200 protein-coding genes, 9 tRNA genes, 1 other RNA gene and 1 pseudogene (2 of these 211 only partly in view) are annotated in these 230,686 nt (G+C 49.9%); 146 read left to right on the top strand and 65 right to left on the bottom strand.

The genetic code is table 11. The annotated features are described in order from the left end of the window. Positions 1 to 798 carry the 3' portion of a glycerol kinase GlpK gene (gene glpK, locus EML15_RS09915; protein WP_144275065.1) on the top strand. 741 nt of this gene lie to the left of the window's left edge, so 798 of the gene's 1,539 nt are visible here — the last part of the coding sequence; its start codon lies off the left edge, out of view; it ends in the stop codon at positions 796 to 798. A 68-nt stretch (positions 799 to 866) separates the two neighbouring features. Continuing rightward, positions 867 to 1,703: an HAD family hydrolase gene (locus tag EML15_RS09910; RefSeq protein ID WP_144275067.1), complete on the top strand. Its 837-nt coding sequence runs from the start codon at positions 867 to 869 to the stop codon at positions 1,701 to 1,703. 9 nt (positions 1,704 to 1,712) lie between these two features. Here EML15_RS09910 and EML15_RS09905 read toward each other — a convergent pair whose 3' ends face one another. Beyond that, positions 1,713 to 3,932 (bottom strand): N-acetylmuramoyl-L-alanine amidase, encoded by a 2,220-nt coding sequence (locus tag EML15_RS09905; protein WP_349236857.1) that lies wholly within the window; start codon positions 3,930 to 3,932, stop codon positions 1,713 to 1,715. Between the two features lie 272 nt (positions 3,933 to 4,204). Between EML15_RS09905 and glf the strand changes: the two genes are divergently transcribed. Then, positions 4,205 to 5,368 (top strand): UDP-galactopyranose mutase, encoded by a 1,164-nt coding sequence (glf, locus tag EML15_RS09900; protein ID WP_144275069.1) that lies wholly within the window; start codon positions 4,205 to 4,207, stop codon positions 5,366 to 5,368. A 324-nt stretch (positions 5,369 to 5,692) separates the two neighbouring features. Then, the gene (locus tag EML15_RS09895; protein WP_144275071.1) at positions 5,693 to 7,513 is read left to right on the top strand and encodes an ATP-binding protein; all 1,821 of its coding nucleotides are present in this window, start codon (positions 5,693 to 5,695) and stop codon (positions 7,511 to 7,513) included. A gap of 47 nt (positions 7,514 to 7,560) precedes the next feature. Here the strand turns inward: EML15_RS09895 and EML15_RS09890 are convergent. Further along, positions 7,561 to 7,647, bottom strand: a tRNA-Ser gene (locus EML15_RS09890). Between the two features lie 133 nt (positions 7,648 to 7,780). On the opposite strand from EML15_RS09890, the gene ffs reads away from it, so the two are divergent. From ffs to EML15_RS09850, 8 genes are all read left to right on the top strand, one after another. Then, positions 7,781 to 7,877, top strand: an RNA gene (ffs, locus tag EML15_RS09885) — signal recognition particle sRNA small type. Between the two features lie 134 nt (positions 7,878 to 8,011). Next, complete coding sequence (locus EML15_RS09880) at positions 8,012 to 14,083, top strand: hypothetical protein (RefSeq protein ID WP_144275073.1); 6,072 nt, start codon at positions 8,012 to 8,014, stop codon at positions 14,081 to 14,083. A 304-nt stretch (positions 14,084 to 14,387) separates the two neighbouring features. Next, on the top strand, positions 14,388 to 15,647 hold the full coding sequence (locus EML15_RS09875) for an aminotransferase class I/II-fold pyridoxal phosphate-dependent enzyme (RefSeq protein ID WP_144275526.1): 1,260 nt from the start codon (positions 14,388 to 14,390) through the stop codon (positions 15,645 to 15,647). Positions 15,648 to 15,698: 51 nt separating this feature from the next. Continuing rightward, a complete protein-coding gene (locus EML15_RS09870; protein ID WP_144275075.1) occupies positions 15,699 to 16,250 on the top strand; it encodes a suppressor of fused domain protein in 552 nt (183 codons plus the stop codon). Between the two features lie 68 nt (positions 16,251 to 16,318). Beyond that, positions 16,319 to 18,679 carry a DNA polymerase III subunit gamma and tau gene (locus EML15_RS09865; protein WP_144275077.1) on the top strand — a complete coding sequence of 787 codons (2,361 nt, stop codon included), beginning with the start codon at positions 16,319 to 16,321 and terminating at the stop codon, positions 18,677 to 18,679. A gap of 48 nt (positions 18,680 to 18,727) precedes the next feature. Beyond that, on the top strand, positions 18,728 to 19,048 hold the full coding sequence (locus tag EML15_RS09860) for a YbaB/EbfC family nucleoid-associated protein (RefSeq protein ID WP_144275079.1): 321 nt from the start codon (positions 18,728 to 18,730) through the stop codon (positions 19,046 to 19,048). A 54-nt stretch (positions 19,049 to 19,102) separates the two neighbouring features. After that, positions 19,103 to 19,759, top strand: a complete 657-nt coding sequence (locus EML15_RS09855; RefSeq protein WP_144275081.1) for a recombination mediator RecR — start codon at positions 19,103 to 19,105, stop codon at positions 19,757 to 19,759. Between the two features lie 400 nt (positions 19,760 to 20,159). Beyond that, a complete protein-coding gene (locus EML15_RS09850) occupies positions 20,160 to 23,615 on the top strand; it encodes a bifunctional proline dehydrogenase/L-glutamate gamma-semialdehyde dehydrogenase (RefSeq protein WP_144275083.1) in 3,456 nt (1,151 codons plus the stop codon). Between the two features lie 32 nt (positions 23,616 to 23,647). On the opposite strand, the gene EML15_RS09845 is transcribed toward EML15_RS09850, so the two are convergent. Genes EML15_RS09845 through EML15_RS09805 form a run of 9 tightly spaced genes read right to left on the bottom strand, consistent with a single transcriptional unit; the run spans position 23,648 to position 32,396 of the window. After that, on the bottom strand, positions 23,648 to 24,382 hold the full coding sequence (locus EML15_RS09845) for a glutamine amidotransferase (protein ID WP_144275085.1): 735 nt from the start codon (positions 24,380 to 24,382) through the stop codon (positions 23,648 to 23,650). Next, on the bottom strand, positions 24,379 to 25,656 hold the full coding sequence (locus EML15_RS09840) for a MurT ligase domain-containing protein (RefSeq protein WP_144275087.1): 1,278 nt from the start codon (positions 25,654 to 25,656) through the stop codon (positions 24,379 to 24,381). Before EML15_RS09840 ends, EML15_RS09845 begins: the two co-directional genes overlap by 4 nt. A gap of 26 nt (positions 25,657 to 25,682) precedes the next feature. Next, on the bottom strand, positions 25,683 to 26,672 hold the full coding sequence (locus tag EML15_RS09835) for a BRCT domain-containing protein (protein WP_144275089.1): 990 nt from the start codon (positions 26,670 to 26,672) through the stop codon (positions 25,683 to 25,685). 11 nt (positions 26,673 to 26,683) lie between these two features. Further along, on the bottom strand, positions 26,684 to 26,971 hold the full coding sequence (locus EML15_RS09830; RefSeq protein WP_144275091.1) for a Na+/H+ antiporter subunit G: 288 nt from the start codon (positions 26,969 to 26,971) through the stop codon (positions 26,684 to 26,686). Continuing rightward, positions 26,972 to 27,247 (bottom strand): cation:proton antiporter, encoded by a 276-nt coding sequence (locus EML15_RS09825; RefSeq protein ID WP_144275093.1) that lies wholly within the window; start codon positions 27,245 to 27,247, stop codon positions 26,972 to 26,974. After that, positions 27,247 to 27,624 (bottom strand): monovalent cation/H+ antiporter subunit E, encoded by a 378-nt coding sequence (locus EML15_RS09820; RefSeq protein WP_144275528.1) that lies wholly within the window; start codon positions 27,622 to 27,624, stop codon positions 27,247 to 27,249. Before EML15_RS09820 ends, EML15_RS09825 begins: the two co-directional genes overlap by 1 nt. Before the next feature lie 10 nt (positions 27,625 to 27,634). Further along, positions 27,635 to 29,137: a monovalent cation/H+ antiporter subunit D family protein gene (locus tag EML15_RS09815; protein WP_144275095.1), complete on the bottom strand. Its 1,503-nt coding sequence runs from the start codon at positions 29,135 to 29,137 to the stop codon at positions 27,635 to 27,637. Continuing rightward, positions 29,137 to 29,538 carry a cation:proton antiporter subunit C gene (locus EML15_RS09810; RefSeq protein WP_144275097.1) on the bottom strand — a complete coding sequence of 134 codons (402 nt, stop codon included), beginning with the start codon at positions 29,536 to 29,538 and terminating at the stop codon, positions 29,137 to 29,139. The genes EML15_RS09815 and EML15_RS09810 overlap by 1 nt, the downstream gene beginning before the upstream one ends. After that, on the bottom strand, positions 29,535 to 32,396 hold the full coding sequence (locus EML15_RS09805) for a DUF4040 family protein (protein WP_144275099.1): 2,862 nt from the start codon (positions 32,394 to 32,396) through the stop codon (positions 29,535 to 29,537). The genes EML15_RS09810 and EML15_RS09805 overlap by 4 nt, the downstream gene beginning before the upstream one ends. A gap of 151 nt (positions 32,397 to 32,547) precedes the next feature. Between EML15_RS09805 and EML15_RS09800 the strand changes: the two genes are divergently transcribed. Further along, complete coding sequence (locus tag EML15_RS09800) at positions 32,548 to 33,948, top strand: hypothetical protein (RefSeq protein WP_144275101.1); 1,401 nt, start codon at positions 32,548 to 32,550, stop codon at positions 33,946 to 33,948. On the opposite strand, the gene EML15_RS09795 is transcribed toward EML15_RS09800, so the two are convergent. Further along, on the bottom strand, positions 33,916 to 34,221 hold the full coding sequence (locus tag EML15_RS09795; protein ID WP_246846920.1) for an ArsR family transcriptional regulator: 306 nt from the start codon (positions 34,219 to 34,221) through the stop codon (positions 33,916 to 33,918). The two genes, EML15_RS09800 and EML15_RS09795, sit on opposite strands and share 33 nt — an antisense overlap. 10 nt (positions 34,222 to 34,231) lie before the next feature. Continuing rightward, positions 34,232 to 35,422: an MFS transporter gene (locus EML15_RS09790; protein WP_144275105.1), complete on the bottom strand. Its 1,191-nt coding sequence runs from the start codon at positions 35,420 to 35,422 to the stop codon at positions 34,232 to 34,234. A 79-nt stretch (positions 35,423 to 35,501) separates the two neighbouring features. On the opposite strand from EML15_RS09790, the gene EML15_RS09785 reads away from it, so the two are divergent. Further along, positions 35,502 to 36,065 (top strand): nucleosidase, encoded by a 564-nt coding sequence (locus EML15_RS09785; protein WP_144275107.1) that lies wholly within the window; start codon positions 35,502 to 35,504, stop codon positions 36,063 to 36,065. On the opposite strand, the gene EML15_RS09780 is transcribed toward EML15_RS09785, so the two are convergent. From EML15_RS09780 to EML15_RS09770, 3 genes are all read right to left on the bottom strand, one after another. Beyond that, positions 36,062 to 37,024 (bottom strand): HNH endonuclease signature motif containing protein, encoded by a 963-nt coding sequence (locus EML15_RS09780; protein ID WP_144275109.1) that lies wholly within the window; start codon positions 37,022 to 37,024, stop codon positions 36,062 to 36,064. The two genes, EML15_RS09785 and EML15_RS09780, sit on opposite strands and share 4 nt — an antisense overlap. A gap of 101 nt (positions 37,025 to 37,125) precedes the next feature. Beyond that, a tRNA-Pro gene (locus tag EML15_RS09775) sits at positions 37,126 to 37,199 on the bottom strand. A gap of 8 nt (positions 37,200 to 37,207) precedes the next feature. Further along, a complete protein-coding gene (locus EML15_RS09770; protein WP_144275111.1) occupies positions 37,208 to 38,101 on the bottom strand; it encodes a metallophosphoesterase in 894 nt (297 codons plus the stop codon). A gap of 71 nt (positions 38,102 to 38,172) precedes the next feature. On the opposite strand from EML15_RS09770, the gene EML15_RS09765 reads away from it, so the two are divergent. Continuing rightward, positions 38,173 to 38,634, top strand: coding sequence for a GatB/YqeY domain-containing protein (locus EML15_RS09765; RefSeq protein WP_144275113.1), 462 nt, complete (start codon positions 38,173 to 38,175; stop codon positions 38,632 to 38,634). Here EML15_RS09765 and EML15_RS09760 read toward each other — a convergent pair. Beyond that, the gene (locus EML15_RS09760) at positions 38,628 to 39,869 is read right to left on the bottom strand and encodes an amidohydrolase family protein (RefSeq protein ID WP_144275115.1); all 1,242 of its coding nucleotides are present in this window, start codon (positions 39,867 to 39,869) and stop codon (positions 38,628 to 38,630) included. The two genes, EML15_RS09765 and EML15_RS09760, sit on opposite strands and share 7 nt — an antisense overlap. Before the next feature lie 185 nt (positions 39,870 to 40,054). Between EML15_RS09760 and EML15_RS09755 the strand changes: the two genes are divergently transcribed. From EML15_RS09755 to codB, 4 genes are read left to right on the top strand one after another with little or no spacing between them, the layout of a single operon-like run. Continuing rightward, on the top strand, positions 40,055 to 41,359 hold the full coding sequence (locus EML15_RS09755; protein WP_144275116.1) for an MFS transporter: 1,305 nt from the start codon (positions 40,055 to 40,057) through the stop codon (positions 41,357 to 41,359). Beyond that, the gene (locus EML15_RS09750; protein ID WP_144275118.1) at positions 41,360 to 42,115 is read left to right on the top strand and encodes a creatininase; all 756 of its coding nucleotides are present in this window, start codon (positions 41,360 to 41,362) and stop codon (positions 42,113 to 42,115) included. It begins immediately after the preceding gene. A 24-nt stretch (positions 42,116 to 42,139) separates the two neighbouring features. After that, positions 42,140 to 42,601, top strand: coding sequence for a nucleoside deaminase (locus EML15_RS09745; RefSeq protein ID WP_144275120.1), 462 nt, complete (start codon positions 42,140 to 42,142; stop codon positions 42,599 to 42,601). Next, a complete protein-coding gene (gene codB, locus EML15_RS09740; RefSeq protein WP_144275121.1) occupies positions 42,594 to 43,847 on the top strand; it encodes a cytosine permease in 1,254 nt (417 codons plus the stop codon). Before EML15_RS09745 ends, codB begins: the two co-directional genes overlap by 8 nt. Here the strand turns inward: codB and EML15_RS09735 are convergent. Further along, entirely contained in the window at positions 43,844 to 46,240 is a 2,397-nt protein-coding gene (locus EML15_RS09735) for a transglycosylase domain-containing protein (protein WP_144275530.1), read from the bottom strand. The two genes, codB and EML15_RS09735, sit on opposite strands and share 4 nt — an antisense overlap. Before the next feature lie 138 nt (positions 46,241 to 46,378). On the opposite strand from EML15_RS09735, the gene EML15_RS09730 reads away from it, so the two are divergent. The 4 genes from EML15_RS09730 (at position 46,379) to EML15_RS09715 (ending at position 48,274) form a co-directional block, all read left to right on the top strand. Then, complete coding sequence (locus EML15_RS09730) at positions 46,379 to 46,705, top strand: WhiB family transcriptional regulator (protein WP_144275123.1); 327 nt, start codon at positions 46,379 to 46,381, stop codon at positions 46,703 to 46,705. 33 nt (positions 46,706 to 46,738) lie between these two features. Next, the gene (locus EML15_RS09725; protein WP_144275125.1) at positions 46,739 to 46,894 is read left to right on the top strand and encodes a DUF4177 domain-containing protein; all 156 of its coding nucleotides are present in this window, start codon (positions 46,739 to 46,741) and stop codon (positions 46,892 to 46,894) included. Further along, a complete protein-coding gene (locus tag EML15_RS09720) occupies positions 46,894 to 47,370 on the top strand; it encodes a RidA family protein (protein WP_144275127.1) in 477 nt (158 codons plus the stop codon). Before EML15_RS09725 ends, EML15_RS09720 begins: the two co-directional genes overlap by 1 nt. A 91-nt stretch (positions 47,371 to 47,461) precedes the next feature. Next, positions 47,462 to 48,274, top strand: coding sequence for an MBL fold metallo-hydrolase (locus EML15_RS09715; RefSeq protein WP_144275128.1), 813 nt, complete (start codon positions 47,462 to 47,464; stop codon positions 48,272 to 48,274). A 56-nt stretch (positions 48,275 to 48,330) separates the two neighbouring features. Here the strand turns inward: EML15_RS09715 and glxR are convergent, their stop codons facing one another. Then, complete coding sequence (gene glxR, locus EML15_RS09710; RefSeq protein WP_144275130.1) at positions 48,331 to 49,014, bottom strand: CRP-like cAMP-activated global transcriptional regulator GlxR; 684 nt, start codon at positions 49,012 to 49,014, stop codon at positions 48,331 to 48,333. A 191-nt stretch (positions 49,015 to 49,205) separates the two neighbouring features. Then, a complete protein-coding gene (locus EML15_RS09705) occupies positions 49,206 to 50,273 on the bottom strand; it encodes an ABC transporter permease (protein WP_144275132.1) in 1,068 nt (355 codons plus the stop codon). Between the two features lie 108 nt (positions 50,274 to 50,381). On the opposite strand from EML15_RS09705, the gene EML15_RS09700 reads away from it, so the two are divergent. From EML15_RS09700 to EML15_RS09680, 5 genes are all read left to right on the top strand, one after another. Beyond that, positions 50,382 to 51,017 (top strand): TetR/AcrR family transcriptional regulator, encoded by a 636-nt coding sequence (locus EML15_RS09700; protein ID WP_144275134.1) that lies wholly within the window; start codon positions 50,382 to 50,384, stop codon positions 51,015 to 51,017. A gap of 10 nt (positions 51,018 to 51,027) precedes the next feature. Then, a complete protein-coding gene (gene nth, locus EML15_RS09695; RefSeq protein WP_144275135.1) occupies positions 51,028 to 51,840 on the top strand; it encodes an endonuclease III in 813 nt (270 codons plus the stop codon). 1 nt (position 51,841) lies between these two features. Further along, positions 51,842 to 52,414 carry a TlpA disulfide reductase family protein gene (locus EML15_RS09690; RefSeq protein ID WP_144275137.1) on the top strand — a complete coding sequence of 191 codons (573 nt, stop codon included), beginning with the start codon at positions 51,842 to 51,844 and terminating at the stop codon, positions 52,412 to 52,414. After that, positions 52,414 to 53,163 (top strand): CoA pyrophosphatase, encoded by a 750-nt coding sequence (locus tag EML15_RS09685; RefSeq protein WP_255456005.1) that lies wholly within the window; start codon positions 52,414 to 52,416, stop codon positions 53,161 to 53,163. The genes EML15_RS09690 and EML15_RS09685 overlap by 1 nt, the downstream gene beginning before the upstream one ends. Positions 53,164 to 53,288: 125 nt before the next feature. Further along, positions 53,289 to 54,482 (top strand): MarP family serine protease, encoded by a 1,194-nt coding sequence (locus tag EML15_RS09680; protein WP_144275534.1) that lies wholly within the window; start codon positions 53,289 to 53,291, stop codon positions 54,480 to 54,482. A 7-nt stretch (positions 54,483 to 54,489) separates the two neighbouring features. On the opposite strand, the gene EML15_RS09675 is transcribed toward EML15_RS09680, so the two are convergent. Beyond that, entirely contained in the window at positions 54,490 to 55,422 is a 933-nt protein-coding gene (locus tag EML15_RS09675; protein ID WP_144275139.1) for an alpha/beta hydrolase, read from the bottom strand. A gap of 15 nt (positions 55,423 to 55,437) precedes the next feature. Further along, positions 55,438 to 55,941 (bottom strand): phage holin family protein, encoded by a 504-nt coding sequence (locus EML15_RS09670; RefSeq protein WP_144275142.1) that lies wholly within the window; start codon positions 55,939 to 55,941, stop codon positions 55,438 to 55,440. 113 nt (positions 55,942 to 56,054) lie between these two features. On the opposite strand from EML15_RS09670, the gene EML15_RS09665 reads away from it, so the two are divergent. Next, positions 56,055 to 56,735: a hypothetical protein gene (locus tag EML15_RS09665; protein WP_144275144.1), complete on the top strand. Its 681-nt coding sequence runs from the start codon at positions 56,055 to 56,057 to the stop codon at positions 56,733 to 56,735. Positions 56,736 to 56,944: 209 nt separating this feature from the next. On the opposite strand, the gene EML15_RS09660 is transcribed toward EML15_RS09665, so the two are convergent. The 3 genes from EML15_RS09660 to EML15_RS09650 form a co-directional block, all read right to left on the bottom strand. Continuing rightward, positions 56,945 to 57,262 carry a transcriptional regulator gene (locus tag EML15_RS09660; protein WP_144275146.1) on the bottom strand — a complete coding sequence of 106 codons (318 nt, stop codon included), beginning with the start codon at positions 57,260 to 57,262 and terminating at the stop codon, positions 56,945 to 56,947. A gap of 10 nt (positions 57,263 to 57,272) precedes the next feature. After that, entirely contained in the window at positions 57,273 to 57,752 is a 480-nt protein-coding gene (locus EML15_RS09655) for a hypothetical protein (protein WP_144275148.1), read from the bottom strand. 130 nt (positions 57,753 to 57,882) lie between these two features. Next, complete coding sequence (locus tag EML15_RS09650; protein WP_144275150.1) at positions 57,883 to 58,476, bottom strand: DJ-1/PfpI family protein; 594 nt, start codon at positions 58,474 to 58,476, stop codon at positions 57,883 to 57,885. 332 nt (positions 58,477 to 58,808) lie between these two features. Between EML15_RS09650 and EML15_RS09645 the strand changes: the two genes are divergently transcribed. The 10 genes from EML15_RS09645 to EML15_RS09600 all read left to right on the top strand — a co-directional run bounded on the left by EML15_RS09645 (position 58,809) and on the right by EML15_RS09600 (position 66,721). Then, complete coding sequence (locus EML15_RS09645; protein ID WP_246858246.1) at positions 58,809 to 59,408, top strand: TetR/AcrR family transcriptional regulator; 600 nt, start codon at positions 58,809 to 58,811, stop codon at positions 59,406 to 59,408. After that, a complete protein-coding gene (locus EML15_RS09640) occupies positions 59,405 to 59,764 on the top strand; it encodes a DoxX family protein (protein WP_144275152.1) in 360 nt (119 codons plus the stop codon). Before EML15_RS09645 ends, EML15_RS09640 begins: the two co-directional genes overlap by 4 nt. 385 nt (positions 59,765 to 60,149) lie before the next feature. Further along, complete coding sequence (locus EML15_RS09635; RefSeq protein ID WP_144275154.1) at positions 60,150 to 61,616, top strand: hypothetical protein; 1,467 nt, start codon at positions 60,150 to 60,152, stop codon at positions 61,614 to 61,616. 176 nt (positions 61,617 to 61,792) lie between these two features. Then, positions 61,793 to 63,007 (top strand): septum site-determining protein Ssd, encoded by a 1,215-nt coding sequence (ssd, locus tag EML15_RS09630; protein WP_144275156.1) that lies wholly within the window; start codon positions 61,793 to 61,795, stop codon positions 63,005 to 63,007. Between the two features lie 5 nt (positions 63,008 to 63,012). Next, the gene (locus tag EML15_RS09625; protein ID WP_144275158.1) at positions 63,013 to 64,104 is read left to right on the top strand and encodes a TadA family conjugal transfer-associated ATPase; all 1,092 of its coding nucleotides are present in this window, start codon (positions 63,013 to 63,015) and stop codon (positions 64,102 to 64,104) included. Beyond that, the gene (locus tag EML15_RS09620) at positions 64,101 to 64,901 is read left to right on the top strand and encodes a type II secretion system F family protein (RefSeq protein WP_185967231.1); all 801 of its coding nucleotides are present in this window, start codon (positions 64,101 to 64,103) and stop codon (positions 64,899 to 64,901) included. The genes EML15_RS09625 and EML15_RS09620 overlap by 4 nt, the downstream gene beginning before the upstream one ends. Further along, positions 64,898 to 65,545 carry a type II secretion system F family protein gene (locus tag EML15_RS09615; protein WP_144275162.1) on the top strand — a complete coding sequence of 216 codons (648 nt, stop codon included), beginning with the start codon at positions 64,898 to 64,900 and terminating at the stop codon, positions 65,543 to 65,545. The genes EML15_RS09620 and EML15_RS09615 overlap by 4 nt, the downstream gene beginning before the upstream one ends. A gap of 140 nt (positions 65,546 to 65,685) precedes the next feature. Beyond that, entirely contained in the window at positions 65,686 to 65,877 is a 192-nt protein-coding gene (locus EML15_RS09610; RefSeq protein ID WP_144275164.1) for a DUF4244 domain-containing protein, read from the top strand. Positions 65,878 to 66,087: 210 nt separating this feature from the next. Further along, positions 66,088 to 66,378 (top strand): hypothetical protein, encoded by a 291-nt coding sequence (locus EML15_RS09605; protein ID WP_255456006.1) that lies wholly within the window; start codon positions 66,088 to 66,090, stop codon positions 66,376 to 66,378. Between the two features lie 7 nt (positions 66,379 to 66,385). Then, positions 66,386 to 66,721, top strand: coding sequence for an Rv3654c family TadE-like protein (locus EML15_RS09600; RefSeq protein ID WP_185967232.1), 336 nt, complete (start codon positions 66,386 to 66,388; stop codon positions 66,719 to 66,721). A 35-nt stretch (positions 66,722 to 66,756) separates the two neighbouring features. On the opposite strand, the gene EML15_RS09595 is transcribed toward EML15_RS09600, so the two are convergent. Further along, a complete protein-coding gene (locus EML15_RS09595; RefSeq protein ID WP_144275168.1) occupies positions 66,757 to 69,153 on the bottom strand; it encodes a DEAD/DEAH box helicase in 2,397 nt (798 codons plus the stop codon). A gap of 267 nt (positions 69,154 to 69,420) precedes the next feature. Between EML15_RS09595 and EML15_RS09590 the strand changes: the two genes are divergently transcribed. Further along, entirely contained in the window at positions 69,421 to 69,624 is a 204-nt protein-coding gene (locus EML15_RS09590) for a cold-shock protein (RefSeq protein ID WP_144275170.1), read from the top strand. A 396-nt stretch (positions 69,625 to 70,020) separates the two neighbouring features. Then, the gene (gene topA / locus EML15_RS09585; protein WP_144275172.1) at positions 70,021 to 72,927 is read left to right on the top strand and encodes a type I DNA topoisomerase; all 2,907 of its coding nucleotides are present in this window, start codon (positions 70,021 to 70,023) and stop codon (positions 72,925 to 72,927) included. A 33-nt stretch (positions 72,928 to 72,960) separates the two neighbouring features. Here the strand turns inward: topA and EML15_RS09580 are convergent, their stop codons facing one another. After that, positions 72,961 to 74,487, bottom strand: a complete 1,527-nt coding sequence (locus EML15_RS09580; protein ID WP_144275174.1) for an adenylate/guanylate cyclase domain-containing protein — start codon at positions 74,485 to 74,487, stop codon at positions 72,961 to 72,963. Between the two features lie 102 nt (positions 74,488 to 74,589). Between EML15_RS09580 and EML15_RS09575 the strand changes: the two genes are divergently transcribed. From EML15_RS09575 to EML15_RS09540, 8 genes are all read left to right on the top strand, one after another. Then, positions 74,590 to 75,813, top strand: a complete 1,224-nt coding sequence (locus tag EML15_RS09575) for a DNA polymerase III subunit delta' (protein WP_255456007.1) — start codon at positions 74,590 to 74,592, stop codon at positions 75,811 to 75,813. Between the two features lie 84 nt (positions 75,814 to 75,897). Then, a tRNA-Thr gene (locus tag EML15_RS09570) sits at positions 75,898 to 75,970 on the top strand. A 220-nt stretch (positions 75,971 to 76,190) separates the two neighbouring features. Continuing rightward, complete coding sequence (locus tag EML15_RS09565) at positions 76,191 to 76,697, top strand: EXLDI protein (RefSeq protein WP_144275176.1); 507 nt, start codon at positions 76,191 to 76,193, stop codon at positions 76,695 to 76,697. A 57-nt stretch (positions 76,698 to 76,754) separates the two neighbouring features. Beyond that, positions 76,755 to 78,350, top strand: coding sequence for an MDR family MFS transporter (locus tag EML15_RS09560; protein ID WP_246858245.1), 1,596 nt, complete (start codon positions 76,755 to 76,757; stop codon positions 78,348 to 78,350). 113 nt (positions 78,351 to 78,463) lie between these two features. Next, a complete protein-coding gene (locus tag EML15_RS09555) occupies positions 78,464 to 78,670 on the top strand; it encodes a hypothetical protein (RefSeq protein ID WP_144275178.1) in 207 nt (68 codons plus the stop codon). A 525-nt stretch (positions 78,671 to 79,195) separates the two neighbouring features. After that, complete coding sequence (locus tag EML15_RS09550) at positions 79,196 to 80,110, top strand: ABC transporter ATP-binding protein (RefSeq protein ID WP_144275180.1); 915 nt, start codon at positions 79,196 to 79,198, stop codon at positions 80,108 to 80,110. Positions 80,111 to 80,114: 4 nt separating this feature from the next. Next, the gene (locus tag EML15_RS09545) at positions 80,115 to 80,843 is read left to right on the top strand and encodes a hypothetical protein (RefSeq protein ID WP_144275182.1); all 729 of its coding nucleotides are present in this window, start codon (positions 80,115 to 80,117) and stop codon (positions 80,841 to 80,843) included. A 6-nt stretch (positions 80,844 to 80,849) separates the two neighbouring features. Beyond that, positions 80,850 to 81,593 (top strand): ABC transporter permease, encoded by a 744-nt coding sequence (locus EML15_RS09540; protein WP_144275184.1) that lies wholly within the window; start codon positions 80,850 to 80,852, stop codon positions 81,591 to 81,593. 151 nt (positions 81,594 to 81,744) lie between these two features. On the opposite strand, the gene EML15_RS09535 is transcribed toward EML15_RS09540, so the two are convergent. The 7 genes from EML15_RS09535 to EML15_RS09510 all read right to left on the bottom strand — a co-directional run bounded on the left by EML15_RS09535 (position 81,745) and on the right by EML15_RS09510 (position 87,450). Then, positions 81,745 to 82,074, bottom strand: a complete 330-nt coding sequence (locus EML15_RS09535) for a hypothetical protein (RefSeq protein WP_185967233.1) — start codon at positions 82,072 to 82,074, stop codon at positions 81,745 to 81,747. 261 nt (positions 82,075 to 82,335) lie between these two features. Beyond that, entirely contained in the window at positions 82,336 to 83,352 is a 1,017-nt protein-coding gene (locus EML15_RS09530; RefSeq protein WP_144275188.1) for an iron-siderophore ABC transporter substrate-binding protein, read from the bottom strand. Between the two features lie 157 nt (positions 83,353 to 83,509). Then, positions 83,510 to 84,190 (bottom strand): NAD(P)H-binding protein, encoded by a 681-nt coding sequence (locus EML15_RS09525; RefSeq protein WP_144275190.1) that lies wholly within the window; start codon positions 84,188 to 84,190, stop codon positions 83,510 to 83,512. A gap of 66 nt (positions 84,191 to 84,256) precedes the next feature. After that, positions 84,257 to 84,712, bottom strand: a complete 456-nt coding sequence (locus EML15_RS10165) for a hypothetical protein (RefSeq protein ID WP_246858244.1) — start codon at positions 84,710 to 84,712, stop codon at positions 84,257 to 84,259. A 190-nt stretch (positions 84,713 to 84,902) separates the two neighbouring features. Beyond that, a complete protein-coding gene (locus EML15_RS10160; protein WP_255456008.1) occupies positions 84,903 to 85,730 on the bottom strand; it encodes an MFS transporter in 828 nt (275 codons plus the stop codon). Positions 85,731 to 85,753: 23 nt separating this feature from the next. Continuing rightward, positions 85,754 to 86,527: an ATP-binding cassette domain-containing protein gene (locus EML15_RS09515; protein ID WP_144275192.1), complete on the bottom strand. Its 774-nt coding sequence runs from the start codon at positions 86,525 to 86,527 to the stop codon at positions 85,754 to 85,756. Beyond that, positions 86,521 to 87,450 (bottom strand): ABC transporter permease, encoded by a 930-nt coding sequence (locus EML15_RS09510; protein ID WP_144275194.1) that lies wholly within the window; start codon positions 87,448 to 87,450, stop codon positions 86,521 to 86,523. The genes EML15_RS09515 and EML15_RS09510 overlap by 7 nt, the downstream gene beginning before the upstream one ends. 113 nt (positions 87,451 to 87,563) lie before the next feature. Here EML15_RS09510 and EML15_RS09505 point away from each other — a divergent pair, with 113 nt between their 5' ends. The 4 genes from EML15_RS09505 to EML15_RS09490 all read left to right on the top strand — a co-directional run bounded on the left by EML15_RS09505 (position 87,564) and on the right by EML15_RS09490 (position 91,427). Continuing rightward, entirely contained in the window at positions 87,564 to 88,601 is a 1,038-nt protein-coding gene (locus EML15_RS09505; protein WP_144275196.1) for a sensor histidine kinase, read from the top strand. Beyond that, positions 88,598 to 89,236 (top strand): response regulator transcription factor, encoded by a 639-nt coding sequence (locus EML15_RS09500; protein WP_144275198.1) that lies wholly within the window; start codon positions 88,598 to 88,600, stop codon positions 89,234 to 89,236. The genes EML15_RS09505 and EML15_RS09500 overlap by 4 nt, the downstream gene beginning before the upstream one ends. A gap of 156 nt (positions 89,237 to 89,392) precedes the next feature. Then, entirely contained in the window at positions 89,393 to 90,991 is a 1,599-nt protein-coding gene (locus EML15_RS09495) for a DHA2 family efflux MFS transporter permease subunit (RefSeq protein ID WP_185967234.1), read from the top strand. 277 nt (positions 90,992 to 91,268) lie between these two features. After that, positions 91,269 to 91,427: a hypothetical protein gene (locus EML15_RS09490; RefSeq protein ID WP_185967235.1), complete on the top strand. Its 159-nt coding sequence runs from the start codon at positions 91,269 to 91,271 to the stop codon at positions 91,425 to 91,427. Between the two features lie 165 nt (positions 91,428 to 91,592). On the opposite strand, the gene EML15_RS09485 is transcribed toward EML15_RS09490, so the two are convergent. The 7 genes from EML15_RS09485 to EML15_RS09455 form a co-directional block, all read right to left on the bottom strand. After that, positions 91,593 to 92,429: a cytochrome c biogenesis CcdA family protein gene (locus EML15_RS09485; RefSeq protein ID WP_144275200.1), complete on the bottom strand. Its 837-nt coding sequence runs from the start codon at positions 92,427 to 92,429 to the stop codon at positions 91,593 to 91,595. 20 nt (positions 92,430 to 92,449) lie between these two features. Then, positions 92,450 to 93,361, bottom strand: coding sequence for a thioredoxin domain-containing protein (locus tag EML15_RS09480; protein WP_144275202.1), 912 nt, complete (start codon positions 93,359 to 93,361; stop codon positions 92,450 to 92,452). Positions 93,362 to 93,445: 84 nt separating this feature from the next. Continuing rightward, the gene (rfbA, locus tag EML15_RS09475) at positions 93,446 to 94,306 is read right to left on the bottom strand and encodes a glucose-1-phosphate thymidylyltransferase RfbA (RefSeq protein ID WP_144275204.1); all 861 of its coding nucleotides are present in this window, start codon (positions 94,304 to 94,306) and stop codon (positions 93,446 to 93,448) included. Further along, positions 94,307 to 95,752: a dTDP-4-dehydrorhamnose reductase gene (gene rfbD, locus EML15_RS09470; RefSeq protein ID WP_246858267.1), complete on the bottom strand. Its 1,446-nt coding sequence runs from the start codon at positions 95,750 to 95,752 to the stop codon at positions 94,307 to 94,309. 42 nt (positions 95,753 to 95,794) lie between these two features. Further along, complete coding sequence (gene rfbB / locus EML15_RS09465) at positions 95,795 to 96,805, bottom strand: dTDP-glucose 4,6-dehydratase (protein WP_144275206.1); 1,011 nt, start codon at positions 96,803 to 96,805, stop codon at positions 95,795 to 95,797. Between the two features lie 2 nt (positions 96,806 to 96,807). Next, positions 96,808 to 98,193: a M1 family metallopeptidase gene (locus tag EML15_RS09460; RefSeq protein WP_144275208.1), complete on the bottom strand. Its 1,386-nt coding sequence runs from the start codon at positions 98,191 to 98,193 to the stop codon at positions 96,808 to 96,810. 69 nt (positions 98,194 to 98,262) lie between these two features. Beyond that, the gene (locus EML15_RS09455) at positions 98,263 to 99,336 is read right to left on the bottom strand and encodes an alpha/beta hydrolase family protein (protein ID WP_144275210.1); all 1,074 of its coding nucleotides are present in this window, start codon (positions 99,334 to 99,336) and stop codon (positions 98,263 to 98,265) included. Between the two features lie 350 nt (positions 99,337 to 99,686). On the opposite strand from EML15_RS09455, the gene lpdA reads away from it, so the two are divergent. Beyond that, entirely contained in the window at positions 99,687 to 101,096 is a 1,410-nt protein-coding gene (gene lpdA, locus EML15_RS09450; protein WP_144275212.1) for a dihydrolipoyl dehydrogenase, read from the top strand. Between the two features lie 24 nt (positions 101,097 to 101,120). On the opposite strand, the gene EML15_RS09445 is transcribed toward lpdA, so the two are convergent. Continuing rightward, positions 101,121 to 101,294 (bottom strand): hypothetical protein, encoded by a 174-nt coding sequence (locus EML15_RS09445; RefSeq protein WP_185967236.1) that lies wholly within the window; start codon positions 101,292 to 101,294, stop codon positions 101,121 to 101,123. Between the two features lie 255 nt (positions 101,295 to 101,549). Between EML15_RS09445 and EML15_RS09440 the strand changes: the two genes are divergently transcribed. The 5 genes and pseudogenes from EML15_RS09440 (at position 101,550) to EML15_RS09420 (ending at position 106,580) form a co-directional block, all read left to right on the top strand. Beyond that, a complete protein-coding gene (locus EML15_RS09440) occupies positions 101,550 to 102,311 on the top strand; it encodes a succinate dehydrogenase cytochrome b subunit (RefSeq protein ID WP_144275214.1) in 762 nt (253 codons plus the stop codon). Between the two features lie 29 nt (positions 102,312 to 102,340). Beyond that, positions 102,341 to 104,356, top strand: a complete 2,016-nt coding sequence (locus tag EML15_RS09435) for a fumarate reductase/succinate dehydrogenase flavoprotein subunit (RefSeq protein ID WP_144275216.1) — start codon at positions 102,341 to 102,343, stop codon at positions 104,354 to 104,356. Beyond that, entirely contained in the window at positions 104,356 to 105,105 is a 750-nt protein-coding gene (locus EML15_RS09430; protein WP_144275218.1) for a succinate dehydrogenase/fumarate reductase iron-sulfur subunit, read from the top strand. The genes EML15_RS09435 and EML15_RS09430 overlap by 1 nt, the downstream gene beginning before the upstream one ends. Before the next feature lie 65 nt (positions 105,106 to 105,170). Then, complete coding sequence (locus tag EML15_RS09425; protein ID WP_144275220.1) at positions 105,171 to 105,521, top strand: hypothetical protein; 351 nt, start codon at positions 105,171 to 105,173, stop codon at positions 105,519 to 105,521. Positions 105,522 to 105,758: 237 nt separating this feature from the next. Next, positions 105,759 to 106,580, top strand: a pseudogene (locus EML15_RS09420) (hypothetical protein). Positions 106,581 to 107,004: 424 nt separating this feature from the next. Here the strand turns inward: EML15_RS09420 and EML15_RS09415 are convergent. After that, positions 107,005 to 107,280, bottom strand: coding sequence for a hypothetical protein (locus tag EML15_RS09415; RefSeq protein ID WP_144275222.1), 276 nt, complete (start codon positions 107,278 to 107,280; stop codon positions 107,005 to 107,007). 569 nt (positions 107,281 to 107,849) lie between these two features. Here EML15_RS09415 and EML15_RS09410 point away from each other — a divergent pair. The 4 genes from EML15_RS09410 to EML15_RS09395 are packed head-to-tail and all read left to right on the top strand — an operon-like array spanning position 107,850 to position 110,240. Then, positions 107,850 to 108,005, top strand: coding sequence for a hypothetical protein (locus EML15_RS09410; protein WP_185967237.1), 156 nt, complete (start codon positions 107,850 to 107,852; stop codon positions 108,003 to 108,005). 20 nt (positions 108,006 to 108,025) lie between these two features. After that, on the top strand, positions 108,026 to 109,294 hold the full coding sequence (locus EML15_RS09405; protein WP_144275549.1) for a DUF445 family protein: 1,269 nt from the start codon (positions 108,026 to 108,028) through the stop codon (positions 109,292 to 109,294). 47 nt (positions 109,295 to 109,341) lie between these two features. Further along, the gene (locus EML15_RS09400) at positions 109,342 to 109,617 is read left to right on the top strand and encodes a DUF2516 family protein (protein WP_246847011.1); all 276 of its coding nucleotides are present in this window, start codon (positions 109,342 to 109,344) and stop codon (positions 109,615 to 109,617) included. A 5-nt stretch (positions 109,618 to 109,622) separates the two neighbouring features. Continuing rightward, a complete protein-coding gene (locus EML15_RS09395; RefSeq protein ID WP_144275224.1) occupies positions 109,623 to 110,240 on the top strand; it encodes an aminotransferase in 618 nt (205 codons plus the stop codon). On the opposite strand, the gene EML15_RS09390 is transcribed toward EML15_RS09395, so the two are convergent. From EML15_RS09390 to EML15_RS09380, 3 genes are read right to left on the bottom strand one after another with little or no spacing between them, the layout of a single operon-like run. Beyond that, on the bottom strand, positions 110,237 to 111,139 hold the full coding sequence (locus tag EML15_RS09390) for an LmeA family phospholipid-binding protein (protein ID WP_144275226.1): 903 nt from the start codon (positions 111,137 to 111,139) through the stop codon (positions 110,237 to 110,239). The two genes, EML15_RS09395 and EML15_RS09390, sit on opposite strands and share 4 nt — an antisense overlap. Before the next feature lie 54 nt (positions 111,140 to 111,193). Then, positions 111,194 to 112,039: a class I SAM-dependent methyltransferase gene (locus tag EML15_RS09385; RefSeq protein ID WP_144275228.1), complete on the bottom strand. Its 846-nt coding sequence runs from the start codon at positions 112,037 to 112,039 to the stop codon at positions 111,194 to 111,196. A gap of 10 nt (positions 112,040 to 112,049) precedes the next feature. Further along, entirely contained in the window at positions 112,050 to 112,553 is a 504-nt protein-coding gene (locus EML15_RS09380) for a DUF2505 domain-containing protein (protein ID WP_144275230.1), read from the bottom strand. Positions 112,554 to 112,618: 65 nt separating this feature from the next. On the opposite strand from EML15_RS09380, the gene EML15_RS09375 reads away from it, so the two are divergent. Further along, on the top strand, positions 112,619 to 113,692 hold the full coding sequence (locus EML15_RS09375; RefSeq protein ID WP_304505029.1) for a UDP-N-acetylmuramate dehydrogenase: 1,074 nt from the start codon (positions 112,619 to 112,621) through the stop codon (positions 113,690 to 113,692). 227 nt (positions 113,693 to 113,919) lie between these two features. Then, on the top strand, positions 113,920 to 114,360 hold the full coding sequence (locus tag EML15_RS09370) for a hypothetical protein (RefSeq protein ID WP_144275234.1): 441 nt from the start codon (positions 113,920 to 113,922) through the stop codon (positions 114,358 to 114,360). A gap of 83 nt (positions 114,361 to 114,443) precedes the next feature. Here EML15_RS09370 and EML15_RS09365 read toward each other — a convergent pair whose 3' ends face one another. Continuing rightward, entirely contained in the window at positions 114,444 to 116,168 is a 1,725-nt protein-coding gene (locus EML15_RS09365; RefSeq protein WP_144275236.1) for a long-chain-fatty-acid--CoA ligase, read from the bottom strand. Between the two features lie 171 nt (positions 116,169 to 116,339). On the opposite strand from EML15_RS09365, the gene mshA reads away from it, so the two are divergent. From mshA to EML15_RS09345, 4 genes are read left to right on the top strand one after another with little or no spacing between them, the layout of a single operon-like run. After that, the gene (gene mshA / locus EML15_RS09360; RefSeq protein ID WP_185967238.1) at positions 116,340 to 117,632 is read left to right on the top strand and encodes a D-inositol-3-phosphate glycosyltransferase; all 1,293 of its coding nucleotides are present in this window, start codon (positions 116,340 to 116,342) and stop codon (positions 117,630 to 117,632) included. A gap of 57 nt (positions 117,633 to 117,689) precedes the next feature. Continuing rightward, complete coding sequence (locus tag EML15_RS09355; RefSeq protein WP_144275238.1) at positions 117,690 to 118,436, top strand: phosphoglyceromutase; 747 nt, start codon at positions 117,690 to 117,692, stop codon at positions 118,434 to 118,436. A gap of 20 nt (positions 118,437 to 118,456) precedes the next feature. Next, complete coding sequence (locus EML15_RS09350; protein ID WP_144275240.1) at positions 118,457 to 119,713, top strand: ATP-binding protein; 1,257 nt, start codon at positions 118,457 to 118,459, stop codon at positions 119,711 to 119,713. Between the two features lie 9 nt (positions 119,714 to 119,722). After that, positions 119,723 to 120,412, top strand: coding sequence for a response regulator transcription factor (locus EML15_RS09345; RefSeq protein ID WP_144275242.1), 690 nt, complete (start codon positions 119,723 to 119,725; stop codon positions 120,410 to 120,412). On the opposite strand, the gene EML15_RS09340 is transcribed toward EML15_RS09345, so the two are convergent. Continuing rightward, complete coding sequence (locus EML15_RS09340; RefSeq protein ID WP_144275244.1) at positions 120,409 to 121,344, bottom strand: hypothetical protein; 936 nt, start codon at positions 121,342 to 121,344, stop codon at positions 120,409 to 120,411. The genes EML15_RS09345 and EML15_RS09340 overlap by 4 nt on opposite strands. Positions 121,345 to 121,375: 31 nt before the next feature. Here EML15_RS09340 and EML15_RS09335 point away from each other — a divergent pair, with 31 nt between their 5' ends. From EML15_RS09335 to EML15_RS09310, 6 genes are all read left to right on the top strand, one after another. Next, positions 121,376 to 122,335 (top strand): Ppx/GppA phosphatase family protein, encoded by a 960-nt coding sequence (locus EML15_RS09335; RefSeq protein WP_144275246.1) that lies wholly within the window; start codon positions 121,376 to 121,378, stop codon positions 122,333 to 122,335. Continuing rightward, complete coding sequence (locus tag EML15_RS09330; protein WP_144275248.1) at positions 122,332 to 123,114, top strand: hypothetical protein; 783 nt, start codon at positions 122,332 to 122,334, stop codon at positions 123,112 to 123,114. The genes EML15_RS09335 and EML15_RS09330 overlap by 4 nt, the downstream gene beginning before the upstream one ends. A 435-nt stretch (positions 123,115 to 123,549) precedes the next feature. After that, positions 123,550 to 124,758 (top strand): MFS transporter, encoded by a 1,209-nt coding sequence (locus EML15_RS09325; protein ID WP_185967239.1) that lies wholly within the window; start codon positions 123,550 to 123,552, stop codon positions 124,756 to 124,758. 78 nt (positions 124,759 to 124,836) lie between these two features. Then, positions 124,837 to 125,646 carry a pyrroline-5-carboxylate reductase gene (gene proC, locus EML15_RS09320; protein ID WP_144275252.1) on the top strand — a complete coding sequence of 270 codons (810 nt, stop codon included), beginning with the start codon at positions 124,837 to 124,839 and terminating at the stop codon, positions 125,644 to 125,646. A 205-nt stretch (positions 125,647 to 125,851) separates the two neighbouring features. Then, positions 125,852 to 126,043: a helix-turn-helix domain-containing protein gene (locus EML15_RS09315; RefSeq protein ID WP_144275254.1), complete on the top strand. Its 192-nt coding sequence runs from the start codon at positions 125,852 to 125,854 to the stop codon at positions 126,041 to 126,043. Positions 126,044 to 126,283: 240 nt separating this feature from the next. After that, entirely contained in the window at positions 126,284 to 126,385 is a 102-nt protein-coding gene (locus EML15_RS09310; RefSeq protein ID WP_003402602.1) for an AURKAIP1/COX24 domain-containing protein, read from the top strand. A gap of 59 nt (positions 126,386 to 126,444) precedes the next feature. Here EML15_RS09310 and EML15_RS09305 read toward each other — a convergent pair whose 3' ends face one another. After that, positions 126,445 to 127,497 carry an HAD-IB family hydrolase gene (locus EML15_RS09305; protein WP_144275256.1) on the bottom strand — a complete coding sequence of 351 codons (1,053 nt, stop codon included), beginning with the start codon at positions 127,495 to 127,497 and terminating at the stop codon, positions 126,445 to 126,447. Positions 127,498 to 127,640: 143 nt separating this feature from the next. On the opposite strand from EML15_RS09305, the gene EML15_RS09300 reads away from it, so the two are divergent. From EML15_RS09300 to ccsB, 24 genes are all read left to right on the top strand, one after another. Next, positions 127,641 to 127,889 (top strand): glutaredoxin family protein, encoded by a 249-nt coding sequence (locus EML15_RS09300; RefSeq protein WP_144275258.1) that lies wholly within the window; start codon positions 127,641 to 127,643, stop codon positions 127,887 to 127,889. 91 nt (positions 127,890 to 127,980) lie between these two features. Then, positions 127,981 to 129,369: a glutamyl-tRNA reductase gene (locus tag EML15_RS09295; protein ID WP_144275260.1), complete on the top strand. Its 1,389-nt coding sequence runs from the start codon at positions 127,981 to 127,983 to the stop codon at positions 129,367 to 129,369. Positions 129,370 to 129,405: 36 nt separating this feature from the next. Further along, positions 129,406 to 130,302, top strand: a complete 897-nt coding sequence (hemC, locus tag EML15_RS09290) for a hydroxymethylbilane synthase (RefSeq protein ID WP_144275262.1) — start codon at positions 129,406 to 129,408, stop codon at positions 130,300 to 130,302. Next, positions 130,302 to 131,159 carry a uroporphyrinogen-III synthase gene (locus EML15_RS09285; protein ID WP_185967240.1) on the top strand — a complete coding sequence of 286 codons (858 nt, stop codon included), beginning with the start codon at positions 130,302 to 130,304 and terminating at the stop codon, positions 131,157 to 131,159. Before hemC ends, EML15_RS09285 begins: the two co-directional genes overlap by 1 nt. Before the next feature lie 20 nt (positions 131,160 to 131,179). Continuing rightward, entirely contained in the window at positions 131,180 to 132,250 is a 1,071-nt protein-coding gene (gene hemB / locus EML15_RS09280; protein WP_144275266.1) for a porphobilinogen synthase, read from the top strand. Positions 132,251 to 132,258: 8 nt separating this feature from the next. Further along, entirely contained in the window at positions 132,259 to 132,867 is a 609-nt protein-coding gene (locus EML15_RS09275) for a hypothetical protein (RefSeq protein ID WP_144275268.1), read from the top strand. Positions 132,868 to 132,875: 8 nt separating this feature from the next. Further along, complete coding sequence (locus EML15_RS09270; RefSeq protein WP_144275270.1) at positions 132,876 to 133,349, top strand: hypothetical protein; 474 nt, start codon at positions 132,876 to 132,878, stop codon at positions 133,347 to 133,349. A gap of 54 nt (positions 133,350 to 133,403) precedes the next feature. Next, positions 133,404 to 136,073 carry an HAD family hydrolase gene (locus tag EML15_RS09265; protein WP_349236859.1) on the top strand — a complete coding sequence of 890 codons (2,670 nt, stop codon included), beginning with the start codon at positions 133,404 to 133,406 and terminating at the stop codon, positions 136,071 to 136,073. 25 nt (positions 136,074 to 136,098) lie between these two features. After that, the gene (gene hemE / locus EML15_RS09260) at positions 136,099 to 137,166 is read left to right on the top strand and encodes a uroporphyrinogen decarboxylase (protein ID WP_144275290.1); all 1,068 of its coding nucleotides are present in this window, start codon (positions 136,099 to 136,101) and stop codon (positions 137,164 to 137,166) included. 62 nt (positions 137,167 to 137,228) lie between these two features. Continuing rightward, entirely contained in the window at positions 137,229 to 138,647 is a 1,419-nt protein-coding gene (locus EML15_RS09255; RefSeq protein WP_144275292.1) for a protoporphyrinogen oxidase, read from the top strand. A 362-nt stretch (positions 138,648 to 139,009) separates the two neighbouring features. Beyond that, the gene (locus EML15_RS09250; RefSeq protein ID WP_144275294.1) at positions 139,010 to 140,389 is read left to right on the top strand and encodes a hypothetical protein; all 1,380 of its coding nucleotides are present in this window, start codon (positions 139,010 to 139,012) and stop codon (positions 140,387 to 140,389) included. A gap of 159 nt (positions 140,390 to 140,548) precedes the next feature. Then, entirely contained in the window at positions 140,549 to 141,613 is a 1,065-nt protein-coding gene (locus tag EML15_RS09245) for a hypothetical protein (RefSeq protein WP_144275296.1), read from the top strand. Continuing rightward, a complete protein-coding gene (locus EML15_RS09240; protein ID WP_210472006.1) occupies positions 141,594 to 141,731 on the top strand; it encodes a hypothetical protein in 138 nt (45 codons plus the stop codon). The genes EML15_RS09245 and EML15_RS09240 overlap by 20 nt, the downstream gene beginning before the upstream one ends. Before the next feature lie 256 nt (positions 141,732 to 141,987). Then, entirely contained in the window at positions 141,988 to 143,622 is a 1,635-nt protein-coding gene (locus EML15_RS09235) for a hypothetical protein (RefSeq protein ID WP_144275299.1), read from the top strand. A 344-nt stretch (positions 143,623 to 143,966) separates the two neighbouring features. After that, positions 143,967 to 145,352 carry a hypothetical protein gene (locus EML15_RS09230; RefSeq protein WP_144275301.1) on the top strand — a complete coding sequence of 462 codons (1,386 nt, stop codon included), beginning with the start codon at positions 143,967 to 143,969 and terminating at the stop codon, positions 145,350 to 145,352. Between the two features lie 185 nt (positions 145,353 to 145,537). Next, entirely contained in the window at positions 145,538 to 146,236 is a 699-nt protein-coding gene (locus EML15_RS09225; protein ID WP_144275303.1) for an ABC transporter ATP-binding protein, read from the top strand. Positions 146,237 to 146,264: 28 nt separating this feature from the next. Then, positions 146,265 to 147,725 (top strand): hypothetical protein, encoded by a 1,461-nt coding sequence (locus tag EML15_RS09220; protein ID WP_144275305.1) that lies wholly within the window; start codon positions 146,265 to 146,267, stop codon positions 147,723 to 147,725. A gap of 10 nt (positions 147,726 to 147,735) precedes the next feature. After that, positions 147,736 to 148,041 carry a hypothetical protein gene (locus EML15_RS09215; protein WP_144275307.1) on the top strand — a complete coding sequence of 102 codons (306 nt, stop codon included), beginning with the start codon at positions 147,736 to 147,738 and terminating at the stop codon, positions 148,039 to 148,041. A 43-nt stretch (positions 148,042 to 148,084) separates the two neighbouring features. Further along, positions 148,085 to 149,386 (top strand): glutamate-1-semialdehyde 2,1-aminomutase, encoded by a 1,302-nt coding sequence (gene hemL / locus EML15_RS09210; protein ID WP_144275309.1) that lies wholly within the window; start codon positions 148,085 to 148,087, stop codon positions 149,384 to 149,386. Between the two features lie 105 nt (positions 149,387 to 149,491). Next, on the top strand, positions 149,492 to 150,103 hold the full coding sequence (locus tag EML15_RS09205; RefSeq protein WP_144275311.1) for a histidine phosphatase family protein: 612 nt from the start codon (positions 149,492 to 149,494) through the stop codon (positions 150,101 to 150,103). Then, the gene (locus EML15_RS09200; protein WP_144275313.1) at positions 150,104 to 150,718 is read left to right on the top strand and encodes a TlpA disulfide reductase family protein; all 615 of its coding nucleotides are present in this window, start codon (positions 150,104 to 150,106) and stop codon (positions 150,716 to 150,718) included. It begins immediately after the preceding gene. Beyond that, positions 150,715 to 151,521: a cytochrome c biogenesis CcdA family protein gene (locus EML15_RS09195; RefSeq protein WP_144275315.1), complete on the top strand. Its 807-nt coding sequence runs from the start codon at positions 150,715 to 150,717 to the stop codon at positions 151,519 to 151,521. The genes EML15_RS09200 and EML15_RS09195 overlap by 4 nt, the downstream gene beginning before the upstream one ends. 25 nt (positions 151,522 to 151,546) lie before the next feature. Then, positions 151,547 to 153,142 (top strand): cytochrome c biogenesis protein ResB, encoded by a 1,596-nt coding sequence (locus EML15_RS09190; RefSeq protein ID WP_144275554.1) that lies wholly within the window; start codon positions 151,547 to 151,549, stop codon positions 153,140 to 153,142. 94 nt (positions 153,143 to 153,236) lie between these two features. Beyond that, a complete protein-coding gene (ccsB, locus tag EML15_RS09185; RefSeq protein WP_144275317.1) occupies positions 153,237 to 154,247 on the top strand; it encodes a c-type cytochrome biogenesis protein CcsB in 1,011 nt (336 codons plus the stop codon). A 19-nt stretch (positions 154,248 to 154,266) separates the two neighbouring features. Here ccsB and EML15_RS09180 read toward each other — a convergent pair whose 3' ends face one another. Further along, complete coding sequence (locus EML15_RS09180; RefSeq protein ID WP_144275319.1) at positions 154,267 to 154,536, bottom strand: hypothetical protein; 270 nt, start codon at positions 154,534 to 154,536, stop codon at positions 154,267 to 154,269. Between the two features lie 100 nt (positions 154,537 to 154,636). Between EML15_RS09180 and EML15_RS09175 the strand changes: the two genes are divergently transcribed. Beyond that, on the top strand, positions 154,637 to 155,029 hold the full coding sequence (locus EML15_RS09175; RefSeq protein ID WP_144275321.1) for a DUF4229 domain-containing protein: 393 nt from the start codon (positions 154,637 to 154,639) through the stop codon (positions 155,027 to 155,029). 110 nt (positions 155,030 to 155,139) lie between these two features. Continuing rightward, positions 155,140 to 156,375 (top strand): MFS transporter, encoded by a 1,236-nt coding sequence (locus tag EML15_RS09170; protein ID WP_144275322.1) that lies wholly within the window; start codon positions 155,140 to 155,142, stop codon positions 156,373 to 156,375. Here EML15_RS09170 and EML15_RS09165 read toward each other — a convergent pair. After that, positions 156,372 to 157,247, bottom strand: coding sequence for a 1,4-dihydroxy-2-naphthoate polyprenyltransferase (locus EML15_RS09165; protein WP_144275324.1), 876 nt, complete (start codon positions 157,245 to 157,247; stop codon positions 156,372 to 156,374). The genes EML15_RS09170 and EML15_RS09165 overlap by 4 nt on opposite strands. An 8-nt stretch (positions 157,248 to 157,255) precedes the next feature. Beyond that, the gene (gene menE, locus EML15_RS09160; RefSeq protein ID WP_144275326.1) at positions 157,256 to 158,398 is read right to left on the bottom strand and encodes an o-succinylbenzoate--CoA ligase; all 1,143 of its coding nucleotides are present in this window, start codon (positions 158,396 to 158,398) and stop codon (positions 157,256 to 157,258) included. Positions 158,399 to 158,602: 204 nt separating this feature from the next. On the opposite strand from menE, the gene EML15_RS09155 reads away from it, so the two are divergent. Next, positions 158,603 to 160,390, top strand: coding sequence for a BCCT family transporter (locus tag EML15_RS09155; protein WP_144275328.1), 1,788 nt, complete (start codon positions 158,603 to 158,605; stop codon positions 160,388 to 160,390). On the opposite strand, the gene EML15_RS09150 is transcribed toward EML15_RS09155, so the two are convergent. Both EML15_RS09150 and EML15_RS09145 read right to left on the bottom strand, forming a co-directional pair. After that, on the bottom strand, positions 160,384 to 161,328 hold the full coding sequence (locus tag EML15_RS09150; RefSeq protein WP_144275330.1) for a 1,4-dihydroxy-2-naphthoyl-CoA synthase: 945 nt from the start codon (positions 161,326 to 161,328) through the stop codon (positions 160,384 to 160,386). The two genes, EML15_RS09155 and EML15_RS09150, sit on opposite strands and share 7 nt — an antisense overlap. A gap of 21 nt (positions 161,329 to 161,349) precedes the next feature. Beyond that, entirely contained in the window at positions 161,350 to 162,714 is a 1,365-nt protein-coding gene (locus tag EML15_RS09145; protein ID WP_144275332.1) for a citrate:proton symporter, read from the bottom strand. Between the two features lie 171 nt (positions 162,715 to 162,885). On the opposite strand from EML15_RS09145, the gene EML15_RS09140 reads away from it, so the two are divergent. From EML15_RS09140 to EML15_RS09115, 6 genes are all read left to right on the top strand, one after another. Then, complete coding sequence (locus EML15_RS09140) at positions 162,886 to 163,926, top strand: o-succinylbenzoate synthase (protein ID WP_144275334.1); 1,041 nt, start codon at positions 162,886 to 162,888, stop codon at positions 163,924 to 163,926. Between the two features lie 10 nt (positions 163,927 to 163,936). Continuing rightward, positions 163,937 to 165,598 carry a 2-succinyl-5-enolpyruvyl-6-hydroxy-3-cyclohexene-1-carboxylic-acid synthase gene (gene menD / locus EML15_RS09135; RefSeq protein WP_144275336.1) on the top strand — a complete coding sequence of 554 codons (1,662 nt, stop codon included), beginning with the start codon at positions 163,937 to 163,939 and terminating at the stop codon, positions 165,596 to 165,598. Positions 165,599 to 165,638: 40 nt separating this feature from the next. Then, positions 165,639 to 166,118, top strand: a complete 480-nt coding sequence (locus EML15_RS09130; RefSeq protein ID WP_144275556.1) for a DUF3592 domain-containing protein — start codon at positions 165,639 to 165,641, stop codon at positions 166,116 to 166,118. Between the two features lie 97 nt (positions 166,119 to 166,215). After that, the gene (locus EML15_RS09125) at positions 166,216 to 167,382 is read left to right on the top strand and encodes a glycosyltransferase family 1 protein (protein ID WP_144275558.1); all 1,167 of its coding nucleotides are present in this window, start codon (positions 166,216 to 166,218) and stop codon (positions 167,380 to 167,382) included. Positions 167,383 to 167,430: 48 nt separating this feature from the next. Further along, complete coding sequence (locus EML15_RS09120; protein WP_144275338.1) at positions 167,431 to 168,117, top strand: demethylmenaquinone methyltransferase; 687 nt, start codon at positions 167,431 to 167,433, stop codon at positions 168,115 to 168,117. Positions 168,118 to 168,288: 171 nt separating this feature from the next. Then, entirely contained in the window at positions 168,289 to 168,447 is a 159-nt protein-coding gene (locus tag EML15_RS09115) for a hypothetical protein (RefSeq protein ID WP_185967241.1), read from the top strand. A 125-nt stretch (positions 168,448 to 168,572) separates the two neighbouring features. On the opposite strand, the gene nagE is transcribed toward EML15_RS09115, so the two are convergent. Further along, a complete protein-coding gene (nagE, locus tag EML15_RS09110) occupies positions 168,573 to 170,642 on the bottom strand; it encodes an N-acetylglucosamine-specific PTS transporter subunit IIBC (protein WP_144275340.1) in 2,070 nt (689 codons plus the stop codon). A 112-nt stretch (positions 170,643 to 170,754) separates the two neighbouring features. Next, positions 170,755 to 171,984 carry a geranylgeranyl reductase family protein gene (locus tag EML15_RS09105; RefSeq protein WP_255456011.1) on the bottom strand — a complete coding sequence of 410 codons (1,230 nt, stop codon included), beginning with the start codon at positions 171,982 to 171,984 and terminating at the stop codon, positions 170,755 to 170,757. 230 nt (positions 171,985 to 172,214) lie between these two features. Between EML15_RS09105 and EML15_RS09100 the strand changes: the two genes are divergently transcribed. From EML15_RS09100 to rplL, 17 genes are all read left to right on the top strand, one after another. Continuing rightward, positions 172,215 to 173,216, top strand: a complete 1,002-nt coding sequence (locus tag EML15_RS09100; RefSeq protein ID WP_144275344.1) for a polyprenyl synthetase family protein — start codon at positions 172,215 to 172,217, stop codon at positions 173,214 to 173,216. A 105-nt stretch (positions 173,217 to 173,321) separates the two neighbouring features. After that, positions 173,322 to 173,406, top strand: a tRNA-Tyr gene (locus tag EML15_RS09095). Between the two features lie 102 nt (positions 173,407 to 173,508). Then, entirely contained in the window at positions 173,509 to 175,458 is a 1,950-nt protein-coding gene (locus tag EML15_RS09090) for a fructose-specific PTS transporter subunit EIIC (protein ID WP_144275346.1), read from the top strand. 141 nt (positions 175,459 to 175,599) lie between these two features. Beyond that, positions 175,600 to 175,672 (top strand) — tRNA-Thr (locus tag EML15_RS09085). Positions 175,673 to 175,704: 32 nt separating this feature from the next. Continuing rightward, positions 175,705 to 175,776: transfer RNA gene (locus EML15_RS09080), tRNA-Met, on the top strand. Between the two features lie 27 nt (positions 175,777 to 175,803). Then, positions 175,804 to 175,879 (top strand) — tRNA-Trp (locus tag EML15_RS09075). A gap of 143 nt (positions 175,880 to 176,022) precedes the next feature. Continuing rightward, entirely contained in the window at positions 176,023 to 176,343 is a 321-nt protein-coding gene (gene secE, locus EML15_RS09070) for a preprotein translocase subunit SecE (protein ID WP_144275348.1), read from the top strand. Between the two features lie 159 nt (positions 176,344 to 176,502). Further along, on the top strand, positions 176,503 to 177,348 hold the full coding sequence (gene nusG / locus EML15_RS09065; RefSeq protein WP_144275350.1) for a transcription termination/antitermination protein NusG: 846 nt from the start codon (positions 176,503 to 176,505) through the stop codon (positions 177,346 to 177,348). A 239-nt stretch (positions 177,349 to 177,587) separates the two neighbouring features. After that, the gene (gene rplK, locus EML15_RS09060; RefSeq protein ID WP_144275560.1) at positions 177,588 to 178,022 is read left to right on the top strand and encodes a 50S ribosomal protein L11; all 435 of its coding nucleotides are present in this window, start codon (positions 177,588 to 177,590) and stop codon (positions 178,020 to 178,022) included. A 137-nt stretch (positions 178,023 to 178,159) separates the two neighbouring features. Then, positions 178,160 to 178,867 carry a 50S ribosomal protein L1 gene (gene rplA, locus EML15_RS09055; protein ID WP_144275352.1) on the top strand — a complete coding sequence of 236 codons (708 nt, stop codon included), beginning with the start codon at positions 178,160 to 178,162 and terminating at the stop codon, positions 178,865 to 178,867. A gap of 235 nt (positions 178,868 to 179,102) precedes the next feature. After that, complete coding sequence (locus tag EML15_RS09050; protein ID WP_144275354.1) at positions 179,103 to 180,527, top strand: aminobutyraldehyde dehydrogenase; 1,425 nt, start codon at positions 179,103 to 179,105, stop codon at positions 180,525 to 180,527. A 44-nt stretch (positions 180,528 to 180,571) separates the two neighbouring features. After that, on the top strand, positions 180,572 to 181,930 hold the full coding sequence (locus EML15_RS09045) for an NAD(P)/FAD-dependent oxidoreductase (RefSeq protein ID WP_144275356.1): 1,359 nt from the start codon (positions 180,572 to 180,574) through the stop codon (positions 181,928 to 181,930). Positions 181,931 to 181,958: 28 nt separating this feature from the next. Further along, positions 181,959 to 182,777 (top strand): universal stress protein, encoded by an 819-nt coding sequence (locus EML15_RS09040; RefSeq protein WP_144275358.1) that lies wholly within the window; start codon positions 181,959 to 181,961, stop codon positions 182,775 to 182,777. A gap of 2 nt (positions 182,778 to 182,779) precedes the next feature. Next, positions 182,780 to 184,345 (top strand): APC family permease, encoded by a 1,566-nt coding sequence (locus tag EML15_RS09035; RefSeq protein ID WP_144275360.1) that lies wholly within the window; start codon positions 182,780 to 182,782, stop codon positions 184,343 to 184,345. A 9-nt stretch (positions 184,346 to 184,354) separates the two neighbouring features. Next, on the top strand, positions 184,355 to 185,578 hold the full coding sequence (locus tag EML15_RS09030; protein ID WP_144275362.1) for an amino acid permease: 1,224 nt from the start codon (positions 184,355 to 184,357) through the stop codon (positions 185,576 to 185,578). Between the two features lie 281 nt (positions 185,579 to 185,859). Beyond that, complete coding sequence (gene rplJ, locus EML15_RS09025) at positions 185,860 to 186,375, top strand: 50S ribosomal protein L10 (RefSeq protein ID WP_144275364.1); 516 nt, start codon at positions 185,860 to 185,862, stop codon at positions 186,373 to 186,375. 115 nt (positions 186,376 to 186,490) lie between these two features. Continuing rightward, a complete protein-coding gene (rplL, locus tag EML15_RS09020; RefSeq protein WP_144275366.1) occupies positions 186,491 to 186,877 on the top strand; it encodes a 50S ribosomal protein L7/L12 in 387 nt (128 codons plus the stop codon). 171 nt (positions 186,878 to 187,048) lie between these two features. On the opposite strand, the gene EML15_RS09015 is transcribed toward rplL, so the two are convergent. The 4 genes from EML15_RS09015 to gltX all read right to left on the bottom strand — a co-directional run bounded on the left by EML15_RS09015 (position 187,049) and on the right by gltX (position 189,941). Then, positions 187,049 to 187,124: transfer RNA gene (locus EML15_RS09015), tRNA-Glu, on the bottom strand. A 43-nt stretch (positions 187,125 to 187,167) separates the two neighbouring features. Then, a tRNA-Gln gene (locus tag EML15_RS09010) sits at positions 187,168 to 187,239 on the bottom strand. 143 nt (positions 187,240 to 187,382) lie between these two features. Continuing rightward, positions 187,383 to 188,396: a PHB depolymerase family esterase gene (locus EML15_RS09005; RefSeq protein WP_144275368.1), complete on the bottom strand. Its 1,014-nt coding sequence runs from the start codon at positions 188,394 to 188,396 to the stop codon at positions 187,383 to 187,385. A gap of 66 nt (positions 188,397 to 188,462) precedes the next feature. Beyond that, positions 188,463 to 189,941, bottom strand: coding sequence for a glutamate--tRNA ligase (gene gltX, locus EML15_RS09000; protein ID WP_144275370.1), 1,479 nt, complete (start codon positions 189,939 to 189,941; stop codon positions 188,463 to 188,465). 120 nt (positions 189,942 to 190,061) lie between these two features. Here gltX and EML15_RS08995 point away from each other — a divergent pair, with 120 nt between their 5' ends. From EML15_RS08995 to EML15_RS08985, 3 genes are read left to right on the top strand one after another with little or no spacing between them, the layout of a single operon-like run. Then, a complete protein-coding gene (locus EML15_RS08995; protein ID WP_144275372.1) occupies positions 190,062 to 191,180 on the top strand; it encodes an isochorismate synthase in 1,119 nt (372 codons plus the stop codon). A gap of 16 nt (positions 191,181 to 191,196) precedes the next feature. Further along, positions 191,197 to 191,967: a hypothetical protein gene (locus EML15_RS08990; protein ID WP_144275374.1), complete on the top strand. Its 771-nt coding sequence runs from the start codon at positions 191,197 to 191,199 to the stop codon at positions 191,965 to 191,967. After that, positions 191,960 to 192,991 (top strand): PrsW family intramembrane metalloprotease, encoded by a 1,032-nt coding sequence (locus EML15_RS08985; RefSeq protein WP_185967242.1) that lies wholly within the window; start codon positions 191,960 to 191,962, stop codon positions 192,989 to 192,991. The genes EML15_RS08990 and EML15_RS08985 overlap by 8 nt, the downstream gene beginning before the upstream one ends. 76 nt (positions 192,992 to 193,067) lie before the next feature. Here the strand turns inward: EML15_RS08985 and EML15_RS08980 are convergent, their stop codons facing one another. Next, positions 193,068 to 193,583 carry a hypothetical protein gene (locus tag EML15_RS08980; protein ID WP_144275378.1) on the bottom strand — a complete coding sequence of 172 codons (516 nt, stop codon included), beginning with the start codon at positions 193,581 to 193,583 and terminating at the stop codon, positions 193,068 to 193,070. Positions 193,584 to 193,819: 236 nt separating this feature from the next. On the opposite strand from EML15_RS08980, the gene EML15_RS08975 reads away from it, so the two are divergent. Next, positions 193,820 to 194,962: an ATP-binding protein gene (locus EML15_RS08975; RefSeq protein WP_144275380.1), complete on the top strand. Its 1,143-nt coding sequence runs from the start codon at positions 193,820 to 193,822 to the stop codon at positions 194,960 to 194,962. A gap of 9 nt (positions 194,963 to 194,971) precedes the next feature. Here the strand turns inward: EML15_RS08975 and EML15_RS08970 are convergent, their stop codons facing one another. After that, positions 194,972 to 196,081, bottom strand: a complete 1,110-nt coding sequence (locus EML15_RS08970) for a glycerophosphodiester phosphodiesterase family protein (protein WP_246858243.1) — start codon at positions 196,079 to 196,081, stop codon at positions 194,972 to 194,974. A 542-nt stretch (positions 196,082 to 196,623) separates the two neighbouring features. On the opposite strand from EML15_RS08970, the gene EML15_RS08965 reads away from it, so the two are divergent. The 6 genes from EML15_RS08965 (at position 196,624) to EML15_RS08940 (ending at position 209,569) form a co-directional block, all read left to right on the top strand. Next, complete coding sequence (locus EML15_RS08965; RefSeq protein ID WP_144275382.1) at positions 196,624 to 198,096, top strand: hypothetical protein; 1,473 nt, start codon at positions 196,624 to 196,626, stop codon at positions 198,094 to 198,096. Between the two features lie 88 nt (positions 198,097 to 198,184). After that, positions 198,185 to 199,213 carry an MFS transporter gene (locus tag EML15_RS08960; RefSeq protein WP_144275384.1) on the top strand — a complete coding sequence of 343 codons (1,029 nt, stop codon included), beginning with the start codon at positions 198,185 to 198,187 and terminating at the stop codon, positions 199,211 to 199,213. 316 nt (positions 199,214 to 199,529) lie between these two features. Further along, on the top strand, positions 199,530 to 200,966 hold the full coding sequence (locus EML15_RS08955) for a hypothetical protein (RefSeq protein ID WP_210472005.1): 1,437 nt from the start codon (positions 199,530 to 199,532) through the stop codon (positions 200,964 to 200,966). A 323-nt stretch (positions 200,967 to 201,289) separates the two neighbouring features. Then, positions 201,290 to 204,802, top strand: a complete 3,513-nt coding sequence (locus EML15_RS08950) for a DNA-directed RNA polymerase subunit beta (protein WP_168195107.1) — start codon at positions 201,290 to 201,292, stop codon at positions 204,800 to 204,802. Positions 204,803 to 204,922: 120 nt separating this feature from the next. After that, positions 204,923 to 208,930, top strand: coding sequence for a DNA-directed RNA polymerase subunit beta' (locus tag EML15_RS08945; RefSeq protein ID WP_144275388.1), 4,008 nt, complete (start codon positions 204,923 to 204,925; stop codon positions 208,928 to 208,930). A gap of 117 nt (positions 208,931 to 209,047) precedes the next feature. Continuing rightward, a complete protein-coding gene (locus EML15_RS08940) occupies positions 209,048 to 209,569 on the top strand; it encodes a hypothetical protein (protein ID WP_185967243.1) in 522 nt (173 codons plus the stop codon). A gap of 72 nt (positions 209,570 to 209,641) precedes the next feature. Here the strand turns inward: EML15_RS08940 and EML15_RS08935 are convergent, their stop codons facing one another. Next, positions 209,642 to 209,953, bottom strand: a complete 312-nt coding sequence (locus EML15_RS08935; RefSeq protein ID WP_144275390.1) for a hypothetical protein — start codon at positions 209,951 to 209,953, stop codon at positions 209,642 to 209,644. Positions 209,954 to 210,217: 264 nt separating this feature from the next. Further along, positions 210,218 to 211,048, bottom strand: coding sequence for a GDSL-type esterase/lipase family protein (locus EML15_RS08930; protein ID WP_144275392.1), 831 nt, complete (start codon positions 211,046 to 211,048; stop codon positions 210,218 to 210,220). 223 nt (positions 211,049 to 211,271) lie between these two features. Between EML15_RS08930 and EML15_RS08925 the strand changes: the two genes are divergently transcribed. The 10 genes from EML15_RS08925 (at position 211,272) to EML15_RS08880 (ending at position 228,651) form a co-directional block, all read left to right on the top strand. After that, a complete protein-coding gene (locus tag EML15_RS08925) occupies positions 211,272 to 211,610 on the top strand; it encodes a hypothetical protein (RefSeq protein ID WP_144275394.1) in 339 nt (112 codons plus the stop codon). Positions 211,611 to 211,627: 17 nt separating this feature from the next. Further along, positions 211,628 to 212,194 carry a hypothetical protein gene (locus EML15_RS08920; protein WP_144275396.1) on the top strand — a complete coding sequence of 189 codons (567 nt, stop codon included), beginning with the start codon at positions 211,628 to 211,630 and terminating at the stop codon, positions 212,192 to 212,194. Between the two features lie 52 nt (positions 212,195 to 212,246). Then, positions 212,247 to 215,168, top strand: a complete 2,922-nt coding sequence (locus EML15_RS08915) for a vWA domain-containing protein (RefSeq protein WP_144275397.1) — start codon at positions 212,247 to 212,249, stop codon at positions 215,166 to 215,168. Between the two features lie 165 nt (positions 215,169 to 215,333). Further along, positions 215,334 to 218,963, top strand: a complete 3,630-nt coding sequence (locus EML15_RS08910; RefSeq protein WP_144275399.1) for a tubulin-like doman-containing protein — start codon at positions 215,334 to 215,336, stop codon at positions 218,961 to 218,963. After that, positions 218,960 to 221,719 (top strand): hypothetical protein, encoded by a 2,760-nt coding sequence (locus EML15_RS08905; RefSeq protein ID WP_144275401.1) that lies wholly within the window; start codon positions 218,960 to 218,962, stop codon positions 221,717 to 221,719. Before EML15_RS08910 ends, EML15_RS08905 begins: the two co-directional genes overlap by 4 nt. 57 nt (positions 221,720 to 221,776) lie before the next feature. Then, the gene (locus EML15_RS08900) at positions 221,777 to 224,062 is read left to right on the top strand and encodes a hypothetical protein (RefSeq protein WP_144275403.1); all 2,286 of its coding nucleotides are present in this window, start codon (positions 221,777 to 221,779) and stop codon (positions 224,060 to 224,062) included. A 33-nt stretch (positions 224,063 to 224,095) separates the two neighbouring features. After that, positions 224,096 to 226,060 carry a hypothetical protein gene (locus EML15_RS08895; protein WP_144275404.1) on the top strand — a complete coding sequence of 655 codons (1,965 nt, stop codon included), beginning with the start codon at positions 224,096 to 224,098 and terminating at the stop codon, positions 226,058 to 226,060. Between the two features lie 9 nt (positions 226,061 to 226,069). Next, positions 226,070 to 227,059 (top strand): hypothetical protein, encoded by a 990-nt coding sequence (locus tag EML15_RS08890; protein ID WP_144275406.1) that lies wholly within the window; start codon positions 226,070 to 226,072, stop codon positions 227,057 to 227,059. 90 nt (positions 227,060 to 227,149) lie between these two features. Further along, a complete protein-coding gene (locus EML15_RS08885; RefSeq protein WP_246858241.1) occupies positions 227,150 to 228,109 on the top strand; it encodes a hypothetical protein in 960 nt (319 codons plus the stop codon). Next, a complete protein-coding gene (locus EML15_RS08880) occupies positions 228,106 to 228,651 on the top strand; it encodes a hypothetical protein (RefSeq protein WP_144275409.1) in 546 nt (181 codons plus the stop codon). Before EML15_RS08885 ends, EML15_RS08880 begins: the two co-directional genes overlap by 4 nt. 48 nt (positions 228,652 to 228,699) lie before the next feature. Here the strand turns inward: EML15_RS08880 and EML15_RS08875 are convergent, their stop codons facing one another. Then, positions 228,700 to 230,283, bottom strand: a complete 1,584-nt coding sequence (locus EML15_RS08875; protein WP_144275411.1) for a hypothetical protein — start codon at positions 230,281 to 230,283, stop codon at positions 228,700 to 228,702. A 140-nt stretch (positions 230,284 to 230,423) separates the two neighbouring features. On the opposite strand from EML15_RS08875, the gene ugpC reads away from it, so the two are divergent. After that, a protein-coding gene (ugpC, locus tag EML15_RS08870; protein ID WP_144275413.1) for a sn-glycerol-3-phosphate ABC transporter ATP-binding protein UgpC crosses the window boundary here: on the top strand, positions 230,424 to 230,686 show its beginning. It continues 886 nt past the right edge of the window; only the first 263 of its 1,149 coding nucleotides appear in the window; its start codon is at positions 230,424 to 230,426; the stop codon falls past the right edge of the window.

Below are 230,686 nucleotides of genomic sequence, written 5' to 3'. Positions count from 1 at the left end.
ATTTTGGGCGACCAGCAGTCGGCAATGTTCGGTCAAGGTTGTTTCCGCCCAGGCGACGCCAAGAATACCTATGGTACTGGCCTATTCTTGCTGCTTAACACTGGTACGACACCGAAGTGGTCTGATAATGGCTTGCTTACCACTGTGTGCTACCAGATCGAAGGGCAAAAACCAGTGTATGCTCTCGAAGGTTCTGTTTCTATGGGTGGTTCTCTGGTGCAGTGGCTGCGTGACAACTTGCAGCTCATTCCTAACTCAGCTGCGGTAGAGAACTTGGCAAGGTCAGTAGAAGACAATGGTGGTGTGTATATTGTTCCTGCGTTCTCTGGACTTTTTGCCCCATATTGGCGCCCAGACGCTCGCGGTGTAATCGTTGGTCTTACTCGCTTTGCTAATCGCAATCACATTGCACGCGCAGTGCTCGAAGCAACCGCATACCAAACCCGTGATGTCGCCGATGCGATGGTTGCAGACTCTGGTGTTGCTATCACTGACCTGCGCGTCGACGGTGGCATGACCTATAACGAGCTGCTGATGCAATTCCAGGCTGATGTCTTGGGCGTGAACGTGCACCGACCAAAGAACGTGGAGACTACTGCCACAGGTGCCGCTTTTGCTGCTGGTCTTGCCGCTGGTTTCTGGGAGAATCTCGAGGTGCTTGGTTCCCAAAAGGGCGAACCGACGATCTGGAAACCAAAGATGGAAAAAGAAAAGGTAGAAGAACTCTACCGTGAGTGGAAACGTGCGATAAAGCGCTCCTTAGACTGGGAAGACACTGTAGAAGACGATGTGATTTGATCCCGCTTATGCGTTAGGTTACTCATCATGAGAAGAGCTGCACTGAGGACTGAGGTAGGCTAAAGGCTATGGTCGATTTTGGTGCAGCTCCTCGGTTTATTGTCAGTGATATTGATGGCACTTTTTTGGGGGAAAATGCTCGAGTTGCACCACGCACTCGCGCAGTCGTCGAACGCGCCACCTCGCAGGGCACGCATTTTGCATTAGCGACGGGCAGACCGCATAGGTGGCTATTGGAGGTCGTCGAGCAGCTTAGCCAGAAACCATTATGCGTGCTTTCCAATGGTGCAGTTATTTATGACAGTGCTCATGACCACATAGTGCACGCGCATGAACTAACCCCTGAGGCAATGAGCCATGTATATAGCATCGCTACAGAGGTCTTTGCCCCATTGGGCGGGATCAATATAGCCTGTGAGCGGGCAGGACAATCGGCTTATGATCCCGTTGATAGCTTGTTCATTTCCGATCATCGCTACAGTGACCTCATTGGCAAAGAGGGGTTTGGGATAGCTGCTCCTGACGAGGTTATCGCGCGCCCAGCAGTAAAAATGCTCCTGCTGAATCCTGAGTTGAAAGCAGCAGATATGTACGCTGCCCTTGCCCCACATATTGATAGCACCCGCGTGCATATGACCTATTCGATGGACAAGGGATTACTGGAGTTCACTGCACCAGGGGTCACCAAGGCTACCGGGGTGCGCTATCTTGCCCAGCAGTATGGGGTCGCACAGCATGAAATCATTGCCTTTGGCGATATGCCTAATGACATCGAAATGCTTTCCTGGGTTGGGCATGGCGTGGCAATGGGTAATGCCCGCCCAGAGGTGAAAGAGGTTGCGCAAGAAATAGCACCACCCCATACGGACGACGGAGTGGCGCAGGTACTAGAGCGCTGGTTCTAGGGATGTGTCCTAGTAATTAATCACTTGGATCTGCCCTGTGGCTGGGTCGAAAGTGATGTATCCATGTTGAAAATCAGCACGAATAAGCCCGCCAGCTGGGTATTCTTGGCTAATTGGCAAGCCGAGTGCCCCAAGGCTAAGTCCTTGGTTGGCCCATGCGTCGGCAATGCGACCCCACAGTGCTTGTACGCCAGTGATTTGAGAATCAACCAGAATTCCATTGTCGAAAAGCACATAGCGCACGGGTTGGCCTTGTGAATCAGTATAAGTATTCACACCAGAACGTGGTTTGCCCAACGGTGAGCTGGTTGCAGAACCAGTGTGAGCGTAACCAAGGGTGAGTCGCAGGTCATTGAAGAATGAGGCGATATTATTGAGCAGTGCGCGCAAATCAGACAAGCGGATTCCGGAGGATTGTTGCTTAGGAGCCTCGGTGGTGTCCTCGATTTCGCTGAGTCCTGCCTGGGCAATTTTCTCATGCTCGGGCGCTGATTTTTGCTCTTGCGTCTGCTTTTCGACGCTCACCGCAGATGTTGGTTCAGCAGCGTTTGTGGTGCTCGCATGAGTTTCTGGCTCTGCGACAGCCTGGGTGGTCAGCGTTTTTGTTGCTGTTGCTGTTGTTGTCTCGGTGGCAGTCTCTGTTTCGATAGCTGTAGTAGTTGCCGTGGCAGTGGTGGTTATTGCAGTAGTAGCGGTATGAGTCACTGGGGCAATAGGGCTAGGGACTACAGTTGGTTCAGTTGTCGTTGCTGCTTCGGTTTTGGCACTTGTGGTTTGGATTGCCGCAGGAACGAGCGCAGCTGGTGTTGTTGCCGCCGCAGGGGTAACTGGTGCGGCAGTGCTAGTAGTTGCTGGTGCTGCTGTCGTGCTATTCTCCGCAGGTGCAGGTGCAGGTGCAGGTGCAGGTGCAGGTGCAGGTGCAGGTGCAGGTGCAGGTGCAGGTGCAGGTGCAGGTGCAGGTGCAGGTGCAGGTGGGTTAGCGCCTGCAATCAAAGAATCATATTTTTCTTTGGCAATTCTGCGGATATTATCCATTTGCGCATAACCATATTCACCAGGGCACGAGGTTAGACCAACGTCGCGGTGCGCGAAGATATTAGGCAAAGTAACTGGGGTGCCATAGGCATAGCTGGTGTACGAGGACCCCTCTGAATAGTGAGTGTCGGAACCAGTTGGATCAAAGCCAGCTACCTTTGCGCGCCAACCAGCAAGCTCTCCGACGGCTTTAATCATCTGCGGGGTGGTTTCTGCAATATCGTAGTTGCCAAGCATCGAAATTGCCCAGGTATTTTCGTTGAAACCGCCTGCGTGAGCGCCCTCAACAGCTTTATTCAGACCGCCGAAACGTCCTTCGTAGAGGTTGCCGTATTTGTCAGCAAGGGATTGGTAACCAATATCGCACCAGCCGAGGGTTTGAGCGTGGTACTTGTAGACACCGCGGACGATACCAGGTGCTTGTGCTTCGGTGTAGTCATTGGAACCAGCTGTGTGGTGGATGGTTACTGCGGAAACACCATCGTTGTAGGTAGGTTGTTGGCAGCGTAACGACTCATCGGCTCCCCAGCCCGCGCGGGAGATAACGCGTGGCATTCCGTCGGAGTCTGCGGTGAGGTTGATGCCATCAGTTGGAGTGGTGGATTCGCCACCGTCAATGAACACTACGTCGAAATCTGCTGCTTTGGCTGCGGCGGAGGCAGGTGCAGCAGGATCAGTGTTAGCTGGGCTGAGCAGGTCGACGCCCGCCAGAGAAACTTGCACGGTATGAGTGGGTTCCACATAAACAAGGTCGGTACCGTGCTTTGCACCTGGGGTGTCTACGGCGTTATCCGCAGGTTCTGCCTTAAACCAGGAGGTCCACGAACCGTCGTTGCGCTGACTACGCACAAAGGCGGCTATGTCTTTTTCGCCGGTCCAGGTCAGGGCGAATTGAGAGAACTCATCAGCACGGTTGAATTGCTTTACCGTGCGTGCTGCCTCGCCTGTGCCTTGGGTGGCGATTGCTGGATCGTCAATGACGACGTTTTCGCCGGCGGCAAGAGAGTCAGTGGCAAGGGTGGGGTCGATGGGGGCGACGGCATCGCCGTCGGTACGCAGGATGGAGGTACCGCCGGCTGCGACAAGACCTGCGGCAACCACAGTGGTCGTTATGACAGCCGCGCTGAGTGGCTTAACAATAAGCGCGCTCAAGCCTGTGCGCGGTGCGAGTTTTTTCTTTTTCCGTTGCGGCACGTAGAACACTCCCTTGGTTACTCATATCGTCGTGGTGCTGCTGGGACATTTTTCAATCTTTGGCAAGTCTAGTATATGAATGAGGTTAATGAAACAGATGAGGTGCTATAATCCTGTAGTTTTCTATGTTGCATATGTGAAAAATGGTGCATGAGCGCGGTGTTCGATGAAAACTGTGAATTCTAAAAATTTTTTATTCCATATGCAATTAAATCGATGATTAACTGGTTGCTTCCCTGAATTAGCACTGGGTTTAGGATAGTCTCGAGGCTATGAGTAATTTCGATTTAATCGTGGTCGGTTCTGGTCTTTTTGGGCTTACCGTCGCAGAGCGCGCAGCAAGCCAACTAGATAAAAAAGTTCTCATCGTAGAACGTCGCTCCCACCTTGGCGGCAATGCCTACTCCGAGGCGGAACCAGAAACCGGAATTGAAATCCATAAATACGGTGCACACCTATTCCACACCTCCAATGAACGAGTGTGGAAATATGTTAATCAGTTCACCGACTTCACCGGATACCAGCACCGCGTATTCGCCATGCACAAAGGTACCGCATACCAATTCCCGATGGGGCTTGGTTTGATTAACCAATTCTTTGGTCGTTATTACTCCCCAGATGAAGCCCGCGAACTCATTGCGCAGCAATCAAGCGAAATCAACTCCGAAGATGCTACCAATTTAGAAGAAAAAGCAATCTCGCTTATCGGTCGCCCACTCTACGAAGCATTCATCCGCGACTACACCGCCAAGCAATGGCAAACAGATCCAAAAGAGCTGCCAGCAGGTAATATCACCCGTCTGCCAGTGCGCTACAACTTCGACAACCGCTATTTCAACGACACATACGAAGGCCTGCCCGTCGACGGCTATGCGCAATGGCTGGAAAATATGGCAGCGCACGAAAACATTGAAGTGCGCCTAGACACTGACTGGTTTGAGGTGCGAGAAGAACTACGCGCCCAGAATCCCGATGCGCCTGTTGTATATACCGGACCGCTAGATCGCTACTTTGACTATTCGGAAGGAAAATTAGGCTGGCGCACGCTCGACTTTGAGACAGAGGTGCTGCCTACAGGCGATTTCCAAGGTACGCCAGTGATGAACTACAACGATGCCGAGTTCCCTTACACGCGTATTCATGAATTCCGCCACTTCCACCCAGAGCGCGAAGACAGCTACCCCAAAGATAAGACCGTCATTATGAAAGAGTATTCACGCTTTGCTGAGGGGGATGACGAGCCATATTACCCAATCAACACTCCTGACGACCGCGAAAAGCTACTCAAATACCGTGAGCTTGCCGACGCTGAAACCGCAGAAAATAAGGTCTACTTTGGTGGCAGGCTCGGCACTTATCAGTACCTCGATATGCACATGGCGATTGCATCTGCGCTATCCATGTTTGATAACAAGCTTATCGACGAACTGAGCTAGCCGCTTTAAGCTAAAGGTGAGAAAGACTGAATCATTCCTGGAGGTGCTGGGTGTGGTTCGTATGGTTCCTGGCTCCGGTTTGGTGCCTGAAAATGACCCACCTCACACTTAAAGTTTAAGACTGCAACTTTCCCACACTTAAAGTTCAAGTGTGGGGTTTATAGTTTAAGTCTGTGCACTAAAAGTTTAAGTGTGAGAGTGTTGGAAAACTCTAAAAATCTCTAAAGCGGGAGTTTTCCCTGTTGAATAGGGTTGGCAGGATTTTTCACACTTAAACTCTTGTCCACACTTGAAGTTTAAGTCTTGCACACTTAAAGTTTAAGTGTGACTCTGAATTGGACTGATGATGATGTGCTTCACCTTATTGATGAACTACGCCTTCGTGGTGGCGATAAGTACGAGGTGGAAGTAAAAACCGGCAGAAATGGAGTCCCACACCTCGGAGAGACTCTTTCTGCTTTTGGGAACACGCCTGATGGTGGCGTTATTGTCATAGGAATCGACGAAAAAGCAGGATTCTCTGTAACTGGAATTAGTGATGTCGCAAGCTATGAGCAAAGCATTGCTAGCCAAGCCCGTGACTCTATCACCCCTCCCGTGAACTGCTCATTTTCAACTGTTACTCTCCCTGCAGATCTTTCTGCTTCCACATCCTCAGCAACTGAATCAGCAAATAAAACAGTGCTTATCGTTCACGTTCAAGGGCTTCCATTATCAGATCGCCCAGCTTACTACGCTGGTTCCGCATACCTGCGCCAAGCAGATGGTGACTATGAGCTCAGTGTGCAAGAAATTGCCCAACTTGAGCTCCTCAAAACTCAAGCTTTCCAGCGAACTCACCCGGATCGTGATTTTGTGCAAGATAGTGCTATTGATGACCTGGATCCAGAGTTACTCGCTGCTTATTTGAGGGAAGTTCGCATACAGTCGCGTCGTCAAGCTGCGTTAACAGATGAGCAGATCCTATTTAATACTGGGGTAACCAGCAGGGATGGTCGTGTCTCCCTTGCTGGTCTTTATGCCCTTGGCATTGCTCCGCAGCGAATTAACCCAAGTTTGGGCATCACTTGTGCTGTTCAACTTGATTCCATAATCGACGGAGCACGAACCCAAGACCTTAAGCATTTCACAGGGCCAATCCCAGACTTACTAGAACAGTCACTAGAGTGGGTTATGCGTAATACACTGACTCGCATAAGCTATACCACCGCAGGTCACGGACAAAATCAGAGTGAACTACCAATGCGTGCGGTTCGTGAGATCATTGCTAACGCCTTGATCCACCGCAATTTGGATTCCGTGACAGACACAAAACGCATTGAGATTCGTATTAAAAATGATTCCCTGATTATCACAAGTCCAGGTGGGTTATGGGGTGTTTCAGAGAGCCAATTGGGACAACCGGGAGGAAAATCAGCAGTCAATCCAACTCTGTATGAGATTTGTAAACATCTCCGGATGCACGACGGTAATCGTGTGATCGAAGGAGAAGGCGGTGGCATTGCAGAAACTATAACGGCTATGCAGCAGGCAAGCTTACGATCCCCTCATTTCAAGGATCAAGGAATCATGTTCATGGCGCAGCTTTCTCGTCGTGCTCTCCTAACGCATGAGGATTTGTCCAGATACGAGAATAATCTTCAAGTTTCTCCTCTGTCGGAGACTGCGGTGAAGATAATTATGAGTTTACGTGATGGAGAGGAATGGTCTGCGCCACGAATTAAGGAAGAGTTTGGTGTGGATGCTAACCAAGCACGGTCAATCCTCAAAGAAATAGAAAGCATGGAAGATGTTATCGCCAAAACAGTTAATAGAGTGAAACTTTATCGTGCTAAAAATCTTGTGAAAGGAGCTAACACTACAAAAATATCTGCTGATTCTGCTAAAGCAGCCGTTGAAATAACCGGTGGGGAGAAAGTTGAAGGAGAAAGGAGTGAACCACTTACAAAGAACGGTCCTGCGATTCTCGATGCTTTGGATCAATTGGCTGCAATCAACAAACCGGCAACTTTACAGGAACTCATAGCAGTCACAGGTCTTAGCGAAGGTCAAACTCGTTTTGCCCTAAGTTGGCTCATTGAGCGCGGATACATTCAGATGCTTGGTAAGCAGGGGCGTCGAGACACAAAATATGTGCGGACTTAGAGGTATGTAGCAAAAATCTCCCTCTAGCGGTAAGGGCTAGAGGGAGTTGGCGGAGGATAGGGGATTTGAACCCCTGAGGGATTGCTCCCGCACGCGTTCCAGGCGTGTGACATAGGCCGCTAGTCGAATCCTCCAACACACAAAATGTGTACTCGAAAGACAGTACACATAGGGGTGCCTCAACTGCAAATCACAAGCTATACGCAGCTTATCGACGTCATGCCAAGGCACACTTTGGGCTTTATAAGAAAATGCGCTATTGTGTGTGGCAGGACTTCGCATGGCGTTTATCCCGTGAACTCCCCCAGGGCAGGAATGCAGCAAGGGTCAGCGGGCTCTGGCGGGTGTGCGGGGTCCCTTTTCTTATGGGGTGGTACGGGGTGTTTATGGGGGTAGTCGTGCGTTTTTGGTGTGTTTTTCGGCTGGACATTTTTATGGGGGGGGGGGGCTACTCTTTAGGTGTTTTATGTTTTCTTAAGGTTTTTCTAAGGAGTGTTCATGGGGAAGAAACACTGGTTGCTGCGCCGTATTGGTGTAGTGATGATGACTACTGGATTACTATCCAGTGGCATGTGGGGAGGTGCTAGTTCTGGTGTTGGTGTGCCTGTGGTGTGGGCTGCTGATGAAACAACAGCACCAGCGGCGGATACCGCTAGTGGAAAGCAGCTGCCTGATTCTGTTATTAAAAACATGACAGTAACAACTGATCCTGATAACAAGGATAAGGTTGTGTTGACTGTGGATTTTGCGTTCCCTGATGACGCAAAAACGGGGGATTACATTGATGTTGATCTGGCGACGGAAGTGGAAGGAAGTTCTCCTAAATCAGCTGGTTTCCAGCCTCTCCATGACGCCCTTATTCTCAAAGATCCCGTGAGTGGAAAAATAATTGCTACTGCTGTTTCTGCAAGCAGTGGTTATCGTGTGACGTTGCAGCCAGAGTCTGAGGGGTTGATTAATCGTACTGCGCAACTCACGCGTACAGCTTATATCCCTACAGGTGAATGCGAGCGCGACGCAAAATCATTGCGCTATACTGCTACGACTGTCGACTCGCAGGGTAACAATCATGAGTGGGATTTGTACACCACAGTTGAACGTGATGGTGGAAAATGTAATACCAACACGAACCCTATTCCTCGTGGCACGATTGTAGGTATGCCCATCCCAGTTATGGCATGTAGTACAAGGCATATGTTACCTGCTTATGTTCCTGTTACTGATAGCAGTGCTAAACAGGGTGCTGGCGTGTATGGTTCGGCGACAGGTGATGTATATGTGACTCCGCCGATTGGTGATGTTGGTGGTGAGAACGAAACCTTCCAAGACATCTATGTGCGTGTACGTGTAGATGAAGCACAAACACCCATGAAAATGGTGAGTTTGCATGATGACACGGAAGTCAACCTGAATAGCTCCTCAGCTTCTACAAGACGCCCTGGTTTCGCTAGTAAGAATGGTGGGTGGAAGCCTGGTGACCTAGACACGAAGTACCCTTCTGGTACTCCTGTTCCGCCACAAGCATATGTGTACCCACCTGACTTTGATCTCGAGGGTGTGAAAGCAAAAGCACAACCAGGAACCAACGGACTAAGTGAGTCCTTTGACTGGAACAGTAAAACAATCACCCAAGAAGACGCTGACGCTTTAGATAAATTGTTTGCGGAAGCGTTTAAGACGTGGCAAGAAGCTCATAAGCCTGAAATCATTGGATCCAATGACGATCCTGCAAATGGCACAGTATATGTGGACTATAAGATTCCTGGGTTGGGGCAACCTGTAATTATGAAAAACGCCTGGGGAGAAGACGTTGCATCATTGCAGGTTAGTGGTACCACTACTCGGGTTGATGAGAGCGGCAATGCTAGCGCTAATGTGGTAGCTGATGTACTTAGCAAATCCTCTTTGTATAGCATAGGTCTTTTTGGTTCTCGTGTGTTTGCTCCGTATTCTGGTGCTGCGGAGTACAACACTATCCTGACCTATTCCACTGACCCAGAAAGCTATAAGTCTAGTCAGGGGCATATCGAAAATAGTGCACACTATGGTTCCTGTGGTGACGGCGGAGCTATACCGCTTGTAGCTCTTGAAGGTGTTGCTCATGGTGATCCACTCCAAGCAAAACCTGTTCCTCGTGTGAGTGTGGACAAGATGATCAATGGTGAGGGTGCGAATGAGGCTCCTGGTATTGCTGTTGCTGAGGATGAAAAATTATCGTTTAGGTTTATGATCCGTAACTCGGGCAATACGGTGCTGAAGAACCTCAGACTTGCTGATGATAAGATCCCGGCAGACAAAATCACCTGTGGCAGCAGTAGTCTTGATACTGTTGTGTTGCAACCTGCTGAAGAGGTGACATGTCGTGCTTCTCTTGATGGTCTGAAACCTGGTGAGCAGCATACAAACCTTGCAACGGTAACAGCAACGCCTGTGGATAAGGATGGTAATCCTGTTGATGGTGGGGACGTAACGACACAGGATCCTGCGAATGCGCATGGTGCAGCTCCTGGTGTTGAACTTGTGAAGAAGATTAACGCTGTGGATGCTAATACCACAGAGGATGCTGTTGTGGTTGATGCGGACTCAGACATGAACATTATGTTTGAGGTGACTAATACTGGTGATATGCCGTTGAAGGATATTGTGGTCAGTGATGATGTGATTACTGATCCAAGTAAGATTACGTGTCCTGGTCGACCAGAAACCTTGGATCCTGGTGCGAAACTCACCTGTTATGCAACCCTGCCTGCACCTCAGGCTGGTGAGATGCATACGAATACGGGTACGGTGACTGCTACACCTGTTGATAAGGATGGTAATCCTGTGGGTGATACACCGTTAACGGATTCTGACCCAGCGAATGCTCGGGTACCTGAGGCAACACCAACGACATCGTCGTCTGCACCGTCAACTACTTCTAGTTCTGCGGCACCGTCGACTACTTCTTCTTCTTCTTCTTCTTCGGTTGAGCCTACATCTAGTTCTTCTGCTCCTACGTCGTCGTCTGTGGAGCCTGCACCGTCTTCGTCGTCTGTGGTTCCTGTTCCTGAGCCTAAAGTTGTGGTTCCTGGTATTGGGGTGGTGAAGAAGATTAATGGTGATGATGCTGATACGGCACCTGGTGTTGTGATTGCTTCTGATGCCGATACGATGACTGTGTCGTTCGAGGTCACCAACACCGGTGAGGCACCATTGAAAGACGTGACAGTAACAGATGATCAGATCACTGATGCTCAGGCTATTGTGTGTGCTGATAAACCAGCAGTGTTACAGCCGAAGGAGTCGTTTACGTGTACGGCGACAGTACCGGCACCTGGGGCTGGCCAAACGCATAAAGACACTGCGACGGTAAAAGGCGTGCCTGTGTATGAGGAGGGTACGACTGGTCCTGCGGGTGAGGTGACTGGGTCGAATCCAGCGCATGCACACAAACCGAAACCACGTGTTCCTGGTGTGAAAGTGGTGAAGAAGATTAATGGTGATGATGCGAATCGTGAGCCTGGTGTTGCTGTGAAACCTGGTGAGTCGTTGAACATTTCGTTTGAGGTGTCGAACACGGGTGAAACACCACTCAAAGACGTGACAGTGTCTGACGATCAGATTAAGAATGCTCAGGATATTGTGTGCGAGAATAAACCAGAGGTTCTTGCACCGGGTGAGTCGTTTACGTGTACTGCCACGTTGCCGGCACCAAGCTCTGGTGTCACACATAAGGATACTGCGACAGTAACTGGTACTCCGGTTGATGAGGAGGGTCATCCTGTGGGTGATACTCCTGTTAGGGATGATGATTCGGCGTTTGCGTGGTTGGATGAGCCAGCGAAAGTAGCCAAAATCCCATCGATTAAAGTGATGAAGAAAATTAACGACGATGATGCGAATGTGGCACCGGGTGTGAAAGTAGCCCCAGGTAGCGATATGAAGGTGTCGTTTGAGGTCACCAATGATGGTTCCGCAACACTAGAGAACATTAATCTCACGGATAATGTGATTCCAGCAGACCAAATCACCTGTGCGAACAAGCCAGAGTCACTGAAGCCTGGCCAGTCGTTTACGTGTTCTGCGACACTCAAGGCACCAGCTACGGGTGATCATGTGAATATCGCAACGGTTGAGGGCACTCCTGTGTATGGTGAGGGTGAGTCTGGTCCCACAAGCCCTGTGTTGGATGTTGATCCTGCGCGTGCGTGGGTGGATGAACCAGTAAAAGTAGCCAAGGTTCCTTCTGTGAAAGTCATCAAGAGTATTAATGGTGATGATGCGAATGCGTATCCTGGTGTGGGTGTAGCCCCAGGTTCGGATATGAGCATCTCGTTTGAGGTGACCAATGATGGTGATGTTGCGTTAGACAACATTAATCTCACGGATAATGTGATCCCAGCAGACCAAATCACCTGTGCGAACAAGCCTGACACACTCAACCCTGGTGAGTCGTTTACCTGCCAAGCTACGTTGAAGGCTCCTGTGTCTGGTAAGCATGTGAATATCGCCAGTGTAGAGGGTACCCCAGTGTATGGTGATGGTGAGTCTGGTCCCACGAGCCCTGTGTCGGATGTTGATCCTGCGCGTGCGTGGGTGGATGAACCACAGAAAGAAGTGAAGAAGCCTTCTATTACTGTGGTGAAGAAGATTAATGACGAGGATGCGAACACGAAGCCTGGTGTGAAGGTTCAACCAGGTGAGGATATGGATATCGTGTTTGAGGTGACCAATACTGGTACCGCAACACTAGGCAATGTCACTGTGTCGGATAATGTGATTCCAGCAGACCAGATCACCTGTGATAACAAGCCTGAGACTCTTGCTCCTGGCCAGTCGTTCACCTGCCAAGCTACGTTGAAGGCTCCTGTGTCTGGTGATCATGTGAATATCGCAACGGTTGAAGGCACCCCTGTGTACGGTGATGGTGAGACTGGTTCTGATTCTCCTGTGCGTGATTCTGATGAGGCGAATGCGTGGGTGGATGAACCACAGAAAGAAGTGAAGAAGCCTTCCATTCACGTCATGAAGAAGATTAATGGTGATGATGCTAATAGTAAGCCTGGTGTGAGGGTTCAACCGGGTAGTGATATGGATATCGTGTTTGAGGTGACCAATACTGGTACCGCAACACTAGAAAATGTCACTGTGTCGGATAATGTGATTCCAGCAGACCACATCACCTGTGAGAACAAGCCTGAAACCCTCAAGCCTGGCCAGTCGTTCACCTGCCATGCGACACTCAAGGCTCCATCGTCTGGTGATCACGTGAATATCGCAACGGTTGAAGGCACTCCAGTGTACGGTGAGGGTGAGACTGGTTCTGATCAGCCGGTTAAGGATGTTGATGAGGCGAATGCGTGGGTGGATGTTCCTGATGCAACTGTGATGAATCCTTCTATTACAGTGGTGAAGAAGATTAACGACGATGATGCGAACACGAAGCCTGGTGTGAAGGTGTCACCTGGTGAGGATATGAACATCGTGTTTGAGGTGACCAATGATGGTGATGTGGCGTTAGAAAACATTGACCTTACGGATAATGTGGTTGATGCGAAAGGTATTATGTGTGAGGATAAGCCTGACACGTTGAATCCTGGTGACAGTTTCACCTGTACCGCGACACTGGCAGCACCATTGTCTGGTGATCATGTGAATATCGCAACGGTAGAGGCAACCCCAGTCTACGCGGAGGGTGAGTCTGGTCCTGAGGGTCCAGTAAAGGATTCTGATGTTGCTCGTGCGTGGGTGGATGAGCCTGAGAAGGTGGTGAAGGTTCCTTCTATTACTGTGGTGAAGAAGATTAATGGTGATGATGCCAATAGTAAGCCTGGTGTGAAGGTTCAACCAGGTGAGGATATGAACATCGTGTTTGAGGTGACTAATACTGGTTCGGCAGTACTGGAAAGTATTGACCTTTCGGATAATGTGATTCCATCGGATCAGATCACGTGTGAGGATAAACCGGAGTCACTCGCCCCTGGTGAGTCTTTCACGTGTCATGCGATATTGAAGGCTCCTGTGTCTGGTGATCATGTGAATATCGCAACCGCCCAGGCAACTCCAATCTATGGTGATGGTGAGACTGGTTCTGAGGGTCCGGTGTTGGATGTTGATGTGGCTCGTGCTGTGGTGGTGGAGCCTGACCAACCAGAACAACCAGAATCAGATAAACCTGAGTCAGACAAGCCTGCTAAGCCTGTTGAGTCTGAGGCTGACAAGCCTGCTAAGCCTTCCAAGTCTGAGTCCAGTAAGCCTGCTGGGTCGTGTGGTGAGTCTGTGGGTGCTAAGCCTGCGTGTGGCACACCAAGCAAGCCTGAGTCCAGCAAACCTGCTGAGCCTGTCCAGTCTGGTGGTGTGATTGCTGGTGAGGTGGTGAAGCATTGCCAGAAACCAACCAACCCAACCAACCCTGGTGATAGTCCTGCCCAGTCTGGCACCAATCCTGCTGAGTCTGGTGAGCCTGTGAAGGCTGAGCCTGCTGCGGATAAGACTGCTAAGACGGTGAAGGCTGGTGTTAAGACTAATACTGGTGGCAAGACTCAGAAGTCTGGTGTGCGGGTGACTACGGGTGGTCATCTAGCTGCTTAAAGCCTGCTCTTAGACGGGATGGTGTGTCCTGCACGCGCATAGCACGTATAGTGTGGGCGCAGATGTGGGGTGGTGTAACAAGCACCACCCCACTTTTCGCATTCAACACAACGTCGAAAAGCTGCGAGCGGTATCGGATTAAGTGCGTAAAGTTAATCTAAAAAGTTCTGCTCGAGGGGCTGTTTTTTCTGTCAAACTTAGCTACTCTTGAAGGTATAAATTAATTATTTTCCTGGTCGTACGAGACAATCCCTGGAGCATCAAAATGACACAACGCCATGATACGGAAGAGGCTGCTCTCGCAATGCAGCAGGCTGATTTAGAGGAGTTGCGTAGCAGTATTGAGTATGAATATGAGCAGCTCAAAGCTCGTAACCTTAAGCTCGACCTCACCCGCGGTAAGCCTTCTGCTGAGCAGCTTAGTTTTTCTAATTCGTTGTTGGCTTTGCCTGGGGAAAACTTCCTCGCTGCCGACGGCACGGATTGCCGTAATTATGGTGGTCTTAAAGGTATTCAGGATATTCGTGCTATATGGGCTGAGGTGCTTGGGATAAGCGTCGATAAGCTCATTGCTGGTGATGGTTCTAGTCTGAACATCATGTTCGACCTCATCAGCTGGGCGTATGCTTTTGGTACTCAGGATTCTGAGCGCCCTTGGAAGGATGAGGAAAAGGTCAAGTGGTTGTGTCCTGTGCCAGGTTATGACCGCCATTTTGCTATCACCGAGCATTTTGGTTTTGAGATGATTCCAGTGGAGTTAACCGAGGACGGCGTTGATGTTGATGCTGTGCGCGAGTTGGTGAAAGACCCTCAGGTTAAGGGGATGTGGGCGGTTCCGGTGTTCAGCAACCCCACGGGTGTTACATATTCTGAGCAGGTGTGTCGCGAGCTAGCTGCGCTAGAAACAGCTGCCCCAGATTTCAGGATTGTGTGGGACAATGCCTATGCAGTGCATACGCTAAACGACGAGTTCCCTCAGGTGCATAATGTGATTGATTTTGCACAGCAAGCAGGTAATCCGCACCGATTCTGGTTCATGAGCTCTACCTCAAAGATTACCCACGCTGGTTCGGGTGTGTCGTTCTTTGCGTCTTCACTGGAAAATATCGCTTGGTATGAGAGTCATGCTGCTATTCGTGGAATTGGTCCCAATAAAATCAACCAGCTTGCTCATGCTCAGTTCTTTGGCAGTGCTGATGGTGTGCGCGAAGTTATGCGCAAGCACGCTGCTTCTTTAGCGCCAAAGTTTGAGTGCGTGCTTGAGATTCTTCACGATCGTTTAGCTGAGTATGATGTTGCCGAGTGGACCCAACCCAAAGGTGGTTATTTCATTTCCCTCAACGTGATTGAGGGGACTGCTGCCCGGGTGGTCGAGTTAGCGAAAGAAGCAGGTATTGCGCTTACTGGGGCAGGTTCTGCTTATCCATTGCATCATGATCCGCTTGATTGCAATATCCGCCTTGCGCCTTCTTTGCCGCCAATTGAGGAGTTGGAGATTGCTATGGATGGTGTGGCTACCTGTGTCTTGCTCGCTGCGGTAGAGGCTGGGCATTTTGACCTTTAAGCAGGTGAGCGTCGGCAAGCGTGATGCGTCGATAAGTGTGATGGGAACGAGATGGACATAGCAGAAGTCGCTCAGTGGTATCGCAACATCATTCCCGCTGAAATACAGCTCAATGCTCCTGTGGGTAATCCGCAGGGGTTCCATATAGCCACTGCGCAATTGGCGGAGGAGACACTGGCTGCGACGCTTAATTTCAACGCAGTAGACACTGGTCTAGTTGCCGGTGACAAAAGTGTACGCAGTGAGCTTTTTGCACTTGCCCGTGCCGAAATGCCCACTGTTGCCAGTGTTGTGCTTGCTGCTGCGGATACTTTTGCCCAGAATATCGGCACTCTGACTGCTCAACCAGGCACAATGCTTACCGACCTTGCCCAGCGGGCATCTTTGCCAGAAACAATTAGTGTGCGGCATGGACTGTGTATCTCCCCATTTGTGTGGCAAGGGCAAGTGCCTCAATACACAGAAAAGCATCAGCTCACAGCTCTGCTGCAAGTGGTTATGCTCACCCAAGAAGAATATGAATACGCCACTGCTTATGGTGTGGTGGAGTTGCAAAAAGAAATGGGGAAAGCACAGATTGATCTCAATAATTGGTCGCGCTAAACCCCCAAATTCCTCTCTCATTGGCAATGGGGGCACCCGCGTCGAGAGCATTAGGTAATCTATGAATCGTGGCTCTTTATCGTAAATACCGACCGGGATCTTTTGCAGAACTCATTGGTCAAGAACAGGTAACTGCCCCATTATCCACCGCTTTAGATAATGGGCGCATCAATCACGCCTATTTATTTTCCGGTCCGCGTGGCTGCGGTAAAACCTCATCGGCACGTATCCTGGCGCGTAGTCTTAACTGTGCGCAAGGTCCCACCTCTACCCCTTGCGGTGTGTGTGAGTCGTGTATTGCGCTTGCCCCCAATGGTCCTGGCACTCTTGACGTCACAGAGCTAGACGCGGCAAGCCACAATGGTGTCGATGATATGCGTGAATTGCGTGATCGGGCAGCCTATGCGCCAGCGGACTCGCGCTATCGCATTTTCATTATCGACGAAGCCCACATGATTACCAATGCCGGAGCAAATGCACTGCTCAAGGTGGTGGAAGAACCGCCTGCGCATCTTATTTTTATCTTTGCGACTACAGAGCCAGAAAAAGTGATTCCCACTATTCGCTCTCGTGTTCATCACTATCCTTTCCGGTTGCTCACCCCACAAGCAATGCGTGAGGTTATTTCTCATGCTGTAGCGGGGGAGGGGATACCGGTAGAAGAATCTGTGTATCCGCTCGTCATTCGCGCAGGTGGTGGTTCTCCTCGTGATACGTTATCCGTGCTAGACCAGCTCCTAGCCGGCACAGAGAAAGACGGTTTGAGCTATTCTCGTGCCCGTATGCTGCTTGGTGCTACCGATGAAACACTGATCGACGCTGCCGTGAATGCCCTCAGCGGCTTAGACGCAGCACAACTATATGGCACAGTGGATAAAGTCATTGAAGCCGGGTTGGATCCACGCAGATTCGCTGGTGACTTACTCGACCACTTGCGGGATCTCATGCTGCTCCAGGCAGTGCCTCAAGCAGTAGATATGGGATTAGTTGATGTGCCACCAGAACGTGTTGCGGTGTTAGTGGAGCAAATAGCGCATTTTGGTCATGCGGATTTGCCACGCTTAGCTACCACGCTTAACGACGGACTCTCAAGCCTTAAAGGCAGTACTTCGCCTCGATTACTGCTTGAGATTCTCTGTGTCAAAATGCTTCTTCCTGGTGGCGTATCCTCTGTGCAACACGATCATGGTGTTCCAGCGCGGCCTGTGGCGGCAGCTGCTCCTGCTCGTACTGAAGCTGGATCTGCTGATTCTGGTGCTGCGGCTAGCGTGGCGACTAACGCTGCGGATACGGCAGCTGCCCCTCTGAAATATGAGCGCAAATCTGTGCGTCTTGCTCGAGAAAAAGCCGAGCGAGAAGCGCAAGCAGCAGCTGCACAGCTTGCTAATCCTCCTGCACAGCAAGAATCAGCAGCACCTGCTGATGTGGTGGATGAGCGTGCTCATAGTCGCGGTGAGAAAGAACAGTCAGAGCCGAAGCAACCGGAGCAGCAAGCACAACAAGCGCAGCAAGAGCAGCCCAAAGGGCAGGAACAGCACAAACAACAGCACGAATTTAATTTTGCACAATTAAAAGAAAAGTGGGAGCAGATACGTGCTCAGGTGCACAAAGAAAATACTGCCACAGGTATTTTGCTGCTAGGAGCACGCCCGAATCACTTTGACAGTGCAGAAAACACCATTGTGTTCATGCATAGCACCGGTGCACTTGCCCATAGACTCAACAATGATCCGCATAATGGCATTATCAAAAATGTGCTCAACCAAGAGTTTGGCCATGAATTAAATGCGCACTATGTAGTGGGTAATGCGGCTATACCTCAAGAACCTACAGTGTGGAACCCAGAGAAAACAGAGGACACCGCAGAGTCTGAATCGGAACCTGATCCTGAGCCAGAGACGGCCGCGACAGCAAAGGTAGCAGAAACGGCAGACGCAGCAGACGCAGCAAAGGTAGCAGAAACGGCGGCGCAAGAACCACAAGAACCAGTAGCAGAAGAAACCGATGGTTGGGGAGAGCCCGCTCGCATAGGGCAGGCAATAACCGATGATGAGCCTCAAAAACCTGTAGCTCCCCCGGTTGCGCCAGCCCAGGTCTCCGCTCCTACTCCTGCGACCCCCGCACCAGAGCCACCGCGTAGGCGTCGTCGGTGGGAGAGGGCTGAGCAATTAGCCCAGGAACAGCAGAAAAATTCGTTTAGCGACGGTGCTCCTCTGCCTGAAGCACCAGAACCTGAATGGGCAGACCCTGAGCCACAGGCGCAAAAAGCGTCGGGGGCGGAACCTCAGCATATAGTGGACTCGTCTATTGCAGAGGAAGAAGAAATGATGATGTCGCAGGCGCGCGAGCCTGGGAACTTTGATCACCGCGACGCCATGACCGTGGCAGTGGAACTTCTTGAGCAAGAACTCGGTGCGCGTCGCCTCTAACAGGTACACTCGCCAGTAGTCTTAAAAGAGCAAAAGAAAGGTACAACTATGACTCAGCCAGATATGTCTCAACTGCTTGCCCAAGCACAGCAAATGCAAGCAAAATTGCAAGAAGCCCAGCAGGAAATCCTCAACTCCACAGTCACAGGTACCGCAGGGAATGGGCTTGTGAGCATTGATCTTGTGGGTGATGGAAAAGTCAGCAGCGTGACTATCGACCCGCAGGTTATTGACCCAGAAGATCCAGAAACACTACAAGACCTCGTCGTGGGTGCTTTTGCTGATGCGCACAGCAAACTCAGCAGCCTGGCAGAACAAAAAATGGGACCACTCTCCCAAGGGCTCGACGGCATGGGATCAATGTTCTAAGCCCCTTAACCCACACGCTGAGAAACCAGAAACCAAGAAAAGAGGAAAAGCCAAGTGTATGAAGGTCCCCTGCAAGATCTCATAGACGAATTTTCGCGTTTGCCAGGCATTGGACCTAAAAGTGCACAACGCATTGCTTTTCACCTTCTCAACCAAGAAGCAGCAGATATTGATCGCCTGCGTGATGCCCTCGCCGCAGTACGCGACGGTGTGAGCTTCTGTCGAATCTGCTGCAATGTTTCTCGCGAAGACGTATGCCGCATCTGTGCCGACTCAGGGCGCGACGGCACCATAATCTGCGTGGTAGAAGAACCAAAAGACATCCAAGTCATTGAAAGAACCGGTGAATACCACGGCAGATACCATGTGCTCGGTGGCTCCCTCGACCCGCTAGCCAATATCGGTCCACAGCAGCTCAATATCACACAACTCCTACAAAGAATCGGTGGCACCTTGCCAGACCGAGAACTGGCAGACTCGACCGAAGCCACCCCGCTATACGACGATCCCCCAACCGTCAGCGAGGTTATTCTTGCCACTGACCCCAACACCGAAGGCGAAGCAACCGCAAGCTACCTGGTGCGCCTTATCAAAGAGTTTCCTGGTCTAGTGGTTTCTCGTCTAGCATCTGGTATGCCCCTGGGAGGCGACCTGGAATTTGTGGATGAACTTACTCTTTCGCGTGCCCTTAGCGGTAGATTACGACTCTAGTTTGGGGGTATTTTTACACCATCACCTTTGAGTGGAAACGCCATTTAACTGCGTGTTTTTGTTGTGCGGGGGTAAAAATAAGGCAAGGGTGTGTTCTGTGTGTTGTTTGAGTTCTCTATTGCTGCTTATACTCACCTCAATTCGTGTGTACTTATCACCGAAGGTTGATAATTCGGGTACTGAAAGAGAGGCTGGCGCTAGTGAACACTCGTGACCGTGAACGTCATGTCTCTGATCGCCCACCTGTTGTCTAACATTTCTTAGCAAAATCTTGATACCCAGGCACTCCTTGCCGGTATCACCATCAGTTTTATTCACATTTCACTTCAACTATGCCAGCAGTTCATGCTGCCGTGGCACAGTGCCAGTGAATGTACATTAGTTCATGAAAGAAATAATGATGACTACTCCTGCAAATACCCCTATTGCTAATGCAGCAGATCTTGACAATGTTGTCGAAAAAGCAGTTGTCCGTGCTCAAGAATGGTTAGCGGTAACCAATAACGCTGCCTCTAAAAAAGAAGCACAGTCCACCGAACAGCTTGCGGCTTTGGTACGCGACGCCGACGGCATCCAATTCACCATGGGATTCGTCGACCGCGTAGCACGCCCTGAAGACAATAAAGTTGCTGCAAAAGAACTGAGTCGGCTCGCTAGTCCCTTCGCCGAAGGCTCAACTCTCCCTGACTTCATCGGCGCAATCGACAAAGGATTAGTAACCGCTGGTTCTCTCGTAGCACCACTGGCACCAAAACTGGTTATGCCACTGGCTCGCAAGCGTATGCGCCAAATGGTTGGGCACCTCGTGCTCGACGCAGAAGGCAAAGCCCTCAACGCAATGCTTGCCAAAGCAAAAGCTGATGGATTCCAGCTCAACCTCAACCTTCTCGGTGAGGCAGTGCTCGGCGAAAAAGAAGCAAAGTCACGCCTTGAGCGCACTCGTCAACTATTGGCAAACCCATTGGTTACCTACGCGTCGATCAAAGCATCAAGCGTGTGCGCCCAATTGAATCCTTGGGATATTGAAGGCAATACCGAACGCCTCAAAGACCGCTTGCGTCCACTGTACCGCGAAGCCAAAAAGCGCAGCCCACACGCCTTCATCAACATGGACATGGAGGAGTACAAGGATCTTCACCTGACCATCAAACTCTTTACCGAGTTGCTCTCGGAAGAAGAATTCCTTGACCTTGAAGCCGGTATCGTATTGCAGGCGTATCTGCCAGATACTTTCGACGCACTCGTGCAACTTGCTGAGTTTGCCAAGCAGCGTCGCGCGCAAGGCGGTGCAGGAATTAAAATTCGCCTGGTTAAGGGTGCAAACCTTTCAATGGAACGCGTTGATGCGGAAATCCACGATTGGGAGCAAGCACCATACCACACCAAAGAAGAAGTAGATGCGAACTATCTTCGACTCCTGGACTACATTCTGCAGCCAGAACACGCAGAAAATGTGCGCATTGGTGTTGCCTCGCACAACCTCTACACCGTGGCTATCGCCCATGAACTTGCCACAGCTCGTGGCGTCAATAAGCAGCTCGACATCGAGATGCTACAGGGGATGGCACCTGCGCAATCTCGTGCGGTGAAGGAAGTCGTCGGTGGGCTTATTCTCTACACCCCAGTGGTTCACGAAGAAGACTTCGACGTTGCTGTGTCCTACTTGGTGCGTCGTCTGGAAGAAAATGGCGAGAAACAAAACTTCCTCTATGCACTCTTCGCCCCAGAGGTAGAAGGTCCTGATCACCTCACTCCTCTCGAGGATCAAGAGCTACGCTTCCGCAATGCAGTACGCGACCGCTGGAGCACTTTTGCCGGACCTAACCGTACCCAGAACCGATTGACGGAGTCCGGTCGACAGTCTCATTCTCGTCCTGGCGGGTTCATCAACGAACCAGACACCGACCCATCATTGGGACAAAACCGCGAATGGGCATTGGATTGCTTAAGCAAAGATCCAGGTGAAGTGGTATCGCCAGTCATTACCGACCCTGCTGAAATCGACACCGCAGTAGCTACCGCAGTAGCTCAGGCGCAACAGTGGGCAGCGCTAAGTGTCAAAGAGCGCGCTCGTATCCTAGAGACAATCGGCGACGCACTTGCCGACGCACGCGGCGAGCTTATCAGCGTCATGACCCATGAATCAGGCAAGACCGTCGCGGAAGCTGACCCAGAGATTTCTGAGGCAATCGACTTCGCCGTGTACTACGCCGAGTCAGCTCGCGCGCTTGAACACAGCCGAAGCGTATTCACCCCATACAAGGTGGCAGTTATCACTCCACCGTGGAACTTCCCAGTGGCAATCCCACTCGGCGGTGTATTCGCCGCCCTTGCTGCTGGCTCCGCAGTCATCATCAAACCAGCGCCGCAGGTAGTGCGCTGTGCAGAGGTAGCCATCGCAGCCGTGCACCGCGCCTTGACAGCAGCGGGTGTGGACACCGATCTTGTACAGCTCATCAACGCTGATGAGGCAGAAGCAGGACGCAGGCTCGTATCCCATGAAGATGTCGATTCCGTGATCCTCACCGGCGCATCCGATACCGCAAAACTATTCCGCGGCTGGAAACCAAAGATGGTTATCAACGCAGAAACTTCCGGTAAGAACGCGATTGTGGTCACCCCGGCAGCCGACCCAGATTTGGCAGTGAACGACGTTTACCGCTCCGCATTCGGACACGCAGGTCAGAAATGTTCCGCTGCTTCCTTGGTTATCCTCGTCGGTAGCGTAGGAGAATCAGAGCGTTTCATGGGACAGCTGCTCGACGCAGTGAACACCCTCAAAGTCGGCTATGGTACCGACATCACCACCACCATGAATGGTGTCATCGAAGCTCCAGGTGAAAAACTACTGCGTGGTTTGACCACCCTTGAGCCAGGTGAGAAATGGCTCATCCAGCCCAAGAAACTCAACGAAGAAGGCACCCTATGGTCACCAGGCGTGCGTGACAACGTCGCACCAGGCTCTTGGTACCACACCAATGAGTGCTTCGGTCCAGTGCTGGGCATTATGCGCGCTAAGACTCTCGAAGAAGCCGTTAAGCTCCAAAATGCCACAGGATACGGACTCACCGGCGGCTTGCACTCCCTCGACGAAGAAGAAATCGCATATTGGCGTGAGCACGTTGAGGTGGGTAACGCTTATATCAACCGTGGTATCACTGGCGCAATCGTGCAACGCCAATCCTTCGGTGGCTGGAAGAACTCCGCCATTGGCCAAGGTGCGAAAGCAGGCGGACCAAACTACGTAGCCCAGCAGGGTACATGGCGCGACGGCGACTTGGACAATATCCCAGCTACTACCTTGGATCCAGAAATCGCACGCACCTTGCGTGAACTTACTCGCCAAGTCGAGCTTAGTGAAGAAGATCGCGCTTTCCTCGACGCAGCTGCGCGTCTCGACGCAATCGCATGGCGTGAAGAGTTCGGAGTAGAACATGACCGCACCGCGCTACGTAGCGAGTCCAATGTATTCCGCTACCGCCCATTGCTTGCGCCACTTAAAGTACGCGTTGGTGCAGGCGCTCGTGCAGTGGAGATTCTGCGCCTGAAATTGGCAGCGCAACTCAGCGGCACCGAAACTGTATTCTCAGCAGCTGCTGAGGTAGCTGAGCAGCTACCAGTGCCAGTAGAGGTCATTTCTGATGAAGAGTTCGCAGCTAGTGTTGCAGGCACCTCCTTCCAGCGCATTCGTGCCATTGGCGAGGTACCTGAGCAGCTCTACAGCAGTGCCGTGGAGTCTTCCTCTGTGATTCTCGATGCGCCAGTGCTTGCCGACGGCCGTCGTGAGTTGCTGTACTTCCTCCTAGAACAGGCAGTATCCACAACCCGCCACCGCTTCGGCGTTTTGCAAAAGTAACACAAAAGCTCCAGGGAAACCTGGAGCTTTTCTTATTGAGCCAAGCGCTCTTTACGCAATTGGTCTACCACCGGCAAATCCAAAGGTTCAAGGTGCGTACCCAAGGCGCGCGCCAATAACAAATCCGCAAGCTCAGGGTTTCGAGCCAAAACAGGACCATGCATATAGGTGCCCAAAACGCTACCTTGAATAGCGCCCTCGGCTACTTTCTGCTCACTAGGTGCGCCGGTTTCTTCCACCGCGTAGGCGTCGGCGTTGCCAATTCCTTTGCTCACCGTACCCAGCGCAGTGGCGTCGGCACCTAAAATAGTGGCACCCATGTGGTTCTCAAAACCAGTCAGCGGTTCGGATAATTCGCTCAGTGCGGGGGTGGAACGCACTTCGCCAATAGCACGCCGCTGCATAGACACTGTGGTGGCGTCGATAAGCCCCAAACCATCAATAATTTTGCCACCTGCCCTAAACGACTCGCCGAGGATCTGAAACCCAGCGCAAATAGCCAACACTGGCGCATTATTGCGCACCGCCCGCTGCAAGCCTTTCTCCTTGGCCAAGTGCTCAACTGCCAAAATCTGTGCAGTGTCCTCGCCGCCGCCAAGGCAGTAGAGATCCAGGTGCTCGGGCACTGCTTGACCAAGGTGAACAGTGACAATCTCGGCATCAATGCCACGCATTCTGGCGCGTTGGCGCAGCACCAGGGCATTACCGTCGTCGCCATAGGTGCCTAGTACATCGGGCAATACTAAACCAATGGACAAGGTACTCATGAGTTCTTCTCCTTTAGCTCATGGTCGATTGCTTTTTTGAGATCGCGGAAAGCCGTGTAATTTGCCAACACCTCCACGCGCCCAGGCGGGCAGGCGCGGATAGCTTTGAGTGGGTCCTTGACCAATTCATGGTGCACGGAGGCATAGGTCAGGCGTACTGCTAGGTCAGTGCCGCGTTCCCCAGCTGCTTTGACATCGAGCTGGGCGAGATCCTCGAATTGCACATCCCAGAGCCAAGAAAGATCCTCGCCATCGGCAACTTGCCCATTGACCGCAATCACCAGTCCTTCAGCACTGCGATCGACCATAGAGAGCGCTTCCTGCCACCCAGCAGGGTTTTTAGCGAGCAATAAATGTACTTGGTGCTCTCCAAGCGTGTACGTGGAATAGCGACCAGCCACATCGTCGACTTCTGCCACTGCCTGAACAGCCTGCGCTAGCCCAATGCCAAAGCATTCCACAGCTGCGGCAATGGCCTGGGTGGCATTTCCTCTATTCGCTTGCCCCGGCAATTTTAATTCCAAGGCAGTGGTTGCGCCACCAGGACTGTGCACGCCATCGTGATCGATTGCCCAATCAGGCTGTGGGCGCTCGAACCGTGCGCCTGACTCTAGTGGTTTTGCCGCATACCAATGCGGCTTTTCATGCACAATATGCCCACCAGTGCGTGGGCAGGAAACCGCGTCGCCAAACCAGCCAGCACCAGCAGAAACCCACACCACGTGCTGTGCCTCTAGTGCGACGGAAGTGACCAGAACATCGTCGCAATTAGCGACGACGGTCATCTGTGGATTTTCCGCAACACAATCCCGCAGCGCGCGCTCAATTTTGTTGATCTCACCAACGCGATCGAGCTGATCCCTAGAAAGATTCAGCAATACCAAACACTGTGGTTTGAGCCGCCTCGCGACGGCAGGCACGTGCAATTCATCTACTTCTAGCACAATATGGCTGGCATTTTTTCCTGCCAGCAGTGCAGAGATGATGCCTGCATCCATGTTGTCGCCCCCCTCATTGGTGGCGACACTGTGTGCGCTACGCACGGCACGGGCAAGCATTCGAGTGGTAGTAGATTTACCATTCGTGCCAGTCACAATGGCGACTGGGCGATCATTGCCCAGTGAGCGCATAATATCGGGATCAATTTTTTCGGCAACTAACCCGCCGATCATGCCGCCTGATCCGCGCCCTGTTGCTCGAGAAGCAACGGTGGCTAATTGTGCTGCACGTATCGCAAGTTCAGTACGTGCTCGTTGAAAAAGAGATGAACTCATGCTCGCTAAGTGTAGTCGCCGAAAAGCTAACTATCATGTACCAAAACCCCAGGGGCGACCTGTGTGACTGCGTCGAGGAACTCTGTGTCGCTGAGCAGCGGAATTCCTTTGCGCATAGCGTGCATGGCTTTGCCCGTCCAATCTGCTTTTTTATTGCAGACCACCACGCTGGATGCGCGCGTAATTTTTTCGGAGTAGGCAAGCCCTTCGCGTACGGCGGCGGCAATAAGCTCATCGGGATCAGCAGTAATCTCTGGGGTGATTACTACTTCCATTCCTTGCACTAATCCAGTGGTGGTGCTGTAGACCCCGGGGTTGGTAAAGGGGCGTGGTGCGTTCATGGCATCGACGCGTATCTCGCTGCGTTGCAAGCCAAATCGGTCGGGGCACAGTGAGTCTGGGGTCATGCTGACCACCTCACCACGCGCGTCCTCGACAAAGTAAATGCGCGCGCAGAGTCTGGTTTCTTCTCTTATGGTTTCCGCTGCTTTTTGTGCGGCGCGTGCCAGACTTGCGTGCGCCGGAGTGCTTTCCACCCCGAGTGCCTGTGCTACGGAACGAATCCGAGTGTCTGCTATATCCAGTCCTTGCCTGCGGGCAGTAGCGAGGGTGTCAATGATTTTTTCTGGCACGGGGATATGACCTACTCGCTGGCGTCGCCTGTTTCTGCCTCGCGCGCGGTTTGCTCTGGCGGCGCTACTCATTGCTCGACGCGCCTCCGAAACAATAAATCCCCATGTGGTTGGCGCATTATGCACGATGAGTGTTTTGCCGTCGATAAAGCGCCCGAGTGGTTTGAGGATGTGGGAAAATCTTTTTCCGTGCTGTACTTGTTCATGGCTGAGCCCATGCAGATGTGTCGGCCCTGGATCAGTGCCTGGGTTGAGCACTGCGTAGAATCGCCCTACTTCTTGTCCGTCCTCATCAAAGCTGAGCGCGTCAATAATTATTGCGCGCGACGTAGAGGGGTGGATACCCGATGCTTTTATCGTCAAAGCGACGAGATCATCAGTCATGTTTTCTTATCCTAATCCTGAGTAAGCCCATAAAGCGAGCGCCCCATGATAAAGGAACCAATCGCGAGCACAACCCAAAAAGCACAAATGGCAAGGATACCGCGAATGATCTCCCCAGCGCTGCCACCGTCGACGCACAGCTTAGCCACAATAAGCGCAGGTACAGCCACGCCAGTGGCAGGTCCTAAAAGGTTTACTCTGCTTAAGGCATCAGGTGCGCGCCATAGTGCAATGGCAGTGGTGAGCATCAATATCCCTGCGAGTATCGCACATAGTGCAGCAATAATTTCTAATATCATTTATCTGCGCCCCTTGGAGATAATACGAGCTACGGAGATCGTCGGTAGTGTGCCGCCGACGATTGCTGCCAGGAAAATCACCTCATAGGCAATCTGGGTGCGACCAAAAAATGACCACACAATATAGCAGCCGATCATGGCATAGAACAGCATATCGGCAATAACCGCAATGCTGAGCTGATCTTTAGTTTTGAGCATCAACAGTAAGCAGAGCAGTAGTGAAAGCGCAATCATGGCAAAAGATACATAGAGCGCATAGGTGAGAAAAGTAGACATTAGTGGTGTTCTCCTGGGGTTGGTGCAGGATAGAAAACGGGGGCTTGGTCGAGGTCGTGTTTGATGCCACGAATATGTGGCGCGAGTTTTTCTTCCATATGCGCAAGATCAGCAAGTACCTCTTGTGGATTGCTGCCGTGTACTGCATGAACTGCAAGGTGGGTGTCGTCGATAAAAGAGAGTGACAACGTGCCCGGGGTAATGGTGATAGACGCTGAGAAAGCGGTGAGATAACCGGGGGTAGTGACCCGCAGCGGATAATGCACGACGCAGGGATCAACTTTTTTAGAGCCAGTGAGCACATCCCAGGTAACCACCCAGGTGGCGAGAATGATCTGCCAGATAAGCCACAAGGCATAACCAAAGAAATGCGGAATTTTTTTCACCTCAGTGGGCTCCTTCCTGGGACAATACTGCTTGTGCGTAATCTTTGGTATTGAGCAAGTCCCGAGCTGCGCCCTGGGTACTGTCGACCACAAAACCGGCAGCACAGAACATGAGGAAAGATACCACAATGAGGGTTGCTCCAGGAGCTAATCGACGTGCTGGGACGTGTAGATTATGCGGGATTCGCTCACGGTTCATCTCTGCTCCCCAAAAGACTGTGCGCCATAGTCGCAGCATAGCTAAGAAAGCGCCGAAGCTGGCCACTGCAATCACCGCCAGCACAAACCATGCTTGCTCGTTATGCGCCCCGGCGACACCGAGGACAACGCCCACTTTGCCCCAGAGTCCAGAAAAAGGCGGGAAACCAATAACCGACAGGGAACCTGCCGCAAAGACTGCCGCTACCCACGGGTCGCGCTTGGCTATCCCGGAGAGTCGGCTGAGCAAGTCAGTGCCATAGGTTTCTTCCAGCGCCCCCGCCGTGAGGATGAGCGAGCCGACGGTAACCATATGGTGAATTGCGTAGAAGATGCCGGCGGCAAGCACCATTATTGCATTATCGGTGCCTGCGCTAAATGCAAAGGTAATGACGATAAAAGGCATACCGCCAACCATTTGATAAGCCAGGACACGGCGCATTGAGTTCTCGCCAAGCCCTGCGAAAGAACCAACGAGCATGGATGCTACGCACACGGCAATGATCAGCCATATCCAACGAGTGCTAAGGTCAAAGATGATGACATAGATACGCAGCAGCATATAGACCGCCACTTTTGTGTGCAGCCCAGAGAACAGACCCATCACTGAGGCTGACGTCGCTGGATAGGAACGCGGTAGCCAGGTATGCACAGGGAAAAGACCCGCTTTAATTACCAAAGCAATGACTACGATTCCCATTGCCACGACCATAGGTCCGTTGCCTGCTGCAGTACCGCGTAGCAATGCGATATTGACCGTGCCGCTGACCCCATAGACAATGCAGACGCCGATCAATAGCAGGGTAGAGGTGGCGAGATTGACCAGTACGAAAGTGCGTCCAGCAGATAGTCGTGCCCATGTGCCAGTCATAGCCATGAGCCCATAGCTCGGCAGCAGCATGACCTCAATAAAAACGAAGAAGTTAAATAAATCGGCGGTGAGCAAGCCACCCATAACACCACTGAGAAGCATGAGGGAGAGTGCGGAATAAAACCGCGAGAGAGTTTCACCAGCGACGATCGCAAACCAATTCGAGGCAAAAGTAACTATCGACGCCACCACAATCATGATGGCGCTCAAGCGATCAGCGACGAAAGTAATCGCCACTTCACCAATATAAAGGCCAACGGAGTGCCCCAGAATCCCATGCGCTGCCGTATAAGCAAAGAGCCAGACACCTGCGAGGGCAGTACCAAGGGGGGTGAGTAATGCTAAACCGTCACGAGCCCACCGCCAGGGCAGTATCGTCGCCAGGGCAACACAGGCTAGGGGGATAGCGAGAAAGAGTGGTAAGAGTGAACCCATTAGCGATCTGCCTCCTTGGTAGCTTGCTCTGCCACTAATTCGGCACTGCTAGTGGAGCGTCCCAAAGTTTGTAGCGGGGAATCTTCATCGGCCACTTCCTCGGCGAGAGTGTCGTCGGAACGCCCTAACCCGGCCAAGGTAAGCATATACGTGGTGGTTGCCATAGCGATCACAATGGCGGTGAGGACAAAAGCCTGCGGCACTGGGTCGGCGGCCTCGGTAAGCGGGGTGAGGCTTGGGAAGGGTTCGCCGCGCCAGGCAGGAACTCCCACGCTCAAAATCAACAGGTTGGTGGCGTGGCTGATGAGCGTCATGCCCAAAATAATGCGCAACATACCACGCTGTAATACCAGGTACACGCCGCCTGCCATCAAAATAGCGATACTCAATGCCAAAATCATAGCTCGCCCTCCTGTCCAATCCTTTCAATCTTGGGTGGAGATCCCAGCGGAGAATCCTGCCTGGTGAAATTGAGATCCTGATACTCCATTCCGGGGCGCAAATAGCCACCAAGGGCATTGATAGCCATAGAAAGCATACCGATCACCGCCAAGTACACGCCGACGTCGAAGATCATTGCGGTAGTCCAGTGCTGCCCGAGCCAATGACCGTGGAACGCATAGAGGAAAGAACCACCGAGCAAACCAATAAAACCTGCCCCTAGCGCAATGAGAATACCTGCCCCAGTGAGGTACACCGGCAGCTTGATCGGGAAAATGTGCTGGTCTTTGTCCTTGGCAAGATAAGAAAACATGAGCGCGCCACCAGCAATGAGCGCTGCAATGAACCCACCGCCAGGGCTTGAATGACCACGCCAAAACACCAGTGCACTCAGAATGAGAAGCAGCGGAGTAAGAATGCGCAGGAGCATACGCAAAGGAATGGCATTGCGCTGCGCATTTTTGAGCGGCTTGGGGTGGGTGCCCTTGGCAAAAGGATAGCGTGGCATGGAGGTAACAACTGCGGCAATCACAATGGCAGCCATGCCAAGTACCGAAAGTTCACCCATGGTGTCGAGTGCTCTGAACTCCACCAGAATCGTATTGACCACGTTATCGCCATTAGTGATTTTTGGTGCTTGCTCCAGATACCACATACCAAGTTCGCTGCGCTCTCGCCTACCAACAAGCACGTACACAGCGAGGAAAGTAGCGACGCCGACGCCTAGTGCAATAACTGCGGCAGTTACTTTGCTGCGCGTGTGTTGCGGGTGGAAGGTATCTGGCTGCTGCCTAATCACCAGCATCATGATTACGATGACCAAAGCCTCAACCATAAATTGCGTGAGCGCTACGTCGGGCGCGCCCAATACAAGAATTTGCAAAGTGACCGCAACACCTACACCACTGGTAAAGACCACCGCGCTGATTCGCTTTTTGGCCCGTACCAAACCAAAAACAGTGCCCAAGATCAGCACTAACACCAGAATGTCAATGGGGTAGTCAGTGCCCAGGCGTGCCGGCAGAGGAAAGCCATCGACGCCACCGCGAATCAATCCAGGAATAGTAACGCTTGCTGCGAAGACAATGATCAACGCAAACATATAACCAAGATGTCTGGTGGGGCTGAGCGTATCGGCAAGCCAGGCGCACCCTTTGCCGCAATAACTCAGTAGGCTGATGAGCCTATTGAGCAGCTCATTGCCACTGAGTGGTGCCAATTTCTTTTCGTCGAGCGCTGCCCAAATACGTTTACGCACCACGATGCCTACAACACCAAGGATGGTTACCACGGTGCTGATCATCAGCGGCATACTAATGCCATGCCATAGTCCAAGATGAGCGTGGGGGTTTTCGCTCACCACTGCAACTGCCTGAGAGATTGGCTCATTTAAGCTACTGACGGCAAAAGCCAACGGCAGGGATAACACGCCAGGTAGTGCAGCTGGCATCCACAAGCTCAGTGGTGCTTCTTTGACCTCGCTCATGTCTCGATCGCCGTCGATAAAGCCATCGCAGACAATGCGCGCGCAGTAGGTAAATGTGCATAGCGCGCCAAGACCGGCAGCGACTAGGAGCGCTATGACCCCTGCGTTTCCTAGGGGTGCTTCGCTAAAGGCCTCGAGCATTCCTTCTTTGGAGATGAACCCCATCGTAGGTGGTAGTGCAGCCATCGACGCTGTGGCAATGAGCACTGAGCTGAAGGTAAAGGGCAGGCGTCGCCAAGAGCTGCCAAGGCGAGTGGTTTTTCGAGTTCCGGTTTGGTGGTCGACCACGCCAATGAGCATGAACAGCGAGGACTTGAATAAGGCGTGCGCCAGGGTATGCACTAATGCTGCCCCCAAGGCAAAGGGGGTGCCTACGCCAATGGTGGCAACAATCCACCCCAAGTGCGACACTGTGGAATAGGCCGTGAGCTTTTTGAGGTCGGTCTTTTGGATGGCAAAAAGCGCAGCCATAATTGCTGTTGCCATACCGACGACGATAAGCAAATAATTCCACGCCGGTGTGCTATGGAATACGGCGGAAAATCGCATGAGCAAGTACACGCCGGCTTTTACCACTGCCGCTGCATGGAGGAATGCAGATACTGGTGTGGCTGCTGCCATTGCCTCAGGCAGCCAGAAGTGGAAGGGCAGCTGTGCGGATTTACTAAATGCAGAAAGGGCAATCAAGATGGCAATGATCGCGCTCAAGCGGGGGTTTTCGCCCCAGAAGTCGGCGTGGATAATGCCACTGATGCTGGTGGTATGCGCTTGGGTGGCTGCGATAGCTAAGGCGATGAGTAAGGTAAGGCCGCCGACAAAGGTCAGCACCAGGGTGCGTTGCGAGCCTAGTTCGCCGCCTTTGCCGCCGGAACGGGCAATGAGCATAAAGGATGCCAGTGAGACTAATTCCCATGCGATGAATAGGATGAAGGCGTCGTCGGCAAGCACGAGGAGGAGGATGGCTGCCATGAATGCGCTCATGATGGTGTAGAAGCTGGTGTTTCCTGAGCGTTTGGGGAGGTAACTGGCAGAGTAGATAAAGACCACTGCGCCGATACATAGGGCGAGTAAAGCAAAAAAGACGCTGAGTGCGTCTGCTTTGAGGGTGAAGTTAATGCCCACTCCGGAGCCGAGTAGGTCGGGGATCCATTGTGTGGTGTAGCTTAGTGGTTGTTCATGCAGGATGTGCCCTAGTTTGCTAAAGAGTAGTGCTGCTGCGCCAAGGAAGATGGCGGCGAGGGGGAGTCCGGCTTTGCGGTCGAACATTCGCACTGCTGCGGGCGAGATGAGCACGGCGAATACTGCTAGTGCTAGTACGTAAATTAAAGTCACAGATTCCTCGCATACCCTAGTTTGGACTTGTCTCTGCTTATTCTAACATTGCATGAAAATAATGTGGTTTATGTGAAAAAAGTGAAAATAATAAATGGAGTGTCGGTGCGTCTAAAAATAATTCTGACATATCCACTACACTTCAACAGACATGACCACAAAAACCAGATACCTAGCAGCACTTATCCTCTGCTTACCCTTTATCGCTGGTGCAATCTATGCCTTCGTCGGCACAGACGACTTCGCACAAATCTGGAGCCGCGAAGAACAACCACAGGCAGCGCCCGCGCCAAGCTACTCTGCCGCCGACGCCCAAGCACTAGCGCTCGCCCGCAAAGCAACACTAGAAGCAGGCAGCCAATCTGGTTTCTTAAAAAACGGCACTGGCCAGTTAGCACAAGGCACCACCAAACTTGCCGACGGTGCCCAAGAATTATCCCAAGGCGCACTCAAAGCCAGCGACAGTGCCTCCCAGCTTGCCGACGGCATGACGCAGCTCCAAGCCGGCACTGGTCAACTAGGCGCGGGAGCGACCAAAATTGCCGACGGCATTGAATCCGCATCACGCCAGCTCGTAGGGTTAGAGGCAATCCGTGGGCAGCTGCTCGGTGCAATCGACCGAATGCTCGAGGACATCAAAACCGACACCGATCCCAGAATCGTGCGGTTCCGCGACCAACTAACCACCTTGCGCGCCCAAGTGGAAAACTTCGTTATCGACCAAAACACCACCGCACAGCTAGAAGAGCTCAAGTCTGGAACCAGAGAACTCGCCAATCAACTCAACGTGCCAGGCTATGGCTTCCACGACGGCATCTACTCGGCAACCACTGGTTCGCAGCAGCTGGCTGCAGGCCTGCAAGAATTGACCTCGGGGGTTGATCAAGCATTGGCTGGCGTCGACGAGCTTAATGATGGGGCGCATAAAGTCGATGACCTTGCCAAGAAAACCAAAGATTCGATAGCCCAAGCTCAACGTGCATTGCCTGCCGCACCGCAGCAGACTCCACAGGCACAGCAATCAGTGCGCACCCTAGCGCCTCTCTACGCTTTCTTAATCTCTGCCGCGGTACTCCTTGGGGCGGCATTGCGACGCTGGTCGGGAAGTAAGCGCACTATGGCGCTAGCAGTTGTCACGCTCGCAAGCATCGCCGGTGGGTTGGTGTACCTGCTTGGTGTTGGCGTTGGCGTGGGGATTGCCGCTGCGTCGGCAGTGGTTGCTGGTCTTTTTGTGGTGGGTGCGGCTTTGGCGGTGCGGATCTGTGGCGAAAAGCTCACCCTTGGGCTGGTAGCGGTACAAGTGGGGGTTGTTGGCTGGGTGTGGACTCATGCAGCTAGTGTTGAACTTACGGCCGCTTGGCGAGTGTTGGTACATCTTATGCCGTTGCACTATCCCACGGCAGCGTTGAGTGCGCTTGCAAACAATGGCGCTCCGCATATTTTGTGGGTGAGCATAGGCGTTATCGTTTTGTTTGTGGCTGCCGCGTATGGGGCAGAGCGGTTGCTGGCACGCACACCACTAAGTAGCGTGCCTGATGATGCTATCGAGTAGTCCGGGGAAGGCAGCGTCTATGTCCTCGCGACGCAGCCTGGTCATTTTGCCGTTGCCGACGTCACGCTGCCAGATCAGACCGGCATTGCGCAGAATGCGAAAATGATGCGTTCGGGTCGACGGAGCCCACGGGGTGCGGAAGAAACTACAGAATTGCTCTGTGCCCTCAGGTTGCTGCGCTAATTCCACGATAACGCGGCGTCGATTTTCATCTGATAAAGCATGCAATATCTTTGAGAGGTCAAAGTCCTCGCGCCGTGGGTGTTCATCCATGCTGTCCATACTACTCTCGACGTCGAATCAGCACGATGGTGCAGCTGAGCGCCCCGACGAGCACGACAATTCCTGTGATGAGCATGGTAAAAGCATGGTGGTACATATCGGGGTGTCCTGGTTGCCCAGCGGCAGTGGCACTATCGGGGATAAGCAAGGACAATAATGCCCCATAGAGGGCGACGAATATCGCTTCGCTGCCAATGCGAAAGAAGTTGAGCAACCCAGCGGCTGTGCCTGCACGTTGTGGCGGGACGACGCTGAGCGCATGGGCGTCGATAAGCCCGAGGGGGAGTCCAAAACCACAGCCGAGCAGCATCATGGGAATGATAATGATGGCGACACTGCGATCTTCCGACAACAAGAGCAGACCGCAATTGCCCAGGATGAGGGCGGCAAGACTGGCGTAGATGACCGTGTTTGTGCCCAAGCGGGTGCGCGCAATCACCAGCGGTGCGACGACAATGGGGGCAGTCATGGCGAGCATGAGCACGCCGGCACGGCCAGGGCTTAGCGCTGTGATAGCGCTGAGCGCCGAGGGTAGGTAAGTCAAAAGCGTGACAAAACCGATGGCTGCGGCCACCGGCACCAGGCACATGGCAAGAAACTCCCGATTTTTGAGTAGCGAGAGGTCGAGAAGCGGGGCTTTTTCGCTGCCGCTGGTCTTTGGCAGCAGCTCAGTGCACAGGCAGATGAGCGCGATCGCGCCGAGAATGCAGCCATGCACTGCAAAAACTCCGCGCCACCCCAAACTGTCGACGAGGAAACCAGAGAATGTGGGGCCAAAGGCAAGCCCCAGGCCATTGACGGTGCCGAATAGGGCGAAGGCTTTGTCTCTTGCGCTGCCCGAAAATGCGGTGGACAAGAGTGAGCTGGATCCGGTGAGCACTGCTGCCGCGCCGATGCCAGCGAAGATTCGGGCTATGTCGATCAACAGTAGGGAAGGGCTGATTGCGCTGACTAGGCTGCCAGCGGAAAAGAGTGCGGTACCAATCGTGAAGGTGCGCCGGTAGCCGATTCTGTCGCTTAAGGTCCCCCAGAATAGGACACTGAGGGCAAAGGCGAGGTTGAATCCGTTGATAATCCATTGCAGGGCTGTGGTATGCGTCCCTAAATGGGTGGAGATTTGTGGTAGTGCGATGGCGGTTCCAGCTATCGACATGGGGGTGATGAATTGCGCGATGAGGACGATGGGTAGCATAAAAATCCCTTCAGTTACTATTAAGTTAGTAGCTACTATAAATCTAGTATCTTTGGTGTGCAAGCTAAACTAAACGACTATGAACCAACCACTCATCGTTGCCGCCACAAAAGAGGAAATGGCAGCCCTGCCCGCAGACGTACCGTTGCTCATCACCGGAATAGGCACCCTTGCAGCCGCGATCAGCCTGACCGAAGCGCTCGCAAATGGGCCACGTCCAGGCCGCATCATCAACGCTGGTACAGCCGGCGCGCTCGTCGACGGCCACCACGGTGTGTATGAAATCAGCCACGTACACAAACACGATTTCGACCACGCCACCCTCGAACGCATTACGGGGCAGCGCTTCGCCAACGGAATCGACCTCGCCCCGGTCACAAACCTGCCCAAGGCGCGCCTCGCCACGGGAGACGCTTTCATCCAAGACGAGCAAACACGTACCCGTCTTGCGCACAAGGCACAGCTGTGCGACATGGAGGGGTACGCCTGCGCCCTGGTGGCGCAGCATTTTGGCATCCCCATAACCCTAATCAAGCAGGTCAGTGACAGTGCCAATGAACAATCGGCAGACATCTGGGGTGACGCAGTAGACCACGGCGCACAAGAATTGGCGACGCTACTCGAAAAAATTGCGCGCGCCTAATTAGGCGGATGCCAGGTCCGTTTGGCGATCCACCCGCGTGTGGTGAATGGCGTATTTTGCGCTGCGGCTCGGTCGTCGTTGATGCCATTGTGATATGTGCACAACGGTACGAGATTATCTATGTTCGTTTCGCCACCGTATTTCCACCCGATGATGTGGTGCGTTTGACAGTGGTCAATAGGCTTTCGACACCCCGGCCATGCGCAGGTGCTCGTCTCGGCTTGAAGCATGATACGCTGCTTCGACGACGCGAACCTGCTGGTGCGGTAGAGATTTACCGCCCCCTGCATCGGCGATACCAAGGTGGCGAATCCCTCTTGCGCCAGATGACGCGCAACAAACTCGGCACCGGTCATGGTAGCGCCGTGGGAAGTGTGCAGGATGACGTCGTCATCGCCTTGGACGATGCGCGTGTGTGCATCGAGCGGAACAATCACATTGGCATGTATTTGTGGACGAGCCACACTGCCGTCAAGCAGATTGTTGAGCGAGGCGATGGGATTGTGTGGGTCGAGAGCGCTGACAAAGTCGGCGAGGATAGTAGACGCCCCGGTGAGCGATACGGTCATGGGTGCCCCGTTGTCCCTCCGCATGATTTTTATGCCTTCTTTAGGCGTAGCGGCAGGTAGATGCTGCTTGGCTACTCGCGCTATGTGTTTTTCCGGAGTGCGGCAGAGTTTTTCGCGTAATTTCCATTGGTCGCGCACCTTTTTTACTCGTGCGACGTAGCGTTCGATGGTGATGAGAGCGCTGAGATTATGGCTGTTCGTTGCGCATTGCGCTTGGTACTTGGTGAAGCTGGTGTTCCCAAAGTAGATTTCCGCGAGTTTGCTGAGGTTTTTGGCGGTGGCGCGATCCGCACCGAGCTCAATGAGCTGCGTGGCGTCCATTCCTGTTGCAGCTTGAACCAACGCCATGCCTTGTGCATGGGCGTTGAGGTAAGCGTGCAGTAGAGTCATGGGGGCAACTGTAATTCATGGGTGTGGTTGCACGGCACGTTGCTAATGCGCATACAGAAAAACCTGTGGATAACCATTGGTTTCCACAGGTTTTTCACAAGTCGGGATAACAGGAGTTGAACCTGCGACCCCCTCGTCCCGAACGAGGTGCGCTACCAAGCTGCGCCATATCCCGCGTTCTCATTACTGTAGCAAATGCTGCTCTTGGATACGTAGCAGTGTTGCGGAGGGGCGGCAGAAGAGGCGTACTGGTGCGTAGCGTGAGGTGCCGAGCCCATTGGATACGTGCATCCAGAGGTTGCCGTAGCGGTGGAGGCCTTGGGCGCGGCGTCGGTCGATTCCGCAGTTGGTCACGATTGCGCGCGAGCCGGGTAGGCAGATTTGCCCGCCGTGGGTGTGTCCGGAAAGGCTGAGCATGTAGCCGTCTTGCTCGAATTTTTCTAGTACGCGTGGTTCTGGGGAGTGGAGGAGTGCGAGGCTTAGGTCGGCGTCGTGGTGGGGTGCGCCTTGGATTTGGGTGTAGTTGTCGAGGTCGTGGTGTGGGTCGTCGACGCCGGTGGCGGCAATGCGTACGTGTCCGATTTGGAATTCGTGTCGGCGTTGGTTGGCGTCGTACCAGCCATGTTCGACGAAAGCAGCTCGCATTCCTTGCCACGGTAATTCTATTTTGCTGACTTTGCGTTTTTTGCCGAGCAAATAGGTTAGCGGGTTGACCATGCGGGGGGCGTAGTAGTCATTGCTGCCGAAGACGAAGATGCCTGGGCGCTTGAGCAGTGGGTTGAGCGCGCGTAGTACGCCGGGTACGCCTTTGGGGTCGGAGAGGTTGTCGCCTGTGTTGACGACTAGGTCTGGTTGCAGTGCGTCGAGTTGGGCGACCCATTGTTGTTTTTTGGTTTGGGAGGCAACCATGTGTAGGTCGCTGATGTGGAGTATCTTGAAGTCTTTGGCGCCGCGTAAGGTGCCGGGGGCTAGCAGGGGTAGGGTAATTTCTTTGAGCTCAAATTGTTCGCATTCGCGTATGCCCCATATGGTGGTTGCGGCACTGGCGATTCCCAATCCGGCCAGGAGTGTCCTCATGTGTATGTTCCTTGTTTGTTGCTAACTCTAAAGTGTTTAGGATACTCGACAAATGGGTACTATGGGGTGTTATGAGTGAATTAAAGACAAAGATCCGTTCTGATATGACCGTTGCCATGAAGGAGCGCGATAAGGAGCGTGTTGGTGCGTTGCGTATGCTTCTTGCTGCGATTCAGCTTGAGGAGACTAATGGTTCTAAGCATGAGATTACTGACGACGATGTCCTGAAGGTTATTGCTCGTGAGATTAAAAAGCGCCGCGAGTCTGCTGAGGTGTATGCTGAGGCGGGTCGTCAGGAGTTGGCGGATAATGAGTTGGCTGAGGCGCGCATCCTCAGCGAGTATCAGCCGGCTCAGTTGGATGATGAGCAGCTGGGCGAGTTGGTTGCTGCTGCTATTGCTGAGGTGAAGGAGCAGCAGGGCGAGGCGACGATGAAGCAGATGGGGCAGGTCATGAAGGTTGCTACTGCTCGTGCTGCTGGTCGCGCTGATGGTAAGCGTCTTTCTGCTGCGGTGCGTGAGTTGCTTCAGTAGTCCCATTGGGCGGGCGCTGCTGCTCGCTCAAAAATTTTCTTCCCGTTGTGTATGGATAGCAGCACGGGGGCGCTGTGCTGCAATGCGTCGCGTTGCGACGTGGCGTCGAGCACAATGAGGTTGGCGGGGTTGCCTTCGGCGATCCCGTAGTTGTTGAGCCTGAGGTTGCGTGCTGGGTTTGTGGTGATGAACTCTAGGCAATTGTCGAGGTAGGTGGGGGTGAGCATATGGCTGACGTGTAGCCCGGTGTCGAGTATGCGCAATAGGTCGCCATTGCCTAGGGGGTACCAGGGGTCGGAGATTGAGTCTTGGCACAGTGCGACGTTTATCCCAAACTCGGTGAGCTGTTTTATTGGTGCTACGCCCCGAGGGACGGCGCTGCTAAACCCGCGCCCTTGTAGGTGGAGGTTTTCATTGGGGCATACGGCAAAGTTCACTTGGGCTGCGGCGAGTTTGGGTAGTAGTCGGGATAGGTAGCCTGGCGAGTAGTAGCTCATGGCTACTGCGTGGGAAATTGTGGCTAATCCGTGCATGGAGCGTTTGCTGGTTTGGGCTGCAATGACTTCTGCGAATCTGGAGTGTTCGTCATCGATTTCGTCGCAGTGGATGTCGATGGGTACTCCGTATTTTTCGCTGAGGTCGAAGAGGTAGTCGAGTGATGCGATGCCGTCTTCTCGTGTGGGTTCTAGGTGGGGGATGCCACCTATTGCGTCGGCGCCTTCGTCGAGGGCTCGTGCTACTAGTTTGTCGCCGTCGGGGTATGCGTAGATGCCGTTTTGGGGGAAGGCGACGATTTCGATCTCGCACCAGTCTTTTATTTCTTCTTTGACTTCTTGTAGTGCGTAGAAGGCGACGAGGTTGGGGTCTGTTACGTCGACGTGGGTGCGGATGGTGCCTACGCCGTGTGCGACGGCGGAGCGGGCGGCGGCGATGGCGTTGGCGCGGATGAGCGTTGGGTTGTTGAGTCCTTGTTCTTTGCGTTCGCGCCAGATTTCTATTGCCTCAAAGAGTGTTCCTGATTGGTTGTCGCGGGGTGTGCCTGCGGTGTTGGCGTAGTCGAGGTGGATGTGTGCTTCGACGAATTGCGGGGCTACGATGCGCCCGTGGGCATTGTAGCTGTCGTTATCTGTGGCGTGCGTTGCCGGGGTGATACTTTCGATTTTTCCGTTGGTGATGCGGATGTCGTAGTGGGCATCGTCGTTGTGGTTTGCGATACGTGCGTTGGTGATGAGCATTATGCGTTCCCCTTTCTGGGGGCACCCCCCATTTTCTGTCAGATAATAGAAAAATATAACATATGCTCGCGGATTTATCGCAATCCGGCACCCACCTCATTGTTCTATAGCTCGATAGGTATTGACAGTTTTCTTATCCAACCCTTACTCTCATCTCAGTCGAGCAGTCGGAGGAGTAATGGACAATGTCGGTTTTAGAATACGCACCCACACGCATAACAACCGTTGCCCAATCTGTGCCAGCAGACAGGCAATTGCGCCAGGCAACCAAAGCGGCCTTCATCGGCACGTTCATTGAGTGGTTCGACTACGCAGCCTACGTCTACATGTCAGCGATCATCGCAAAGGTATTTTTCGCAGAGAGCTCAGGAAGAACCGCATTAGTACAGACATTTGCCCTTTTCGCGCTTTCTTTCCTGATTCGCCCGCTGGGGGCAGTGGTGTGGGGTCACATTGGCGACAGAATCGGCCGCATTCATACCCTAAGCATTTCCGTCGTGATGATGTCCGCAGCGACCCTATGCATTGCATTTTTGCCCACTCACGCCAGTGTTGGTGCCTTTGCGCCCATCCCGTTGCTGATCTTGCGCATGGTTCAAGGTTTCGCCGCTGCTGGGGAGTACGCGGGTGCGTCCACTCACTTGGCTGAGGTTGCTCCCGCGCATAAGCGTGGGCTTTACGCGGCTGTGGTTCCCTCGGCAACTGCATCGGGGCTGCTCCTTGGCTCTTTATTGGCTGCGCTGCTCAGCGGTGTGCTTTCTGATTCTGCTTTGGCCACCTGGGGCTGGCGCATACCTTTCCTCTGCGCTGCACCATTGGGCTTGTATGGGTTTTATATTCGTCGTAAAGCGGGGGAGTCGGATTCTTTTACCCAGGCGCATAAATCTCAGCGCCTGCCAATCGCCGAGGTAATTCGCTATCCGCGGGCGTTGATCGTTGCTTTTGCCGGTGCCATCCTTAACGCGATCGGGTTCTATGTCATCTTGACCTATGTTCCCATTTATTTGTCTGAGGAAATTGGCATGAATGCCAGCACAGCCTTTATCGTTTCGAGTATTTCCTCTGCGTTCTATATCATTTTCGTCCTGATCACGGGCGCGTTATCCGATAAGCTCGGACGACGCACCACCATGCTCATCGCGGCAGCTGTCATGGGAATCAGCATTGTGCCTGCTTTTATGCTGCTCGGAAGCTCAGGATTGGTACTCGTGCTCATAGTGCAAGTGTGCCTCGGTGGTGTTCTTGCGCTTAACGACGGCGTGCTCCCGGCATTCCTCGCCGAACAATTCCCTACACAGGTGCGACTAACCGGCTTTGCGCTGACCTTCAACATTGCCAATGCTGTGTTTGGCGGCACTGCACCCATGATTGCCACCTGGCTTATCGGCAGGTGTAACACTGTTCTTGCCCCTGGATACTACTTAGCGTTGGCTGCAGTCATTACTGGTATTGCCGTTGCTTTTGCTCGTGATCGTCAAGGAGATGAATAAATGTATGCTGCTGCGGCGACATGGGAAGATATTGCTGCTGCCACCGATAGCATTGCTATTGTCCCTGTTGGTTCTTGTGAACAACATGGTCGGCACCTGCCACTGTCCACGGACACTATCATTGCGCAACACATTGCGGCGGGCGTCGAAAAGCTCATTGATGCAGTGGTTTTCCCCGAGATTCATTATGGGTATCGCTCGAATCCTTTTAGCGGTGGTGGCCCTTTGTTTCCTGGGACGATAGACCTTAGCGCGATGGCCTTGATAAGTTTGGCGACGGATATCCTCACGGAAATACTGGCAGATGGGTTTAGCAAAGTGCTGATCATCAACTCGCACTTTGAGAATCAATTTCCTCTCCAGGAAGCAATGATTTGTGCTCAGCAACAGGCGGGGCGTGACGTGAAAATCATGCAGACAAACTGGTGGGATCCTCTTCCTGAGCATATTCTTAATCAACTATTTGATCAGGGGACATTCCCGGGTTGGGCACTAGAGCATGGGGCGTTGACGGAAACGTCACTGATGTTGCATATTGCGCCGGATGTGGTGCGGCAGCAGAATTATCCTCAAGAAGTGTCGTTTTCGCCGCCGACGTATCTGCGCGTGCCAAGTCAAAAAACTGATATTCCTTCGCATGGGGCGTTGGCGTCGGCTGCTGGGGCAAGTGCTGCTAAGGGCAAGATTATTGCGCAGGCGGCTATCGCGGGCATTGTGGATATGTGTGCGCTAGAGTTTCCACTAAGAAAGCGCTAAGGAAAGTAGTGGATAGGAAAAAGTATGCTCAGTGAACATGATCGCCGGTTTCTTGATCTCGCAATTGAACAGGCTCGCATCGGTTGGGATGAAGGTGGTATTCCTATCGGGGCGGCTTTGGTGGCGGATGGAAAAGTGCTTGCAGTGGGGCGTAATCGTCGTATTCAGTTGGGTTCTGCGATTAGGCATGGCGAGACGGATTGTATTGAAAACGCGGGGCGTCTCCCGGCTGAGGTGTATCGTCGCGCCACGCTTTATACCACGTTGTCTCCGTGTTATATGTGTGCTGGTACTGCCACCCTTTATGACATTCCGCGCATTGTGATTGGGGAGAATCGTAGTTTTCAGGCTTCGGAGCAGTGGTTAAAAACGATGGGCAAGGAACTTATCATTGCCGACGATCCCCAGTGCTATGAACTTATGCAAAAAATGCTTGAGCAGCGCCCGCAGTTGTGGGCGGAAGATATTGGAGAACCACATGAATAGTGCTAAGCACGCAGATCCAGATTATCCGGTCACCCCTGTGCCAGTGCAGGCGCGCAAAACTTTCTTCTCGCTCGTCGTGGTGCTGCTTGGGTTTACTGTTTTCACCCCGACGATGATCTCCGGCGCTGAACTCGGCGTTGCTTTCCGTTTTAGCGAGCTGCTCATGGTGGTGGGTCTTGGTTCCCTGATCCTGGGTGCGTATGTGGCGACTTTGGGTTGGGTTGGGGCTCGTACTGGGTTGACCACTGTGGTGATGGCTCGCTATACGTTGGGAACGCATGGGGCGAAGGTGGCTTCGCTGTTACTTGGCGGTACTCAATTGGGTTGGTATGGAGTCATTATTGGCACGGTGGGGTCGATGACTGCTCAGGCTTTTGGTTGGCAGTCTTATGGTGCCCAGGTGGCGGTGATGATTATTTCCAGCACCTTGATGTGTTTGACTGCGTGCTATGGCTATAGAGGAATGTACTGGGTGTCTGCTATTACGACGCCGTTGATTCTGGTACTAGCAGTGTGGGTGGTCTACAAGTGTGTGGATAAGGTGGGTGGCTGGTCTGGTCTTTTTGCGTTAGAGCCGGGGGCTCAGCTGTCTTTGGCGGTAGCTATTACGACGGTGGTCGGTACCTTTGTGTCTGCCGGTACGCAGGCGCCTAACTGGACTAGGTTTGCCAAGAGTGGCACTCATGCTGTGTTGGCGTGTGTTATTGGTTTTATTTTTGGCAATGGTTTGATGATTTTCTTTGGCGCTATTGGGGCGATGACCTTTGGCGAAGGCGACTTTGTGGTGATCCTCTACCAACTCGGTTTGGTGTCTTTGGGCTTGTTCTTGCTCTTTGGTAATTTGTGGAAGTCGAATGCCGATACTGCCTATGCGTTTGGCGTCGCCGGTGCGGAGATTTTTGGCAAGAATAGGAAAGCGCCTTTTGTGGTGGCAGGTTCTGTGGTGGGCACTGTTTTTGCGATTTTGGGCGTGCACAATCATCTTATTGATTTCTTGTACCTATTGGGCGTATTCATTCCGCCGCTCGGTGGGGTGATTATTGGTGATTATGTTATGCGCTGGCGTCGGACGCAAATGCCAACCGACGTGGAGTTGCCGCGTTATTATCTGCCTAATTTGTTGAGCTATGTGGTAGCGGCTGCATTAGCTTATGGCTCTACGACGCTGGGTATAGGCATTCCACCGCTAGTGGGCATTTTTTCTGCTATTCTCGCGGTGGTCGTTGCCCATTGTGTGCGGTCTTAGCGTTGGTTGAGTAGATCTTGTAGCTGATCGACGATCCCATCCAAGTTAGGTGTCTCGATAGTTGGTATGTTGATGTCGGGGCTGGTGTAACTATTGGATGTGGTGGGTGGGTTGTAGTTTCGTGTCGGACGCACTGGAATGGTGCCGTCGGAAACGTAGACGGTTACTCTTGCGCCTCGTTTGAGTGGAACTGGCGCATCGACGCGCATCACATGATTTTTTTCTGTGCCGTCGCCGCTGGTGACTTGGGTGAGTACATCATAGCCGCGAGCGGTAAGTTCTTTGCGTACTTCTTCGACGTCGCGTCCACGGTAGCTGGCACTGAGGGAAGAAACAAATCCTTGGTTGTATTTTGCGTCGTAGCCAGGCAAGGTTCCTGCGGCTGCATTGAGTTGTCCTGCTGCGCTAAACCAGGTGCGTGCGGGTTCGTCGCCACCGTAGAGGGAACCGGTGCCGCATTGGTACACAGGGGAGGTGCATAGTGGCACGATGGTGGTGCCATCGTTGTAGATATAGGAGGCTGCGGCAAAGTTGCTGTTGAATCCTAGGAATGCTGCTGACTCATGGGATTCGGTTGTGCCGGTTTTGGCAGCTAATTGCCCTTTCCAGCCGGCTGCTCGGGCAGCACGTTGTGCTGTTCCTTTGGTGGCGTCTTGGCTCATGCCGGCGGCGAGTGCATTGGCAACGTCGCGGTCTAGGGCTTGTTCGCAAGGTGGAGTGGGTAGTGATACTTCTTGGCCTTGCGCATCGGTAATTGATTCAATGGGGTTGGGTTCGCACCAGGTTCCTTCGGAAGCTAGGGAGGCGGCAACATTGGATAGTTCGAGTGGATTAACTGCGGTGGGTCCTAGGGTGTAGGAGCCGAGGTTATGGTCTTTGACGTAGTCTGCGATGGAGCTTTCTCCGTCGAAGGTGCCAGGGTTGGTGTAGGAGCGTAGTCCGAGGCGTACGGAAATGTCGACGACATCTGCTACGCCAACTTGCTCGATTAGTTTGACGAAGGTGGTGTTGGGTGAGTATGCCAGTGCGTCGCGTAGTGACATTTGGGAGGCATAGGAGCCGGAGTTTTCTACGCAGTAGCTGCCTGCTGGGCAGTTTTCGGCACCGCCTTCGCCCATGCCTTGGGTTTCGTAGCGGTTGGGCACTGCGAAGATGGTGTCCAAACCATAGCCTTGTTCGAGTGCGGCGGCGGCGGTGAAAATCTTAAAAATCGAGCCAGCGCCATTGCCGACCAGCGTGGATGCTTGTGGGAATACTGTTTGGGCGGCTTCGGGGTCTAGTCCGTAGTTGCGGGAGGAGGTCATGGCGAGGACTCGCCTTGATTCTTTTCCTGGCTCGATGACATTCATGACATCGGCAACACCCACTGCATCTGGGCTGACCTGTGTGCTTACTGCATCTTGTGCGCTTTGCTGGACGACGGGATCCAAGGTGGTTTTGATGGTGTAGGCACCTTTGTGGATCTGGTTGATGTCGAAGCCTTTTTGTGAGAGGTAATCAAGCACGTAGTCGCAGAAAAAGCCACTATTGCCAGCTGCGATGCAGCCATTAGGCAATCCTTGCGGTGTTTCTAGCACTGCTAGTGGTTCTGCGCTGAACGTGGTGGCATCTTCAGGTGAGATAACTCCTGCATTGGCCATTGCGTCGAGCACTGCGTTACGACGCTGGGTCACTGCATCTGGGTTGGTATAGGGGTTTAAGTAGGAAGAACTTTGTACCATGCCCGCCAACATTGCCGACTGTGGGATATTCAGTTGCGCGGCAGGAATACCAAAGTAGGTTTGTGCTGCTGCTTCGATACCGTAGGCGCCATTGCCAAAGGGAATGAGGTTGAGATAGCGCGTGAGGATTTCGTCTTTGGGCAGTTGCTTATCCAGGTCGGATGCCATGCGCATTTCGCGTAATTTACGCGGGATAGAGGTTTCGATTGCTGCTGCTTGCTCATCTTCATTGTGAGAGGCGACAAGAAGGAGATAGTTCTTGACGTATTGCTGGTCGATAGTTGACGCGCCCTGTTCGACGCCACCTGCAACCACATTGGCGGCAATGGCGCGGAGATTACCTTGAATATCTACGCCTTTGTGTTCGTAGAATCGTCTATCTTCGATGGAAACGATGGCATCTTTCATGCTTTGGGAGATGGCGTCGCTGGGGACCTCGAAGCGGCGTTGATCGTAGAGCCAAGCTATAGGGTCACCGTTCTTATCGGTAACGGTAGTAACCCCGGGGGTGGATCCAGTGGAGAGATCCTCAAATTTTGATTGCATTGTCTCATTTGTTTCTTTGACTGCAACGCTGCCAATCGCGGCGACCGGGCTGATGGCGAGTGCGCAGACAATGCCGGCGCCAACGGTTGCTGCGAGCATTTCTCCAATTGATTTCCACTTTGACACCCTTACTACATTAGTCATGTTTTTATGCTAGGGGGAATAACCAGACCCCCTTAATGTGTGATCCATTAGACTCAATATGGGCTATGTGAGTACACTTACATGGTGATCCTATCGGCGTGAATATCGAGGATGGAAAGTATGACTACTTCACTACTTAGTAGCCCGAAAAATTCAAGTAGCTCGGCAGCTAATCTTCGTAATGAGTGGGTATTACAGGCAATTTGTCGAGATGGGGATCCAGACGCATTATTTGTACGTGGTGCTGCACAGCGCGAAGCCGCAGCTTTATGTCGTAAATGCCCTGTGATGATGCAATGCCGGTCCGACGCATTGGATAATAAGGTTGAGTTTGGCGTATGGGGTGGGCTTACTGAGCGCCAGCGTCGTGCCATTTTGCGTAAGAATCCCGATGTTACTGATTGGGCAACTTATCTCGCCGAGGGGGGAGAACTTCTCGGACTGTAGCGCCACCTCTGACAGCCCACTAGAGTAGTAGCCATGACTAAATGGGAATATGCAACTGTACCTTTGCTCATTCATGCAACAAAGCAGATTCTTGACAATTGGGGCGAAGAAGGCTGGGAGCTTGTCACTGTACTTCCAGGCGCTAATCCAGAGAGCCTAGTCGCTTATATGAAACGTGAGGTACAGTAATGTCTGGCGACACCAGTGTTACTAGCCGATTAAAAGAATTGAATATCACACTGCCTGCAGTTGCTGCGCCAGTTGCGGCTTATATCCCTGCTGCTCGGGTAGGGAATCAAGTGTGGACGTCAGGTCAGTTGCCTTTTGTTCAGGGAGAGCTTGCAGCTGTAGGAAAGGTCGGCGCTGAAGTAAGCGTTGATGAGGCATATCAATACGCACGGATTGCTGCCCTTAATGCTTTAGCTGCGGTCGACGCAGTTGTGGGGATCGACAATGTGATTCGTATTCTAAAAATCGTTGGTTTTGTGGCTTCCGCTCAGGATTTTCATGCGCAACCCGCCGTCGTTAATGGCGCATCTGAGCTTATGGCAGAGATTTTTGGCGATGCAGGTATGCACGTGCGTTCTGCCGTGGGTGTTGCTGAATTACCGTTGGGTGCGCCAGTTGAGATTGAGCTTGTGGTTGAAGTCGCGCAGGCGCAGTAATTGGCAGGATGGGCGTCGAAAAGCAAAATTTCATAACGCGGGGTACTGTTAAAACTCTGCAAAAAATAAAAAAGTAACTAAGCTAGTGAATATGCAACATCCTGCTTATAGTCAGTTGCGTCCGGTAACACCGTCCGCCTCTGTTGTTTTATGTCCAAACCCTGGATATTCCTCATTGGAGGGGACTAATTCCTGGGTAATTCGTGCACCTGAGGATACCTGCAGTATTGTTATCGATCCAGGTCCTGCCGACGAGGGGCACTTGAATGTGCTCCATGCTAAGGCGCAAGAAGTAGGCGTGGTGCTTTTGACTCACCGCCATCATGATCATGCTGATGGTGCGCAGCGATTCAAGCAATTAACTGGGGCAAGCGTTCGCGCTTTCGACCCATCGTATTGTATTGATGGTGCTGCGTTGGAGCATGGCGAAATCATCAGTGTTGAAGGGGTTACGCCGCAGATTGAAGTGGTGCATACTCCTGGGCACACTGGTGATTCGGTAAGCTTTTTTATCTGGAGTCATGAGCCGCATAACTCTACTCTGGAGGGCATTTGCACCGGTGATACTATTGCTGGTCGCCATACCACCATGATCTCTGAAACTGATGGCGATCTTGGGGCATATCTTGATTCTTTGGCGGTTTTGGAGCAGCGCGGCGTCGACGTGCATCTGCTGCCAGGGCATGGTCCTGATGGGGAGGATGTTTCCTCTTATGCTAAGTGGTATATTGAGCGCCGCCAGCAGCGTTTGGAGCAGATTATTGCTGCCCAGCGTAAATTGGGCGACGATGTTGAGATTAAGCACCTTATCGACGAAATCTACGATGATGTTGATCCAGTTTTGCGTGGTGCTGCTGAGCAGTCAACTCGAGTAGCATTGCGGTACTTGGCGCAGCAAAAGTAAGCGAGATGCAAAAACCGGGCAGAGAGAAAACTCTTTGCCCGGTTTTATTTATTCGATTAGCGTGCGCGCTTTGCTAAATGTTCTGGATTGACAATGAGCACGGATTTGCCGTCGAGGCGAATCCACTGACGTTGTGCGAAAGTGGCTAGTGCTTTATTGACAGTTTCCCGAGAGGCACCAACTAATTGAGCAATTTCTTGCTGGGTGAGGTCGTGATTAACGCGTAGTGCGCTACCTTCTGGGGTGCCGAAACGGTTAGCGAGTTGCAATAGTGTCTTTGCGACGCGACCAGGGACATCGGTGAAGATAAGGTCACCAAGAGAGGTGTTGGTGCGGCGCAGGCGGCGGGCGAGTACTCGCAATAGTTGCTTGGAAATCTCAGGGTGCGCGTCGATCCACTTGTAGAGAGTTTCTGAATCCATTGTTGCGGCATACACTTCAGTGATACATACAGCAGATGAAGTACGTGGACCTGGGTCGAAGATGGAGAGTTCACCAAACATATCGGATGGTCCCATGATCGCCAGTAGGTTTTCTCGCCCATCGGTGGAGTGACGAGCTAGTTTCACTTTTCCAGAGGTGATGATGTAGAGGCGATTACCAGGCTCGTGTTCCTCAAAAATGGTGGTGCCTCGTGAGAAACGTACTGTTTCTAGCTCACTGATGAGACTATCGACAGCGGCAGGATCGACCTCATGGAAAATACCAGCGCGGGCAAGAATATCGTGCGTGCCTTCCACGGCTTACAACTCCTCTGCAATAGTGGCGTTGGTGGCTTACTTGGCGGGATGTACCCGTGTGTCATATTGTGCCCATACGCCACATTGAATGTTTATATGGTTACCTCTTCATACTACTATGAAATATGTAACAAATGCACTTTGCTGCCACAACTGTTCACTAGACGTGACTTTTCTCGCCCAGTCTGGGGTTAATTTTCTGAGGCTGCTTTCTTTTTGGTAGCTGAAAGAGCTAGTAGCGCCAGCCCACCAAGAAGCCAGATGCTTAAGACAATCCATGAAGATGCGTTACTTGCGTCTGGGAAGTAGCTGAGGTTGCGTAGTAGTTGCTGCGCTGCTCCGGGGACAAGCCATGAGCTGATTGTTGCCCAGTGCCAGGGGAGGAACTCTAGTGGCAGCATTGCCCCGGAGATAGGGTTACCAATGAACATGGTGAGCACTGCGGCAATGCCGATACCAGCTGCGCCTTTGAGGGAGTGTAGTCCCACAACCAAGCTACTGATTGCGCTAATAGCCAGCGTTAAGCCTGCCCACAGTGCAAAGGTTGCTTGTGGGAGAAGTCCGAACCAGTTGTGCATGATGAGCAAAATAGTGAGTGCTTCCAGCGCTGGAAAGACAACAAGTGCTAGCACTCGGTTCCATATCCCTGAGATTTTCAGGCTGATTAGCACTCCACCGACAAGACCGCCGATAAGTAGCGGGAGGAATGCGTACATCATGCCGCTACCTTGTTGGTCTTTGCTGGTGAGAGGCACAACTTCGGTGATCGTTGGGTCTTGTAGTGCGGATTGAGTGAGGGTGCTGAGCATTTCCGGGTTTACAGGCTGTGCTGCTGGGGCGTTCTGCATTTTCTGCATGGCTGCTGCGACGCTCATTTTGTGCATTTGTCCGCCTGCGGTGGAGATCATTGTGGCAATGGCTTTATTTGCCGCAGGTGCGGTGAGCACTTCCAGGGTGGGTTGTTCTGGGGAGGGGAGAATGAATGCGCCATAGGACTGGCGGGTTGTGATTTTTTCTTCAGCCTCAGCACGGGAATCAACGCGGGTGAGCTCAAAAGGGAGTTCTTTTCCTGTTGATTCCAGGGTGTGGGTCATGGTCTGGAATGATTCTTCAGATGCGACGACGTTCACCGGGATATTTTTGGGTGATGATGTCACGCTGGGCCAGCTGATGGCAAGGGCGATGACTGCCACGATTGCTGAGGCGAGGAGTCCGATGGACAGAACTTTTGTCCATGAGCTCTGGTTTTTGGTGGTCATGGGGCAACCTTTCACAAAAAGAATGAATGTTCTGTTTATGACTATAACCTTACCGCGTCTAACAAGCAAAATGAACGTTCTTTTTGTGGGTGTGTTTATAATGCCCCTATGCCTCGTCTCACCAAAGCCCGTCAAGAAGCACAACGCCAACGCATCATCGACGCAACCGTCGCCGTTATCCAAAAAAATGGTTTCGCAGCAAGCTCTATGGCGGCAATCATTAAACAATCAGAACTATCAGCAGGGGCCGTCTACGGCTATTTCGCCAGCAAAGACGAACTATTTGAGGCAGCAGTAGAGCAAATACTGGTGGATAAACTCGATGTCTTAGAGACCCCCCTTAACGGACACATTCCAGCCCCTTCAGAAATGCTGCCACAATTTTTTCGCACCACATACGGCGATAACACAGATATAGGAATCAGCGCCGTGCAGGTATGGGGACAAGCCCTGAGTGATGAAAAAATGAAAAAAATTGTGCAAAGAGTATTTACACAATTCCACTCAGCCCTAGAAAACTACCTCACCCAATGGCACGAGCAAGAAAAAACCCCACATGCTCAGGAGAAAGCTCAAGAAATAGTGCAAGCAATCATTGCACTCATCCAAGGGCTACTAGTGCAGCATGCCGTGCTCAATGCAGACATTGACACACTCGCAGCAGCCCTAGAGAAAATCCTCAAAGAGGTAGAAACACCTATTCTGCGTCAACATCAATGTGAGAAAGACGCGGCAAAGAATTAGAGTAGAGTTCATGTCTGCATCTCATCTGCCATTACCTGCTACCGCGCCACCAATAGAGCGGGTAAAAGTGGGGGCGCATTCGGCGTTAACGGGGCAGACGCAGCTGGCAAAAGTTCGTCGTGGGCGCAAAATCAATAGAGAACTTGCTCAGGGGTATCCTCATGCGCGCGCGGAACTAGATTTTTCTAATGCGCTTGAGCTTACCGTCGCCACGATTTTGTCTGCCCAGTGCACAGACGTGCGGGTCAATCAGGTCACCCCTGAGCTTTTTCGACGTTTTCCTACGGCAGCAGCTTATGCAACCGCAGACGAAACCCAATTGCAGGAACTGATCAAACCTACTGGCTTTTATAAGGCAAAGGCAGCGCATTTGATCGGCATGGGCAGAAAGCTGCTGAGTGATTTTGGCGGCGAGGTTCCTACTGGACTTGCGGAACTGATGAGTTTGCCTGGCGTCGGGCGCAAGACTGCGCATGTGGTTCGCGGTAATGCTTTTGATAAACCAGGCTTGACCGTCGACACGCATTTTGGCAGGTTGATGCGTCGACTGAAACTCACTGAACAAGAGGATCCGGTTAAAGTCGAGCACGAGATTGCTGAAATTATCGAAAAACGTGAGTGGACTATGTTTTCCCATCGCGTCATTTTTCATGGCAGGCGAGTGTGTCATTCACGCAAACCTGCTTGCGGCGCGTGTTTTATTGCGCAGGATTGTCCTAGTTTTGGCTTAGGACCTACGACGCCAGCTGAGGCAGAAACCCTGGTAAAAGGAGATAACCGGGAGCATTTACTCCATTTAGCTGGTATAGGTGGGGTAGGTTAGGATGCCGAAAAAAACTATTTTCTTTTCCAGCCTTGTCTTTGTCTTGGGGCTTGCCCTGTTGTTTTTCTTCTTAAACCGCGAGTATTTTTCCACCACACAAACGACGAAAACCAACAGCGCTGAGCCAAGCGCTGCGATTGCTCCTAGACCGGAATGCCCGGAAACTGCCTTGCCGGTTTCTTTGCCTTGCCTTGGTGCAGATAGCGTGCCCAACACGTCAAAGGCACAGTACACAGTGGTGAGCCTATGGGCATGGTGGTGCCAGCCGTGTCGTGTGGAATTACCACTTTTCGATCAGCTACGCAATGAACATCCAGAATATAATGTGATCGGGGTGCACGCGGATAAAGTAGCAGCTCCTGGTGCACAACTGCTCACTGATCTTAACGTGGAGTTGCCCTCATATCACGATGATCGGGGTACTTTTGCCGCCGCGTTGGGATTGCCATCGGTTGTGCCCATCACCATTGTTTTTGATGAGCGTGGCACCATGTTGGGGTATCAGGCGAAAGCCTTTACTGATTATGCTGAGTTAGAACAAGCAGTAGCCTCACTTATCGCAGGAGCATCGTAGTGCTGATTAGACCAGATATCCCAGATCGTCCAGGGCGCAACACACAGCTTCAGCCGCAGGAGCGACCAGCATGGCTTGGAACCTTAATGGGAAATATCGATTTGGGTGTCGTCGAAAAGCATTTTCATGCAGATCGGGAACTCGGCGCTATGGTGCAAAATCATGCTAAGCAAGCTGCGGTTTTAGTGTTGTTGAGCGGGGAGGCTCATGCGCGACAGTTACCAGCAGATGCGAGGGTGTTGCTGACGCATCGTTCGCCGTCTTTGCGGAGTCATTCTGGGCAGATTTCTTTTCCTGGCGGGCGTGTGGATTCCACAGATCTCAACGAAGTGGATTGTGCGTTGCGTGAAGCATGGGAGGAGACAGGGCTTGACCGTATGAGTGTTACTCCATTGGCACTATTGCCCCAAACGTATATTCGCGCCACTAAGTACCCGGTGCGTCCGGTTCTTGGTTTTGCTGCGCAAGAAACAGCAGTGGGTGTTATTGATTATGCAGAAACCGACGACGTATTCCACGCCAAACTAGCGCACCTTATCGACCCTGAGCAGCGGTTTCGGGTGAGTTATGGTTCTTGGGTGGGAGATGCGTTTTTCTATGAGGGATATGTAATTTGGGGTTTTACCGCTTTGGTGCTTTCGGCACTTATCCAACACGCTGGGTGGGAACAGCCGTGGCAGCGCGAGCGCATATATCCCTTGGCGCAGGTTTTGGCGCGGTCTAAAAATAATGAGAGCAGTGGATATTAGCAAATTTTTGTGGTCAATTGAGGATTTATCTGCACTTTTTGGTTGTGCATACTCGACTTCGTAGCTGAGGAGATTAGAGTTGTACGATACAGATGCTGTGAGAAGGGAAGTATGAGCTTGTGAGTATTGGCTCAGGGGTTATCGTCGATTGCGTTATCATTGTTGCGGTAGCACTGTCATTCGTGCTTGGGTGGCGGCAAGGCGCATTTGTGTCGATACTTTCCACTGTTGGGGTACTTGCGGGGCTGATTTGTGGTGCGGCGTTAGTGCCGGTCATTGCGCAGAAGATTCATTCTTTGCCTTTGCGTCTTGTTATTTTGCTCAGTGTTGTGACTCTCCTTGTTGGTCTGGGGAATCTGCTTGGTGGTCTATTGGGTAATTCCCTACGTGACCAGGTGCGATGGAAATCTACGCTCAAACTCGATTCTATTATTGGCGCTATTTTTCAATGCTTCTGTGCCGTGATTGTGCTCTGGATCATTGCAGTGCCACTTGCCACTGGTGTCTCTGGCGCGGTGGCTACTGGCATAAAGACGTCTAAGACACTTGAGAAGATCAATAATTATGTGCCGTCTTTTCTTGATAACGTGCCTGCCAAAATCTCCTCTATGCTTGATGAGTCAGGGCTGCCTCCTTTGGTGTCTCCACTGAGCAAATTTTCGACGAAAACCGTGCCAGCACCGGACCTTGACATTGCAGATCCTGCTTTGGTGGATCGACTCCGCCCGTCGGTTATTCATGTCATTGGCGAGGCTGAGCAGTGCGCTCGCCGACTCATGGGGTCAGGCTTTGTGCTCGACGAGCGTCATGTGATTACTAATGCCCATGTTGTTGCCGGTACCGATCATGTGCAGTTAGACACAGTGATGGGGATGAAAGATGCTGTGGTGGTTTATTACAATCCGCAACTCGACATTGCTGTCATTGAAAGTGATGATTTAGAATTACCTGCTTTGTCATGGGCGCAGAAAGAAGCCCTAAGTGCTGACGACGCAATAGTGATGGGCTTTCCGCTCTCTGGTCCTTTTGAGGCTTCTCCTGCACGTGTTGCAGATAAAATTCTTGTGTCCGGGCCAGATATTTATGCTTCTGGCAGGGTTGAACGTGATACCTATGAGATTCGCGGCAATATCCGCCAAGGGAACTCTGGTGGGCCAATGATCAATATGAATGGTGAAGTTCTCGGCGTGGTTTTTGGTGCTTCTATGGATACTAGCGATATAGGCTATGTACTTACTGCTGAGGAGGTCAAAGACGCCATTGGTGATGTTTCTACCTTGACAAATACAGTGGCTACCGGGGAGTGCGTAGCAAATTAGGAGTGTACTATCGGTCTACTCGGTTGATAAAACCAGAAACTACAGCGGCAAAAGCATGGGGTGCTTCAAGGTGTGGGCGTAGATTTGCTCCGGGAACATTGCGCTGAATGAACACACCGGTCGCTCTTTTTTGTGCTTGGCGCAGCAAGTGCATGCTTCTGCGTGAGCCGTCGTTAATGGCTAGAACGGGAACGGCAACGTCGATATTGCGCCATTTTAGTGGTACAGGTGCTATTTGCAGGCGCAGTAGTTGCATGACTGCTGGGAATGTTGAGTCAATGGACATGGCATTGCAGCGTAGCTCGAGATCCTGCTTGAAATAGGGGCTGAGTTGATATTGCGCGCTAGTCAGCGCACGTAGGTTCTTGGTAAGAATGTGTTTTTTATAGCGCCAGAGTTTGTTGCTTACCGGGAAAGGTAACCATGCTAGTAGGGATTCTCGGATAAATTCGCTGCATGACCACGGTGCTCGTGATAGGGCAAGTCGAAGGTCACAGGGATGGAGCCCGTCGACGCTAATCATGCTGCGGACAAGACTGGGGTTGGTGCCACTGAGGATCCAGGCGATTGCAGCACTAGCGCCTACTGCAATGATATGGGCATCATCATGGCCGAGAGTGCGAATGGCACCAGAGATATCGCCAAGAATATCGTGGATACCATAGGTGACCGGGGGTTTATCGGAAAGCCCATAGCCGCGTAGGTCAAGTGCTGCTACATGAAAACCACAGTCTGCTAGTGGTTGCAGACTACGGTGAAAATCAATCCACCCGCTATAAGAATCGTGCAATAGCACAATGAGTGGATTGTGTGTTTCTCCTGCGGTAACTGCATGGAGCCTAATGCCCCGGGTATGTAAAGACTGATGCTGGTAGCCGTCGAGAGCTACGATTTGGGGCGTGAGCGTTTTGTGGGCTAAGTCGCTCGTCTTTGGGGGCATAGGTGATATCTGCCCTTAGCTATACATACCGCGGTTGCTAGCTTCTAGTTTTGCCTGAGCCTGACCAGGTACAAGGCTCTTGAGCTCGCCGACGCTTTCGATGGTTTTCTTTGGTGCGCCAATTTTCTTTACTTTTTGCAATCCGATGAATGCGAATAGACCAGCTAGGACGAGCATGAATACGAAGACGATAAGGAATGAAGCCCAGCGTGGTAGCCATAGGTCTGCAAGAAGTTCTGCGAGGAAGAAGAAAAAGAAGAAAGAGCTATATAGTGCGATGGTTCCCGCTACGCCAAAGAGTCCGCCACCGATGGCACCTTTTTTAACTTCGCCAGCAATTTCTGCTTTTGCGAGTTCGATTTCGGAACGTACAAGAGTGGAAATTTGTGAGGTCGCGTTGCTCACGAGTGCACCAATGGATTTGTTGTTGGTTGCGTCTACGTCGCTTAGTGGAATGGCATTAACTTGTGCGTTGAATGTTTCAGCGCCGTCGGTAAAAAGACCGTTATTGTTGCTCACGAGTGGAGTCCCTCCAATGAATAAAAAGTGCAGTTAGTATATATGGTGCCACGAATTCGCTTATAAAGTGAACTCCTAGCATTAATTGTTGTGGATTCGTAGTATAAATTATTATGAATCAGCTGGAACATTTAGCTCAGAACCTACGTGTTGCGCCGCTCATTGCTCAGGCAACACAGGCGGTTAATGCTGTTCATCGTTCCCGCATCAACTTACGACGTTCCGATGTTACCAGTTCAGAAGCTATTGTGCGGGGTGCTCGTCTGAATTGTTTTCTAAGCCCACACATGAGTGAGCATGTGGCTATGAGCGCCTATAGTGTTTTAGCGCCTGGGGTGGTGGTAGAGAGTGTGCAAACATTTGTGCGTGCGCCCTTGCAAGTATTGGCGCGTATCGACGCTCTTGCTGGTGGGGATGCTAAACCTGTGCGTGAGGGGCAGCGACTTATTTTGCTGGCACGCATGATTACGATGCATTCTGATCATGTTCTCGTTCCTGCTTTGGTGCATGGTGAGATCGCCTCTCGAGAATTTTTTGGCGAGCGTAGTGGCACTGTTGCCAGGGTTGCTATGCGGCTGAGTGCTATGGCAGGTGGGTTTGATCCACGTGGGCTATGTGTTCCGGAAGTGTATTATCACCGCAATAGTAAAGAATATGTGCGCCTGGTGAATCAGTTAGGTGCTAGTGATATGACGGAACAGGCCTTGGTGCCTTTTTTGGAACATCATTTTAAGGCTTATATTGCGGGAGCTGCTGAGGGGGAAGGAATTGCTCAGACAATGAGCACTATCTAAGTGCCTAATATAGAACTCGGTATTGGATTGTGTGGATTATATGCACTGTTGGTTGCGTTTGTGTGTGGTGTATGTAATAATTGCTCGTGCAAGGCCCCGATATACAGTGTGGCCTGCCCCGGTCCGCCCCCCTGTGACCGGGAATTGCGACCCGCGCGTTTACCCCCCCTTGCGCGGGTCGTTTTAATTTCCCTGGTTGGTAGCGAGGCTTAAAGCCCACTGAGCTCTTTGAGAGCTGCTAGGTGAGCGTCGAATGCTTTTTTGCCTTGTTGCGTGAGTGTAATCCACACAATATCTTTTTTCCGAGAAGAGCCGTATTCCCGAAACCTGCTGATGTAGTTCTTTTCTTCCAGAATGCTCAACTGTTTCGATAGGGTGGCGTCGGATAGGCCGGTTTTGAGCCGTAATACGGAAAACTGCATATGGGTTTCTGTGTCTTCGGTTGCACCATATGTGTTGAGGATAGAGCAGATCTTAAAACGATTAAGTGGATGAATGATTGGATCTAACTGGGCAAAGTCATTCATGGTGCTGTGATTATTCCCCTTGGGATATGAACTTACGACGATTAAGCATACCGGTTTTATAGATGATAGCGGCACAGATACCTGCAATGATCGACCAGATCACTAGCGCCCATAGCGGAAAAGGGTTGAGTATTTTTGCCAGACCTGTTGGTGCATACACCATGACCATGATGAGCACAAAGCCGATGATGAACTTCAGGGTGCTTGATCCTTGTGATGATTGTCCAGCTGCGCGGCTACGTAATCCGGCACTAGCGCTGGTTTGGAGTGCTTGTGCAATAAAGAAGATGATGACCAAAGCGAATAGGGATGCTATTGCAATCCATGACCATGATTGTTCTGTATAAAGTTTTGAGAAATTGTATAGGAAAGTGCAGCTTGCAATGAGTATGCCGAAAATGGCGATGATGACTGGGTGACTGCTTTTCCTGCTGGCAATTTTTCTTTTGTGGTGGTTGTCGAATTGAAGTGCCTCATATGTGTCGCTCACGACGTTCTCCTTTGGTGTTTTCTTGAGCGTTTTATGTGAGGAAAGTAAAACTCATTTACTTTCCATAATGGAAAATATAACACTTTCCACAATGGAAAACAAGGGGTGGGGTGATGGTTATGTGTGATAGTCACACCGCAAAAGGGTCACTATCAGGATCTTTGGAAATGCGTAATTCCATTTTTTGGGCGATATTGTCGGCGGTGTTTTCTCCGAAATAATGCGCCACGAAGGCTGCCGCCATGTCCATTCCAGCTGCGATTCCCGAGGATGTCCATATGCCGCGATCATGTACCCACCTGGCTTTATATGTCCAATCCACGGTGGTTCCGTGGGAGCGTGCCCAGTTGAAAGCCTGTTTATTGCTGGTTGCGCGGTAGCCGTCTAATAATCCTGCTGCGGCAAGCAATGCGGAGCCGGTACATACCGATAGTGTCAGTGTGGTGCTGTGCGCTAGTTTCCGGAGCTCCTGTAGAAAATGTGTGTCTGTGGCTAGGGATCTGGTGCCTAGCCCTCCTGGAACCATGAGGACGTCGCCGCTTATCTGTGAGTAGGAACCGTCGGGGATTATTTCCACGCCTTGTGAGCTTGCGATGGGTTGTCCGTCTGGGGATAGGAATTCGACGCCCAAGTTTTCGACGTGTGAGAAGAATTCTGCTGGACCAAACACATCAAGAAGCTCGAAATCCTTGAAAAGGATAATGGAAATGCGGGTGGGTGGCATGGTTTTACTTTAACCTACACATTTCCCAGGTAATTGTTTTCTCCATTTTTGAGCCCCAAAACAATTATGTGCTCTTTGACCCTTATTTACTGAGGTGGAAAATACATAAAATTGCAGTTCAGGATAGTTGTTTGGAGTTGTTGAATAATTGTTTAGTAATTGTTGGCGCCGCAACAATATCCCATACTTTAGGATTTTGGTGCAGTCTACTTTAGAAATTTGGTAAAAATGGAAGATTGATTTATCAAGGGCAGTATGGTTCCGATGGTGGGGCGTGTTCCGTGGTGAATGTTGAAAAGGTATTGTTATAAAACTCCATATAAGCTACCATAATGAATATGTTCAATGAACAAGTTCAGTTAGAAAACCTGTCGGTACGTCGTCAAGCACAAAAAGAAGCCACACAAAAGAAAGTTCTACACGCAGCGCACACACTATTTATTAAAAACGGGTACGCCAACACCAGCATTCGAGATATAGCCACTCACGCAGGAGTAAGCGTGGGGACAGTCATGGGAGTAGGCAATAAACGCAGCATACTCATCAAAACCATTGGGCACTCAATACAGGAAATACACGAAGAAATACACGGAGAATCCACTGATCTTCTGTCAGTCATAACCCCTTTTCTCACGATGTTCACGGGACATGAGGAACTCTCTAGAGCTTTTGGCGCCGCACTCATCGAGGAATCCGATCACAGCGAAACCTTGACATCTCTAAAACAGCTACTCCTGAACGAAATCCAATCACGCCTGAGCAACAGCACTCTCTCAGCACAAGAAGCCACAGAGTTCGGGGAGATCCTCTATCACACCTACCTTGGCTTACTCATTGAATGGGCCGCCGGTTTACATAACGACGAAGAACTCCATGTTCAAGCCCAAAGAACAATTACCCGCCTAGAAACCGCTTTTGGAGTATCCCAATGATTATTGACGCACAGCCCCTATGGGCACCTATCCTGCTTGCCCTTGTTTTGCTTGGCGACATACTGATGTCGATTCGACCTCTGCCTTTTATTGAAAAATGCCTTCGAGGTGTCAACCTGCCCCGACAGTGGTGGTGGATATTGATCTATATTAAAACTCTTGCTGTTGCTGGTCTTACTGTCGGGATATGGATTCCTGGGGTGGGGATTGCTACCACAGCTGCAGTTGTTGCCTATTTCATTGCTGCGGCAATTGCGCACATAAAAGCTAAATTCCTTGGTACCGAGTTCTGGCTCAACTGCCTCGGTATGCTTGCGCTCTCTATTGTGGTGCTGGGGGTTATGCTTTACTCATAAAAAAACTTTCGACGAAAATCTCATCGTTTATCAATGCGAAGGATAATCTGGCGCATTGTCCATTGGTATGTCTCAGGTTCTGTGGTTATGATGAGAAATGCTTTTAGGTTTTTCTCAGCTTTGTGTTTTGTGGCTGAGGATGGCTTGGAAAGTATTTTTGTTCTTTTCCTAGGAGAATAGAGGAAATAATGTTGTTGAATCGTTTTGCTAAGCGTGCTGCGGCGGTTGCTGCCGTAAGTATGCTTGGTGCGGGTTTTCTAGCCCCCCCCCCTCAGTATTAGCTAGTCAAGACGACGGTAGTGGTAGCGACCTTGGCGGGCCTAGTAATGTTCATGGCTATTGGGGTGGTGCGAACTGTGACACTGGTTCTACCTGTGTAAAGCAAGTGGGGGATGAAACACAGGTCACCTGGCAGGTCCAATTGTCACCTTTGGTGATGTCTGAGGATCACATCCAAACCTCTCGTGGTGCGCAAATCATGATCCCATCCACAGTCAAAGATGTGTCGATTAAGTTGACGCATATGCCTAATGTGCAATGGCATATGGGTGATGCCGCTCAGGGAGAAGATCCTGAGAAAACTTATTGGGAAGATTTGGATGGTAATCCGCTACCTGAAGAAAAAATCATTGGGTGGGGTAATGATAGTTATGTTCCTACCAAAGAAGTAGAGTATCAGGTTCCGATTGTTGATTCGGTGGAGAAACTAACAGATAACGACACGTATAAGGTGTCGTCGTTTGTGAAGAATCTTCATGGTTCTTTGAGCAATGCATCTGCATCAGAGGTGCCCGGAGAGAATTCATATGGGGTTCAGCCGTCGTCTTTTGCTGAGCAGCCTGATTGGGATTTCTACCAAATCGGCTTGAACGCGCTGGGTGTTTATACCTTTGAGGTCACCGGTACTGTGGAAGCGGTTGGTGATGATACGTATGTGCCGATTCGCGCTGAGAATATGCTGTGGAAGTGCTCTGATGAGATTCTTGGACCTGGTAATGTTGAAGAGGGGTGTCAGGACTTGAAAGATTATGAGTGGGGTCGTACGGGTGAGTTGCCTCCTGTGACAACTGCTGAGCAGTCTGAGGATACTCGTAAAAAGATTGTGGAATTATACGAGAATCAAGGCTCGAAGCATGGTGTGACTGGTGTGGGTGCGTGTGCTGTGACAGCAGATATTGGTCGTTTCGATACGATTGGTGGTGATATTGAGGCTACTGTTGGTGATCGTTATCGGAAGTATGCGCAGACGTTTAATCTTCGCCTTAATCCTGCGGTGAATTATTTTGGTCCGTTGCTTGGTGGTGAGGATAACTGTGACCAGGGTTTCCAGCATATTACGTTGTGTCCTGATGAGGATTCTGAGGTGCCGCCTAGTGAGGAGCCTGTAGAGTCTGAGGAACCAACGCCTTCTGAGGAAGAGGAGGTTGAGCCTACTAAGCCTTCTAAAGAAACAGAGGAACCAACTGATTCCGAAGAACCAACCTCTAGCGAGGAACCTCAAGAATCTGAGGAACCAACTCCAAGTGAAGAACCACAGGAACCTGAGCAGGAGAAACCTGTGAAGCCGGTTGATCGTCCTGAAGAACGTGAGGAACCGGTTAAGCCTGTTGTTCCACCAACTGTGCCTGACACAGACACAGAGCAGGGTGAGGTTGTTACTACTGTTGTAGAGCCTGAGGATAAGGAAGAAAAACCTGAGGACAAACCTGCCGATTCTAAGCCAGAATCTAAGCCTGAACCTAAGACCGTTATTTCTGAAAGCGTTAAGGATAACGTCGCTAAGCAGGCTAAGACTGTAGCGAAGAAAGACCGTCCTAAAGTTACTACTGGTGGTCACCTGCGCGCTGCGTAGTCGCAAAGATATTTCGTGAAGGCTCTTACATTTTTGTAAGGGCTTTCTTGGTTTTAAGGCTGTATAGCAAGGTTATCCACAACAATAACGCTGATATATCAACAAAAGCGAGGGTTATTCACAGGGATGGTTGCATGATCTAGGAATTGCGGCGCAAACGCGGCACACTGTGGGACATGACAAAAGCACACAGCAAAACTGTTTTCAGCACTCGACCTCTTGCTTCCCGACCGTATCCTGTGGTTCGCAGCTCAGCTTTAGTCGAACATTCGCGGCATGGAAACCGTGTGAACGTAGAATCTGCAGTGGCTCCATCTATAACTTCACCTACCAGCGCATACCCTGTATTAGTTGCTATCAAAGACCCGGTACTCAAGCCTGATGTCCTTAACGCAGTCGCTGCTACTGGACGCAAATATATTGAGCTAGCGCACCCTGAACAAGAATTTTCTCGGCATATTCGTCGGGCGTCGGTTGTGCTTATCGACACTCACTATGCGCAAAAACTGGTGCAACAAGCTGCCCTCCACACGTCTGCTCGTATTTTTCTTCTTGCTACCGAATCGGAAGAAATAGATTGGCAACTAGCTATGAAAATACATAGCGATGATGTCTTTGTGTTACCTGCTCAAGAGCTAGAACTTTTAGAGACACTAGGGCAAAACCCCAATAGCCACAGCGCGCATGATAGTCCTGTGATTGCAGTCCTAGGTGCTAGTGGTGGTGCTGGTACCTCGACTTTCGCGGCTTGTCTTGCGCACTCTCTTTCTCACTCCACGAGTAGTGAGGTTGCACTGTGTGATGCGCACCCTCTATCGGGTGGCTTGGATTTACTTCTGGGCATTGAATCACAAATGGGAGTACGCTGGCCAGATCTCTCTTTTACCCAAGGTACGATTTCCGGGAAAGACCTGGTGGCAGCTTTGCCGCAGTGCTCATCTGGTGTGCGTGTGCTTAGCCATGCACGAGGTATTGCAAGTGATATATCAGCGCAGGCAGTCTCGGGCGTGCTAGAGAGTTTATGTGGATGTGCCAGCGTGGTCGTCGACTGTCCGGTAGCTACAGATATCACTCACACTGTAATTGATTTTGCACAATTATGTGTGCTCCTTGTGCCAGCTGAAGTGCGTGCAGCTGCTTCGGCATCAGTGCTCATTGAACAGTTAAATGCACAAAAAATACGCATAGCAGTTGTGTTAGTGCATAGAGGCTGGTCGGGAATGAATACAGCTGATATGGAGTACCTGCTCAAAGCACCCATATGCGCCCAAATACCTAAACTTCCCGCTTTGGCAAAAACCACGGAAACTACTGGACTCTCTGGAAAATTTCCCCGCGCAATGACCAAAGCAGCTACGCACGTACTTGATCATCTACAGCCGGAGGGATAATCACAATGAGCGGTGGTTATGCGAAAATTATTGAACAAGTGCAGCGTCGTATAGCAGAAGAAGGTAATCCTGCTGATCTCGGTAGTCTTGTGCGCGACGTCGCTGGTGGTGTGTTGAGTGACCGTGATGTATTCCAAATCCTACGAAAAATAAGGCACGATTCAGACGGTATCGGACCATTAGAAAGCCTAGTGGCGTTACCTGGCGTCACGGATGTAGTGGTCAATGGTGCTTGTGATATTTGGTTTGATCGTGGTAATGGCTTAGAACGTGCAGCGATACAGTTCGATGACGACAACGCGGTCAGGCAATTAGCAACCAGATTGCTCAATGCCTCAGGGCGCAGACTCGACGACGCACAGTGCTTCGCCGACGGCAGAATAGCTCGACAAGATGGCAGTAGCTTGCGAGTCCATGCGATCCTTAGCCCGCCATCTGACACCGGAACGTGTATTTCTTTGCGCGTACTCAAACAGTCACGGGCAGGTCTAGATGACCTATGCCAATACGGCACATTTAGCCCACAGACGCAACGTATCGTGGAACAAATAATAGACTCACGACGCTCCCTCTTAGTTATTGGTGGCACAGGAAGTGGAAAAACCACGCTACTTGGTGCGTTATTGTCCAGGGTATCGCCTAAACAGCGCATTATTTGTATCGAAGATACAGCAGAACTGAAACCAGAACACCCACATTGCATTTCCTTAGTGACACGCGCAAAAAATACCGAAGGCAAGGGAGAAATAACCATGACAGACTTGCTGAAACAAGCACTGAGAATGCGGCCAGATCGTATCGTCGTGGGTGAAATTCGTGGTGCAGAGGTGGTTGATCTCCTTGCTGCGCTCAATACCGGACATGAGGGGTGTGCAGGAACAGTACACGCTAATTCTTTACATGAAGTGCCAGCACGCCTAGAGGCACTAGCTGCTTTAGGAGGATTATCCCGCAGTGCATTGCATTCACAACTAGCGGCAGCAAAACCAGTCGTATTGATGATGAAGAAAACACCAGAAGGAAGAAAACTTCAACAAATAGGTGAGTTAGTTGGCAACCCGACGCAAATCAAAGTGATATGGGAGAAAAACACATGAACGCAGCATTATGGTGCCTGGCTGGATCCATGCTTATCACTGCACCGCATAGTATGCTTCGTGCAGGAATAAGGACTGGCGACAAGCAATACCGAGTGCCACAAATCCAAAAAATAGGTTTAGCAGTGGTGATAGTAGGGTTGTGCATTATCTCTACAGAACGGATAAGCATTGCTCTGTCTGTGGCAATTCTTGGCGCCACGCTGTACCGGGTGACGAAAGCAATTCTCATTCAGCGTCAGCATAATTATGCACAAAAACATATGGGACAATTTATGGCTGTCCTTGTTGGCGAATTAGAAAGTGGTGCTACTACTGAGCAGGGGTTATGGAAAGCAGCAGCAGAAACCTCGCATAAAACAATTGCGCAACGGGTTCGCGTAGCAGTAAAACGAGCGCGGGCCGCAGGAGCATTAGCAGGAGTACAGGCTTTAGAAGAATACGCCCATAAGATTCCAGCATTCGCTCGTATCGCCGCGGTATGGGAGCTATCTCACCGGCATGGCATTGCACAAGTGCCACTTTTTAACCAAGTGCAAACATACCTTGATGAGCAGCAAAAATTCCAACGATTAGTTGCCGCAGATATACAAGGGGCACAATTGACCGCAATCATTGTGAGTATTTTGCCAATAGTAGGAATGCTCTTGGGCCTAGCCATAGGGGTCAATGCTCTAGATTTCCTCTTTGGCGGAGGCATAGGTGGGGTGCTGCTTGTCGTCGGAGTGTTGTTTTTGAGCGCCGGAATAGAAGTGTCGCACAAAATTATTGATTCCGTTAAGAAAGGAAACCCATGATTACACTCTGCTGTGCAATAGCGTGTTCACTATTGCTATGGGATTCCTCCCGGGCATTGCGCTGGCATTTACTTATTACCCACAGCATTAATCCCAGAGACGAACCAAACCACGATGAGCGCAAAGGAAGTCGCACCAGAGGAGGTCGCAAAAGGTCGGTTGGAATGCAGAAATGGTGTGAGCGCTGGGTGGCATTGGTGTCAGGACATAAAAACCATACACATCCGCTTGATTGTGCTGCTGATGTCGATCTCTACGCTTCCTGTATTAGTGCAGGGATGAGTCACAGTGCTGCGGCAGCTGCAGTGGCGCGTAAATCACATATTGTTCAGTGGCAAGCAGTAGCCCAATTACTCGCCTTGGGAATGAATGGTGAACGAGCATGGCAACCTTTGGCTCAAGTAGATGGGTTATCAGAACTATTGAGCATTGCACGTAACTCTCATCGATCTGGAAGTGCCATGCACACAGGATGTACTAGGCTCGCTCAGCGATTACGTACACAAGCTCAAACACAATCTACTGCTCGGGCGCAACGTGCAGGAGTGCTTATCGCCATACCACTAGCTTTATGCTTTCTACCTGCATTTTTTATTCTGGGGCTCGTTCCATTGGTGGTGTCTCTTGGGATTGCGCAGTTATAAGCAGCTGCAAGTAGATAAGCGGTTATAGAGATTAGGGGGACGTAACGAATGCTCAACAGTACATAAGAATTACATAACATCCACAACAAAATTAAAGAACTCAAAGAACTAAAAACCAAAGAATGAGAAAGGAATAAGCAATGAACATTATCCAGACACGGTTACGCGAGCTCTTTCGCAATGACGCAGGCATGACCACATTAGAATATGCAATGGGAGCACTTGCCGCAATGGCATTAGCCGCTGCCTTATATATGGTGGTCAGCAGTGGTACAGTTTCAGATGCGATTGAGTCAATTATCACTGATGCACTGTCGAAACGTCCCTCATAACCGTCGTGGGTTACTACGCGATCAGTGAGCAATAAGTGAACATAACAGGGGATTGAGAAAGGGGAGGTAATGCGGCACCAGATAGTCAACGCGGATACTTTTTGTACTCGATTTTCAACGGATATCAGCAGAAAAATACAAAACACATTACTCAAGCAATGGAGAGTGCGGTGGTGGTCAAAGGTGCTCAGCTCACCGAGACTATCGTGTGTGGGTAGAGATAACGGCATGGTGACTCTGGAATCAGCACTGGTCATGGCTGTCATGATGATGTTTGTGTCTTTGCTTGTTGGTGCCCTTTTTACTATCGGAGCATATATCAGTGCTGTTGATATTGCTGGTGCTGCAGCGCGCGCTTATAGCATCGGAATAGAATACACGCCGAGCAATGGCAAGGTACGTGTGCAAGAACAAGGGGAATTGATTAGTGTTACGGCAACTGTTCCAGCATTTTTTATTGATGTTCAGTCCAGTGTTGTCTTTCCTAAAGAACAGTTTTAGGAGGTTAATGCAACGCCAAAGAAAAATTGTGTGCAATCAAGATGGTAATGTCACGATTGTTGCAATAGCGATGATCTTTGTATGCATGAGTATCTTTATCGTGTGCATAACTATGAGTACGCGCGTAATACATCGACATCAAGCAAAAGTCATTGCCGACGTATCAGCAGTAGCAGGAGCATATGCACTCTATGCCGGTAATTCAGCCTGTGATCGCGCTGAGGAAGTAGCACATGATAATGACGCACTCCTGGTTTCTTGTGTGTGCTCAGGAGAAGATGTTGAAATCAGCATCGAAATAGAAAAAGTGCAGGCGTCCTCCCGAGCAGGTCCGGTGCACTAGTCATCACACTGTCACGTCGTCACACACGGTGAGCTTTAGGCTTGAGTGGCATTCAACAATGCTTTTAGGAGCAATAAGGCATCGGCTTTGCTCAGTGGATTATTACCATTGCCGCATTTAGGTGATTGGATACATGAGGGGCACCCTTTTTCACAAGAACAGGAATCAATCACAGCATAAGTCGCGGCAATCCAATCACCAAAATGCTCAAAACCACAATCAGCAAAACCAGCACCACCTGGATGAGCGTCATAAACAAAAACAGTCGGCAATCCAGTATCAGAGTGAAGCTCAGTAGACACCCCACCAATGTCCCACCGGTCACACGTGGCAATCAACGGGAGCATACCAATGGCGGCGTGTTCTGCGGCATGAAGAGCACCAGGAACATCAGCAATACCACAAGCAGAAAGTAACGTGGGATCTACTGTATATGCCACAGCTCGAGTACGTAACTGACTTTGCGGAAGTTCCAAAGGAATCAACCCAAGGGAACTGCCATCAAAATACGATCGAAAATAACCGATGACCTGGGTCGTAACCTCAACATCGATATTAGAGATCCAGATTCCTGGTGCAGGATTGCTTATATGCTGTTGATCGGGGCTAGAAAGGACACGGATATTCGTCGTCGAGCGTGAATGCGTGATGTAATCAGGGGTTTCGGGTTTTACTAAAGCAATTTTGCCCGCTATATCGAGATCTTCTACTAAAAACGACTCTCCTTGGTGCAAATACACCGCGCCAGGGTGTGCTTGGGCAAAAACTTGCGCACTACTTATCGAACCCAAAATACGACCATCGCTTGAGTCCACAATGACAAAATCGCTCTCATTGCCCCGAAGAGACACCTGAGCATGAGGATCCGGAGAATGTGGCGGCAAGGTGGTAAACCAGCCTGCGGCACGTCGTCGGAGCAATCCTTGCTCTGCCAAATCAGCTGCCACCTGTTCAGCCTGCAAAGCAGCAAGCTCTGCATCACTGAGGGGTGCTTCCAATGCAGCGCATAAAACATGGTGCACAAGGATATGTGGATTAGTAGGGTCAAAGATATTTCGCTCAATCGGGCGTTCTAATAATGCTTGTGGATGATGAATCAAAAACATATCCATAGGCTCGTCCCTGGCCACCAAAACAATAAGGCTACTTTGCCCTCGACGCCCAGCCCGCCCTGCCTGCTGCCAAAAACTTGCCGCAGTGCCAGGATAACCAGCCATAACCACACTATCTAAACCACCAACATCAATCCCTAACTCAAGGGCATTAGTGGAGGCAACGCCAAGGAGAGTACCGTCGTCAAGGTGACGTTCTAACTTACGACGCTCCTCAGCCAAATATCCTGCCCGATATGCGGCAATACGCTCAGCAAGATCGGGACGATCTCTCTGGGATAAAATGCTGCTACAGCGCAGGGCAACAATCTCTGCTTGGCGCCTGGAACGCACAAAACTTAATGTTCGTGCTCCCTCGGCTACCAGAACAGCCATAATTTCTGCTGTTTCATGTGAAGCTGAGTACCGAATGGGTGCAACCGCTTTAGTCTGAACACGAGAATCAGCGTCGGTATCGTCTGCCGCAGCAATCTCAGCAGTATTTTCGGCAGCATTAACCAATCCTGGTTCCCACAACATGATTGTGCGTGCTCCTGTGGGGGCACAATCTTCAGTTACTGCATGAACCTGAGCGCCAATGAGATTACTGGCATGAGCTGCAGGATCATTGCTGGTGGCAGAGGCAGCAATCACTGTTGGCTGTGCGCCATAGCGAGCACATATTCTCAACAATCTTCGCAACACTAAAGACACATGGGCGCCAAAAACACCGCGATAAGAATGGCACTCGTCGACAACGATGTACTTTACGTGTCGCAATAGTCTGGCCCAGCGAGCGTGATTGGGCAAAATCGCATGGTGGAGCATATCTGGATTGCTGAAAATAAATCGAGAATGCTCCCGGATGGCTGCGCGCGCATCTGTGGGGGTGTCACCGTCATAAGGAGCAGGATGAACATCGGATAATTCCTCAATCGCGCTGGTCATCGCAGTGATAGCTCCAAGTTGATCCGCGCCTAGTGCTTTGGTTGGTGTGAGGTAGATAGCGCAGGCAGTAGGGTCAGTGGCGAGAGTGGACAGAATTGGTAGCTGATACCCTAATGACTTTCCTGATGATGTTCCAGTAGCAATCACGACGTGTTTCCCAGCAAAAGCAGCGTCGGCGCAATCCATTTGATGCTGATAAGGTTTGCTGATTCCGGCGTCGTAAAGCCACGAAATAAGCGCTGGCTGAATCCATGATGCCCATTGGCTATGGCGAGCAGGCCGTGGTGCTAAGTGCGCAATGTGGGTGTAAGAGGAATGTGGCAGCGCTTCGGTGATTGCTCTGGTGAGTTCCATACCAAGCTGATCCCCCAATACGGGGTTATTTTCATGCATAGTCCATTACTTTCAGTGCAGGTGAGCGCATTTTATCCACATAAAACACTAACGACGTATCCAAGTGATTATAAACGTGGCAGACTGAAAGAGGTCGCTAAGGCTTGTCTTAAATCGCTTTGATTTATGGATGAGCATTATTTTTACGAAAGTGATCTGCGGGTTCCATTGACTTGAGTGCCTGTGGTGTCTTACGCATTGTGAGGATGATCGACCCACCGCAATTCGGTAATGCACCGAGTAATACACATATAGTGAGGATTTTTTATGGCACAGGGAACTGTGAAATGGTTTAATGCTGAAAAAGGCTTTGGTTTTATCGCGCCTGAAGATGGGGGCGCAGATGTTTTCGTACACTACTCTGAAATCACTGGTAATGGTTTCCGTACTCTAGAAGAAAACCAGCGTGTTGAGTTCGAGATCGGCGACGGCGCAAAAGGACCACAGGCACAGCAGGTACGTGCACTCTAAAACATATCAGTGAGCTTTGTGCACACTACAGTTTGCACGCTACGGCATGAGCGCAATACGAAAAGCGCATATTGTGGGGCGGGAAACTGCAACAATAACCCCAGGCAATTAACCCAGTGGTAAAGAAAACGACCTTAATTTTCTGCCCATGTGTTAATTTTCTGGGTTTTGCGCTATCTGGTGTCATGATCTGTGGTCATGCAGCCGATAGTGCAGCTAAGGTAGCGAATGTATCAAATGTGCGATTACCCGAGCAGAATAAAATAGCTTATATGCTGCTTTTTTAGGTAAAAGTGCATAGGTGCACCGTACTATTGAGGCAATAAGAAACAAAATTACATAATTATTGATTATTGCTAGAACATCATTAAACACTGAAGTGAGGTTGTATCTTTCATGGCAGATGGCAAAGGCACCAAGAGCCTCGTTATCGTTGAGTCTGCAACGAAAGCCAAGAAAATTGCGCCCTACCTCGGATCGGACTATATCGTCGAGGCGTCAGTGGGGCATATTCGTGATCTGCCACGCGGTGCAGCTGATGTGCCCACCAAATACAAAAAAGAACCCTGGGCACGCTTAGGGGTCAATACAGAAGATAACTTTAAGCCGCTCTATGTGGTTAGCCCAGAGAAGAAAAAGAAAGTAACGGATCTTAAAGCCAAACTCAAGCAGGTAGATGAGCTTTTGCTGGCAACTGACCCCGACCGTGAGGGGGAAGCAATTGCGTGGCATCTACTCGAGGTGTTAAAGCCAAAAGTCCCAGTTCGTCGTATGGTTTTTAATGAGATCACCAAGCCTGCGATTCTTGCCGCTGCGCAAAATACGCGCGATCTAGATGAAAATCTTGTCGACGCTCAAGAGACTCGGCGTATTCTGGATCGGCTCTATGGTTATGAAGTCTCACCTGTGCTGTGGAAGAAGGTTATGCCACGGCTTTCTGCTGGCCGGGTGCAGTCGGTAGCCACTCGTGTGATTGTCGAGCGGGAACGAGAGCGCATGGCGTTCGTTTCAGCTGATTATTGGGATTTAACTGCTCAATTCAATACCGGCAAAGCCCAAACGAGTGCGGCTGAACCCACCACGTTTAGTGGTCGTTTGGTCAGCGTCGATAAGCGTCGGGTTGCTACCGGGCGAGATTTCACCGACAAAGGTGAATTACAGGGCAATGTGGTGCGCATCAATGCTCAGCGTGCGCAAGAGTTAGCTGCTGCTCTTGAAGGTCAACCGATGACAGTAGCTGCAGTGGAGGAAAAACCCTATACTCGCAAGCCTTATGCGCCTTTTATGACCTCTACGCTGCAACAAGAGGCAGGGCGAAAGTTGCACTTTACCTCTGAGCGCACCATGCGTATTGCACAGCGACTCTACGAAAATGGTCATATCACCTATATGCGTACCGACTCCACTACCTTGTCTGAGCAGGGGCTCAAGGCTGCTCGGGAGCAGGCAGTATCGCTGTATGGCAAAGAATATGTGGCAGATAGTCCGCGACGCTACGACCGTAAAGTAAAGAACTCTCAGGAAGCGCACGAGGCGATTCGCCCAGCTGGTGAGTCTTTTATGACTCCAGATCAATTACGCTCTCAGCTTGATGCAGAAGAGTTTAAGCTCTACGAATTAATCTGGCAGCGCACTGTTGCCTCTCAAATGGCAGATGCAAAAGGCACTTCCATGAAAGTAACTCTGGCTGGTGCTGCTATCGATGGTTCTGAAGTAGAGTTTGCCACCACTGGTCGTACCATTAGTTTCCAGGGATTCTTGCGTGCCTATGTGGAAACCAGCAGATTATCCGATGGTCGGGATGTGGCTGATAATGCAGAGCGCCATTTACCGCAACTTACCAAAGGTGATCCTATTGGCGTGGACGCAATCGAAGCCGATGGACATTCTACTAACCCACCTGCTCGCTACACCGAGGCATCATTGGTGAAGAAAATGGAAGACTTAGGCATTGGTCGTCCATCCACCTACGCGTCGATTATTAAAACTATCCAGGATCGTGGCTATGTCTACTCCCGTGGCAATGCCCTGGTGCCAAGCTGGGTAGCATTTGCAGTAGTGGGACTTTTGGAGAAAAGTTTTGCCTCACTTGTGGATTATGATTTCACCTCCTCAATGGAAGATGAACTCGACGACATTGCCGCAGGTAGAGAAAATGGCACCCACTGGTTAAGCGGTTTCTACTTTGGCGATGCCCAGGCGTCAGGAGCCACAGCAGAATCCATTGCGCGCGATGGCGGCCTCAAAGCAATTGTTGGCGATAACCTCGAGTCCATCGATGCTCGTGAGGTCAACTCCCTCAAGCTATTCGACGACGACCAAGGGCGTGCCGTTGTGGTGCGCGTCGGGCGCTATGGTCCTTATATTGAGCGTGTGATTGGGCACAAAGATGGGCAGCCAGAGTATCAACGCGCTAACCTTTCCGACACAATTACCCCAGATGAGCTTAATAAAGAGCTTGCAGAGCGACTCTTTGCTACTCCGCAATCAGGGCGTGAGCTTGGACGAAACCCACAGAATAATCGCATGATTGTGGCTAAGGAAGGTCGCTATGGTCCTTATGTGACTGAGCTAGTCAATGAGGATGAGCGCGAGAAAATCACTGCTCAAGCTGAGCGAATCGTTGCTGAAGAACGCGCTGCAGAGGACGCACAGCGTGCAGCAGAAGGCAAGCGCCCAAAGAATTGGGAGACGAAGACGGCAGCGGCGCAAAAAGAAAAGCGGATTAACCAAATCATTGAAGATACGCTTAAACCGGCTACTGCGTCATTGTTTAGTTCCATGGAACCAGCGACGGTCACCCTAGAAGAGGCGTTGCAGCTGATGTCTTTGCCGCGTGAAGTAGGCATTGACCCTAGCGATGAGCAGATGATTACTGCGCAAAATGGTCGTTATGGGCCGTATCTGAAAAAGGGCACGGATTCGCGTTCCTTGGGTAGTGAGGAGCAAATTTTCACCATCACTCTCGACGAAGCGCGTCGCATTTATGCTGAGCCGAAGCGTCGTGGGCGTGGTGCTACTCCATCTGCACTTAAACATCTTGGTGATAATGACGTGTCTGGTAAGCCGATGAGTGTGAAAGACGGGCGCTTTGGTCCTTATGTCACTGATGGCGAGGTTAATGCTTCGCTTCGTCGTGGTGATGATCCGCTTTCGCTTACCGACGCGCGCGCCAATGAATTGCTCTCTGAGCGTCGGGCGAAAATGGCTGCCGAGGGCAAGCCGGTGAAGAAGGCGACGAAGAAGAAAGCAGTAAAGAAAACCACAAAGCGTGTGGTGAAAGCAGGGGCGAGGAAACGCTAAGCGGCCAGGTGCTCGGTAAGTTAGGTGAGCTAGTTAAGAGCGATCTGCCAAGGTAGGGCGAATGGGGCGTGCTAGTTGCGTCATCATTTTCCTACCGCGTAGCTCTACGGATTTCATGAGCGTCCACCGGGCTTGTTCTGCTTCATTTGCCTGTGCCAGCGTTGCTGCGTTGGTCAGGACTCGCCCAGGGGCGTCTTTGGCTAATTCTGTTAAGCGTGCTGCAGTATTGACCGCGTCACCAATGACTGTGTACTCAAAGCGATCATGCCCACCAATATGACCAGCAACAACGTGACCAGCTGCGACGCCAATGCCAGCTTGGAGTCGGAGATCTTTGAGCTCGTGGCGCATTTCCCGGGCAGTGGCCAAGGCGTGGCTGGTGGCGTCGGAAAGCGAAATGGGAGCACCGAATACGGCTAGGGCTGCGTCGCCTTGGAACTTGTTGATGATGCCTTTGTGCTCGTGCACGACCTTAACGACGCGCTCAAAGAACTTATTGAGTTCTTCTACTACCTCTTCGGGTTCGTGATTGACCGCAAAATTAGTGGAGCCAATAACATCGATGAATACGACGGCGACCTCACGGTCTTCACCACCAAGTTCTGGGCGTTCTTCTAAAGCTCGGCGGGCAACTTCTACGCCTACATAACGACCAAAAATATCGCGCACTCGTTGGCGTTCGTGCAGGCCACGCATCATTTCATTGAATCCTGCTTGGAGAACACCAATTTCGGAGCCATCGTAAATATCTACTTGGACATCTGTATCGCCACGACGCACTTTGTTAATGGCGCGGCGTAATTCCACAATGGGGTCAACGACGCTCATAATCACCAGATATGTGCCCAAGAAACCAGTGATGAGGGCAGTAACACACAGGGCAATAACAGCAGGCATGATGTCTTGAATGTCATCAGTGAAATAGCCTGCTTCGTGGCCAGTAAACATCAGCAAGATACCGATAATTGGCACTCCTGAAGTAATCCCCCACGTCAGATGGAGTCGATAGGCGATAGGTGGCTCCAGGGTAGAATCCTCAAAGCGACGAGCTAAGGCAGTGGCAGCCAAGGGGCGAATCAGGTGCTCAGATTGCAGATATGTGAGAACCATGACCACGCCACCAGCAAGAGCAGAGACGATAGCAACTACGAGGGCTAGTTTTCCTGAGGTTTGTGCCGTGGCAATGGTGACAATAATAATGCCGATAAACCAAATAAAAGCGCACAGAAAAGACTGGTAAATAGGGATGCGCATAACTAGATTGCGCACCATGTTTTGGTCATGTTTATCTGGGTTGCGTTGCCAGTCAAGCACCGGGCGGAAAAACATAAACGTAAGGACGATGCCTAGGAAAACAGCAACGACGAGATATGCAGGGCCAATGGTGCGCAACATTCCAGGTGCGGAGAGAAATTCTTGAAATTCCGCTAAGGGGACGAGGTAGCGCAGGAACATCATCACTGCAATGGCTGCTAGTACGTTGCTTCCCATGACGGTAGCGGCATAGAGCGGCCAAGAGGTTCCTAAAAGCCATTTGAGTGCGCGCCACAGTCTGGTCATATTTGACTACTTTAATAGCCAATCTCTGCTTTGGGAAAGCGGTGGCTGAAAAACTATGTATCGCTGTGCCATAGCAGCAAGGTTGCTTGTAGGCTGGAGAGCGTGAATGATGTTTTTAGCCAATGGGGTGTGAGCGAACACGTTGCTGTGCGATTGCGGGCAGCAGCTCAGGCAGCGCGAGAAAAACAACAGGGGTCAGCGATGACGCATTCGTGGTTGTTCACTGGTTCCCCTGGTTCTGGGCGTTCTACTGCGGCATTGGCATTTGCTGCTGCATTAGAGTGCGAGCACCCGAGCATTATTGGTTGTGGGCAATGTGCGCAATGCACGGCAGTTCATGCTCGTACTCATGGTGATGTATTTTTTATGGAACCGCGAGAACTTATTGTTTCGGTCAAGACGGTGCGCGAGGAAATAGTGGCACCAGTGGCAACGAAACCGATGGTAGCGCCGTGGCGAGTGGTGATCGTCGATAATGCGGACAGGCTTAATGATCAAGCAGCGAATGCGCTCTTGAAGACTTTTGAGGAACCGCCGGCGCACGCTGTTATTATTTTGTGTGCTCCGTCTACTGATCCGGAAGATGTCATTCCGACGTTGGTGTCGCGCAGTAGGCATGTGTATATTCCGCAGCCAACTGCAGCGGAGGTTGCACAATTGTTGATAGGTGAGGGAGTGCCTGAGAATCATGCGCATTTAGCGGCTGTGGCCACTGGTAGTCATATTGGGCGTGCGCGTCGATTAGTGCATGATGAGCAGGCGCAACGCCGTCGCGTGAGTATCTTGAATCTTGCAGAATTAGTGTCGCATGGTGACCAAGCCTTTTTAGCTGTTAGTGATATTGTCAAGCGCATTACTAAGGCTGTCGACGAAGACCTAGGGCAAGAAAATGAGCAGGAGTTAGAAAAACTCCGCACTGCTTTGGGCATGGGCGCTAAAGGAAAAGGCGCGCAAAAAGCCCTTCGAGGGGCAACGACGCAGCTCAAAGAGTTAGAAGCGGTGCAGAAGAAACGGAAAACGCGTGCTTTGCGAGATGCTCTCGATCTGGGTTTGGTGGATTTAGCGGGGCTATATCGAGATGCGTTGATGTTGGCTAGTGGTGCGGCTAAAGGTGCGCATAGTGGGCAGCAGGCGGGAGAGGTGGAGTTGATTCACCCCGATATGTTTGGGTTGTCTCAGGAGATGAGTGCTGCTGGTAGTGAAAGTCTCACTGCGTGCATTGACGCGATTATGGAATGTAGGCAGGACATTTCTGTTAATGTGCGTCCAGAAACAGCTCTCGACGCTATGCTTGGCAAAATACGACTTGCTTTAGGGCTTTCCTAGTGTGCTCTGTGGAGTAGGTGATATTTGCTGCTTGGGGTGGACATATTGTAGAGTAATCCCTCGGTATGTTGTGTTGGATACCGTGCCGCTTTAGCTCAGTCGGTAGAGCATCTCACTCGTAATGAGAAGGTCGCGAGTTCGATTCTCGCAAGCGGCTCTGTCAGAACGTCACTCTGGTTACAAGGATTCCTGGCTCAGCTAGGAAGTGTTCAGGGTGGCGTTTTTGCTGTTCCGGGGTGGGGTCGGATTGTGTGGGTTGCTGAGGGGCAAGTAGTGGGTACTCGATGGCAACATCGTCCAAGTGCCGTTATTCGCGTATCTGGCACGATTGTGTTTTCTGGTTGACAGGCAAAGCAGGTATGCGCATACTTATAAGTATGCCTACCAAGAACATTTACGTCTCAGAAGCAGATATGCAACTTTTTGAGGAGGCTGCACAGCATGCCGAAAGCGTTTCGGCGGCTGTTATTCAAGCACTTCAAGACTATGTGAGCGACCGACGTCACGCAGCCAAAGGTTATGAAAAGATAGAACTGACGCTTCATGAAAATGGTGTGCGAAGAAAGGTGATGTTTCATGGTCTAGAAATAACCCGCGTCGAACGTCCAGTGGAAGAGGGTATTCAGATCGATACAATCTACGAAACTGCAAAAGGGCAGCTTGCAGTTGCAACAAAAACTCGTAAGGTCTTGCCCGACTGGGTCAAAGAGAGCTCCCGTATCTGGGATAATCCTCAGACATGGTCGCGAGACTTTTGGGTGGTAGGCGATAAAGTTCTGGCTGTTTATCCAGATATTGCAAGTTTACAGTCGGTGGATGAGTACCTAGCTGAGCGTTGTGAATCCGCACTTTCAGCAAAACCTTTCGAAGTGCTGGACATCTAACAACAAAACATTAAAAGTCGTAGCCTCCTGCTGGTAGTAAACACAGAAAGAACAACAATGACCGCTGAAAAAGCTAAAAAATCCAAACGAGAATCCTCCATGACCCCGGAGGAAATAAAACGCGCCTGGTGGGTCATGGCGGCACTGATGGTATCCATGCTGCTTGCCAGCCTGGACCAGATGATTTTCTCCACCGCGCTGCCCACTATTGTTGGGGAACTTGGCGGCGTGGACCACATGATGTGGGTTATTACCGCATATATGGTGGGAGAAACTGTCACGCTGCCTATTTATGGAAAACTTGGTGACCTCATTGGCCGCAAAAAGTTATTCATTAGTGCTTTGGTGATTTTCCTCATTGGCTCCATCTTGGGTGGAATTGCGCAATCCATGGATATGCTCATTGCTGGCCGTGCCGTGCAAGGAATAGGTGGCGGTGGTTTGATGATCCTTTCCCAAGCCATTGTTGCTGACATTATTCCCGCCCGTGAACGTGGCCGTTTCATGGGTATGATGGGCGGCATTTTCGGGTTATCTGCGGTGCTTGGCCCACTTCTTGGTGGCTGGTTTACTGAAGGAATTGGTTGGCGCTGGGCGTTTTGGATGAATCTTCCTTTGGGCGCACTGGCGATCGCTATTGCCATTGTTGTGCTGAAGATTCCTAGCCTGAAGCAAGAGTTTCACTGGGATTACCTGGGCACATTCTTTGTCATTATTGCTACGGTTTCTTTGATCCTGTTCACTACGTGGGGTGGTTCCCAGTATGAGTGGTCTGATCCGGTGATTATGTGGCTGATTGGCATCACTATTGTTGCGTCTATCCTGTTGGTTGTGGTGGAATCTCGCGCTAAGGATCCACTCATTCCGCTGAGTTTCTTCCTGAACCGAAACTTTGCTTTAACAACCGTCGCTGGTTTGGTTTTGGGTATTGCCATGTTTGGTGTGTTGGCTTATCTGCCTACGTATATGCAAATGGTTTCCGGCATTTCTGCCACTCAGGCCGGATTTATGATGATCCCAATGATGGTTGGCCTGATGGGCCTGTCCATTATTTCCGGTGCTTTGATTTCTAAAACGGGCCGGTACCGTATTTACCCTATTGTTGGTTCCATTTTGATCATCATTGACCTTGTTTTGTTCAATCAATTAACGGTGGAAACTCCGCTGTGGCATATTGGTGCGCTGCTATTCCTGCTGGGTGTGGGTATTGGTTTGCAGATGCAGGTATTTATTTTGATTGTGCAGAATACGCTGCCTATGGAGGTTGTGGGTTCCGCTACGGCAGTTAATAACTTCTTCCGCCAGATTGGTGCGTCTTTGGGATCCGCTTTGGTTGGAGGGGTGTTCGTCGGGAATCTGAAGGATCTGCTGGGGCAGCGCCTACCGGAGGCTATGGCATCCATGCCGCCGGAGCAGGCTGCGAGTATGCAGGGTGGGCAGATTGATACTAACGACGTCACGCCTGCCGCTGTCCACGCCATGCCGGAGCCGTTGCATGGTGTGTTTATTGGTGCGTATAACGACGCCCTTGTGCCCGTGTTCCTGATTTTGTTGCCGATGATTGTTTTCTCCCTGATTCTTGCGCTGTTTATTAAGCATGAGCCATTGCGTGAAGAATCTTTGGCGCAGAAACTGGAGCATGAGGTGGCGTAGTACTTTTATCTTGTTTGTTGACATGGAAATATCATCGAATACCACAGTAAGATGTTGTTGAAAGAGCTGGAAATCAAGCACATATCTAGCTAGGCAGATATGGAGATCCTAATATGCTGGAAAGAATACAAAGTAATATCGGGCTCCCGGCAATTTTTTTGTACTGGGGTCTTGGTGTTATGAGCTATCTACTGTTTCATAGTTTGGGAGTGGATCTAGGAACGGTAGTAGTGCTCTTGGGAATTCCCTTTATTGGAGTAGGGCTATTTGTGACTGTGGGTTGGATATTGGGACGTAAATCGTCATCATCGGATGATTAACTGAAAAATCCTAGTTTTTGTTCCTAGGAAATATCTAATTTCCACATCGTTCGTTTGTCTTTCTGGTTCTAAAATTCTTTCTTTGCCTTTGGTGGGGAAGGCAGTTCCATGCTTGGTGTGGTCGACTTTTTCACGTCATACTGGAGGCGTTGCAGATAGCAGTGCAAACTCAGGCGCTTGTCATGACCGATAGGTATCTAGTGTCATCGGAAATGAGAGAAATGAGAATAAATACTGTGGTGTAAGTATAAGGGTATTTCTATACATTTTTTAGGAAAAATCAAAAAAGCTATTGACATTTTTTTGTGGGGGGGGGGTAGAGTCATTGCTCAATGACAACGAAAACTTATAGTCCCCGTGTCAAAAAGTTTTGCACTATTTTGGACGAATCTCTTGCTGTCATTCTGCTCCAAGCAGGGAGCTAGCCTTGTAGGAAAAGTATCTTGATCGTGTGTCTGTATCGGTCGAGAGAAAGAGTTTTGACGATGACCACTTTTCAATGGAAAGTTAAGGTCAACTCGCCGGATGAGGATTCAGGGTGTCGAGATGGATAATGTAATTAGTGTTGAGCATTTGTCAAAGACTTACGGCAAGACTACGGTTCTCAGTGACGTATCACTAACAATACCTAAAGGGGCGGTGTATGGTTTCATTGGCCCTAATGGTGCTGGCAAGTCTACGACAATGAAGATTATTTTAGGACTTGTACAACCTAGTAAGGGTGAGGTAGAGGTATTTGGTGAGCGCCTTACTTCACGCAATCGGCGTGATTTCATGCTTAAAGTGGGTGGAATGATTGAGGAGCCTGCAGGTTATTCTCACTTAACTGGAATCGAGAATCTTGAGGTTGTCCGCCGTCTCTTAGGATTTCCAAGAGAAAATATCGAGTGGGCACTGGATATCGTCGGATTAGGGCAGGCAAAGAATAAAAAGGTTAGTCAATATTCCTTGGGTATGAAACAGCGTCTTGGGATTGCATTGGCTATCTGTCGTCGTCCAGCACTTCTGGTACTGGACGAACCAACCAATGGTTTAGACCCTTATGGCATTGATGAGATGAGAGACTTACTTGCCCATCTGGCTGCGAATGAGGGCACAACCATTATGGTTTCGTCACATATTTTATCTGAACTTGAGAAAGTCTCAACTCACTTTGGCATCTTGAATAAGGGTAAACTGATTTTTGAGGGATCCCGTTCACAGTTGCTTAACGCTCACTCGCCTTCACTATTTGTTCGAGTGGACAACGTTGAAAAGTGTCTTTCACTATTTCCATCTGCGAGTCAGGTAGGCGGAGGAGTGGAATTGCCAGGTATTCCTGACCATGGCATCACCAAAGTGTGCGAAACGATTATTGCGAGTGATCTACAAATACTTGAGGTAACTCGCTCAAGAGAATCGCTCGAAGAAATTTTCATGAGTCTAACAGCAGAGCGGTAAGTATATGTTGGGACAATATTTTTTTATTGAGTTAGGTAAGGCACGAGCGAATAGGCTGTTTGTTATTGCTTTACTTGGAGCAGTTGTAGTTTCGGTTCTATCGACCTATTCACTGTGGCAATCTTCCGATGTAGGTGCTAATGGTTTCGGGTCGGTACTCGTCTCGGAGGCTTTCTTCTCAGCCATTATCTGGCCTATTATTGCTTCAGGCTTGGCCTCGCGTCAGGCCGAAATAGAATACCAACACCGAGGCTGGATTCTAAATGCTATGTCAGGGTTAAAAATTTCTGATGTTTTACATATCAAAGCAGCTATTGGTTCAATGCTAATTTTGCTTGCCGTAGTGGTACAAGCTGGATTAATTACGGTAATCAGTAAGGTCAATGGCATCCACGGGAATCAGGATGGTTGGTTTGTCTATCATCTGTTGCTCTGGTTCGTTTTGACGGTGTTTTATGCATTCTTTCTATTGGTGGCTTGTGCACTCGAAAAGCAAATCTTTGCGCTCGTATCTGGTGTAGTTTCTGCTTTCATTGCTGTGTTTTGCTTTCTTGTCGACATTACCTTGAAACATATTTTACCGTGGGCCTATTTTGCGATGATTCTTCCCTTCAAGCAGGAAGGTAGGTCGGTAGTTCCTGTGAGTATTGAGTATCTTCCGGTTTGCGGTTTTATTTTTGTGGGGATTGCTATTTGGTTACTGTTAGTACAACGCGTTCGGATCTGGAGATAGAGGGCAATGATTGCAAGTGAGTTGGTGAAGATAAAGCGTACGCGCCTGTGGATTGTTTGTCTGTGTGTGCCACTATTGTCGGTGGTTTTAGGTACCTTAAATTTCTTGGGAAATACCGACCAATTAACAAATGGATGGGATTCATATAGCTCTCAGACAGGTTTGTTCTACGCTCTCGTCTTTTTTTCAGTGGGTTCTTCCGTTATCGTGTCTACAGTCTGGAGTGCTGATTTCCGTACGAGCAATTGGAATCTTATATCCAGTTGTTACAGGTCGGGGGCACTGATTTTTGTTGCCAAGGGTTTTGTTTCGTATCTGGCAATTGTAGTTATGCATCTTTTGTATATGCTGCTTACTCTCGGTGTAGCCATTGCGCTAAGTATTGATGGTATTCAAGTAGGCAGCTTTCTAGCAGTGAATTGTCTAGTTTTTGCTATAGCAGCTCCCTTTGCTGCTTTTCAAGGATTTCTCTCTTTTGCGACACGAAACTTTTCGTGGCCTGTTGGAATTAGTGTATTACTCTGTGCAAGCGGTTTTTTGGTTGTTACAGGTGAGACATTAGCGTCTCTACGGTTTGTTATCCCGCAAGCTCTCGGGACCTATACACTCGCCTTATCCTCGGCTGCTTTTAAGATTCAAGGCAACTTGCTGTTAAATGGACTTGGTTGTGTCCTTTTTTCCATCTTGCAGTCTGCTGTCTTTCTTTGCCTGAGTGTTTGGCTTTTGCGGCATCGTAACGCACGTGCTTAAGGTATCCATAGTTTGCCCATTATCGGTTCTAGTGAGTCGCCTAGTAACTCGGACACTGCCACAGGTTTTGCGGGTATTTCACCTTTGATAATGCGTCGTGCTTCTTCTATTGTGCTTCTATTGCGAGTTCGGTTTCTTGGTTGTATCGAGGTTACTTTATCTGGAATTGAAAAATGCCGTCCTTATAGTATTTGAGATATAACCCTTGACCTGCTGCAAGGGGTTGGATAAAGGAGGTTTCCTGTTCGTTTAACCCGTAGAGAGTTACGCTGAAACCTGATTTTATGTGGATCACGCACTCCCGTTGCTCGAAGAAAAGCAGCAGTGAATTACCGCCGTTTATTTCTGTGATTGTGCGTTGAATTTTGCTGTAGACATCACGAGGTTCAACTTCTCTTTCCTGCGTTCCGACGATGAAAGTGGTGTTTTCTTGGTCGGGGATAATTGTGTGTTCTGGGAGCCATTGGTACAGCACATTCATGCAGATGAAAGCGATTTTGTTGGCAAATTCTTGTATGTATTGTTCTTCCCAGAACTCCTCCAAAGCAAGGAAGGAGGCTGCGGGCGGATGAAACGGGATGTAGTCGATGATGTGATAGTCAGAGGAGTCTAGTAGCTGCTCAATAGTGTCTATCTTCTGATCGGAGAGTGCGGGCGTTCTGGGTTAGCTAATTGGTCTAGATAGTGCTTCATATGCCAGGGACTCATAGGTTAGTGAGGTTTGCAGACACAACGTAGCACCTTACTTCGCAGCGTTAGTCAAAGGTTGTTCGATCTTATCCAGCAGATAATCTAAGCTCAGAACGGTTTGCCATCCAAAGGCTTTCTCCAAGTCGCCTTCCAAGTAAACACTATGCCCCTGCTCGACAGCTGGAAGCTTGCCCACAATCGGATCCTTGGTCACAGATTCCTTACTCTGCTTCGGAGAATAGGAAAGCTGATCCCAGATCAACACATCAGAATTAACCTGGTCAACGTTCTCCCTGGACACTTCACCATAGAACTTGCCTTTAGTGATCGTTGCATAAGCAGGATTGATCTTGAAACCCAGATCAGTGAAGAAACGGCTTCGAGGATCTCCCTCTGAGAAGACAGCTAAATTATCGTCATCAATAGTAGCCACGCCCAATTCCTTTTCAGCCCACTCGGGGTGACGCTGCCTAAGCTCAGTAAATTTTTCTTTGACCCGTTGGACTAGGTGCTTAGCCTCCTCAGGCTTACCCACTGCATACCCAATTTCCTCTGTGCTGACATCCCAGGGCTGCTGTAATTCCTCATACTCGCCTTTCTGCACCACGACAGGAGCAATCTCTGACAATTTCTTATACGTGTCTTCGTCGAGATCGGAATATACTGCCACAATAAGGTCTGGATTGTCTTTGGCAATAGCCTCAACATTGATCTCAGTATCCTTATCGATCCGGGGCTGCTCACCTTTAAGCTTATCTTTCGACCAGTTTCCAGCAGCCTGGCCATCCGGTGTCATTCCATCCCAGTACTTCACAGATACAGGAGTGACACCCAATGCCAGGAGTGCATCCTGGTCGGTATAGCCCAATGAGACCACTCGCTGTGGAGCTTCCTTAATTTCCGTGGAACCGTAGCGATGCTCAATAGTGACGGGAAAAGCTCCCTGTTCCGACAGGTTGGATTGGGCATTACTAGAGTTAGTTTCCTCTTTATTCGTAGAACATCCAACGACGGTTACACACAGTGCCAAAACAACAGCTGTACTGGTTAGAGCTTTCTTAATTTTCATTTTTCTCCAATCAATATAATAAGCAATTACCCACGTGAGGTCTGTTCATAGACGCAAAAGTGCTTTTGTATTGCCCAGTGGAGTTCACACTATTCCACTGAGCGCATTAGGGTCGGAAGTCTTTTAGCGGGAAGCTGGGATGATGCCTGGCTAATCCCTAAATCTTTGCGACGGGGAGCTCCCCGTCGAAGAATTCAAGGGGATTATTCTGCGGAAAATCTTTGCGGGTGATGATTTCACACACCACATCAGCAACGAGTTCGCGAGAAGTGAGGGGAGAATCAGGTAGTGCCGCAGTGTCCGCATCATAGATAGTGATGCCGGTTGCGGGGGCGTCGCTGAGAGTTGAGGGGCCAAGGATGATATGCGGCAATGATGTGTTCGTGAGGCGCTGGTCCACTGCCTTTTTGGATTCTACGTAGGCATACCAGGAGCCGGTTGATTCTTCGGCGGTGTTCGTCATGGAACCGAGGTAAGAGATCATGATGTACCGAGGTACGGGGCGCCCCTCAGCAGAGAGTTTTTCCAGCGCGTCTATTGTGCTCATTGCTCCATCGCGATCCACTGCCCATGTTGCATCGACGCCACTGCGTCCACCATTGCCTGCGCCCCACACGACATCGTCGTATTGGGTGAGTAGGTCTGCCCATTCTTCTGTGGTGAGTGCGGTGATGTCGGCGAGTACAGCGTGTGCGCCGAGCGCCTCGATATCCCCTACATAGTCTGGATTGCGGATAAGTGAGTGCACATTGATACCTGTGTCAGTCATCTTTTTCGTGGCGAGTAATCCGATTTTTCCGTGTCCACCGATGTAGAGAACTTTTTTGTTGCGATTCATGCCCCGATCCTACGCTTAAGTCTGCACACACGCACGCTTGCCGACGCCTAACCTAGACCGCAGTAATCACTGGTAAGGGGTGATGCTGTCGAAATCGTCTGCTTTCGGCATGGTCTTAAGTGTGGGGGATAGTGCAAGCACCCAGGATATTAAGGCGCACCCGGCGCATAGGAGCATACTGTGCCTAAAGCCAATCGTCGAGAGTATTATGCCGGCTCCTGCTGATGCGAGAATGGGCATGATTCCCATGATAAATCGTGCGCCTGCGGAGCATTTTCCAATGTTATCTGGTGGGCACGCGAGCATGAGGTAGCTGCCGCTATAAGAATTACGTGCCACTGTGGGGATGACGATAAAGAAAGCGGTGATAGCGATAATAACCCAGTGTGTAGAAAAGCACACGAGGAACAGGTACCAGAGTAGTTCCCATAGTGATGTAGCTGCAATAATGCTGCGTCCTGGGAGTATTCGGATGAGCTTTTCTTGTACGATACCGCCGACGATGAACCCAATGGTAAACATGGCTGTTGTGACACCGATGAGCCATCCTGGGGTGTTGAGGTAGGCTAACCAGAGTCCGATGGCTGCTAAGAGATAGAAGTTCGCCAGATTAGAAAATAATGAGACGCAGAAGTTAGTGCGTATGATGCGCCAGCGCCAAATCCATGACAGTGAATATCTGACATCGGCCCACAATGTTGTGCGTGTGGTGTCAGTGGGTTGGGGCGAGAGAAGTGGTGATTCGTACGCCCGCCCATAGCGGTGCGAGTCCTGATAGTGCTTGGCAGAGGAAGGGCAGTGGTGCGCAGATGTTGTAGAGGAGTCCGCCGAGTGGGAGGCCGCATAACCAGATGGTGCTGTCGCGGGTTTGGTTTCTGCCTTGGGCTTGGACAAACAGGTTTTCTGTGATGATGAATCGCAGGATGGCGTTGTTTAAGCCTCCAAAGATGCCGTTGGTAATACCGGTGCAGAAGGCAAAGAGGAGCAGTGTTGGGGTGGTGAACGCGTGGGTGGCGAGCAGGAGTGTGAATAGTGACCATAGGCTCAACTGTGTGATTCCGTAGCAACGGAGTAGTTTCTTCTTGTCGAAGTGGTCGATGATCATTCCTGATGGAATGACCATGAGCATGGAGCCTAGGGAGGTGGCGGCAGCGACGAGTCCTGCTCGGGTGAGGTCGTGCGTGATGTGCAGGCTGGCTAGGGACAGCGGGATAGAGCAAAGGGCTGTGCCGAGTGCACTGATGGTGTCTGAGATGAACCAGCGCATATAGTCTGGGTGTTCTTGGCGAACGGTAGCCCAAAAACTTTGTGTAGCTTGTGTTTCTTTTTGCATGATTTCTCCAAAAGCAATGAGGGATATTTTGCGAGAACACATATCATGCAGGCGTAACAAGTCAGGGCAGGAGCGTTGCGCTTGCCCATAGCTGGAAAACCCCGCATGACCTGTGGCGGAGAAATTACTGGTGCAATAAAGTAAACATTTTCCCTCAAAGTTGTGTCGGTATTGTTCTACAATAACAAGCTGCTCTTTGCTCTGCACGCTTTTCGACGTTCAACCAGAGTTCACCCCACCGGCAGCAGCATTCGCCCGTCCACCATTGTCTCTACACGATCAACCCGCTCTAGTTGAGCTTGGTCATGGGACACATACAGCACGGGGATACGCCGCTGGTGGGCGATGTCCATAATTAGATCCGTTACCGCCGTGGCCGCTTGGGTATCCAGGGCTGCGGTTGGCTCATCAATCAGCAGGAGCTGAGGGTCATTCATCAGCGCCCGCGCAAGGTTCACCCGTGCTTGCTGCCCACCGGATAGTTCACTGACGCGCGCGTTTTCTTTATCCGCCAGCCCAACGTTGGCTAATAATTCCGACGCCCGACGTGAGCTGTCACGCCACCGCCGCCGACTGAGCCCGAAGGGGTGTTCTAATCGGTGCATAACCAGCAATTGTTCTTTGGCAGTTAGCGCCGGCAGGAGATTGGGTTGTTGGAATACAATGCCGATGGTGCGGCGTCGAAGAGCGGCACCAGACCGACTAGCGTGATTAGCCCGAGAATTGCGGCTAGATAGGCTACTGTGACCAGCCTTAACATTGCGACCAACCCGGCTGCGTGCGTGCGGTGTTGCTAATTCAAGCGAACCATTGAGCACTGCACGCCCACCGGTTGGTTGTTGCAAACCAGCGGCTACCGCCAACAGGGTGGACTTTCCAGAACCAGATGGGCCGGTCAATCCAACAACCTCCCCGTCCTCAATGCGTAAACTGACATTATCTAGCAGGCGACGGGTGGTGGAACCATCCTGAATATCGAGGGTGATGTTGTGTAGATCTAGCATGATAGTGCGCTCCGTGGATTGATAGAAAGAACAGGCTTGATGGACAACGCAGCACCAACCACGCCTGCCGCAAGCAGGATCAATGCAGGTAGGACAATGGTGCGTGTGCTGAGCACAATGGGGATTGCGGCGATGAGGGAACCAACCCCCAGCGTGATCAGTGCCCCCATGCTGATCCCCACCGCGAGGACGATGAGTGCTTGACCGAGGGCGTCGAACATAATGATTGTGCGAGATGCGCCAAGGGCCGCAGTGATGGCAACGGAGCGTAAACGCTGAACCGTCCACACAGCAAAGAAAGCACCCAATACCAGTGCAGATATGAGATACAGCAGGTTAATCATCAACCCAAGGGATTGCTGCTCGCCCTTATAGGAACCCGAAGTGTTGAGAGCGTCCTTCCCATGCAGTGCATCAGGGTAGGAGCTATCCACAATTCCCACGCTGGACGCACCCGGCATAGCCGCAACCTCTTCCTCCGACGCCCAGATGACCGGTTGATGATCCAGGAACAGATCCGTGCTGCGTGCGGTGTTATCCGCATTGCTTGCGTTTCTACCGTCAGCACCGCCCAGGTTCGTGACCGCATCTGTGCTTGCGTTTGCGCTGGTGTGTGCGTCGGACAGATATATCCCCTCCGGAGTGCGCGCCAGATATAGCACACGACCACTCGAGCCTAGAATGTTGCTTTTATCCTCCTGACTGAGCTGGCTACTGGACAAGCTTGTGCCACGAATCACCAGCCCCTTGCCGCCGGATAGCTCCTCCTCAAGAGCAGACACAGACTGGTGCTTCAAGCCCGCCGCGAGGCTGCTCAAAAAAGTCACCATGAGAGTAATCATGAGCACGGTTGTAATAATCAGAGCTGTTCTCGCCTTTGCCGTGCGCAATTCAGCGAGCCCCTGGAATAGAAAACCTTTCATGCTGTCCCATTCTTGTGCGCACAGCACATACACACATCGGGTCTAAGGGTGTTCTTCTTTTCATACTTTTGGGTGAGGTAGCCACCATATGCCTGAGATAGGCTGGACACATCATGGTGAACAAACTGGATCGAGCATGGGTATTCCTAGGGCATGGGCTCCATTTCCTCGTAGCACTACTGGCGTTAGTGACCCTGGTGAAAGATGGTATGAGCTGGGCTCTAGCAGCTTTCTGCTTCATCTACCTTGTGGGAATGTGGCTGCGTCCACGTGGGTTATGGCTCCTACTGGTGGTGGGAGCTTGGGCGGTACTCCTTGCGAGCGCACCCACCGCAGCATTTATTGCTTTCGCACTATTTTTCTTGCTGATCCGTTTCCTCCCCATGCGCGCCGCAATCCCTGCGGTCAGTGCGGTAACCATCATCGCCATTGGAGCACTGGCGTATTCCAAAGGCTGGACAGTCGGTGGAGTGATTGGCCCGGTCATGGGGGCAGTAGTAGCCATCGGCCTAGGCATTGGATTCCGAATGTTGCGCCGGGAAACAGCCGCCGCTGAACGTATGCGCCTAGCAGGGGAAATACATGACACTGTGGCACAAGGACTCGTGTCTATCCAGATGCTATTGTTCTCTGCGGAGCGTCGTTTAGCTGAGGAAACACTCACAGACCCACAGATACTGCAGGATCTACGCCTGGCCAGAAACACCGCAGAGAACAACTTAGAAGAAACACGCCGTATCATCGCAGCGCTACAACCCCCATCTCTTGAACGTGGAGATTTATCCTTCGCACTACAACAAATAGTGGACACGACCCCTATGGGAGAAAAGCTCCAATTCAGCGTCGATGGAACAATCCGCACCATACCGCAAAAAACACAACAGGAAATCTTAAGAATCACCCAGTCCTTAGTGTCTAATGTGGTCAAACATTCTCACGCCACCGCAGCACGCGTGACCCTGACCTACCAGCCAGAAACGCTCACGGTGGACGTCGTTGATAATGGGCGTGGCATGGATGTGGTGTCAACCCAGTTCTCGCCCGTTGGACTAGCAGCCATCCAACGCAAAACACGCGCATTGGGAGGAACAATGACCATAGAATCAGAACCAGGGCACGGTTGCGGCATATCAGTGGAGATACCAACATGACCAGTATTCTCATCGTCGATGATCACCCCATGGTCCGAGCAGGGCTCGAAGCTATGCTGAGCACACACCCGCACGCAAGCATAGAAGTACACACCAGCGTGGGAAGTGCCCGCGCCGCCGTGGAATACTGCAGTACACACCCAGTAGACGTGGTGCTCATGGATCTTCGCTTCGGTGAAACCCCCAGAGATAGCGAAGGCGACGGTGTGTGGGCAACTCGCCAACTACGCGCCCTACCCACACCACCACAGGTGCTGGTGGTAACCAACTACAGCACAGACTCCGACGTACTGGGTGCTATGAGCGCTGGAGCGGTAGGCTACCTACTCAAAGACTGCGGACCCGAACAATTAGTAGACGGTATCCAACGCGCAGCACGTGGAGAAACTGTGATGAGCTCTGCCGTGATGGGCAAAGTCATCGGAAGGCTTGCCAACCCCTATGAAAAACTCACCGCCCGTGAACTAGACGTGCTACGGCTTGCTAGTGAGGGGAAATCCAACAAAGCCATTGCGCGTGAATTGGTACTGACCGAAGCCACCATCAAGACCCACATGGGGCACGTTTTTGACAAGTTAGGGGTCAATAACAGAACAGCTGCCGTTGCCGTGGCGCGGGAACGTGGAATTATCTAGGGGTGCTGGTGTGGCAAAGAGACTGATTTAGCTGGTTATTCCTATCTTTTGCAAAAAGGAGAGTCTCTCCGTATTATCACACTTTGTGAAAAGGGGAACTTTTCCGTTTGTGCGATTGCCCAGAAAACTTACCGTATAGAAAGCACTAGGAAAATCATGTCTGAATCTCAGCAACAAGACTCTGGAAATAAAGAGGTCAATGTTGGTTTACTCATCGGCATTTTAGTATCCGCGGCTTTTGTGGTGATTCTTAATGAAACCACTTTGTCTGTTGCGTTGCCTGTTTTGATGGAAGAGTTTAATGTCACTGCGTCTGTGGCCCAGTGGCTGACCACTGCTTTCATGCTGACGATGGCCGTGGTGATCCCCATGACGGGTTTCATCATGCAGCGTTTTACCCTGCGCAGCATTTATATCGCTGCATTGGTTTCTTTTCTTATCGGTACGGCGATTGCGGTGGTTGCTCCTAATTTCGCTGTGTTGCTGGTGGCGCGTGTGGTTCAGGCGACAGGTACTGCGTTGGTGATGCCTTTGCTGATGACGACGATTATGCGCCTGGTTCCTGTTGAACGCCGTGGTTCAGTCTTCGGTTTGGTGACTGTGGTTATTGCTGCGGCACCGGCGCTTGGCCCTACTTTTTCTGGCATTGTTTTGGAGTCTTTGGGGTGGCGTTGGATTTTCGGTTTGGTGATCCCGCTGGTGCTGGTTGCTCTTGTTGTTGGTGCTGTGCAGGTGCGTAATTTTGAGGAGCCAACTCGCCCGTATCTGGATGTTGTGTCCGTGATGTTGTCCGCTGTGGGCTTTTCCGTAACGTTGTATGGAATTGCGGGTATGTCTGAGTTGCCTCATGGTGTTCCGTGGGATCGTGTTGCGTTCATGGTTATTGGTTTGGCTGTTCTTTTTGTCTTTTTCCGACGCCAACTGGTCATGGCTCACAATGAACAATCAACGGGTAAGGCGCCGTTGTTGAACCTTGCTCCGCTGTCATCCCGTGAGTATGTGCTGTCTATGGTGTTCATGCTTGTGGCTTTTTCGATGCTTTTCGGTTTTATTATTTTGATGCCGTTGTATGCGCAGAATGTGTTGGGTATGTCTCAGAAGGCTACTGGTTTGGTGAGTTTACCTGGTGGTTTGATTATGGCTGTGATGGGGCCTGTGGTGGGGCGTTTGTATGATCAGCGTGGTGCGCGTCCGTTGATTATTCCTGGTGCGATTGTGTTGTTTTTGTCTATGTTGGGTTTTGCGAATGTGTCGCGTACGCAGAGCTGGTTTGAGGGCTTGGGGGATAAGGGTGCTCTGGTTCATTTAATTATTTTGGCTATTTTGCTGAATATGAGTGTTGGTTTTATGCTCACGCCGTTGATGTCTAATGCTTTGGCTGCTGTTCCGGATCGGTTGGCGTCTCATGGTCAGGCTATTCTTAATACGTTCCAGCAGGTTGCTGGTGGTGCTGGTACTGCAATTTTTGTTGCTGTGATGACTTATGGTTCCTCTCAGCATGCTAAGTCTTTGGGGCTTGGTGATGTGGCTGCTCCTTCTGGTGGTGGGCATGGTGCGCCTGCTGGTGATGCTGGTGCGGCAGCTGGTCCTGCTGCGGAGCAGATGGCGAAGATCACCGCGGATATTGTGGGGCACGGTATTGAGGTCGCGTTCTGGTTTGGTGTGGTTGTTTCTGCGATTTTGGCACTAGCAATTATTGCTCTGAAAATCGAAGTTCCTTCCACTGGAAACCAGCAGGCGTCGGCTATGCATTAGGAGACGCTAAAAGGGGTGGTGTTAAATAGCACCATCCCTTTACTCATGCTATAGAAAGCTGATAGCGCAGCTATGGGGGATGTTATACGTTTTTGGTTGATCTCTTGTGCTTTTGGGGTCAACAATCACTATTGTCTACATAATTATTTTTGATAAACTAACTAGCGGTGAATTATCTTTTATTCCTTCTCTGGCGGGCGGGTTCGCAGCTCCTCGCTTGGGTTGAATCACCCGCCCCTGTTCGCCAGGGGAAAGCACAAGCCGAGAGGAGCCAATCATGGCTACTAAAGGTGAGGAACCACATGGTGAGGAGCCTGTTACCAGTGACAACAGAAAAGACTCCAACGCTAGCAAATTGGAAAAGATACAACTAGCGACTGGAGTCCTGAAGTTTGTTACTGCTCTAGTTAAGTTCTTGGAGGAACTTTTTAACTAGAGAGGCAACTCATCCGCCTTAGGGAACTGCCATTCCCTAGGGTTCAACTTCAATAATAAACAACTCAATACTGCTGCGCAATGGTTTTGGCAAGATTTTGCTAGATATTTGTCTGTAAGCCTGTACCACCGATCAAACGTTTGTTATTGTGCTGGTGGTTAAGTTTTATTTCTCAGACTGTTTGCTTTCCTTGAACACGCGAATTCCAAAAATAATCACAGCCAAGAGTGCTATTCCGAACACCACCGTGACGTTGTTTATCTTTTCACCGATCTCGGCAACCCACTGTTGAATCTCAAATTGGGTGTCGGTGCTGATTATGCTCGGTAGCGTAGCGGTTGCATGAGTGAAAAAGAACAAGCAACCAACCACAATGAACATAGCGCCTGAGATCATGCTGATGGAGTTGAGCTGCATTTTACCCACAGTAATGGTTTTGCCACGTAACCATGCCAAGGAGCCGACGTCGAACCGCTGCCAGATCCAGGAAAGTACAAACAGTGGCGCGCACATTCCCAAGGCATAGCACACGAGGACGAGTGCGCCATAGAGACTATTGCCGCCTATAACAGCAGTGGTGAGCACTGCACCAAGTAATGGTCCTGCGCAAAAACCAGAGAACCCATAGACCATGCCGAGCAGAAAAGTGGTGATCCAGCTGGTACCACGTTGCTGGGTTTTTTGTGCCAGGCTGGATAGACCGGGGAGCGTAAAACCACCGCCAAAGAATGTGATAAGTCCTAGCACGATCATTACCACACCGCCGATGCTGATGAGCTGGGTTTTGTGTTGGGCAAAGAAAGCGCCGAATGTTCCTGCACCAATGCCGATAGGAATCAGCACTGTGCATAGTCCAAGGAAGAACACACAGGTTCTGGCGAGTAGTCCGGTTAATCCTTGGAACGCGTAGGCGAAAAATCCTGGTAGGAGCAGTGCTGAGCAGGGGCTGATGAGGGTTAGTACACCGCCAAGAAAAGCACTGAACATTCCAATATCAGTCACAGCTAACTCTTCACCTATTCTTACTTGTTTTTCTTTTTCTCGGTGCTTTTGTCGGTGCTCTTCTCAGCGCTCTTGCCTGTGGTTTGCTTATCTGCAGCCTGCTCAAGTTGCTGCTCAATAATCTCCATGAATGTTTCTGCTTTTTGCGCACCGACGAGGAATTGTTCGCCAATCAAGAAGGAAGGAGTGCCGCTGACTCCGATGGCAGTAGCGTAATTCTTTGCTTCTTCGACCACTTCGTCGAAAGTGCTGTCAGTGGCTTGGGTGCGGAACTTATCCATGTCGGCTACCTTGGCGGTTTGTGCAAAACGCTCGAAGTCGGCTTGGGTGAAATTAGGGTGCCCATTGATATTCTTTGATGCAGTATAGTACGCCTTGGCGAACTCATTGAACTTGCCTTGAGCAGCTGCGGCACGCCCTGCTTTAGCAGCAGCAATGGCATTAGGACCATTGACCGGAGTGTCATTCCACTCAATGCGTACTAGCCCAGCATCGACATATGTGTCAATGATTTCTGGCAGCACTTGGTTGGCAAAGGTAGAGCAGAATGGGCACTCAAAGTCAGAGAACTCAGAAATAACTACGGGAGCATCCACAGGACCGATTGCGAAAGGATCCTCTGGGTTGCGTCGGTGGACAGCTGTAACATTTTCTGGGCTTGGTTCCCCACCAGGACCATAGATGAATGGGTCTAGGTCTTTCGGGTTGGTGCTTTGCTTTTGAGTACCGGCTTTAGGTTTCTTCCCAGCGGTTTTGCTGGTGGATTTCTTGTCGGTTTGAGCCAAGTTCTGAGCAGCTTGTGTGTCAGCTGTGGTGACACTCGCACGCCCTCCCAAGAAACCTGCAGTGCCAGCCAAGACAATCAGCGAGATAATCAGTGCCCATAGTGCTGGGGTAAGGTGCGGTTTCTGTTGTGCTTTTTCCTGAGCCATAAAGTGCTTTTTCCTTAAAAATATCCCTGAGTATATTTCTCAGCTATTTCTTATTTTTTCCTACGCAATAGATACTAACGGAAATCATGACAGCGCCGCGAGTAGGTACTGCCCATAACCAGACTTCAACAAAGGTTGCGCTAGGCGATTGACTTGCTCGGCATCAATAAAACCCGCCTCATAAGCAGCAACTTCAGGTGATCCGATAACAATTCCAGTACGTTTTTGGATGACCTCCACGTAGCTCGATGCTTCACTCATAGAATCGAAAGTTCCCGTGTCTAGCCACACATCACCACGGTGCAATCGCTTTACCTCTAGCTGCTTACGCTGCAAATACACGTCATTAACATGAGTGATCTCTAATTCACCACGCGGCGACGGGCGAATATCACGTGCAATATCAACCACAGTATTGTCATAAAAATATAGCCCTACCACTGCATAGTGCGACTTTGGCATTGAGGGCTTTTCTTCAATAGATAATGCTCTACCGCGATCGTCAAACTCCACCACACCATAACGCTGCGGATCTGCAACCTCATAGGCAAAGACAATGCCGCCTTCTGGCTCATGGCATCCTGCGAGAGTGGCAGAAAATTGCGAGCCGTAGAAGATATTATCGCCCAGCACCAACGCCACGCTCTCGTCGCCAATGAAATGCTCACCAATCAAGAATGCCTGCGCCAAACCGTCAGGCTGAGGCTGAATAGCATAGCTGAGCGACAATCCCCATGCGGAGCCGTCGCTAAGCAAACGAATAAAATGCTGTTGATCCTGTGGGGTAGTGATAATGAGAATATCGCGGATACCAGCCTGAATAAGCGTGGTGAGCGGATAGTAGATCATGGGCTTGTCATAAATCGGCATGAGTTGTTTTGAGATGCCTTGAGTAATTGGGTGCAGCCGGGTACCAGATCCACCAGCAAGAATAATGCCTTTCACTTAGTGTTCCTCCTTAGCCACACGAGCTAATGCTTGTGCTTGTTGCATATACTGCTCAAGATAGTCCTCTAATCCCTCTTGCCAAGAGCGAGGCGTAAAACCCGTGCCGCGAATCTTACGCAGATCCAAGGCGGAATGGCTCGGTCGCGGTGCATAACCAGGCTTATCGACGCAATACCGAGCAGTGCTAATTGGCTGCACAGTTCCATCGCAGCCCCCAGTTTTCCGACTCACCGCAGCAAAGGTACGCTGCGCTAACTCATACCATGTGGTGATCTCGCCAGAGTTGCTCAGGTTATACACTCCATAAGGTGCCTTTGAGCGCAATAGGTGTGCAATGCCTGCAGCTAAATCGTGGGTAAAAGTCGGACGGCCATACTGATCATCGACCACGTGTACTGTTTTTCCAGCCAGCGCCAACTCTGCCATCGTGCTCACAAAGTTTTTCGCATTACCCACCACCCAACTCGTGCGCACAATATAATGCTTCGGGCATAAACTCGCAGCTAAATCGCCTGCCGCCTTGGACTGGCCATATACATTGAGCGGGCTGGGCAGTTCTTCCTCATCATGGCTTTCGACGCTACCGTCAAAGACATAATCGCTAGAGATATGCACCAAGGTAATGCGATAGTGCCGCGCGATTTCGCTGAGTGTCGCAACGGCATGGGCATTGCTCTGCCACGCCTGTGCCACTTCCTGCTGTGCCGCATCGACATTGGTATAAGCAGCTGCATTGATAATGGTGTGGTACTGACTCCAAGGCCAATCCACCTCTGCTGCATGGCTGATGTCCAATTCTTCTCGGCTGAGATATTCCGCCTGCGGCAGTACGTCCTTGAGCGCGCTACCAAGTTGTCCACCTGCCCCTAATACCAGGATCTTTTGTTCTGGCACTGGTTGGGCGTCGGCAAGCAAAGGATGATGACGATCTTTTTCGGAAAGTTCTGCCTGCTCAAGAGGGATGGGAAAGTCGATGCCCAAAGCGGGGTCAGCGATATTGACAAAGGCATAAGAGGCCTCGGGGGACCAATGCTCATTAACCAAGTATGTGTACGTAGTAGGTTCTAGAGCCTGGAATCCATTGGCGACCCCACGCGGTACAAAAACGCTCTTATCTGGGGTGATGATGGTGCTATAGACCTGTTTATACGTAGGCGAGTGGGGGCGTAAATCGCACCACACACCAAAGACTTTCCCCGAAGCAACGGAAATGTACTTATCCCACGGCTCGGCGTGCAACCCACGGGTTACTCCCGCCTGGGCGTTATAGGAGATGTTATTTTGTACCGGAGAAAAATCGGGTAATCCCAGTTTGAGCTGCTTTTCGCGTTGCCAATTTTCCTTAAACCAGCCTCGGTGATCTCCATGCACACTGAGCTGGAAAATCATTAAGCCGTCGATCTCGGACACATAGTGCGCGCCCAAAGGTGCAGAAAACACCATAGGTGTATCTCCTGAGATGGTCATTTCTTGCTCCTAGTGCTTCTAGTGTCCTTGCGTGCTATAACGCTGCTCTACTTTTTCCTTATGCGCTCGCCACCACGACTCGTGCTCCCGGTACCATGCGATAGTATCTGCCAAGCCCAGGCGCATTCCATGTTCTACATCGGTAAAGCGTGGCTGCCACCCTAATTCCTGGCGTATTTTCGTCGAATCCATTGCATAACGTTGGTCGTGGCCTGGGCGATCAGCAACATGTTCAACATAATCTGGGTCTTTGCCCATCAACTCGCAAATCAGTGCAATGACCTGCTTATTATTGATGTGATCATTATCAGCACCAATCACATAACTCTGCCCAAGCTGTCCGCGTTGGATAATGAGATTAACCGCGTCATTATGATCATCCACATGAATCCAGTCGCGCACTTGCTCACCCGTGCCATAGAGCTTGGGTCTGAAACCGGCGAGGATATTAGTGATCTGGCGAGGAATAAACTTCTCAATATGCTGGTAGGGGCCATAATTATTGGAGCACAGCGAAATTGTGGCAGCAACTCCAAAAGAACGCACCCATGCTCGCACCAAATGGTCACTACCGGCTTTAGTTGCTGAGTAAGGCGAAGAAGGTCGGTATGGGGTGCGCTCATGAAACCTAGCCGGATCGTCGAGAGCTAAATCACCAAATACTTCATCAGTGGAAATATGATGAAAGCGCTTATCATACTTACGCACTGCCTCAAGCAGCGTATATGTGCCCATGATATTGCTGTGCACAAAAGGCAGAGGATTGGCCAACGAGTTGTCATTATGTGATTCTGCCGCAAAATGCACCACCACATCTACGCGCGAAACTAAGCGATCTATCAGATCCACATCACAAATATCGCCCTCGACGAACTCAATACCTAGATCCGCCAGATTCTCCGGATTAGCTGCATACGTGAGCTTATCGACGACCACCACATCATGATCCGGGTGCTGGGCAAGGGTGCGTCGCACATAATTTGAGCCAATAAACCCAGCGCCACCAGTGACAAGTATTCTCAGCGACATGATTATCGTCCATCCGCAGTAGGGAAAGCTGGCAACGGTTTTTCCTTGACCCACTTATGCCATAAAGTTTCTAGCTCCTCTACCGAAGCACCCGACTCTTGACAGGCTTTGCGTGACTCAAGCAGAAGATCCATAGGCTCTACCACACCATGCTGACCAGCGTGAACATAGCGCTTAATCATGGCGAAAAAGGCATCGTCGCCAAGCAGAATGCGCAAGGCATGAATAGTGATAGCGCCACGTTTATAAATACGATCATCGAACATATCGCGCGCGCCTGGACTAGCTAACAAAATATCCTGTGGTTTTTTAACCAATTGCTCATAATGCTCGAGGGCGGATAGGGCAGCAGGTTTTCCTGCGGAGTGCTCGAACCACAGCCATTCGCAATAGCAGGCAAAACCCTCGTTGAGCCAAATATCTTCCCATTGAGCAAGCCCGAGCGAGTTGCCAAACCACTGGTGCGATAGTTCATGCGCGATAAGACGTTCCCACTGCTTATCCCCTTTTGCGTGGTTGGCGCCAAAGATGGAGATACCTTGAGCTTCAAGTGGGATCTCTAGGTCGTCTTCGGTGATGACTACGCTATAACTATCAAAGGGATAAGAGTCAAAAAGCTCGGTATAGAGTTCGCACATGGCGATTTGGTCGGCAAAGTCCGCAGCAAAACCCTTGTGTAGGCGTGCGGGAACATAAGCAATGACAGGGACACCATGTTTGGTGGCGCCGAGCGCATACTTTTTGTAGTCGCCAATTTGGATAGTCGCGAGATAGGTGGCCATTGGTTGTGGGCAAGAATAATGCCACGTGGAACGAGAACCTTTGACTGTTTTGCGCACAAGTTGCCCATTAGCAACCACGGTATATGGACTGTCAGCAGTGACTGTGATGTCATAGGTGGCTTTTTCGTCAGGCGTATCGTCGCAAGGGAACCAACTGTGTGCGCCACAAGGCTGACTGGTGACCAAGGAACCATTGGTGAGTTCTTCCCACCCAATCAAACCCCAGGGACTGCGCACTGGTCGAGGGTTGCCTTGGTATTTTATTTTGAGCTTAAACTCCTGGTCTACTGGTATTTCTTCAGTAAATCGAATATGCAATTTAGCTTGAGTATGCCGGAACCTGGCTACTGTGATGTTGGTGCCGCCAGTGCCCTGAGCACTGACTTCGGTAACTTTTAACCCATGAGATAGGTCAAGACTCAGTGACGCTAAGGGTAAGTAATTATCCAGTGACAATACTGCCTGCGCCTTGAGGAAATTAGGCGCCACACGATAATCCAACTCAAGCTGATAGTGCCGAATATGATAACCCAAATTAAAATCAATGCCGGTGTAGGCATCCTTAATTCCTGGGATAGGGGTTTTGCGTAGCCGTAGACTTTTCATCAGTTTTCTAATACTACCAGCTTATTTTTGCTTTTCGACGCCAGGGGCAAGCAACAGCGAGTACAAAAACTAATTCTCCAGGGCTTGCTTGAGCACTGGCCAAGAATCGCGCAGGTCAGCACTCCAATAATTCCAAGAGTGAATACCCGTAGGGCGGAAATTGGCAGTGACCGGGATGGCTAATTCATCAAGTTTTGCTTTGAGAATGTGCGTGCATACATTGCTTGCTGCTTCAATGCCACCACCAGCAATCCATAGGGGAGTGCGTTCTAGAGCACCTTCGAGGAAATTCTCTTGTGGACCAGGTAACTCTGCCTGCCCGATGATACCGGATGCACTAGAAACATATAGTGCTGTTCCTCGTAATTTTTCCGCATTAATCAGTGCATCATTGTGTTTCCATGTCTCACTATTTGCCGCACCCCACATTTGTTCAGGAGTGGCATGTGCTTGGTCGAGGGTGATCCCAATGAGTTGATGTGCTGCTGGACTAGCGCTTGCTGCACAACCAGAAAAGGCGGCACTAGCGGCATAGAAACCTGGATTATGCTCTGCCAATAGCAAGGAAGACAAAGCAGACATCGACATACCAACGACGGCGCGTTTGTTATTTGCTAATAATTCTTTTTCAATGGCACCTGGTAGTTCCTTGGTGAGAAAAGTCTCCCAACGCTGCTTGCCCCCTAGCTGAGGCACTTCTTGTAGCCAGTCGGTGTAGTAGGAGTATTTTCCTGCCATGGGGATAACTACATTAACGTTTTTGTCCCGATAGAAGTCTATGACATCTGTCTGCGCAATCCAGTTGGCATTGCCTTCGCCGCCATCAGCACCATTGAGCAGATAAATAGTGGGGCGATGAGGTTGAGCTGCCTTAATAACTACGAGTGGTATCTGGCGGCCATTCATTGCCGGCGATGATGCCACCATTTCTACTACCCGATCACCATCTAGCTTATTGCGCCATTGTGGAGTCGGATCAGAGACTGTGACCTGCGTAATTGTTGCCAATGCGTTGGTTGGCGTTGATTCTTGCTCTTGGGTGTGTGCTGCACAGAATGTTGAGGGAATCAATGCTACAAGTGCAGCGCTGAGCGCATACGAGGTGTTTCTGAAAAATCGGGTGAGTATCATTGTGATTTTCATCTTTCCTGAAACGCAAGGAATCTCTACTGGTTGCTATAGACGCTATAGACATAGTCGGCTGACAGTGCCCATGCGTTACGCCACTGCTGTGAGTGGATGGGTAGCATACGTGTGTAAGTGACGTTAAAAATCTAGCATGATTATTTTCTCTTGACTATAAGCAAATCTGCTGCACATGCAATACGTATGTTGCGTGTGTGTCTCATGTTTCTTTATGTTCTGCAGATATTCTAGATATTCTGTGAGCTTTGCCCCCGAAAGGGCTTAGTAGAGTCACTATGAGACGAGAAAAATACCCTTATGGACTCCCGGGCGAGACAATATCATTGCTTTTCCGTATCCTAGTAAGGGTGACTGAACATTATGATGTAGTAGTGCTGGGTGCAGGCCCTGGTGGTTATGTTTCGGCTATTCGTGCGGCTCAGCTTGGAAAGAAAGTAGCTGTCGTCGAGAAGCAGTATTGGGGTGGCGTATGCCTTAACGTCGGGTGTATTCCTTCTAAGGCGTTATTAAAGAATGCGGAAGTAGCTCATATTTTTAATCATGAGGCAAAAACTTTCGGTATTTCTGGCGACGTAACCTTTGATTTTGGTGTGGCACATGCACGTTCCCGCAAGGTTTCTGAGGGAATCGTTAAAGGTGTCCATTATTTGATGAAGAAGAATGGTATTACCGAGATTGATGGCTTCGGTGTGTTCCAGGATGCGCATACTCTCGAAATTTCTGAGGGTAAAGATGCTGGTAAAACCATTACTTTCGATAATTGTATTATCGCTACTGGTTCGGTAGTTCGTTCTTTGCCAGGTATTAAAATTGGTGGCAATATCCTATCTTTCGAGGAGCAGATTCTTAAGTCGGAAGCTCCAGAGTCTATGGTTATCGTCGGTGCGGGTGCCATTGGTATGGAATTTGCCTATGTTCTTGCCAACTATGGCGTTAAGGTAACCATCGTAGAGTTCATGGATCGTGTGTTGCCTAATGAGGATAAAGACGTATCCAAGGAAATTGCAAAGCAATACAAGAAACTGGGCGTTACGCTACTTACCGGACATAAAACCACAGCTATTCGTGATAATGGCTCCTCTGTCGAGGTGGATGTGGAGTCCAAGGACGGTTCTAAATCCGATACGCTCAAAGCGGATCGCGTTATGGTTTCTATTGGTTTTGCGCCACGCGTTGAGGGCTATGGTCTAGAAAACACTGGTGTAGAACTGACTGAACGTGGCGCTATTGCTATCGACGATCGTATGCGCACTAATGTGCCACATATTTATGCAATTGGTGACGTCACCGCTAAATTGCAGTTGGCGCACGTTGCTGAGGCTCAGGGAGTTGTGGCAGCAGAAACTATCGCTGGTGCTGAGACTCAAGAGCTGGGCGATTATATGATGATGCCGCGTGCAACATTCTGTAATCCACAGGTCGCCTCCTTTGGGTATACCGAGGATGCAGCGAAAGAGAAATTCGCTGATCGTGAAATCAAAGTGGCAACATTCCCATTTTCAGCTAATGGTAAAGCGCAAGGTCTTGCTGAGTCGGCTGGTTTCGTGAAAATCATTGCTGATGCCGAGTTTGGTGAATTACTTGGTGCTCATATGGTCGGTGCTAATGTTTCTGAACTTTTGCCGGAACTTACTCTTGCGCAGCGCTTTGACCTTACTGCTGAGGAAATTGGGCGCAATGTTCATACGCACCCAACTCTTTCTGAGGCAATGAAAGAAGCTGCAGAGGGAATCATGGGGCACATGATTAACCTCTAGTAGGGGCTTGGAACCACGAGGTTCCTACTGCTTATGTCCTGTCCACCCTTGAGGTAATACATCAAGGGTGGACAGGTCTTTTTTGCTTAATTTAGGTGAGCGCACGACGGTGATGGTGGCGGCAATAGTATTGCCAGTATCGACGTGAGTTGTGAGAGATGCAAAGCTGAGTCGTATAGATATTTTGATTGATTCCAAAAGGGTGTAATCTATGTGACTTCTTCATTGGGTATGGATTCGTGTGAGTGCCACGCGTGTCACCTTACGCTTTGTGAAAATGAGCAGTTAAACGGGGGTATGCCCCTTTTTGTATAACCTTTCTTAAAGTTAAGGCTTGCCTAATATCGTGCCTATGACAAGGATTTTTAGCGCCCAATGTGATTTATGCAACAACCTGTTGGGTGGTTTATCGGAGGTCTTAGCTTATAAAGTTAATCCGACACTGGAGGTGCCATGACTGTAAACAATATCGACCGTGATGCTATCGCCCACGGAAAAATAACTGAGAAACCACTTCGTGACCGAGTGGGAATTCCTACTTGGGTTCTGAAGCTAACTATGGCCATCACTGGCCTCATTTTTGCTGGGTTCGTTGTCTTCCACATGGTAGGAAACCTAAAAGTATTCCTCCCGCAATATGAAGACGGCAGCCGACCTATTGATGAATATGGACACTGGTTGCAAGAAGACATACTGTACCCATTATTGCCACACGGCGTCATGCTATGGGCTACCCGTATCGTCTTGTTAGCTGCAATCATCTTCCACATCTATGGCGCAGCAGAACTAACAAAGCGCTCTCGCCAATCTCGTGGAAAGTTCCGCCGTACTAACCTTGTTGGTGGTTTTAACTCTTTCACCACGTCGACAATGTTGCTTACCGGTATCATCCTGCTTGCTTTCATTATCTTCCACATCCTTGACCTCACCGTTGGTGTTGCGCCAGCAGCATCAAGCAGCTTTGAGCATGGTGAAGTTTATGCCAATATGATTGCAAGTTTTAGCCGTTGGCCAGTAACCATTTTCTACATCATTGCTATGGTTGTGCTGTTCCTACACCTCAGCCACGGAATCTTCCTTGCGGTATCTGACCTAGGTATCACTGGTAAACGCACTCGTGCCTTCCTGCTTGCACTGTCCTATCTCGTGCCAGCAATTGTCATGATTGGCAATATCGCGATTCCGTTATCCATCGCTTTAGGTTTGGTTCAATAAGGGTCAAGAGGACGAAAAGGTAAAAATAAATGAGCACTCACTCTCCAATTAGCACTCGCCCTGAGTTCAACCAGCCAGCTTCCATTGTGCCGGGAGTGGTTCCAGGCAGCATTTTGGATTCAGCTGAACCAAAGGGCGTACCTGCAAAAGATATGTGGCAGTATCACAAAGATCATATGGATCTTGTGTCACCACTTAACCGTCGTAAGTTCCGAATTCTCGTAGTAGGAACTGGCTTGTCTGGTGGAGCAGCTGCTGCTGCACTTGGTGAGCTTGGTTATGATGTTAAAGTTTTCACCTACCATGACGCACCACGTCGTGCGCACTCCATTGCTGCTCAGGGTGGTGTGAACTCGGCTCGCGGTAAGAAAGTCGATAACGACAGCGCTTATCGCCATGCAAAAGATACTGTTAAAGGCGGCGACTATCGTTGCCGTGAATCAGATTGTTGGCGCCTTGCTTATGAATCTGCTCGTGTAGTCGATCACATGAATGCAATTGGTGCACCTTTTGCTCGCGAGTATGGCGGAACCCTTGCTACTCGTTCTTTCGGTGGTGTGCAGGTTTCCCGTACCTACTACACTCGTGGTCAAACAGGTCAGCAGCTACAGCTTTCCACTACTTCCGCGTTGCTGCGCCAGATTCATCTTGGCTCTGTTGAGATCTTCACCCACAATGAGATGGTTGATCTCATCACTACCGAAAAAGATGGTCAGAAACGCTGCGAAGGTCTGATTATGCGCAATCTCATCACTGGTGAGCTTAGCGCCCACACAGGACACGCAGTCATTCTTGCGACCGGTGGTTACGGAAACGTCTACCATATGTCGACTTTGGCAAAGAACTCCAATGCTTCTGCAATTATGCGTGCGTATGAGCAAGGTGCTTATTTTGCCTCCCCATCTTTCATTCAGTTCCACCCAACTGGTTTGCCAGTGAACTCTGAATGGCAGTCAAAGACCATTTTGATGTCTGAGTCTTTGCGTAACGACGGTCGTGTGTGGTCGCCAATCAAACCAAATGACGACCGCGACCCAAACACTATCCCCGAAGAAGAGCGTGATTACTTCCTCGAGCGCCGTTACCCAGCATTCGGTAACCTTGTGCCTCGCGACGTTGCCTCACGTGCAATCTCACAGCAAATTAACCAAGGTCTTGGTGTAGGTCCACTACACAATGCCGCGTACCTCGACTTCCGTGACGCAATTGAGCGTCTTGGTGCTGGAACAATTCGTGAGCGCTACTCCAACCTCTTCCAAATGTATGAAGAGGCAATCGGTGAAAATCCATTCACCACACCAATGCGTATTGCACCAACCTGCCACTTCACTATGGGCGGTCTATGGACAGACTTTAACGAAATGACCTCCATCAATGGTCTTTTCGCAACAGGTGAAGCATCGTGGACTTACCACGGCGCAAACCGTCTAGGTGCAAACTCCTTGCTGTCTGCTTCTGTAGATGGTTGGTTCACCTTGCCATTTACCGTTCCTCATTACTTGGCTAAGCACCTTGGTGAGGCAGTATTGCCACTCGACGCTCCTGAGGTAGAAGTAGCCTTGCAGCGTGCTCAGGCTCGTATCGACAAGCTCATGAATATCCGTGGGGATAATCCACATGGTCCAGAGTATTATCACCGCCAGCTTGGTGAAATCCTCTACTTCTCCTGTGGTGTGGCACGTAATATCGAAGACCTTAAGTCTGGTATCGAAAAGATCCGCGCATTGCGTAAAGACTTCTGGGAGAATATGCGCATTACTGGTACTCCAGATGAGATGAACCAGGTATTAGAATATGCAAATCGTGTTGCTGACTACATTGATCTCGGCGAGCTCATGTGCGTTGATGCACTTGACCGCGATGAATCTTGTGGTGCACACTTCCGAGACGATCACCTCTCCCCAGAAGGCGAGGCTGAGCGTGACGACGAAAACTGGTGCTTCGTTTCTGCATGGGAGCCAGGTAAAGCGGAGGGCGAATTCATCCGTCACGCTGAACCACTCACCTTCGAATCGATCCCGCTGATGACAAGGAATTACAAGTAATGAAACTACATCTTGAAATCTGGCGTCAGGCCGGTCCGAACCACGAAGGTCATTTCGAGTCCATTACCGTCGAAGACGCTGTGGCACAAATGTCCATCTTGGAGCTGCTTGACCACGTAAACTCTGGACTAATCGAAGAAGGCAAAGAGCCTTTTGCTTTCGCCTCTGACTGCCGTGAAGGTATCTGTGGTACGTGTGGTTTGATGGTTAATGGTCGCCCACATGGTTTAGAACAAAACCAACCAGCGTGTCAGCAGCGTTTGCTCAATGTTGCTGATGGCTCTACCCTCAAGATCGAACCATTCCGATCTGCTGCTTTCCCAATCATCAAAGATATGGTTGTGGATCGCTCAGCATTAGACCGAGTAATGCAACAGGGTGGTTATGTTTCTATGGATGCAGGTACTGCACCAGACGCAGATACCTTGCACGTGACTCACCAAACTGCTGAGTTTGCCCTCGACCACGCAGCTTGCATTGGTTGTGGTGCTTGTGTTGCAGCGTGTCCAAATGGTGCAGCGCACCTTTACACTGGTGCAAAACTTGTTCATCTCTCACTCCTACCACTGGGTAAGAACGAGCGTGGACGTCGTGCGCGCAAGATGATTGATGAACTGGAAACGAACTTCGGTCATTGTTCTCTTTATGGCGAGTGCGCTGATGTGTGTCCTGCGGGTATTCCGCTCACTGCTGTGGCGGCAATCAATAAAGAACGTGCTCGCGCATTCTTCACAGGTAAAGATAACTAAGCTACACTGGAGCTTGATGGTATTTTCTAGGCGTAACACCTAGCTATGGAAAGGCAAAGATTCTCATGTCCGAGAGTGTAAAAATTAGTGGGACGAGCTACCCAGTTTTTGCTGATCGCCCGCACTACATTGATGGCTATGATCCATCGAGTCTCTATGCACCGCATTCTTCATTGCGTCGTTTTGCTACCTGGGCTGGGATGGGGCTCATCCTCACCTCTTTGATAGGCATGGGTACCTTAGTGTATGGCTTGGCTATTCCTTCGGAGTACAGCGCAGAATCCGGTCGATGGGTATTCTTTGCCGTTTTCGGTGGTATTTTGACTCTTGCCTGCTTGGTTGGTGGTTTTGGTGCTATCCACTATGGGCGCAGCAAGTACCGCCAGTACCGTGCAGAAACAGGTCGAGTAAACTAAAAAATAGTTTCAAGCTATATTAGAAAATCGGGTTCATGCCCCGTGTCTCAGCGGGAGCATGGAACCCGATTTTCGGGATAAGTAGCAAAAAGTGTGTCTGAAAATCAGCATCACTACAGCTCAACAAGAATAAACAAGCCGATAATAACGCCCCACGCGTTATTACAGCCCGATTTTCATTCAATACACGACCCACACACCGGCATGTGCTACGCAACGAGTTGATTAACTCGTTGCATACCTACCAACCACCCACGATGCCCAGTATGCACAGGGCACATGAACAAAAACGAAACCACCAGCGCAGGAACAACCCGCTAGCGATGCAAAGACCCCACATGCTCACGCTCACTTACCCGACGCCGCACTGACAAAACACTCGCCCGCGACTTCACAGACTTCCACACCTACATCACCGGCACAGCATCTCTTACCGACGTCACCGCACACCGCGGTGTCAGCCGATGAACACTAACCCGCCGATTCACCAACTTCTGGCTCATCGACGTCCTCAACCAACCAGACCCCCATCGCATCTACGACCAAATCTTCATCAACGGCACCTACACCAAAGCCGGGTGCCTACTGATCGCAGCAAGCATCGATCATGTCATCGCTTGGCACTGAGCCACGACCGAATCAACACAGGCCTACAATTCCCTGCTGCACCTTGTGCGCAACAACTGGTTGTTTGCCTATCTGAAGCCACCACCTCAGGCGGTGCAACCAACACGGTGGGCATCCACCACAAACTGTCTCGAAGGTGGCATCAACGCAGAACTGAAACGACGAGCAGATGCCCACCGCGGTCGTGGTGGGAAGCATCAACGAAAAATGTTGGAGTGGTGGCTGCACACAAAAACACAGCTGCCTGACGATCCTTTAACAATCGCCAAGCAGTGCAATTTCGGACAAGATCAACTCGCCAAAGTATCCGATCTTGTTCTAGAAGACATCAACAAAGCTGACCCTGAAACAGGTCGCCCAACCTTCTATGACAACGCTATCCCAACCGAATACTCCCACTCCATAGGAATCAGAAAGGGACATCTCCGCTAACGCATAATGTCCGGCTGGCGACACGCCGACCGGACACACTTTTTGCTACTTAACCCCCGCCCGCCGGTGCCCGAAGTGTTGCAGGGAGACATGAAATAAGTAGGGGAGGACCTCATGCCCTCCCCTACTTAGACGTGGTTAACCTGCCATTTCTGCTATCTTAAACAGAATAGCAACCATCAAAGCGCTCGCTGAAAACAGGATCAGATTAGAATTGAGCACTTCCCTCTTGCGCTCTATCGACTCAACATGCGACACCTGAAAAATGAAACATATACCCATGATGATTGAAGTTATCATCAATGGAACTAGAAAAGTTTCATTTTGGGGCTGTCCGTAGTTAAATGCCGTAATGATGGACGTGGATACTGCAATTCCAGATATGGCAGAATAAAATCTACTTTTCATTTCACCTCAAAGATACTTAGAGTAGGACAAGGGAAATGAGGCGCGCCCCGGGCCCGGCGGCCCAGCCGCGGACGCCGTAGGTCGTCACCGTGGGGACCTCGTTCTCGGGCACGCCCTGGCGGCGGAGCTCTTCCTTGACGGCCTCAGAGGCGTCGAGGACCTGCTGATTGGTTACCTGCTGCTCTTGAGTTTCTTCTGCCTTGGGCGTGGCAGAAGCGATAGCCGTATTGGTGACAGGGACGGCGAGAGCGATAGCGATAGCAGCGAAGCGCTGCTTAAAGTGCTTGCTCATGCACATTTCCTTTCGTGGGTGTGTTCGCCAGTGATTTACCGGAGTGGAGCCATTGTTGCATAAATTTTCTGTCCTGTCTTGGCGAGTTCAGTTACTGCTGGGCATCGGACGTTTTTGTGAAGGTGTTTGACTCTAAAATGCGTGGCGGCGGAGTGTTTTAGGTGTCGTGTTTCTGGCAATCGTGACGTAGCGCTTGCTGGCTGCATGGGGAGCTACGTGGCGACGCCATCTGGTGGAGAGGCTCTGCTCTAGGATTACGGTCCTGGGATGGAGCCTCTTTTGCTGTTAGCGGGGTCGCCTGCCTGGGCAGTCGGTCTCGGTGGTGATGTGGCCGACGTCGCAGTCCACTACGAGCGCTGCGAGGCGCGCGAGGGCGTCCGTATCGAGGGGGTGGGGGAGGAGGTTGAGGAGCGCGGTGGTCAGCTCGACGGGGGTACCTACGGGATAAGTAGCAAAAAGTGTGTCTGAAAATCAGCATCACTATAGCTCAACAAGAATAAACAAGCCGATAATAACGCCCCACGCGTTATTACAGCCCGATTTTTCTTTTGACCTATGATGGACATATCATGCGCAAAATTACTTTAATCCTCAGTGCACTCATCACTGCGTTAACAGCAGTGAGTTTCTGGTACTACGCACAGTCATCTTCTACCCAACCGTCAGATACTCACCCAGAAAGCTCCGAAACTACAACTGTGACCACACCTATGAGGGGCGTATAACCATCATGCAAGCAGCAGAGATGCCTGGTTTTAGTGCTCAAGACGAAGTGGCACGTCGGAAAGCGTTGGCACGGCATAAAGCCATTGCCACCGGCTTGCTCATCATTGCTGCCCTGGTCTTTTTTGCCTGTCGGTTCTTGGAGACGCGTGGCAGTGGGGCATGGGTCGGGTTTGTGCGAGCAGCAGCAGAAGCCGGTATGGTTGGCGGTCTTGCCGATTGGTTCGCTGTCACCGCATTATTTCGCTACCCACTGGGACTGAAAATCCCGCACACAGCGCTTATTCGCAATAAAAAGGATCAGGTAGGGGCAGCGCTGAGTAGTTTTGTGAGTGACAACTTTCTCAACACCACATTGATTACGCAGAAGGTAGCTCAAGCGCAGATACCGCACCGGATAGCCCAGTGGATGATTGTGGAAACTCATGCGCAGAAAGTTTCTCGCGAAGTGGGGAAGTTTATTGTCCGCGTAGTGGATAATCTTGACCCGCGTGATGCCGAAGCACTTATCAATACCGTGCTGATCGAGAAATTGGCACAGCCACAATGGGGGCCACCAGCTGGTAAGGTGCTTGAGCAGCTTATTCATGAAGGAAAAGTGGCACCCATCATTGATGAGTTTGTGCAGTGGGCACATAAAAAAGCAGTGGCAAGTGAGGATCTGATTCACCGCCTCTCAGGGGAGCGGGCACCTAAGTGGGCACCAAAATTTGTCAATGACCTTGTCGGAGCAAAAATCTATCAAGAGTTGGTGTCGTGGACTCAAAGCGTCGTGAGTGATAAAAACCATGAGGCGCGAGCAGCATTAGAGCGGTTTATTCAGCAATTTGCTGAGGACTTGCAGCATGATCCCGTCATGATTGGGCGCGTTGAAGATATAAAGACAGACATCATGAACTCTCGCTCAGTTCAGGAAGCAACCCAAGCAGCATGGCGCTATGGCACACAGGCGCTTACTCAGGCAGCGAGTGACCCACACTCACCCTTGCGGCATAAAATAGCGCAGAGTGTTGTGGAGTGGGGGCATAGAATCCTAGATGATGAGCAGTTACGCGCTCAGCTTGATCGTCGAGTGATAGGGGCTACGACTTTCCTGGCTGATAATTATGCAGGTGAAGTGAGCAACATTATTTCGGAAACCATTAACCGCTGGGATGCCGATGAAGCAAGTGAGAAAATTGAGCTTATGGTTGGCAAAGACTTACAGTACATTCGATTAAACGGTACTGTGGTTGGTGCATTAGCAGGTCTGATTATCCACAGCATATCTTTTGTGGTCTTTGGTGGTTAACGTAAAACGAGTGATGCTTAGAAAGGAATATGATGGAAGTCGTAATTATGGGCTTATTCTTTCTCTACAAAATTGGTCGAATAATTTTAGCGCTGACAGGTGTCGTTGGCGCCGTGCTAGCGTTGCTCACCAGAGATGATGCGTTCGACGCCGCGGATAGGCAAAGCAAGTGGATATGGGCAGGAATGCTCATGATTGCCGCAGCGCTTGTTGTGTATCAGCTCCCGTTTCTCACCTGGATCGGCATTGTCATTATTGGTTTGTACTGGTTCGATGTTCGCCCACAAATCAAAGACATACTCAATGGTCGTTATGATTGGTGATGTGCATGGGCAATAATTCTGCTGACACCACCATCATTGCCATCATCGCAGACCCGCTTATCGACGCTGCCCAAACAAAAGAATTAGTTGCCGCAGCACTAACCAATGACATGGGGGTATGCGTCGAAGCAAATATGCTGACTGCCACCCACGCTGCCCAGGAAAAAGGAACTGTTGTGGGAGCTTGGGTTGGGTATCCCACGGGAAAACATCATAGTTTGGTTAAAGCCGCAGAGGCACGCCTTGCGGTGCAATATGGGGCCACGCATCTTGTGGTGGTATTAGATCAAGCAATCGTGCAGCGTCAAGATAATTCTGCATTGATGTCTGAGTTGATTTCCTTGCGTGAAGCTATCCCGGCTCCGGCACACTTAGGTGTTGTTGTGGAAACAACCATGTTGGAGATAGCCCAAACAAAAAATGCTGCCGTGCAGGCAGCGGCATGTGGTATAGATTTTTTGCTCACTGGTACCCAGAGCACTGCGCCTGAGCATATTGCAGAATTGATGGCACTCAGTGCGCAAGGTGCACTGGGCACTATGCGCATTTATGCGGTGAGTAATCTCGGCGCCGCAGCTGATTATGCTCAGTATGCCCCACATGGGTATTGGGTATATGACTAGCGCTCTTGAGCTTGAGCCGTATCGTAACGAGAAAGGTCGACATTCTCACCAACGAGGTGGAGTTTCATTCCTTCTTCCACGACCTCGACTTGCTCTATTCTTAGGTTTTGCTCAAAAGAATCAGAGAGCTTGGCAAAGCCATCATTGAGTGCAGTGGATACAAACGCAGGCAACTCATGACCAAAAATGTCAGTATTTTTTGCGGTAACCACAAGTTTTCCGTCTTTGGCTTGTGGCTCTACTACCAGTTTTGCTAGACCGTTGCTGATTTCAATGTGGAGAGTCCCAGTAGCGGGGTCGGTATCAAGGTTAGTCACCTGGATAAAGTTTTTGATTAGTTCACCAATCCCTGCGCCATTGAGTACAGAATTACCTGGTGCTGGTGCATTGGCGTCTGAGTCTTTCTTGAAGAGGTTGCGTGCCAAAGCATCGACATCGAGGCGCCCGTCGTCGGTAGTGTTATTGCCAGCATATTGTGGATCACCCAGGTGTGTGACCTGTTGCTGAATGATGGCAAGCATGAACTCTTTGCTCAACGTGGTGTTTAAGTCAATAGTCCCAGCTATAGGGTGCTGTGGATCCTCGCGGGAAAGATCGCGAACATTCAGGGTTGCCTCAGGCACGCCGCTGATTGTAGGGGTGCCGTCGGTAGTGTGATCAATCTGTACTGTTGCGGGAGTATTGATGGTGACATTTGAGATATTTTTCTTCACTACTCCCAGCAGCAAGGGATGCGTGCCAAAAGAAACCGTTGCCTTTTTATCAGTGCGAGCGTTAGTTTGCAGCTGCTCGGCGATTTGCTTTCCGACGTACATCCTTAGCCCGCCTTCGGCGGCAAGCAACAAGATGATGAGTGCGATCAGAATACTAAAGCTGATTGTGAGTTTTTTGTTGCTCATTTACTCCATAGTGGTCGAAAAAACTTATTTTGACCACCGTAGGCGATATATTTTTTATGGGCAGACCTGTGACCAGGAGAAAGTGATTTGATTATCGCGAACTCGCCTGCGAATAGGGGTAAACTCTAGTCCTTGTTGACGCAGTAGTTCGCGTGTTTTGTGCCACCGTACTCGCGGACCATAAATACTCCACGGGGCGCAATGCTGCCAGGCTTGGTCGCATAACTGTAAAAGATCATAGATTTTCTCCCCGACAACATTGCGTTGAATGAGGATTTTAGGCAAGCGCTCAGCAATATCTGAAGGCTTGTCCATGTCATGCGGGTCCCATGCCAAGGTCAGTGATTGTGGGCCTGTTTTATCTAGTAGAATCCAGGTGGATCGTCTGCCTAATTCATCGCAGGTGCCCTCAATAAAAAGTCCGCCTGGGGCAAGTCGCTCGCATACCATGCGCCAGGATTGTTCCACATCGGCGACATCATATTGGCGAAGCACATTAAAAGCCCGCACGAGAGTGGGGCGATACCCTGCCAGCTCAAAACCACCTAGCTCGAAGCTCACTCCATAGCGTGGTTCTTGGATACGATTGGGATCTATTTCTAAGCCAATGACGCGGACATCCTGGCGAATCGTGCGCAACCACCTCGCCCATTCCACAGTGGTGTGGTAGCTTGCGCCATAGCCGACGTCGAGAGCAAGGGCAGAGTCAGTATGGGTCAAGGCGTAACGTATGGTGGGGTTGTGCGCTGCCCACCTATCACAACGGCGTAGTCGATTAATGGCAGTGGTGCCGCGGGTAATGACTCCGACCGGGCGTGTGGGGTGGGTAGAATGCATAAAACCACGCCCGGGGTGGGTTGCAGAAAAATCTGCACGCATATTATGGGCGTGGTTTGCCATGATGAACTACTTAGCTGTTATTGGTGATCCATGTTTCGGTGAGCTGGCCTTCATTGGTGAAGAGTTCACCGAGGGCATCAGCAACTTTTGGCTCAATAGCAGAACCCATGAATGGGATATTGACGGTGATCTCATTGGCATAGGTGAGGGTGGTTTTGTCCTCGTCGCCGGCGAGGGAGATTGTGCCCTTGAAATCTACTGGGGTGCCTTTGACGTCGGCAGTGTAGTCTAGTGTGCTGCTGTTATCTGCAAGTGCAGTCACGGTGACAACGCGCTTTACTTTGAGTGATTGTGAGATCATTGCGCGTACTGCTTCAGGTAGTAAAGAAGTGGGCAGAATCTCAAATAGGGTAACGCGAGCCCCATTGTCGGTTGCGGTGAACTCATGTACTTCACCTGGTTCTGGGCTGAGGTTCTGCGCAATATATGCCCAATAATCAGCATTAGTGTAGGCAGAATGCACTTTTTTAATAGGTTGGTTAATAATAACGGTGTTCTCACTTCGTGAAGTCATGATTACAGACTACTCTGGAAAAGGTGACAGATACATTCGCAGTCCCCGTTGACGATCTAAGAAAAATTGCAGATGTGTACGTCGATGAGCAAAGTTTTGCTGATTTGACCACGCTTCACCTTGGTGGAACACCGCGTGCCACAGTCCATTGTCGCACTAAAGAGGCGGTTTGTGCTGTTGTCGAGCTTCTCGACGCCAAGGAGATTCCTTTGTTGATCATTGGGGGTGGTTCTAACCTTGTGATCGCTGATGGCGAAATTCCAGTAGTAGCGGTAGTGATGGAATGTGCTCAGATAGATGTGGATACCACCACAGGAGTTATCACTGCTGAAGCTGGAGCAGTATGGGATACAGTGGTGGCGCGTAGTGTTGCAGCCGGACTTGGTGGTATTGAATGTTTATCAGGTATTCCGGGTTCTGCTGGTGCTACTCCGGTGCAAAATGTGGGTGCATATGGTGTGGAAATTGCTGATGTGCTCACGAGGGTAGAGCTTTATGATCGTCGGTTAGCACGGCGTGAGTGGGTGAGTGCACAGTCTCTTGAGTTGGGGTACCGCTATTCCAATCTCAAGTTCACCAATCGGGCAGTGGTGTTGGCAGTGGAGTTAGCTTTGCATACCGACGGTCTATCAGCCCCATTGCGTTTTGGTGAATTGGCTCGTGCAGTGGGTGCACAATCTGGGCAGCAGCGCTATCCGATCGCACAGGTACGTGAAGCAGTGCTTGAATTACGACAGAACAAGGGCATGGTTTATAACGAAGAGGATCATGACACATGGTCGGCAGGTTCTTTCTTTACCAACCCGATTGTGGATAGTGAGCACAGTGATTATGTGCGTGCGCAAGTCGCTAAGCTCCACGACGAACAGACTGCCCAAGCTATGCCATGTTATGACCTTGGCGACGGAAAAAAGAAGCTCTCAGCTGCGTGGTTAATTGATCGAGCTGGTTTTGAACGCGGCTATCCCGGCATGGGGCAGGCGCGGTTATCGACTAAGCATACTCTTGCACTTACCAACCGAGGTGCGGCAAAAACTGAAGATCTTGTGGCTTTGGCGCGTGAGATACGCGATGGAGTAAAACAACGATTTGGTGTCAATTTGGTTACTGAGCCTGTATGGATAGGAATTGAGCTCTAGACTGGTCGTTGGACAATAAAAACATAGCGTATAGGGGTATAAGGTTTGTCGATCTGCTCAGTGGTAGCGCAGCTAAGCGCAGATAGTAGCTATGTGCAGACATATGCTAAACCACCAATCTTGTACCTTGTACGCCGTACGCATGATGCTGATATGCAGACAGCATTGGTGCAGCATCCATAGTGCTTTTTGGGATAAGGCTTAAGGATTTTAAGGAGGAACAGAAAATGAGAAATAGTGTCGTACTTGGTGCAGGTGTTGTCGGTGTGGCAGCGCTTATCGTCGGTGGTGTTTTAGCACGTGGTGGCGAGCAAACCGCCACTGCCCCTTCTGTAGAAAATGCTGGTTACTCGCATAATCAAGTGGAAGCAAGTATTGATGGTGAGTTTGTGCCGGGCAATGAGTTGGCAATTATTGCTGATTGTCAAAATACCGATACCCGCGCTGAGCTTACTACCTCTTTTGGTGATCGAACAGTGATGTCACCAGGTGCTGATGTATCGGGTCTGCTTGCTTATGTCACTGCGCCAGCTAACCTTGAGGCCGGTCCAGTAGATGGTTTCCACACTTTTACCGTGACCTGTGAATCAGGAAATACCGGCACTTTCCTCTTTACTGATCCTGTGCAAAAAGTAGATGAGGCTCATAGCGAAGAACGCGACAACTAAGCAAGCGAAGCACTATATCAGGCGCATAATCACATCATGCTGGCTAGTACCTTTGCGGTGCTCTAGCCAGCATGATGGTTATGCTATTTCTCTGTTCTTTCTATAAGTTCTTCTTGCACTTTACGACGCAGAATCTTCCCGAGATTATCCTGAGGAAGCTCCTCAAAGTGATAGAACGTGCGAGGAACTTTATACCGAGTCAGGCGGCTCCGGCAGAATTCTTTGAGCCCTTCTGGATCAAGCGCAGCGCCTTCGTTGAGTTTAATCGCTGCTACCACAGACTCTGAGCCATCTTCTCGTGGAATACCAACCACAGCACTGAGGGCAATATCTGGATGCTGCGAGAGCACCTCTTCCACCTCTGCCGGGTACACATTAAAACCACCGGTAATAATGACTTCTTTAATGCGGGCAACCAAACGAATAAAACCATCTTCTTCCATGACCCCAACGTCGCCAGTGCGATACCAGGTGCCGTGGAAACTTTGCGCAGTCGCCTCTGGTTGATTGAGATAACCAGCAAAAATCTGTGGACCTCGCACAAGAATCTCGCCTTCGACGCCATCTGGTTGGGTTTCGTCGAGATTATCCGGGTTGGCAATACGTACTTCAGTATCGGGAAATGGGATACCTACATATCCAGGTCGGCGACGCCCATTCATGGGGTTACCAACAATAATAGGGGAGGCTTCGGTGAGTCCATAGCCTTCGACCAATAAACCACCAGTGAGCTGTTCCCAATCTTCCACCGTTTTCACAGGTAAGGTAGCTGCGCCACAGAAAGAATTGCGAATACCAGAAAGCGACACATTATCTTTACGTGCTGCCTCAATGATTTTCTGATACAAGGTCGGCACCCCGGGAACCCAAGTGGGGGTACGCTTTTTCATAATCCCCATGATGAGTGGGATTTGTGGAGCTGGCAGCAAGATGATCTCGCCACCTACTAGGAAAGAAAGATTAAGGATAATCGTCAAACCATAGGCATGAAAGAACGGTAACGCGCCCAATAGGCGTTCTGGCTGATCACCAAGACCTTTGACCCAATGCTTACCCATGAGCAAATTGGCAAATAAGCTACCGTGGGTTAGCTGTGCCCCCTTGGGAGTGCCAGTGGTTCCAGAGGTGTAGAGAATAACTGCCACTGTTTCTTTGCTCACCTCAGGAGCAGAAACAATATCGCTGCCGTCGCCACCAAGAGCAGTTCCGGTGAGAACTTCCCACGGCATGGTATTTGTTGCAGGTGCGGACAGCTGCTCGCGTTTTTGCTTGAGTGGTGGAATAGGCAGGCTCAAGGCAAAGCGCTGGAGGGCTGGCATAGCGTTAATCATATTGACACTAATGATCGTTTCCAGCGAAGTATTATGCCGCAATTTTTCTAGCGTAGATGCGGCTTTGTCCCACACAATCGCAACCCGCGCCGCATGATCCTGGAACGGCGGTTCTAATTCCGCTGCAGTATAAAGCGGATTATGCTCGACGACGGTCGCGCCAAGTTTGAGCACGGCGAAATATGCGGCAATATGTTGTGGGCAGTTTGGCAAAATGATGGCGACGCGATCTCCAGGGCGCACACCTAGGGCACGCAGGCCAGCTGCTGCCGAGCGGACTTGTTTGTCTAGCTCTGCGTAGGTTTGGGTGCGTCCAAAGAAATAGGTGGCGGTTTTATCTGCATTGATTGCCAGGTTATTGTCGTAAATATCAAGGAGGGTGGTGTCTTCGTAGTCGAGTGTGTGGGGAGTCCACTCGCCATAATTTTGCAGCCAGGACTTATTTTCATAGGCTGTCGAGTGCGTTGCATCTGGCATGGTGTTTTCCTTCTGTGCCGTATTTTCCCTGTGCTTTCGCGTCGGAAAGCTAATGTTGGTTACTGTTTCGTAGGTTAGCAGAACTCTAGCCAGGATAGCATGAAAATATGAGGAAAAGCTCATGGTTGTTACTGGTGTCTTAGATGGGCAGAAATAGTGAGAAAAGCTACTATGAGTGGTATGCGCGTTGCCATGATTTCTATGCATACTTCACCTTTATCTCAACCAGGTGTGGGCGATGCAGGTGGAATGAATGTTTATATTCTCAACATTGCTACCCAATTAGCTCGTCAGGGGATTAAAGTCGATATATTCACCAGGGCAACGTCGTCCAGCCAAGGTGATGTTATCTCTGTTGCTCCTAATCTTCGGGTGGTCAACATTGTGGCAGGTCCTTATGAAGGGCTTGCGAAAGAAGAACTGGCAACACAATTAGCAGCATTTGCCGGCGGCATTATTCAGTTTGTTAAATGTGATGATGAGCTGCGCCATGACGTGTATGACCTCATTCATTCGCATTATTGGTTATCGGGGCAAGTCGGTTGGCTATTGCGCGACCTGTGGGAGGTTCCTTTTATTCATACAGCGCATACCCTGGCCTCGGTGAAAAACAGGTATCGTGAGCAAACGCTGAGTAGTGAATCAGAATCGCGTCGGATATGCGAGCAACAATTGGTCGATAACGCTGATGTCCTGGTAGTAAATACCTTTGAGGAAACAAATGACCTCGTGCGCCATTACGACGCCACTCCAGAGAAAATCGCGGTGATTTCCCCAGGGGTAGACACCACACTTTTTACCCCAGGTACCGCGCGCAATACTGAGACAGCGCGCAGGAACCTCGGTATTCCCATGCACGCTAAAGTCATTGCTTTTGTGGGGCGGCTGCAAAAATTTAAGGGAATCAATGTGCTTTTAAGTGCCCTTGGTCGCATATACGACGCCGATCCCAATGCACAAATCCGCCTACTCATTTGTGGTGGTGCCTCGGGTTCTGAAACGGTAATGAGTCAATATATTGAGCTCACGCATCAGCTTGGTATTGCTCATCGAGTGCGTTTTTTGCAGCCACGTCCACCCACAGAGTTGGTGGAACTCTATCAAGCAGCAGACATTGTTGCTGTACCAAGTTTTAATGAGTCCTTTGGCTTAGTAGCTATGGAGGCTCAGGCAAGTGGCACCCCTGTGGTTGCCGCAAAAGTAGGTGGCTTGCCCATTGCCATTGCCGACGGTCAAACAGGGATACTCGTCGATGGGCATGACCCGGATGATTGGGCTCAGGTGCTCAGCTCTATCTTGGACGATGACCAAATGCGCAATCAAATGGCAGAAGAAGCGGTATTGCACGCTGCTCATTTTTCGTGGGAAGCAGCGGCAAGCAAAATGGCAACAGTGTATTCCGATGCTTTGACTGCTGAGATACCGGTGTGCCGTGATCGTGATGCTTATGGTGGCACAGAATAAGCAGAATAAGTTGCATGAGTGCTGGCTTGCGACACAATTCCGTGGCAGACTAGAGCCATGACTATCGGAAAGTTAATTTTGCTTCGACATGGGCAAAGCGAATGGAATGAGTCTAATCAATTTACTGGTTGGGTGGATGTTAATCTCACAGCTCGTGGTGAACAAGAGGCACAGCGTGGTGGGCAATTATTAGCGGAAACAGGAAATTTGCCTGATATTGTTTATACCTCTTTGCTGCGTCGTGCTATTCGCACTGCGAATATCGCCCTGAATGCGGCAGATCGCCACTGGATACCAGTTGTGCGCGATTGGCGCTTGAATGAACGCCATTATGGTGCTTTGCAAGGATTAAATAAAGCAGAAACCAAAGAAAAGTATGGCGATGAGCAATTTATGGCGTGGCGTCGCTCGTATGATACTCCGCCACCAGCGCTGGCTGATGATAGCACCTATTCTCAAGCGCATGATGTTCGTTATCGTGAGCTTGACGCAGTGCCACAGACAGAATGTCTTAAAGACGTGGTAGAGCGGTTTATTCCTTACTATGAGAGTGAGATTTTGCCACGAGTAAAGCAGGGGCAAACAGTGCTTATTGCTGCTCATGGTAATTCCTTGCGTGCATTGGTCAAGCACCTTGACAATATCTCAGATGCTGATATTGCTCAGTTGAATATCCCAACTGGTATCCCATTGGTCTATGAGTTAGATGAGTCTGGGGCAGTGTGTAATCCTGGTGGTAATTATCTTGATCCACAGGCAGCGGCAGCAGGTGCTGCAGCAGTTGCCGCGCAGGGTGCCAAATAAGTCGCTACAGTATCTAATCAGTGAATCTTTTAGCAGCTTTTCTCTTGGGTGTGGTCATGACTGGCCTCGCCCTACCTGCGTTTAAGTGGATTCACTCCTATGTGCGTAAACATCGTGTTGCTACCACCCTGGCAGACAATAAAATCACCACTATCAGCCAAGTGTTGCACCTGACAGTGCAGGGTTCTTTGACCGGTGTGGTTGTCGTAGAGCGTTCTGGGGCAGTGGTGCTTTCTAATGGTAGAGCCCATGACTTGGGTCTGGTGCATGAGCGTACTCTCGTGCAAGAAATCCAAGAGCTTATCGACGAAGTCCTAGACGATAAAGAAACTCGAGAAATTGAGTTAAAAATACGCAAAAGGCGTACTGGTTCCAGAATTACCTTGGTGCGTGCCGTCGTGAAGCCACTGACTTTGGCTGATGATCGTTTTGTGATTGTGTATGCCTCTGATGAGTCAGAAAATGCTCGTATGGAATCTGCTCGCCGGGACTTTGTCGCCAATGTTTCTCATGAGCTCAAAACCCCGGTGGGCGGTATGGCATTATTGTCCGAGGCATTATTAGAAGTGGTTGATGATCCTGAGCAGGTGGAGTATTTTGCAACCCGCTTGTATAAAGAGTCGCATCGACTTGCTGACATGATTAATGAACTCATTTCTTTGTCTCGGCTCCAAGGTGCTGAGGCATTACCTGATATGGAATCTGTATCAGTTAATGAGGTTATCGAAGAGGCGCTTAATCGAAATATCCTCTCTGCAGAAAATGCTGGTATTGAATTAAGGCGCTCTAAGGCTGTCGATGTCTCCATTATGGGAGATAGGAATCTCCTGGTTACTGCGGTAAGTAATCTCATTTCTAATGCGATTAACTATTCTCCTTCAGCAATGCCAGTCACAGTTTCTACCAAAAAGGTTGATGACAATACCGTGCATATTCGGGTTACTGACCACGGCATTGGCATTAGTGCGGAAGATCAAGAGCGGGTGTTTGAGCGCTTTTTCCGTGTCGATAAAGCCAGATCGCGTTCCACAGGCGGTACTGGTTTAGGGCTTGCAATTGTGAAGCACGTTGCGGCGAATCATGGCGGGCATATCAAAGTGTGGTCGCGGCTTGGTACTGGCTCAACCTTTACGCTTGAGCTGCCTATTCGTCAGGCTAAAGCGCATCAAGAAATTCCTAGTGAAGATATCCAACCAGATTTGTCGTTGCGTTCTGCGGCGACTGCCAAAAACACCGGATCTGTAATATCTAGAGCAACCTCGCGTAAGAAAGGTTAAGATAAGACAATGACAACAATTCTGCTGGTTGAAGATGAAGACTCATTGGCTGAACCATTGATCTTTTTGTTAAAAAAAGAGGGTTTTGAGGTAGTCCACGCTTCCGACGGTGCGAGTGCATTGGTCGAGTTTAATCGCAATGAGATTGATATTGTGTTGCTTGACCTCATGCTTCCCGGAATGTCAGGCACTGATGTGTGCAAGAGATTGCGTGCCGTTTCCTCTGTGCCTGTCATCATGGTTACTGCTCGGGATTCAGAAATCGACAAAGTTGTTGGTTTAGAACTTGGTGCAGACGATTACGTCACCAAACCCTATTCTTCTCGAGAACTGATCGCCAGGGTACGTGCGGTACTGCGTCGCGGTGGCGATAGCAATTACGAGGAAGAAGAAAACGAGCAGATTCTCGTTGGTGGTCGTGTGCGCATGGATATTGAACGCCACACAGTTACTGTCGACGGCATGCAAGTGCAAATGCCGCTCAAAGAGTTCGATCTCCTCGAGTACCTCATGCGCAATCATGGTCGAGTTCTCACTCGTGGTCAATTGATTGACCGCATCTGGGGAGCTGATTATGTTGGTGACACCAAAACTCTCGACGTCCACATCAAGCGTTTGCGCTCCAAAATTGAAGAAGAGCCTTCTTCACCACAGCACTTACTCACTGTGCGCGGTCTGGGCTATAAATTCGACTTCTAATCACCTTCTTGAACCTGCTGCTGGGCAGTACGCGTAGCTGGGTGCAGTGCAAAAACCTCAGGTGCTGCACCCAGTTTTTTCACCTCGGCACGCTTCGTGCAATGGTGAGCCAGCAGCTCATAGCAGGTATCGCCAATGAGCGCGCGTAATTCTTTTTCCTGACTCTGCCACAGCGGTTGGGCATTGCGATGGCACGCAGGTGCGCTGGTGCAATACCAGTCGAAATCCTCACCGCCATTACCCCACCCGCGGCGTTCGTACTCGGTAATGGTGGTGCGCAAAATCTCTACGCCATCTGCTCTTTGCTCATAAGCCTCTATCCTGCGCAGTGGGAGCTGCCAGCACACCTCAGGTTTTACAATCGTTAAATCTTGGTGCTCAGCCAAAGCCCATTGGTGCAAGGCACACCCTGCGCCGGTGGGCCAGCCTGGGCGGTTGGCGAAGATGCAGGCGCCGTCGATAAGCGCGGTTTTTAAGGCTGGTTCTGGTTCGCCTTCGTCATTATCGAGTTCGTCCCATTCGAGCCAGGGTTCTAATTCTTCTGGCTCGCCGTGGGTGAGGTAGGCGTCGGTGGTGTCTGGGCGTAATTGCCAAAACCGAGCTGGCATTTCGCTGACGGCATTATAAAGTTGGTCGCGGTCGGTTTCGTCGCTGAGGAAAGCGCCGTGGACACAGCATCCGACGCTAGGGTTGGTTGCGTCAATGCCGTGGCAGTCGGGGGTGCCGAAAGCACAGGAATAGTGCGACTCTAACCATGTTAAATCGAGGCTAATAATGTGTTCGTTATCATCGGGATCAACAATTTCGAGCCATTGTCTAGGAAAATCAGGTGCCAATTCCATACCAGCGTGTATTGACTTTCCTGCAGGTGAATGGGCAGGAAACCCTAAATTGATAACAGATTTCTTATTTTTTTCTTCGCCTAAGTTCACACTTGGACACGCTACCGTCTAACCTTAGAATGTGCGATTAGGTGTATTAGATGTGGGTAGTAATACGGTTCATCTCGTGGCAGTCGATGCCAAGCGGGGTGGTCGTCCAACTCCCATGAGCGATTGGAAAACCACACTCAAGTTAGTGGAATACTTAGATTCCGATGGTGCAATTAGTGCCAAAGGTATTAGCAAACTGACTGATTCAGTTGCTGAGGCGCGTGACCTTGCCCGCCAGCTTGGCTGTGATGAACTCAAGCCTTTTGCTACCTCAGCAGTGCGTTCTGCGAGCAATGGCAAGGAAGTATTGGAGCATATCGAAAAAGAAACCGGTGTGCGTCTTGAGATTCTTTCTGGTGAAGACGAAGCTCGTTTAACATTCTTAGCTGTTCGACGTTGGTATGGTTGGTCAGCTGGTCGCATTATTAACCTCGATATTGGTGGCGGCTCCTTGGAGTTGAGCACTGGTATGGACGAAGAAGCCGATGCCGCTTTTTCTCTTGACCTTGGTGCAGGTCGCCTGACTCACGAGTGGTTTGATACTGATCCACCGGAGCGCAAAAAGATCAATTTGCTGCGCGATTATATTGACGCAGAACTTGCCGAGGCAGCGCGGGGTATTCGCTCTCATGGTGCGGCGCGTTTGGCAGTAGGTACTTCTAAAACCTTTAGAACTTTGGCGCGTTTGACCGGTGCTGCACCGTCTTCGGCGGGTTCTTTTGTGAAGCGGGAACTCACTGCGCCAGGTTTAAGGCAGTTAATTGCGTTTATTTCCCGCATGACGGCGGCAGACAGGGCAGAATTAGAAGGTGTGAGTTCTCATCGTTCTCATCAGATTGTGGCAGGCGCTCTCGTTGCTGAGGCTGCTATGCGTGCACTGGAAATTGAGCGATTAGAAATTTGTCCGTGGGCATTGCGCGAAGGCGTTATTTTGCGTCGTCTGGAAAAGGATTTGCCGCAAACTGTTGATGAGGAAGGCAGGAAGAAATGAGTGAGGAGCAACTAACCGTTGCACAATTGTTGTCGCGGGAAAAGAAAAACTCTGACCCTAATTCTCGTCCTAAGCGACGCCGTCGGCATAGCATTGAAGAAGGCGGTATCTCAGTAGCTGAGCTTACTGGTGGTATTCCTAGGGTCGATGCGAAGCCCGTGCAGCCAAAGCATACGTCACAGCCTTTGGACGCAGAAGAAGACACTGCCGACGCAAGCACATTGGTTCTTTCTGTGGTAGATGAGAAAGACCCAGTGCGGCTTACCACAGGCTCAATTCCGGTGGTAAAGACGGAAAACGCTCGTGAGGATGTGCAAGAGGCGTCGGCCAAGCCAGCTAAGGTGGTTGCACCACAAGCACAGGCTGAGGAATCAGCGGCAGTATCAGCACCAGAATCAGCACAGGAAATGCACGGCAGTAGCGTCGTTAAGCTAGCTGATGAGGATAAGAGCGTTGTCGCTGAGTCTGTTGAAGCTGAGGAGGCTGAGCTAGACGAGGAATGCGATTACGACTACGAGGAAGAGGAATCTGTCTCGGTAGGTGCGGTTATTCTGATGTCTATTGTTGGCATTGTGTTGGGCGTTATTATCTTCAAGGTGTTTGAGTTCTTGTGGATAGCGTTTAGTAAGCCGGCGGTGAGTGTTGTTGCTGTGGTTACGGTAGCCATGCTCATTGGGTTGGTGTATTTCTTGCGTACTAATCGTGATCGACTCAGCATGATTCTTGCCGGGGCAACTGGTTTGGTGCTTACCTTTGGTCCGTTGCTCACTATTGGCTAGAGGAGCTAGCCATATGTGGGCTGGTCGCTAGGTGCTCGGTTGTGTTCGCCTTGGGAAGCTAGGGTGTATTGATTATTGTGGCCGTCAGTTGGTTTTGGGCTGGCGGTTTTTGTCTATTATGAGTGGTTTTAGCCCCGCTAAGGGGTGCCCCCACTTAAAACTATTGCATGATAGATATTTTTTGTTAGTGTGAATAACACCAAACTCTCTGCTAAAGAGACTCCATTACCTGCATATCATGCTGTTTCGACGGAAAGGGCTGAAAATGGCTGCGGCAGTATCTGACCTAAAATCTATGACTTGTTAAATCGGGCACCATCTCGTGTGCCCGAATTGATAAAAAGCGCACGAAGCAATTAACGCTAAAAGCGATCGTAATTCTGCTTGGACTTGTGCTGTATAAGCACACAATTATGCTCTTTTAGGGAGACGCACGTGCGTAGATTTTATTATCTGTTAACGTTGGCAAATATCGCTGATGGTATTGGCTATACTCTGATACCTTTATGGGCAGCAGCACAGGGGTTTGGTCAGTTTCCTGTTGCTCTTATTGCTGTTTTCCAGTTACTTCCGTGGATGAGTAGCCCTTTTGTTGGGGTGTATATTGATCGCAGTGGTGCTCGCCTCCTGCTCAAATCTGCAACATGGGTACGTGCGGTTGTTATGGTGCTCATGCTTTTGTTGAGTTTCGTCAGCGCTAATCGAAGCTATATGTATTGCTTATTTCTGGCGACGGCTTTGGTCGTTGGGCTTGTGGATATGGCTACTGATGTGTCGGCGCAGTCGCGTGCGTCGGAAGTAATTGTTGACGAGCAAAAACGCATTAAGGCGTTTTCTCATATTGCGATTATTCAGACGGTATGTGGCACGCTCTTGGCTCCTGCGTGTGCGGGTTTTCTTAGTGTCCAGTCCATGATGATTATTTTTTGGTTCTTGTTTTTGCTTTCTGCTGCGGCGGTTGCCTTTTCTGACGATCGCAAACATAGCAAACGAGGCGGGAGTGCTTATGCTCATCTAGGATTGTCTGTCAAAACCCAAGAAAATGCAGCTAATCCATTTCATGAAGCGGTGGCGGGGTTTGTTGCTATTCGACGTCATGGCTGGTTGTATCGTTCGATGTTGTGTGTTGGCATGATGAATATCATTTCTTCTGCTAGTTCTTCGGTGGCGTTGGTTTACTATGTGCAGGATTTGGCAGTTTCTGCGCGAACTATTGGGTTGTCGTTTGCGATTCTTGGTGTTGCTGCAGTATGTGGTGGGTTTTTGGCTCCTATGTTCGCGGAGCGGTTGGGCTTTACTAGCGCAATCGCGCTTGGTGTCTTAGGGCTGTTGATTGATTTTGCTGCTCCGGTGGTGACGCACTCATTTGTAGCTATTGTGGTTATTTCTTTTGGGGCGAGTATTCTTGCCCCAGTTTTCGGGATCACGATGATCGCTAAGCGTCAGGAGGTTGCGCCGAAGAATATGGTTGGGCGGGTCAATGGCGTGTTTCAGTTTGTGGGGGTTGGTTTTGCCCCATTGGGTGCTTTGGTTGGTGGGTGTGTGGCGGAGTTTTTAGGTGCGGTACCGGTGTTGTGGAGTGCGTGTGTGGTTGCTGTTGTTACTGTGTTGGTTTTTCGTCCGTGGCAGATTGTTTCTGTGTGACCTAGGGGATGAGAATCGTCGGTAGTGGTTTTTATTGGCAAAGTAGACACAATCTGATAATCGTGGCAGGGTGGACGCATGAGTTCTATAGCGATTATTGGTGGCGGAAAAATCGGTGAGGCATTAACCGCAGGGTTGGTTGCCAGTGGGGTTAATCCTGCTGATATTCATGTGACTAACCGCAATCCGCAGCGTGGCGCTTATCTCAAGCAGACCTATGGGGTGGTGCCTTTTACTGAGAATACCTCAGCAGTTGATGAGGTTGATGTGGTGTTTTTGTGTGTGAAACCCAAGCAGATCATCTCGGTAGTGGAAGAAATCTCTGATGTGGTGGATAACAACACTGCGACGACTATCGTTTCTATGGCGGCTGGTATTACTAATGCTGCTATTGAGGAGGCGTTGGCGGCTGGTGCGCCGGTGGTGCGGGTTATGCCTAATACGCCTATGTTGGTTGGTGCTGGTATGTGCGCGGTGTCTCCAGGGCGCTTTGTGGGGGAGGAACAGCTTGATACTGTTCTGGAGCTGCTGCGTAGCGTGGGTAGCGTGCAGGTGATCGACGAGGCTGATATGGATGCGGCTGTGGCGATGTCTGGTTCTTCGCCGGCGTATTTATTCTTAATCGCTGAGGCAATGATTGATGCTGGTGTGCACCTGGGCTTTGACCGGGATACTGCTCGAGAATTGGCAACGCAGGCATTGTATGGTGCGGCGACGATGCTCAAAGAGACGGGGGAGGAGCCTAGCCAATTGCGGGCTAATGTTTCTTCTCCCGCTGGGACGACGATTACCGCTATCCGTGAGCTTGAGGAGTCGGGTATTCGTGGTGCGTTTTATCGGGCAACCCAGGCGTGTGCGCAGCGTTCTCGGGAGTTAGGCAAAAAATAATTTTAACCCCTTGGGTCACTCTGAAAACGCTATATACAGTGCTTTTCTTGAGACGCAGGGGGTAAATTGCATCACTGCAATTATTTTTAGCAATCTCAAGTCGCAATAGTCACATACTTCACGCTAGACTTTAACAAGCACGTCCGTGACAAGTCTGCGGGAGGGGAAGCCTGCAGCGCGGTATTGCTTGAAGGGTGATATGAATATGGCAAGAGAAGAAAACGGTACCTTTTTAACGGTTGCTGAGGTCGCAGAGATTATGCGAGTGTCCAAAATGACTGTGTATCGGTTAGTTCACTCAGGTGAATTGCCTGCAGTTCGCGTTGGTCGCAGTTTCCGTGTTCACGAAAAGGCTGTCAACGAGTATTTGGACTCCTCATACTATGAGGTTGGCTAATACTTAACAGTTTTCTTGTTAAAAGGCGGTGTGGTTTTCCACACCGCCTTTGCTTATGTATTTCAGCCTTCTGTCGTGTGTGCTACTGCGCTTGCCGCTGTGTACCTTGCAGCGCTTTCTATTGTGTTCCGCTGATTGATATTTTGTTCTGGCAGGGCTGGTAGGTAAGATGTTGTGCTGATTGTCAAAAAGGGTAGTACGTCATTAGTACAGTTAGTTGTGGAAACGAGGGAAACCAGTATGGGTTCTGTCATTAAGAAGCGTCGTAAGCGTATGTCCAAAAAGAAGCACCGCAAATTATTGCGCCGTACTCGCGTGCAGCGTCGTAAACTTGGCAAGTAAGGGCAAGTAAGGGCAAGTAAGAACCCCATGTTGGCCCTGTGTTTGTGGGCTGCATGGGGTTATGTGCCTCGTCGTTTGAGTAGTAGCCAGCTGCTATAGCTAAACGCAGTAGTGATGAGCGCCGGCGCACCAAATTGGCGAATTGCTTTGCGGATACTGCGGTAGTCTTTAATTTCCCAACCTAATTTTTCCGCGTGCTTGCGCAGTTGCCTATCGGGGTTAATGGCAACGGCAGTGCCCATCATGGAGAGCATGGGAACATCGTTGATGGAATCGGAATATGCGGTACACCGCGCCAAATCCAAACGCTCTAGAGTGGCCAGAGCTGCGACGGCGTGCTTTTTCCCGGGACCATGCAAGATATCTCCGACGAGCCGTCCAGTGAACTTGCCATCTTTTACTTCGGCAACGGTGCCTAGTGCCCCGGTGAGCCCTAGGCGTCGCGCTAGTACCTGGGCTAATTGCACGGGGGTGGCACTGACTAGCCATACTTGATGACCGGCGGCAAGATGCATTTCAGCCAGTTGCTTGGTTCCTGGCCAGAGTCGATCGCTGATATTGCTATCAACAATTTCCTCACATAATTCCAGCAGCTCGTCGACGCTTTTGCCTTTGATGAACTCAAGCGCTTGCCTGCGTCCTTCTGCCACGTCTTGTGCATTTTCGGAGCCAGTGAGTCGGAATTTGATTTGTTTCCACATCACTGGGATTATTTCCGATAATTTGAGATAGCGTTTTTTAGCCAACCCAAGTGCAAAGACAATGAGAGAAGAGCCTTGGATCAAGGTGTTATCGACGTCGAAGAAGGCGGCAACCCCATTTTCTTGTGGTATTTCTGGGTCGGGGGAGTTGATGTGTAAGCCACCTGCTGCCTCGATGGAGCCACTGACAGAATCAAGCCCTGAGGTGTAGTCGTCGAGCTCTAAGCCAAATAATTGTGCGACTGATATTGCTGCGGCAGCTTCCCCAGCTTCTTGTTGTGTCTTTTCGCTGAGTGGAGGCAGGGCTAGTTCTTCAATAAATCTGCGCATGCTGCCATGTGTTCCTGACCAACTTGCAAGAAACTCCTGTGGTGTTTGATGCCAGGAAGGATCTGGAATAGTGCTCACAATATACTCTTCACCGATTTTCTTTTTCCGTCTATAGCGCTTAATGCTTAGTCTTTTCTCTATGTTAATCTGCTAAGAGTGATCTTGCTTAGTTGTGTCACCATCTCCTAAGCATCTTTATATAAAAGAAAGTCGTGCACTAGCTTATGTCTGCTGAAAATGCTCATCATGTGGTTTTGCTGAGTCGTCGTAGCTGCGGTTCGTGTGCGCGCGTCGCGCAGCAAATTGAGCCGGTCGTTGCTCAGGCGGGTGCGTCATTTCAGATTCTTGATGTGGATTCTGATTCGGATCTAGCGGCAGAGTTCGGTGATCGGGTTCCCGTTGTGCTTATCGACGACGAGGAGTTTGCCTGCTGGGAAGTCGATAATGCAGAGTTAGCTCAGGCTTTGTTGTGAACTGCCCGTGGAACTACTAGCGTTATACATCGGAATAACTGTTAGAAGTCAATCTTTTGGTTGATATGTTGTGAAAGCGGTGAGATCAGTCGTGAGTGCGCTTGTTGTGGGAATGTCACATCGGTCAGCACCAGTGGCACTTCTGGAACAGCTCAGCATGGATAATGATCTAAAAACAGATACCACGCGACGTTTAGTTGACCGTCCATCTCTAGCTGAAGCAATGATCGTCTCTACCTGCAATCGCTTTGAGGTCTATGCTGTCACCTCTAGTTTTCACACGGGCGTGAGCGATATTGTCTCTGTCCTCCACGAAGCAAGTGGCGTAGATATTGAAACACTACGCGGCTATCTCTATGTTCGCTATGCCGACGCTGCGGTAGAACACGTTATGGTCGTAACCGCTGGTATGGACTCTATGGTCGTGGGCGAACAACAAATCATTGGGCAGGTGCGTAGCTCTTATCATGAGGCAACCCAGAATGGCACCGTCGGCCCTACACTACATGGGCTGGTGCAAGCCGCACTTCATACTGGTAAGCGCGTGCATAATGAAACTGATATTGATGAATCTGGTGCCTCAATGGTGTCTTTTGCCCTTGAGCAAGCCCTCGTAGCTATGGAACTTGACCCAGCTGAAGCCCAACCTTTGCGCGGGAAAAAAGCGTTGGTGCTGGGTGCAGGAGCAATGGCATCATTAGCGGCAACTCATGCGGGACGCTTAGGGGTGGCAGAACTCATCATTGCTAATCGCACGTTTGAGCGTGCGCAACGGTTGGCACACCATGCCCATGAAGCTCAGGTGAATGCGCGAGCTGTACCTTTTGAGGAGCGTGACAGCGTATTTGCTGAGGTAGATTTGATTATTTCTGCTATAGGTGCAGCACATACGCGTACGATGAGCGGGGAACAGGTAGCGCAGATTACTCACCCGTTAACCTTGGTTGATCTGGCTTTACCTCGTGATATTGACGATAACGTATGCGACAATCCACACATTCATCTGATCAATATCGAAAAACTCCATGCCAGTATGCATCATGGTGCCCAAGGCGCTAGTCAAGCTGCACAGCATATTGTCAATGAAGAACTAGCTGCATATAACAGTGCACAAAGAATGCGTGATGTGGTTCCGGTGGTATCGGCGCTACGTCGTCAAGCTGCAGATATTATCAATACAGAGCTTGCTCGCCTGGAGGCTAAGACCCCAACAATGAGCAAAGAGCACAGCATGGAAGTGCATAATACTGTGCGCCGGGTCGTCGATAAGCTCTTGCATCAACCGACAGTACGGGTGAAAGAATTAGCCGCAACAGCCCAGGTAGTGCCCTATGACCAAGCATTACAGGAATTATTTGGGTTGCAAGGATCGCCAGGGCAAGACCGCAGCGTAAAAGTAGGCGTAGAGGAATTGCCAGATAATTCGGTAGTAACCTTGGGCATTACCGACGCCCAACGAGCAACAGCTGGTCTGCAATAGCACCAATAGCACATAGTAGAAAAGTAAGGCGAGTATATGAGTACCGAGCTTCTGATCGGAACACGCGGCAGTCTCTTAGCCACCACGCAAGCAGGTCATGTTTTGCAAGCACTAGAACAAAACGGTCATGCGGCACAGCTGCATATTGTTACCACTGTTGGTGATGTCAATATGGCACCGGTAGAACGCATTGGCGTAGGAGTGTTTACCCAAGCATTGCGGGAGGCATTAGCTGCGGGAGAATGTGATATCGCTATTCATTCTTTTAAGGATTTGCCCACCGCACGAGATCCTCGCTTTCATCTCGTTGTGCCCACGCGTGCCGACGCCAGGGACTGCCTGGTGGCAAGAGATTCTTTGACCTTGGCGCAATTACCTCAGTCGGCCAAGGTAGGCACAGGTGCTCCCCGACGAATTTCGCAGCTCAAAGCATTGCGTCCTGATCTAGATATTCGTCCATTGCGCGGCAATATCGACACACGCATTGCCAAAGTTCATCAAGGCGAACTCGACGCCATTGTGCTTGCTTATGCTGGATTGGTGCGCGTCGGAAAGCAAGAATACGCTACTGAGATTTTTGACCCCGAGCTATTTTTGCCAGCTCCTGCCCAAGGTGCATTAGCGATTGAATGTCGCCATGATGATGAGCGCGCTCGTGCAGCAATAAGCTCAGTAGTGGATGAAAAAGCACAATTAGCAGCAGAGACAGAACGACGCATACTCCAACGCCTAGAAGCCGGATGCACGGCACCAGTTGCAGCATATGCCCAGGTTGAGCAAGAGAATATCACGCTGAGCGCAGCTGTGATATCCCTTGATGGCACCACCACAATCCACCATAAGCTCACCGGAGCTGTCAATGCTGCACCCGAGCTTGCCGAGGAACTCACAACATGGTTACTCGCCCAGGGTGCAGGAGATATCCTCTACTAATGTGCCTTTCTGATTCTCAGGCTCATGCTCAGAACACTGCACTTCGCGGGTGGACAGTGTGGGTACCGCGCGCTAAAGAACAAGCGGGAGCTATGAGCACACTGCTATCGACCTATGGTGCTCACGTACAATCATTGCCCACAATTGCCATCGAACCAGTAACAGGGGCACAACGAGCAGCTATACATGATGCGTTAGCCGAAGTAATAGCTGGAAAATATGAGTGGGTAGTCTTTAGTAGCGCTAATGCCGTGCGCACACTACACACCGCGGTTAACACACTTCCCACCAGCGACGCTGAGCACGCTAACACTGCACTGCTTCGGCTCAATGTGGCGGTCGTCGGTGCTAAAACTGCTGCGGTTGCGCGTGAGTATGGGTATGAACCCACGGTGATTGCCCTGCGCCAAGCCTATAATGCTGAGGGCGTGGTGGCAGCGCTGGGTGTGGCGGCAGATGGTGGCTCTCGAGTGTTTTTGCCTCGTGCTGATATTGCCACTCCACAGTTGCGCGAAGGCTTGCGCGAGTTGGGGTGGCAGGTTACTGATTTAGTGGTTTACCATACTGTGCTGGCGCCTGAACCTAGTGACGAGGTGCGAGCCTTATTTCACCACGTACAACCAGCTGCCATTTGTTTTACCTCGGCGTCGACTGTGCGTAATATGCTTGCCCTGATGGGGGATATTCCGCAACAGGCTATTATTGCTTGTATTGGTCCAAAGACACAGCAAGCAGCGCAGGAGGCTGGATTAGTGGTATCAGTGGTACCAGAGGTTGCCTCGGCAGAGCATTTAGTGGAAGCACTTGTGCATTATGTTGCGCAGCGTGATTATTGTGCTGATGAGGGTGGAGAGTAGGAAAAATGAGGAGTGAAGCAATGGCAGGTACCGCAGATACCACGGCTAAGGATGGTGGGCTCGTAGATTGTGATGTAGCGAGTTCACCTGCGCCTATCGTTCGTAGACCGCGCCGGTTAAGAACTACCCCTGCTATGCGTAGTCTTGTTGCGGAAACGACCCTTGCGCCACAGGATTTCATTTTGCCTATGTTTGTTGCCGAGGATATTGAGCAGCCGCGTGAAATTAGCACTATGCCTGGGGTAATGCAGCATACTATCGACTCGCTCTTAGCTGCGATTGAGCAAGCCCGTGCAGTGGGTATTAGGTGTGTGGATATTTTTGGTGTGCCGAGTCCTGCGCATAAAGATGCTCAAGGTAGTCAGGCCTGGGAGGAGTTAGGAATTCTCAATAGGGCATTGCGTGCTGCTAGAGAGCGTTTTGGTGATTCAGTGCTGCTTATGGCAGATACGTGTCTTGATGAGTTCACTGATCATGGGCATTGTGGAGTGCTCACTGAGAATAGTCATGGTGAGCAGGTGGTCGATAATGATTGCACGGTAGCGCTGTACCAAAAAATGGCGGTGGCGCAGGCACAGGCGGGTGCACATATTGTGAGTCCATCGGGCATGATGGATGGGCAGATTCTTGCTATTCGACGTGCTCTCGACGTCGCTGGTTATCAGGATGTGGCCATCATGGCTTATTCCGCCAAATATGCTTCGGCTTTTTATGGGCCATTCCGTGACGCAGTAGGTTCTTCACTTGTTGGCGATCGACGCACGTATCAGCAAGATCCAGCAAATGCTACTGAATCACTTTTGGAAGTTGAGTTGGATATTAGCGAGGGCGCGGATTTTGTTATGGTCAAACCAGCTATGCCGTATCTTGATGTTGTGTCCAAAGTAGCTGAGAGTTCTCGAGTGCCGGTGGCGGCGTATCAAGTCTCTGGTGAGTATGCGATGCTTCATGCAGCTGCTCGCAGTGGCTGTTTTGATTTAGAATCAGCAATGATGGAGTCATTGATCGCTATTAAACGAGCCGGTGCACAACAGATTTTGACGTATTTTGCAGTGGATGCTGCAAAGATACTGCGTGGGGCTAACAAGTAAAGGGATATATGAATACATCGAAACACTCGCTTTCTAGCGGTGCGCCACAAAAACCAGAATCTATGAGAGATGGTGAACGCTTGTGGCTATTGGTTTTTGCCGGTGAGATTATTCACGCGGTGTGCTCTGCGATTTTAGCGTGGCATACTCGTGGGGTTAGTCGTAAGCAAGTGCGCGAGTTATTGCCTGCAGGAATGCACTACAGTGATAAGTTGTTAGATCTTTCCTTGGCGATTTCTATTTTCTTGAACCTGTGTCTTAGCTTGGTGGTATTGAGTTTATTCTTTTGGGCTTATCGCTCAGTGGTGACGTCAGGAAAATACGCATTACGCAGTAGGCGGATACTCAATTTCTTTGCCGTATATTTGGCAGTGCGTGCATTTTTTGTGTTCTTTTCTGGTTCTCTTACACCGACGACGATTCCCATCTATTTCACCGCTTTCGATGGGTGTGTCCAAATCCTTATTGGTGTTGGTGCGATTATGGCGTTGGTTTTCTTTAATCAGAAAGAAGTACAGTCATGGTTAGAGAATAATAATGACGATAACCCACCTGGTACTGCTGGGAAGTTAAACTATTCACAGCACACTTCTGCCGACCACCGTAAGAAAAGGTAAAGCTCACCGTGACCAGTATGTTTCCTTCGCCTTATCGCCCGTCTCGGGGTGAAAAAGCACGTGAGCGTCAGAATGTGCGCCCACCTATTGCTTTGTATGCTACGTATTATTTGGCAATTATCATTGCTATTGCGCTTATTGTGTCGGCACTTGTGCTCTTTAGTGTCCGTGCTCCGCAAGGAGTATCTACAGAATTAGCGCAGATAGTGGCACGTAACCATCGCTTTTTGGCGGTAGTGAATCTTCTTGGTGGCCTGTGCCTTGCTGGTTTGGCGGGAAAGTTTTTTTCTTCCGCTAAAAATGTGCGTCGTTTTTACCTTGCTATTTGTGTTTTCCTTGTTGCTTTTAACCTCATAGCTATCATGTTAAAAATTGGTGGTATAGGGTTAATGATTATTGTGTTTGCCATTATTGTCGACGCAATGCTGTATTTTCACCCATCAGTTAGTTCGTATTTTGAGATGCGAAAAGCACGGAAATGATGAAAGCCTTTCTTCATGACAGCGCAATCTGATAAAAACTCGACGAAAAAATCCATGCCTATCACTGGTGATAGTGAGGATCTTAGCCTAGCGCGTGCTATTGATAACGCTAAAACTGCTGCAGCTGAAGCCGGGATCGATACTCGATCTTTGCATGCACATTTGGGCAGGAGAATAGGAGATGATCCTGCGTCGTCGATGTCGCTCGACAATGCTGCTGATGCACAAGATGCGCGTACTTCCTTTGCTTTTGAGTTAGATAATTTGCCGAGTGCTGCTGCTATTGGTGATATTGAAGCAAAAATTAACGAGATTGACGGTATCAATATCCGCATTGTGTATTCCACTGCTATGGCTTGGGTAAGTGCACCGCGTTCTATCGAAGCCCATGAGATTAGTGCCATGCTGGAAGAGTTTGGTATGAGTGCTGTGCTTACTGAAGCCTCGTTACAGCGTCGTATTGCATGGACTGATGTGGAAGATGGGCGGCATATTCGTGCTCAGCGTCGTCAACATCGACGGACTCGGGCACGCAATGTGTCGGCACGGTTGCGCAAGCAGATAGAAGATGATGCCAAGGCGATTCAGGAAGCCAAGCGTTCAGGTTATCTTGATAAAACACCTGAGCGTGGGAAGCGTGAGAAAAAAGAGCGTTCTCATTCTGGCAGCACGGTGCTCTTTACGGCACGCGCATTACTGACTGCGCGTCGTTTTTGGGTGAGTTTGGTTTTTTCGATTCCGGTACTACTGATTAGTTATTATCCTGATCTGCAATTTGATTATTGGCAGTGGGTGCTCATTGCGTTATCTATACCAGTGGTGTTTTATGGTGCTTGGCCGTTTCATCGCGCTACCATAGCTGGTGCAGCGCGTAAAAAGCCAGCATTGGATTCTGCAAGTTCGGCAGCTGTGTTATTGGCATGGATATGGTCAGTGTGTTTGGTGGTGTTTACCAGCGCGGGTGTGCCTAGCTATCGCATGAATCCTCAGTGGATTTCTATTGATGCAGCGCGGTTCGACGAAGGAACCTTGTTTTTTGACGTTGCGTGTGGCATGACCTTGCTGCTTTTGGGTGGGCGATTGCTCTCGCATACTACTCGAGTGCGTTATGCTGATGTGCTGGCAAAATATCGCCCAGATCCTTCTGCTTTGGTGACAGTGGCTACCAAAAATCGCAAAACTGGGCAATCGGAGAAGCAACAGCGGGCAATTCAGAGTCTTAATGTAGGTGATGACATCATCATTGAGCCTGGTGAGATCATTCCAGTTGATGGTGCTGTTATTGGTGGGCATTCGGAAGTGGATGTTCGTCCTTTTGGCATTAAAAGTTTCTCGGTTAAGGTGAAGTCTACTGTTTATGCTGGTTCTGTTAATAAGAAGAATCGGTTGAAGATTCGGGTGCGCAATACCGGGTATCGGACATGGATTGCTGCGGTACATCGTTGGATTGATCAGGCTTCGCGTCAGCAAGATGCTGCTGATGAGCGTGCTACGTATTCGGCAAGTATTTTGGTGCCTATTTCCTTATTTTTGGCAGCGTGTACTTTTACGTTTTGGTCGATGGGTACTGGAAATATCAATCATGCTTTTGCCGCTGCACTTGCTGTGTTGGGTGTGGTTGCACCGGTAGCTCTTGCTGTTTCAGCCTCAGTTGCTACTCGGCAGGGGCTGGAAACCGCAGCTCGCAGAGGTATTCTCATTGCGCAAGTGGATAATTTGCGTCAGCTTGATCAGGTGGATGCTGTGATTTTCAACCGAGTGGGTACTTTGGCGGAAAATGACATGATTGTGGAGACTGTCACTGCTGATCGTGGTGAAAATCCTGAGTTGGTGTTGCGTGTTGCGGGCGCTATGGCCTTAGAAAGTAATCATCCACTTTCGCGCGCGTTGGTGCGTGCTTCTCGTGAGGCGCGTGATCAATCGACTGATGAGTCGATTCCTCATCGCTTGGAGGCGTCTCATCATGAGTTTGATGATGATGGCAATTTTCATGCAATGGTGGAAATTCCTATTACTGATTCTGAGGGAGATACTCAATTACGTAGTGTGGAGGCCTATTTGTGGCGTCCGCGTAATCTTTCGCAGCTCAGTGGTCGTCTTGCTGCCGCAGCTTTGTCGGGTGGTACTCCTATTGTGGTTGGTTGGAAAGGCAAAGATCGTGGCGTGATTACTCTCCAGGATCATGCGAAAAGTGATGCTACTGAGGCGGTAGATACGCTGGAGGCAATGGGCATTGAGACGATGATGATGAGCAGAGATACGTATCCAGTTGCGCGTCGATATGGCGATTCTGTGGGAGTGTCTCATGTTCTTGCTGGTGTGCAGCCTCGGGATAAACCTCAAGCAGTGCGTTCTATTCGGATTCATGGTGTTAATGCTGCGGTCGTGGGTGATCCAAGTATTAAAGAGTGTTTCCGCGTGGCCAATGTGGGAATGTTGCTTGGTGCGCTTGAAAATGTGGATAATCCGAGCGAAGTGGATCATATGCATAGCGATATTGTGTTCTTGGAAGATCGGGTAGCGCCTATTCCGTGGCTGTTTCGCTTTGCACGCCGAATCAATAAAATTGTGCACCAAAACTTTGTGTTTGCCTGGGGCTATAATGTTCTTGGTTTGATTGCTGCGTGTGCGGGTTTGATTCATCCGATGATTGCTACCGCTTTGATGTTGGCATCCTCAATTCTCATTGAGTTACATTCACGATTGTCGCGCAAGACCGCATAATACGCATAATAATTAGAAAGGCATAATGTCAATGAGCTCTAAGCGTACTTTGCTCAATGCTCCGCTTATCGACGCTATCCAAGGTAATAAGCCCAGCCGGCGACCGGTATGGTTTATGCGTCAGGCGGGGCGCTCTTTGCCTGAGTATCGCCAAGTGCGAGCGGGCATAAATATGTTGGACTCGTGTTTTATGCCAGAGTTATTGGCAGAAATAACCTTGCAGCCGGTGCGTCGCCATGATGTTGATGCGGCGATTTTATTCTCGGATATTGTGGTTCCACTCAAAGCAGCTGGTGTGGAGATAGATATTGTGCCTGGTAAAGGGCCTGTGGTTGCTCAGCCAATTCGCAGCCTTGCCGACGTCGACCGCTTGGCAATTTTGGATGCCGAAGTGCCAGAGGTAACTCAGGGTATTGAGATGATTTTGGGGGAGCTTACCTCGACGCAGGCGCTTATTGGTTTTGCTGGTGCTCCGTTTACCTTAGCTAGTTATTTGGTGGAAGGCGGACCGAGTAAGAATCATGAGCGGACTAAAGCGATGATGCACGCTGAGCCAGAAACGTGGCATAAACTTATGCAGCGTCTTGTACCGAGTATTGTTAGTTTTTTACGGACTCAAATTGCCGCAGGTATCGACGCTATGCAGTTATTTGATTCTTGGGCAGGTTTCTTGAGCGAAAGAGATTATCGGGAGCATGTGCTGCCGTATTCTCAGCAAATTTTTGCGGAAATTGCGCCTGCGGAGATTCCGCGGATTCACTTTGGGGTGGGTACTGGTGAGTTGCTTGGGGCAATGAGCGAGGCAGGTTCTGAGGTCATGGGTGTGGATTGGCGCGTGCCTCTCGACCAGGCTGCTGGGCGTATTAGTGCAGCTAGTGGGGCGAAAGTTGTGCAGGGTAATTTGGATCCAGCGTTGTTATTTACTGATGAGAATGTCCTGCGAGAGCATATAGCTCGTATTTGTGCTGAGGCAGATCGGGCTATTGATGCGGGGCAAGCGCGAGGACATATTTTCAACCTAGGGCATGGTGTATTGCCGACTACTGAACCAGAAGCGATTACTCGTGCAGTTGAGATTGTTCACGAGTTCTAAATGTGCATATCGCATATATCAATATCAAAGCGCGCGTTAAGTAGATGTGAGGAGACAAAGCCATGCGCATTGCTATTATCGGAGCAGGATTAGCAGGGCTCACCTGTGCCTATAGTATCCATAAAGAGAACCCGCAGGCTCAGGTTGAGGTGTATGAAGCAGCTGATCGCATTGGTGGCAAACTCTACACGGTGCCTTTTGCCTTTGGGCGAGTGGACATGGGGGCAGAGGCTTATGTGGCTTTTCGACAGGATGCAACCGAGTTTTTCCATGAACTAGGACTTGGCGAGGATCTGGTATCACCGAGTGGTCTGCCTTCGCTGATTTATAGTGGTGGGGCAGTACATCCTATGCCGCGTGACACTGTCATGGGCATACCAGCTGACTCGGCTGGTCTGGCGGGGATCGTCGATAAAGCTACTGCGCAACGCATTGACGCAGAGGCGCAAGCTGAGGGGATTGACTGGACTGAGGCGGATCAGAGCCTCGGTGCGCTTGTGCGTGAGCGCTATGGTGACCAGGTGGTTGATCGGGTTGTGTCGGCGCTGCAAGGAGGGGTGTATTCCTCTTTGTCTGATGATCTTGGGGTGCGTGCTACGTTGCCGGAGTTGGCGCATACTTTCGACGAGTTGCGTGCCGCTGGAGAAAAAATCACTTTGAGCGGTGCGGTCGAGCACATTGTGGCTAAGCGGAAGAGTGCGCAGGAGGATCGGCAATCTCGTGGTGAATATCGCCCGCAGGTTTTTAGTACTTTCCGACATGGGTATGCTCAGTTGTATGAGGCCTTGGCGGAGCAGTCGGCGGCGCAGATTCATATTGATGCTTTTATTTCTGGGGTGAAAAAGACTGCTGGTGGCTATCAGCTTAGCGGTGCGGGAACTGATACAGCAGAGTTCGACAAGGTGATTTTTGCTACTCCAGCTCCTACGACGGCATTGCTGCTCAAAAGCATTGATCCAGAAATCAGCGCAGTGCTTAAGAAAATCAAGTTAGCGAGTTCTGTTGTCGTAGGCATGAAGTTTGATTCTGCCGAGGGCTTGCCTGATAACTCGGGAATTCTTGTTGCCGCCGACGAGCCTGGTATAAGAGCAAAAGCGTTCACATTCTCCTCAAAGAAATGGCCGCATATTGCTGCCGCTGTCGACGGTGGTGCCGTGGTGCGTGCATCATTTGGTAGATATGGTGATGACGCTTTAACCCGAGCTGCAGAAGATGATTTGGTAGATTATGCTCTCGACGATCTCCAGAAGGTTACCGGCTTTGATGGTAGAGCTGCTGGGCTTGCTGAGATCTATGTGCAGCGTTGGTTTGGCGGGTTGCCGGTTTATGATTTGCATCATAATGAGATTGTCGCTCAGGTGGAAAAACTTATGACTGCGCATTCAGATATGGCATTGGTTGGTGCCTGGGTGAATGGTGTGGGAGTACCTGCTGTTATCGCACAAGCGCGCCAAACGGCAGCGAAACTGATGGGGAAATAACGACGAATAAGATCGTGTGATTGAGTTGTGGCTCGCAAACAGTAGAGTGGTGTTTTTTCTACTCTGTGGTTATGATGAGAAATGCTTTTAGGTTTTTCTCAGCTTTGTGTGGTTGAGGATGGCTTGGAAAGTGTTTTTGTTCTTTTTCCTAGGAAGAAATTGAGGAAATATGTTTTTACAACGTTTTGCTAAGCGTGCTGCGGCAGTAGTTGCCGTAAGTATGCTTGGTTCGGGTTTTCTAGCCCCCCCCCTCAGTATTAGCCGGTGCCGGCGGTACTGATAACTACCAGGGTGGCGCTGATAATGTTCATGGTGCATGGGGTGGTGCGAACTGTGATACAGGTTCTACCTGTGTAAAACAAGTGGGGGATGAAACACAGGTCACCTGGCAAGTGCAATTGGCATCATTGGTGAGATCCGAGGATCACATCCAAACCTCTCGTGGTGCACAGATTATGATCCCATCCACTGTCAAAGATGTATCCATCAAACTCACGCATATGCCGATTGAAGGCGCAGATTTTGATGAGAGTTCTGTGCCTGTGCGTATGGTGGATTACCAGGTTCCTATTGTTGATTCAGTGGAGGAACTAACAGATAATGACACGTATGGATTGTCGTCGTTTGTGAAGAATCCTGATGGTTCTTTAGCTGATGATAAAACGGGTATATATGGTGTTCAGCCTTCTAGCTTTGAGTATCAGCCTGATTGGGACTTCTACCAAATCGGCTTGAACATACATGGTGTTTATACCTTTGAGGTCACCGGTACTGTGGAAGCAGTTGGTGAGGATACCTACATTCCGATTCGCGCGGATAATATGCTGTGGAAGTGTTCTTCTGAGAAAGGTGGACCTGGTAGCGCTGAAGAGGGTTGCCAGAGTCTGAAAGATTATGCGTGGGGTCGTACTGATGAACTACCTCCTGTGTCTATCCCAATGATCCCTGAGGATGAATCTGCATCTTCGGCTCGTAAAGTAGAAATTGAGCAGCGTAATAAAGAAAACGCTTTAGAAAATGAGCGTATTGCTAATCTTTATGCTGATCAGGGCACGGTGCATGGTTTGACGAGCGTGGGTTCGTGTGCGGTTACTCGTAATACTGGTCGTTTCGACACGATTGGTAAAGATATTGAAACTGCTGGTGACAAGTATGGTGCGTATGCGCGTACGTTTAATCTTCACTTGAACCCTGCAGTGAATTATTATGGTGCACTCAATGGTGGCGAAGATAACTGTGACCAGGGCTTCCAGCACATTACGTTGTGTCCTGATGAGGAGACTGAGGTTCCACCTAGTGAGGAGCCTGTAGAGTCTGAAGAACCTACTCCTTCTGAGGAAGAGGAGGTTGAGCCTGCTAAGCCTTCCAAGGAAACTGAGGAACCTCAGGAGTCTGAGGAACCAACTCCAAGTGAGGAAACTCAGGAACCTACTCCTTCTGAGGGGCCTGAGCAGGAGAAACCTGTGAAGCCGACTGAGTGTCCTGAGGAGCGTGAGGAGCCTAAGATTCCTGTTGTTCCACCAACTTTCCCTGACACAGACGCAGAGCAGGGTGAGGTTGTTACCACAGTGGTAGAGCCTGAGGATAAGGAAGAACCTGCTGAGCTTAAGCCAGAATCTAAGCCAGAGCCTAAGACTGTTATCTCTGAAAGTGTGAAGGATAACGTCGCTAAGCAGGCTAAGAGTGTTGCGAAGAAAGACCGTCCTAAAGTTACTACTGGCGGACATCTGCGCGTAGCGTAATGATTTATTTCATGCAAGAGTCCTGGCACCACTGGTGCTAGGACTTTCTTCGTGTCTTAGGATAAGATAAGAAAGATTTTAGGTTTATCTCAGCTTAAAGTTACTTCCTTGCCTGCGTGTAAGAGTTGATTATTTTCCCTAGAAGAGAAAAGAGAAATAATGGTATTGAATCGTTTTGCTCAGCGTGCTGCGGCTGCGGTTGTCGTTGGTGTGCTTGGTGTGGGTTTTCTATCTCCCTCCTCGGTATCAGCTACGGGCGGTGGCACTTACTCTAGTAACGTTTTTACTGATACTGTCCACGGTTTTTGGGGTGGTGCGAACTGTGACACTGGCTCTAGTTGTGTGAAAGAAGTAGGTGATGAAACACAGGTCACCTGGCAGGTCCAATTGTCACCGTTGGCGATGTCTGAGAATCACATCCAAACTACTCGTGGTGCCCAGATTATGATCCCATCCACTGTGAAAGATGTATCCATCAAACTCACTCATATGCCGATTGAAGGCGCAGATTTAGAAGAGAGTCTTGTGCCTGCGAAGATGGTGGATTATCAGGTTCCGATTGTTGATTCAGTGGAGGAACTTACTGACAATGACACGTATAAGGTGTCGTCGTTTGTGAAGAATCCTCATGGTTCTTTAGCTGATGATGAAGGGGCTCTATATGGTGTTGAACCTTCTAGCTTTGAGGAGCAGCCTGAGTGGGATTTCTACCAAATCGGCTTGAATGTGCCGGGCTCATTTACTTTTGAGGTCACCGGTACTGTTGAGGCTGTTGGTGAGGATACCTATGTGCCGATTCGGGCTGAGAATATGTTGTGGAAGTGTGCTCGAGAAGGTGGTGGACCTGGTAGCGCCGAGGAAGGTTGTTTATCTCTGAAAGAGTACGATTGGGCGCGTACTGGTGAATTGCCTCCTGTGACAACTGCTGAGCAGTCTGCAGAAACTCGTAAAGCAATTGTTGATTTGTATGCTGAGCAGGGTACGAAGCATGGTTTAACTGGTGTGGGAACCTGTGCGGCGACGGCGGATATTGGTCGTTTCGATACGATTGGTAGTGATATTGAGTCGCCTGTTGGTGATCGTTATCAGAAATATGCGAAGACGTTTAATATTCACTTGAACCCTGCAGTGAATTATTATGGTGCACTGCTTGGTAGTGAAGATAATTGTGACCAGGGGTTCCAGCATATTACTTTGTGTTCTGATGAGGATGTTGTGTCCTGATGAGGAGCGTGAGGAGTCTAAGACTGTTATCTCTGAAAGCGTAAAGGATAACGTCGCTAAGCAGGCTAAGAAAGACCGTCCTAAAGTAACTACTGGCGGACATCTGCGCGCTGCGTAATGATTTGTTTCATGCAAGAGTCCTGGCACCAATGGTGCTAGGACTTTCTTTATGTCCTGGGTTATGATGAGGGGGCTTTTAGGTTTTTCTCAGCTTTGTGTGGTTGAGGGGAATCTGGAAAGTGCTTTTTTTGTTCTTTTTCCTAGGAGAATAGAGGAAATATGTTTTTACAACGTTTTGCTAAGCGTGCTGCGGCTGTTGCTGCCGTAAGCATGCTTGGTGCGGGTTTTCTAGCCCCCCCCCCTCGGTATTAGCCATGAATGGTGGACCACGTGGTTCGTATGGTGGTGTGAACTGTGATACGGGTTCTACTTGTGTGAAGCAAATAGGTGATGATGCACAAGTGACGTGGCAGGTGCAGGTATCGCCATTGGCGATACCAGATGATCATGGTCTAATGTCTGGATATGTGTCTCATCATGCACAGATTATGATTCCATCCACGGTGAAAGATGTGTCTATTAAGCTCACTCATATGCCAGTCAGTGATGATGGACTAAATTTATCTAGTGATGATCCTGACAGTATTTGGCCAGATAAAGAGGTAGATTATCAGGTTCCTATTGTTGATTCGATAGATGATGTTACTGATAGTGGTACTTATGCAGTATCTTCCTTTGTGAAAAATCCGATTAAACCAGATGAAAAAGATGATCTGAGCCTTGAGTATGATGATCCTGATGCTATTCCAGAGGGAGCCCCTGCTCCGAAGGATACTCGTGTGGATATGTCTGAGGTGTACTACCAGTATGGGGTAAAGAAGTCTGCTCTCCCAGAGCAACCTAATTGGGATTTTTATCAGGTTAAGTTGAATCAGTCTGGTATTTTTACTTTCGAGGTGACCGGTACAGTTGAGTCGGTTAGTGAAGATACGTATGTTCCGATTCGCGCAGAAAACATGATAAACCGATGTAGCCCCGTGAACGATGACTATGAACTTAAAGATCGCAAGGAAAATTGTACTTCCTTGAAGATGAATGATACATGGTCATGGGCTTTGACGGATGAATTGCCTCCTGTGATGACGAAAGAACAATCCGACGACGTACGCAAGAAGATTGCTGCAGTGTATGAGGACCAGGGTACTGTTCATGGTTTGACTGGTGTGGGAACCTGTGCAGTAACCCGTAATACAAGTCGGTTTGACACGATTAGTACTGATATTGAGGCCGCTGCTGAGGGTAAGTATGGTGCGTATGCGCGTACGTTTAATCTTAAGTTGAATCCTGGAATGAGTTATTTTGGTTCGTTGCGTGGTAGAGAGGATAATTGTGACCAGGGGTTCCAGCATATTACTCTTTGTCCTGATGAGGAGACTGAGGTTCCACCTAGTGAAGAGCCTGTAGAGTCTGAGGAACCTACTCCTTCTGATGAGCCACAGGAATCTGAAGAGCCTACGCCTTCTGAAGAAGAGGAGGTTGAGCCTACTAAGCCTTCTAAAGAAACAGAGGAACCAACTGATTCTGAGGCACCAACCTTTAGCGATGAGCCTGTGGAGTCTGAGGCACCAACACCAAGTGAGGAAACTCAGGAGTCTACACCTTCTGATGAACCTGAACAGGTTAAGCCTGTGAAGCCTGGTGAGCGTCCTGAAGAGCGTGAGGAGCCTAAGGTTCCTATGGTTCCGCCAACGTTGCCTGACGCTGAGGTTATCACTACTGTGGTGGAGCCTGAGGACAAATCTGTTGAGATTACCGGCAAGCCTGTGCAGTCTGAACAGGATAAACCCGCTGAGCCTAAGGCTAAAACCGAGTCCAAGATTGACTCTAAGCCTGAGTCTAAAACCGTTATCTCTGAAAGCGTAAAGGATAATGTCGCTAAGCAGGCGAAGAGCACAGCGAAGAAAGATCGCCCTAAAGTTACTACGGGTGGTCACTTGCGTGTAGCGTAATTTTTGTTTTACGCAAGAGTCCTAGCACCGATGGTGCTAGGACTTTCTGCGTTTCTTGGGTTATGATGAGAAATGCTTTTAGGTTTTTCTCAGCTTTGTGTGGTTGAGGGAGATTGAGAAGTGTTTTTGTTCTTTTCCTAGGAAGAAGAAATTGAGGAAATAATGTTGTTGAATCGTTTTGCTAAGCGTGCTGCGGCAGTGGCTGCCGTAAGTATGCTTGGTGCGGGTTTTCTAGCCCCCCCCCCTCGGTATTAGCCGGTCCTGCCGATAGTGATGGTATTGATAATGTTCATGGTTCGTGGGGTGGTGCGAACTGTGATACAGGTTCTACCTGTGTAGAGCAAGTGGGGGATGAAAAGCAGGTCACGTGGCAGGTGCAGTTAGCAAAATTATTAACTTCTGAGGATCACCTCCAAACCTCTCGTGGTGCACAGATTATGATCCCATCCACTGTCAAAGATGTATCGATCAAAGTGGTGCACATACCAGCAGAGTTGGATTTTGATAATAAAGTATGGCGTGATGTGCAGGGAAATATTGTGGCACGAGTGGATTCAGAAGACCCGTATGGATCCTATGTTCCTGCTCAAGAGGTGGATTATGAGGTTCCTGTCGTTGAAACATTGGCTGATGTGACTGATAACGACACATATAGATTGTCGTCGTTTGTGAAGAATCCTTATGGTTCGTTGAGTGAAGTTAAGGATTCCGTTGCGACGTATGGTGTGGATCCTTCTACTTTTGAGAACCAGCCTGATTGGGATTTCTATCAGGTTGGATTGAATGCGCCGGGCGTATTTACCTTTGAGGTTACTGGTACGGTGGAATCTGTTGGCGAGGATACGTATGTGCCGATTCGTGCGGAGAATATGCTGTGGAGGTGTTCTGGCGAAGGTGGTGGACCTGGTAGTGCTGAGGAAGGTTGCAAATCCTTGAAAGAGTACCCGTGGGCTCGTAGTGGTGAATTGCCTCCTGTGACAACTGCTGAGCAGTCTGAGGATACTCGTAACAAGATTATTGACTTATATAAAAAACAGGGTACCTCTGATGGTTTAACTGGTGTGGGAACCTGTGCGGTGACACAGAATACAGGTCGTGTTGATACCATTGGCGCTGATATAGAGCCGGCTGTTGATGGTAAGTATGGTGCTTACGCACAGACGTTTAATCTCCATTTGACTGCTATAGGGCATTATTATGGTTCGCTTAAGGGTGCTGAGGATAACTGCGATCAGGGCTTCCAGCATATTACATTGTGTCCTGATGAGGAGTCTGAGGTGCCACCTAGCAAGGAGCCTGTAGAGTCTGAGGAACCAACGCCTTCTGAGGAAGAGGAGGTTGAGCCTGCTAAGCCTTCTAAGGAAACTGAGGAACCAACCTCTAGCGAGGAACCACAGGAGTCTGAGGAGCCTACTCCAAGTGAAGAACCACAGGAGCCTGAGCAGGAGAAACCTGTGAAGCCTGGTGAGCGTCCTGAGAAGCGTGAGGAGCCTAAGATTCCTGTTGTTCCACCAACTGTGCCTGACACAGACACAGAGCAGGGTGAGGTTGTTACTACTGTTGTAGAGCCTGAGCAGGATAAACCTGCCGATTCTAAGCCAGAATCTAAGCCTGCACCTAAGACTGTTATCTCTGAAAGTGTAAAGGATAACGTCGCTAAGCAGGCGAAGAGCACAGCGAAGAAAGACCGTCCTAAAGTTACTACTGGCGGACATCTGCGCGCAGCGTAATTTTTGTTTCTTAGAAATCTAAAAGTCCTAGCACCAACCAGTGCTAGGACTTTTCTCTTACTTGCCTCATCTAACTACTGTCAATACCGACTCATAACTATTGCCGCGTGTGAGCTGCTGTGTTTAACTGATACTACTGTCGTCCAGTATCAAGTATCATTCCCTCATCATAAGTGCAGGCAGAAATGTTGAGAGTAAACCACGTAGAGTACAGTTATCCAGGACATTCCTCAGCTGTAGTGGGAGTTCATTTCCAAGCTGGACGTGGTGAACTCATCGGTATGTTCGGGGAGAATGGCTCGGGAAAGTCCACATTGCTGAAACTATGTGCCGGACTATTAAAGCCTGCCGCGGGTGGTGTGACATGGAATGAACAAAGCACTACTACGTTATCTGCTAAATCGAATCTTCTTTATTTGTCGGGCAATGAGGATCTTCCAGAATATCTGACTGGTCGTGAATTAGTTGCGCTGTATCTGAAGCTATACAAAAAACCTTTTGCGGCTGATGTTTTTGCTCAGTATCTCACGCGCTATGACATGGCAGAGTGGGAAACCAAACTTATTGAGGAATACTCGCATGGAATGAAAAAGAAGATACAGCTTATTGCGGCGTTGATGTTGCGTCTTCCTTTTACCATGCTCGATGAAACGCTTAATGGAATTGATCGCCGCTCTATGCTCAGGGCGGGTGAGGATCTTGCGTCTTTGAGCAGGGAAAATCTGGTGATGGTGGTATCGCATGATCCGCAATTATTGGATACACTCGCCACCCGAGTCATGTGCATACAAGATGGCGCAGTTGTTTATGATGCGGCGCGTGCCGAGCTAGAAAAAGAGTATGGTACTGCAAGCGCCATAGTCGATCGTTTTCTGAATGAGTAAGTCAGTAGAAAAGGGAAATGAGAGAACTATGGGTGACATAAGAGCACGCAGCAGCATGGTGGTTACGCTCTATCTTTTCTTATTTAAGCACCAAGTTCGGCAGCTATTGTCGGTAGGGGTGCTCAAAGAGAAATGGGCGCGTGTCATGTTGCTGGTAGCCCTTGTGGTTATTGTGTTTTCATCGTCGATAATTTCTTTTCTCTTTTATCAAAAAATTGGGATTAATGAGTCGTCGATTAGGCTTGTCCTTGGGCTTTCTAATTTAGTTATTCCATTGTGGGCAACTATTGGGTTTCTCGTCGCAAAGCTACTGCTTATGCGTACTGGTAGCTTGATGAAACTCACGACTTCCATGCCTATTACTGATTTTCAGCGCAGGATGGCTCTTTTTCTGATGGAGCTTACAATAGCTACATTGTGCGCAACATTCTTCTTGCTTCCGTCCCTTATCTCATTGACATTAGCGTGTGGTTTCAGTTCCCTATCTGAGAGCCTCACGAGCATAGTGTACCCATTTATCCTATTGCTCCTCGCCCTGATCATTGCATATAACCTGTTGGAGAAAGGCGCACGCGTTCTTAGATTGCAGGCAATAAGCAGCCATGTGGCTCTGATCCTAACGGTAGGGGTAGCGTTAGTGATTAGCGCTGATATTACGTATGGCTTATCGACGCTCACCACTGCCTTTAGCAAAGGGGAAAACTATTGGCGATGGTCTAATGTTTTAACAAGAATTTTGGTACATAATGGCATGGTAGTAAGCACCTTGGTGTTCTTTGTCGCCTTTGCTGTGTGTATAACTTTTGCCGTGGTAACACATTCTCCGCTAGGAATAAGCACTCGAATGTATCTTAAGGCGCATTATCCTGGTGTTTCTTTCGCTGGTCTTGTTGCGCAGCAAACATCAGTAGCCAGGAGCGTTGAGATAGCCATAATGATGAGCATTATTCGCTCAAAGGAAACCTGGATTGCGGTATTATTCAGCGTGCTTGGCTATGTGGCAATTCTTAAAAGCAGAATGTTGCCACCTGAGTGTTCATTAGAATTGATTGCGTGCATGGGGATTTATTCTTATTCCACAGTGCGCCCGTTGCGGAAAATGTATAGCAGAGTAATTTCCCCTGCACGGGAGTATTGTTATCTGGTAAAAGCCCTGGTATGGCTGTGTATTCCCATTGCGTTGTTATTCATTTTAGGCTCATTTCTGAGCGGTAATTTTGGGCTGCATACCGTGGTGATATGCCTTGGATGTGTCAGCAGCATACCGCTGACAACAACAGCAGGTATATTGGTTCCAGCTGCGCACGATAATCCAATTTCTGCATTGGTAGGATTAGGAATCCTCATGAGTGTTGTTCTGATGACATCACTGGTGACGTCACTATTTTCTCTTAACACATGGGGTTATGGCGTAGTCTTTGGGGTAGTTGTGGTAGTGGTAGCAGCATGGGGAATCACACTACTGCGTGACCATTCCCGATTACATTAGGAGTCTGATCATGATTAAACGTCTCTCATTATCAGTAATGCTATCGTTCCTTGTTGTGGTGGCGAGTGCGATAGGCACAATCCTTTACCTCATTTTCAGTACCAACGAGAAAGAGTTTTATCGCTCAGGTTTGTGGGGGATGGTGTATGCCCATGCCAAGGAGAATGCTGCAGGAAATACTGAGTTGACCTTTGGCATTGCCCACATTCCTATGCTCATCATCGTGGTTGTAGCAGTGGCCGCCGTTTTCTTTCTCATCGGTGGTATCGTGAGCGGTATCTTTGCAAAACCAAAGAAAGACAGTGCTGCCCAATAGTTGCCGTAAACTATATGTCGCGCCTCTGCCTTACAATGGAGTCATGACTGCACATATTTCTCGTTCCCGCGAGCTTTTCGACGCCGCCCAAAACCTTATCCCCGGTGGAGTGAATTCCCCAGTGCGTGCTTTTGGTTCTGTCGGTGGACAAACGCGGTTTATTAAATCTGCACGCGGTGCCACTTTGTATGACGTCGATGGTAATGAATATGTAGATTTAATGTGTTCGTGGGGTCCTATGCTGCTTGGGCATGCACACCCAGAGATTGTGGAGGCTGTGGCTAAAGCAGCAGCTCAAGGGCTGAGTTTTGGTGCTCCTACTGAGTCTGAGGTGGAGTTAGCTCAGTTGATTGTGGATCGAACCAGCGTGGAAGAAGTCCGCATGGTGAACTCTGGCACTGAGGCTACTATGTCGGCGGTGCGGTTGGCGCGTGGCTATACTGGCAGGTCAAAAATAATTAAGTTTGCTGGTTGCTATCACGGTCATGTGGATGCGTTGCTTGCGTCAGCTGGTTCCGGGGTTGCGACTTTTGCTTTGCCGGATTCACCTGGTGTAACTGGTGCTCAGGCAGGCGATACTATTGTGGTGGACTATAACGATCTTGCAGGGGTAGAGCAGGCCTTTGCTACGTATCCAGATAGTATTGCGTGCATTATTACTGAGGCTGCCGCTGGCAATATGGGTACTGTGGCACCGCAGCATGATTTTAATGCCAAGCTCAAAGAAATCGCCCATGCTCATGGTGCCTTGTTGATTCTCGACGAGGTAATGACCGGGTTCCGCACTTCCTATCAAGGTTGGTTTGGTGTTGATCATGTTGCTGGTGACTTAACCACTTTTGGCAAGGTTGTGTCTGGTGGATTGCCTGCTGCGGCTTTTGGTGGGCGTCGGGAGATTATGGAATATCTAGCGCCAGTAGGACCGGTATATCAGGCTGGTACTTTGTCTGGTAATCCTGTGGCGATGGCGGCGGGGAAGAAGTCCCTGGAATTGGCTACACCAGAGGTCTATGATGTGATCCGCGCCAATGCTGATAAGGTCGCAGATTTGGCGAGTACGGCGTTAAGCAAAGCAGGGGTGGCACATCATATCCAGCGTGCCGCAACATTTTTCTCTATTCGTTTCGCTGAAGGCGAGGGGCATAACTTTGCGCAGATGAAAGCGGCGGAGACATTCCGTTATGCTCCGTTTTTCCATGCGCTCCTAGACAACGGGGTGTATGCGCCACCGAGTGTATTCGAGACGTGGTTTGTGTCCTCTGCGCTCGGTGACAATGATTTTGAGCGTATTGAAAAAGCACTTGCTCAGGCAGCACCTGCGGCAGCGGCAGCACAGCCGGTGTAACAAGCCATAGGCAGCGTAGAGCAGGCTGCGTGAACGTGCATAATTCTTGCATAATTATTGGGTAGAGTAGAAATAATTATTGACCTCATCTGGCAGAAAGGCACTATGAGTTCTACGACGATTGTCCACCTTGTGCGGCATGGCGAAGTACATAATCCGGAGCGTATTCTTTATGGGCGCTTGCCTGATTACCATTTATCAGCACGGGGTGAATCAATGGCAGCGGCAACTGCTGCCGCTTTCGCTGGGCATGATGTTGCGATATTACGTAGCTCGCCCTTGGAGCGCGCGCAGGAAACCGCAGCGCCTATCGCTCAGGTGACAGGTTTGGACAATAGCATAGACGAGCTGCTCTTAGAGGCTGGTAACCGCTATGAGGGGTTGCGGGTTAAGAGTCTGCGTTCTCAACTGTGGAATCCAGTGCATTGGCCGCTTATGCATAACCCTATGCTGCCTAGTTGGGGTGAGCATTATGAGGATATTTTGACTCGTATGCTTACCGCCATCGAGTCTGCTAGGCGTGAAGCCGAAGGTCATGAGGCAATTCTTGTGAGCCATCAGTTACCTATTGTGTGTGTGCAGCGTTATGCGCAAGGGAAAAAGTTGGCGCATAATCCTGCTGCGCGTCGCTGTGAACTTGCTAGTGTGAGTTCTTTGGTGTTCCATGACCGGGAGCTCGTCGAGTGTATCTATTCAGAACCGGCTCGGGAGATCTAAATGCGTAGTTTGCATAAACAGCTAACAAAAGTATGTGCCCAATTATTATGTGTTGCTGCCCTAGGCGGGATTGTTGCCTGTAGTGATGACAACACCGCAGGTAAAGACGCTGTGGCAATTGGTGGTACTTTTGAGTTTTATTCTCCCGACGGCAAGCAAGAGATTTTCTATCCTGAAGATGAGCGCAGCCCTATTGCAGATTTCTCTGGACCTGCGCTTATGGACGAAAATACTACGATCAAACTCAGCGATTTCGCTGGTCAGGTAGTGGTGCTGAACGCGTGGGGGCAATGGTGTGCGCCATGTCGTAGTGAGTCTGATGATCTCCAAGAAGTGCAAGAGTTTTTGGCAAAGCATAATGGCACAGTCCTAGGAATTAATGTGCGTGACTTTGACCCAGAAACCTCTCGAGATTTTGTGCAGAATAATGGTTTGAGCTACCCGAGTATCTATGACCCACCTTTCAAGACAGCAGCTCAGCTCGGTGGTGTTCCGGCATCTGTGGTTCCTACCACCATTATCCTTGATAAACAACACCGCCCAGCGGCAGTATTCCTGCGCGAAATTACTGCTAAAGATGTGTTAGACGTGGTCAAACCCTTGGTTGAGGCATGAGCGGGGCAAGTATTGGGCAGCATTTTGCCGACCTAGTAGCCACCGGACCACTTGCCTTAGGTGTGTTAGCTGCGGCAGCTGCTGGATTGGTTTCTTTTGCTAGCCCCTGCGTCGTTCCGCTGGTGCCGGGCTATATTTCTTATCTGGCTGGAATCGTGGGAGCGGAAGTTGACTACAGCAAGGATCAGCCCACTGTTGCTCGTGCTGCGCGGTGGCGAGTAGCTGGGGCAGCGGCATTATTCATTGCAGGGTTCAGCATTATTTTTGTGCTTGCTACAGTTTCTGTTTTTGGGGCAATCAGTGTGCTTGCACTGAACTCTCAGCTACTCATGCGCATTGGCGGAGTGGTGACCATCCTCATGGGCTTGGTTTTCATGGGAGCTATTCCTTTTCTGCAGGGTGAACATCGTATTGCGCCTCGACGCTGGTCGACGCGCTTAGGCGCGCTATTACTAGGTGGCGTGTTCGCTTTGGGATGGACGCCGTGTTTAGGGCCAACATTGGCAGCAATTGTTTCTATTTCTGCTGGTACTCAGGGTATGACTGCGGCGCGTGGCGTGGTGCTTGTGTTGGGATATTGTCTTGGATTGGGAATTCCCTTTTTATTGGTGGCATTGGGGTCAGCAAAAGCGATGGGTGCGGTAGGTTTTTTGGCGCGCCATAGTCGCACTATCCAGCGCATAGGTGGGGTGTTGTTGATTGTGGTGGGCGTGGCATTGCTCACCGGTGCGTGGGATATATTTATTACGTGGGTGCGCCAGCTTATTGAGCGTATTGTCGATTTTGGTGTGCCATTAATTTAGAAGATTGGTCAGCGTGAAAACTATGATGAGTGCAATAATTAAAGCGATCAAAAAAGCGTGGCATTGGCTTACCTCGATGCGCACAGCTTTGGTACTGCTTTTTTTGCTCTCACTAGGTGCCATTCCTGGTGCTTTATTGCCACAGCGTTCGCTCAATGAAGGAAAAGTCACTGAGTACATTGAAAATAATGGCAATGTGGCAAAAATCTATGACAAGCTGCAACTATTCGACGTATTCAATTCTTCGTGGTTCCTTGCCATTTTCTTTCTCCTCTTTGTATCTTTGATTGGCTGTATCATTCCGCGCACCATTGACCACTACAAAGCAATGAAAATGCCGCCGGTGCGTGCGCCTAAGAATCTTGAACGCTTGCCGCTGCACGAAGCTGGCAGTGTGGAAAAATCACAGGAGCAGGTAGAAGCAGATATTCGCCGCGCTTTTCGACGCTGGCACTTGGCGGCTTATAGCCCACAAGAAGATCGCGCTGGTGTTCGTTCCTTTGCTGCTGAACGTGGTTATTTGCGGGAGTTTTTTAATTTGTGTTTCCACTTAGGCATTGTGGGAATGCTCATTGCGATTGCCGTCGGCAAGCTCTATAGCTATGAGGGGCAAGTGATTGTGGTTGCCTCTGAAAAAGACAAGATGAACACGCAGTTTTGTAATACTGCCACGGCTAATTATGACTCGTTTAAGGCAGGACCTACCTTTGACGGAACAGGGTTAAGCCCGTTTTGTTTTGAGGTGCATGACTTTAAGGCGGACTATCTGCCCAATGGGCAAGCAAAGATGTATAGCTCGCGGATTAGTTATGCCCAAGGTGATGAGATTAACACTGATTCTGCAACGTGGAAAGAGTTTAATCTGCGAGTCAATCACCCATTGCGTATTGCTGGTGACCGCGTATATCTCCAGGGTCATGGTTTTGCACCGACCTTCACTATCACCTGGCCTAATGGGCAAAAGCGCACCCAAACCGTGCAGTGGCGCCCTGATGATTTGACCTATTTCTTGTCCTCAGGAGCTATGCGCTTTGACCCGCCAGCGGGACTGTACCCGGATCTTTATCAGCGTCGCCAACAGCAATTAGCAATCCAAGGACTATTCGCACCGACCGCCCAATGGTCGGGTGAAAATAATGAATTGCTCAGCTCCCGCTATCCGACAATGACCGACCCCGCAGTGGCCATTGATATTTACCGAGGCGATAATGGTTTGGATACTGGCGTTGGTCAGGGGCTGTTCACCCTGGATAATAGCTTGATTCATTCTGGTCAGTTGCAGCGTTTGGAGCGAGTGAACCTCACTAAAGGCCAGTCGGTGACTTTGGATGATGGCACCATTGTCACCTTCGACGGCGCGGAGGAGTTCGCCAACTACCAAATTTCGCACAACCCTGCCCAAGGCTGGATTCTTGCCTGGACATTGGTGTCCTTAGTGTCCTTGGTTGGGTCATTGATGATCAAGCGGAGAAGAATCTGGGTGCGCATTACCCCATTGGGGGAGCACGCCACCTATGTGGAAACCGCTGGTTTGGCGCGTACTGATCGTGCTGGTTGGGGTGAGGAATACCACAGGATTCATTGCACTATCCTGGGAATTGACTATGAAGAACAAGATTGACCTTGGCTAGTTTTCTTCCCAAGAGTAATGTGGCTATAGGTATTTTTACTATTCGTCTTGATAAAAAATGAGCTGAAAAGAGCATTGTGCGGCTATGAATATCAACACCACTTTGGCGTCACTATCTGACTCGGCGTATGTCTCTGCCTTTGTTATTTATTTCATCGGGTTAGTGCTGTCCATTCTTTACTATGTGCGCAGTAAAGCGCTTGTGGATATGCGTCGGGAGCAAAAATTTTTGGCGGCTAAAACACCAGTTCTTGCTGGCGGCAGCGCTCAAGATACTGAAGAAAAAACTGCCGTGCCAGTAGCTTCTTCCGACGCAGTTGCCAAGAAAGAGAAAGCTGCGGAAAAAGCAGCAGGCATGACCCAAACTATTGTGTGGCTGGGCATTATCGTGCACGCAGTTGCTGTGATTACCCGCGGACTATCCGCCTCCCGCTTTCCCTTCGGCAACCTTTATGAGTACATCCTGGTCATTTCCCTGTTCTGCATGGTAGGCGCTGCGTTATATCTTCAGCGCAAAGAACTAAGGATCATGTGGTCTTGGGTATTGGTGCCGATTTTAGCGTTGCTCTTTTTCGGCGGAACAAAACTCTACACGGATTCTGCGCCGCTGATTCCACAATTGCAGTCAGTATGGTTCCCGATCCACGTATCCACAGTATCCACCGGTGCTTCTATCGGGTTAATCTCTGGAGTTGCGTCGCTATTGTATTTGATTCGTATGGCGCAACCTGCTGGGGAAGAAAGCAATAATTTCTTTGGTGCGTTGGCAAAGCCACTACCTAGCGCAAAAATGCTCGATGCCATTGCCTACCGAACTGCCATCATCACTGTTCCGGTATTTGGTTTAGGAATTATCCTTGGGGCGATATGGGCAGAGTCAGCGTGGGGTCGCCCCTGGGGTTGGGATCCCAAAGAGACTGTCGCCTTTATTACCTGGATCCTTTACGCTGCGTATTTGCACGCACGAGCGACCGCAGGATGGCGTGATTCGCGCTCAGCATGGATCAACATTCTTGCCCTTGCGACGATGATCTTCAACCTTTTCTTCATCAACATGGTGGTTTCTGGGCTACATTCCTACGCTGGGGTCAACTAAGCGCGATTATGCCCCCAGACTAGCGTTCTGGGGAAGTCTCTGGGTCAGTATCCCCAGGTTTGTTGAGCCTGCGCTGCCGTTCTTGCTCTTGGCGCTGGGCTTCTTCCCGCGCCCGACGCTCCTTAAAGCGATTCTTCTCAATTTCCCAGAGGAAGTTCTCATCGTCGTCGGGCCCTTTAATCTCTGGGGTACGAGGCTGCTGATTGCGTTTCCAAGAGCGTGGACCAAAAGCACGCCACACCAATACCAGCGCGGCGACAATGAGGAGCAGGAGCAATAGTCTTCCCATTGTGTATTGTTATCCTTTCACCAAGACCCAAATAAATTAGTTCCAGCCTACCTTTTATGCGGTTGTATGGAATAATCACGATATTGCTAAGCTGGAGAAGATGACTAAGCAGCATAATACCCCTGAAGAAACTTCTGCCAGCCCCATCAGCTCTGATATTGCGGCTGATTCTGCGGCTGGGGCAAAGACTTCCGCACCGCCGCACAAAGACCCCACCGCGGCAGCAAAAGCACGCCGCAGTATTATGCTCTACGGTTTGGCGCGCCTAGGTCTGTTTTTACTTCTTACAATTGTTATTCAGGCATTGGCTTTGGCAATTGGTGCGCCTGTTCCGATTCTGATTTCGGCAACATTAGCGCTCATTGTGGCGTTGCCCCTATCTGTTTTTGTGTTCAAGGGATTGCGGGTGCAGGCCACTGGGGCACTGGAGCAGTGGCATACGCAGCATAAAGCCTATAAGCAGTGGGTGAAAGAAGAATTAGCTAAGCGCTAATTTTTGATGATGGGCTGTGGTGCTGCTCCCACCCACAGTTTCTATCAATTGATAGAATACTGGTGTTATGTCGAGACACTCGCAAGGACATCACGAGAAAGAATAACACCATGCCCACTAACCCCAGATTGTGGCTACACATCCGCGCCAATGCCATGCTCACCAATTTTGGCAATGGACTCACCGGCGCCATTTTGGTGTTCTACCTGCTAGATGTGACATCACAACATGGAATCGTCCTGCCCTTATTCTTCCTCTCTCTGGGACTATCCCTATCCGTTGCTTTCCTTGCTCCCCTCGTGGACCGCATTGCCCGCCCCCGAATCGCATGGGTGAGCGAACTATGTCGAATGATCGCCACCGCAGCATTAGCCTTCGGCCACAATTACATCCTTATCTGCACTGCATTCTTTATCAACGGCATCATGGCTTGCCTGTATCGACCTGCCGTCTCTGCAATTTGGGCACAATTAACCAACGACGTAGCCCAACGCTCCCAAGTCTTTGCCACCAACGCTATGCTCAGCAGAATTGGCTTAGCGCTCGGCGGTGGTTTAGGCGGCGTTATCGTGACACAGCACAGTTACAGATGTGGTTTCGCAATCGACGTAGTCACATTCCTATGCAGTGCGCTCTTTTGGGCTTACGTCGATCGTAAACACCAAGAACTCCACGGGGTGCACGACCATGGCGAATCTATGCGAACGCTGTTGGGCAATGCGTTGAGAATCGACCGGTCTTTTCAACAATCATGGGCAGTGATTGCGCAAGTACGCTGGTTATCTGCTTATGTTCTCGTTGGCATTATCGCAGCAGTACCACTGCAAATCGTGAGCACATCAGCACCCATAGTCATGGTCGATACGTTTAGCCCCGCGGTTTTAGGTCTATGGGCGGCACTACCAAGTTGGCTACTACTCCTGGGCAATATCATCACTCGTTTGGTAAAAAACATTCCTATCCCTGGGTTCTTCCTAGCCGGTTCCCAAGTGCTCATGGCTGTGTCCTATATTTTTGCCATGTTCCACCCACTGATCTGGTTTGCCTTAGTGTTTATGTCTCTTGGGCGCGTGACAAACGCACTGGCACAACCAGTATTTAATGCATGGGTGGCTTCTCATTTCCCCGCGGAGCAACGCGGTAAAGCATTTGCATTTGCCGCAGACGCAAACCTCATGCTCGGCCCACTAGGGCTTCTTCTTGCATATCCCATTATCGCGGCTTTCCCAGCACAACACGTAACCATAGTAATGGCAGCCGGTGCAGCTATATGCTACTTGATTCCCCTCCTCATTCCAGGGTTTATCCAGCTCAAGGCGCAGAAAATAACTGAGGAAGAAACCTAGCCTACGCACAATGCCACAGCAGTCAGCAACGCCCACACCAACATAGTGCGCCCAGTCAGCCCTAAGACGGGAATAAGCTCACGACCAGTTTTTCCAGCCACTACTGGACGAGCAGCATGCACTGCAAAAATAAGAGCACACAATCCCAAAGCAGCCCACCAGGTACGCAGCAACAACACACAACTGACTACAAAAGGCGTACTGAGCAGTACGTAATAGAGCATACGTGTGCGCGCGTCCCCCAAACGTACCGCAAGGGTGATTTTCCCTGTCTGGCTATCCGTGGGAATATCACGCAAATTATTCACCAGATTCACCCCAGCAGAAATAGCACCTACTCCCACAGCACACGCAACCCCTTCCCAAGTAATGCGACCTAACTGCGTGAACACAGTGCCCAGCACTGCAACCAGACCAAAGAACACAAAAACCGCGACCTCACCAAGACCGCGATACCCATAAGGATTTTTCCCACCGGTATAAAACCACGCGCCAAGAATACATAGTGCACCCACGAGAATGAGCCACCACGCACTGAGCACACTCAAGATGATTCCCGCCGCAGCTGCCACACCAAAAGCGAAAAAAGCAGCGTATTTGACGTGCTGTGCAGCTACCACGCCAGAAGCAGTGAGTCTGAGAGGACCAGTGCGATCTTCATCAGTGCCGCGGATGCCGTCGGAATAGTCATTGGCATAATTGACCCCGATAATGAGCGCCCATGCCACCACAGCTGCCAGTAGCGCGCGTACCCAGTTAAACCCTCCATAAGCAGCCGCAACAGCAGAACCGACAATCACAGGTGCAAAAGCATTAGCCCAGGTATGCGGGCGTGCGCCGATGAGCCAATGCTCAAAATTAGGTGAAGCCATGCGTGCCATTATGCCATCTTTGTCATGAGCTTTTCGACGCCCACCCGATCCACTTTCCCCGGCCCAATAAGAGGCAACTGCTCCACCTTGAGAATATGCCGTGGCAATTGCCAGCGGGGCAGATCGTCGAGAGCTTCGATAATATCTGTGGGCGCAGCACTGCCAGTATAGGCAGCAGCAATTGCTTGCCCGAGCTTGGAGTCGGGGATACCCACGATACATACACTCTCAATACCAGCCACCTCTGCCAGGCGCTGTTCTAGCACCTCAGGGTGTATTTTTAGCCCACCGGAATTGATGATGGTGTCGATTCTGCCAGTCACCTGCAATATGCCTTGCGCTAAGAAACCTGTGTCATTGCTGGCATACCAACCGTCAATAAAGGAATCTGCGTTTTGGTCACTATTGCGATAACCACGGGCAACCATAGGACCTGCCACATAGATGCGTTCGGACACAATTTTTAGTTCTGCACCTGGAATAGGCGTGCCATTATAAACGCACCCACCAGCAGTTTCGGAACTGCCATAGGTGCTTATCACGGTGATACCCAATTCCTTTGCTGCCCGACGATCCTCCGCGCGCAAAGGTGCGCCACCAACCAGAATGGCGTCGAAAAGCCGCAATGCCTCAATGCCTTGTAGCGTGTCCATAGCTTTAAGTAGCTGTAGGGGAGTTAAGGCAGTGTAGCAACGTGTGGACTCAGCGCGTAATTGTGCAGCGGCATAGGCGAAATCACTGACATGAAAACCAGTGCTTACGTCGATAGATACTGGGTTGGTTCCCGCCACTAAAGAACGAATAAGCACCTGCATACCAGCGATGTGATAGGCAGGCATAGCCAGCAGCCACGTGCCGGCGCCGCCTAAGAATTGATGAGTGGCGTCGGCAGAGGCAACGAGATTGGTGGGGCTAAGCAGTGCCCCTTTAGGTGTGCCAGTGGTACCAGAGGTGGACATGACCAGGGCAATGTCGCTGTCAATGGGTTCGCCAATACGATGTGTGCGTTGTAGTAATTGGGCGCGATTGCGGTCATTGTGTGGTAAGGGGGCAAAGCTGCGCTCACCGGCGATAGCTGTCTCTAACACGTCGAGTGCGTGATCGATGCCTGTGGGGGAAGGGTCGATTATGAGGGGTTCTAATCGGTGCACAGAAATCAGTGTAGAGCGTTGGCGACATAATGCGGTGATATGAGTGAGTTTTTATAGCTAAAAAGTTACTGAGTGATAACAATTGGCTAACTGTTTTTCGCATTTCCCCAGCAATATGCATTTTGCACGCCGGAATGAAGGTGCGTCGCGTGATAGTTTTTGTACTCTTAAAAGGTTCTTATAACGTGACAGAAAGTTTATCTCGTGAGTAAACACTTAGCAGCTTCGCCCGTGAGTAAAGAGAAAAAACGCGGCTTGAAGTCTGACCCAGTAATTTTTCTTGGCGCATTAGGATTTATCGTTGCCTTTATCGTCGCAACGATTCTTCTTGGCGACACCGCCACTAACTTTTTCTCCACCATTGCCGGGTGGATGCTGCGCAACGTCGGATGGCTCTATATAGGTGGCGTATCGCTGATCTTCATTTTTCTCATTGGCGTATTCGTTTCTCGTTTCGGACGACTACGCCTTGGCGATGACGACGAGGAACCAGAACATTCCCTAATCGCCTGGTTTTGTATGCTCTTTGCCGGTGGTATCGGTGCAGTGCTGATGTTCTGGGGTGTGGCAGAACCACTCAACCATGCCGTGAATGTGCCTCAGCAAAATGCGGCTCCGATGAGCGAAAATGCCATTCTAGAAGCGTTTGGTTTTACGTTCTATCACTTTGGTCTGCATATGTGGGCTATTTCAGCACTGCCTGGTCTAGCATTAGGGTACTTCATTTATAAACGTAAACTACCACCACGTGTTTCCAGTGTTTTTGCGCCTGTTCTTGGGACAAAAATATATGAGCTACCTGGTAAGTTGATTGACATTTTGTCTATTATCGCTACCACCTTTGGTATTGGTGTGTCCGTGGGGCTGGGGGTATTGCAGATCAATGCCGGTATGAACTATTTGTGGGGTGTGCCAGAAATCAGTTGGGTAAAGCTACTGATTATTGTGGTCATTACTGTTGCCGCGAGTTTTTCGGTGGCCAGTGGTCTTGATAAGGGCATTAAGTTTTTAAGTAACCTCAATATCCTTTTTGCCGTACTCCTCATGCTTTTTGTGGTAGTCACTGGTCCCACGCTTGCTTTGTTGCGTTTTAGTGTGGAAAGTTTTGGTATTTACGCCGATAAACTCCCAGAGGTCATGTTCTGGGCAGATTCTTTCGATAATAACCCTGGTTGGCAGGGTAAATGGACAGTGTTCTACTGGGCATGGACAATATGTTGGTCGCCTTTTGTGGGAATGTTCGTTGCAAAAATTTCTCGTGGACGCAGCGTACGCGAATACATTGGTGGTGTTTTGCTTTTGCCCACCATCTTCAGTGTTATTTGGTTTGGTATTTTCGGGCGTGCTGGTATTGACATTGAGCTTAACAATCCAGGGGCGTTAGCTACTGAGGTGGTCGAAAACGGTAATGTTCCTTTTGCGCTTTTTGGTTTCCTAGAGCATTTCCCGTGGACAACGGTAATGAGTGTATTTGCACTGGTGATCGTGGTGCTGTTCTTCATCACCTCAATTGATTCCGCAGGCATGATTAACGATATGCTCGCTACCGGGGAAGAAGAGTTCAGTCCAACGTGGTACCGGGTGTTATGGGCAGTAGCAATTGGGGCAGTAGCTGGAGCGTTGTTGATTGCAAGTCCTAACTCCGGAATTAGTACCTTGCAGGAAGTTGTCATTATTGTGGCGTTCCCATTCTTCCTCACCCAATTTGTCATGATGTATTCCCTCATCAAGGGCATGAATGATGACTCTGCCGCTGAACAACGCATCGTTACTCGTCAATGGGAAAAAACTGATACCGCAGAAAAGCTCGAAGCACATGAAGCAGAGCCTGCTCCTGGATATGACGAGGACGGTAATGAATTACCAGTTATTGCCTTAGAACACGACGAGGATGGAAATATCGTTATCCCAGGCAATGTTGTCATCGCCGGTGACCTGGGTATCACAGGCGATGTAGTAGATACTGCAGAAACCGCGGAAGATAATCAGTAGTAGTAGGGGAAAGGCGACCAATCGGGGTCGCGTTTTTCCAGAAAAGCATTCTTACCTTCGACGGCTTCATCGGTCATATAAGCCAAACGAGTGGCCTCACCAGCAAAAACCTGTTGGCCCATGAGTCCGTCGTCGGTAAGGTTAAACGCAAACTTCAACATACGCTGTGCCGTTGGAGACTTGCCATTGATTTCTCTGGCTACCTGGATTGCTTCATCTTCTAATTCCGCGTGATCCGCAACGATATTCACCGCCCCCATGCGCTGCATAGTCTCAGCATCATAGGTTCTGCCGAGAAAGAAAATCTCGCGCGCAAATTTTTGCCCCACCATTTTTGCCAGATAAGCAGAGCCATAACCAGCGTCAAAAGAGCCAACATCAGCGTCGGTTTGCTTGAACCGTGCCTCTTGACGAGACGCAATGGTCATATCACAGACCACATGGAGAGAGTGCCCACCCCCGGCTGCCCACCCATTGACCACAGCAATGACAACTTTAGGCATGGTACGAATCAGGCGCTGCACCTCAAGAATATGCAGCCTACCCCCCTCAGCTTTGGTTCGTTGCTCGTCGACGGTATCTGCTGTTTCCCCCTCAGCGTAACGGTAGCCAGAACGACCACGGATACGCTGATCACCACCCGAGCAAAAAGCCCATCCACCATCTTTACTGCTTGGGCCGTTGCCAGTGAGCAAAACTGTGCCAATGTCAGGGCTGCGTCGCGCGTGGTCGAGTGCCTGGTAAAGCTCGTCGACGGTATGTGGACGAAAAGCATTACGCACCTGGGGGCGATTAAATGCAATACGCACAATGCCGTATTCTCGGCCCTGACCACGATGACGGTGATAGCTAATATCACTGAAATGCTCAAAACCTGCCACAGGCTGCCAAAGATGAGCGCGGAATGGATTATCGGTACTTGGGGTAGGTGTTGTCATTATTCCAATGATAGTGGCTGTCTAGGCAAGTAAGCCCATAACGTGCGCGATAAGCACCACCGCGATACCAAAAGCCCACGCAATAGGGAACGTAAATTTGATATGGCGACCAATGTTTGTTTTTGATAAACCAATTGCCAACCATAATGCTGGGGAAAATGGGCTGACGAAAGTGCCAATGATATTGCCCAAAATCAGTGCAGATGCTGCACCTGTACCAGAGATGCCAAAACCAGACACTGTTTCTTGAACCACAGGTAACAAGGAGAAATAGTAAGCATCAGTAGAGGTGAGTAGATCAAGCGGCACACCAAGTAATCCAACAGCAACGTGAATCCACGGACCAAAAGACGTAGGAAGTACAGCCAACAGGCTCAATGCAATATGCTCTAACATTCCTGATTCTTTTAACACCCCAAGGAACATAGCGGCAGCCAAAATAACACCAGCCATTGATAATGCGCTGGGGGCATGGCGGGTTAGTGTTTGGGCTTGTTGTGCTGAATCAGAGAAATTGATCAGCAGAGCTACTGCAGTAGCAATCATAAAGGCTGCTGCTGGTGGCAAAATACCAGACATGAGCACTCCCAAGAGCAACAGTGACAGGATCACATTTGCCGCGAAAACCCCTTTGCTGCGCCTGTAGCTGACATTTTCTTTTTCTTGTTCTTCTTTTTGGGTTTGCTCGAAGCTACGCGCGAGGTCATGAACATCAACTGCTGCGCGACCAACAAACTCAGGCGAGCGCCTTAACACGGCGATACGTTTTGACTCTCGTAGCCCCAAAAAGAAAGCAATGATAAATACGACCACAATACTCATGAGCTGTACTGGCAAAATATGCTGCCAGAGGTCGATGGGGTCTTGGGAAATAACCGAGGATGCACGTCCGAGTGGACCAGCCCACGGCATCATATTCATGACTGCTGCTGCCAAAGAGACAATAGCCAAAAGCACATATCGGCTCATATGCAGGGCATGATACAACGGCAATAGTGCGGGGAGAGTGATGAGGAATGTGGTGGCACCGGCGCCATCAAGATGAGCCACAATGGCGATTGCCGCAGTGCCCAGGGCAACCAAAATAACATTGCCGCGAGTGGCAATGATGAGGGTTTTAACCAATGGAGTAAATAACCCCACATCAGACATAATGCCAAAGTAAATAATGGCAAAAATGAACATAACTGAAACATTGATAACGGACTCTAGACCGGCGCTAAAAAATTCGGTCACCCCGCTAAAACCAAAGCCGGCAACGAGTGCTCCCAAGGTAGGGATAAGACTCATAGCGACAATGGGATGTACTTTGCCACGCATCAATATGGCAACTGTGCTGATGATAATGCACAGTCCGATTATGGTAAGCGCAAGAGGAGTTTGCATAATTTGCATATAAAGAAACTAATATATTGTGGCGCCAATCACTAAAACGGGGTAGGGGGATGGGTGAATACACCAGTCGTGACAAGCGTAAGCGCCAAAGAAGTGCCAGCTCATACCCGATTAGCTAAGAAAACTTTACGACGCGTCGTCGCAAACTTATAAGATAAAACAATGCTTTTGGAACATCTGCCCGAGCTACCATCGCTAGAAGAAATCAGCCAACGCGCTCACGTAGTGGCATTACCCATGCGAGTTCGTTTTCGCGGTATCACAGTGCGCGAAGCCCTACTTATCGAAGGACCAGCTGGATGGGGAGAATTTTCTCCTTTCATAGAATACGATGCACCCGAAGCAGCATGGTGGCTTGCCAGTGGACTAGAAATGGCATATGCGGCGCCACCAGCTCCGAGAAGAGAAAAAATCGAGGTCAATGCCACAATCCCCGCAGTGGAACCCTCGGAAGTTGCAGAGATATTGGCAGGCTATCCAGGGGTCAAAACTGTCAAAGTAAAAGTAGCAGAACCAGGGCAGAACCTTGCCCAGGACTGTGCCAGAGTCGCCGCAGTACGCGACTACGACCCCCACCTCAAAATCAGAGTCGACGCCAATGGTGGGTGGTCGCCAGCCCAAGCACTTGCAGCTGCGCACGCCCTGGGGCAGCTTGGACAGCTTGATTATCTCGAACAACCCTGTGCCACTGTGGCAGAACTCCAACACTTACGCAGCGAACTAGCTGCACAAGGAATAACAGCACGTATCGCTGCTGATGAATCCATCCGACGCGCGCTTGACCCTTACCATGTCGCCAAACAACAAGCAGTCGATGTCGCCATTGTCAAAGCCGCGCCCTTGGGTGGCGTGCGCCGCCTACTAGAGATCGGCTCATTCATGCGCCAACGTGGGTTAGCGATTACCGTCGCAAGTGCTCTTGACACCGGAGTGGGCATGAATGCAGGGATAGCAGCAGTGGCAGCTCTGCCAGAACCTCCCGCCGCCGCTGGTCTTGCCACACAACAATTATTTGTTGAAGACATTACCCCTGCTCGCCCGCTTATCGACGGTCACCTCAGCACTGTCATGCTTGCTCCAGAACCCGAGCGCCTAGCAGCATTAGCGGCATCTGGCTCGCGCAAAGATTGGTGGTTGGATCGACTTGCCCAAGCATGGGAAGTGCTCAAAGCAGGCTATGTAGGCCATGAAAGTGCGAGGTAGAATAACAGCCATGATGTCTTCGTCCGAACTCGCCCGCTATATCGCTGCTGAACTTGCCCGCCACTTAACTGACATTGTTATCTGCCCAGGTTCACGCAATTCTGCGCTCTCTCTCGCCTTATTGGCACGCTCGGATATTCGAGTACACACGCGCATTGATGAACGCAGCGCAGCATTTTTTGCCCTCGGCATGAGCAGACAGCACCACAAAGACCACCGACCACGCCAAGTCGCAGTGCTCACTACTTCGGGAACAGCGGTAGCTAATTGCTTACCTGCGCTCATAGAGGCACAGTACGCGCATATCCCGTTGGCAATTATCTCTGCGGATCGTCCTCAACAGTTGCATGGTTGTGGGGCAAACCAAACTATCGAACAACAAGGATTATTTGGCGCTCGAATACCCCACACACATATCGAGCAAAGCCACATCACCACGCAAACAGCTATTACAGAGCGTATCGCTGCAACATTCCAGCACCCACAAGTGCATCTCAACATTGCTTTCGACACCCCTTTGGTCGAGCATTCATTGAGCGAGGACATTACAGAGCGTGCCGCCACAACGCGCCCGGTTTTCCCACAGGTAGATCATGGGGAAATACGTGTTGATTTATCGCAAAATACTTTGGTGATTGCAGGTGATGAAGCATGGGAGATTGAGCAGCTCCAAGAGGTTCCCACCATTGCGGAACCAACTGCACCCGCACCTTATCGTCCAGTTCACCCACTGGCAGCCGGTATCTTCGCCACCGAACAAATAAGTGGGCAAGGCTATGTCGTAGAGACAAAACCGCAGCAGGTGATCGTCGTAGGGCATCCGACGCTACACCGTGACGTATTAGCGCTTATGAGTGATCCTGACATTAAGGTTTTTGTGCTCAGCCGTACTGAAGTGATTACCGACCCTGCGCACAATGCGCATGCTGTGGGCAGTCGGATCACAACTACAGGTGAGCCTAGCGCCCAATGGGTGAAAATATGCGAGGCAGCAAGTCAATTAGGTGTGCAAGCAGTGCGCGAGGTTTTAGAAGATCCCACGTATGAGTTCAGCGGATTACACGTGCTTGCTGCAGTCGGTGACACACTCGCCACTGGCGATTGGCTCTTTCTCGGCGCATCCAACCCAATTCGTGACGCATCCTTAATCGGTTTGCCTTTCGACGCTATCCCAACGCTTAGTCCGCGTGGCACCGCCGGGATAGATGGATGCGTATCGCAAAGTATGGGCATGGCAACAGCTGTGCAGGCTGCACACCCAGATCAGATACGTGCTCCGCGCAGCGTTGCTGTCCTTGGCGATGTGACATTCTTACATGATGTTGGTGGTTTGCTCATTCCACACGACTCTGCGCGCCCGGAAAACTTAACCATTGTGGTTGCTAATGATAATGGTGGCGGTATTTTCTCCACTCTGGAAGTAGGAGATTCTGCGTATCGCAGCGGTTTCGAGCGAGCATTTGGCACGCCACATGGGGTGCATATTGAGGATATCGCTGCTGCCTATGAGATAGATTATCAACAGGTTACGTCCACACAAGAGCTCATCGAGGCGCTCATCGACGCCACTGATGTGCCAGGGCTGCGGATTATCGAAGCAGTGACATCGAGGCATACGCGTCGACAGATGCATGAAGCATTAGCAGCGAAAGTTACTATGCACCATGAGTGATGGCAGGAAAAGCAGTGCATTGCGTATCCCTCGCATAGGAATGCTACCTAAGTTTCCTAAGCGCCTGTGGCAGTATGCGGTAGAACACGAGCCGCGAATTCGCCATAGATTACGCCAACTTCTGCTTTTTCTTTATGCCTGCGTGGTATTGGGTTGTTTCACTATGGTCATAGGTCCTTTCCTTAACGATCAAGTAATCAATGAAGATCCTGGTAGAGGACTTGCCACGGTTATAGATACTGGTAGGTTTCGTACGAGCGTGGAATATCAGGACGAGCAGGGGAAATATCATCTGCCGGAAAAAGGCTTGCTCTATCCCACCGGTTTAGGCCAAGGGCAGCGCGTATGGGTGACATATGCCAAAACGCAACCAGATTTAGTGAAAGTAGAAGGTCGAACCTGGACACTATCATTTATTCCAGCTGGAAGTTGTTTGGTAGTGAGTACGATTGTGTTTGCACTTCTCTGGTGGCTTATTGATGTGTGTATGGCATTGCTACTGCGTCGGCGTAAGCATTAGTCTCTTCATGCTTGTTTACTTTTCTGTAAATATCTTTTTAGAGTAGTTTTAGGGAAAAGAAACATAAGCGCCAGAGCACATAATTATGATGGGCGCCATGCGAGTAGCTATTGTTGCCGAATCATTTTTACCCAACGTCAATGGCGTGACCAACTCCGTACTGCGTATCGTCGAGTACGCCCAAGAACATGGTCATGAAGTATTGATTATCGCTCCTGGCGGTCGCAGCTTAGAGGAAGAAATTTTTAGCTACCGAGGCGCACGTATTGTTCGTGTTCCTACAGTTATGGTGCCACGGATCAACTCCCTACCCATTGGGGTTCCGGGAATTAGGGTTGCAGAAGCAATAGCCCAATTCGCGCCCGATGTTATTCACCTTGCATCGCCTTTTGTGTTGGGTGCAGCGGGCGCATTCGTAGCAAATCGCCAGCACATTCCAGCAGTAGCTGTGTACCAAACAGACGTTGCCGGTTTTGCGCAACGCTATAAATTAGCGCCACTAGCAGCAGCTAGTTGGGAGTGGACACGCATTATTCACAATATGTGCCAATGCACTCTCGCGCCTAGTTCAGCCGCTATCGACGCACTGAAAATCCACGGCATCAATAATATCTATCGCTGGGCACGCGGAGTGGACTCAGTGCGGTTCCATCCAGATAAGCGCAGTATGGCTTTGCGTACTGCATGGGATCCTAGCGGGAAGAAAAAAATTGTTGGCTTTGTCGGTAGGCTTGCTGCTGAAAAAGGTGTGCATCGTTTAGCTGCGCTTAATAAGCGCCGTGACCTGCAGGTTGTTATTGTTGGCGATGGGCCTGAGCGGGCAGATTTGGAGAATAAACTGCCCAATGCGCGGTTCCTTGGTGCCCTCGGTGGTGAAGAACTAGCACGTGCCTATGCGAGTTTTGATGTGTTTGTGCACCCTGGCGAGTTTGAGACTTTCTGCCAGACCATTCAAGAGGCTCACGCTAGTGGTGTTCCTACCATTGCGCCACGTGCAGGTGGCCCTATGGATTTGATTACCCAAGGTCAGAATGGATTTTTGCTTGATGTTGCTTCTTTTGAGCAAGATCTTGAGGCAAGCGTCGATAAGCTCTTGGGGGCACAACACGCGACTTTCCGACGACAAGCTCGGGAGGGAATCAGCCAACGCACCTGGGAAGCATTGTGTGCGCAACTCTTTAAGCATTATGAACGTGTGATTATGCAGAACGAGCAGCGTGCTCCGCTGTCGAAGTGGGCGCAGAAGATGCTGGGTGTGAGCTAGTGCGTTGGCGTTGAGCTCTATGAGTATGGGGCGCTAGAATGGGACACCGTGGCTAAAGCAACCCTGGAAAAACAACCGCATGATGTTGCCCGTATGTTTGATACAGTGGGCGAAAAATACGACATCACCAATACTATTTTAAGTTTGGGGCAGGATCGTCTATGGCGTAAGCGCACTCGTGAGCGATTGGCGCTTAAGCCGGGGGAAAAGGTGCTTGACTTGGCGGCGGGAACGGCAGTTTCTACAGTTGAGTTGGCAAAGTCAGGCGCATGGTGCGTCGCGTGTGATTTTTCGCAGGGAATGTTGGCTGCGGGTCACAAACGTGATGTTCCTAAAGTAGTGGGCGACGCTATGCGATTGCCGTTTGCCGATAATACTTTCGACGCCGTGACCATATCGTATGGGCTGCGTAATATCCATGATTACCGTGCTGGTTTGCGGGAGATGGCTCGGGTGACTAAGCCTGGTGGCAGATTAACTGTAGCTGAGTTTTCCACTCCGGTAGTGCCTGTTTTTGGCAGAGTATATAAAGAATATCTCATGCGTGCGTTGCCTGCGGTGGCTAAAGTTGTTTCTTCTAATCCGGAATCTTATGAGTATCTTGCTGACTCTATTCGTGCTTGGCCAGATCAAGAGCAGTTGGCGAGGGCGATCAATGAGAATGGCTGGGAGCAATGCGGCTGGCAGAATCTTACTTTTGGGATTGTGGCGTTGCATTCGGCTGTTAAGCGATAGCCTCTAACTATTGAGGTTCTGGGTCTAGTTATCTCAATTATTTTTGCTAAACTAACTAGCGGTGAATTATCTTTTATTCCTTCTCTGGCGGGCGGGTTCGCAGCTCCTCGCTTGGGTTGAATCACCCGCCCCTGTTCGCCAGGGGAAAGCACAAGCCGAGAGGAGCCAATCATGGCTACTAAAGGTGAGGAACCACATGGTGAGAAGCCTGCTACCAGTGACAACAGAAAAGACTCCAACGCTAGAAAAATGCAAAAAATAGAACTAGCGACTGGAGTCATCAAACTTGTTACTGCTCTAGTTAAGTTCCTGCAAGAACTTTTTAACTAGAGAGGCAACTCACAAGCCTTAGGGAACCGACATTCCCTAGGGTTCAACTTCAATAATAAACAACTCAATACTGCCGTGCAAGAGAAACTAATAGAAACGTAACTCATCGCATTCAGTAAGAGGCATTAGCGCGCTATGGAGTGCGTATGCGCCTTGGCAATATGATCGCCAGTGTGTACTACGCCATAGTTGCCTTCAATGGTGCTGATAGCTTTCTTCTCACTGATCACAATTGGTGTGGTCAGGTCGATATTGTGCTTGCGGAGCAAAGCAATATCAACACGCAAGAGCGGTTGCCCAGCTTGTACCTCTTGCCCTTTTTCGACGAGCAACTCAAAACCTTCGCCGCCTAACTTGACTGTTTCTAATCCAAAGTGAATCAGGACTGAGAGGTTTTCTTCACCCTGGATCGCAAGAGCGTGCTTAGTCTTGAGAATAGTGCTTATTCTACCTGCAAGTGGTGCATGAACAATGAGAGAATCCTGCTGCGTACTTGGTTGCACAGCAACACCGACTCCGGCGATTTCCTTGGCGAATACTTCGTCGGCTACCTCACTCAATGGGATGGCGGTGCCGTCGAAAGGCGAAAGGAGAGTGAGAGCTGGAAGGTTGCTGGGTTGGTCGGTGGTAGTGGTGAGTTGTCGCTGTGCTTCGTCGTAAATTGTTTGCACTTGAGGGCCGATGACAATTTGTACAGCCTTTTGGGATGGGCGAATAATCCCTGCGACACCAGCTTTTTTAATTTCTTTCTCATTGACTTTGAGATAGTCGCTCACGGTGACACGCAGTCGTGTAGCACAGTGGTCAAAGTTGGTGATGTTTTCGGCTCCACCTAATCCTGCGATAATGCGGCGGGCAATGTCGGAGGTAGGAGCGTCGGAAGTAATTGTTTCTTGAGCATCATTGTCCTCGGATTCTTCTTCACGCCCTGGGGTGCGCAACTTGAAAATGCCAATGAGGTAGTAGAACACCACAAAGTACACCACGCTGTAGATGAGCCCTAGGATAATGAGCATCCACCACTGATGAGCCAATGGGTTGCGTCCGGAAAGCAACATATCGACCAATCCTGCGGAGAAACCAAAACCTGCTGTCCAGTGCAATGAGGCAGCAATGAACATGGATAGTCCGGTGAGGAGGGCGTGCACTACATAAAGCAATGGAGCCACAAACATGAAGGAGAACTCAAGCGGCTCGGTGACACCAGTGAAGAAAGAGGCAAGAGCACCAGCAAACATGAGTGAGCCGACTACTTTTCGACGCGCAGGAGTCGATCGTAAATAAATAGCAAGCGCAGCACCTGGTAGGCCAAACATCATGATGGGGAAGAAACCAGCCTGATAACGTCCGATATATCCAGTTACCTCGCAAGTACGGGTGGTTTGATCCCAGATGCCTGGGCAGGTAGCTGCTGAGGTTGCTTGTGTTGCATCTGCAATGGTGCTACCACCAGCGAGGAATTTTCCAATGTCGTTGATGCCGACTACGTCAAACCAGAAGATAGAGTTAAGGGCGTGGTGGAGTCCAGTTGGGATGAGCAAACGGTTGATAAAACCATAGATACCGGCGCCAAGGGCACCCATGCTTTGGATCCACTGACCGAAGTTGAATAGTCCGCTGTAGAGAATAGGCCAGAGCAGGTAGAGCACACCGGCAAGGGCAATGGACAATAGTGCGGTCAGGATTGGTACGAGCCTGCGTCCGGAGAAGAAGGCGAGGAAGTCAGGCAGTGTGGTGGTGTGGAAGCGGTTATAACACCATGCAGCCAAGATACCTACGAGGATGCCGATAAAAACATTTTTGTCGTTGATGGCTGCCCAACCTTGTGCTGCCCAATCGACGGCTGCATCACCACTGAGGGAATCGGGGTCGATGCCTTTGTATGAGGCGACAGTATCTGGGCCGATAAGTTTGGTTACTGTGGCATAGCCGATGAACCCAGAAAGGACTGCGGCGCCATTGCTATCTTTGGCTAAGCCGAAAGATAGCGCAATGGCAAAAATCCAGCCCAGGTTGTCGAGGATTGCTGAACCTGAGTTAATGAGTATCGAAGCAACGACATTATCTGCACCCCAACCTGTGGGATCTATCCAATATCCGATACCCATGAGAATTGCGGCGACAGGCATTACTGCCACTGCACCCATGAGTGCTTTGCCTAGCTTTTGTAGCCCAGACACGATTGCATCTTTCATAGCAATCCTTTCTTAATAAAGAATCCGCTGACACCCTGGTATTCCAGTTGTTAGTGTTATATAACCGTGTGATGAGCTACTATGGCAATCTTCATGCCTATCTAGCCAGAAATTAGCTCCATAATGGGGTATTCCCGCGGAGTTTTCCAATGGTTTTCGCACTCAAGCGCCATGCTCTAGCGACGATATCTTTGTCGTGTTCGCTCACTAGGTTACCCATCAGTCGTGCTGCTGCTGGCATGAGCAAGGAGCCGAAGGGTTTGCCTAAGGCAAGTGGTCCAACCACGGGTAAAAACTGGGGATAGGTGAGTAACCTGGCTGCAGTTCGAGCTAATAAAAATGCTTCACCATAGTGGTCACGTAAGGTTTGCCCCCAGATGAATGTGAGGTCTTTATGCTCCCCAAGCAGTTCGACGCCCAACCGAGCCGTTTCTAGTCCATAGTCAATTCCTTCGCCATTGAGCGGGTTGACGCAGGCGGCGGCGTCGCCAATGAGTAACCAATTAGCACCTGCAACATTGCTGACAGCACCCCCCATAGGCAAAAGGGCAGAAGTGACCTGTTGTGGGGTACCAAAATGCCACTGGTCACTTGTTTGGGATACATAGTGAGCGAGTAGCTTTTTGGTGTTAATTTTTGCTGGTCTTTTTGCCGTCGATAGTGCACCACAGCCAACATTAGCCGTGCCATTGTGGGTACCTAAAGGGAAAATCCAGCCATAACCAGGCTGAACGCTATTATCTGGGGCGCGTAGTTCTAGATGAGAATGAATCCACGGCTCATCTGCATAGGGGGTAGTGCAGTAGGAGCGTGCAGCAATGCCATATACTTCGCCTCGGTGCCATGTGCGCCCTAAAAGTTTGCCAAATGTGGAGCGTACTCCATCTGCGACAATCACAAAGCGAGGGAAGATACGGGTGCCGTCGGCAAGCTCTACGCTACGAATATGACCTTCTAGCTCTACTTTTACTGCTGCACTTCCGGTGAGCGGCTGTACTTCGGGCATGGAGCGCGCGCGATCAAAGAGGAGTTGGTCGAATTGCACTCGGGGCATTGCTGAGCCAATGGTGCCATAGGTTGAGTCATGCCACGGGGCAGTAACGCTTCCGCCAAAGCCATGCAGTTTCAATCCCTGAGAAGTGTATGCGTCAGTAATGGTGCGGGCAAGCCCTAGTTGAGCGAGTTCGCTGATTGCGCGCGGGGTAAGACCATCGCCACACGTTTTATCTCGTGGAAAATTTGCCATATCGACGAGTACCGTATGAAAACCACGCTGAGCGCTATGAATCGCTGCAGCGCTACCGGCAGGACCTGCTCCGACAATCAGGACATCTGTGGTGATATGCGACTGCGTGGTTTGTTTTTCTGTTGCGCTTGCGTTCCTTGTGTTTTCAGTGGTGGTGCTCTGGTTTTGCTTACTCACACTACTCATTGTGTCAGGTTATCTTTTCTCATTGCTAATACTGCTGATGATTTTGTACTCATTAAACTTATTAAAAAGCTCATCGTGATGTTAAGTTAGGTAGTTGATAATAGTCATGTCGTTAAATATGAATGAGGGCTTGAATAAGCATGAGTAATGGCGCAGTCGGGGCAAGAGTTGATCTTGGTGATAGTGAACTCAATGCGCGCATTAATCAGGGGCTTGGTGAGGTAGAAGAACTACTCTACCGAGAGCTCAATAAAGGCGCAGATTTTATTACGGATAAGGTGTTGCACCTTGCTCAAGCAGGCGGGAAACGTTTTCGCCCGATGTTTGCTCTGCTCGCGTCCAACTATGGCACAAAACCATTGTGCGCGGATGTTATCAAAGCTGCTGCCGTGGTAGAGATGACTCATCTTGCCACGCTCTATCATGACGATGTTATGGATGAGGCTGATCGACGCCGTGGCGTCGAGAGTGCAAATGCTAGGTGGGATAATTCTGTTGCGATTCTTGCCGGGGATATTTTGCTTGCCCATGCCTCTCGTCTGATGGGGGAGCTGGGTATTCCTACTGTGCTGCATTTTGCTGAGACGTTTGGTGTTTTGGTTACCGGTCAAATGCGAGAAACTATCGGTGCTGGTGAGAGCAACTCTGTTGCGCATTATATGAAAGTCATTGAAGAGAAAACGGGTGTGCTTATCGCTTCGGCCGGGTATCTCGGCAGCCTTCACTCAGGTGCTTCTCAGGAGCATATCGACGCATTGCGTGGCTATGGTGCGGCAATTGGTATGGTTTTCCAGATTGTTGATGATTTTATCGATATTTTCTCTCATAGCGCTGAGTCGGGAAAAATACCTGGAACTGATTTGCGCGAAGGCGTGTTTACCTTGCCTGTGCTCTATGCTCTGGAAGAGGATTCCCCTATTGGCGAGCAATTGCGTGAGATTCTCACTGGTCCAATTCACGATGAGCGCACGGTTAGCCATGTGATTGATTTGCTCTCGCAGTCTTCTGGTAAGCAACGCGCGCTCGACGACGTTCATCACTATCTTGGTGTTGCTGAGCAACATCTGAAAAAACTTCCTGATAATGCCACGACCCAAGCATTGCGTTCTTTGGCGCAATTTACTGTTAGCCGAGTGGGGTGAAATAGGGGAGAAAACTAGCTGTTTTCATGCTGATTTGCATTTATGCTAGGGGTTCGTAGTACAGTATGTATCGCAGCGGAGCATAATTATTTATGCCATGTTGTTGCCAGGTTGCCCGAGCGGCCAAAGGGAGCGGACTGTAAATCCGTCGGCATTGCCTACAGAAGTTCGAATCTTCTACCTGGCACCAGAAGCGTGATGATGAAAATCATCACGCTTTTTGTTTAGCTCTGGTTTGCTCCTTGACCCTATTGCCCCTTGTCTGTCGGGTGAGGCTGCTAGAGTTTTAGCCATGACGGAAAAACCTTTGGTTCTTGCCATTACTGCTTGTCCGACGGGTATCGCACATACGTATATGGCAGCAGAAAAACTTGAGGCAGCAGCACAAGACGCTGGTGTCGAGTTGAAAATTGAGACGCATGGCTCTATTGGTGTTGAGGGAGCGTTTAGCTCGGCAGATATAGAACGAGCTGCAGCTGTGCTCATAGCCGCTGATGTTGTTATTGCTAAGGATCGGTTCATTGCTAAACCGATATTAACGGTGAGCGTCGATGAGGCAATTAAACGTCCACAGCAGTTACTTGAGCAGGCATTAGAAGCTCCAGTTTTGGCTGGCGTCGGGGGTGCTGGAGTTGGTGCGCAGGCTGATTCTGCTCATGCGGTAGCCGGCGCGGGTACTGCTGGTGGGATGTCGATTCGTGCAGTGGGGCATAATACCTATCAAGCGCTGATGAATGGTGTGTCGTATATGATCCCATTCGTTGTGACAGGCGGATTGTTACTGGCATTCGCGCTTTCTCTGGGTGGTGAACCGACGGCACAGGGATTGGTGGTGCCTGAGGGCTCTTTTTGGTCGACAATTGAGCAACTAGGGGTGTTGGCGTTTAGCCTTATGGTGCCAGTTCTCTCGGCGTATATTTCAGTTGGTATTGCTGATCGCCCTGGTCTTGCTCCTGGTTTTATTACGGGCATGGTGGCAGTGACAGGCTCGCTTTATGATTCCGAGGCGGGTACTGGGTTTATTGGCGGCATTATTGCTGGTGTGCTTTCTGGGTATGTGGCTCTGGGCATCCGAAAAATACCGGTCAATAAGTTTATTGCACCAATTATGCCCATTATCATTATTCCGATCTTCACCACGTTGATTGTGGGCTTATTGTTCATTTTTGTTATTGGGCATCCGGTGGCGGCACTCTTTGAGTCGCTTACTCAGGCACTGAAAACTCTCGACGGTGGCTCAGTGGTTATCCTTGGCGCTGTACTCGGTGCCATGATTGCTTTTGACATGGGTGGACCATTCAATAAAACTGCGTTTCTCTTTGGTGGGGGGCTCATTGCCGCTGGTAATCCACACCCTATGGGTATGGTTGCGGCAGCTATTTCTGTTCCGCCTTTGGCGCTAGGATTGGCAACCTTTATTCGTCGTCAGTGGTTTAATGAGTCGGAGCGTAATGCTGGAACTGCTGCGTTGCTCATGGGATTTTTCGGTCTGACCGAGGGGGCGATTCCTCTTGCTGCGGCTAGACCACTGCAAGCTATTCCTGCCAACGTGCTTGGTGGTGCCGTAGCAGGTGCGGTCGCTGGCGTGTTGGGCGTGGGCGATAATGTCATGCATGGGGGTCCTATTGTTGCCATGGTCGGCGCTGTGGATGGGGTAGTGCAATTTTTCCTTGCTCTCGCAGCAGGTGTTGCCACTACTGCGGCAGTTATGCTGGTTGGTATTGCTTTTAGCCGCGGTAAAGAGGATAAAGAAAACAAAGAGCAAGATGAGCGATTATTACGCGAACAAACAGTGCTCTTGGACTTAGAAGAATCTGATCGAGATGGTGTATTGCGTGCGCTTATCGACGCCAGCGCTGATCGTGTGCGCGATAAAAACCAGGTACTCAGTGCCGCGGTGGAGCGTGAAGCAAAGTTCAGCACTGCCGTTGGCGACGGTGTTGCAATTCCACACGCTAAGACAGCTGCGGTAACGCATCCAGTTCTCGCTGTGGCTCGCTTGCGTGAACCAATTGATTGGGTGGCTCCAGATGGGAAACCAGTCAATCTTGTCTTTTTCATTGCAGTGCCAGATAGTGCGGCTAAGCAGCACTTAAAAATTCTGGCAAAGTTGGCTGCTGCGCTCACGAAAACTGATTTCCGAGAACGTGTATTAGCAGCACAGAGTGCTGGTGATGTGGTTGCTTGCGTATCTGGGGTGACATCTGTTGAGCGTGCTGCACATACTTCTGAGAGTGTTTAAGCCGTAGGGTGTTGAGTGTTTCCCGAATGAAAATAAGTGTTATGCAGGCGATTTGTATTCTTGCTTTCATTCGGGGTAATCTTTTGGAGGTTTTCAAGGAAAGTCTTAGGCAGTTTTTGCTTGAGTCTGGTGTGAAACTTCGCCCCCTTAGCTCAGTCGGCAGAGCGTTTCCATGGTAAGGAAAAGGTCGACAGTTCGATTCTGTCAGGGGGCTCTGTTGTTTTAACAGGTCGTTCTAACAACTTTGGCGGTGTAGCTCAGTGGTAGAGCAAGCGACTCATAATCGCTGTGTCGCGAGTTCAATTCTCGCCATCGCTACGAGGAAATTTTTTTCTTCTGCACCATAGGGGCGTAGTTCAATTGGTAGAGCAACGGTCTCCAAAACCGTAGGTTGCAGGTTCGAGTCCTGTCGCCCCTGCCAGGTATTAATGCTGGTCATATCCTTGCTATATGGGAGATGGCCGGCATTTTGCATATGCAGGATTGGGCAGTATGTCGCTTTTTGCTATAGTTGTCATGTTGTCCTATTTTAGAAATCTCAATTATTAAGGGTTTAGGAGTGCCATGTCGGAAGAACAGCAAGTCAAAAGTGCTGCACGTCCAACAGGTAAGCGTCAGCTTGCGGGTGTAAGCACCACTTCCACTGCTGACATGGAAGCTAAACGCGTGAGCGTTAGCGGTAGTGCGGATTCAGAGAAGAAGAATAGCATTGCTCATTTCTTCCCTGAGGTAGGCAAAGAGATGCGCAAGGTCATTTGGCCTACTGGTCGCCAAATGGTCAATTACACTCTCATTACCTTTGGTTTTCTTATCGCTATGACCGTATTAGTCTCCGGTGTGGATTTCCTTGCCGGGCTTGGAGTTGAGAAGATATTTACCCCATAGCTATTATGGGTACATAGCGTTATTATCCCGTCGTATTTTCCTAGTTCATCTAGTGAAACGGCGGGATAATTCATTGGATCTAACCAGAACATAAGCGTGATATGCACATGGTAGTGTCGTATATGCCTAATGAATGAAAAATGAAAAAGGAGTAGCACAATGAGCGAGAATGAAGCACAAGGCAGTTTTGCCGCCGTCTTTAGTGAAGCTGCTAAAGAGACGCTAGAGCAAGAAAGCCAAGAAGAAGCCCAGCAATTTGAGCAAGAGGCATCGGAATTGGAAGTCGTCGAGCAGCCTGTTCAAGAAGCGGACGTAGAAATAGCTGAGGCTGAATCTGAAAGCGAAGAAACGCCTGATGCTCAGTATCGTGCTCGGTTGCGTAAATATATCCGCGACCTAAAGAAACTACCTGGTCAATGGTATATTATTCAGTGTTATTCCGGATATGAGAATAAAGTAAAAACCAATCTCGATATGCGTGCGCAGACTCTTGAGGTTGAGGAATCTATCTACGATGTTGTCGTGCCAGTGGAGCAAGCTGTAGAAATTCGCGACGGCAAGCGCAAGTTAGTAAAACGCAAGTTACTACCGGGTTATGTTTTGGTGCGTATGGATCTCGACGACAGAGTGCGTTCTGTGGTGCGAGACACTCCTGGTGTGACCAGTTTCGTTGGTAACGAGGGTACAGCTACTCCAGTTTCTCATCGTGACGTTGCAAAGTTCCTCATGCCACAAGAGAACGTGGAAGAAACCGAAGGCAAGGCAACTACCAATGCCGAAGGTGAGAAGATCGTGGCAATGCCTACGGAAAGCATGAAGCCACAGGTTGCTGTGGACTACCAGCCAGGTGAAGCGGTTACCATTTTGACTGGTGCTCTTGCAGGTGTTTCTGCGACGATCTCTGACATAGATCAAGAAAATGCCAAGATTCAAGCACTGGTGTCTATCTTCGGACGCGAAACTCCAGTGGAATTGACCTTTGACCAAGTGGAGAAAGTGAACTAATCGCCCTGGTTGCGTGCTTGCAGTTGTGTGGGCATTTGGGCAGCACATAGCGTTTTTGCTTAGTGCTTGTCTTTAGGGTAAGGTTTAACCTCGCGTGTTTTGCGCAGTTAAGCATATATTTTCCCGGTGGCTTAAGTCCTTGAGCATGGTTTTTGTGCAGAGGATGAGGCATCCGGACGGGTCATGTCTTGGAACCATCAATAATGGCATGGCCTGTTACCAAGGAAGTAGGTATAACGATGGCTCCAAAGAAGAAAAAAGTTACTGGTCTGATTAAACTCCAGATCGAAGCTGGTGCTGCTAACCCAGCTCCTCCAGTAGGTCCAGCGCTTGGTGCTCATGGTGTTAACATCATGGAGTTCTGTAAGGCATACAACGCTGCTACTGAAGGTCAGCGCGGCAATGTTGTGCCAGTGGAGATCACTGTTTATGAAGATCGTTCATTCGAGTTCAAGCTCAAGACTCCACCTGCAGCAAAAATGCTACTCAAAGCTGCTGGTATCCAAAAAGGTTCTGGTGTTCCTCACACCCAAAAAGTTGGTAAAGTAACCATCGCTCAGGTACGTGAGATCGCACAGACCAAACTTGAGGATCTCAACGCTAATGACCTTGAGAGCGCATCACGCATTATTGCAGGTACTGCACGCTCAATGGGTATTGACGTTGTTGAATAAGATTGATTAAGAATCAAAAATATCGTTGTTGCTTTGTGCTCTGAGGAGTTTCTGCCCACAGGGTACATGGCAACGAGAATTTGTGGCAGGATCAGCTTCGATCCGAACCACACTCCTAATGTTTTAAGGAATAACTAATGAGCAAAAAATCTAAGGCTTATAGAGCTGCAGCTGAGAAGATCGATAAGGATCGTCTCTACAGCCCACTTCAGGCTGCCGAATTGGCAAAAGAAACATCAACCAAGAACTATGACGCAACTATCGACGTTGCTATCCGTCTTGGTGTTGATCCACGTAAAGCTGACCAGTTGGTTCGCGGTACCGTATCTCTTCCAAATGGTACTGGTAAAACCGTTCGCGTTGCTGTATTCGCAGAAGGTGAAAAAGCAACTGAGGCTGAGGCAGCTGGCGCAGATATTGTTGGTACCTCAGAATTGATCGAGCAGATTAACGCAGGCACCATTGATTTTGACGTAGCTATTGCTACTCCAGATCAGATGGCTAAAGTTGGTCGTGTTGCTCGTGTTCTTGGTCCACGTGGTCTTATGCCTAACCCTAAGACCGGTACCGTTACCACCGACGTAGCAAAAGCTATTTCTGAGGTTAAGGGCGGTAAAATTGCTTTCCGCGTTGACAAGGCTTCTAACTTGCACGCAATCTTGGGTAAAGCATCTTTCGACGCCAAGGCTCTTGCTGAGAACTACGGCGCATTGATTGATGAGCTTAACCGCATTAAGCCTTCTTCCTCTAAGGGCGTATACATCAAGAAGGTAACCATTGCTTCTACCACTGGTCCTGGTGTTCCTGTGGATCCTAGCGTTCAGAAGAACTACACCCAAGCATAATATGCAGTAAATTTTAGCACTGTCATAATGCCCCGCTTTCCTGGTGAAAGCGGGGCATTTGCGTTACCGGCCTTTGCTTTTTTCGAGGGAAGTGTATCCAAAAAGGACAACATTTTATAAAAATATATACATTTTATCCATGCGTATAAGCATCTTGTAGCTCATTATCATTGTTTTTCATCGTGCTTGATAAGTCAGATCACCGAGCAAATGAGATTCATGAAAGGACTTACAGATGCACAGCAGGTATAAGAATTTTGTTGACAATCAATTTGTCACTGCTCATAGTACGCAGACATTGGAACTGGTCAGTCCCGTTAATGAGCAAGTCATTGGTGTGAGTCCTATCTCCAATGAAGAAGATGTCAATCTTGCGGTGGCAGCAGCGAAAACAGCCTGGCGCACATGGCGCAATAGCACCCCGTCGCAACGGCAAAAGTGTTTGCTGAAGTTAGCTGAGTTGTTAGAAGAAAATGCTCGTGATATTGCCGCAGTGCAAAGCAAAGAAACAGGTCAGATCATCAACTTTGTTGAAACAGAAGAATGCCTAGTAGGTGCTGATCAATTGCGTTTCTTTGCAGGTGCAGCCCGTATTCTTAGTGGCTTATCGACGGGGGAATACATGGAGGGGTTTAGCTCTAGTATTCGTCGAGAGCCAGTGGGAGTTATTGCGCAAGTGGCTCCGTGGAATTATCCACTGATGATGGCTTTGTGGAAAATTGCTCCTGCAGTTGCGGCCGGCAATACGGTAGTGTTTAAGCCTTCCGACACGACACCAGGATCTTCCTTAAAACTTGCAGAGCTTATTGCACAGTGCTTTCCACCAGGAGTGATCAACATAGTTCTTGGTGATGCTACAACTGGTACTTACCTAACTAAGCATCCAGATGTGGATATGGTATCCATTACTGGCTCTGTTTCTGCTGGACGTGCTGTTGGAAAAGTAGCAGGTGAAAATCTTAAGCGGTCGCATTTGGAATTGGGTGGAAAAGCCCCAGTTATTGTGTGCGCCGATGCTGATCTTGCTAAAGCAGCAGAAGGAATTGCTGCTGCAGGTCTTTTTAATGCGGGTCAGGATTGCACAGCGGCTACTCGTGTCCTTGTTGAAGAAGAAATTGCACAAAAGTTTATTGATGGTTTGGTTTCTGAGGTTGAGAAAATACGACCTGGTCAGCCAGAAGATGCAGAAGCTTTTTATGGATCGCTGAATAACAAGAAGCATTTTGACAAGGTAATGAAAGTGTTAGCTGAATTACCAGATCACGCTCACGTTTTAACAGGTGGTAAGCGTTGGGGTGAAGTTGGATATTATGTTGAGCCTACTGTTATCGCAGGTCTGAAGCAGAATGATTCCGAAATTCAAGAGGAAATTTTTGGCCCCATAATCACCGTGCAGACTTTTAGTAATTTCGACCACGCACTTGAACTTGCCAATGATGTGAAATATGGATTGGCTTCTTCGGTGTGGAGCAGTAATAACGAAAAAGTCCAGCGAGCAAGCCGAGAATTAGATTTTGGTTGTGTCTGGGCAAACGCACATATTCCATTGGTCGCCGAGATGCCACACGGTGGTTTTAAGGAATCTGGTTATGGCAAAGATCTATCCGTGTATGCCGTCGAAGAATATACGCGGATTAAGCACGTGATGATTGCACATTAATGCATGAAGTATAAGCCACAAAGCAGAAACAATGAGGAGATGAAATGCATAGTGATGTAGTAGTTATTGGCGCAGGACCTGCAGGTTTGAGTGCTGCCTATAGATTGCAGAAAGCTGGGCATACTGTTGTTGTTCTTGAAGCACGCGACCGAGTTGGTGGCAGAACTCGGTCAGATGTTATGAACGGGGCATGGTACGAAATTGGTGGTCAATGGGTGTCACCTGATCAGACCGAGTTGAAGGCATTACTAGCTGAACTTGATCTAGGAACATATCAGCGTTATCGCCAAGGTGACGGTCTTTATCTTGGTTTCGATGGCAAAGTACAGCGCTATTCAGGTGAGGTATTCCCTTGTGCCGAGAAAACTCAGCAAGAAATGTTGCGCATGATTTCTCATATCGACGACATAGTTGCGCAGATTGATCCAGAGAATCCGTGGGACTATCCGCAGGCAAGAGAACTCGATACTATCTCTTTTCATCATTGGTTAGAACAACTCAGTGATGATGCCGAAGCACGAGCAAACATTGGTCTATTTATTGCAGGTGGAATGCTTACAAAACCCGCTCATTCTTTTTCTGCACTGCAAGCATTGCATATGGCTGCGTCGGCAGGTAGTTTCTCTCATCTTGTCGACGAGGATTTTATTCTAGACGAGCGGGTGATTGGTGGAATGCAGTCAGTATCTATTCGCTTAGCTCAACGCATTGGTGAGGAAAACATTATCCTTAATTCTCCAGTGCGCACGATTGAATATGATCACTCGGGTGTCCACGTATATGCGGATGGTGATAAGGAAATAACAGCTCGGTATGCAATTCTTGCTATACCGCCAAATCTATATCACCGCATTTCTTATCGCCCTGAGATGCCGCGATTGCAGCACGTGATGCATCAACATCAGTCAATGGGGTTGGTTATTAAAGTCCATGCCACATATGAGCAGCCATTTTGGCGAGAAAAAGGGCTATCAGGTACGTGCTTTTCACCTAATCATCTTGTCCAAGAGATCTACGATAACACCAACTATGGAGATCAACGTGGTACCCTCGTAGGCTTCGTTTCTGATGAAAAGGCTGAGGCATTATTCCAGCTCACAGCGCAAGAGCGCAAAGAAAAAATCTTATCAGCTATGGCAGATTTCCTTGGTCCGGAAACCAAAGAACCATGTTCCTACTATGAGTCAGATTGGGGCGCAGAGGAATGGACAAGGGGAGCGTATGCCTGTTCGTATGATTTAGGCGGATTATCTCGGTGGGGACGGTTTAACACCCAGCCGGTCGGTGCAATTCATTTCGCTTGTTCAGATATAGCTGGCGTCGGGTATCAGCATGTAGATGGTGCTATCCGCATGGGGCATAAGGTTGCTCAAACTATCGACGAGTTACTTCAACAAACGTAATCCCACACGATGAAAGAGCGGGAGAAGAATGATGAAATTAGTCATCGGCTATCAGGCAACTCCGCAAGGTATTGATGCCCTCGCATTAGGGGTGGATTTAGCGCGAATCCTTAATGCGGAGTTAGAGATCATTATTGTACTGCGGCGTTCTGATAATTTCTCTTATGAATATCCACCCACAGGAACTAGCGAAGATATCTTACTTAATCAGGCTTTTTCTTGGTTACGTGGCGCCATCGAACAGATACCTCATGATGTGAAAGCTAGTGGAAAAGTATTTTCCGATACCAATACTGCTCAGGGGCTAGAACGAGCCGCTGGGCAATTAGGTGCTTCACTCATTGTGGTAGGTGGTTCTTCTGCGAGTCCCTTAAAACGACATAGGTTAGGAACAATTGCGCACGACTTATTATTTGGGGCGCATTTTCCTATCGCGCTAGCACCACGAGGTTATAGCTCTACACCGATACAACGTCTCAACTGTGCAGTAGGGCTACGGCCTGGAGCTGGCAGTCTTGTTGGCTTAGGAGTACGACTTTCTCGACGTGCAAATCTTCCGTTGAGATTCATTGCATTCCTTGGCAAAGAATCAGAGGGCAATTCAGATACTGCTCTTCATGCTCGGGAAAATGTGCAGAAATTATTAACAGAAGAACAGGAATCTTCCACAGGAAAAGACCTGGTTATCGTCGAAAAGCTAGAAAAAGCTACCTGGGAACAAGGCGACATCGTTTTCATTGGATCATCACGAGTAGCAGAAAAGAATTCTGTGTTTGCGGGTTCTTTTGCCATGCGACTACTGCGTGAATTGACGTTACCGCTGATTGTGGTGCCGAGGGGTGAGTAATCATGGAAAGTGGGCAACAGTCAAAGGGCTTACAAGCGGGCAGTGTGGGGTTAATCGGTGCCGTGGTGATCGGGCTAAGCTGTATTGCCCCAGCATATACGCTTTCTGGTGGGCTTGGTCCGACAGTTAGTGCCGTCGGAGAGCATATGCCAGCTATTTTTCTAGTGAGTTTTATCCCGATGCTTTTGGTCGCGTTAGGCTATAAGGAACTCAACGAGGATATGCCCGATTCTGGAACAACTTTTACGTGGGTGACCAGAGCTTTTGGTCCTGTCATGGGTTGGCTTGGCGGGTGGGGACTACTGGCAGCAACGATTCTCGTTTTATCTAATCTGGCTGGAATTGGCGTAGATTTTTTCTACCTACTTCTTGCGCAACTCTGTCACAAACCACAACTGGCGCAGTTGAGTGATAATACAGCAATCAATATCGCTACGTGTTTTGTATTCATGGCTCTAGCTACGTTGATCTCTTACCGAGGCGTGGATACCACAAAAACTGTGCAATTCATTTTGGTCAGTTTCCAGGTCGTAGCATTGGTACTCTTTGGTGCAATGGCGTTATGGCGAGTGCATAGGGGTGAGGCGTTTGATCCGACTCCTATCTCGTTGCAGTGGTTCAATCCTTTTGGAGTAAGTAGTTTCTCGGCTTTTGCTGCTGGAGTATCATTATCGGTTTTTATTTACTGGGGCTGGGATGTCGTGCTCACCCTTAGCGAAGAAACCAAAGGTACACACGCTACTCCAGGTAAAGCCGCAACTGTGACCATTGTGGTTATCGTCGTGCTCTACCAATTTGTTGCCATTTCTGCACTGAGCTTTTCTGGAACTTCGACGGGGGAATTTGGGCTAGGAAATGCAGATATACAAGAAAATATCTTTGCGGCTTTAGCCACTCCTGTGATGGGACCTGCGGCAATTCTCATTTCACTTACAGTTTTGGTGTCTTGTGCTGCGTCGCTGCAATCTACGATTATCGGTCCTGCACGAACCATGCTTGCCATGGGGTTTTATGGTGCGCTGCCAAAGAGATTTGCACATATTTCACCTCGCTATCAATCACCGGGCTTTGCGACGATTGCTGCAACAAGTATTTCTTTCCTTTTCTATGCAGTGATGCGCGTGGTGAGTGAAGCAGCTTTGTGGGACACAATTACCGCACTGGGCATGATGGTGTGTTTTTACTATGGCATTACTGCTTTTGCCTGTGTGTGGTACTTCCGAAATCATGCTTTTGATTCTCTCAAACACAGTGTCACTAGATTTTTCGCTCCGCTCATTGGCGGCACACTGTTATTGATTTTCTTTATCCAAACCTCTTACGACTCTATGGACCCAAGTTATGGGTCAGGCAGTCAGATCTTTGGCGTTAGTTTGGTCTTCATTTTGGGTATGACAGTGCTTGGTTCTGGTGTGATCGTCATGTTGATTACCAGGTGGAAATCGCCGGAGTTTTTTCGCAGTCAAACCTTGTGTAAAGCCACACCAGCTAGTCCTTTGACCAGAATCGACGCACACCAGCCCCTAGAGCCAGAGCACAGTAATAATTCTCAACTTCTCGATTTTTAAGGAACCCCTATGACAACACGCAACACTACACAAGAAACTCAAGCAGTATCCGAAGCACCAGCGCTAACGGTGGTGCAAGGTGTCTCGCTTATCTTTGGTACGAATATCGGCGCTGGTATTTTGAGTTTGCCTTATGCAGCTCGTCATGGTGGGTTTCTTGCATTGTGCTTGGCGCTCATCATTGCTGGAGTGCTCACCACGTTTTCTATGATGTATGTGGCGGAGGTGTCTGGGCGCACGAGGGAGCCATTGCAGCTATCGGGTTTGGCACAGAAATATCTAGGCAATTGGGGAAAATGGTTGGTTTTTGTTGCCATTATGATCAATAGTGTGGGTGCTCTTGTCGCTTATGCGGCTGGTTCCGGGACACTGTTGGCAAATTTGTTGCATATTCCGGAGTTGTTGGGAACGCTGTTGTTTTTTGCTCTGGGTAGTTTTGTGATGTGGAAAGGATTACACGCGACGGGGTTCTTAGAGGGTGTGATTACGTGTGGCATGGCTGCGATCATTATCATTTTGAGTGCGTGGACGCTGCTTGGTCCTGGTATTGATCTCAGTAATCTGCTTGTGTTTCATCCTTTTTATGTGGTGCCGATTATGAACTTGGCGGTTTTTACTTTCATGGCTCAGTATGTGGTTCCAGAGTTGGTTCGTGGTATGGATCCGGCACAGAAGAAAGCGATTCCGCAGTCAATAATTGCTGGTATGTCTATTACTGGTTTTACCTTGGCTTTGGTTCCTTTTGTGGCCTTGGGACTATTGGGCACTGATGTGAGTGAGGTGGTGACGCTTTCTTGGGGTGAGTCTTTGGGTTCTGCCGCATTTTACTTGGCGAATATCTTTGCGTTGTGTGCCATGTTCACCTCGTTTATTGCTATTGGTTATACTGCGATGCGCAATGTGTTGGATACGTTCCATTGGCATCATAGTGGGCTGCAGCGTGTGTATGCGTTGGTGGTGACCGTCGTTCCGCCATTGGTGATTTCTCTTGCTGGTTTGGGTGGCTTTGCCGACGCACTGGGATACGCTGGTGGTTTCTCGGGTTTGATTATGTCTGTTGTTCCTGTGTTGCTCTTGCACGCGGCTCGACGTACTGGAGAAGTTGAACCATTGTGGCAGGTGAGTTGGCAGGGGCATAGGAGTGTTCAAGTGGTGCTGATTGTGGTGTATGTTGCTGCTTTTGGGTATTCGCTAGCGTCACTATTCCATATTTTGCCTAGTGGTTGGGCGTAGTTTTGTATTCTGCATAGTCCTATGCTAAGTTTCCTAGAGAAGTTTGATTAAAGTGCTTTTCTTAAAAAGCCTGTACTCAAGTTTCACCGAAGACCGTCGGTTAGCTTTTTAGCTCGAAGGTATCCAAGAAATTGGATCAGCCCACGCAGGAGTCACTTAGAGTTCACCTCCTTTCGGAGATGTGTGCCCTGTGCTCTTGCACGGGGTTTTTGTTATGTATAAGCATTGCAGAAGCCTCGGCGGATCAATATCCGAACGTACATGAGGAAGGAGGCGAAGTAATGGCAAATCCGAAGAACGAATCATCTTTGGCTGAGCTTAAGCAGCGTTTCGCAGAGACTAATGCTTTTCTGCTCACCGAATACCGTGGTTTGACTGTAGCTCAGACTACTGAGTTGCGTCGTGCTCTCGGTGCTGATGTCCAGTACTCCGTCGCCAAGAACACTCTTCTTAAGCTGGCTGCAAAAGATGCTGGCGTAGAAGGTCTTGATGAGCTCCTTACCGGTCCTACTGCTGTTGCTTTCGTTAAGGGCGAGGCTGTAGATGCCGCTAAAGCAATGAAGAAGTTCGCTTCTGAAAACAAGGCTTTCGTTATTAAGGGTGGCTACATGGACGGCAATGCGCTGACCACCGCTCAGGTTGAGGCGATTGCTGAACTAGACAACCGCGAGACTACTCTTGCGAAGTTGGCTGGTGCCATGAAGGGCAACTTGGCAAAGGCTGCAGGCCTATTCAACGCTCCTGCTTCTCAGGTTGCACGCCTTGCGGCTGCACTTCAAGAGAAGAAAGAAGCATAAGATTCTTTTTCTTCCTTTGGCTATGCCAAGGGCTTAAAAGGAAACTTAAAAATTAAAAATATTTTCTGAATTGAGCCGCAACGAGGTTCAATTTATAACCGAAAGGAAAACCATTATGGCTAAGCTCACTAAAGACGAGCTCATCGAGGCTTTCAAGGAAATGACCCTTATCGAACTTTCTGAGTTCGTTAAAGAGTTCGAAGAGGTATTCGAGGTTACCGCTGCTGCTCCAGTTGCTGTTGCTGCTGCAGGCGCTGCTGGTGGCGAAGCTGCTGCTGCAGAAGAGAAGGACGAGTTCGACGTTGTTCTTGAGGATGCAGGTGCAAAGAAGATTGGCGTAATTAAGGCTGTTCGTGAGATCGTTTCTGGTCTTGGTCTTAAAGAAGCTAAGGAACTCGTTGAGGGTGCTCCTAAGGCTATCCTCGAGGGTGCATCTAAGGATGACGCTGAGGCTGCTAAGGCTAAGCTCGAAGAAGCTGGTGCAAAGGTTACCCTTAAGTAATTCTTGCCGTACGGCTTTTTATCTCATCACTCCCGTTTCCCGCGTTATGCGGGGCGGGAGTTTTGCTTTAACCTACTCAAGGATTTCATGAGGGATTCTGGGTGCATAACTTTGGTAGTTCCGGCCAAAGCACTAGAAGAAAAGAAAAACCGCTCATTCCTGAGCGGTTTTTGGTACCCCGTACGGGATTCGAACCCGTGTTACCGGCGTGAGAGGCCGGCGTCCTAGGCCTCTAGACGAACGGGGCATAGGACGCAATGCAGTGCATAATCTTATGCAATGAATCGCTGCTGGCCTACCAGGACTCGAACCTAGAATGACGGTACCAGAAACCGTAGTGTTGCCAATTACACCATAGGCCAAAAAAGCTTTGCAGCACATAACTACAGAACACTGTTAACACAGTATGCGCGCTAAGCAACGGGAATAACTATAACCCTAACCAACTCTAATAACCAAATCGCAAGTATAACCACTTGTTCAGTGCAGTTTTAGCTGAGCGTCGTTAAGCTCGTTTAGCTAAGCGCTGCTTACTGAGGAACTCCCAAATGTACTCTGTTTCTCCGGCGTATTGCGGCCATTCGTGCTTCCCGCCAATGATTTTGAGTAGAGCAGTGTCATGTTGGCAGCCGTCGTACGTGAACGCTATATCTCGCTCGTTGAGTTTTTCTTGCCAAAACTCATCCATGCGGCACTTATTGCGTTCGGCATACATATCAGCAATCTCCTCGACCGAGAAGTAATCGTCGCCGTGACGTCTGCCGCCATTGTAATGAATGACGTCATCGTCTGTGCCATGCACTGCTAACGCTGGTATGCCTTCAGGGGTGCAATCGGCAGGATTGTACTGATAATATGCGGCAGAGACGGTGGCTATTGCGGCAAAAGTTTGCGTATCGCGGCAACCAAGCTGTGCCACTAAGCCACCACCATTAGACAAGCCAGCTGCATAAATGCGCTCATTATCTACGTTATATTCGCCAGCTAATTGACTCAGAATTTGGTGTAGAAAAGAAATATCCTCATCGACTGTGGTGACAGAATAAGGCGCACTTGCCCACGACTCATCAATTCCAAGGGGCAGAACAATCAAGGCCTCTTGTCCGGCATTTCCCTTAAAAATATCGCCCTCGACGAAAGTCTTTGGGGTTGACTTCCAGCCATGAAGGACAAAAAATACTGGGGTTTTCTTAGGGGAGTGCAGATCATAATGGGTAGGGACTGATACGTAGTATTGTCGCTCGGTACCAGCTGCTGTCACTAAAGATAACTGCCGCATTTCCCCTGGTAGAACTGAAGGGTTAGGCGGGAACTTCCGAGCCTGTGTCGTGGCGTTGCCATTATCGTGTTCCTGAGAACTCTGCGCAGTAGTTGATGCCGAGCGAGACGCGCTAATCGTCTCAAAGAGAATCAAAGACACTGAAGCGCTAAGAATACCTATGAACAGTGCATAGAGACGATAACGGCGTGGCTTAGTCCGACGATACGGGCTAGGGTGCCTACGCCTACGCTTGTGCAACGTGGCCTTGGACGTTTTAATGACCTACTCCTTTTAATCCGATTTTTAATCCGATTCTCTCAAAGGCTATTCAGCGCTAAAAGGAGTCTGTGCCAAAGCAGCTTTGAGGCGAGCCAGTGTTGATTCACGCCCCAACAATTCCATCGACTCGAATAGTGGTGGGGAAATAGCTTGCCCAGAAATACCCACGCGCAGTGCGCCATAGGCAAGACGTGGTTTGAGCTCAAGATCATGAATAAGCGCTTGCGATAATGCAGCTTCAATCGACGCAGTATCCCAGGTTTCGAGTTTTTCCAGGGTCGCAATTCCTACTTCTAGCGGCTGGATAGCACTCTCTTTGAGATTTTTCCGTGCTGATTTTTCGTCGAGAGTAAGCTCGTCGTCCTCAGTGACTAAGAATGCAAGCAGATCCCATGCCTCGGACAAAGTTTTAATGCGAGTTTGGACCAATTCGGCAGCAAAAGCAAACTTATCTTCTGGATAATCTGCAGGGAACTCAGTGTACTGCGTTAAATACTCGCGCAACCGGGTGCAGAACTCTTGGGGGTCGAGCAGACGGATATGATCTGCGTTAATCGCCTCTAGTTTCTTTTGGTCAAAGCGCGCTGGATTAGCAAGAACATTGACCACATCGAAATGGGAAACAAGCTCGGCAACAGAGAAAATATCCTTTTCAGACGATAATGACCAGCCCAATAAAGCGAGGTAGTTAAGCATTCCTTCTGGAATGATTCCCTTGTCGCGGTGGTGGAAGAGATTGGACTGTGGGTCACGCTTGGATAATTTTTTATTTCCCTCGCCCATCACGAAAGGCAAGTGCCCGAACTCGGGAGTGTGCTTAGCTACTCCAATAGCTTTAAGAGCCTCATAGAGTGCTAATTGACGTGGGGTAGAAGGCAGCAGATCCTCACCGCGTAGCACATGGGTAATGCCCATGAGTGCGTCGTCGACTGGATTGACCAAGGTGTACAGAGGTGCGCCGTTAGAACGCGCGACGACGAAATCTGGTTGGGTGCTTGCCTTAAACTCAATGTCGCCTCGAACAAGGTCTGTCCACTTCCAGTCATGGTCAGGCATACGCAAACGCCATACCGGGGTGCGCCCTTGCGCCTCAAAAGCTGCAATTTGCTCTGGGCTAAGGTCACGGTCATAGTTGTCATACCCAAGTTTAGGGTCGCGTCCTGCGGCTTTGTGGCGTTCTTCTACTTCTTGTGCGGTGGAGTAAGCAGGGTAAACATATCCGCCTGCTTTGAGTTTTTCTAATACATCCGCATAAATATCCATGCGTTGGCTTTGGCGGTAAGGCTCATGTGGTCCGCCTTTGACAACACCCTCATCCCAATCCATACCGAGCCATACGAGTGAGTCAATAATTGCTTGATAGGATTCTTCCGAGTCGCGTGCTGCGTCGGTATCTTCAATGCGGAAAATGAGTTTTCCGCCAGTGTGGCGGGCGTATGCCCAGTTGAACAGGGCAGTGCGAACCATACCGACGTGTGGGGTTCCGGTTGGGGAAGGGCAAAAACGAACTCGTACTTCAGACATAGGTTCTATGGTAAACCACTCCTTGCTTTTGGGTGCGATTACTCTCCCTAATTGCTCCTAGGTTCATCAACTGTTAGAATTTCTAAGGTTTAGCGTTGTTTATTGATAAATTGGAATCCTATGTCTCATTATCGTCCTGATTCGGCTCCTGACTTTCTCCTGTCACGTGCGCATGGATCAGTTCGTACTCAAGGCGCTAAAGAAACTTTCGACGACCTCGACGCTGCTATTAAGAAACTTCATGATAATCCAGAAGAGATGGTCGTCGGCGCGCTGCCTTTTCGCAGAGATCATAAACCAGCACTGACTGTTCCCCAATCCATTATTCGGGAACCAGGGGCATTAGAGCCACACTCATATTATCGTGTGGGGGCGGGAGCGCAGCTCAATGCGTCTTTGCTGTCTCTTGATCCTTCTCTGGAGGAGCATACGGACAGGATTGCGGCTGCAATTGGTACCATTGAAGATTCCCAACTGAAAAAGGTGGTTCTTGCCCGCTCGGTAGAAATTGGTTTTGATCCTGCGGTTGATCCGCGTTTGATTGCTGCGAAACTTATTGATCTTTCTGCTGCTAGAGATGGTTTTATTGCTGACCTTAGCCCTGCTGGAGAAGATTTTGTGGGAGCAATGCTCGTGGGTTCTTCCCCAGAGGTATTGGTTCGCAAGCAAGGTGCCACGATTAGGAGTTTTCCGCTTGCCGGTTCCGCTGCCCGGCATAGCGATCCGCATCTTGACCAGGCTCAAGCTGAGTTATTGCTTAACAGTAGCAAAGATAATGATGAGCATGCTTTTGTGGTGGATCATCTCGAACGCCTGTTGCGACCATTGTGTTCCACTCTCGAGATTCCGGCACAACCGCAGTTGATTCGGACAAATGAGGTGTGGCATTTGGCAACCCCGATCGTCGGCAAGCTCAAAAATGAACACACAACTGCACTCGAATTAGCTGCATGGTTACACCCGACGCCTGCTATTTGCGGTACGCCTACCGACGCCGCGGAGGAGGTTATCGCTCTTGCAGAAGGCGATCGACGCTTCTATGCTGGCGCTGTTGGATGGGCAGATGGGCAAGGTAATGGCGAGTATATGGTGGCGATTCGCTGTGCTGAGGTATCGGCTTGTGGGACGAAAGCGCGAGCCTGGGCAGGCGGTGGAATCGTAGCGCAATCCCGCCCTGAAGATGAAGTTGCCGAGACTTCTGCAAAATTAAAAACAATCATGACTGCATTGGGGCTCTAAGGTGTAGAGTAGGCTCATGCCTTCATATCGTTTTCACCCTGAAATTAAATTAAAGCATTGGCTGATAGTTCTTGGCGCTGTAGTCGTTGCTTTTGCGCTGCCAGCAGTGATTAATCCTTTTGTTCCTGCGATTGCAGGGAAAAACGAAGCGGTGATGTACCGGGATAGCCTAAGCGGTTGGGAATTTCCCATTGAGGACAGGAACGGAAAGGCTTTAGAATGCACCGCTACGTTAAGTTTGAGCATAGGTAAGCAATATGATTGCCCTGGTGCGTATATTACGCTTACGGCTTTGGGTGATGTAGAAGATGCAGAGCGTAGTCTGGTGAGGATGTTACGGGCGGAGGGGGTGCCCACTGATAGTGTGAGGGAAAACATTGTGAATAGTGGGGATATTTATTTCACGATTCCGACTCGCAAAGTTATTGGTTTGCTCCTGGAAAATCAAGATAAATATGAGGGAAATGCTGTTTTTGCTGTGATAAAGGCCAAAGGGAAAGCAAATAAAAAGGCAGTTCAGGCTTTGTTTTCAGTCTATGATAGTTTCCTTAAAGAGGCAGGCGAATCAATACCTGTCGCAACAGAGCTTGATGAGGAGTTGCTCATTACTTCTTTAGCGGGCGCATATCGTGAGTGTGGCTGTGGGGCACAATTAGAAGACACACAATACCCGCAAGAATTAGAAGAATTAACAGATCAACAGCGAAACTTTGAGGAAGAACTCCGCCATCTCGACGAGGTCCTAGGGTATCGCGATGAGCAGGAACAGGAGTATGAAAGTGTCTAATCCTATTAACTCTCCTAGTAATCCTCCTATTGCCCCGCATATGACCTATTCTGATTTTTCGCTTTATTCTGCAGCACCTGCTGTTTTTAGGACACAGCGAAAAAGCGTAGCTACACAAGTGATCATGTGGACTTTCATTGTCATAGGAGTGCTTGTGTGTATTCCTGCCGTGGGCTTTAGTTTCATTCCTGTGCCAAGCACTTTTTTGCTCAGTATGTTATTTGCCGTGGTACTTTTTGCTGCCATTTTTTGCATTCTGAGATTCTCTAGGCTGTGGCCGAAAGGGAAAGGGCGGGGTTGGCTTTTTGCGGCACTACTATGGGGTGGGGCGTTTAGCACGGTAGTCCCACTTTTTATTGCTCAACCGATTATAGATTTGTGCGCAAAGACGAGGTTATTTGCGTTAGCTGCTTCTTTTGGCGGCGCGTATCCTGAGGAGATTCTTAAAGGTATGGGCGTGCTTTTCATATTATGGCTATTCCGATACCTTGATAGACCTTGGCATGGTTTTGTGGTAGGCGCACTTGTCGGTTTGGGTTTTGAGGTGGTCGAGAACATTCTCTATGGAGCTCAGGGAGCTTTATTTGATCCCAATAGTGATATTGTAGGAGTGACTCAATCCTGGTTTACTCGAACTATTTTTGGCTTCGGCTTGCATCCTATTTTTACTGGTTGTACTGGTTATGGACTAGGACACGCTCTTTTGCGTGCAGGATGGTCAAAGAAGAAACGAATACTAATCGCCACGTCGTGGTTTATGCTTGGCTTTGGGCTGCACTTTGCGTGGAATATCGCTTTGGATAGTGAAGTCATGATGATTGTGGTACATATTGTGCTTTTAGTTCTTGCCTATGCAATTTTCCTTTATTGCTATATTCGTAGCCATCTGGCAGCAAAGAACGCCCCAGGGGTAATCCACACGGCTGTGCCATTACGTGCTGCAGATCAACTACTATCTGCACCTCCAACCCCTCATGGAGTACCCATGGTATCTGTGTATAATCATCAACCTGAGCAGGTGTGATAGCAGACTGGAGGATTGCACTCATGCGTGGTCTGCTGTGCTTGATCCTGGGGATAAGCTAATGATAATTAGTGATTCAGCTTTGGTCGACATCTGGGTTGTGGTAGCCGCGGCTTTTGGCAGTAGCAATCCAGGTATGTTCATCATAAAAATGGCATATCAGTTCGCGCAGTGTGTGCTGCGCATCAAGGCAAGCCCTGGAACCTAAAACCTGGATTTGATATTGCATTTCATACAAAAATACTTCTAAATCTGGAGTTAACTCCGCATGATTTCTGGCTTTATCGAATAACGCATCCACTTCTTTGCTCCCCAAGGGTTTAGCTAATTCTTTCTTCTCCAATTCTTTTGATAATGCCACTGAGGAGGAGTGCGTCTGCTGTTTTTGGTATATTCGCTGAGTCATGCTGGTGAGATGAAAATCTTTACAAGCATGGCATTTGTATATCCGAACTGGCATTTTTCTTCTGCCAGCTACAGTAGGCGACACAGCTTTAATCCGCGACATAATCGTCATGGCAGAAATCCAATTCGCATACCGACGCTTACCAGTAGCTTCACATATCCCATGTGTTTTGCTGAGACTAGACACCTGTTTATTTCCTTTGCGCTGTACTTTTATTCCTACTTTGTTTGTAGCGAGCAGTATAAAAGATAGTGGCGACATGGAAGATTATAGATGGTTTAAGCATTCTAGCTGTGGTTTTTCATCTTATGGGTGCGGAACACGATTATCCCCCTTTGTTCATAAAGTTCATAAAATAAACAAATTACATAAACTACATAAATTAAATAGCGATACACAAGTACTTTGATTACACTGAGTGCATGGAGAGAATGCGTAATCCGTTTAGAGCTACTTTTGGTACCACACCACCATTATTGGTAGGACGTGATGTCCTTATTAAGGATTTCGGTTTTGCTCTCGATAATGGTCCTGGCACTCATGAACGTACCTCATTAATTATTGGTGCGCGCGGAATCGGAAAGACAGTGCTCCTCAATGCATTTGAGGACTGCGCTGAGCAACGTGGTTGGCGCATTATTGATGAGACTGCAACACCAGGTTTTGTAGATCGCATTCGGGATCGAATCATCAAAATTTTGGCTTCTGATAAGAAGACACTTACTGGCTTAAATCTTACGATTTTTAATCTAGGTTTGGGGCTTAATTGGGAAACACGTGCATTGCACGAAACTACATATACCTTGCGAGATGCTATAGAAGATTTGTTGGTATATCAGCACAGTATTGATAAGAAAATGAAACAAGAACCCACCGGATTGCTGATTACTCTCGACGAAATACATCATCTACGCAGGGATGAGGTATTTGACTTTAGTGCAACTATTCAGCATATTATGCGTAGAGAAGGCGAAATTGCAGTAGCAATGGCTGGGATACCCTCTGCAATCAGACCATTGTTGGCTAGTGATAATGATGCAAACCCAGTTACGTTTTTGCGCAGAGCCAATCGCATTGTTTTGGAAAAAGTTTCCGATGCGGAAGTTCGTGTTGCGTTAAATGATCCTGTAAAAGAATTGGGAGTGGAATGGGATCAAACCGCACTTAAATATGCGGTGAAAGCGTGCGCAGGATATCCATTCATGATTCAACTTGTTGGACAAGCGGCGTTTCATATGCGGGAAAACCAGAGCATATCGGTGGAAGCTGCTGAGCAAAGTATCCAGAGGGCGCGTCGTAAGTTGGGGCAACTTGTGCACGAGCCAGCGTTATCGGATCTTTCGTATACTGACCGTGCTTTTTTAGCGTGCATGGCACAAGATGATGGTCCATCACAGCTCACAGATATTGCGCAGAGGTTAGGGAAAACTGCTCAGTACATCAGTAACTACCGTCGTCGCCTGATCAATGCTGAGATGATAACGCCAACCGCAAATAAAGGAGAGATCGACTTTAGCTTGCCTTATTTACGAGATTATCTTCGTGAATATGCTGTCGATCTCTGAGTATAAAACCTACTTATACTCCACGCCTTTTTCGTCCAGAATCTTCTTGAGCTTGGATGGATAATCAGTGATAATGCCGTCGACACCAGCGTCGATCTGCTCTCGCATTGTTGCTTCATCATTGATTGTCCATGGGATTACTCGCAAGCCAGCCTCGTGCGCTTTGCGCATAAACTCTGGTGTCGCCACAGGGTGATAGTCTTTATCGCCGGCGGCTGCGTCATAAGGAACCGCAAAACCAGGGGACAGGATCTGTACGTCGAGCTGCTTGGCGGCTGCAATGACATCGCCTTTTACAGCGTCATAATCTACGGAACCGGTCCATGCGGAACCAGACTTCCAGGTGGTTTCGTCCCAGAGTAGTGCCAATGGAATCTCAGGGGCTTGTTCACGGAAGAGCGGGAAAATGCTCCAGTCGAAGGACTGAATTGTGGTGCGATCTGCCATACCAGACGCATTGATCGCGCCCAGCATTGCGCTAACAATTTCTGGGTTTGGTTTGTTGGTGCCTGGTTTTTCCACGGCTACCTTTGCCTCGACATTAAAATACGCGTCGGTACCAGCATAGATGTCATAGAGTTCACTGAGCTGAATGAGCTTTGTACCCTGTTCATGTTTTGCTTCTGGGAACTTCTCGAGTGCTTTGTTGCAGTCGAGGGTTTGCAATTGTGCCCAAGACAAATCTTTAATGAGCTTTCCGACGTATGGGAACTCGGGGTCTTGCGGGGTGGCAGGTGCGGTATCTGCGCATTTTTCTGCCTGAATGTCCTCATCGTGCCATACCACTGGTACTCCGTCTTCGGAGACAAGAATGTCAAGCTCAATGGTGGTAACGCCGACATTCTTGACATTCTCAAAAGAGGTGCGTGAGTTTTCGGTCCATTCGCCTCGACCACCACGGTGTGCTTGCAAATCGAAAGTGGTAGGTAGCTTGGCGCTTGCAGCTGCGTTGCTATTGGCTGCCAGTGGTGTAGGAGCTTGGGACGTGTTCGCTGCGTTTGCTGCGGCGCTGGTTTTTTCGGCGGTGCTGTCGCTTTCACTATTGCTGCAACCGCTGAGCATAAGTGCGCTGACTAGGGTTGCTGCGAGCATAGCCCGTGCTGGCAGATATTTTTTCATAGTAAGTGTTATCTTTCGAGTTAAGAATTGAAGGAAACAAAACCAAAACACTAAAAAGATACCGACTGTTTTCTTTATGCGCTCGACGGAATCCAGGTTTTCATCTTTGGTTAATGTTCTGTTTGATAAGTGGTTACACCAGCATGGGGTATAGGTTTGGAAAGGGGACGTAGATTACTGGGTGTTTCAGGGAGAAGTCCTATTTATGGTGGAAAATTATGTTGTTTGGGTTATGATGAGGGGGCTTTTAGGTTTTTCTCAGCTTTGTGTTTCGTGGCTGAGGGAGATTGAGAAGCGTTTTTGTTCTTTTTCCTAGGAAGAAATTGAGGAAATAATGTTGTTGAATCGTTTTGCTAAGCGTGCTGCGGCGGTTGTTGCCGTAAGTATGCTTGGTTCGGGTTTTCTAGCCCCCCCCCTCGGTATTAGCCGCTGGCAGCGGTACTGGTACTTATAGCGGTGGCGGCGACAGCTCCGAGGGTTACGGTGCTGATAATGTTCGTGGTTCGTGGGGTGGTGCGAACTGTGACACTGGTTCAACCTGTGTGAAACAAGTAGGGGATGAAACACAGGTCACGTGGCAAGTGCAGTTATCACCTTTGGTGATGTCTGAGGATCACATCCAAACCTCTCGTGGTGCGCAGATTATGATCCCATCTACGGTGAAAGATGTGTCGATTAAGTTGACGCATATGCCGGCGCAAAAATACTACTCTTCTGATAATTTTAGCTGGAGCTATGTTCCTGCAAAGATGGTGGATTACCAGGTTCCTATTGTTGATTCAATGGAGGAACTAAAGGATAACGAGACATATTATGTGTCGTCGTTTGTGAAGAATCCTGCCGGTTCGCTCGAAACTTCTGCTTCTCAAAAAGATGATGTTGATGTTCCGGCGAGAGACCCATATGGTGTTGAGTCTTCTAGTTTTGCGTATCAGCCTGATTGGGATTTCTATCAAATCGGCTTGAACGCGCTGGGTGTATTCACTTTTGAGGTCACCGGTACTGTTGAAGCAGTCGGTGAGGATACCTATATTCCGATTCGTGCGGATAATATGTTGTGGAAGTGTTCTTCTGAGGGTGGTGGACCTGGTAGCGAGGAAGAGGGGTGCCAATCCTTGAAGGATTATGTGTGGGGTCGTACTGGTGAATTACCTCCTGTCTCTATCCCAATGATTCCTGAAGATGAGTCTGCGTCTGAAGCTCGTAAAGTAGAGATTGAGCAGCGTAATAAAGAAAACGCTTTAGAAAATGAGCGTATTGCTAATCTGTATGCTGATCAGGGCACTCGCCATGGCTTAACGAGCGTGGGTTCGTGTGCGGTTACTCGTAATACTGGTCGTTTCGACACGATTGGTAAGGATATCGAGACTGGTGGCGATAGATACGCGAAGTATATGCAGACGTTTAATCTTCACTTGAACCCTGCGGTGAATTATTATGGTTCGCTTAATGGTGGTGAGGATAACTGTGATCAGGGCTTCCAGCATATTACTCTTTGTCCTGATGAGGAGACTGAGGTGCCGCCTAGTGAGGAGCCTGTAGAGTCTGAGGAACCAATACCTTCTGAGGAAGAGGAGGTTGAGCCTGCTAAGCCTTCTAAGGAAACTGAGGAACCTGGAGATTCCGAAGAACCAACCTCTAGCGAAGAACCTCAAGAATCTGAGGAGCCTACTCCTTCTGAAGAACCACAGGAACCGGAGCAGGAGAAACCTGTGAAGCCAGCTGAGCGTCCTGAAGAACGTGAGGAACCAGTTAAGCCTGTTGTTCCACCAACTCTGCCTGACACAGACACTGAGGTTGAGCAGGGTGAGGTTGTTACCACAGTTGTAGAGCCTGAGGGCAATCCTGAACAACCTGAGCAGGACGAACCTGCCGATTCTAAACCAGAATCTAAGCCTGCACCTAAGACCGTTATCACTGAAAGTGTAAAGGATAACGTCGCTAAGCAGGCTAAGACTGTAGCGAAGAAAGACCGTCCTAAAGTTACTACGGGTGGACATCTACGCGTAGCGTAATTTTTGTTTCTTAGAAATCTAAAAGTCCTAGCACCAACCAGTGCTAGGACTTTTATTTTTTGGGGATCCTGTGATTAGGATAACGCCCATGAATACAACAAAGCGGCTCATAACATTGCTGGCTAGTGCGGAGTTGTGGAGTGCGCTGGGCGTGCAGCTCATTCTTTTTGCGGCTCCTCTTGCCGCAATTGCGGTTTTTGATGCCTCGGCTATGCAGGTAGCCGCCCTTAATTTAACGGAGTCGGCAGCTGCTTTGTTTTTTGGTCTTGTGATTGCGGGTTTCGTCGACAAGCTTGGTGGTGCGCGTGCTATTACTTTTGCCAATGCTATTCGCTTATTGAGTGCAGCGATTCTGGCGTTATCTCTTGCGATGCAACCGTCTTTGCCCGTGCTTTATGCGTGCTTATTTATCTTGGGTTTTTCTTCTCTGCTGGGTGAGGCGGGTGTTAATAGCGCTATTGTGGAGATCGTTGGTCGTGATGATCGCTCGCTTAACCGAGCTAATTCTTTGTTGCGCAGTGCTGGGATATTGTCTGAGCTGGGCGGATTGGGGTTCGGCGGAATCTTGGTCAGTATTTTTAGCTTTGCGACGACCATGCTCATCGGTTCCTTCAATTTTGCCTTAGCGGTCTTATGCTCTGCGATTGCGTGGTTTTCTTGGAGAAGGTCTGGGCAGAAAGAGGGGGCGACTGCCGTATCTGAGTCATATGAGCCTGGAGTGGTGCGGCAATCATTTAAGGGGTTCCGCTTTATCTTGGGGCATGACTTCCTTAAGTGCCTCACCTTCACTTCGTTTCACTTTAATTTCTTTAGCTCTATTTTCCAGGCGGGTTTTGTGGTTTATTGTGTTCGGGTTTTGGGTTTTGGTGGTTGGGAGATGGGGGTCGTCGGGGTGCTCGGTGCGCTGGGCGGGTTGCTTGGCGCAGTTGTTGCCGCCACGGAATTTGCGGTTCAGAATGCAAAGAATCTTTATATGGCAGCCATCACTGTACCTGCTTTGAGTGTGTTCATTATGCTTTTGGCTCAGCTCGCTAGCGCTGACATAACGCGTATTGTTTTGGTGGCTGTGCCTGAGTTTCTCTTTGGTCTGTGCAATCTGCTCTTGCTTGCGCAATAGTGGGTATTGCTTTTTCTGCACTGTGGATGGTGCGCCTAAAAAGTTGGCCTACTCAGGAGTGAAAATTGGGGATAGAACACCTTGGTGGGGGTGATGAGTATGGTGTGCATATGCACTTTATGGTTATGATAAGGAGGCTTTTAGGTTTTTCTCAGCCTGATGGTGCTCTCTGGTCGGGGAATACCAAGAGAGCGTAGTTTAAGAAAGAAAAGAGAAGAATGATGGTTATGCAACGCTTTGCCAAGCGCGCAGCAGCCGTGGCTGCCGCAACGGCACTTGGTGCGGGAGTTCTACTCCCCCCCCCTCGGTATTAGCTGTGGAATCAGAAAATGTATTCGGTTCATGGGGTGGCGCGAACTGCGATAGTGGTTCCACCTGTGTAAAAGAAGTTGGTGACGACGCGGAAGTCACCTGGCAGGTGCAGATAGCACCATTGGTTCACTCGGAAGATCACATCCAGACAACTAAATCCGCGCAGATTCTACTTCCTGCAACAGTGAATGTGACGTCAATCCGTCTCACCCATATGCCTGCAGAAGCCGTTCATATTGGTGAAGCTCCCACCGCAGATATTGACTCTGTTCCAGCTAAAGAAGTGGATTATGAAGTCCCCCTCAAAGAGGCTGCTGAGCTAGACACTGCCAATGTAGAACGTGACGAAGTTACTGGCATCACCCCTTTCTATAAGTTCACCAGTGGAGACACTCTCACTTTTGAGCAAATGGGAGTAACTCCTTCTTCTTTGGATAACCAACCTGAGTGGAACTCTTACCGCATTAGCTTGGGGAATAAGCCTGGAGTCTACACTTTTGAGGTCAAAGGTACAGTTAAATCCCTTGGCGAGGACACTTATGTGCCAATCCGCGTGGAAAATATGCTGTGGAAATGCAACAATGAAAACGCATTCGGCAGTGCGGCTGAAGAGTGTACGTCCCTGAAAGAACCGAATGATATGTGGGAAAACCCGGTTTGGGCTAACACGGGAGAACTTCCTCCAGTAATGACCGAAGAACAAACTCCAGAACAACGTAAAGCGATTGTTGAGTTTTATAAGACGAATGGAATTGAGGAAGGCTCTGGACAAGGTGTCAAAGCGGGTCTCTGCGCCATAACAGAAAACACTGGCCGCTTTGACACTATCGGTCAGGATACCGAAGCTACAAGCGACCGCTATGGACAATACGTTAAAGCTTTTAACCTTGACTTGGATTCTGCCACGAATTTTTACGGTGCCCTTAATGGTGCTGAGGACAACTGTGACCAAGGCTTCCAGCACATTACCATTTGTCCTCCTGAAACCACAGTTCCGCCAACCACAGTTCCAGAAACAACTACAGCTGTTAGCGAAGAGTCAACCCCTAGCAAGGAAACACCTGCTAGTGATAAGCCAACTAATTCAGATCAGTCAACTACTGTGGAACCAAGCTCTAAGGTAACTACGCCTAAGCAACCTGTCCAAAGTACTGAGAATGAAAAACCAGAAGTCTCTGAGACACCTCAGCCTGAGCCTGAGGAAAGCGAGAAAAACATTGTGACGGTTATTCCAGACAAGCCTGTTGTGAAGAAAGAAACTGTCGAAGCTGATAAGCCACAGCCGCAGTCACAGCCTAAGCCTCAAGGTTCTGCCACTGTTATTGCTCAAACCGTTAAGGAAAACGTCGAAAAGCATAGCAAGCAGGAAGAGAAATCTAAGGGCACTGTGAAGAAAGCACGTCCGAAGGTGACCACTGGTGGTCATTTGCGTTCTGCATAGTATGACGTAAACAAGCGTAATCCCTTATGTCCCGTTCTTGGGGGATAAGGGATTTTTGCTATTTGCGCCATGTGGGGGTATGTATTGTGCGTGGTTGTGGGTATTGTAAATATCACTTTACTTTCTTTTAGAAGTGGTATATGCTAGTCAATTGCGCTGAGGAAAGTATCCAGCTAATTTTTTGACCTTGATCGCCGTGCAAAAACGCGGATTTGACAAGGTCACTTAGTGTTATCTGGGAAAACTACCTCATAGCAGACTGGAAAATAGACAATTACCAGCGGTTTTGGTGGTCAATATTGCGGGGCCATCATCCGCGTGAGGTGCTGGAAGGACCCATCTTGGCAGTCTCCCGCCAGACCAAGGCCGATATCCCTGGGGCTCCAAAACGTAAATCGTTTGCCAAAATCACGGAACCAATCGAGGTCCCGGGGCTTCTTGATATTCAATTAGAATCATTCGCTTGGCTTATCGGTACCCCTGAGTGGCGTGCCCGTAAGCAAGAAGAGCTAGGTGAGGGCGTTCGCGTCACTAGCGGTCTCGAGGATATCCTCGAGGAGCTTTCACCTATCCAAGATTATTCTGGAAACATGTCTCTGTCGTTGTCGGAGCCACGCTTCGAGGACATGAAGAACACTATCGACGAGGCAAAAGACAAAGATATTAATTACTCTGCACCACTCTATGTGACAGCCGAGTTTATTAATAACGACACCCAGGAAATCAAGTCACAGACAGTTTTCATTGGTGATTTCCCAATGATGACAGACAAAGGCACGTTCATTGTTAATGGTACTGAGCGTGTTGTTGTGTCTCAGCTTGTGCGTTCTCCTGGTGTGTACTTTGACCAGACAATCGACAAATCAACTGAGCGTCCATTACATTCAGCGAAGGTCATTCCTTCCCGTGGTGCATGGCTAGAGTTTGACATTGACAAGCGCGATACCGTCGGAGTACGTATCGACCGCAAACGTCGTCAGCCAGTAACCGTGTTCCTACGTGCATTGGGCTGGACAACCCAGCAGATCCAGGAACGCTTCGGGTTCTCTGGCATCATGATGCAGACTCTGGAAGATGACGGTTTCGAGAAAATCGATCCAGCTGAGCGTACCGACGCCGCTCTCCTAGAAATCTATCGCAAGCAGCGTCCAGGCGAGCAACCAACTCGTGATCTGGCTCGCTCCTTGCTGGATAACTCATTCTTCAAGGCAAAGCGCTATGATCTCGCTAAAGTTGGTCGCTACAAGGTAAACCGCAAGCTCGGTTTAGGTGGCGACAATGAAGGTCTAATGACTCTTACCGAAGAAGATATTGCCACCACACTGGAATACCTTGTGCGTTTGCATGAAGGCGAGCAGACCATGACCTCCCCAATTGGTCGTGAGATCCCAGTTGAGGTTGATGATATTGACCACTTTGGTAATCGTCGTTTGCGTACCGTCGGTGAGCTTATCCAAAACCAGGTTCGTGTAGGTCTGTCTCGTATGGAGCGTGTGGTTCGCGAGCGCATGACCACTCAGGACGCTGAGTCGATCACACCAACCTCGTTGATTAACGTGCGCCCAGTTTCTGCTGCCATTCGTGAGTTCTTCGGTACTTCACAGATGTCGCAGTTCATGGATCAAAACAACTCACTTTCTGGTTTGACCAACAAGCGTCGTCTCTCTGCGCTTGGTCCTGGTGGTTTGTCCCGTGAACGCGCTGGTATTGAGGTTCGAGACGTTCACGCTTCTCACTATGGTCGTATGTGTCCAATTGAGACTCCCGAAGGCCCAAACATTGGTCTGATCGGTGCTTTGGCATCTTATGCTCGCGTGAACCCATTTGGGTTTATTGAAACCCCATACCGCAAGGTAGAAAATGGTCGCCTTACCGACCAAATCGACTACCTCACCGCTGATGAAGAAGACCGTTATGCAGTGGCTCAGGCGAAAACTGCAGTAGATAAAGACGGCTACATTCTTGACGACCGCGTCACTGTTCGCATGAAGAACGGTGAGGTAGCCGTGGTCAAGAATACTGAGATTGACTACATGGACGTCTCACCTCGTCAGATGGTGTCGGTTGCAACCGCAATGATTCCATTCCTCGAGCACGACGACGCTAACCGTGCCCTCATGGGTGCGAACATGCAGCGCCAGGCAGTGCCACTTGTGCGTGCTGAAGCACCATTTGTTGGTACCGGTATGGAACTTCGTGCAGCTTACGACGCAGGTGATCTTGTGATTAACAAGAAAGCCGGAGTCGTTGAAGACCTGTCTGCTGACTTCATCACCGTGATGGACGATGAAGGTATCCGTGATACCTACCGCTTGCGCAAGTTTGAGCGCACTAACCAGGGCACAAGCTATAACCAAAAACCATTGGTCAACATTGGTGACCGCGTAGAAGCAGGTCAGGTTATCGCTGATGGTCCAGGTACTCACAATGGTGAAATGGCATTGGGACGCAACTTGCTTGTTGCGTTCATGCCTTGGGAAGGTCACAACTACGAGGACGCTATCATCTTGAACCAGCGTCTCGTGGAAGAAGACATCCTGACCTCCATCCACATTGAAGAACACGAAATTGATGCGCGTGACACCAAACTCGGCGCCGAGGAAATCACTCGTGAAATTCCAAATGTGAGCGAGGACGTGCTCAAAGATCTCGACGAGCGCGGTATTGTTCGCATCGGTGCAGATGTTCGTGACGGCGATATCCTCGTCGGTAAGGTCACCCCGAAGGGTGAAACAGAGCTGACCCCAGAAGAGCGCCTCCTGCGTGCTATTTTCGGTGAGAAAGCTCGTGAGGTTCGCGATACCTCCATGAAGGTGCCACACGGTGAGACTGGTAAAGTTATCGGTGTTCGTCGTTTCTCTCGTGAAGACGATGATGATCTCGCACCAGGCGTAAACGAAATGATCCGCGTGTACGTGGCTCAAAAACGTAAGATCCAAGACGGTGATAAGCTCGCTGGTCGCCACGGTAACAAGGGTGTGGTTGGTAAGATTTTGCCAGCTGAAGATATGCCATTCTTGCCAGACGGTACTCCAGTAGACATCATCTTGAACACTCACGGTGTGCCACGTCGTATGAACATCGGTCAGGTGCTCGAGGTTCACCTCGGCTGGTTGGCTGCTGCTGGTTGGAAGATTGACACAGACAACCCAGATAACGCTGAGTTGATGAAGCTCCTCCCAGAAGAACTTTACGACGTTCCTGCAGGATCTTTGACCGCAACCCCAGTATTCGACGGTGCATCCAACGAAGAACTAGCTGGTCTGCTTGCTAATTCTCGTCCAAATCGTGACGGTGACGTCATGGTAGACGCCAATGGTAAAGCGCAGCTATTCGACGGACGCTCAGGTGAACCATTCCACGATCCAGTATCTGTTGGTTACATGTATATCCTGAAGCTGCACCACCTGGTTGATGAGAAGATTCACGCACGTTCCACGGGTCCTTACTCCATGATTACCCAGCAGCCTCTGGGTGGTAAGGCACAGTTCGGTGGCCAGCGCTTCGGTGAAATGGAAGTGTGGGCAATGCAGGCATATGGTGCCGCCTACACCCTCCAGGAGCTATTGACCATTAAGTCCGATGACGTGGTTGGTCGTGTCAAAGTCTATGAGGCAATCGTCAAAGGCGAGAACATTCCAGACCCAGGTATTCCTGAGTCATTCAAGGTGTTGCTCAAAGAATTGCAATCCCTCTGTCTCAACGTGGAAGTTCTCTCCGCAGACGGTACCCCAATGGAACTATCCGGCTCAGAGGACGATGAGTTCGATCAAGCTGGCGCTTCCCTTGGCATTAACTTGTCTCGTGATGAACGCTCCGACGCTGACATCGCTTAATACCCCAGGTCTGGCTGCTAGTTCGCTCATTACAAGGGAACTAGCAGGCAGGCGGAAACTAACATCACAATTGGAACCACTATCATCTCTTGGAATTAGTCCGAGGGGAAAGGCAGTGACGTGTTAGACGTCAATTTCTTCGATGAGCTCCGCATCGGCCTGGCTACAGCCGACGACATCCGTCGTTGGTCTAAAGGCGAGGTCAAGAAGCCGGAGACCATTAACTACCGTACTCTTAAGCCAGAGAAGGACGGCTTGTTCTGTGAGCGCATCTTCGGTCCAACCCGCGACTGGGAATGTGCTTGTGGTAAATACAAGCGTGTCCGCTACAAGGGCATTATCTGTGAACGCTGTGGCGTTGAAGTAACCAAGTCCAAGGTGCGCCGTGAGCGTATGGGACACATTGAACTTGCTGCACCAGTAACACACATCTGGTACTTCAAGGGTGTGCCATCACGCCTAGGCTACTTATTGGATCTACCTCCAAAAGACCTCGAGCGTATCATCTACTTCGCCGCTAACATCATCACTAGCGTTGATGAAGAAGCGCGTCACAATGATATGAGCACCCTTGAAATGGAAATGCTGCTCGAAAAGAAAGACGTTGAGGCAGATGCCGAGTCTGAAATTGCTGAGCGCGCGCAAAAGCTAGAAGAAGATCTAGCTGAACTTGAGGCAGCTGGTGCCAAAGCAGATGCACGTCGTAAAGTGCAAAATGCTGCAGAAAAGGAAATGAGCAGCATTCGCCAACGTGCTGAGCTAGAAATCGACCGCTTGGAGGAGATTTGGCAAACATTCGTCAAACTCTCGCCAAAGCAGATGATCATCGACGACTCTATCTATGAAGAGCTTGTTGATCGCTTCGAGGACTACTTCACCGGTGGCATGGGTGCAGAAGCAATCCAGACCCTCATCCGTAACTTTGACCTCGACAAAGAGGCAGAGGAACTACGCGAAATCATCAAGAATGGTAAAGGTCAGAAAAAGACCCGTGCCCTCAAGCGCCTCAAAGTTGTTGCAGCTTTCCAGCGCTCCGGTAATGATCCAGCAGGAATGGTTCTTGACTGCATTCCAGTCATTCCACCAGAGTTGCGCCCAATGGTGCAGCTAGACGGTGGTCGCTTTGCGACCTCCGACCTCAACGACCTTTACCGTCGTGTGATTAACCGCAATAACCGCCTCAAGCGCATGATTGATCTTGGCGCACCTGAGATCATCGTGAACAACGAAAAGCGTATGCTACAAGAATCTGTGGATGCGCTCTTCGACAATGGTCGTCGCGGTCGCCCAGTGAATGGTCCAGGAAACCGACCACTGAAGTCCTTGAGCGATCTGCTCAAGGGTAAGCAAGGACGTTTCCGTCAGAACCTCTTGGGTAAGCGTGTTGACTACTCTGGTCGTTCCGTTATTATCGTCGGTCCGCAGCTCAAACTGCATGAATGTGGTTTGCCAAAACTGATGGCTTTGGAGCTGTTCAAGCCATTCGTGATGAAGCGTTTGGTGGAAAACGATTATGCGCAAAACATCAAGTCCGCAAAGCGCATGGTGGAGCGTCAGCGCCCAGAGGTGTGGGACGTTCTCGAAGAGGCTATTGCCGAGCACCCAGTGATGCTCAACCGTGCACCAACCCTGCACCGTCTAGGTATTCAGGCATTCGAGCCTAAGCTGATCGAAGGTAAAGCAATCCAGCTCCACCCACTAGCGTGTGAGGCATTCAACGCTGACTTCGACGGTGACCAGATGGCTGTGCACCTGCCACTATCCGCAGAGGCACAAGCTGAGGCTCGCGTATTGATGCTTGCGTCGAACAACATTCTATCCCCAGCGTCTGGTAAGCCATTGGCTATGCCTCGTCTGGACATGGTGACTGGTTTGTACTTCCTCACCATGAACAAGACCAATGGGGAATTTGGTTCCCAGGGAGCCTATGCACCTGCGACCGAAAATGGTCCAGCAACGGGTGTATATTCTTCCTACGCAGAAGCCATCATGGCATATGACCGTGGTGTGCTTGGGCTACAGGCGAAAATCAAGGTACGGATTAGCCACTTGCGCCCACCAGCTGATATTGAAGCTGAACTCTTCCCAGAAGGCTGGGAGCAAGGACAATCCTGGTTGGCTGACACCACCCTCGGTCGAGTAATGTTCAACGAGCTCTTGCCGTGGAACTACCCATACCTTGAAGGTGTGATGGTTCGTAAAGGTGGCGGCAGTGACAAACTCATGCTTGGCGACGTCATCAATGACCTTGCAGCTAAATACCCAATGATCACTGTGGCTCAGACCATGGATAAGATGAAAGACGCCGGTTTCTACTGGGCAACTCGCTCTGGCGTTACCATCACCATGTCTGACGTGCTTGTCTTGCCAAACAAAGACGAGATCCTTGACTCCTACGAGAGCGAGGCACGCAAGATCGAGCGCAAATACTGGGAGCAGGGTGCTCTTACTGAGCGCGAACGCTATGACCGTCTCGTTGAACTCTGGAAAGATGCAACTGACACTGTGGGTAACGCAGTCGAAGCACTCTACCCAGATGACAACCCAATCCCAATGATCGTGAAGTCCGGTGCTGCCGGTAACATGCGTCAGATCTGGACCCTTGCTGGTATGAAGGGTATGGTTGTGAACTCAAAGGGTGACTACATCACCCGCCCAATTAAGACCTCCTTCCGTGAAGGTCTGTCGGTGCTCGAGTACTTCAACAACTCCCACGGTTCCCGTAAAGGTCTTGCCGATACCGCGTTGCGTACTGCTGACTCTGGTTACCTCACCCGTCGTCTGGTGGACGTGGCTCAGGATGTTATCGTTCGCGAAGACGACTGTGGCACCCGCCAAGGTATCCGCGTTCCAGTGGCAGTAGAAGTAAAAGATGCTCAAGGCGAAGTCACCGGTTACCGCGCCCATGACCTCATCGAAACCAGTGTTTCTGGTCGTGTTGTCGCAACCGACGTGACTGTCAATGACGAAACAATCGTTTCCGCAGGTGAAAATCTCACTGAAGAAATCATTGCGAAACTCGTCGACGCTGGTATTACCCGTGTGAAAGTACGCTCCGTACTAACCTGCCAGACTGCAACAGGTGTGTGTGCTAAGTGCTATGGCAAGTCCATGGCATCTGGTCAGCTCGTGGATATCGGCGAAGCCGTTGGTATTGTGGCAGCGCAGTCCATTGGTGAGCCAGGTACCCAGTTGACAATGCGTACCTTCCACCAAGGTGGTGTTGGTGGCGATATTACCGGTGGTTTGCCACGTGTTCAGGAACTCTTCGAGGCACGTGTACCAAAGAACCGCGCACCTATCGCCTCCGTAGCCGGTACCGTCAGCTTGACTGATGAGGGTAATTTCTACACTCTCACCATCACTCCCGACGATGGCTCCGATGATGTCATCTACGAGAAGCTATCCAAGCGTCAGGGTCTAGCATCAATCCGCGTGCCAATGGAGAACAACCCAGGTGCATTCATCGAGCGCACTCTGCGTGAAGGCGACCACGTTGAAGTTGGTGAACGACTCCTCCGCGGACCTGCTGATCCACACGACGTTCTTGAAGTGCTCGGACGACGTGGCGTCGAACAGCACCTCGTTGATGAAGTACAAGCTGTGTACCGTGCACAGGGTGTGGCAATTCACGATAAGCACATTGAGATTATTATTCGCCAAATGTTGCGTCGTGGAACAGTGATTGAATCCGGATCTACCGAGTTCCTACCAGGTACTCTCGTGGATCTCTCCGAGGCAAAAGCAGCAAATGCTGAGGCAGTTGCCGCAGGTAAGCAGCCAGCGGAATTGCGCTCTGAGATCATGGGTATCACCAAGGCTTCCTTGGCTACCGAATCATGGCTCTCTGCTGCTTCCTTCCAGGAGACAACCCGTGTGCTTACCGACGCTGCCATTAACAAGCGTTCCGATAAGCTCATCGGTCTGAAAGAAAACGTCATTATCGGTAAGCTCATCCCAGCTGGTACCGGTATTGCTCGTTACCGCAACATTGCAGTGAAACCAACTGAGGCTGCACGCAATGCTGCATACTCCATCCCAACCTATGGTGACTCCATCTACGGTGACGATGGATACGGTGAATTCACCGGCGCATCCATTCCATTGGATGACGCATTCAACTCCTAAAACATAGGAAAACCATAAGAACCCGTCGGGACGCTAAAAATATGAGCGCCGACGGGTTTCTTAGTATGCAAAGACAGACGAGAATACTCCAAAAGTGGTTCATGCTATGGTTATGCCATGAAGAATGTTTGGGGAAGTCATAGTGCTCATATGCGCATTGCTCTTTCTATAGTGAGCATTGCGTTGGGGGTCACGCTGAGTGCTTGTGGAGCACAAGGTGAGAAAACGCCAAGTATTGTCACGCAAACAGTAACCGCTACAGAAGCTCCACCTACAGAAAGTGCTGAAGATACAGCAGATGCAGAAGTAGCGACGGAGGAAGAGCATAACGAAGTCGCAGAGGAGGGAGGGGATACAGAACCAGAGATTGTAGCGCCTCAACCAACTCGGGGAGTTATACCTCAGCAACCAGTGCGGCAAATAGAACCTGCTCAACCTGCACAACCTGCTCAACCGGCGCAGGAGGCTTTTCCACAACCACCTGCAGGAACCCTAGGTCAGGGCTTTGAGTGGGCAAAGATGGGACCATATCAATCAACGTGGACGTGTGAACAAACACGTAATCAATGGCCAACAAGGAGCAGCGATTGCTTCATGTACCAAGGCAGAGCCTATTTTTGGGGTGCGCGTCAAGCATAATGGTCAAGCTCAATAATGCTAAAAACCGTCTACTCGTATTGCGGAGTAGACGGTTTTGGTATGTTTTCACTGTTACTTGTGGTCTGAGAGTTCCTTCCAGACATAGCCTCCGATGATTAAACAAAGAGCAACGATTAGTAGCCAAGCGATGATATTCCAGCCCCTGTTGAATGAAAAAATGATCATTGCCACTATCAGAAGCACATTGCTCACCGATGATAACCAAGGTAATGGACGGAAAACATGGATAATGGCTACGACTAGGGCAAGCACACCCATTGCACTTACGACAGCATTGCCATTCATGAAAGCTAAAACGGTGAACGAGATATACATCAACAGAGAACCATATTTTTCTAGCGCATTCTCCACTGTGTCTGCCATAAAAATTCCTCCATTTTTGATTGTGATTAAGGTGTATGAGCTGCTGAATATCACTTTGTCCATGCCCGCGTACCACTTATCCTAGTTGCGCAATAGGGGGGGGCAAGGAGATGGTATGAAAATGATGTGTACTTGTTATCGCTTAGAGATGTAGCCCAATAGGTGATCGGAAGTAAAATGGCATAAGAAAAATCCCAGACACTACCGGGAAAGTATGAGTCTGGGATTTTCGTTGTGCGAGCACAGAGACAATGTGCTCACATTTTAGCTGCGGACAATCTGCTCAGCAGTATTTGCGTGACCACCTACAGTAAGGTGCAGTGGCAAGTTACGTACTACTGGAAGATCAACAACACCAGAGATCCAACGATCCTGGTCAGGAGCGCAGATGCCGTGAGCGGCAGAACTTGGTTTAATGTCTACGAATTGAGTACCGGTAGCATTAGCGGTATCGCGCTGCATATTTTGCACGAGCTGCTCGATTTCATTCATCACAGGCATGAAAGTACGATCAGATGCATTGCCGCCAACATGGACGAGGCAAACGAAGTCACCATCGGTGATTTGGTTATAACCTATGGTCTTGATTGTGGCTTGTGGAGCAGCCGCCTTGATGCGGTTGATCTGAGCACTCATCTCACCAACGTAGCGTGCACGAATATCGGCAGCTGAGAGGGTTTTGTTGATGTAGTGTGGGTAGGTGTCGTTGAATCCTGCCATGATGCTAACAACTTTGGTGCCAGCGTTGAGCTTGCCGTCGGCAATAGCTTTATCGACCTGAGCGCTAATGTGCTGACCGCCAGTAAAAGCACTAGCACCGGCACAGGAGTAGTCCGCAAGATCAAGATTAAGGCGAGCAGCTGCTTGTGCAGCAAAACCATTAGGGTTAGTAGCACAATTGAGATTGTTTTTTCCTGGTGCATTGACTGCTTTGCTGATTTTATCGTTGAGATAATCGCCCGGAGTTGGGTCAGCTGGGATGGAATCACCGAAGCTAACAAAGTTTCCCTCTGCAGCGTGAGCTGGAATGACGGCAAGGCTCAAAGCGCTCATGCACGCAAAAGCACCAGCGATCATTTTAGAACGTAAACCCATGAAAAATCCTCTCGAATTTATTGATAAGCGTATAGACAGCTACCAAATTATTTCCCAATCCTAACAGAAGTACGAGGATCGAGGAAACTATTATCCATGTTTTGCTATCGACGAAGAACCCAAGAACATTACACTCTTGAGGAAAAGCATGGCGAAAGGGTGTAAAGCGAGAACAAGAAACTCTAGAATATACAGAGGAAATGTATAGGAAGGCGGGAAAGAGATGTCTTTTAATACTGATAGCACTAACCATACAGACAGTGGTTTTGCACCGGCGCAAAATTCTGCAGCATATTCTCCATATTCTCCATATTCTCCACGGCCTAGCGTGCCCCGCATTATTGGTTTGAGCCTGGCTACCGCAGCTATAACTGCATTGATAGGCGTCGGTAGTGCTGTTATTGTGCAGGCTGTTCAAGGGGAGCACAAGCAAGAACCTACAGATCAAGAACAGATTGTGACCTCTGTTGTAGACCCTGTCGAGACTGGTGCACCAATTCATTCTGAACAGACTGAGACGGAACCGGCAGTAATAACTGAACAAGGGGTACAAGGGGTATAGGTGTTTTTACCCCAGAAATGCACAGGAAAGAACTGTGGCATCTGGGAGATAGCAGTGATACGCTCAAAGAAAACTTATTAGCTACCAGCAAAAAGAAAAGAGATAGACGGGTGACCAACAACTTTCCCCAAGGATCAGGTTTCGGCGGTGGAACTCATAATTCCAGCAATGCTCAATGGGTAGATTCCTCTCAAGCACCTGCTACCGGTTACAACGCCACTGGTTACAATGCCACGCATAGCAGCGTGCCAGTACGTTTTGTCTCTGGACCCTGGGCGCCAGTGATTATTGCAGCAGTATGTGCCTTCCTGGGGCTATGTATTGGTTTAGGAGTGCTCATCAGTCCTCTTAATGCTACCGACAGCGCCTATGTGGCTATTGCCAGCGTGGGATGGCTCCTTTGCGGAGTCATTTCCTTTGTGGTGCTGGGAATATACCTGATGAAAGACAATGCTATTCGTGCTGCAAACCCTTACATCGGTAACGGCACTCAGGTGTTGCTCTATCGGCTTAGTATTGCAGCAGGGTTACTTGGTGTGCTGATTACTGGTTGTGAAATAGCACTGTGGTTCTCAAAGCTATAGGGAAAATGAAGTGGTAGAGCTGAAAGAAACACACGTGATGGCAAATAGAGAAATGACACAGAGAAAAGAAGTCAAGACACAACAAGGGAATAAAGAGTACACAGTGGGAATAGCTGGTAGAAAACTCAAAAAAATTGGCGCGAGTGCTATCGCTGGTGTGCTGGCATTTGGTTGCTCGTTAGCGACGTTGGGGCTGGGTTCAGCATCTGCCCAAGCTCAACAAGCACCGCAGGCACAGCCGGCAGAGCAACAAGAATCCTCTGCAATGAGTGATTTTGCCGCGTGCATGGCTGGCTCCCAGCGTGGAGATTTGCTCATTGTGATGGATCAGTCAGCCTCTTTGGTCGATGAGTTCGACGGTATCCCAGCCACAGATCCCAAAGCATTGCGCGTCGATGCTGCTTCTGACTTTGTGAAAGAACTCGCTCGCTATGGTCAGGAAACCGGGGTGGATATTCGCGTTCGTACTGCTGGCTTTGGCGAGGGATATTACAATGACGAGCCTAACTATGGCAGCTGGTCTGCTCTTTCCGATGATCGTGGTGTGAGTGAGGTCGTCGGGCAATTAAAGAAGTTCCAAGAGCGTACCAAAGATAATTTCACCCAATACCCAGACGCATTCCAAGGAGCACTTGCTACTGCTGGTGCCAGTGATGCGCCATGTCGGGCAGTCATGATTTTCAGCGACGGCAAAATGACCATGAAAGATCAAGATGCCGACGCTGCTCGCACAGATTTATGTGCAGCACAAGGCCCAGTGGCAGCATTACGACGCAGCGGTATCCACATTTTCTCTGTCGGGCTCACCGCGGGTGGTCGCCAAGACATGAGCCTGCTTAAAGACATATCAGAGTCTGATATGCAATGTGGCAATGGAGAAACCGCTAATGGTCAATTCTTTGCTGGTGCTGACGCTGCCGGACTCATGGCTGCGTTTAGATCCGCTCTTCCTGCAGGTGGTAGCTATTCACGCGCCGGGATGAACATCAACGAACCATTTGAGTTTGTGCTTGATAATAGTGTAAGTCCTATTCGCCTTTCCGGTTTGCCGGAAAAAGACCTGAATGTGCCCGCTGATAAAGCACCTATTCCTTATCTTATTGCCCCAGGTGGTCAGCCAGTGGAGTTGCAGCCAGGGCAGAGCACTATTGGCTCAGCGACGGTCACGACCCAATTTAATGAATCAGTACCAGGCATGGTTGATGTGTATATGGAGCGTACTGGTGATTGGGCAGGCCAATGGGTATTTGGGTATCGTGCCCCTGATATTGCTGATGCCACGTACCGGGCACAGATGCTTATTCGCCCAGGGCTAAAAATAGCTGTTGATGGTGCTGGCGAGAATACGCTCAGCCACCTTAATACCGAACCTCTCTCAGTGGCTCTGGTGGATAGTTCAGGTGAACCTGTTGCTCTAGACGGAGATGCCACATTAAGCGCTGTGCTTGAAAACATTGACGGCACAGAAACTCCGTTGGCCCACGACATTTCCATTAAAGATGGGGCTTTCGTCGAGGTGCCATTAGAGGCAATTACTCAACCTACCAGTGGGGTAGTGAAACTCCGTGCGGATATTACTACCGCTGCCAGCGGCGATAAGCCCGGCACTAAGTTAGCCCCTATCACCTATGAAACCCCGGTGTCGATCACCCTTGAGTCTTTGCCTTCATTGCCGGGAACTATTGATCTTGGTCAGATCACCGAGAAAGAGCACACTGTCGAGGTGCCTGTGTCTGGTCCTGGAAAAATATGGCTGGAAGACACCATTATGCTGGGGGATCCAACCTTGCCGCGCGGTTTAGATCCTGCTGATCTCGCCGTAGAGACAGAACATAGTAGTGCCGACCGAGCGCTTGTCCTCGAGCGTGGTGAGCAAGCAACATTCCCACTTACTATTCGTAGCCAAGAGCTTGCCGACGGTCCTGTCAGCGGTTACCTCACAGTGCACTTTAGTGATGAACAAGGTAATGACGCTGGTGAGACTACTATTCCAGTGCGCGGTGCGATGAGTGTGCCAGTTAATGCGGTAACTTTTACCGCTGTGATGTTTGTGGTGCTCGTCGCGGCGCTGGCAATTCCACTGTTGATTTTGTACCTCATGAAGTACGTCGCTGGAAAAATGCCATCAAAGCCACGAGTCTATGCGTACCGGGTGCCGATTACTCAGAAAGGCGCTGGTATTTACCGAGCCGATACTGGGCAGCCATTCAACATTGATTATGCCGAGTTGATTTCGCAGAACGCATATTCATTGGATAGTCGTTCAGCCTCAGCTGCGGGGTATCAACTCAATGTAGTACTTGGGCTCAACCCATTTACCCCAGCTCATGTTGTGGTCAATGATCCTTTGTCGATTGCGGACGACGGTGCCCAACGCAATAACCAGGCACAATTGCCGCTTGCGGTGCATAACCATTGGTTCCTCACGATGAATCCAAATAATGAAGAAGATATCACTTTGGTTATGCTTGCTGACGAGAATATCCAAGACGCATATCTTGCCGATATTGTGGCGTCGATCAATGCTAAGGCAGTTGAACGCATTGGGGCGCTGCGCCAAAGTAGATTGTCGGTGCTAGAGAACACCACAGCGAAGCCGAATCCTAAGCAGACGCGCCGAGCAGGTCGCGGTGCTAAGAAAGCCGGGAACACGGGGAATGCTGTGCAGTCCACGACACAACAAGCAAGTGCTGGTGTCGCTGGTCAACAAGGTTTTTCTAGTGATTCTTCCCCAGCTTTCGACGCTTCCCAAGGCTTTAACCCAGATGGCGGCTTCAACCCCGATAGTGGCTTTAACCCCGGTGGTGGATTTACTGCTCAAGGCTTTAACCCACAAGCCGAGACTCCTGTCGGTGGCTTTGGCCAAGGCGGTTTTGGTGCTGATAATTCTGCACAGTGGGCTAACCCAGGTCAGGGAGCTTTCGAGACTCCCAAGACGCAGAATGAGGATGAACCACCGAGTTTTGGCAACTAAAACTCGAAATTATGAGGAAAAATCTCAAAAATAGTTCTGAAATGAACGTGAGCAGTAGCGCGTTGGGGCAAAGTCGTTAGGATTGAAGTAAAAGCGTAACTGAGTAGGCGATCTATGTAACACGCTCAATGGCTCAGCTCAGTGACTCAAAGGAGAAAACAAGAAGTGAAGAAGTTTTTAGTAGTAGGTTGTGGTGGATCAGGTGCTGCTACCCAGGCCTATATGATGGACCAACTCAAAGCGTTCCTAAAAACTATTGATCCTCATCGGACTAAGCTGCCGGAATCCTGGCAGTTCGTTACTGTTGATGTTCCTATTGTGCCTGAAGCTGGTCCTCAGGGATTGCCCAATGTTACTGATGCTGGTGGTACCTACGTCTCTGTAGGAGCAAGCCAGAATTATGCTGCTTTTGATAAGGGCTTGTCGCAAGTGCTTGGTAGTAAAAAAGCTCTTGGTGAGATTGCTACCTGGGCAAGTCGTTCCCCAGAGACTCGGGACACTCCTATTTCTGCGGGTGCTGGTCAGTTCCGCGGTATTGGTCGTATGCTAACCATCCAGTCTTTGCCCAAGGTGCGTGCTCAGCTCGAAGAAGCCTTGCAGCGTATTAAAAATGGTAGTCGTGAGCTGCAAGAACTAAATATCCAATACAATAATGACTCCACCCCCATGGATAATGAGAAACCACTGATCTTTGTGATCTCGTCTATGGCTGGTGGTGCGGGTGCCTCCATGTTCTTGGATATTTGCCGCCTTCTGACCACTATTGATGGCGTCGAGCCTACAGAAACAGTGGCGTTCATGTATACCCCAGAGGTGTTCGAGTCTTTAGCAAAAGACCAATCCATCGGGCAGTGGCCTAATGCTTTGGCAGTATTCGGCGAGGCAATTGCAGCACAATTTGGTACTGCTGTGGAACACGATGCGCGCCTATTCCGTGCACTGGGCATTGGTGGTAGCCCACAGCGTTCTTCCATTGGGCGCATGATTCCTATCGGTTCGCGCATGGGTGGGCAAGGCACCGCCTTTGGCGACGGCAGCGCAGATTCTGTGTACCGCGGTCTTGGTCGCGCTTTGGCCGCTTTGATGAGCTCGGAAAAGGCGTCTCGTTCCTTTAAGTCTTATACCCTAGCCAACACTGGTGTTATTGCCTCTGACCGTGGACTACACGGTTGGGGTGATCCGCATGATCCAAGTGCTGATTTTATCCCGTGGGGTTCGATGGGGTATGCGCAATTATCTATGGGCCGTGATCGCTATGCTGAATACTCAGCACAACGTCTTTCTCGTTCTGCTTTTGAGCGCCTGCTGCACGGGCATATTGACGCTGATAGTGATGCCACTGGTACTGAGCAGCTCGACGCCAAACTACGCGATTACTACCCATTATTCCTTAAAGATACTGGGTTACCTGAGGGACTGTACCGCTCACAATTATCCCAGGGCGAAGTGGATAACTGGATCTTTAACATCTTTGGTAAAGAAGGCAATGAAGCTATTGCGCGCATGAATGCAGTTATGCGTGAGAGCATTCCTAATGGTGATGGTCTGAAATCTCGTGATTGGCACGATACTATCCTGGCGCGCATTAACGACCCTCGCCTTGATCGAGAAATGCACGCTATCGTCGAAGATGTCGCTTATCGTGCCGTACATCGCTATGCCGATGTGCTTGCTAATACCTTTGTTGCCAATATCGAGCAGCAGATTGCGCGTTTTGGTGTGCCTTATACTGAGAAACTCGTCGATAGGCTCAGAGAGGCTATTCAGGAAAACTTGGTGGAGTTTGTCAATAAGCGCGGTGAATCTGTGCAGAATATGCGGGTTACTGCGCAACCGGCTGAGTTGAGTGCGCATTTGCAGCCGCTCAATGGTAAGGGCACGGTCAATAATAGTGCGCAGCTGGTCAGCGCCATGATTGATGCATATCGCAATCAGTTTACGCATTTTGTTGCTGGTGCTTTTGCCCGAAAGTTAGCGCCAGTGTTGCAGGATTTTGCGGTGTCGGCACTTGCGCCATTGCAGAAGTCGTTGAGTAATATCCATGCTGATCTCAATGCAGCGGAGGCGAAGGTTAAGACTCCGTCCAAGTTTGCTGATGTCACCACTTATGAGCCTAAGGATTGGCCTCGTGACGATGATGAGCGCGTCGATAAGCGCTTCTTTGGTTCGGCAAATGAAATTGTTATTTCTAAAGTGGAGAATTTTGGGCATGATTATGAGGCGCATATTATGTCCACGCAAAACGAGAAATATACAGCTGATGCGATTCGTTCTGCGATTAAAGAAATTATTTTGGGCAAGTGGGAGACTGAGTCGGCAGTTAAGGCACCTAATGATACGCTTGCGCCGCAACTACCAGCTGATGCGGTAGTGGGTAACCGCATGGGGTGGGTGTCTCGTTCTCTGGTTGAGCCTATTGGTGGGGTTGGGGAGCGTCGAGAGACGCGTAAAGCGACCTTTGAGATTCGCTTGCGTCCATATGATTTGCTTGATCGTGCACGGTTGTGGATTCAGCGACCCAATAAGCCATTCTCTGATTTCATCGAGCTGGACTTGCGCACCTATCTCAGTCGCGATAATGCTGCTAATGACGCTGATTTCTCTCATCGAATTGCACGCTTGCGCGCTGCGTTTAGTGAGGCGATCGAAAAGGCGCGTCCGTTGGCGGCTGTCTCAACAGATATGGTGGCGCGCGCTTATAAAGGGCAAGCACAAGTGCAGTACCGTTATAGTTTCTCTGAAATCCCATTCGAGGCGACAGAAACTGGCGATATTTTGCGAGAAGTCCTCAAAGGCGATAGCAATATCGACGCAACGACAAAAACCACGTTCGACGATGCCCAAACGCAGTCACGCAAGATACGTTCCATTGAAGTTTTTGGTGCTTATCCTGCCTATACTCCGCTGGTATTTTCTTCTTTGTTGCCGCATATTGCCCATGACTGGAATAGTCGTTCTAATAAAGAATCCTTCTGGGAATTGCGTCGCTCACGACCACTACCAGCAGCATTGCCACTGACCAACAAAGAGCGTGAAGCTATGGTTGCTGGTTGGCTCATTGGTATGGCGCTCAAGCGTATCTACATTGATAATCCTGGTACGGAACAAGCGTGTGCCTATATTTGGGATGAGGAAAATACTCGGTGGTTGAGTTTCCCGAAGCAATTGCTGACCCCACCTCGTTATTTCCGCAAGTCCTATGATTGGATGCCAGCGATTCTCGAGTCTGTGCTTTTGGCCTATGCCAATAGTCATGATGTGCCGCCTGGGGGTGCCATTGCAGATTCTATGCGCCCATATCATGTGCTGCGTGGACTCTATGACAACGGCATCGAAGGACCAACCACCGGTGATATCAACCGCTCTGTGGTCAGTGTCCTTGCTGCGTGGTTGCGTACTGGTCAACAGCCACCTTTAGGAACAGATAATCCTGCTCCGGCAACCTTGGAAGAACGCTACGAAGCAGCACTGTCGTATTTTAAGAAGTATGAAAAACTCTCGTTGGACTTTATTCCAACTACCGACGGTGCCTTTGTGCCTGGTACTGGCAGTACCCAAAAACCTTTTGCTGATGTGACTGATCGTAACGTCGCAAAGATGATGCCGCTTTTCCACGATGTAGCTCCCGATACCTTTAAGATGGCGCGTGAGCTACAGCAGTGGTTGGCAGAAGCGAAAGTTAAGGCGAGCCAACCAGAGCAGAGCTTTAGCCCAAGTGCTACCCCTGTGCAGCATAATGACTCTAGTTTGCCGCAATTGCCAGATTTTGGTGATGCAGAGGGTGATTTCCTATGAGCGCAGCGACGACCCTTATCCTCGGCAGCGGTAGTGATGCTCGCAAAGTGCGCAGCAGTCTTGTCGATCTGCAAGCATTGGGTATGACCCGCAAATTCTTGTGGGCAGACTTAGACAATATGGATAGCGTCGACAACATTGATACTGATGCTGAGGGGAACTTGCGTATTCGCAAGCAGTCGCTTTCTCAAGGTTGGCGTGAGTCGGTTGCAGATAACTATTTCATTATCTATCTGGAACTTGCTGGGGATACGGTAACTAACTCCGCCTACCGCAATTACGACGACATTATGCGTCGGGTCAGTGATTGGCGGGCTGAATGCAGCAGAATCTTAAACCAAGATATTCCTGTGGTACGTCTCGTAGTGCCAAATCTTGAACAGCCGGCACCTATCCAGGAGTTCCAAGGGCATACGCTGATTGTGTCGCCCGAGGATTCAGAGACGCCATTATCGCCAAAAGATGATGTTACTTATCTCAATGCCCCGCATACTGCCACAGCAATCGCAAACCTGGCTGGTTTGTGGAATACTGCCGATTGCGCACCTTATCTGGAATACATCAAAAACAGTGGTACCGTGTCTTCTGCTGAACACGCCCGTTTGGTGCGAACATACCATCAGTATGTGGATGCCTCAGCAGTAGAAAATGAAATCTACCAGCAAGTATTCGACCTAGATCATAATTTGCCCTATCCTGCTCTGACCAATGGGCAGCACATTGTTAATGTCGATGACGACGACAGAGCCACCCAATTTATGTCTGAGACACTCATGCATAACAATGCAGCTCAGTTCGTGCTACCACGCACTCCGGCAGCATATGCGCAAAATATCCAGGTGCGTGGCTTTGAGATGCTCAAACAATTTTTTAAGTTTTTCTTTCAGGCAGTCATTGGCAGCCCAACCTCATGGATTCAGAGTTTCTCGGCAACTGTTACCCAAAAAACGGCGGAGCATATTCAGAACCTGCTCTATGGTGGCGATTCTAATATCGAGGTGATCGTCGGGAAGCATTCTGGTCGCCGCAAATCAACAATCCAAGAGCTCAACGACGCCTCCACAAAAGTCAACGCAGCGATTAAAAATAATCACATTGAGCTGGCACAACAAGATTCGCTCAGTGGTTTCTGGCGCGCCTATACCGACACAGCCAAAACACTGGTTGATGGCAAAGAGCGCTTTGACTCTGATCTCCGCTTGACCTTAAACCAAATTCCAGCGATCGTATCCGATGCGCGTTTTTCTGTTCCCGCTTACACCGAGGCTTTCGACGGCTACCACCCAACATTGAGCAATGTGCTCGGCGGTAGTTTGCCCGAAACCAAAATCTACGGTTTTGACCCCGAAGGTGCCAAGCGCTACCAAGAGGCAATCAACTATGCTGCCAGCCACACCACTGACGCTGGGGTGCAAAAATTGCGCCAAGATTTTGGGCATTGGCAAAACCAAGCTGCGCGTAGTTTCGCTTGGAAAATTGGCGAGAAAATCACTACCAAAGTAGAAGAAGCCAGGGTGAAAGCCCAGGCGTGTAGTGATGACTTGCGCAGCATAAGGCAGCACCTAGAACAATTGCCGGACATTGCGGCAAAGGTCAAAGAACTGGCAAGAAAATTGCGAATCATAGAAATTATCTGGTTCGTGGGTATGGTTTTGCTGGGCTATCTCTGCGCGTCCTGTTATAACGCTGAGCAATCATGGGCGTTGAGCAATGAGTTCTTTACCTGGCAGCGCACCTTGCTCTTTGGCATTGTTTTTTCTGTCTTGATGTTGCTGTGGCAGATTATTGTTTTTGCCAAAGCTAACCAAGGAATTTTTAGCGTCATTGAGGCGAAAAAAGTGCTCAGTGAAAATGAACGGATCGTTACCGAAGACCTCAAGCGCGCTATAGCGGAGGTGCAGAAAACTTCGGGTGCCTATGCGCAATTCTTTGCGTGGTCGGCTATTTTGAGCAGGGTGCTTACGCAGCCTTTTGGTCGTCAAGACCACAAGCGTAGTTTGAGCCGCGTGGCACAATCAGGGTTACCACGCAATACCCACATCAGCACTAGCAAGGCGAGTGCAGAAGAAATAAATAATGCGGTCGAGCACATTCGTGCCAAGATTTATCCTATTGGCTGGGTCGAACAAGCCTATGACACTATCATTAGCCAGGCGTTAGAGCAGTCGATGAAGCGGGCAAATTATGGTGGAGAAAACGTTACGCTCTATGGGCAATCAGGGCACAATTCGCAATTAGAAGCAGTTGCACAGGCGTGTCTTGAAGATACTGGCGTATTTGGGCACGAGCGTGGTATGCAAGCATGGCAGTATGGGTTGAATTTCTTGCGTACTCATAATTCCAGTTATGAGCAGAAAATATCCCATAGTGCGCTCAATACCGATATGGTGCGCTTAGAAACAGGCAAACTCAACAGCAGTTTTAACCATAAGATCATCACCAGCGACGGGGTGAACAATGGTGCTGCTGAGGTAGATCCGCATATCCGAGTATTAGCTCGCCATAATGTTGGCGATTCTCTCTCTGAGTCGTTAACCGTGGTGGAATATGGTGCCTTCACCGACTTGGGATATTTCCAGCTTGCAGCTGAGCAACGCACTGATCATTCTCGTGCAGCCACAGCGCTAGAGTTGCCGTCATTGGAGGCAACTACCCAGAATGAGCAGGGTGCATCTGCGGCAACGGCGTCGCCAGTATCGGCACAATTCCAGACACCCCTGCCAGATATTGCCGATGATTTTGATGGCTTGATTTAACCCCCGCAAGCACTCGTAGCCTTAGCGCACAAATATGCAAATAAAGGAAAGACGCTTATGAACTCGACATTGCACCTTCGCTTATCGCAATTAGATCAAGTCACGCTAGAGCGAATTATGCGTGCGCCGCAGTTGGATGAGCAAGAATTAGCGCAACTATTGGGGGAAGAGCATAGCGATCTTATTCCTGAGATAATGCGTAAACGGCAGCAAGCTGCCCCCGAGCATTTGCTGACAGCTGCTCAGGATTCTGGAGCTGCCCCTGGAACAACTGCAACGTCGGAAGCGGAACCTGAAGAAGCCATCGTGGCAGCAGAGGCAGCGGAAGTCGCACAAGCAGCGGATCAGATCATCACTGGTTTAGAGTTTAGCGCCTATGATTATGGTGCAGATGTGGCTGGGGCACCAGGGATTAATACCTATGATCTGAATTATCGTCGGGAGAATGCAGATAGCCAAGCGCGCACGGAAATCGTTTGGGAACCCATCCACGGCTATGACACTGTGCTCTACCGCGTCATGCGCACTGACTATCTCACAGAAGAACCCTCACCTGATGACGCAGAAGAACTGGTGGTGACCACTGACACCACCTTTGAGGATCCTGTCCCGGACCATCATGCCTATATGGAATACCAAGTGTGGGCATATGTAGGCAAAGATATCGCAGACGCTAGACGCGCCCAACCCATTTTCATTGGTCGCCAACTGTGCATTTTCCCGCCGTGCGATATTCAGATTAGCGAAGCCCAAGGAGTCATTGAGGGCACCTGGCCAGCTATTAGTGGGCTACATAAAATGCGCGTGTATGTCATGGAGGGGGGTCGTGGACGCATTGACCGCCCCGAAAATGAGCTTTTCGACGGCGTGACAAAGCGTTCTTTCCGTTATCGCACGCACAACCGTGGCGTGAGTGTCAAAGTCGCCTTTTGTGCTGGGGTACTCGACGCGTCAGGCAATGAAAACTATGGTCCTACCAGCAAAGAATATATTGTCAATGTCGATGGTGAGCTGGAAAAAGTACCGTTTGAGTTGGTGGATAAGATACAAGATGATGTCACCGCAAGCACTCAGATTTATGTGAATTGGTATGCGCCACCGGTAGGTAAAGTGCGCGTATATCTGAGCAATCAACGCCCCAATGAAGACCTCACGTGGGAAGAAGTACCAATTGAGGCATTAGAGAACGACGGGGTGCTCAGCAATGCCATTATCTACCGCGATTTTGACGACTACGCACCAGGTGAGTCTGTGGATCATTATTTCATGTGGCCAGATGGTGAAGATGAAGTATATGTCACCCCGGTCAATATCTTGGGAGAGAAAGCCATTGTGGGGCAGTCGAGTGCGCTGCAACGCGTGGGCGATATACAGCAGGCGCAATTACGCGAAAATGTTGGGTTCCAACTTATTTCCTTCGACTGGCCACTAGGCGCAAGCACTGTTTTAGTAGAAAAAACCTCTACCGGTGGTTATCACAACGGTTTAGAGCGGACAAAAATTGGTGAGATTACCCAGAAGAATTATCGCCGTAATGGTGGTATCAGATTGAACCTGAACGCTAATGGTGAAGATATTGTGCTCACCCCGCAGAGCATGGACGCCGGCAGAATTGAGAGTGCCCAAAATCCCACTGTGGTGAATTATCCAGGACTATGGCGCTATCTTTACACAATTCAGGCGGTAGCTGGCAATAACCCAGGGTTGATCATTAAAGTGTGGCGCGATGGTGCGCGTGACCCCAACCCACCGCGATTCCGTATTGTCCACAATGCGGATCGACTGCCGCTTTTCTCACAGGATTATGCGCAACGACATCGTGTGGAATTAAGCGCACAACGATGGGATAATGCGCACGCTGATTCCATTGGTGGTCCCATTTTGACCACTGAGGAGCTTGGCGCTGATGAGCAGGGCGCAACCACATGGTTTATTCCTGGTAAAGAAATAACTCGCCCGGGCTTTATTCGGCTATTCATGGTGCATGAGGATATTCATGCTGCTGGGGTGCGCAAAATTTTAACTGATGAGCGTAATGAATTGACGTTTATCAATAAGGATCATGTTGCAGTATTCCAGAGCAACAGTGCCCATGCTGCTGCTCCAGCTGGTGTACCTGGGGCAGGAGGATCTGGTGCTGTGGCGCAACCTGGTGCCTCGTCGTACGCAGATCCAGGGTTAGGTACTGGCTACCAGCCTGGTAATGGGCATAGTGAATATACCCGTGTTGTCGAAACAGTCCGGCCACTAGAACAACCACAACAGCCGCAACCGATGCAACCAGCACAACCAGCACAACCAGCGCAGCAAAAACCCAAAAAACGCGGTTGGTTTTCGCGCTAGACAAGTCGCAATAGAGCTTTAAGGAGGTGGGAAATGTCCTGGGAAGAAGAAAAAGCCAGCATGGCAAGTATTCTTCATGATGCTTATCAGCAATCTGAGCCACAGACCCAGCACCAGTGGGAACAGCAGGTACAAGGCACAGCGTCGGAAGCTCAGACGCATAACGACGCTGGGCAAAGGATTGAGCCTGAAACACAGACTATTTGCAGTGATGGTGCGCTTACCTATGCCTCTTTTGCTGCAGCCACATCGTCACGCAAACGAGCTGGTTGGCAGATCGGCACCTGCATTGGGCAGATGAGTGAAGAAGAAAAAAGCTCAGTGATTAGCAAAATCCCTACCCACCTGGCTAGTCAAACACCTATTCCGCTCTATGCCTCTGCCAAGGACAGACAGCAATTTGTGCGTCGAACAGCATGGCTGTCTTTAGCGCCACATCGCGCCAAGGTGCTCATTCATTCTGTTCCCGCTGGAAAAGACTCCGCGAACCGCGCAGGTAATGTTTTTTCCACGGCACATATTTTTCGCTATTCCCACGCGAGCGAGTCTGAGCTAACTTTTTATCCGGCTAGTTTCATCGCTGCACCAGAACTTGCTGAGCCATTCAACAATGAAATTGATTCTGTGCAGCTTAGCTCCACGCAGTTGAGCACTCGTCCTGATTCTGACCCTCGTGCCCTTGCTAACCCGCAGCAAGTTATGCGAGAGCTGTTTGCCCAGGAACCTGCACAGCTTGTTACTCTTGGGGTCATCGTCGATGCGCTTGCTAGCGGGGAAAAAAGAATTATTCTTGGTGTTGATCATCAGCAGGCGGCATTGTGGATTGCTGCCATCGGGTATTGCTTTTCTCCTGAAACCGCACAAGAACTATACTTTTCCACTTTTGAGCGAGAGAATACTCTTGCCAAGGTTTCTCGAGCACGCTTGGTTGCGATTCCGCGTAGTGATGTTGCACAGGTGCGGGAGAATGAGCAAGAAACAGAGTCAATAGTTATTGACATTGCTGCTGGTGTGGATTACGACAGCTCAGAGACACTGTCCTATGTACGCAGTGGCGAGTATATGCGCCAGATTCAGAAAACAGCTAAGTCGAAGAAACTACTTGAGTATGGTGCGCAGTTATGGACTGACCCAACAGCACTTGCCATTGTAGTTGCGCTAGACGCATCCCTTTCAGGAACGCAATCGGCACCATCAGCTAAGGCGCAGCGCAGATCCACAGCCACTGATTTGTTGGCGCAGAACCAGGATCACGACTATGGTGCGAATCCTTTTGCTGATGTCACTGATTCCTTAGCACGTTCTGGAGCTAGTTCCGGTCACGCACCCTCGACGGATAGCCCCATAGCAGAAGCAAAGGACAAGAAAACGCCGCCTACACCTCGAACGCAGGTGCATAATCAACGAGGCGTGACGTCGGAAGTTCATGTGGCTCAGCCGGTTATCGACTACATCAATGCTCATCAGGGCGCGCAATGGTTGGATGCTATAGAGCACTATCCTGAGGAAACACTCTGCTATACCTGGTCGGCAGTGGTAGAGTTCTTGCGACGTTCCCCAGAGCACTTAAGCCCAGAGCATACAGAGCAGTTGTTGGTCATTTATGCTGCCAGTGCAGCTGGTTATTTTGCTGGTGCGGGGGCAGAACATTCTTTTTTGATTATGTCTATGCCGTGGCAGTGCGTAAAAACGTGGCAGCCGGAATTGCAACAGCGTTATGTGGCGCGTATTCATGAGTTTTTGGCGAATGCGCATACGGCTAGTGTGCTGCCACGATTGGAGATGGTGCGGGCAAAGCCCAACCATCCTCTGCATGATACTGCTGCGTTGGTGCAGCGTGTTGTGAAGGAAGGAATGGTTGGGGCGCCCGTGGCAGTACCTCCTAGGCGTTCTGAGCCAGTTCAATGCCCACAGCAAGCACAGCAATCTCAAGGATCTCGTGATCTCCGCCAGATGAGGTCGCAGCATATCGCCGGAAATATATCGACAAATTTTTAAGGAATAATCATGGCAGTTCGTACTCTTAGCGCAGGACAAAGCACCGAAATTCTTATGCGTGGTGCGATTGATGTTGAGGCCTTCGCGCTTGGGGCACAGTCGACCCCGATACGCATTGAATTAACAGGGGATGCGCAGTATAACCGAGCTCGCGATAGCCTGCTCAAATTACGTGGTGGGAGTGGGGAGATAAAAATTTCTTTGCACCCAGTAGGTAGCGAGGAGTTTGGTCCTGGAACCCAGGTACGGGTGGTGGTTATTCGCGGCAAGATGGGAACCCCTGCAGCACAAGGAGTGGAGCTGCCGCCTATTGCTCTCGACGGCAGGCAAAGTGCTGTGGTGGGCACATTGGCTTTTGCGGGGGAGAACCTTGTGGTGAAAGCTGAGGGGATTCGCAGCGAGAAGGTTATGACTGGTGTGGCTGCTATGGTGCGTGCCGGGGTGTTGAGTGAAAAGAATCGTGGTACTTTCTCGCATACTCAGATTCCGGCTGCTCCTGGTGTTCTCAAACTCATTGTTGATGCTACGGCGTCGATGAGTGCGCAGAGTACGGCTGCTGAGTTAGAAGTGGCTACAGAAATTATTACTGGTGTGGTGGGTGCGCTTTATCCTGATAAAGGCATTGCAGTATATGCAGGGAAAACGCATAAAAATAATGATCAGCCTATTTATACCAATAATAGTGCGGAGTTATTGACTGCTGTTTCTGAGGTGGTTGGTCAAGGTGCAGGGCATATTGGTTCTGGTGTGGTGCGTGGGTGTGATGAGCAGGCTCCTGAGGTTCCCACTTTCTGTATTCGTGACGAACAGCCTGAGCCGGAATCGAATGCAGGGTTTAGTATTGTGCTTGGTGTGCGGGATCAAGAGACTTTTTTTGAGCCACGTACTCGAACGTTATCGCTTAGTCCGCAGTTGGTGGCATTGTTAAAAGAGAATAACACTGAGGCATTGCGTGGCGTTTACGCTGATATTGTGCATGCTTGTGTCGTTTCTGAATAAGGAAAGAATAAGGAAAGTAGAAAGTAAGCGTTCATGACTCTCGACTACTCAACTAGGTGCCCTTACACTTTCCGTCCTTTGGCTAATCCTATGGCTACTCGTTCTGAGTTTGTGGATAGGGAATTGCCGCAAGGTTGGCAGGGTTCATTGACCATAACTATTGCCCTTGCTGGGGCTCGGGCTAGTGGAAAAACACTCTACATTGCGGTGTTGCTCAAAGTGCTTGAGCAGATGATTGAAAATTATGGGCAGGTGTTGCGTCCAGCTGATGCGTCGACCGCAGAAAGCTATGCGCATAATTATGAGGATCCGTTGTATCGGAAGATGGGCTTGCCGAATTCAACTCCGTCCATCAATTCTGGCGACGCCTACCAGCATGATCCACTCATCTTTGACATTGGAAAGTGGGATATTCAAGGCGAACAGCGCCAAGTTTTTTTGGTACTGCGCGACGTCGCGGGTGAAGATTTGGAGGTGCTGCCCAAGGAGAATCTTGCCCAACTGGAATTTTTCCAGTATGCGCATGAAATTATTTTCCTCTTTGACCCGCTTACTGTGGAAGAAATCCAGAAAATGCTGCGCGGTAAAGTCCATGTGGAGAGCGCTGATGAGGAACCGACGAAGAATGTTCTTGATAATCTGCTGTATCTGATGAATGGCACGCGTACTCGGTTGGCGGTCACCTTGTCTAAGTTTGATACGTTGCGCCAGCTAGAGGAGATACAAGGGCTGGATTGGGCAGAGATCATGGGTAATTATGGTGCGGCGTTTAATCGGGAACTCGACCCACCATACACTGGCACTGACCAGGTACTATTGCATAATGAGATTTCTTCTCTCTTAGTGCGGCTCGACGCCAAGCGCTTGATTAACACGCTGACTAGTCAGGGCTTTGACCAAGGTAGTCAATTGCGTTTTTTTGCGGTGTCATCACTGGGGAATAATCCGCATGGTTCGCATTTGGATCGTTCTGGCATTGCGCCATTCCGCTGCGCTGACCCCGTATTGTGGTTGCTCTATGACTACAACATTCTCACAGGAGGGAAATGAACATGACCTTTGGTGGTTTTAGAAACCCTAACCAGGGCTATGACCAGGGGAATGATCGCAATGGTGACCAAGCATTTGCGCCAACTCGGGCAACCACGGGCATTAACCAGAATGATTATCGCTTTGGCAGCACACAGTCTACCTACCCTGAGCAGGAATATGTGGGGGCTGTTGGATCAAATCACATCCGTGGGCGGGTAAATATCTTCCATGCGCCGTGGGCATTGTTGATTGCTACAGCATTGACATTGCTGCATTTTATTTACCTGTTTTTCCTGCTAGGTAACCGTTTCTTCTTTGATGTGCAGTATGCACATAACTTCGATATTCACATAGGGTTAAGTATCGTAGCGCTCATCTTTGCCGCCACTTGCGCAATTTTCATGCTCAGCGGCTACCAGTGGGGGCGCATTGGGCTTAGCATATGGTCAGTATTGAGTTTGTTTTTCCTTATCGACGATCGCCTATGGATTGGCGGGATCATTGGCATTATTGCGCTGGTGCTCATATGGCTGCCAAGTAATAAGGGCTGGTTGCGTTAAGTTTGTGCTGTGGCGTTCTAGCTGCACGTGCCAGAGTGTTGCGCGCGCTTAAATGTTATAGAGATTGCGGGTAACATCCACACCGTCGGGCTGCCCGACCTTCTGGAAAATGGCATTGGCAGTCTCAAATGCTTGAGTTGAAAAGTGTAAAGCGTCCTTTTGGCTATCTCTATTTAAGGTAGCCGCCCACTGTGCCCATGCCTTAGCTAATATACATTGTGCTCGTGCCAGCATAATGAGATCGGTTTTTTCCCGCAGATTTTGATACGCAGGATTATCCGTGACCTCTAATAATTTTCCAATGGCATTTTTGGGTTGTCCTGCATTGATGTAGAGCAGTGCTAGGAGGATTTTGGCTTTAATGATCGACTCTGCGTCGCCAGTTGTGGCAGCGAGCGTCTCATTTTTGGTAGCGCGGTCGAAGGCTTCGCGTAGATGTTCTTTTTCATTGGTAGACCGCAGAGTCATAATGGCACGATAGTTTGCGGCAGTAGCTGCAATAGGATTGCGGTTGTGTAGATAGAGTTGGCTTAATTGGTCATAGACTTTTACCGCAAGTTGTTCTGCATTATTTTGCTGGCCCAAGGTATCGGCAGTGCTTGTTAAAAGTTCTGCAGCGTAGTCATTGTCGAGTCCTTCAAGTACCTCGAAAAGCTCATCGGTATATTTGTGAGCCTCGCTAATGGACTGCGTATCAATAATGACCTCACTGAGTGCCTGTGCCCGCAAGCGTTGTTCATTCTGCACGTCTTGAGCTGTTTTTTGTGGGGCACTGTTTTCCGGGGCTGTGTGAGTTGTGGCGGATTTGGGTTGCTGTGTGGTGTGGGTGTGTTGCGGGGTAGGTTTAGCAGGAGCCTGCGCCTGCTGTTGGGGTTGCGCCTGTTGCTGAGTCTGCTGCTGAGTATATTGCTGAGTCTGTGCCGGAGCCTGTTGCTGCGCTTCTTGTCGATTCTGGCTAATCTGAGCAAATCGACGCGCCACGCTGGCAACTGGAACAAGTGAACAAGTGCCTAATTCCCGTACCAATTCCTCGCGTTTTTGTGGGGAGCAATCAGGTAAGAGGTACTCAGATAGGTTCAGTTCATCATAGGAACAGAGCGCGGCACAGTTGGTAGCAGCGCGGAATTCGTTGATAGCTGCGTCGGTGAGTTTGTTGTAGTGGTAGAGCATTCCAAGGTAGAGATGGTTGGTCATGCGTGCGGCGCTGTCACCGAGGATGAAATTGCACAGTGCTGCCAGGCGTAAGATGTTGCTGATATTTTTGTGCGATTTAATGACCGCTTCATCATTTTGGAACACCACGAGATCAATAATGAGCTGATGGTACATGGTCACCAGGGCATAGGTGTGTACGGGGGTTTGACCATAAGGTGTTTCCGGGGTGCGTAATGTGGATTCAATATGCGCAAAAAATTCCCGAGGGCTGAGGCTGGCATCTACTGGGCAACCTGCGTCGCTAAAAGTTTTTTGTACTACTGGCACGGTCAGAAATGAATGAGCTGGCTGTACTGGGTACCAGAAGAAATCTGGCAATGTTTGCCGATAGTTCAGGCGTGGGGCAGGGTGCAGTGCTTCTGAGAATGCAGTCGACGCTGCTGCGGAAGGTGCGGATGGGGTGCCAGGAGTATTCACACCTAACACGATATAACAGGATAACTGTTTTCTGCTAGGTTTGTTATGTATCACAGTAAACGTCTTACTGTGGTTAAAACTGCAATCTTCACTTATCTTCACTACGGATCGTTCGGCACGTTCCTGCCGATGGAGGAAAAATGGCAAGTGTTACTTATGAGAATGCGACATTGGTGTACCCAGGCGCTAGTGAGCCCTCGGTTAAATCAATCAACTTAGATATTGCTGATGGCGAGTTTTTGGTGCTCGTCGGGCCGTCGGGCTGCGGTAAATCTACTACCTTGCGTATGCTTGCGGGCTTGGAAGAAGTCAGCAGTGGGCGCATTTTGATTGGCGGTCGTGATGTTACTCATGCTCAGCCTAAAGAGCGCGATATTGCGATGGTGTTCCAGAATTATGCGCT

The sequence above is a fragment of the Corynebacterium sp. sy017 genome, from assembly GCF_017918135.1.
Taxonomy (GTDB): Bacteria; Actinomycetota; Actinomycetes; order Mycobacteriales; family Mycobacteriaceae; genus Corynebacterium.
The sequence above is the reverse complement of the archived record's forward strand: the minus strand, read 5'-3'. Positions and strand labels throughout refer to the sequence as shown.

What these genes read in the sequence shown, in the direction of transcription:
- EML15_RS09525 (WP_144275190.1), bottom strand. Translation starts at nt 84,190, where the DNA reads ATGAATCGCAACAAAAAAGTTCTCTACATCGGTGGACACGGAAAAATC.
- EML15_RS09795 (WP_246846920.1), bottom strand. Translation starts at nt 34,221, where the DNA reads ATGGATGAACACCCACGGCGCGAGGACTTTGACCTCTCAAAGATATTG.
- EML15_RS09330 (WP_144275248.1), top strand. Translation starts at nt 122,332, where the DNA reads ATGAGTGAGGAGCAACTAACCGTTGCACAATTGTTGTCGCGGGAAAAG.
- EML15_RS09780 (WP_144275109.1), bottom strand. Translation starts at nt 37,024, where the DNA reads ATGACTCTACTGCACGCTTACCTCAACGCCCATGCACAAGGCATGGCG.
- EML15_RS09415 (WP_144275222.1), bottom strand. Translation starts at nt 107,280, where the DNA reads ATGAGCAAGCACTTTAAGCAGCGCTTCGCTGCTATCGCTATCGCTCTC.
- EML15_RS09660 (WP_144275146.1), bottom strand. Translation starts at nt 57,262, where the DNA reads ATGAATGACTTTGCCCAGTTAGATCCAATCATTCATCCACTTAATCGT.
- gltX (WP_144275370.1), bottom strand. Translation starts at nt 189,941, where the DNA reads ATGTCTGAAGTACGAGTTCGTTTTTGCCCTTCCCCAACCGGAACCCCA.
- EML15_RS09405 (WP_144275549.1), top strand. Translation starts at nt 108,026, where the DNA reads ATGCCTGGTTTTAGTGCTCAAGACGAAGTGGCACGTCGGAAAGCGTTG.
- hemE (WP_144275290.1), top strand. Translation starts at nt 136,099, where the DNA reads ATGTCAATGAGCTCTAAGCGTACTTTGCTCAATGCTCCGCTTATCGAC.
- EML15_RS09770 (WP_144275111.1), bottom strand. Translation starts at nt 38,101, where the DNA reads ATGAGGACACTCCTGGCCGGATTGGGAATCGCCAGTGCCGCAACCACC.
- EML15_RS09555 (WP_144275178.1), top strand. Translation starts at nt 78,464, where the DNA reads ATGCTGGAAAGAATACAAAGTAATATCGGGCTCCCGGCAATTTTTTTG.
- EML15_RS09045 (WP_144275356.1), top strand. Translation starts at nt 180,572, where the DNA reads ATGCATAGTGATGTAGTAGTTATTGGCGCAGGACCTGCAGGTTTGAGT.
- EML15_RS09830 (WP_144275091.1), bottom strand. Translation starts at nt 26,971, where the DNA reads ATGATATTAGAAATTATTGCTGCACTATGTGCGATACTCGCAGGGATA.
- EML15_RS09220 (WP_144275305.1), top strand. Translation starts at nt 146,265, where the DNA reads ATGGGTGACATAAGAGCACGCAGCAGCATGGTGGTTACGCTCTATCTT.
- EML15_RS09195 (WP_144275315.1), top strand. Translation starts at nt 150,715, where the DNA reads ATGAGCGGGGCAAGTATTGGGCAGCATTTTGCCGACCTAGTAGCCACC.
- EML15_RS09370 (WP_144275234.1), top strand. Translation starts at nt 113,920, where the DNA reads ATGAGAAATAGTGTCGTACTTGGTGCAGGTGTTGTCGGTGTGGCAGCG.
- EML15_RS09550 (WP_144275180.1), top strand. Translation starts at nt 79,196, where the DNA reads ATGAGGATTCAGGGTGTCGAGATGGATAATGTAATTAGTGTTGAGCAT.
- EML15_RS09365 (WP_144275236.1), bottom strand. Translation starts at nt 116,168, where the DNA reads ATGCCAGATGCAACGCACTCGACAGCCTATGAAAATAAGTCCTGGCTG.
- EML15_RS09310 (WP_003402602.1), top strand. Translation starts at nt 126,284, where the DNA reads ATGGGTTCTGTCATTAAGAAGCGTCGTAAGCGTATGTCCAAAAAGAAG.
- EML15_RS09755 (WP_144275116.1), top strand. Translation starts at nt 40,055, where the DNA reads ATGTCGGTTTTAGAATACGCACCCACACGCATAACAACCGTTGCCCAA.
- ccsB (WP_144275317.1), top strand. Translation starts at nt 153,237, where the DNA reads ATGAATATCAACACCACTTTGGCGTCACTATCTGACTCGGCGTATGTC.
- EML15_RS09625 (WP_144275158.1), top strand. Translation starts at nt 63,013, where the DNA reads ATGAGCGGTGGTTATGCGAAAATTATTGAACAAGTGCAGCGTCGTATA.
- EML15_RS09115 (WP_185967241.1), top strand. Translation starts at nt 168,289, where the DNA reads ATGGCTACTAAAGGTGAGGAACCACATGGTGAGAAGCCTGCTACCAGT.
- EML15_RS09170 (WP_144275322.1), top strand. Translation starts at nt 155,140, where the DNA reads ATGCCCACTAACCCCAGATTGTGGCTACACATCCGCGCCAATGCCATG.
- hemC (WP_144275262.1), top strand. Translation starts at nt 129,406, where the DNA reads ATGAGTACCGAGCTTCTGATCGGAACACGCGGCAGTCTCTTAGCCACC.
- EML15_RS09845 (WP_144275085.1), bottom strand. Translation starts at nt 24,382, where the DNA reads ATGAGTACCTTGTCCATTGGTTTAGTATTGCCCGATGTACTAGGCACC.
- EML15_RS09035 (WP_144275360.1), top strand. Translation starts at nt 182,780, where the DNA reads ATGGAAAGTGGGCAACAGTCAAAGGGCTTACAAGCGGGCAGTGTGGGG.
- nusG (WP_144275350.1), top strand. Translation starts at nt 176,503, where the DNA reads ATGAGCGAGAATGAAGCACAAGGCAGTTTTGCCGCCGTCTTTAGTGAA.
- EML15_RS09590 (WP_144275170.1), top strand. Translation starts at nt 69,421, where the DNA reads ATGGCACAGGGAACTGTGAAATGGTTTAATGCTGAAAAAGGCTTTGGT.
- EML15_RS09440 (WP_144275214.1), top strand. Translation starts at nt 101,550, where the DNA reads ATGACTGTAAACAATATCGACCGTGATGCTATCGCCCACGGAAAAATA.
- EML15_RS09385 (WP_144275228.1), bottom strand. Translation starts at nt 112,039, where the DNA reads ATGGCAAACCACGCCCATAATATGCGTGCAGATTTTTCTGCAACCCAC.
- EML15_RS09675 (WP_144275139.1), bottom strand. Translation starts at nt 55,422, where the DNA reads ATGCCCCCAAAGACGAGCGACTTAGCCCACAAAACGCTCACGCCCCAA.
- EML15_RS09150 (WP_144275330.1), bottom strand. Translation starts at nt 161,328, where the DNA reads ATGACAACACCTACCCCAAGTACCGATAATCCATTCCGCGCTCATCTT.
- EML15_RS09145 (WP_144275332.1), bottom strand. Translation starts at nt 162,714, where the DNA reads ATGCAAACTCCTCTTGCGCTTACCATAATCGGACTGTGCATTATCATC.
- EML15_RS08880 (WP_144275409.1), top strand. Translation starts at nt 228,106, where the DNA reads ATGAACATGACCTTTGGTGGTTTTAGAAACCCTAACCAGGGCTATGAC.
- EML15_RS09030 (WP_144275362.1), top strand. Translation starts at nt 184,355, where the DNA reads ATGACAACACGCAACACTACACAAGAAACTCAAGCAGTATCCGAAGCA.
- EML15_RS09880 (WP_144275073.1), top strand. Translation starts at nt 8,012, where the DNA reads ATGGGGAAGAAACACTGGTTGCTGCGCCGTATTGGTGTAGTGATGATG.
- EML15_RS09750 (WP_144275118.1), top strand. Translation starts at nt 41,360, where the DNA reads ATGTATGCTGCTGCGGCGACATGGGAAGATATTGCTGCTGCCACCGAT.
- EML15_RS09430 (WP_144275218.1), top strand. Translation starts at nt 104,356, where the DNA reads ATGAAACTACATCTTGAAATCTGGCGTCAGGCCGGTCCGAACCACGAA.
- EML15_RS09640 (WP_144275152.1), top strand. Translation starts at nt 59,405, where the DNA reads ATGATTATTGACGCACAGCCCCTATGGGCACCTATCCTGCTTGCCCTT.
- EML15_RS08915 (WP_144275397.1), top strand. Translation starts at nt 212,247, where the DNA reads ATGACACAGAGAAAAGAAGTCAAGACACAACAAGGGAATAAAGAGTAC.
- EML15_RS09480 (WP_144275202.1), bottom strand. Translation starts at nt 93,361, where the DNA reads ATGGCTCAGGAAAAAGCACAACAGAAACCGCACCTTACCCCAGCACTA.
- EML15_RS10165 (WP_246858244.1), bottom strand. Translation starts at nt 84,712, where the DNA reads ATGTTTACCATTGGGTTCATCGTCGGCGGTATCGTACAAGAAAAGCTC.
- EML15_RS09240 (WP_210472006.1), top strand. Translation starts at nt 141,594, where the DNA reads ATGAGGATGTTGTGTCCTGATGAGGAGCGTGAGGAGTCTAAGACTGTT.
- EML15_RS09245 (WP_144275296.1), top strand. Translation starts at nt 140,549, where the DNA reads ATGGTATTGAATCGTTTTGCTCAGCGTGCTGCGGCTGCGGTTGTCGTT.
- EML15_RS09535 (WP_185967233.1), bottom strand. Translation starts at nt 82,074, where the DNA reads ATGAATGTGCTGTACCAATGGCTCCCAGAACACACAATTATCCCCGAC.
- EML15_RS09460 (WP_144275208.1), bottom strand. Translation starts at nt 98,193, where the DNA reads ATGAAAAGTCTACGGCTACGCAAAACCCCTATCCCAGGAATTAAGGAT.
- EML15_RS08930 (WP_144275392.1), bottom strand. Translation starts at nt 211,048, where the DNA reads ATGGGTTTACGTTCTAAAATGATCGCTGGTGCTTTTGCGTGCATGAGC.
- EML15_RS09285 (WP_185967240.1), top strand. Translation starts at nt 130,302, where the DNA reads ATGTGCCTTTCTGATTCTCAGGCTCATGCTCAGAACACTGCACTTCGC.
- EML15_RS09600 (WP_185967232.1), top strand. Translation starts at nt 66,386, where the DNA reads ATGCAACGCCAAAGAAAAATTGTGTGCAATCAAGATGGTAATGTCACG.
- EML15_RS09395 (WP_144275224.1), top strand. Translation starts at nt 109,623, where the DNA reads ATGGGCAATAATTCTGCTGACACCACCATCATTGCCATCATCGCAGAC.
- nth (WP_144275135.1), top strand. Translation starts at nt 51,028, where the DNA reads ATGTCTGCATCTCATCTGCCATTACCTGCTACCGCGCCACCAATAGAG.
- EML15_RS09165 (WP_144275324.1), bottom strand. Translation starts at nt 157,247, where the DNA reads ATGGCTTCACCTAATTTTGAGCATTGGCTCATCGGCGCACGCCCGCAT.
- nagE (WP_144275340.1), bottom strand. Translation starts at nt 170,642, where the DNA reads ATGAAAGATGCAATCGTGTCTGGGCTACAAAAGCTAGGCAAAGCACTC.
- EML15_RS09410 (WP_185967237.1), top strand. Translation starts at nt 107,850, where the DNA reads ATGCGCAAAATTACTTTAATCCTCAGTGCACTCATCACTGCGTTAACA.
- EML15_RS09560 (WP_246858245.1), top strand. Translation starts at nt 76,755, where the DNA reads ATGACCGCTGAAAAAGCTAAAAAATCCAAACGAGAATCCTCCATGACC.
- EML15_RS09565 (WP_144275176.1), top strand. Translation starts at nt 76,191, where the DNA reads ATGCCTACCAAGAACATTTACGTCTCAGAAGCAGATATGCAACTTTTT.
- EML15_RS09175 (WP_144275321.1), top strand. Translation starts at nt 154,637, where the DNA reads ATGACTAAGCAGCATAATACCCCTGAAGAAACTTCTGCCAGCCCCATC.
- EML15_RS09050 (WP_144275354.1), top strand. Translation starts at nt 179,103, where the DNA reads ATGCACAGCAGGTATAAGAATTTTGTTGACAATCAATTTGTCACTGCT.
- hemL (WP_144275309.1), top strand. Translation starts at nt 148,085, where the DNA reads ATGACTGCACATATTTCTCGTTCCCGCGAGCTTTTCGACGCCGCCCAA.
- EML15_RS09315 (WP_144275254.1), top strand. Translation starts at nt 125,852, where the DNA reads ATGGCAAGAGAAGAAAACGGTACCTTTTTAACGGTTGCTGAGGTCGCA.
- EML15_RS09760 (WP_144275115.1), bottom strand. Translation starts at nt 39,869, where the DNA reads ATGCTCATCACCAACGCACGTATCGCAAACCACAACGACGATGCCCAC.
- EML15_RS08895 (WP_144275404.1), top strand. Translation starts at nt 224,096, where the DNA reads ATGTCCTGGGAAGAAGAAAAAGCCAGCATGGCAAGTATTCTTCATGAT.
- EML15_RS09130 (WP_144275556.1), top strand. Translation starts at nt 165,639, where the DNA reads ATGCTACCTAAGTTTCCTAAGCGCCTGTGGCAGTATGCGGTAGAACAC.
- EML15_RS09090 (WP_144275346.1), top strand. Translation starts at nt 173,509, where the DNA reads ATGACGGAAAAACCTTTGGTTCTTGCCATTACTGCTTGTCCGACGGGT.
- EML15_RS09860 (WP_144275079.1), top strand. Translation starts at nt 18,728, where the DNA reads ATGACTCAGCCAGATATGTCTCAACTGCTTGCCCAAGCACAGCAAATG.
- proC (WP_144275252.1), top strand. Translation starts at nt 124,837, where the DNA reads ATGAGTTCTATAGCGATTATTGGTGGCGGAAAAATCGGTGAGGCATTA.
- EML15_RS09835 (WP_144275089.1), bottom strand. Translation starts at nt 26,672, where the DNA reads ATGACTGATGATCTCGTCGCTTTGACGATAAAAGCATCGGGTATCCAC.
- EML15_RS08975 (WP_144275380.1), top strand. Translation starts at nt 193,820, where the DNA reads ATGGAGAGAATGCGTAATCCGTTTAGAGCTACTTTTGGTACCACACCA.
- EML15_RS09815 (WP_144275095.1), bottom strand. Translation starts at nt 29,137, where the DNA reads ATGGGTTCACTCTTACCACTCTTTCTCGCTATCCCCCTAGCCTGTGTT.
- EML15_RS09790 (WP_144275105.1), bottom strand. Translation starts at nt 35,422, where the DNA reads ATGCTACCCATCGTCCTCATCGCGCAATTCATCACCCCCATGTCGATA.
- rfbD (WP_246858267.1), bottom strand. Translation starts at nt 95,752, where the DNA reads ATGGTGTTTTCTGCACCTTTGGGCGCGCACTATGTGTCCGAGATCGAC.
- EML15_RS09840 (WP_144275087.1), bottom strand. Translation starts at nt 25,656, where the DNA reads ATGAGTTCATCTCTTTTTCAACGAGCACGTACTGAACTTGCGATACGT.
- EML15_RS09380 (WP_144275230.1), bottom strand. Translation starts at nt 112,553, where the DNA reads ATGACTTCACGAAGTGAGAACACCGTTATTATTAACCAACCTATTAAA.
- rplA (WP_144275352.1), top strand. Translation starts at nt 178,160, where the DNA reads ATGAGCAAAAAATCTAAGGCTTATAGAGCTGCAGCTGAGAAGATCGAT.
- EML15_RS09665 (WP_144275144.1), top strand. Translation starts at nt 56,055, where the DNA reads ATGAATCAGCTGGAACATTTAGCTCAGAACCTACGTGTTGCGCCGCTC.
- EML15_RS08890 (WP_144275406.1), top strand. Translation starts at nt 226,070, where the DNA reads ATGGCAGTTCGTACTCTTAGCGCAGGACAAAGCACCGAAATTCTTATG.
- EML15_RS09595 (WP_144275168.1), bottom strand. Translation starts at nt 69,153, where the DNA reads ATGCATGAAAATAACCCCGTATTGGGGGATCAGCTTGGTATGGAACTC.
- EML15_RS09530 (WP_144275188.1), bottom strand. Translation starts at nt 83,352, where the DNA reads ATGAAAATTAAGAAAGCTCTAACCAGTACAGCTGTTGTTTTGGCACTG.
- EML15_RS09850 (WP_144275083.1), top strand. Translation starts at nt 20,160, where the DNA reads ATGACTACTCCTGCAAATACCCCTATTGCTAATGCAGCAGATCTTGAC.
- EML15_RS09425 (WP_144275220.1), top strand. Translation starts at nt 105,171, where the DNA reads ATGTCCGAGAGTGTAAAAATTAGTGGGACGAGCTACCCAGTTTTTGCT.
- EML15_RS09200 (WP_144275313.1), top strand. Translation starts at nt 150,104, where the DNA reads ATGCGTAGTTTGCATAAACAGCTAACAAAAGTATGTGCCCAATTATTA.
- EML15_RS09390 (WP_144275226.1), bottom strand. Translation starts at nt 111,139, where the DNA reads ATGAGCAACAAAAAACTCACAATCAGCTTTAGTATTCTGATCGCACTC.
- EML15_RS09225 (WP_144275303.1), top strand. Translation starts at nt 145,538, where the DNA reads ATGTTGAGAGTAAACCACGTAGAGTACAGTTATCCAGGACATTCCTCA.
- EML15_RS08885 (WP_246858241.1), top strand. Translation starts at nt 227,150, where the DNA reads ATGGCTACTCGTTCTGAGTTTGTGGATAGGGAATTGCCGCAAGGTTGG.
- EML15_RS09300 (WP_144275258.1), top strand. Translation starts at nt 127,641, where the DNA reads ATGTCTGCTGAAAATGCTCATCATGTGGTTTTGCTGAGTCGTCGTAGC.
- EML15_RS09825 (WP_144275093.1), bottom strand. Translation starts at nt 27,247, where the DNA reads ATGTCTACTTTTCTCACCTATGCGCTCTATGTATCTTTTGCCATGATT.
- EML15_RS08935 (WP_144275390.1), bottom strand. Translation starts at nt 209,953, where the DNA reads ATGGCAGACACAGTGGAGAATGCGCTAGAAAAATATGGTTCTCTGTTG.
- codB (WP_144275121.1), top strand. Translation starts at nt 42,594, where the DNA reads ATGAATAGTGCTAAGCACGCAGATCCAGATTATCCGGTCACCCCTGTG.
- EML15_RS09545 (WP_144275182.1), top strand. Translation starts at nt 80,115, where the DNA reads ATGTTGGGACAATATTTTTTTATTGAGTTAGGTAAGGCACGAGCGAAT.
- EML15_RS08940 (WP_185967243.1), top strand. Translation starts at nt 209,048, where the DNA reads ATGAAGAATGTTTGGGGAAGTCATAGTGCTCATATGCGCATTGCTCTT.
- EML15_RS08925 (WP_144275394.1), top strand. Translation starts at nt 211,272, where the DNA reads ATGTCTTTTAATACTGATAGCACTAACCATACAGACAGTGGTTTTGCA.
- EML15_RS09180 (WP_144275319.1), bottom strand. Translation starts at nt 154,536, where the DNA reads ATGGGAAGACTATTGCTCCTGCTCCTCATTGTCGCCGCGCTGGTATTG.
- EML15_RS09700 (WP_144275134.1), top strand. Translation starts at nt 50,382, where the DNA reads ATGCCTCGTCTCACCAAAGCCCGTCAAGAAGCACAACGCCAACGCATC.
- EML15_RS09490 (WP_185967235.1), top strand. Translation starts at nt 91,269, where the DNA reads ATGGCTACTAAAGGTGAGGAACCACATGGTGAGGAGCCTGTTACCAGT.
- EML15_RS09495 (WP_185967234.1), top strand. Translation starts at nt 89,393, where the DNA reads ATGTCTGAATCTCAGCAACAAGACTCTGGAAATAAAGAGGTCAATGTT.
- EML15_RS09615 (WP_144275162.1), top strand. Translation starts at nt 64,898, where the DNA reads ATGATTACACTCTGCTGTGCAATAGCGTGTTCACTATTGCTATGGGAT.
- EML15_RS08960 (WP_144275384.1), top strand. Translation starts at nt 198,185, where the DNA reads ATGAATACAACAAAGCGGCTCATAACATTGCTGGCTAGTGCGGAGTTG.
- EML15_RS09400 (WP_246847011.1), top strand. Translation starts at nt 109,342, where the DNA reads ATGGGCTTATTCTTTCTCTACAAAATTGGTCGAATAATTTTAGCGCTG.
- EML15_RS08995 (WP_144275372.1), top strand. Translation starts at nt 190,062, where the DNA reads ATGTCTCATTATCGTCCTGATTCGGCTCCTGACTTTCTCCTGTCACGT.
- EML15_RS09730 (WP_144275123.1), top strand. Translation starts at nt 46,379, where the DNA reads ATGACTACTTCACTACTTAGTAGCCCGAAAAATTCAAGTAGCTCGGCA.
- EML15_RS09705 (WP_144275132.1), bottom strand. Translation starts at nt 50,273, where the DNA reads ATGACCACCAAAAACCAGAGCTCATGGACAAAAGTTCTGTCCATCGGA.
- EML15_RS09745 (WP_144275120.1), top strand. Translation starts at nt 42,140, where the DNA reads ATGCTCAGTGAACATGATCGCCGGTTTCTTGATCTCGCAATTGAACAG.
- EML15_RS09720 (WP_144275127.1), top strand. Translation starts at nt 46,894, where the DNA reads ATGTCTGGCGACACCAGTGTTACTAGCCGATTAAAAGAATTGAATATC.
- EML15_RS09610 (WP_144275164.1), top strand. Translation starts at nt 65,686, where the DNA reads ATGAACATTATCCAGACACGGTTACGCGAGCTCTTTCGCAATGACGCA.
- EML15_RS09265 (WP_349236859.1), top strand. Translation starts at nt 133,404, where the DNA reads ATGCCTATCACTGGTGATAGTGAGGATCTTAGCCTAGCGCGTGCTATT.
- EML15_RS09355 (WP_144275238.1), top strand. Translation starts at nt 117,690, where the DNA reads ATGACTATCGGAAAGTTAATTTTGCTTCGACATGGGCAAAGCGAATGG.
- EML15_RS09810 (WP_144275097.1), bottom strand. Translation starts at nt 29,538, where the DNA reads ATGATTTTGGCATTGAGTATCGCTATTTTGATGGCAGGCGGCGTGTAC.
- EML15_RS09435 (WP_144275216.1), top strand. Translation starts at nt 102,341, where the DNA reads ATGAGCACTCACTCTCCAATTAGCACTCGCCCTGAGTTCAACCAGCCA.
- EML15_RS09540 (WP_144275184.1), top strand. Translation starts at nt 80,850, where the DNA reads ATGATTGCAAGTGAGTTGGTGAAGATAAAGCGTACGCGCCTGTGGATT.
- rplJ (WP_144275364.1), top strand. Translation starts at nt 185,860, where the DNA reads ATGGCAAATCCGAAGAACGAATCATCTTTGGCTGAGCTTAAGCAGCGT.
- EML15_RS09140 (WP_144275334.1), top strand. Translation starts at nt 162,886, where the DNA reads ATGCTTTTGGAACATCTGCCCGAGCTACCATCGCTAGAAGAAATCAGC.
- EML15_RS09455 (WP_144275210.1), bottom strand. Translation starts at nt 99,336, where the DNA reads ATGAAAATCACAATGATACTCACCCGATTTTTCAGAAACACCTCGTAT.
- EML15_RS08905 (WP_144275401.1), top strand. Translation starts at nt 218,960, where the DNA reads ATGAGCGCAGCGACGACCCTTATCCTCGGCAGCGGTAGTGATGCTCGC.
- hemB (WP_144275266.1), top strand. Translation starts at nt 131,180, where the DNA reads ATGGCAGGTACCGCAGATACCACGGCTAAGGATGGTGGGCTCGTAGAT.
- EML15_RS09715 (WP_144275128.1), top strand. Translation starts at nt 47,462, where the DNA reads ATGCAACATCCTGCTTATAGTCAGTTGCGTCCGGTAACACCGTCCGCC.
- EML15_RS09235 (WP_144275299.1), top strand. Translation starts at nt 141,988, where the DNA reads ATGAATGGTGGACCACGTGGTTCGTATGGTGGTGTGAACTGTGATACG.
- EML15_RS08970 (WP_246858243.1), bottom strand. Translation starts at nt 196,081, where the DNA reads ATGAAAAAATATCTGCCAGCACGGGCTATGCTCGCAGCAACCCTAGTC.
- mshA (WP_185967238.1), top strand. Translation starts at nt 116,340, where the DNA reads ATGAGTGGTATGCGCGTTGCCATGATTTCTATGCATACTTCACCTTTA.
- ssd (WP_144275156.1), top strand. Translation starts at nt 61,793, where the DNA reads ATGACAAAAGCACACAGCAAAACTGTTTTCAGCACTCGACCTCTTGCT.
- EML15_RS09765 (WP_144275113.1), top strand. Translation starts at nt 38,173, where the DNA reads ATGAGTGAATTAAAGACAAAGATCCGTTCTGATATGACCGTTGCCATG.
- EML15_RS09500 (WP_144275198.1), top strand. Translation starts at nt 88,598, where the DNA reads ATGACCAGTATTCTCATCGTCGATGATCACCCCATGGTCCGAGCAGGG.
- EML15_RS09785 (WP_144275107.1), top strand. Translation starts at nt 35,502, where the DNA reads ATGAACCAACCACTCATCGTTGCCGCCACAAAAGAGGAAATGGCAGCC.
- EML15_RS09345 (WP_144275242.1), top strand. Translation starts at nt 119,723, where the DNA reads ATGACAACAATTCTGCTGGTTGAAGATGAAGACTCATTGGCTGAACCA.
- EML15_RS08920 (WP_144275396.1), top strand. Translation starts at nt 211,628, where the DNA reads ATGCACAGGAAAGAACTGTGGCATCTGGGAGATAGCAGTGATACGCTC.
- EML15_RS09100 (WP_144275344.1), top strand. Translation starts at nt 172,215, where the DNA reads ATGAGTAATGGCGCAGTCGGGGCAAGAGTTGATCTTGGTGATAGTGAA.
- EML15_RS09690 (WP_144275137.1), top strand. Translation starts at nt 51,842, where the DNA reads ATGCCGAAAAAAACTATTTTCTTTTCCAGCCTTGTCTTTGTCTTGGGG.
- EML15_RS09910 (WP_144275067.1), top strand. Translation starts at nt 867, where the DNA reads ATGGTCGATTTTGGTGCAGCTCCTCGGTTTATTGTCAGTGATATTGAT.
- EML15_RS09580 (WP_144275174.1), bottom strand. Translation starts at nt 74,487, where the DNA reads ATGACCAGACTGTGGCGCGCACTCAAATGGCTTTTAGGAACCTCTTGG.
- topA (WP_144275172.1), top strand. Translation starts at nt 70,021, where the DNA reads ATGGCAGATGGCAAAGGCACCAAGAGCCTCGTTATCGTTGAGTCTGCA.
- secE (WP_144275348.1), top strand. Translation starts at nt 176,023, where the DNA reads ATGTCGGAAGAACAGCAAGTCAAAAGTGCTGCACGTCCAACAGGTAAG.
- EML15_RS09620 (WP_185967231.1), top strand. Translation starts at nt 64,101, where the DNA reads ATGAACGCAGCATTATGGTGCCTGGCTGGATCCATGCTTATCACTGCA.
- menD (WP_144275336.1), top strand. Translation starts at nt 163,937, where the DNA reads ATGATGTCTTCGTCCGAACTCGCCCGCTATATCGCTGCTGAACTTGCC.
- EML15_RS09800 (WP_144275101.1), top strand. Translation starts at nt 32,548, where the DNA reads ATGACCACAAAAACCAGATACCTAGCAGCACTTATCCTCTGCTTACCC.
- EML15_RS09040 (WP_144275358.1), top strand. Translation starts at nt 181,959, where the DNA reads ATGATGAAATTAGTCATCGGCTATCAGGCAACTCCGCAAGGTATTGAT.
- EML15_RS09870 (WP_144275075.1), top strand. Translation starts at nt 15,699, where the DNA reads ATGGACATAGCAGAAGTCGCTCAGTGGTATCGCAACATCATTCCCGCT.
- EML15_RS09875 (WP_144275526.1), top strand. Translation starts at nt 14,388, where the DNA reads ATGCAGCAGGCTGATTTAGAGGAGTTGCGTAGCAGTATTGAGTATGAA.
- EML15_RS09215 (WP_144275307.1), top strand. Translation starts at nt 147,736, where the DNA reads ATGATTAAACGTCTCTCATTATCAGTAATGCTATCGTTCCTTGTTGTG.
- EML15_RS09650 (WP_144275150.1), bottom strand. Translation starts at nt 58,476, where the DNA reads ATGCCACCCACCCGCATTTCCATTATCCTTTTCAAGGATTTCGAGCTT.
- EML15_RS09505 (WP_144275196.1), top strand. Translation starts at nt 87,564, where the DNA reads ATGGTGAACAAACTGGATCGAGCATGGGTATTCCTAGGGCATGGGCTC.
- EML15_RS09205 (WP_144275311.1), top strand. Translation starts at nt 149,492, where the DNA reads ATGAGTTCTACGACGATTGTCCACCTTGTGCGGCATGGCGAAGTACAT.
- rplK (WP_144275560.1), top strand. Translation starts at nt 177,588, where the DNA reads ATGGCTCCAAAGAAGAAAAAAGTTACTGGTCTGATTAAACTCCAGATC.
- glf (WP_144275069.1), top strand. Translation starts at nt 4,205, where the DNA reads ATGAGTAATTTCGATTTAATCGTGGTCGGTTCTGGTCTTTTTGGGCTT.
- rplL (WP_144275366.1), top strand. Translation starts at nt 186,491, where the DNA reads ATGGCTAAGCTCACTAAAGACGAGCTCATCGAGGCTTTCAAGGAAATG.
- EML15_RS09645 (WP_246858246.1), top strand. Translation starts at nt 58,809, where the DNA reads ATGAATATGTTCAATGAACAAGTTCAGTTAGAAAACCTGTCGGTACGT.
- EML15_RS09515 (WP_144275192.1), bottom strand. Translation starts at nt 86,527, where the DNA reads ATGCTAGATCTACACAACATCACCCTCGATATTCAGGATGGTTCCACC.
- rfbB (WP_144275206.1), bottom strand. Translation starts at nt 96,805, where the DNA reads ATGTCGCTGAGAATACTTGTCACTGGTGGCGCTGGGTTTATTGGCTCA.
- EML15_RS08900 (WP_144275403.1), top strand. Translation starts at nt 221,777, where the DNA reads ATGAACTCGACATTGCACCTTCGCTTATCGCAATTAGATCAAGTCACG.
- EML15_RS09190 (WP_144275554.1), top strand. Translation starts at nt 151,547, where the DNA reads ATGAGTGCAATAATTAAAGCGATCAAAAAAGCGTGGCATTGGCTTACC.
- EML15_RS08990 (WP_144275374.1), top strand. Translation starts at nt 191,197, where the DNA reads ATGCCTTCATATCGTTTTCACCCTGAAATTAAATTAAAGCATTGGCTG.
- EML15_RS09510 (WP_144275194.1), bottom strand. Translation starts at nt 87,450, where the DNA reads ATGAAAGGTTTTCTATTCCAGGGGCTCGCTGAATTGCGCACGGCAAAG.
- EML15_RS09725 (WP_144275125.1), top strand. Translation starts at nt 46,739, where the DNA reads ATGACTAAATGGGAATATGCAACTGTACCTTTGCTCATTCATGCAACA.
- EML15_RS09275 (WP_144275268.1), top strand. Translation starts at nt 132,259, where the DNA reads ATGAATACATCGAAACACTCGCTTTCTAGCGGTGCGCCACAAAAACCA.
- EML15_RS09125 (WP_144275558.1), top strand. Translation starts at nt 166,216, where the DNA reads ATGCGAGTAGCTATTGTTGCCGAATCATTTTTACCCAACGTCAATGGC.
- EML15_RS09255 (WP_144275292.1), top strand. Translation starts at nt 137,229, where the DNA reads ATGCGCATTGCTATTATCGGAGCAGGATTAGCAGGGCTCACCTGTGCC.